Origin of the sequence: Kangiella taiwanensis, assembly GCF_020005165.1 — a bacterium.
GTDB lineage: Bacteria > Pseudomonadota > Gammaproteobacteria > Enterobacterales > Kangiellaceae > Kangiella > Kangiella taiwanensis.
Genome location: NZ_JAHCLT010000003.1, coordinates 173,014 through 403,699, shown reverse-complemented (window position 1 = coordinate 403,699; position 230,686 = coordinate 173,014). Strand labels below are relative to the sequence as shown.

General features: G+C 43.9%; 192 protein-coding genes, 5 tRNA genes and 1 pseudogene (1 of these 198 cut by a window edge). 126 read left to right on the top strand and 72 right to left on the bottom strand.

What is annotated here, in order from left to right; translation table 11 throughout:
* Positions 1–446: 446 nt before the first annotated feature.
* A complete protein-coding gene (locus tag KFK88_RS11015; RefSeq protein WP_223579636.1) occupies positions 447–881 on the top strand; it encodes a hypothetical protein in 435 nt (144 codons plus the stop codon).
* Between the two features lie 105 nt (positions 882–986).
* Here the strand turns inward: KFK88_RS11015 and KFK88_RS11010 are convergent, their stop codons facing one another.
* Positions 987–2,366 carry a sensor histidine kinase gene (locus tag KFK88_RS11010; RefSeq protein ID WP_223579633.1) on the bottom strand — a complete coding sequence of 460 codons (1,380 nt, stop codon included), beginning with the start codon at positions 2,364–2,366 and terminating at the stop codon, positions 987–989.
* A 1-nt stretch (position 2,367) separates the two neighbouring features.
* Positions 2,368–3,072 carry a response regulator transcription factor gene (locus KFK88_RS11005; protein WP_223579631.1) on the bottom strand — a complete coding sequence of 235 codons (705 nt, stop codon included), beginning with the start codon at positions 3,070–3,072 and terminating at the stop codon, positions 2,368–2,370.
* Positions 3,073–3,256: 184 nt separating this feature from the next.
* Between KFK88_RS11005 and KFK88_RS11000 the strand changes: the two genes are divergently transcribed.
* The 5 genes from KFK88_RS11000 (at position 3,257) to KFK88_RS10985 (ending at position 6,098) form a co-directional block, all read left to right on the top strand.
* Complete coding sequence (locus tag KFK88_RS11000; protein ID WP_223579628.1) at positions 3,257–3,757, top strand: Spy/CpxP family protein refolding chaperone; 501 nt, start codon at positions 3,257–3,259, stop codon at positions 3,755–3,757.
* 236 nt (positions 3,758–3,993) lie between these two features.
* Positions 3,994–4,069: transfer RNA gene (locus tag KFK88_RS10995), tRNA-Glu, on the top strand.
* 386 nt (positions 4,070–4,455) lie between these two features.
* Entirely contained in the window at positions 4,456–4,665 is a 210-nt protein-coding gene (locus KFK88_RS10990; protein ID WP_223579625.1) for a hypothetical protein, read from the top strand.
* A gap of 33 nt (positions 4,666–4,698) precedes the next feature.
* Positions 4,699–4,821 (top strand): hypothetical protein, encoded by a 123-nt coding sequence (locus tag KFK88_RS11955; protein WP_263296425.1) that lies wholly within the window; start codon positions 4,699–4,701, stop codon positions 4,819–4,821.
* 725 nt (positions 4,822–5,546) lie between these two features.
* On the top strand, positions 5,547–6,098 hold the full coding sequence (locus tag KFK88_RS10985) for a nitroreductase family protein (RefSeq protein ID WP_223579622.1): 552 nt from the start codon (positions 5,547–5,549) through the stop codon (positions 6,096–6,098).
* A 30-nt stretch (positions 6,099–6,128) separates the two neighbouring features.
* On the opposite strand, the gene KFK88_RS10980 is transcribed toward KFK88_RS10985, so the two are convergent.
* The 5 genes from KFK88_RS10980 to KFK88_RS10960 all read right to left on the bottom strand — a co-directional run bounded on the left by KFK88_RS10980 (position 6,129) and on the right by KFK88_RS10960 (position 9,696).
* The gene (locus KFK88_RS10980) at positions 6,129–6,536 is read right to left on the bottom strand and encodes a hypothetical protein (RefSeq protein WP_223579620.1); all 408 of its coding nucleotides are present in this window, start codon (positions 6,534–6,536) and stop codon (positions 6,129–6,131) included.
* Positions 6,511–7,680, bottom strand: a complete 1,170-nt coding sequence (locus tag KFK88_RS10975; protein WP_223579617.1) for a C15 family peptidase — start codon at positions 7,678–7,680, stop codon at positions 6,511–6,513. The genes KFK88_RS10980 and KFK88_RS10975 overlap by 26 nt, the downstream gene beginning before the upstream one ends.
* A gap of 31 nt (positions 7,681–7,711) precedes the next feature.
* Positions 7,712–7,936 carry a CBU_0585 family protein gene (locus tag KFK88_RS10970; protein ID WP_223579615.1) on the bottom strand — a complete coding sequence of 75 codons (225 nt, stop codon included), beginning with the start codon at positions 7,934–7,936 and terminating at the stop codon, positions 7,712–7,714.
* A gap of 89 nt (positions 7,937–8,025) precedes the next feature.
* Complete coding sequence (gene asnS, locus KFK88_RS10965) at positions 8,026–9,423, bottom strand: asparagine--tRNA ligase (protein ID WP_223579613.1); 1,398 nt, start codon at positions 9,421–9,423, stop codon at positions 8,026–8,028.
* A gap of 75 nt (positions 9,424–9,498) precedes the next feature.
* Positions 9,499–9,696: a DUF1289 domain-containing protein gene (locus KFK88_RS10960; RefSeq protein WP_223579611.1), complete on the bottom strand. Its 198-nt coding sequence runs from the start codon at positions 9,694–9,696 to the stop codon at positions 9,499–9,501.
* Between the two features lie 209 nt (positions 9,697–9,905).
* Between KFK88_RS10960 and KFK88_RS10955 the strand changes: the two genes are divergently transcribed.
* The gene (locus KFK88_RS10955) at positions 9,906–10,418 is read left to right on the top strand and encodes a GAF domain-containing protein (protein ID WP_223579609.1); all 513 of its coding nucleotides are present in this window, start codon (positions 9,906–9,908) and stop codon (positions 10,416–10,418) included.
* A gap of 13 nt (positions 10,419–10,431) precedes the next feature.
* Here the strand turns inward: KFK88_RS10955 and KFK88_RS10950 are convergent, their stop codons facing one another.
* The 4 genes from KFK88_RS10950 to gltA form a co-directional block, all read right to left on the bottom strand.
* Positions 10,432–12,504 (bottom strand): tetratricopeptide repeat protein, encoded by a 2,073-nt coding sequence (locus tag KFK88_RS10950; protein WP_223579608.1) that lies wholly within the window; start codon positions 12,502–12,504, stop codon positions 10,432–10,434.
* Positions 12,491–14,899: a sugar-transfer associated ATP-grasp domain-containing protein gene (locus KFK88_RS10945; protein WP_223579606.1), complete on the bottom strand. Its 2,409-nt coding sequence runs from the start codon at positions 14,897–14,899 to the stop codon at positions 12,491–12,493. Before KFK88_RS10945 ends, KFK88_RS10950 begins: the two co-directional genes overlap by 14 nt.
* Before the next feature lie 302 nt (positions 14,900–15,201).
* Positions 15,202–16,287 (bottom strand): tryptophan 2,3-dioxygenase family protein, encoded by a 1,086-nt coding sequence (locus tag KFK88_RS10940; RefSeq protein WP_223579605.1) that lies wholly within the window; start codon positions 16,285–16,287, stop codon positions 15,202–15,204.
* A 136-nt stretch (positions 16,288–16,423) separates the two neighbouring features.
* Entirely contained in the window at positions 16,424–17,719 is a 1,296-nt protein-coding gene (gltA, locus tag KFK88_RS10935; protein WP_223579603.1) for a citrate synthase, read from the bottom strand.
* Between the two features lie 347 nt (positions 17,720–18,066).
* Between gltA and sdhC the strand changes: the two genes are divergently transcribed.
* The 9 genes from sdhC (at position 18,067) to KFK88_RS10890 (ending at position 30,712) form a co-directional block, all read left to right on the top strand.
* On the top strand, positions 18,067–18,441 hold the full coding sequence (gene sdhC / locus KFK88_RS10930) for a succinate dehydrogenase, cytochrome b556 subunit (protein ID WP_223579601.1): 375 nt from the start codon (positions 18,067–18,069) through the stop codon (positions 18,439–18,441).
* Positions 18,435–18,782, top strand: coding sequence for a succinate dehydrogenase, hydrophobic membrane anchor protein (sdhD, locus tag KFK88_RS10925; protein ID WP_223579599.1), 348 nt, complete (start codon positions 18,435–18,437; stop codon positions 18,780–18,782). The genes sdhC and sdhD overlap by 7 nt, the downstream gene beginning before the upstream one ends.
* A gap of 3 nt (positions 18,783–18,785) precedes the next feature.
* Positions 18,786–20,549, top strand: coding sequence for a succinate dehydrogenase flavoprotein subunit (gene sdhA / locus KFK88_RS10920; RefSeq protein WP_223579597.1), 1,764 nt, complete (start codon positions 18,786–18,788; stop codon positions 20,547–20,549).
* 46 nt (positions 20,550–20,595) lie between these two features.
* A complete protein-coding gene (locus KFK88_RS10915; protein ID WP_223579595.1) occupies positions 20,596–21,294 on the top strand; it encodes a succinate dehydrogenase iron-sulfur subunit in 699 nt (232 codons plus the stop codon).
* A gap of 188 nt (positions 21,295–21,482) precedes the next feature.
* Positions 21,483–24,302, top strand: a complete 2,820-nt coding sequence (locus tag KFK88_RS10910) for a 2-oxoglutarate dehydrogenase E1 component (protein ID WP_223579593.1) — start codon at positions 21,483–21,485, stop codon at positions 24,300–24,302.
* A 62-nt stretch (positions 24,303–24,364) separates the two neighbouring features.
* A complete protein-coding gene (gene odhB, locus KFK88_RS10905; protein ID WP_223579590.1) occupies positions 24,365–25,597 on the top strand; it encodes a 2-oxoglutarate dehydrogenase complex dihydrolipoyllysine-residue succinyltransferase in 1,233 nt (410 codons plus the stop codon).
* A gap of 78 nt (positions 25,598–25,675) precedes the next feature.
* Positions 25,676–26,842 (top strand): ADP-forming succinate--CoA ligase subunit beta, encoded by a 1,167-nt coding sequence (gene sucC / locus KFK88_RS10900; protein ID WP_223579587.1) that lies wholly within the window; start codon positions 25,676–25,678, stop codon positions 26,840–26,842.
* A complete protein-coding gene (sucD, locus tag KFK88_RS10895; RefSeq protein ID WP_223579584.1) occupies positions 26,842–27,714 on the top strand; it encodes a succinate--CoA ligase subunit alpha in 873 nt (290 codons plus the stop codon). The genes sucC and sucD overlap by 1 nt, the downstream gene beginning before the upstream one ends.
* Positions 27,715–27,973: 259 nt before the next feature.
* Positions 27,974–30,712 carry a M16 family metallopeptidase gene (locus KFK88_RS10890; RefSeq protein ID WP_223579582.1) on the top strand — a complete coding sequence of 913 codons (2,739 nt, stop codon included), beginning with the start codon at positions 27,974–27,976 and terminating at the stop codon, positions 30,710–30,712.
* Positions 30,713–30,788: 76 nt separating this feature from the next.
* On the opposite strand, the gene KFK88_RS10885 is transcribed toward KFK88_RS10890, so the two are convergent.
* Positions 30,789–32,318 (bottom strand): DUF4139 domain-containing protein, encoded by a 1,530-nt coding sequence (locus tag KFK88_RS10885; RefSeq protein WP_223579579.1) that lies wholly within the window; start codon positions 32,316–32,318, stop codon positions 30,789–30,791.
* Between the two features lie 97 nt (positions 32,319–32,415).
* Between KFK88_RS10885 and KFK88_RS10880 the strand changes: the two genes are divergently transcribed.
* Positions 32,416–33,000: a YceI family protein gene (locus KFK88_RS10880; RefSeq protein ID WP_223579576.1), complete on the top strand. Its 585-nt coding sequence runs from the start codon at positions 32,416–32,418 to the stop codon at positions 32,998–33,000.
* A 55-nt stretch (positions 33,001–33,055) separates the two neighbouring features.
* Positions 33,056–33,397 (top strand): hypothetical protein, encoded by a 342-nt coding sequence (locus KFK88_RS10875; RefSeq protein ID WP_223579574.1) that lies wholly within the window; start codon positions 33,056–33,058, stop codon positions 33,395–33,397.
* 77 nt (positions 33,398–33,474) lie between these two features.
* Here the strand turns inward: KFK88_RS10875 and hutH are convergent, their stop codons facing one another.
* Genes hutH through hutC form a run of 3 tightly spaced genes read right to left on the bottom strand, consistent with a single transcriptional unit; the run spans position 33,475 to position 37,504 of the window.
* Complete coding sequence (hutH, locus tag KFK88_RS10870) at positions 33,475–35,004, bottom strand: histidine ammonia-lyase (protein ID WP_223579571.1); 1,530 nt, start codon at positions 35,002–35,004, stop codon at positions 33,475–33,477.
* A gap of 43 nt (positions 35,005–35,047) precedes the next feature.
* On the bottom strand, positions 35,048–36,715 hold the full coding sequence (gene hutU, locus KFK88_RS10865; protein WP_223579568.1) for a urocanate hydratase: 1,668 nt from the start codon (positions 36,713–36,715) through the stop codon (positions 35,048–35,050).
* Positions 36,716–36,772: 57 nt separating this feature from the next.
* On the bottom strand, positions 36,773–37,504 hold the full coding sequence (hutC, locus tag KFK88_RS10860) for a histidine utilization repressor (RefSeq protein WP_223579566.1): 732 nt from the start codon (positions 37,502–37,504) through the stop codon (positions 36,773–36,775).
* A 172-nt stretch (positions 37,505–37,676) separates the two neighbouring features.
* On the opposite strand from hutC, the gene KFK88_RS10855 reads away from it, so the two are divergent.
* Positions 37,677–38,891 carry an N-formylglutamate amidohydrolase gene (locus KFK88_RS10855; protein ID WP_223579564.1) on the top strand — a complete coding sequence of 405 codons (1,215 nt, stop codon included), beginning with the start codon at positions 37,677–37,679 and terminating at the stop codon, positions 38,889–38,891.
* 32 nt (positions 38,892–38,923) lie between these two features.
* Here KFK88_RS10855 and KFK88_RS10850 read toward each other — a convergent pair whose 3' ends face one another.
* Positions 38,924–39,622 carry an HNH endonuclease gene (locus KFK88_RS10850; RefSeq protein ID WP_223579561.1) on the bottom strand — a complete coding sequence of 233 codons (699 nt, stop codon included), beginning with the start codon at positions 39,620–39,622 and terminating at the stop codon, positions 38,924–38,926.
* Positions 39,623–39,700: 78 nt separating this feature from the next.
* The gene (hutI, locus tag KFK88_RS10845) at positions 39,701–40,954 is read right to left on the bottom strand and encodes an imidazolonepropionase (RefSeq protein WP_223579558.1); all 1,254 of its coding nucleotides are present in this window, start codon (positions 40,952–40,954) and stop codon (positions 39,701–39,703) included.
* A 41-nt stretch (positions 40,955–40,995) separates the two neighbouring features.
* Here hutI and KFK88_RS10840 point away from each other — a divergent pair, with 41 nt between their 5' ends.
* Complete coding sequence (locus KFK88_RS10840) at positions 40,996–42,399, top strand: formimidoylglutamate deiminase (protein WP_223579555.1); 1,404 nt, start codon at positions 40,996–40,998, stop codon at positions 42,397–42,399.
* On the opposite strand, the gene KFK88_RS10835 is transcribed toward KFK88_RS10840, so the two are convergent.
* Both KFK88_RS10835 and KFK88_RS10830 read right to left on the bottom strand, forming a co-directional pair.
* Complete coding sequence (locus KFK88_RS10835) at positions 42,385–44,130, bottom strand: response regulator (protein ID WP_223579551.1); 1,746 nt, start codon at positions 44,128–44,130, stop codon at positions 42,385–42,387. The genes KFK88_RS10840 and KFK88_RS10835 overlap by 15 nt on opposite strands.
* Positions 44,131–44,285: 155 nt before the next feature.
* Positions 44,286–44,576: a DUF6763 family protein gene (locus KFK88_RS10830; protein ID WP_223579548.1), complete on the bottom strand. Its 291-nt coding sequence runs from the start codon at positions 44,574–44,576 to the stop codon at positions 44,286–44,288.
* A gap of 204 nt (positions 44,577–44,780) precedes the next feature.
* Between KFK88_RS10830 and KFK88_RS10825 the strand changes: the two genes are divergently transcribed.
* A complete protein-coding gene (locus KFK88_RS10825) occupies positions 44,781–45,995 on the top strand; it encodes a hypothetical protein (RefSeq protein WP_223579546.1) in 1,215 nt (404 codons plus the stop codon).
* Between the two features lie 49 nt (positions 45,996–46,044).
* Here the strand turns inward: KFK88_RS10825 and KFK88_RS10820 are convergent, their stop codons facing one another.
* Complete coding sequence (locus KFK88_RS10820) at positions 46,045–48,000, bottom strand: transglycosylase SLT domain-containing protein (RefSeq protein ID WP_223579543.1); 1,956 nt, start codon at positions 47,998–48,000, stop codon at positions 46,045–46,047.
* Positions 48,001–48,363: 363 nt separating this feature from the next.
* Between KFK88_RS10820 and phhA the strand changes: the two genes are divergently transcribed.
* The 6 genes from phhA to KFK88_RS10790 all read left to right on the top strand — a co-directional run bounded on the left by phhA (position 48,364) and on the right by KFK88_RS10790 (position 54,883).
* Positions 48,364–49,167: a phenylalanine 4-monooxygenase gene (gene phhA, locus KFK88_RS10815; protein WP_223579540.1), complete on the top strand. Its 804-nt coding sequence runs from the start codon at positions 48,364–48,366 to the stop codon at positions 49,165–49,167.
* A gap of 329 nt (positions 49,168–49,496) precedes the next feature.
* Positions 49,497–50,555 carry a 4-hydroxyphenylpyruvate dioxygenase gene (hppD, locus tag KFK88_RS10810; RefSeq protein ID WP_223579537.1) on the top strand — a complete coding sequence of 353 codons (1,059 nt, stop codon included), beginning with the start codon at positions 49,497–49,499 and terminating at the stop codon, positions 50,553–50,555.
* Position 50,556: 1 nt separating this feature from the next.
* The gene (locus KFK88_RS10805) at positions 50,557–51,687 is read left to right on the top strand and encodes a homogentisate 1,2-dioxygenase (protein ID WP_223579535.1); all 1,131 of its coding nucleotides are present in this window, start codon (positions 50,557–50,559) and stop codon (positions 51,685–51,687) included.
* A gap of 237 nt (positions 51,688–51,924) precedes the next feature.
* Complete coding sequence (locus tag KFK88_RS10800; RefSeq protein ID WP_223579533.1) at positions 51,925–52,908, top strand: fumarylacetoacetate hydrolase family protein; 984 nt, start codon at positions 51,925–51,927, stop codon at positions 52,906–52,908.
* Between the two features lie 27 nt (positions 52,909–52,935).
* A complete protein-coding gene (gene maiA / locus KFK88_RS10795; RefSeq protein ID WP_223579531.1) occupies positions 52,936–53,589 on the top strand; it encodes a maleylacetoacetate isomerase in 654 nt (217 codons plus the stop codon).
* Positions 53,590–53,623: 34 nt separating this feature from the next.
* Positions 53,624–54,883 carry a DUF3466 family protein gene (locus tag KFK88_RS10790; protein ID WP_223579529.1) on the top strand — a complete coding sequence of 420 codons (1,260 nt, stop codon included), beginning with the start codon at positions 53,624–53,626 and terminating at the stop codon, positions 54,881–54,883.
* A 64-nt stretch (positions 54,884–54,947) separates the two neighbouring features.
* Here the strand turns inward: KFK88_RS10790 and KFK88_RS10785 are convergent, their stop codons facing one another.
* Entirely contained in the window at positions 54,948–56,603 is a 1,656-nt protein-coding gene (locus KFK88_RS10785; RefSeq protein WP_223579527.1) for an electron transfer flavoprotein-ubiquinone oxidoreductase, read from the bottom strand.
* A gap of 167 nt (positions 56,604–56,770) precedes the next feature.
* Between KFK88_RS10785 and KFK88_RS10780 the strand changes: the two genes are divergently transcribed.
* Positions 56,771–57,520 carry an electron transfer flavoprotein subunit beta/FixA family protein gene (locus KFK88_RS10780; protein ID WP_223579525.1) on the top strand — a complete coding sequence of 250 codons (750 nt, stop codon included), beginning with the start codon at positions 56,771–56,773 and terminating at the stop codon, positions 57,518–57,520.
* Complete coding sequence (locus KFK88_RS10775) at positions 57,521–58,450, top strand: electron transfer flavoprotein subunit alpha/FixB family protein (protein WP_223579523.1); 930 nt, start codon at positions 57,521–57,523, stop codon at positions 58,448–58,450. It abuts the gene before it with no gap.
* A 65-nt stretch (positions 58,451–58,515) separates the two neighbouring features.
* Here KFK88_RS10775 and KFK88_RS10770 read toward each other — a convergent pair whose 3' ends face one another.
* Positions 58,516–59,325 carry a DUF1338 domain-containing protein gene (locus KFK88_RS10770; protein ID WP_223579521.1) on the bottom strand — a complete coding sequence of 270 codons (810 nt, stop codon included), beginning with the start codon at positions 59,323–59,325 and terminating at the stop codon, positions 58,516–58,518.
* Between the two features lie 126 nt (positions 59,326–59,451).
* Positions 59,452–60,228 (bottom strand): inositol monophosphatase family protein, encoded by a 777-nt coding sequence (locus tag KFK88_RS10765; RefSeq protein WP_223579518.1) that lies wholly within the window; start codon positions 60,226–60,228, stop codon positions 59,452–59,454.
* 244 nt (positions 60,229–60,472) lie between these two features.
* Here KFK88_RS10765 and KFK88_RS10760 point away from each other — a divergent pair, with 244 nt between their 5' ends.
* The 12 genes from KFK88_RS10760 (at position 60,473) to KFK88_RS10705 (ending at position 68,464) form a co-directional block, all read left to right on the top strand.
* Positions 60,473–61,291, top strand: coding sequence for an RNA methyltransferase (locus KFK88_RS10760; RefSeq protein WP_223579515.1), 819 nt, complete (start codon positions 60,473–60,475; stop codon positions 61,289–61,291).
* A gap of 1 nt (position 61,292) precedes the next feature.
* Complete coding sequence (cysE, locus tag KFK88_RS10755; RefSeq protein WP_223579512.1) at positions 61,293–62,111, top strand: serine O-acetyltransferase; 819 nt, start codon at positions 61,293–61,295, stop codon at positions 62,109–62,111.
* Between the two features lie 269 nt (positions 62,112–62,380).
* Complete coding sequence (locus tag KFK88_RS10750) at positions 62,381–62,848, top strand: Rrf2 family transcriptional regulator (RefSeq protein WP_223579510.1); 468 nt, start codon at positions 62,381–62,383, stop codon at positions 62,846–62,848.
* Positions 62,849–62,883: 35 nt separating this feature from the next.
* A complete protein-coding gene (locus KFK88_RS10745) occupies positions 62,884–64,098 on the top strand; it encodes an IscS subfamily cysteine desulfurase (protein ID WP_223579509.1) in 1,215 nt (404 codons plus the stop codon).
* 20 nt (positions 64,099–64,118) lie between these two features.
* The gene (iscU, locus tag KFK88_RS10740; protein WP_223579507.1) at positions 64,119–64,502 is read left to right on the top strand and encodes a Fe-S cluster assembly scaffold IscU; all 384 of its coding nucleotides are present in this window, start codon (positions 64,119–64,121) and stop codon (positions 64,500–64,502) included.
* Between the two features lie 38 nt (positions 64,503–64,540).
* The gene (gene iscA / locus KFK88_RS10735) at positions 64,541–64,864 is read left to right on the top strand and encodes an iron-sulfur cluster assembly protein IscA (RefSeq protein WP_223579505.1); all 324 of its coding nucleotides are present in this window, start codon (positions 64,541–64,543) and stop codon (positions 64,862–64,864) included.
* A 172-nt stretch (positions 64,865–65,036) separates the two neighbouring features.
* A complete protein-coding gene (hscB, locus tag KFK88_RS10730; protein ID WP_223579504.1) occupies positions 65,037–65,570 on the top strand; it encodes a Fe-S protein assembly co-chaperone HscB in 534 nt (177 codons plus the stop codon).
* A gap of 9 nt (positions 65,571–65,579) precedes the next feature.
* A complete protein-coding gene (hscA, locus tag KFK88_RS10725; protein WP_223579502.1) occupies positions 65,580–67,436 on the top strand; it encodes a Fe-S protein assembly chaperone HscA in 1,857 nt (618 codons plus the stop codon).
* A 9-nt stretch (positions 67,437–67,445) separates the two neighbouring features.
* Positions 67,446–67,784, top strand: a complete 339-nt coding sequence (gene fdx, locus KFK88_RS10720) for an ISC system 2Fe-2S type ferredoxin (RefSeq protein WP_223579501.1) — start codon at positions 67,446–67,448, stop codon at positions 67,782–67,784.
* Positions 67,785–67,806: 22 nt separating this feature from the next.
* Positions 67,807–68,007 (top strand): Fe-S cluster assembly protein IscX, encoded by a 201-nt coding sequence (iscX, locus tag KFK88_RS10715; RefSeq protein WP_223579498.1) that lies wholly within the window; start codon positions 67,807–67,809, stop codon positions 68,005–68,007.
* A 123-nt stretch (positions 68,008–68,130) separates the two neighbouring features.
* Positions 68,131–68,206, top strand: a tRNA-Lys gene (locus KFK88_RS10710).
* A gap of 182 nt (positions 68,207–68,388) precedes the next feature.
* Positions 68,389–68,464, top strand: a tRNA-Lys gene (locus KFK88_RS10705).
* A 75-nt stretch (positions 68,465–68,539) separates the two neighbouring features.
* Here the strand turns inward: KFK88_RS10705 and KFK88_RS10700 are convergent.
* Positions 68,540–69,250 (bottom strand): helix-turn-helix domain-containing protein, encoded by a 711-nt coding sequence (locus KFK88_RS10700; RefSeq protein ID WP_223579495.1) that lies wholly within the window; start codon positions 69,248–69,250, stop codon positions 68,540–68,542.
* 411 nt (positions 69,251–69,661) lie between these two features.
* Between KFK88_RS10700 and KFK88_RS10695 the strand changes: the two genes are divergently transcribed.
* Entirely contained in the window at positions 69,662–70,282 is a 621-nt protein-coding gene (locus KFK88_RS10695) for a hypothetical protein (protein ID WP_223579491.1), read from the top strand.
* A gap of 95 nt (positions 70,283–70,377) precedes the next feature.
* Here the strand turns inward: KFK88_RS10695 and KFK88_RS10690 are convergent, their stop codons facing one another.
* The 5 genes from KFK88_RS10690 to KFK88_RS10670 all read right to left on the bottom strand — a co-directional run bounded on the left by KFK88_RS10690 (position 70,378) and on the right by KFK88_RS10670 (position 76,203).
* Positions 70,378–71,664, bottom strand: coding sequence for a glutamate-5-semialdehyde dehydrogenase (locus tag KFK88_RS10690; RefSeq protein ID WP_223579489.1), 1,287 nt, complete (start codon positions 71,662–71,664; stop codon positions 70,378–70,380).
* A 31-nt stretch (positions 71,665–71,695) separates the two neighbouring features.
* The gene (gene proB, locus KFK88_RS10685; protein WP_223579487.1) at positions 71,696–72,505 is read right to left on the bottom strand and encodes a glutamate 5-kinase; all 810 of its coding nucleotides are present in this window, start codon (positions 72,503–72,505) and stop codon (positions 71,696–71,698) included.
* Between the two features lie 59 nt (positions 72,506–72,564).
* A complete protein-coding gene (locus KFK88_RS10680) occupies positions 72,565–72,702 on the bottom strand; it encodes a hypothetical protein (RefSeq protein WP_223579485.1) in 138 nt (45 codons plus the stop codon).
* 187 nt (positions 72,703–72,889) lie between these two features.
* Positions 72,890–73,717, bottom strand: coding sequence for a glutamate 5-kinase (gene proB / locus KFK88_RS10675; RefSeq protein ID WP_223579482.1), 828 nt, complete (start codon positions 73,715–73,717; stop codon positions 72,890–72,892).
* A 371-nt stretch (positions 73,718–74,088) separates the two neighbouring features.
* Positions 74,089–76,203, bottom strand: coding sequence for a prolyl oligopeptidase family serine peptidase (locus KFK88_RS10670; RefSeq protein ID WP_223579480.1), 2,115 nt, complete (start codon positions 76,201–76,203; stop codon positions 74,089–74,091).
* 245 nt (positions 76,204–76,448) lie between these two features.
* Here KFK88_RS10670 and KFK88_RS10665 point away from each other — a divergent pair, with 245 nt between their 5' ends.
* Together KFK88_RS10665 and KFK88_RS10660 are read left to right on the top strand one after the other, a co-directional pair.
* On the top strand, positions 76,449–77,072 hold the full coding sequence (locus KFK88_RS10665) for a hypothetical protein (RefSeq protein ID WP_223579477.1): 624 nt from the start codon (positions 76,449–76,451) through the stop codon (positions 77,070–77,072).
* Positions 77,073–77,144: 72 nt separating this feature from the next.
* On the top strand, positions 77,145–78,542 hold the full coding sequence (locus KFK88_RS10660) for a tetratricopeptide repeat protein (RefSeq protein ID WP_223579475.1): 1,398 nt from the start codon (positions 77,145–77,147) through the stop codon (positions 78,540–78,542).
* Between the two features lie 67 nt (positions 78,543–78,609).
* On the opposite strand, the gene KFK88_RS10655 is transcribed toward KFK88_RS10660, so the two are convergent.
* Genes KFK88_RS10655 through pdhA form a run of 3 tightly spaced genes read right to left on the bottom strand, consistent with a single transcriptional unit; the run spans position 78,610 to position 82,420 of the window.
* The gene (locus tag KFK88_RS10655) at positions 78,610–80,367 is read right to left on the bottom strand and encodes a 2-oxo acid dehydrogenase subunit E2 (protein ID WP_223579472.1); all 1,758 of its coding nucleotides are present in this window, start codon (positions 80,365–80,367) and stop codon (positions 78,610–78,612) included.
* The gene (locus KFK88_RS10650) at positions 80,364–81,344 is read right to left on the bottom strand and encodes an alpha-ketoacid dehydrogenase subunit beta (protein WP_223579469.1); all 981 of its coding nucleotides are present in this window, start codon (positions 81,342–81,344) and stop codon (positions 80,364–80,366) included. Before KFK88_RS10650 ends, KFK88_RS10655 begins: the two co-directional genes overlap by 4 nt.
* Positions 81,344–82,420: a pyruvate dehydrogenase (acetyl-transferring) E1 component subunit alpha gene (pdhA, locus tag KFK88_RS10645; protein WP_223579466.1), complete on the bottom strand. Its 1,077-nt coding sequence runs from the start codon at positions 82,418–82,420 to the stop codon at positions 81,344–81,346. Before pdhA ends, KFK88_RS10650 begins: the two co-directional genes overlap by 1 nt.
* Before the next feature lie 362 nt (positions 82,421–82,782).
* On the opposite strand from pdhA, the gene KFK88_RS10640 reads away from it, so the two are divergent.
* Together KFK88_RS10640 and KFK88_RS10635 are read left to right on the top strand one after the other, a co-directional pair.
* Positions 82,783–83,385 carry a putative metal-binding motif-containing protein gene (locus KFK88_RS10640; RefSeq protein WP_223579463.1) on the top strand — a complete coding sequence of 201 codons (603 nt, stop codon included), beginning with the start codon at positions 82,783–82,785 and terminating at the stop codon, positions 83,383–83,385.
* A gap of 11 nt (positions 83,386–83,396) precedes the next feature.
* Positions 83,397–84,071, top strand: a complete 675-nt coding sequence (locus KFK88_RS10635) for a MopE-related protein (protein WP_223579460.1) — start codon at positions 83,397–83,399, stop codon at positions 84,069–84,071.
* Positions 84,072–84,467: 396 nt separating this feature from the next.
* Here the strand turns inward: KFK88_RS10635 and KFK88_RS10630 are convergent, their stop codons facing one another.
* The gene (locus KFK88_RS10630; RefSeq protein WP_223579457.1) at positions 84,468–84,833 is read right to left on the bottom strand and encodes a hypothetical protein; all 366 of its coding nucleotides are present in this window, start codon (positions 84,831–84,833) and stop codon (positions 84,468–84,470) included.
* Positions 84,834–85,091: 258 nt separating this feature from the next.
* Here KFK88_RS10630 and KFK88_RS10625 point away from each other — a divergent pair, with 258 nt between their 5' ends.
* The 13 genes and pseudogenes from KFK88_RS10625 to KFK88_RS10565 all read left to right on the top strand — a co-directional run bounded on the left by KFK88_RS10625 (position 85,092) and on the right by KFK88_RS10565 (position 102,479).
* On the top strand, positions 85,092–85,295 hold the full coding sequence (locus KFK88_RS10625) for a hypothetical protein (RefSeq protein ID WP_223579454.1): 204 nt from the start codon (positions 85,092–85,094) through the stop codon (positions 85,293–85,295).
* A 270-nt stretch (positions 85,296–85,565) separates the two neighbouring features.
* Positions 85,566–88,259 carry an aminopeptidase N gene (gene pepN, locus KFK88_RS10620; RefSeq protein WP_223579451.1) on the top strand — a complete coding sequence of 898 codons (2,694 nt, stop codon included), beginning with the start codon at positions 85,566–85,568 and terminating at the stop codon, positions 88,257–88,259.
* Positions 88,260–88,330: 71 nt separating this feature from the next.
* Positions 88,331–88,654 carry a hypothetical protein gene (locus KFK88_RS10615; protein ID WP_223579448.1) on the top strand — a complete coding sequence of 108 codons (324 nt, stop codon included), beginning with the start codon at positions 88,331–88,333 and terminating at the stop codon, positions 88,652–88,654.
* A gap of 53 nt (positions 88,655–88,707) precedes the next feature.
* Complete coding sequence (locus tag KFK88_RS10610; RefSeq protein ID WP_223579445.1) at positions 88,708–89,727, top strand: aspartate-semialdehyde dehydrogenase; 1,020 nt, start codon at positions 88,708–88,710, stop codon at positions 89,725–89,727.
* A gap of 254 nt (positions 89,728–89,981) precedes the next feature.
* Positions 89,982–92,303 (top strand): FimV/HubP family polar landmark protein, encoded by a 2,322-nt coding sequence (locus KFK88_RS10605; protein ID WP_223579443.1) that lies wholly within the window; start codon positions 89,982–89,984, stop codon positions 92,301–92,303.
* 94 nt (positions 92,304–92,397) lie between these two features.
* A complete protein-coding gene (gene truA, locus KFK88_RS10600) occupies positions 92,398–93,216 on the top strand; it encodes a tRNA pseudouridine(38-40) synthase TruA (RefSeq protein WP_223579439.1) in 819 nt (272 codons plus the stop codon).
* Positions 93,217–93,303: 87 nt separating this feature from the next.
* Positions 93,304–94,167 (top strand): acetyl-CoA carboxylase, carboxyltransferase subunit beta, encoded by an 864-nt coding sequence (accD, locus tag KFK88_RS10595; RefSeq protein WP_223579437.1) that lies wholly within the window; start codon positions 93,304–93,306, stop codon positions 94,165–94,167.
* Between the two features lie 13 nt (positions 94,168–94,180).
* Positions 94,181–95,497 carry a bifunctional folylpolyglutamate synthase/dihydrofolate synthase gene (locus KFK88_RS10590; protein ID WP_263296424.1) on the top strand — a complete coding sequence of 439 codons (1,317 nt, stop codon included), beginning with the start codon at positions 94,181–94,183 and terminating at the stop codon, positions 95,495–95,497.
* Positions 95,488–96,267, top strand: a complete 780-nt coding sequence (locus tag KFK88_RS10585) for an SPOR domain-containing protein (protein ID WP_223579433.1) — start codon at positions 95,488–95,490, stop codon at positions 96,265–96,267. Before KFK88_RS10590 ends, KFK88_RS10585 begins: the two co-directional genes overlap by 10 nt.
* A gap of 92 nt (positions 96,268–96,359) precedes the next feature.
* A pseudogene (locus KFK88_RS10580) lies at positions 96,360–96,863 on the top strand (CvpA family protein); the annotation flags it as partial.
* Between the two features lie 160 nt (positions 96,864–97,023).
* Positions 97,024–98,544 (top strand): amidophosphoribosyltransferase, encoded by a 1,521-nt coding sequence (purF, locus tag KFK88_RS10575; RefSeq protein ID WP_223579429.1) that lies wholly within the window; start codon positions 97,024–97,026, stop codon positions 98,542–98,544.
* Between the two features lie 25 nt (positions 98,545–98,569).
* Positions 98,570–99,118 (top strand): lysophospholipid acyltransferase family protein, encoded by a 549-nt coding sequence (locus KFK88_RS10570; RefSeq protein WP_223579427.1) that lies wholly within the window; start codon positions 98,570–98,572, stop codon positions 99,116–99,118.
* A 4-nt stretch (positions 99,119–99,122) separates the two neighbouring features.
* Positions 99,123–102,479 (top strand): ligand-binding sensor domain-containing diguanylate cyclase, encoded by a 3,357-nt coding sequence (locus tag KFK88_RS10565; RefSeq protein ID WP_223579422.1) that lies wholly within the window; start codon positions 99,123–99,125, stop codon positions 102,477–102,479.
* Here KFK88_RS10565 and KFK88_RS10560 read toward each other — a convergent pair.
* From KFK88_RS10560 to KFK88_RS10550, 3 genes are all read right to left on the bottom strand, one after another.
* Positions 102,476–103,210, bottom strand: a complete 735-nt coding sequence (locus KFK88_RS10560) for a hypothetical protein (protein ID WP_223579419.1) — start codon at positions 103,208–103,210, stop codon at positions 102,476–102,478. The genes KFK88_RS10565 and KFK88_RS10560 overlap by 4 nt on opposite strands.
* The gene (locus tag KFK88_RS10555; RefSeq protein WP_223579417.1) at positions 103,210–104,592 is read right to left on the bottom strand and encodes an FAD-binding oxidoreductase; all 1,383 of its coding nucleotides are present in this window, start codon (positions 104,590–104,592) and stop codon (positions 103,210–103,212) included. The genes KFK88_RS10560 and KFK88_RS10555 overlap by 1 nt, the downstream gene beginning before the upstream one ends.
* Before the next feature lie 201 nt (positions 104,593–104,793).
* Positions 104,794–104,869, bottom strand: a tRNA-Val gene (locus tag KFK88_RS10550).
* Between the two features lie 218 nt (positions 104,870–105,087).
* On the opposite strand from KFK88_RS10550, the gene gltX reads away from it, so the two are divergent.
* On the top strand, positions 105,088–106,506 hold the full coding sequence (gene gltX, locus KFK88_RS10545; protein WP_223579414.1) for a glutamate--tRNA ligase: 1,419 nt from the start codon (positions 105,088–105,090) through the stop codon (positions 106,504–106,506).
* A gap of 71 nt (positions 106,507–106,577) precedes the next feature.
* Here gltX and KFK88_RS10540 read toward each other — a convergent pair whose 3' ends face one another.
* A complete protein-coding gene (locus KFK88_RS10540) occupies positions 106,578–107,183 on the bottom strand; it encodes a hypothetical protein (RefSeq protein ID WP_223579411.1) in 606 nt (201 codons plus the stop codon).
* Positions 107,184–107,252: 69 nt separating this feature from the next.
* Entirely contained in the window at positions 107,253–108,071 is an 819-nt protein-coding gene (locus tag KFK88_RS10535; protein ID WP_223579407.1) for a cyanophycinase, read from the bottom strand.
* A gap of 300 nt (positions 108,072–108,371) precedes the next feature.
* Here KFK88_RS10535 and KFK88_RS10530 point away from each other — a divergent pair, with 300 nt between their 5' ends.
* The 3 genes from KFK88_RS10530 to KFK88_RS10520 all read left to right on the top strand — a co-directional run bounded on the left by KFK88_RS10530 (position 108,372) and on the right by KFK88_RS10520 (position 113,963).
* Entirely contained in the window at positions 108,372–110,306 is a 1,935-nt protein-coding gene (locus KFK88_RS10530) for a M1 family metallopeptidase (protein WP_223579404.1), read from the top strand.
* 173 nt (positions 110,307–110,479) lie between these two features.
* Entirely contained in the window at positions 110,480–113,350 is a 2,871-nt protein-coding gene (locus KFK88_RS10525) for a M16 family metallopeptidase (protein ID WP_223579401.1), read from the top strand.
* A 19-nt stretch (positions 113,351–113,369) separates the two neighbouring features.
* Positions 113,370–113,963: a carboxymuconolactone decarboxylase family protein gene (locus KFK88_RS10520; protein WP_223579398.1), complete on the top strand. Its 594-nt coding sequence runs from the start codon at positions 113,370–113,372 to the stop codon at positions 113,961–113,963.
* A gap of 7 nt (positions 113,964–113,970) precedes the next feature.
* On the opposite strand, the gene KFK88_RS10515 is transcribed toward KFK88_RS10520, so the two are convergent.
* Positions 113,971–114,441 carry a DUF3465 domain-containing protein gene (locus tag KFK88_RS10515; RefSeq protein WP_223579395.1) on the bottom strand — a complete coding sequence of 157 codons (471 nt, stop codon included), beginning with the start codon at positions 114,439–114,441 and terminating at the stop codon, positions 113,971–113,973.
* A 189-nt stretch (positions 114,442–114,630) separates the two neighbouring features.
* Here KFK88_RS10515 and KFK88_RS10510 point away from each other — a divergent pair, with 189 nt between their 5' ends.
* The gene (locus tag KFK88_RS10510; protein WP_223579392.1) at positions 114,631–114,963 is read left to right on the top strand and encodes a YegP family protein; all 333 of its coding nucleotides are present in this window, start codon (positions 114,631–114,633) and stop codon (positions 114,961–114,963) included.
* A 62-nt stretch (positions 114,964–115,025) separates the two neighbouring features.
* On the opposite strand, the gene KFK88_RS10505 is transcribed toward KFK88_RS10510, so the two are convergent.
* Positions 115,026–115,547, bottom strand: a complete 522-nt coding sequence (locus tag KFK88_RS10505) for a TIGR00645 family protein (protein ID WP_223579389.1) — start codon at positions 115,545–115,547, stop codon at positions 115,026–115,028.
* Positions 115,548–115,748: 201 nt separating this feature from the next.
* Between KFK88_RS10505 and KFK88_RS10500 the strand changes: the two genes are divergently transcribed.
* From KFK88_RS10500 to clpA, 3 genes are all read left to right on the top strand, one after another.
* Positions 115,749–116,252 carry a SixA phosphatase family protein gene (locus KFK88_RS10500; RefSeq protein WP_223579386.1) on the top strand — a complete coding sequence of 168 codons (504 nt, stop codon included), beginning with the start codon at positions 115,749–115,751 and terminating at the stop codon, positions 116,250–116,252.
* Between the two features lie 133 nt (positions 116,253–116,385).
* On the top strand, positions 116,386–116,718 hold the full coding sequence (clpS, locus tag KFK88_RS10495; protein ID WP_223579383.1) for an ATP-dependent Clp protease adapter ClpS: 333 nt from the start codon (positions 116,386–116,388) through the stop codon (positions 116,716–116,718).
* Between the two features lie 47 nt (positions 116,719–116,765).
* Entirely contained in the window at positions 116,766–119,033 is a 2,268-nt protein-coding gene (clpA, locus tag KFK88_RS10490; protein ID WP_223579380.1) for an ATP-dependent Clp protease ATP-binding subunit ClpA, read from the top strand.
* 96 nt (positions 119,034–119,129) lie between these two features.
* On the opposite strand, the gene infA is transcribed toward clpA, so the two are convergent.
* The 3 genes from infA to aat form a co-directional block, all read right to left on the bottom strand.
* The gene (infA, locus tag KFK88_RS10485; protein WP_046561074.1) at positions 119,130–119,348 is read right to left on the bottom strand and encodes a translation initiation factor IF-1; all 219 of its coding nucleotides are present in this window, start codon (positions 119,346–119,348) and stop codon (positions 119,130–119,132) included.
* 102 nt (positions 119,349–119,450) lie between these two features.
* Entirely contained in the window at positions 119,451–120,170 is a 720-nt protein-coding gene (locus KFK88_RS10480; RefSeq protein WP_223579378.1) for an arginyltransferase, read from the bottom strand.
* Between the two features lie 41 nt (positions 120,171–120,211).
* Positions 120,212–120,922, bottom strand: a complete 711-nt coding sequence (gene aat, locus KFK88_RS10475; RefSeq protein WP_223579376.1) for a leucyl/phenylalanyl-tRNA--protein transferase — start codon at positions 120,920–120,922, stop codon at positions 120,212–120,214.
* A 203-nt stretch (positions 120,923–121,125) separates the two neighbouring features.
* On the opposite strand from aat, the gene KFK88_RS10470 reads away from it, so the two are divergent.
* Genes KFK88_RS10470 through KFK88_RS10440 form a run of 7 tightly spaced genes read left to right on the top strand, consistent with a single transcriptional unit; the run spans position 121,126 to position 126,283 of the window.
* Positions 121,126–121,302 carry a hypothetical protein gene (locus tag KFK88_RS10470; protein WP_223579374.1) on the top strand — a complete coding sequence of 59 codons (177 nt, stop codon included), beginning with the start codon at positions 121,126–121,128 and terminating at the stop codon, positions 121,300–121,302.
* Between the two features lie 38 nt (positions 121,303–121,340).
* Positions 121,341–121,514, top strand: a complete 174-nt coding sequence (locus tag KFK88_RS10465) for a hypothetical protein (protein WP_223579373.1) — start codon at positions 121,341–121,343, stop codon at positions 121,512–121,514.
* A gap of 46 nt (positions 121,515–121,560) precedes the next feature.
* A complete protein-coding gene (locus KFK88_RS10460; protein ID WP_223579372.1) occupies positions 121,561–122,592 on the top strand; it encodes an MvdC/MvdD family ATP grasp protein in 1,032 nt (343 codons plus the stop codon).
* The gene (locus KFK88_RS10455) at positions 122,561–123,433 is read left to right on the top strand and encodes an SDH family Clp fold serine proteinase (protein WP_223579371.1); all 873 of its coding nucleotides are present in this window, start codon (positions 122,561–122,563) and stop codon (positions 123,431–123,433) included. Before KFK88_RS10460 ends, KFK88_RS10455 begins: the two co-directional genes overlap by 32 nt.
* Positions 123,430–123,960 (top strand): MauE/DoxX family redox-associated membrane protein, encoded by a 531-nt coding sequence (locus KFK88_RS10450; protein WP_223579370.1) that lies wholly within the window; start codon positions 123,430–123,432, stop codon positions 123,958–123,960. Before KFK88_RS10455 ends, KFK88_RS10450 begins: the two co-directional genes overlap by 4 nt.
* On the top strand, positions 123,960–124,520 hold the full coding sequence (locus tag KFK88_RS10445; RefSeq protein ID WP_223579369.1) for a TlpA family protein disulfide reductase: 561 nt from the start codon (positions 123,960–123,962) through the stop codon (positions 124,518–124,520). The genes KFK88_RS10450 and KFK88_RS10445 overlap by 1 nt, the downstream gene beginning before the upstream one ends.
* The gene (locus tag KFK88_RS10440) at positions 124,517–126,283 is read left to right on the top strand and encodes an ABC transporter ATP-binding protein (RefSeq protein WP_223579367.1); all 1,767 of its coding nucleotides are present in this window, start codon (positions 124,517–124,519) and stop codon (positions 126,281–126,283) included. Before KFK88_RS10445 ends, KFK88_RS10440 begins: the two co-directional genes overlap by 4 nt.
* 86 nt (positions 126,284–126,369) lie before the next feature.
* On the opposite strand, the gene KFK88_RS10435 is transcribed toward KFK88_RS10440, so the two are convergent.
* Positions 126,370–127,626, bottom strand: a complete 1,257-nt coding sequence (locus KFK88_RS10435; protein WP_223579365.1) for a Y-family DNA polymerase — start codon at positions 127,624–127,626, stop codon at positions 126,370–126,372.
* The gene (locus KFK88_RS10430) at positions 127,626–128,048 is read right to left on the bottom strand and encodes a LexA family protein (protein WP_223579364.1); all 423 of its coding nucleotides are present in this window, start codon (positions 128,046–128,048) and stop codon (positions 127,626–127,628) included. The genes KFK88_RS10435 and KFK88_RS10430 overlap by 1 nt, the downstream gene beginning before the upstream one ends.
* A 189-nt stretch (positions 128,049–128,237) precedes the next feature.
* Here KFK88_RS10430 and KFK88_RS10425 point away from each other — a divergent pair, with 189 nt between their 5' ends.
* Positions 128,238–131,057 (top strand): TonB-dependent receptor plug domain-containing protein, encoded by a 2,820-nt coding sequence (locus tag KFK88_RS10425; RefSeq protein WP_223579362.1) that lies wholly within the window; start codon positions 128,238–128,240, stop codon positions 131,055–131,057.
* 95 nt (positions 131,058–131,152) lie between these two features.
* Positions 131,153–133,099 carry an alpha/beta hydrolase family protein gene (locus tag KFK88_RS10420; protein WP_223579360.1) on the top strand — a complete coding sequence of 649 codons (1,947 nt, stop codon included), beginning with the start codon at positions 131,153–131,155 and terminating at the stop codon, positions 133,097–133,099.
* A gap of 37 nt (positions 133,100–133,136) precedes the next feature.
* On the opposite strand, the gene fghA is transcribed toward KFK88_RS10420, so the two are convergent.
* Together fghA and KFK88_RS10410 are read right to left on the bottom strand one after the other, a co-directional pair.
* Positions 133,137–133,973 (bottom strand): S-formylglutathione hydrolase, encoded by an 837-nt coding sequence (fghA, locus tag KFK88_RS10415; RefSeq protein ID WP_263296422.1) that lies wholly within the window; start codon positions 133,971–133,973, stop codon positions 133,137–133,139.
* A 36-nt stretch (positions 133,974–134,009) separates the two neighbouring features.
* Entirely contained in the window at positions 134,010–135,134 is a 1,125-nt protein-coding gene (locus tag KFK88_RS10410; RefSeq protein WP_263296421.1) for an S-(hydroxymethyl)glutathione dehydrogenase/class III alcohol dehydrogenase, read from the bottom strand.
* Positions 135,135–135,258: 124 nt separating this feature from the next.
* Here KFK88_RS10410 and KFK88_RS10405 point away from each other — a divergent pair, with 124 nt between their 5' ends.
* From KFK88_RS10405 to KFK88_RS10390, 4 genes are all read left to right on the top strand, one after another.
* Complete coding sequence (locus KFK88_RS10405; RefSeq protein WP_345252511.1) at positions 135,259–136,125, top strand: LysR substrate-binding domain-containing protein; 867 nt, start codon at positions 135,259–135,261, stop codon at positions 136,123–136,125.
* A gap of 66 nt (positions 136,126–136,191) precedes the next feature.
* A tRNA-Arg gene (locus tag KFK88_RS10400) sits at positions 136,192–136,267 on the top strand.
* Positions 136,268–136,330: 63 nt separating this feature from the next.
* Positions 136,331–137,014: a rhodanese-like domain-containing protein gene (locus KFK88_RS10395; protein ID WP_223579354.1), complete on the top strand. Its 684-nt coding sequence runs from the start codon at positions 136,331–136,333 to the stop codon at positions 137,012–137,014.
* A gap of 3 nt (positions 137,015–137,017) precedes the next feature.
* Positions 137,018–137,389 carry a VOC family protein gene (locus KFK88_RS10390; RefSeq protein ID WP_223579351.1) on the top strand — a complete coding sequence of 124 codons (372 nt, stop codon included), beginning with the start codon at positions 137,018–137,020 and terminating at the stop codon, positions 137,387–137,389.
* A gap of 37 nt (positions 137,390–137,426) precedes the next feature.
* On the opposite strand, the gene aguB is transcribed toward KFK88_RS10390, so the two are convergent.
* The 5 genes from aguB to speD all read right to left on the bottom strand — a co-directional run bounded on the left by aguB (position 137,427) and on the right by speD (position 142,811).
* Entirely contained in the window at positions 137,427–138,287 is an 861-nt protein-coding gene (aguB, locus tag KFK88_RS10385; RefSeq protein ID WP_317851558.1) for an N-carbamoylputrescine amidase, read from the bottom strand.
* A gap of 20 nt (positions 138,288–138,307) precedes the next feature.
* The gene (locus KFK88_RS10380; protein ID WP_223579347.1) at positions 138,308–139,339 is read right to left on the bottom strand and encodes an agmatine deiminase family protein; all 1,032 of its coding nucleotides are present in this window, start codon (positions 139,337–139,339) and stop codon (positions 138,308–138,310) included.
* Positions 139,340–139,353: 14 nt separating this feature from the next.
* Positions 139,354–141,279 carry a biosynthetic arginine decarboxylase gene (gene speA, locus KFK88_RS10375; protein WP_223579345.1) on the bottom strand — a complete coding sequence of 642 codons (1,926 nt, stop codon included), beginning with the start codon at positions 141,277–141,279 and terminating at the stop codon, positions 139,354–139,356.
* Positions 141,280–141,448: 169 nt separating this feature from the next.
* Complete coding sequence (speE, locus tag KFK88_RS10370) at positions 141,449–142,309, bottom strand: polyamine aminopropyltransferase (protein WP_449768881.1); 861 nt, start codon at positions 142,307–142,309, stop codon at positions 141,449–141,451.
* Positions 142,310–142,337: 28 nt separating this feature from the next.
* The gene (speD, locus tag KFK88_RS10365) at positions 142,338–142,811 is read right to left on the bottom strand and encodes an adenosylmethionine decarboxylase (protein ID WP_223579341.1); all 474 of its coding nucleotides are present in this window, start codon (positions 142,809–142,811) and stop codon (positions 142,338–142,340) included.
* 604 nt (positions 142,812–143,415) lie between these two features.
* Here speD and KFK88_RS10360 point away from each other — a divergent pair.
* Complete coding sequence (locus KFK88_RS10360; protein ID WP_223579338.1) at positions 143,416–144,645, top strand: hypothetical protein; 1,230 nt, start codon at positions 143,416–143,418, stop codon at positions 144,643–144,645.
* 74 nt (positions 144,646–144,719) lie between these two features.
* Here KFK88_RS10360 and KFK88_RS10355 read toward each other — a convergent pair whose 3' ends face one another.
* From KFK88_RS10355 to mfd, 6 genes are all read right to left on the bottom strand, one after another.
* Positions 144,720–145,757 carry a Glu/Leu/Phe/Val family dehydrogenase gene (locus KFK88_RS10355; protein WP_223579337.1) on the bottom strand — a complete coding sequence of 346 codons (1,038 nt, stop codon included), beginning with the start codon at positions 145,755–145,757 and terminating at the stop codon, positions 144,720–144,722.
* Between the two features lie 68 nt (positions 145,758–145,825).
* Positions 145,826–147,346, bottom strand: a complete 1,521-nt coding sequence (amaB, locus tag KFK88_RS10350; protein WP_223579334.1) for an L-piperidine-6-carboxylate dehydrogenase — start codon at positions 147,344–147,346, stop codon at positions 145,826–145,828.
* Between the two features lie 319 nt (positions 147,347–147,665).
* Positions 147,666–147,905, bottom strand: a complete 240-nt coding sequence (locus KFK88_RS10345; RefSeq protein WP_223579331.1) for an EF-hand domain-containing protein — start codon at positions 147,903–147,905, stop codon at positions 147,666–147,668.
* A gap of 26 nt (positions 147,906–147,931) precedes the next feature.
* The gene (locus KFK88_RS10340) at positions 147,932–149,071 is read right to left on the bottom strand and encodes a saccharopine dehydrogenase family protein (RefSeq protein ID WP_223579328.1); all 1,140 of its coding nucleotides are present in this window, start codon (positions 149,069–149,071) and stop codon (positions 147,932–147,934) included.
* 30 nt (positions 149,072–149,101) lie between these two features.
* Positions 149,102–149,923 (bottom strand): CsiV family protein, encoded by an 822-nt coding sequence (locus KFK88_RS10335; RefSeq protein ID WP_223579326.1) that lies wholly within the window; start codon positions 149,921–149,923, stop codon positions 149,102–149,104.
* Between the two features lie 82 nt (positions 149,924–150,005).
* Positions 150,006–153,458, bottom strand: a complete 3,453-nt coding sequence (gene mfd, locus KFK88_RS10330; RefSeq protein WP_223579324.1) for a transcription-repair coupling factor — start codon at positions 153,456–153,458, stop codon at positions 150,006–150,008.
* A gap of 198 nt (positions 153,459–153,656) precedes the next feature.
* Here mfd and KFK88_RS10325 point away from each other — a divergent pair, with 198 nt between their 5' ends.
* Positions 153,657–155,003: a hypothetical protein gene (locus KFK88_RS10325; RefSeq protein WP_223579321.1), complete on the top strand. Its 1,347-nt coding sequence runs from the start codon at positions 153,657–153,659 to the stop codon at positions 155,001–155,003.
* A 37-nt stretch (positions 155,004–155,040) separates the two neighbouring features.
* Here KFK88_RS10325 and KFK88_RS10320 read toward each other — a convergent pair whose 3' ends face one another.
* Both KFK88_RS10320 and KFK88_RS10315 read right to left on the bottom strand, forming a co-directional pair.
* Complete coding sequence (locus KFK88_RS10320; protein ID WP_223579318.1) at positions 155,041–156,921, bottom strand: cation:proton antiporter; 1,881 nt, start codon at positions 156,919–156,921, stop codon at positions 155,041–155,043.
* Between the two features lie 125 nt (positions 156,922–157,046).
* Positions 157,047–158,252 carry an HD-GYP domain-containing protein gene (locus tag KFK88_RS10315; protein ID WP_223579315.1) on the bottom strand — a complete coding sequence of 402 codons (1,206 nt, stop codon included), beginning with the start codon at positions 158,250–158,252 and terminating at the stop codon, positions 157,047–157,049.
* Between the two features lie 234 nt (positions 158,253–158,486).
* Between KFK88_RS10315 and KFK88_RS10310 the strand changes: the two genes are divergently transcribed.
* Together KFK88_RS10310 and KFK88_RS10305 are read left to right on the top strand one after the other, a co-directional pair.
* Positions 158,487–158,807, top strand: coding sequence for a YeaC family protein (locus tag KFK88_RS10310; protein WP_223579312.1), 321 nt, complete (start codon positions 158,487–158,489; stop codon positions 158,805–158,807).
* Positions 158,808–158,814: 7 nt separating this feature from the next.
* On the top strand, positions 158,815–159,279 hold the full coding sequence (locus KFK88_RS10305) for an OsmC family protein (protein ID WP_223579308.1): 465 nt from the start codon (positions 158,815–158,817) through the stop codon (positions 159,277–159,279).
* A 2-nt stretch (positions 159,280–159,281) separates the two neighbouring features.
* On the opposite strand, the gene ansA is transcribed toward KFK88_RS10305, so the two are convergent.
* Both ansA and KFK88_RS10295 read right to left on the bottom strand, forming a co-directional pair.
* Positions 159,282–160,295 (bottom strand): asparaginase, encoded by a 1,014-nt coding sequence (gene ansA / locus KFK88_RS10300; protein ID WP_223579305.1) that lies wholly within the window; start codon positions 160,293–160,295, stop codon positions 159,282–159,284.
* Between the two features lie 109 nt (positions 160,296–160,404).
* The gene (locus KFK88_RS10295; RefSeq protein WP_223579303.1) at positions 160,405–161,757 is read right to left on the bottom strand and encodes an amidohydrolase; all 1,353 of its coding nucleotides are present in this window, start codon (positions 161,755–161,757) and stop codon (positions 160,405–160,407) included.
* Positions 161,758–161,879: 122 nt separating this feature from the next.
* Between KFK88_RS10295 and KFK88_RS10290 the strand changes: the two genes are divergently transcribed.
* Positions 161,880–162,524, top strand: a complete 645-nt coding sequence (locus tag KFK88_RS10290; RefSeq protein WP_223579300.1) for a site-2 protease family protein — start codon at positions 161,880–161,882, stop codon at positions 162,522–162,524.
* Between the two features lie 17 nt (positions 162,525–162,541).
* The gene (locus KFK88_RS10285; RefSeq protein WP_223579298.1) at positions 162,542–162,976 is read left to right on the top strand and encodes a hypothetical protein; all 435 of its coding nucleotides are present in this window, start codon (positions 162,542–162,544) and stop codon (positions 162,974–162,976) included.
* 594 nt (positions 162,977–163,570) lie between these two features.
* Here the strand turns inward: KFK88_RS10285 and KFK88_RS10280 are convergent.
* Complete coding sequence (locus KFK88_RS10280; RefSeq protein WP_223579296.1) at positions 163,571–165,985, bottom strand: acyl-CoA dehydrogenase; 2,415 nt, start codon at positions 165,983–165,985, stop codon at positions 163,571–163,573.
* Between the two features lie 172 nt (positions 165,986–166,157).
* Here KFK88_RS10280 and KFK88_RS10275 point away from each other — a divergent pair, with 172 nt between their 5' ends.
* Both KFK88_RS10275 and hrpA read left to right on the top strand, forming a co-directional pair.
* Positions 166,158–167,030 (top strand): hypothetical protein, encoded by an 873-nt coding sequence (locus tag KFK88_RS10275; protein ID WP_223579294.1) that lies wholly within the window; start codon positions 166,158–166,160, stop codon positions 167,028–167,030.
* 18 nt (positions 167,031–167,048) lie between these two features.
* Positions 167,049–170,936, top strand: a complete 3,888-nt coding sequence (gene hrpA / locus KFK88_RS10270; protein ID WP_223579291.1) for an ATP-dependent RNA helicase HrpA — start codon at positions 167,049–167,051, stop codon at positions 170,934–170,936.
* Positions 170,937–170,960: 24 nt separating this feature from the next.
* Here hrpA and KFK88_RS10265 read toward each other — a convergent pair whose 3' ends face one another.
* Positions 170,961–171,419: a GNAT family N-acetyltransferase gene (locus tag KFK88_RS10265; RefSeq protein WP_223579288.1), complete on the bottom strand. Its 459-nt coding sequence runs from the start codon at positions 171,417–171,419 to the stop codon at positions 170,961–170,963.
* A gap of 7 nt (positions 171,420–171,426) precedes the next feature.
* Complete coding sequence (locus KFK88_RS10260) at positions 171,427–172,701, bottom strand: diguanylate cyclase (protein WP_223579285.1); 1,275 nt, start codon at positions 172,699–172,701, stop codon at positions 171,427–171,429.
* A gap of 605 nt (positions 172,702–173,306) precedes the next feature.
* On the opposite strand from KFK88_RS10260, the gene KFK88_RS10255 reads away from it, so the two are divergent.
* Both KFK88_RS10255 and KFK88_RS10250 read left to right on the top strand, forming a co-directional pair.
* Positions 173,307–175,448, top strand: coding sequence for a DUF7467 domain-containing protein (locus tag KFK88_RS10255; RefSeq protein ID WP_223579283.1), 2,142 nt, complete (start codon positions 173,307–173,309; stop codon positions 175,446–175,448).
* A 99-nt stretch (positions 175,449–175,547) separates the two neighbouring features.
* On the top strand, positions 175,548–177,452 hold the full coding sequence (locus KFK88_RS10250) for an LVIVD repeat-containing protein (protein WP_223579280.1): 1,905 nt from the start codon (positions 175,548–175,550) through the stop codon (positions 177,450–177,452).
* A 79-nt stretch (positions 177,453–177,531) separates the two neighbouring features.
* Here KFK88_RS10250 and cysZ read toward each other — a convergent pair whose 3' ends face one another.
* Positions 177,532–178,326, bottom strand: a complete 795-nt coding sequence (cysZ, locus tag KFK88_RS10245; protein WP_223579278.1) for a sulfate transporter CysZ — start codon at positions 178,324–178,326, stop codon at positions 177,532–177,534.
* 145 nt (positions 178,327–178,471) lie between these two features.
* Here cysZ and smc point away from each other — a divergent pair, with 145 nt between their 5' ends.
* From smc to ligA, 3 genes are read left to right on the top strand one after another with little or no spacing between them, the layout of a single operon-like run.
* Positions 178,472–181,969 carry a chromosome segregation protein SMC gene (gene smc / locus KFK88_RS10240; RefSeq protein WP_223579275.1) on the top strand — a complete coding sequence of 1,166 codons (3,498 nt, stop codon included), beginning with the start codon at positions 178,472–178,474 and terminating at the stop codon, positions 181,967–181,969.
* 27 nt (positions 181,970–181,996) lie between these two features.
* Entirely contained in the window at positions 181,997–182,998 is a 1,002-nt protein-coding gene (gene zipA / locus KFK88_RS10235) for a cell division protein ZipA (RefSeq protein WP_223579272.1), read from the top strand.
* 9 nt (positions 182,999–183,007) lie between these two features.
* Positions 183,008–185,032: an NAD-dependent DNA ligase LigA gene (ligA, locus tag KFK88_RS10230; protein ID WP_223579269.1), complete on the top strand. Its 2,025-nt coding sequence runs from the start codon at positions 183,008–183,010 to the stop codon at positions 185,030–185,032.
* Between the two features lie 25 nt (positions 185,033–185,057).
* Here ligA and KFK88_RS10225 read toward each other — a convergent pair whose 3' ends face one another.
* Together KFK88_RS10225 and KFK88_RS10220 are read right to left on the bottom strand one after the other, a co-directional pair.
* A complete protein-coding gene (locus KFK88_RS10225) occupies positions 185,058–187,217 on the bottom strand; it encodes a diguanylate cyclase (protein ID WP_223579266.1) in 2,160 nt (719 codons plus the stop codon).
* The gene (locus tag KFK88_RS10220) at positions 187,214–188,107 is read right to left on the bottom strand and encodes a hypothetical protein (protein WP_223579262.1); all 894 of its coding nucleotides are present in this window, start codon (positions 188,105–188,107) and stop codon (positions 187,214–187,216) included. The genes KFK88_RS10225 and KFK88_RS10220 overlap by 4 nt, the downstream gene beginning before the upstream one ends.
* Positions 188,108–188,229: 122 nt before the next feature.
* Between KFK88_RS10220 and KFK88_RS10215 the strand changes: the two genes are divergently transcribed.
* Positions 188,230–188,811: a histidine phosphatase family protein gene (locus KFK88_RS10215; protein ID WP_223579259.1), complete on the top strand. Its 582-nt coding sequence runs from the start codon at positions 188,230–188,232 to the stop codon at positions 188,809–188,811.
* 71 nt (positions 188,812–188,882) lie between these two features.
* Here the strand turns inward: KFK88_RS10215 and rne are convergent, their stop codons facing one another.
* Positions 188,883–191,717, bottom strand: coding sequence for a ribonuclease E (gene rne, locus KFK88_RS10210; protein WP_223579257.1), 2,835 nt, complete (start codon positions 191,715–191,717; stop codon positions 188,883–188,885).
* A gap of 667 nt (positions 191,718–192,384) precedes the next feature.
* Between rne and rluC the strand changes: the two genes are divergently transcribed.
* Entirely contained in the window at positions 192,385–193,338 is a 954-nt protein-coding gene (gene rluC, locus KFK88_RS10205) for a 23S rRNA pseudouridine(955/2504/2580) synthase RluC (RefSeq protein WP_223579254.1), read from the top strand.
* Between the two features lie 17 nt (positions 193,339–193,355).
* Positions 193,356–194,000, top strand: a complete 645-nt coding sequence (locus tag KFK88_RS10200) for an HAD-IIIA family hydrolase (RefSeq protein WP_223579251.1) — start codon at positions 193,356–193,358, stop codon at positions 193,998–194,000.
* A 7-nt stretch (positions 194,001–194,007) separates the two neighbouring features.
* Here KFK88_RS10200 and KFK88_RS10195 read toward each other — a convergent pair whose 3' ends face one another.
* Positions 194,008–194,535 (bottom strand): peroxiredoxin, encoded by a 528-nt coding sequence (locus KFK88_RS10195; RefSeq protein WP_223579248.1) that lies wholly within the window; start codon positions 194,533–194,535, stop codon positions 194,008–194,010.
* A 248-nt stretch (positions 194,536–194,783) separates the two neighbouring features.
* Here KFK88_RS10195 and KFK88_RS10190 point away from each other — a divergent pair, with 248 nt between their 5' ends.
* The 4 genes from KFK88_RS10190 (at position 194,784) to KFK88_RS10175 (ending at position 197,440) form a co-directional block, all read left to right on the top strand.
* Entirely contained in the window at positions 194,784–195,350 is a 567-nt protein-coding gene (locus KFK88_RS10190; protein ID WP_223579245.1) for a GNAT family N-acetyltransferase, read from the top strand.
* 11 nt (positions 195,351–195,361) lie between these two features.
* A complete protein-coding gene (locus tag KFK88_RS10185; protein WP_223579244.1) occupies positions 195,362–195,862 on the top strand; it encodes an O-acetyl-ADP-ribose deacetylase in 501 nt (166 codons plus the stop codon).
* 3 nt (positions 195,863–195,865) lie between these two features.
* Positions 195,866–196,615 (top strand): fructosamine kinase family protein, encoded by a 750-nt coding sequence (locus tag KFK88_RS10180; RefSeq protein WP_223579243.1) that lies wholly within the window; start codon positions 195,866–195,868, stop codon positions 196,613–196,615.
* Between the two features lie 174 nt (positions 196,616–196,789).
* Positions 196,790–197,440, top strand: a complete 651-nt coding sequence (locus KFK88_RS10175; protein ID WP_223579242.1) for a hypothetical protein — start codon at positions 196,790–196,792, stop codon at positions 197,438–197,440.
* Between the two features lie 45 nt (positions 197,441–197,485).
* Here KFK88_RS10175 and KFK88_RS10170 read toward each other — a convergent pair whose 3' ends face one another.
* On the bottom strand, positions 197,486–198,073 hold the full coding sequence (locus tag KFK88_RS10170) for a Maf family protein (protein WP_223579241.1): 588 nt from the start codon (positions 198,071–198,073) through the stop codon (positions 197,486–197,488).
* Between the two features lie 401 nt (positions 198,074–198,474).
* Here KFK88_RS10170 and KFK88_RS10165 point away from each other — a divergent pair, with 401 nt between their 5' ends.
* The 8 genes from KFK88_RS10165 (at position 198,475) to fabF (ending at position 205,376) form a co-directional block, all read left to right on the top strand.
* The gene (locus tag KFK88_RS10165; RefSeq protein ID WP_223579240.1) at positions 198,475–198,999 is read left to right on the top strand and encodes a YceD family protein; all 525 of its coding nucleotides are present in this window, start codon (positions 198,475–198,477) and stop codon (positions 198,997–198,999) included.
* Positions 199,000–199,013: 14 nt separating this feature from the next.
* A complete protein-coding gene (rpmF, locus tag KFK88_RS10160) occupies positions 199,014–199,178 on the top strand; it encodes a 50S ribosomal protein L32 (RefSeq protein ID WP_068990866.1) in 165 nt (54 codons plus the stop codon).
* A gap of 46 nt (positions 199,179–199,224) precedes the next feature.
* Complete coding sequence (gene plsX / locus KFK88_RS10155) at positions 199,225–200,253, top strand: phosphate acyltransferase PlsX (protein WP_223579239.1); 1,029 nt, start codon at positions 199,225–199,227, stop codon at positions 200,251–200,253.
* A gap of 49 nt (positions 200,254–200,302) precedes the next feature.
* Positions 200,303–201,265, top strand: coding sequence for a beta-ketoacyl-ACP synthase III (locus KFK88_RS10150; protein WP_223579238.1), 963 nt, complete (start codon positions 200,303–200,305; stop codon positions 201,263–201,265).
* A 303-nt stretch (positions 201,266–201,568) separates the two neighbouring features.
* Complete coding sequence (gene fabD / locus KFK88_RS10145) at positions 201,569–202,495, top strand: ACP S-malonyltransferase (RefSeq protein ID WP_223579236.1); 927 nt, start codon at positions 201,569–201,571, stop codon at positions 202,493–202,495.
* A 20-nt stretch (positions 202,496–202,515) separates the two neighbouring features.
* Entirely contained in the window at positions 202,516–203,262 is a 747-nt protein-coding gene (gene fabG / locus KFK88_RS10140; protein ID WP_223579233.1) for a 3-oxoacyl-ACP reductase FabG, read from the top strand.
* A 422-nt stretch (positions 203,263–203,684) separates the two neighbouring features.
* Positions 203,685–203,924 (top strand): acyl carrier protein, encoded by a 240-nt coding sequence (acpP, locus tag KFK88_RS10135; RefSeq protein WP_046561130.1) that lies wholly within the window; start codon positions 203,685–203,687, stop codon positions 203,922–203,924.
* Between the two features lie 213 nt (positions 203,925–204,137).
* Positions 204,138–205,376 (top strand): beta-ketoacyl-ACP synthase II, encoded by a 1,239-nt coding sequence (fabF, locus tag KFK88_RS10130; protein WP_223579231.1) that lies wholly within the window; start codon positions 204,138–204,140, stop codon positions 205,374–205,376.
* 52 nt (positions 205,377–205,428) lie between these two features.
* On the opposite strand, the gene KFK88_RS10125 is transcribed toward fabF, so the two are convergent.
* The gene (locus KFK88_RS10125) at positions 205,429–206,298 is read right to left on the bottom strand and encodes a DUF642 domain-containing protein (protein WP_223579229.1); all 870 of its coding nucleotides are present in this window, start codon (positions 206,296–206,298) and stop codon (positions 205,429–205,431) included.
* A gap of 198 nt (positions 206,299–206,496) precedes the next feature.
* Between KFK88_RS10125 and pabC the strand changes: the two genes are divergently transcribed.
* The 18 genes from pabC to KFK88_RS10035 all read left to right on the top strand — a co-directional run.
* A complete protein-coding gene (gene pabC / locus KFK88_RS10120) occupies positions 206,497–207,306 on the top strand; it encodes an aminodeoxychorismate lyase (RefSeq protein WP_223579227.1) in 810 nt (269 codons plus the stop codon).
* Between the two features lie 32 nt (positions 207,307–207,338).
* On the top strand, positions 207,339–208,340 hold the full coding sequence (gene mltG, locus KFK88_RS10115; protein WP_223579224.1) for an endolytic transglycosylase MltG: 1,002 nt from the start codon (positions 207,339–207,341) through the stop codon (positions 208,338–208,340).
* 2 nt (positions 208,341–208,342) lie between these two features.
* On the top strand, positions 208,343–208,987 hold the full coding sequence (tmk, locus tag KFK88_RS10110) for a dTMP kinase (protein WP_223579221.1): 645 nt from the start codon (positions 208,343–208,345) through the stop codon (positions 208,985–208,987).
* Positions 208,984–210,006: a DNA polymerase III subunit delta' C-terminal domain-containing protein gene (locus tag KFK88_RS10105; RefSeq protein WP_223579218.1), complete on the top strand. Its 1,023-nt coding sequence runs from the start codon at positions 208,984–208,986 to the stop codon at positions 210,004–210,006. Before tmk ends, KFK88_RS10105 begins: the two co-directional genes overlap by 4 nt.
* A gap of 35 nt (positions 210,007–210,041) precedes the next feature.
* The gene (locus KFK88_RS10100) at positions 210,042–210,392 is read left to right on the top strand and encodes a PilZ domain-containing protein (RefSeq protein WP_223579217.1); all 351 of its coding nucleotides are present in this window, start codon (positions 210,042–210,044) and stop codon (positions 210,390–210,392) included.
* Between the two features lie 93 nt (positions 210,393–210,485).
* Positions 210,486–211,271 (top strand): TatD family hydrolase, encoded by a 786-nt coding sequence (locus KFK88_RS10095; protein ID WP_223579216.1) that lies wholly within the window; start codon positions 210,486–210,488, stop codon positions 211,269–211,271.
* A 126-nt stretch (positions 211,272–211,397) separates the two neighbouring features.
* On the top strand, positions 211,398–213,461 hold the full coding sequence (locus KFK88_RS10090; RefSeq protein ID WP_223579215.1) for a S8 family serine peptidase: 2,064 nt from the start codon (positions 211,398–211,400) through the stop codon (positions 213,459–213,461).
* Positions 213,462–213,670: 209 nt separating this feature from the next.
* Positions 213,671–216,139, top strand: a complete 2,469-nt coding sequence (locus KFK88_RS10085; protein ID WP_223579214.1) for a S8 family peptidase — start codon at positions 213,671–213,673, stop codon at positions 216,137–216,139.
* Positions 216,140–216,314: 175 nt separating this feature from the next.
* The gene (locus KFK88_RS10080; protein WP_223579212.1) at positions 216,315–217,145 is read left to right on the top strand and encodes a DUF6689 family protein; all 831 of its coding nucleotides are present in this window, start codon (positions 216,315–216,317) and stop codon (positions 217,143–217,145) included.
* A 16-nt stretch (positions 217,146–217,161) separates the two neighbouring features.
* On the top strand, positions 217,162–218,061 hold the full coding sequence (locus tag KFK88_RS10075) for an FHA domain-containing protein (RefSeq protein WP_223579211.1): 900 nt from the start codon (positions 217,162–217,164) through the stop codon (positions 218,059–218,061).
* A 62-nt stretch (positions 218,062–218,123) separates the two neighbouring features.
* Entirely contained in the window at positions 218,124–221,540 is a 3,417-nt protein-coding gene (locus KFK88_RS10070; protein ID WP_223579210.1) for a serine/threonine-protein kinase, read from the top strand.
* Positions 221,527–222,255 (top strand): sensor histidine kinase, encoded by a 729-nt coding sequence (locus tag KFK88_RS10065; protein WP_223579209.1) that lies wholly within the window; start codon positions 221,527–221,529, stop codon positions 222,253–222,255. Before KFK88_RS10070 ends, KFK88_RS10065 begins: the two co-directional genes overlap by 14 nt.
* A gap of 2 nt (positions 222,256–222,257) precedes the next feature.
* Entirely contained in the window at positions 222,258–222,893 is a 636-nt protein-coding gene (locus tag KFK88_RS10060; RefSeq protein ID WP_223579207.1) for a response regulator transcription factor, read from the top strand.
* Between the two features lie 137 nt (positions 222,894–223,030).
* Entirely contained in the window at positions 223,031–225,505 is a 2,475-nt protein-coding gene (locus KFK88_RS10055) for a S8 family serine peptidase (RefSeq protein WP_223579205.1), read from the top strand.
* Positions 225,506–225,751: 246 nt separating this feature from the next.
* Entirely contained in the window at positions 225,752–226,930 is a 1,179-nt protein-coding gene (locus KFK88_RS10050; RefSeq protein ID WP_223579203.1) for an acyl-CoA dehydrogenase, read from the top strand.
* A 191-nt stretch (positions 226,931–227,121) separates the two neighbouring features.
* Entirely contained in the window at positions 227,122–229,308 is a 2,187-nt protein-coding gene (locus KFK88_RS10045) for a carboxy terminal-processing peptidase (RefSeq protein ID WP_223579201.1), read from the top strand.
* Positions 229,309–229,439: 131 nt separating this feature from the next.
* The gene (locus KFK88_RS10040) at positions 229,440–230,345 is read left to right on the top strand and encodes a mechanosensitive ion channel family protein (protein WP_223579199.1); all 906 of its coding nucleotides are present in this window, start codon (positions 229,440–229,442) and stop codon (positions 230,343–230,345) included.
* On the top strand, positions 230,345–230,686 hold the 5' end (the start) of the coding sequence (locus tag KFK88_RS10035; protein ID WP_223579196.1) for a zinc transporter ZntB. 594 nt of this gene lie beyond the right edge of the window; the window shows 342 of its 936 coding nt (coding positions 1–342); the start codon lies at positions 230,345–230,347; its stop codon lies beyond the right edge, outside the window. Before KFK88_RS10040 ends, KFK88_RS10035 begins: the two co-directional genes overlap by 1 nt.

Genomic DNA, 230,686 nt, shown 5'->3' with positions numbered 1-230,686 from the left:
AAACCTGGCTATATGCCAGGTTTTTTTATGTCTGTATATTCTGTATGGGGATGGAGAACCCCTGTAAGGGTTCGAAAAATTTGTCTGGAACAAATTTTAACAGCGGAGCAGAGCGACGCTGGCCCGAAGGGCGAAGCACAGGATGTGCTGAGTACTCCCCTACGGGAACAAAACTCTACGCCCCGCAATGCTTCACTCTAACACTTTGACTCAGGCCTGAGCTTCCAGTAACCTCTACAAACTTAAACCAAAAAGAATACTGTAATAGGGCTGTAGGGAAATAGCCATTTAGTACATATTTCATTGTAATTTCGAGAGATAGTGCACTTCAAGACTGTCTTTGTTACGGCGCTAGCTACCTTTTGGCAATGACAAAAATTATTTTTATACATTAGCAGGTTATAACCGAATCTGTGATGTTCTCAAGTTAAGCATCAAGGAGTCACATGGCAAGATTAGATACAAGGCTGGAAGCTGAAGGTGCTGAATTTTTGGTTCTTGGCCAGCTTCTGCTACATAAGATCGCCTCGTATAAAACGTATACTAATATGCCAGGTTACGATTTGGTGGCCACAAATCCCGAATCAAATAAATCTGCTATGGTTCAGGTCAAAAGTAGGTGGCGCACTGGTGCTGGCGGTTTTCCTATCAAAAACTTCTGTTGTGATTTCGTTGTTGTGGTTTTGCTTAATCGAGGTTCAAAAGATGGCAAAAAAGAAGTTTTACCACCAAGGTATTATGTTTTTCCTGTTGATGTAATTGAGTCTGCTCCCCGCAGTAAAAACTGGGGCAAGGTAAATCTCAAAGATATTCCTAACTACGAAGAATATGAGGAGAAATGGCTTTTAATCTCTGAGTTTCTTGGAGAGCCAAATGTTTAATAAGCGGTTGTGTCGGAAAAGTTTCCGCTACTATCTTTCGTGTAAACGCGCATAAAACCATCACCAAAAATTTGCTGATTTAGCCGGGCGTTATACAACTCACCTCTAACTTGTAATTGGCAACTCAATAGTAACCTTTAGTCCATTAGGAGTGGCATTCTCCGCATAGATCGTGCCGCCATGGCGCATTATCGCTTTGCTGGCGATAGCGAGGCCGAGGCCTGCGCCGTTGGATTCTTGTATCGCCTGTTTACCGCGGAAGAAGGGCACGAATAATTGTTCAAGCTCATGTTCGTCAACTCCAGTTCCTTGGTCCTTGATGATGACTTTGATGACTCCAGTTTCCTGCGCCGAGTGCACGCAAACGTGACTACTCTCTGGGCTGTATTTGATAGCGTTTCGAATGACGTTATCAAAGGCAAAACTGAGCAGTATTTCATCGCCAATGAGCGTCAGATCATCCTCAATATCGCTATCAATCACAATATCTTTCTCGCGAGCTTCGAGTTGGCATGAACGTATGATTTGCGACAATAAATCCGTTAAATCAACGTCTTCTTGTTCGATAGAAACTTCGTGGTTTTCCAGTTTTGCCAAGCGTAAAACGTTACCGATGATGTCATCCAGTTTATGCAACTCACGTTCTGCTCGTTCCAATTGCCTTTGATTGTTTTCTGGCTCTTTTAATGCCATCGCCAAAGAAAGCTCTAGGCGGGTAAGAGGGGTGCGAAGTTCGTGTGAGACATCTGCCAACAGACGTTTATATAAACTGATCAGCGACGATAATTTGTCCGCCATATTATTAAAGTCACTGGCAAGATAACCAATTTCATCTTGGCGTTTCTCAAATCCATCAACTCTATGTTGTAAGTCACCGCCTGCCAGAGTTTGGCTGCTGTGACGCAGTTTGGTCACAGGCTTACTGATGTTACGAGCAATTAGCCAGCAGGGGACAAGGGTGACTAAAGCTAAAAGTATTAACTTGAGCCAAATCGGCATTTTCCACAGCTGAATCCAAAAATGGTCGGCATGACGGTTTTTTGATATCAACATCAGCTGATAGCTTTTATCACCACGATCAAAAAGTTTCGGACCAAAAATGGTGATATGTTCATCTCGAACTTGTAAGGGCTCAGCTTTCAAAGCCAAGTTAGAAATGATGCCTTTGTTTAGACGAGGGTGAATTTTTGGAGGATAAACCAGCTTCCCCGTATCGGCATCTTTCAGCACGATCATGGTGTTTTTAAACTTGTTTTCCAGCTTCTTAGCAAGTTTCTTAATATTGTAATGGGGTACTTCGGTCAGCATATCGGAGACTTTATGCAATGACTTCAGCTGATACTTGTCAGCTGGGCGTACTTTATCCCAGTTGGCCAGTTGTTGATTGATCAGCAAGACCGCACCAACGATAATTAAAACCGTTCCCCAAAATCCAAGGAAGATTCTGCCAAAGAGAGAGTTAAAAGGGTTAAGCGCTTTAAGCATATTATTTGAGGGAGTCCGATAATTCTCTATTGACTAAACGATAACCTGAGCCGCGTATGGTTTTAATCTCCAGCTCAGATTCAGGTTTTAGTTTTTTGCGTAAGTTACTGATATGAACATCAATACTGCGATCATACTGCACAATACGACGTCCTAAGATTTCTCTACTCAGCTCATCTTTATTGACTAAGTTACCAAAGTTCTCTAACAAAAAGGCCAAAAACTGATACTCAGTGCCCGTCAGCTCGATTTCTTCGCCATCAATATGAACCATGTGCGTATTATGATTCATGACCAAGGTTCCGGCTTTTTGGATATTACTTTTCTTTTCTTCCTGCGCGTAATCAAAGCGGCGCAAAATCGCTTTAACGCGAGCCAACATTTCACGATGATTAAAAGGCTTAGGTAGGTAATCATCAGCACCTAATTCTAAACCTAAAATCTTATCGTAGTCTTCGCCTCTAGCGGTTAGCATCAAAACAGGTACCTTGCTAAAGCGACGCAACTCTTTTAGCGTCTCAAGGCCATCAATTCCAGGCATCATAATATCCAGCAGTACCAAGTCATACGGCTTTTGCTTGCAGTAATTCAGCCCCGACTCGCCATCAAAGGCTTGATCGCAATGGATTTGTTCGCTCGACAAATATTCGAGCAACAAACCCGAAAGCTCTTTGTCATCATCAATTATTAAGACTTGTTTACTCATGCTAAGGACTAATTGGACGTTACCGGAGTTTTATCAATAATATCACTAGCTTATGTTATATCCTTCTTCACGATTTGAATAAACTACTTTTACTTAAACTTTACACTCGCTTAGCGTTGCTTAGCAAAGCGGGGCGTAGACTGTTAACTGTTCAAAATAAACACATCAACTGAAAGGAAATATTATGAGCAGTTTAAAGAAACCATTAGCTTACTTATCAATGATTGCTTTGTTCGCCGGCGCTTTAGCCATCGCACCAGCACAAGCCGGTCCAAATCATAAACATCATGCCAAAAAGCATCACCATGGCGCGATGCACATTCTGAAAAAGCTTGATCTGAGCGATGAGCAAAAATCCGAAGTCAAAAGTATCATGAAAAACGCTAAAGAGCAGGAGAAGGGGCTTCATGAGTCATTAAAAGCTTATAAACAAGCATTACGAGACCTTGTAAACAGCCCAGACTACAGCGAACAAGCTGTTCGTAGCCTTCATGCTCAATACCAATCGGTATTCGCTGACAAAGCCGTGATCAAAGCAAACGCCAGCCACCAAATCAACGCGCTATTAACCCCAGAACAGCAAGCCAAGAAAGCTGAAATCAAAGCCAAGATGAAAAAGCGCTGGGAAGAAAAGAAGGCTCACATGAAAAAGCGTATGAAAGAACGCCAAGCTGAAAATGCATAATTATTAAAGCACTATAAAAAGAGTAGTGACACGCCGCCGTAGCCCTAGCTCTGGCGGTTTTCTTTTTTAAGCGTTTGAAATTTAAGCAAAGTGATTGATTTTAGAGCAAAAAATAAAAAAATCGCAAAAAACATAAAAAAAGTGCAATTAACCTTTGACAAAGATACCCGATAACATTATTATTTCGCCCGCGTTTGAGGCATACGGTAACAACCGCTTCAAACAACAAGTTTTGTGTCCCGTTCGTCTAGAGGCCTAGGACACCGCCCTTTCACGGCGGTAACAGGGGTTCGACTCCCCTACGGGATGCCACATAAAAAAAACCTGGCTATATGCCAGGTTTTTTTATGTCTGCATATTCTGCATGGGGATGGAGAATCCCTGTAAGGGTTCGAAAAATTTGTCGGGAACAAATTTTAACAGCGGAGCAGGGCGACGCTGGCCCGAAGGGCGAAGCACAGGATGTGCTGAGTACTCCCCGAAGGGATAAAACTCTGCGCCCAAAGGTAGTTTTCGAATTTCCTCGTTCAAAGTCTTTGGATCCTGACTTTCGTCAGGATGACAATTCTTCAAGTCTGAACACCAAGCCTTATACTTCCAACACTCCTTTGATCTTGTTACTATCTTTTGAGTTAATTAATACAACAGATCATAAAATTACAAAGTATCTCAAGTAACGTAAGTCAGGGAGTGGAAGTATGGATGTAAATATAAGAGAACTTGCTAAATCCTATTCTAAGAAAAGCACTGATGAACTAGTTGGCATATACTTAGATGGAGCTCTCACAGAAGAAGCTTTTAATTGTCTTATAGGTGAATTAGGTTCACGAGGAGTTGATCATTATCAACTATACTTAAAGTCGGACCTTTCGCAACTTAAGGCAAAAAAATCTGCTTTACTCGGCTAAGTTGAGAAGCTCCTAAAAGATAAAAAGAAACTGTTGAGCCAACTTGAGAAAGAGAAAACTACAAAAACTAAAGGTATGTTCAGCTTGTTTTTTGAACGTAAACGACTTGAAGAAGAAGCAAAGATCAAAGAGTTAAAGCAAAAAAATAAAGATTAATGGGGTCAGAGTAACTGGGTCAGAGTATATTATTTTGATTAAGCGTAGCCTCGAATGAACGTAAGTGATTTCGAGGTTTTATGTTAACAATTCATTTATCTCCTTGATTACGCTGACTCTAATCGAGACTACGTTCACAATTGTGTTAGCCAATTTTGGGTAACAATTACTCCTTATAAATTAGTAAGTTATAGCCTAATTCGGGTATTCTTATGTTATATGCTACGAAAATTCTAGTAACCTGCGTCTTAATTATTTTGATCTCAGCTTGCGCTGTTAATAATAAATTTTATGGTTGTGAGGATAACTTGTGCCAGAAACTTATATCTCAAGCAGAACACGGGTTTCCAATATATGATGGGCTAAATGATACGGGTGAAGTACTCAAGCTAGAGCAGGATCTCCATTCATTTTTTGTAGTTCAATCAGGAAATGTTTTTCGACTAGGAAAAAGGTATCAAAACTGTAGTGACGAACTAAAGTATATTTGCTCTAAAGAAGAACAGTGTCAATTTGTAGCCACTGGTATGAGATTATGCAATTTAGACTAAAAGCAACCGTAGCCTCGAAGAAGTGAAGCGCCTTCGAGGCTTTCAGTTAGCAGGCTACCACTTCCCTCGATTACGCTTCCGCTAATCCAGGCTACAGTAGTCAACTCTTCATTAGCCAATCCTAACCACATATTGTATCATTCACTCATAAATTCTAATTGAGAATCATTCACAATGATCGAGTCTATTATTAATCGTGTTTCGTGTGGTCGCTTGGAATCGCCTGCGCCTTCTAAAGAGCATTTAGAGTTGATGTTTAAGGCGGCTTTGCGTGCGCCAGATCATAAGGGACAGAAGCCTTGGGAGTACATTGTTTTTGAGGGTGAGAAGGCGTTGAGTCGCTTTGGTGACTACTTGCTTCAAGCTTCTCTGAAAGACAATCCAAACCTTGATGAGGACAAGCAGGAGAAGATTAAAAATAAGCCTCACCGAGCGCCTATGGTGGTTGTGGCGGTTGCTAAGGCGAAGAATAACCCTAAGGTGCCGCATGTTGAGGAAATCTTGTCAGCGGGGGCTGGGGTGCAAAACTTAATTCTTGGGGCTTATGATTTAGGTTACGGCGCCTACTGGCGTACAGGAAGCTTGGCGTTTAATGACCACATGAAGCAACCGTTAGGTTTAGACTTTGAAGATACGATTGTCGGCTTTATCTACCTTGGTACGCCTTCGGTAGAGCTAAAATCTAAACCTGTTCCTGAGGTGGATGATTTTGTGAGGTGGGGGTAGTTTGCTACTGCCGCTCGTTAAGATTGTTTATTAATATTGCTTATTATTTAACTTAGCAAAATAATAAGCGAGGGCCACAAGCATAATAGGTATGAAGCCTAATCCGTAGTACAAAATAAGTGGTCCAGACAAAGAGCAGCCTACGGCAACACCGAAATGTACTTTCTTAGAAATGTGCCAAAAACTCTTTTTTTGAGAAAATATATTCAAATTGAGTAGTAAAAAGCTAATTAGCCCAGTACCTCCTAAAATTAATACTGCCACTAGTAATAAAATTTCCGAACGAAAAGTAAAATGTTCGGAAAATATCATAGAAGTTGTAAATATCAGACCAAGTAGCCAATAAAGAGTTATAAGTAAAAAAGTGGAAAAAACAGCAATAACATAAAAAATCTTAAGAAAGAGTAGTGGTTTACCCGTGAGTATCGGTAATTGCATTAACCAACATCCCTTTAATCTGTTCTACAATCGCTTTAATAACGTCTTTATCGAATTCTTTAATTCGTGGTGTGTGGATATGTCCTGTGGGGACTTTAGTACCAAGTTTATTGCCTAGGTTTATTGTGCGGTAGGAGATTTCATTGGAAAGGTAGCCACCACCGCCACCTTCGACGGCTATGGCGCCTTTTAATTCTTCTAAACTATTGGGCCTAAAGGTTTTGTCGATCGTCGTGACTTCTCGATTATCATTAATTTGATATTTGCCCTTGGCTTTCATCATGGCTTCGTAGGGTAGCGAAAACTCAACAAATTCTGGGCCTTCGAGATGCTCCTCCCCAAGCTTTCCAATAACGGGTTTAGCCGCTGAACCACCTGAATAGATATTGTTGTTATCAGGTGCAGAGGACGAGCGACGGCGCCCTGGGAAGTGTTCTAAATCGAAATGTTCACGGCCCATACTGATGGTCGCTAACATATCGATAGAGTTATCTTTTAGGAATGGTTTAACGACTTTCTCGACAATGCCTTCATCAAAATCTTGGTAGCGCACAGGGAACATGGCCGCTTGGATCTCTATCGTTTTACCGTCCTTTTCGATGATGGTGTTATCTAGGCGAAGCGCTGAGACTCCTGAGGGATTGCTTTGCTTAATATTCCTATCGAGTAGAAAAGGATCAAAGCCGGTGATCAATATCTTAACATCAGACTCTTGGTTGAAGGCTAGGGTGCTGTAGCCTCTGGACACTTGATCAATAATAGTTTCCAGTTCATCAAGTTGTGACTTTTTGAGTGGTTTTACAAGATCTTCCGTGCGCAGGGCTTTGGTCATTTTTAAGCGAGCCCAGTAGAGCGGGCGGTCGTCAAATGTTGAGTCTGTCGCCTGTAAGTCTGTTACTGCTATTTGCCACAGCGCCTCTGCGTATTGGGTGGTCATGGCGAGTGTCTTATCAAAGCCTGGGCTAGCTCGAAGTTCGCGTTTGAAAGCTTCTACCGTCTCGTCATAACGGTCTACAACTTCGGGGAGCTGCTTTTTAGCTTCAGTTAACCGTTGCTCCTCAACCGTGAGCTCAATATCAGCAATACCAGCAAGCGATGTTGACGTTACTAACAGCAGCGTTAGCGTCAGAAATAATGTGCGCATGTCCAAGTCCCATTTAAGGCTTTTAACGAATTTAAAAGCCTTTCCACAATTTGGATTGTTTTTCTTCGTAGTCCGGATTATCGCGCTTGGCGTTAATTTCTTCGTATTTTTGTCGCTCAGCTTGACGAGCAGGGGAGTCCGGCTGGATGGTTTCATCAAGCTCTTCAAGAAATTGAGTAATCTCGCTTTTATAGCCAGACTTAGTGACCTTTTGCTTGTCGATATTGTTGGTCTTATCGCTGTTTTGCTGACTCATGCCTGATCCTTACCGTGTATGACTTCATTGACTATATCAGCATATAAAAAAGGCTGCAAAAATGCAGCCTTTTTCAATTAAGAAGCTGTTTAGAACTTCACGTTATTCGGTACACGTGGGAATGGAATCACGTCACGAATATTGGCGACGCCTGTGACGTACGATACACAGCGGTCAAAGCCTAAGCCGAACCCTGCGTGAGGCACTGTGCCATAACGACGCAGGTCACGGTACCACCAGTAATGCTCAGCTGGTAAGCCCATTTCTGCAATTCGCTTGTCTAACATATCCAAACGTTCTTCACGTTGTGCACCGCCGATGATTTCACCAATGCCTGGCGCTAGAACGTCCATTGCGGCAACGGTTTTCTCGTCGTCATTTAAGCGCATGTAGAAGGCTTTGATGTCTTTTGGATAGTTCATGACTACCGTTGGGCGGCCTACGTGTTCTTCGGCGATGAAGCGTTCATGTTCAGACTGTAAGTCGATTCCCCATTCAACAGGGTATTCGAACTTTTTGTCTGACTTTTTAAGGATATCGATGACGTCTGTGTAGTCCATGCGCTCGAACTTGTTGTCGATAACGTTACGTAGACGGTTGATACACTCGCTATCAACACGTTGCTGGAAGAACTCCATGTCGTCTTCACGTTCGTTCAGTACCGCTTCGAAGACGTAACGCATCATGTCTTCTGCTAAGTCAGCGTTATCATTCAAGTCGGCAAACGCGATCTCAGGCTCAACCATCCAGAACTCTGCTAAGTGGCGACTGGTGTTTGAGTTTTCAGCTCTGAATGTCGGGCCAAAGGTGTAAACCTTAGACATCGCCATACAGTAAGCTTCGACGTTTAATTGGCCCGATACCGTCAGGAACGACTCAGAGCCAAAGAAATCTTTGCTGTAATCAATGTTGCCTTTGTCGTCTTTCGGTAGGTTCATTTGATCCAGCGTGCTAACGCGGAACATTTCGCCTGCGCCTTCGGCGTCAGAAGCGGTGATGATTGGCGTATGAATCCAGTTAAAGCCGTTTTCATGGAAGAAACGGTGAATTGCCTGAGCGATGGTGTTACGTACACGTGCTACCGCGCCTGAAATGTTGGTACGAGGGCGTAGGTGAGCATTGTCACGCAAGAACTCCATGCTGTGACGCTTTGGCTGCATCGGGTACGTGTCTGGATCTTCAACCCAGCCCAGAACCTCTACCTTCGTGGCTTGAATTTCAAAAGACTGCCCTTTGCCTTGTGACTCAACCAATTTACCCGCAATTTTCACGGCACAACCTGCAGTAAGCTTAATCACTTCCGAATTGTAATTTTCGATAGTATTGTCGACCACGGCTTGGATTGGATTAAAACAGCTGCCATCATGCACGTTGATGAATGACAAACCAGCTTTCGAGTCGCGACGAGTGCGAACCCACCCTTGGACGGTGACTTCTTCACCAATGCCTGGTTTCCCCGCAAGGGCATCGACAATAGTTACTAACATAGTGTTAAGCTCCGTTTCGGCTTATTAAGGTTATTGTTTACGTGTTATACGTTCAAAAAAAGAGGAGGTATTGTATTAGAACTTCAATTTGCCTTCCATTTTTAGGCGAAAATTGACCGCTTTTTTTTCATTATCAGTGAAGTTATGCCAGTTTAGGACCTCATCAAAGGTTCGGCCACAGCCGCGACAGACTTCATCGCCAAGCACGGTGCTACAAGTACCAATGCATGGTGAGGCTGTAGGGCTACGTTTGCCTTTGGTGGTGATCGACACGGCTTACTCTCCTAAAAACTTGCTACAAGGACTAAATACTTCGCTTATGTTACCGTGAGATTTAGTGCATGGCTAGTGGCAAAAAGGGCAAATTACCACAATATCTAGTTATTTCTTGTGGTTATAAGGATGCGCATAATTTGCGCTTGTCAAGACAGCTTGTCTGGGCTATTGTGCGCAAACTTACCTATTTAAACGTCTAAACGCTTATGTTTGAACTCGATCCGAGCCAAATTGAAGAATATCGTACCAATAAGCCTGAATATTATCGCCAATTAGCATTGCAACTTGGTGCGCTACTTGGTGAGGATAGCAATTCGGTGACGAATATGGCGCAAACCTCGGCTTTTATCTATCAGATGATTCCTGATTTGAACTGGGCTGGTTTTTACGTCACTAACCCAGTTAAAGCGAAACATTTGATTCTTGGGCCGTACCAAGGAAAAGTCGCGTGTGTGCATATTCCATTCGGACGCGGCGTGTGTGGAGCAGCCGCGGAAAGCCAGAAAACTCAACTCATCAAGAATGTGCACGAGTTTGAGGGGCATATTGCTTGTGATGCAGCGTCTCAGAGTGAGGTGGTGGTGCCGTTAATCATTGATGGAAAGGTGAAGGGCGTTTTGGATATTGATAGCCCGTTAGTTGATCGTTTTGATGACGATGATGCGCAAGGTTTCGAAGCACTAGCTGATGTTTTTCTAAAACATAGCGCTATTTCATGAAAAAAGACGACCTTTAGTCGTCTTTTTTATCACCTTTTTTATCATCAGATTCCCCACCGTCCTTGTCAGTACTGCTTTTGTCATCCTTGTCGTCTTCCTCAGATGGTGTATTCTCCTTGTCATCATTAGAGGTGTTTGCTGCTTGGACCTTATCTTGATACTGTTCGGTTAATTCTTTGGCGACCTTATTGTCCTTATCCAGCCCCAAGATTTTTTCAGCCTCACTCAAGCACTCTTCATAGTCGCTAGCATTGCATAGGATGCTCGCTCTAAGCTCTCGGGCCTCAATGTAAGAACTGTCACGCTCCAAGACATCTTTGAGCACTTCCAAACTTTGTTGTCTATTGCCTAAGTCAGACTCAAGCTTTGCTAGAGCATACGCAGAATGCAGATTTTTTTCGTCTAGCTCAAACGCTTCGTTATAAGCTGCGCGGGCCAAGTCATTTTGCCCGATGGCGTGGTGAGCCTGTGCTTTGAGTTCGATCGCTTCAATGTCTTTAGGGTGGTGCTGCTGTAGCTTATTGATAACCTCAATCGCTTCCTTGTAGCGCTCAAAGTTATAGCTCTCTTTGGCATAAATGAAGGCTACGCGACGGCTTTCTGGGTAGATGTTGTAGGCGTGTTTGAGGCTATTGAAGCCAGCCACTTGTTCACCGTTACGTAATTGAAGCTGACCGTTGATAAGGTGTGCTTCTGCACTGTTTGGTAACTTCTCAGCAATTTTAGACGCTATAGTTTGAGCTTCTTCGTATTGTTCCTGCTGGAGCAAGCCTCTGGCGTACTCCAACTGGCTTGGCCAGCCTACGATAGGATCATTGAATAAGTCCTTATCGAATTTCTTGAGGTATTTTTCGTCATTTTGAATAACGGCTAATCGTAAGCGAAGGTATTGATATAGCTCTTCATTATCGAAGCGCTTTTCTTTTTCAATATCTTCCGCTAGCTCTTCCGCAGTGTCGTACTTTTCATTGCTTAGTGCTTTGATAAAGTCCAGTAACTGCTCTTCATCATTATTGGCTTGCTTTACTGAGTTTGCGATTTTATCAGCGCGCTCTAAATTGCCCGCAGCGATATAATTAATGCTTTGCATTAGCGCAGTATCGACGATATCACTGGAACGCTTACGTGCTTCTTTATAGTCCTCTTCTGCCTGTGCGAACATCAGCTGTGAGAACAAATAATTGGCACGTTTTAATGCAGGCTTATAGCGATTTGGCGCTAATGAAACCGACTTGCGATAAGTTTCTAGCACTTCTTTTTGCGAGAACTTAGGCAACTCGCGCTGTGCTTCGGCTAGACTCAACCAGCTAGTACTGTTATTTGGTTGGTACTCAATCGCTTTTTTGAATCGCTTAGCGGCTTCTTCAAACTGACCTAGCTCGTAATAGGCCTTTCCTAAGTTACGATATGACTTGGCCTTGCGACGACCACTAGTCGTATTTATAGCATATTTAAACGCTTTGACCGCTTTTTCATATTGCTTGGCATCTATTAGCAGCAAACCATAATTAATAGCGCTCGCTTGGTGGTGTGGGAAGCGTTCTAACTGGCCTTGGTAAGCACGAATGGCGCGCTCAGTTTCATTATCTTTAGTTAACGCTAGAGCATAATAAAAACCTGGACGCTCCTTATGGCGCATGCCGCGTGGCAGCTTGCCAATTAAGGTGTGTGTTTTTTTATAGTCCCCGTTGGAGAAGAACTGTAATGCGGCTTTAAACAATACTTTGTTTTTATCGCTTTCACTGAAGCCTTTTAGAGGCTCGATGCGGTGTATCCTCCACAGAACCTTTTTAGAAAAATCGATGTTTGACAGTGCTAGCACAGTATCTTTAATGACTTTCTCAGTGATTTTTCCTTTGTCACCCTCATCTTCAGGTGAAGGCTCAGGAATGTCGAACTCATCATCATCACTACCTGAGTCAACATTCTCGCTCGGGCTGTCATCCACATCAATTTGAATCAGCGTACCATCGTTGATGACTTCTCGCTCATTACGCTCAATAACGGATAATACTAAGGTTAGAAGTAGGGCGATCACACACAATGCTGGTGCTGACAGCCCCTTATTATATCTAGGTGTTGTCACGTGCCGTCTCCATTTCTCCAGAAAAGCCTTTGTGCTGTACGTTTTGAATTTCAAGGCCTGGTCGACCATTCACTTCCAGCACCATAGGACCTAATTTCTCATCAATACAAATATCGACGCCGATATAGCCAAGCGGAATCGCTTGTTGCGAGCTTTCTGCTATCTGCTTAATTTTGTTCCAGAAAGGAACTTGAACGCCGATAATGTCAAAGCCTGTGTCAGGGTGAGCATCAAGCTCTTTGCCTTTAAAGCTACACTTGGTGGTGATACCTGTTTCGATATCCACGCTTAAGCCGATGGCACCTTGATGAAGGTTTGCTTTACCTTCTGATAGTTTTGTTGGAACTCGCAACATGCAGCTTATGATTTTTTGGTTACATAAAATCACACGGATATCACTTAAGCCTAGGTTCGCTATTTTCGAAATGCCGTGATGCTCAATTAATAGTGGCTCAATATAAGCGGTGTCTGGTTGACCATCTTGTGCAAAATTACCAGTGATGATTTCAGACACATGGTATCGAATATCAAGCAAGCTTAAGCGTTTACCTGATGCGGTAACAAAAGTACCGTCGTCGTTTTTGACGATTACTAGGATGCCGTTGCCTTGTGAGCCGCGGTTTGGTTTAACGACAAAGCTGTTAAAGTCTTTCAGGTGCTCAACAAACTCATCAAGGTTTCTAAAGCTATCACACATATCCAACGTTTGTGGCACTGGTACGCCATGTTGCAGCAGTATTTTTTTTGTTTCGATTTTATCAATTGCCAACTGCAGCAGCTTGCGTTCGTTTAGGCGATAAACGTAGTCACGATTCCGCTGGTTAATACCCATAGTATTTTTTTGCTTATTAATATTTTTAAAGCGCAGGTGCTCAGAAATACGCAGTCCTGTCCACTGTCCGATGAAAATCTGCGCTGCCATGACTAGCAGTAACGTTTCAGGGAATAGGGCAAAGAAGCTCTGCAGAGTAATTGAAGAGAACGCCAAGTAACAGATCGCGATCATGATCACGCTACCGATACTGGTAATGATTAATTCGCGCCAGTTATTGTCTTGCGACATATTGCTCAATCGCTCTGCGATGAATGAGATAATGACTACAGGGAACAGTGTCATCATGCCCATCTGTAGCGGCGTCTGCTCACCGAGCACCATGAAAATACCGATGAATAAGATGGTGTTCAGGGTAATGATTGCGGCGAGCCGTGGTATTTTGAGGAGTTTGTGCTTATCAAAATACAGTTGACCAAGCCATGCTGTGAGTAACACACCCACAAAACCACCTAAACCTAGCCAGAAGCCGGTGTAGACACAGGCAGCGGAAACCAGCATTGGCATAAAGATACCGAAGGTCTTAATCCCTAGTACGTTTCGTGCGAACGAAATCAATAACGCGACAAAGGGGAAGAGTAAGAAAATACCGGCGGTTTTATTCTCAATGCCAAGTTTTGCAAGTAAAGACGCAGCATTAAAAAACGCACCTTCGTCATTATCAAAACGCAGTAGTGGCGCTGCGATGTGTTCGCGCTTGATATCGAAAATATAGTCAAAGTTAATATTTCGCGTGTGACTGAACAGCGCTTGGTCGTCAATATAGAGCTCAAGGTAATGATGGGGAATCTGCGCAAAATAACCGTTTAAGGGATCAAATGGCACCCAGTGACCTTGGACATAAGCTTCGACCCATTGGTGTGAGGTTTTCTTCTTGCTGGTTTCGAGGATAACACCGCCAACCAGGCGCGTTGGAATACCGTTCAGGCGCGCTAAAGCGACGAAGAGGCGGCTTTTACCGTTACAACTCGCTCGCTTTAAAATCATTGTGGTAATCGCGTCCGTTGTACCTTTGAAGGGCGCGCCTTCAATTTCATTGTAGGTATAGTCGTGAATGGCCCGTAGAGTTGACAGTAACTTGCGCTCTTTGGGCTGAATATTCATCCAAAGCTCAAGGATTCTAGGATCGTTTACCTGAATAACATCGGTGGGCTCGAGCCAGCGTTTTAAGTGTGGCGGGTAATCTGTCGGGATATCGAGTTCAGGGTCGATTTCGTACTTTTGCTCACGTGACGAAATAATAGCGCTATAGCGAATTGGCGTTGTGGAAAAACCGGTCCAAATACCTTGTCGACCCACTAAAGATTCATCGTTAGTGAACTCTAAGGTTCCTGATTGCAATGATTCGTTGATGACTTCTTGGCGATCATTGGTCAACGGCAGGTAGGTTCGGTTAACAATATCTTCGTTACCGGCATCAAAACTCATGGTTAATGAGTAGCGGTGCAACAGCTCGGCACCTAGCTGTTTAACGTGAGAAGGTTGCCACCATAAATGTAAGCTAAGTAAGGCTAAACCCAGAAGGGTGAACCATACAGAAGGTTTACTCAGTGTTCTTAACATATAAAACCGACGTTAATCCTAAAGGTTATAAGTAAGCAAAAGTCTGTAAAAACAATGTTATAGATGCTTTCACTTATCGACGAAGTGAGGCAATTGTAAAGCATTATCGCATTATGAGTGTGAAAAGGCTCACAAGTTATAAAGCGTAAAAAAGTTAAAACTTCTTCAAGAACCTGCGAAAATAGGGTAAAAGTAGCTGTTTAGGTGTTTATTCTACGCTAAGTTTCGTTTCCAGCCACTAGATTTTATGAGGTTGTACCATTGGCTGAACCCAAACTTAATTGCTCAGCCAATAGAAAAGGTTAAAGATTAAAGTTCACTGCTTTGATCACTTCAGGTGGCAGCTCAGGTAAAGACGAGCGTGGAATTAGGAAAGTTGTTAGGTTAAACAAATCTCTAAAGAAGCGATTGTTTTGAGTCGTTTGCTTCAGGTAATCATGCCCTGATGAGCCGCCTGTGCCAATTTTAGTTCCTAGCATGCGGTGAACCATGGTGGTGTGTCGGTAACGCCAAGTAGTGAAGTTTTCGTCAATTTCAACTAATCCCTGTAATAAGCGGAAAGGTGAGTTCAGCATCGGCTGTTCGCGATATAAATTGATGAAAAGGGCGCTCAGGGTTGCTTCTTGGCTTAAACGGAAACGACCTTGTTGCTTAAGTTCTTCATACTTCTCTTTATCAAATAGGGCGTCAAAGTTAGCACGAGTATTCGCAAGATCATTAAGCTGGAAGGTTTTTTCAGCATCGTTCAAGTAATCCGCGTCTTTAATAACCTGTTCATCATGGCTCAGCATGTTCTCAACAGCATCTTTATACATCTGCCAGAACTTAAAGTCACCAAACTCCAAGAAAGGCATACGTTCTAACCAGTGCTCAACCGCATCGAATAAACTCGGTTGGTCTTCTAAGTTCATCAAATAATTGCGATCTTTCTCATTAAGACGGTTATAGAAAGACTTCTTATCAAAATTAATACGAAACTCGGATTTTAAACCCAGTAGGATTTCGATTTCTTTAAACTGAATGCTCTGAAAACCAGACGCTGGGATTAGATAATCACGGAAATCTAGGAAATCCAACGGTGTCATGGTTTCTAAGATGTCGATTTGATCGACTAAGACTTCTTGAATTCGATGAATTCGCTCGATGCGTAGATTAACCGTGCTTAACTTATCCTCATCCACCGGATCTTTCGATAGCACAGGTAAAATGGCGTGAATTTCGTGCAGAATCTGCTTGAACCACAGTTCGTACGCCTGATGAACAATAATGAATAGCGTTTCATCGTGTGCTTCTGCACCATACTTTTTACTCTCTGGATGCTGTGCATCGAGTAATTTGTCCAGTTGTAAGTAATCTGCGTAATAACAAGGTTTAACGTTCTTCTGCATAGTCCACCAGCATTTTTGAGGTTTTAAAAAAGAAAAAGGAGCTGCGCTCTCAATAACGCAACTCCTTTCCGATTATAGACATTTCAAAAAAATAATGTCAGCGAAGATTTTAACTTTTTAGCTAAAGCTTTGCCTGTTATTTTCTTGAGTTAATGTCAACGTAATCACGAGCTTTTTCACCAGTGTACAACTGACGAGGTCGACCGATCTTACGGCTTGATTCGCCCATCATTTCGTTCCACTGAGACACCCAGCCGACAGTACGTGATAATGCAAAGATTACTGTGAACATGTTGGTTGGGATACCAATCGCGTCTAGGATAACGCCTGAGTAGAAGTCAACGTTAGGATAAAGCTTCTTCTCAACGAAGTACGGATCTTCTAGCGCAATTTTTTCAAGCTCTAGCGCCACTTTGAACGTAGGATCGTCGTGCTTACCGAGTAGCTCAAGAACTTCATGAGCACTTTCTCGCATCACTTTAGCTCGTGGGTCAAAGTTCTTATAAACACGGTGACCGAAGCCCATCAAGCGGAATGGATCGTTTTTGTCTTTAGCGCGCTTCACGTATTCAGGGATGTTCTTAACATCACCAATCTCACGCAACATGTTCAAACATGCTTCGTTAGCACCGCCGTGAGCAGGACCCCATAGACACGCAATACCCGACGCGATAGCAGCGAATGGGTTAGCGCCTGATGAGCCTGCAAGACGTACTGTTGACGTTGAAGCGTTCTGTTCGTGGTCAGCGTGCAATACAAAGATACGATCCATAGCTTTTACTAATACAGGATCTGGCTTCCAGTTATCTTCAGAAGGCATGCTGAACATCATGTTCAAGAAGTTTTCAGCAAGGCTCATATCGTTATTTGGGTAAACAAACGGATGACCAACTGAGTAGCGGTAGCACATTGCAGCGATTGTCGGCACTTTAGAGATTAGACGTAACGCGCTGATGTCACGGTGCTCAGGATTATTAATATCCAAAGAGTCGTGATAGAAGGCTGAAAGAGCACCAACAACTGATACCATGATCGCCATTGGGTGAGCGTCACGGCGGAAGCCGTTAAAGAAGCTCATCATTTGCTCGTGAACCATGGTGTGGTTGTTAATTTTTGCTACGAATTCATCGTATTGCTCTTTGCTTGGGAGTTCGCCATTCAACAATAGATAGGCAACTTCTTCAAAATTTGAGTTATCCGCTAACTGCTCGATCGGATAACCGCGATAAAGTAGCTGTCCTTTGGCGCCATCAATATAAGTGATCTTTGATTCACAAGCACCAGTAGATACATAGCCCGGGTCATAGGTGAAATAACCTGCTTTCCCTAATGCACCAACGGCAACGACATCTTTACCCAGGCTTGGTGTAAGCACTTCTAGGGTGAGTTCTTCGCCATTTGGTAGGCTAAGTTTAGCTGTTTTATCCGACATATAGTCTCCTCGGGACAATAAATTGCTTACTTTTTAATCTAAAAGCTGTGTTTAAGAGTAAGAAGGCCACACATTCTACAAAATTTTGAATGATTTTCATAAATTAATTTTATGACGATTTCTATTAAACCATGAGTTTTACCAATGATAGGAAAATAGACGGGGGAAATAATTGTAATCAGTGGTAAGCACTTATATAATTTCGGACTGAAATATGTATCACTGGGGAGTTCGTCAGGTTAGCAGTTTTTCTGGGTCGAACACACATTAAAGCAGTTGTAGACATCCTGGCGAAAGCATAAACTCATGCCTTCTTCGACCAAGGCAATAATTTTGTAAGATACGTTGTGATTAAAAAGAGACCTAAAAACTTAGACCTTACTACGGTAAGTTTTCCTGTGCCTGCAATATCGTCAATCTTGCATCGTATTACAGGTGTTGTTCTATTCATTGCTGTACCTATCCTTTTATGGATGCTGCAAAAGTCGTTTGATAGCGCTGGTTACGCCGAGCTTCAGGCGATGTTCACTGAATCATTCCTATGGCAATTCATCCTTTGGGCTATTTTAACGTCGGTGGCTTACCACGTTATTGCAGGTGTGCGTCACTTGTTAATGGACCTAGGTATTGGTGAATCGCTTGAAGGTGGCCGCCGTGGCGCTTGGAGTGTTTTGGTTCTTTCAGGTATTGCAGCTGTTTTATTAGGAGTATGGGTATGGTAACTACCGTTACGAGTTTGGGCCGTTCAGGCCTACACGATTGGGTGTTGCAACGCCTTTCAGCGGTAATTATGTTGGCCTATGTGGTTTATTTAGGCTACTTCTTTGCAACAACACCAGAAATTACGTTCACTGCTTGGCAGGGTTTGTTCGCTAGCACCTTTATGAAGGTGTTCTCGCTACTCACCTTATTGTCTGTAGTGATTCACGCTTGGATTGGCTTGTGGATTGTGTCGACTGACTACATGCCAAAAGTGAGTATTCGTGTCGCCTTCCAAGCGATTGTTATTGTGATTTGTCTTTCACTAGTAGTGTGGGGCATCCAGATATTGTGGAGCTTATAAAGCATGTCTATACCTACGTACACTTTTGATGCCGTAATTGTAGGGGGCGGTGGCGCTGGTATGCGTGCCTCGTTGCAACTTGCTAAAAGCGGTCAAAAAGTCGCATTGATTTCTAAAGTATTCCCAACCCGTTCGCACACGGTATCAGCGCAAGGCGGTATTACGGTTGCGTTGGGTAACTCACATCCAGACGACTGGCGCTGGCACATGTTCGATACCGTTAAAGGTTCGGACTATATCGGTGACCAAGATGCGATTGAGTACATGTGTGAAAATGGTCCAGCCGCGGTTTATGAGCTGGAGCACATGGGCTTGCCGTTCTCGCGTTTGGATAACGGTAAAATTTATCAGCGTCCTTTCGGCGGTCAGTCGAAAGAGTTCGGCGGTGAGCAGGCTGCACGTACTGCGGCAGCAGCTGACCGTACCGGTCACGCATTATTACATACGCTTTATCAAGCGAACCTAGCAGCGCAAACGCAATTCTTTAACGAATGGTATGCCATGGATATCGTTCGCAATGAAGAGGGTGACGTTTGTGGTGTGACGGCTATGTCGATTGAGACGGGTGAAGTCGCGCTATTTAAATCACGTGCAACCGTATTTGCGACTGGTGGCTCGGGCCGTATTTATGCCTCTACCACCAATGCATTGATTAACACGGGTGACGGTGTTGGTATGGCGTTACGTGCAGGTCTTCCAGTTCAAGACATCGAAATGTGGCAGTTCCACCCAACGGGTATTGCTGGCGCCGGTGTATTGGTGACAGAGGGCTGTCGTGGTGAAGGTGGTTACCTGATCAATAAAGATGGTGAGCGCTTTATGGAGCGTTACGCGCCGAATGCTAAAGACTTAGCGTCTCGTGACGTTGTTGCTCGCTCAATGATGAAAGAAATTCTTGCTGGCCGTGGTGCTGGCGAAGAGGGCGACCACGTATTCTTAAAACTTGATCACTTAGGTGAAGAAGTTTTGAACAAGCGCCTACCGGGCATTAGTGAGTTGTCTAAAATCTTTGCTCACGTTGACCCAGTTAAAGACCCAATTCCAGTGGTTCCAACCTGTCACTACATGATGGGTGGTATTCCGACTAACAAATATGGTCAGGTCATTGATCGCACTCCAAATGGCGAAGAGAAAGTAGTTAAAGGTTTCTACGCTGTGGGTGAGGTTGCATGTGTATCCGTACACGGTGCAAACCGCTTAGGTGGTAACTCACTACTTGACTTGGTGGTGTTTGGTCGTGCAGCTGGCTTACATCTTGAAGAATCGCTTCGTGAAGGCTTGCCTTTCTCGGACTTTAACGACTCTGATGCTGAGCGCTCTATGGCTCGTTATCAGCGTTGGGAAGAGTCTAACGAGGGCGAAGATGTTGCTCAGTTGCGTAAAGAATTACAGCAAACTATGCAAAATCACTTCGGTGTATTCCGTACTGGCGACTTGATGAAAGAAGGTCTTGAGAAGGTTAAGAAACTTCGCGAGCGCATGAAGAACGCGGTATTGAAAGATAAGTCGCAAGGCTTCAACACTGAGCGCGTAGAGTGTCTTGAGCTTGAGAACTTGATGGAAGTGGCTTACGCGACAGCGATGGCTGCGGAATACCGTACCGAAAGTCGTGGTGCACATAGCCGTGAAGATTTCCCAGACCGTGATGATGAAAACTGGTTAGTACACTCTGTTTTCTATCCTCTGACTGAAGAAATGGGCACGCGTGACGTGAATATGCACCCTGAAAAAGTTGATGCTTTCCCGCCGAAAGCTCGTACTTACTAATTTCTAACGAAGAGTCCGTAACGAAGAGACTACGGAGTTAAAAAATATGAAGTTTAAAATTTATCGCTATAACCCAGAAACCGATAAAAAGCCTTACATGCAGGAGTTCGACTTAGACATTCCTGAAGGTTCGGACAAGATGTTACTCGACGTGTTGGTTGATCTTAAAGAGAAAGATCCAACCTTGTCTTTCAGACGTTCTTGCCGTGAAGGGGTTTGTGGTTCAGATGGCTTGAACATTAATGGTAAGAATGGCTTGGCGTGTATTACGTCACTATCGAGCCTGAAATCGCCAGTGGTGATTCGTCCGTTGCCAGGTTTACCCGTTATCCGTGACTTGGTCGTGGATATGGCTCAGTTCTACAAGCAGTATGAGAAAATTAAACCATACTTAATCGCTGACACTGAAACACCTGCTAAAGAGCGTTTGCAGTCTCCAGAAGATCGCGAAAAGTTGGATGGTTTGTACGAGTGTATCTTGTGTGCCTGTTGTTCAACGGCTTGCCCATCATTCTGGTGGAACCCTGATAAGTTCGTTGGCCCATCGGGCTTGTTACAGGCCTATCGTTTCTTAATCGATAGCCGTGACACGCGTACGGAAGAGCGTTTGGCTGATTTAGATGATGCCTACAGCGTATTCCGTTGCCGCGGTATCATGAACTGTGTAGACGTATGCCCAAAAGGTCTTAATCCGACCAAAGCAATTGGCCATATCCGTTCTATGCTACTGAAAAGTGGTGTATAATCGCTTTTCTTGATGGTGATATATCAGATCGTTGAATAAGGTTGCTTTATTAATAGCAAAATAGACAACGCATAAATCGCAACTCAAAGCAGTAACTCTTTGTAAATTAAAGGGCTGTTACTGTGTTAAGAGTTGCGATTTTTGGTTATCATAGCGAAACAAATACCGAGAAGTGGTGTTAAATTACAATGAAAAACGGCTTAGAGGCGATGTTTGACAGTGCCTACCTTTCGGGAGGTAGCGCCGCCTATTTAGAAGAACTTTACGAACAGTATCTTGAAGATCCTCAGTCAGTCGATGCCGCATGGCGTGAAAAATTCGATGAATATGAAAAGGTTAACGATAAAAAAGAAGTCGCTCATGGCGCTATTCGTGAACATTTTCGTCAAATCGGCCTAAATCGCCAGAAAATAGCTTTTAGCCAAGGCGGTGGCAATGCAACAGCCGACCCTAAGCAGGTTAAAGTTCTCCACTTAATCGAGTCTTATCGTGCTCGTGGTCATCACCACGCTAACATCGATCCATTAGGCCTGTGGAAACATCCGTACCCAACGGATTTAAGCCTTGAAGCTTATGATTTGGGCGACGTAGACCCTAATAAGAAGTTTCATGTTGGTAATCTTGCCGGCCCTGAGCAGCAGTCTCTAAAAGAGATTGAAGCGCGTTTAAAGTCAACGTACTGCAACTCTATAGGTGCAGAGTTCCTGCATATCAACGACTTAGAAGAGCGTCGTTGGATTCAGGAAAAACTCGAAGCTGCATCGTCATCGCACAATTTCAGTGACGAAACAAAGAAGAAAACCTTAGAAGGCCTAACGGCAGCAGAAGGTTTAGAAAAGTATTTAGGCTCAAAATTCCCTGGTGCCAAGCGGTTCTCACTAGAGGGCGGCGATAGTTTAATTCCAATGATGCGTGATTTTATTAATCAAGCAGGTGCAAAGGGTACCAAGGAAATCGTTATTGGCATGGCTCACCGTGGCCGTTTGAATATGCTGGTAAACGTCATGGGCAAAAAGCCGCAGGTTCTTTTTGATGAATTTGCTGGTAAGAATGCTGTAGTGGAAGAAGGTAACTCTGGTGATGTTAAATATCACATGGGTTATTCCAGCGACGTTGAAACCGATGGTGGGCCAGTTCACCTAGCTTTGGCTTTCAACCCGTCGCATCTTGAAATCGTTAGCCCTGTAGTGATTGGCTCTGTTCGTGCGCGCCAAGAGCGTCGTAACGACACAAACTGCGAGCAGGTAGTTCCAGTATTGATTCATGGTGACTCTGCTGTGACGGGCCAAGGCGTTGTGATGGAACTGTTTAATATGTCACAAGCACGCGGTTTCTACATAGGCGGTTCAGTCCATGTTGTCATTAATAACCAGGTCGGTTTTACGACCTCTAAACTGCATGACACTCGCTCAACAGCGTACTGTACTGACGTTGCTAAAATGGTTGAAGCGCCTGTGTTCCACGTTAATGGTGATGACCCTGAAGCCGTTTTATATGTGACACGCCTAGCACTTGAGTTCCGTAACAAGTTTAAGAAAGACGTGGTTATCGATTTAGTCTGTTACCGTCGACATGGACACAATGAAGCGGACGAGCCGAATGCGACTCAGCCGATCATGTATCAAAAGATCAAGAAGCACCCAACAACGCGCAAAATTTATGAAGATCAGCTGACTTCAGCGGGCACTATCTCGAAAGATGACGCGAAGAAGTTTGTCGATGAGTATCGTGACCTGTTGGATAAAGGTGACTCGGTTGTATTAAACCGTATTCCAACGCATAAAAACGAGTATAGCGTTGATTGGAGTCCTTTCGAAGGACAGTCATGGCAGTCACCCGCTGATACTTCAATCAGCAAAAAAGAATTCGACCGTTTAGCGGAACGTATTTGTGACTATCCTGAGGACTTACCTTTACAGCGCCAAGTCAAGAAAATCATGGCGACACGCAAGGAAATGGCGAACGGTGAAGCTAAGATGGACTGGGGCTTCGCAGAAACGCTTGCCTATGCCACTTTGCTAGACGAAGGTCATGAAGTTAGAATTTGTGGTCAAGACAGTGGTCGAGGAACGTTCTTCCATCGTCACGCTGTACTGCATGACCAAGATGATGCTGAGGTTTACATCCCTCTACAACACATTAAAGAAGACCAGCCACGCTTTACCGTGATTGATTCTGTACTATCAGAAGAAGCAGTGATGGCGTTTGAGTATGGTTACTCGACCAATGAGCCTAACTCCATGGTGATTTGGGAAGCGCAGTTTGGTGATTTTGCCAACGGTGCACAAGTAGTGATTGACCAGTTTATTAGCTCTGGTGAGCAGAAGTGGGGCCGTTTGTCTGGTTTAACACTGTTCTTACCACACGGCTATGAAGGCCAAGGCCCTGAGCACAGCTCTGCACGCTTAGAGCGCTTCTTGCAGTTGTCGGCTGAACAAAATATGCAGGTGGTTGTTCCATCTACCCCTGCACAAGCGTTCCACATGATTCGCCGTCAAATGGTTCGTAAATTGCGTAAACCCTTGATCGTAATGACTCCGAAAAGTTTATTACGTCATCGTGATGCTGTATCAACAATTGACGAGTTAACCAAAGGCCAGTTCCAGAACGCGATTGATGAAATCGATAAACTGGATAAAAAGAAAGTGGCACGGGTGGTCATGTGCTCTGGTAAGGTCTATTATGACTTGTTGAAAAAGCGCCGTGACGAGAACTTAGATCACGTAGCGATTGTTCGAATTGAGCAGCTGTATCCATTCCCGCATGAGGAAGTGGAAAAGATTTTAGCATCATATAAGAACGCGAATACGTTCGTATGGTGTCAAGAAGAACCGCAAAATCAGGGTGCTTGGTACTGTAGCCGTCATAATTTAGATGATGCTGTACCGTCTAAAGAGCCTGTTATTTTTGCAGGACGCGCTGCTTCAGCTGCACCAGCAGTTGGTTATGCGAGTATACATAACGAGCAGCAAGCAAAATTAGTTAACGATGCTTTAGGCCTGGATTAGTCCTTGAGCAGAATATCGTAAAGAAGCATTTAAAATTAAATTAAGGTAAAAAAGGTTATAACATGGCTATCGAAATTAAAGTTCCTGTGTTGCCTGAATCAGTAGCGGATGCAACGATTGCTACTTGGCACGTTAAGCCAGGTGAAGCTGTATCTCGTGATCAGAACTTGGTCGATATCGAGACTGATAAAGTGGTTTTAGAAGTTGTAGCGCCAGAAGACGGTGCGATTTCTGAAATCTTGAAAGAAGAAGGTGATACGGTTCTTCAAGAAGAAGCGATTGCTAAGTTTGAAGCTGGTGCTGGCGGCGATGCTGGTTCTGATTCAAAGAGTGATTCGGAAGCGAAGACAGATGACGCTAAGTCTGAAGAAAAAGCTGAAGAAAAAACAGCCGAGCCATCGAAAGACAGCGACGTCCTTTCGCCAGCTGTTCGTCGTTTAGTGGCAGAGCATAACCTTAATCCTGCAGACATTCCTGCATCTGGTAAAGGCGGTCGCCTGACTAAAGAAGATGTTGAGAAGTTTGTTAAAGATGGCGGTAAGAAATCTTCACCTGCTGCGAAGAGTTCTTCTGGTGCACCTGTTTCTGCGGGTCTTCGTGAAGAAAAACGCGTACCAATGACGCGTCTTCGTAAGCGCATCGCAGAGCGTCTTGTTGAAGCCCAACAAAACGCGGCACTATTAACAACATTCAATGACATCAACATGAAAGAAGTTGTTGAATTACGTGCGCGTTACAAAGAACAGTTCGAGAAAGTTCATGAGACTCGTTTAGGTTTCATGTCGTTCTTCGTAAAAGCTACGGTTGAAGCACTAAAACGCTACCCTGCAGTGAACGCTTCAATTGATGGCGATGATATTGTTTATCATGGTTACTACGATATCGGTGTAGCGGTATCTTCACCTCGCGGCTTGGTTGTTCCAGTGTTGCGTGATGCAGATACCATGAGCTTGGCGGATATCGAAGCTAAAATTCGCGAGTTTGGTCAAAAGGCTCGTGATAACAAATTGACTGTCGAAGAGATGACAGGCGGTACCTTTACTATCTCTAACGGTGGTGTATTTGGCTCGTTAATGGCGACACCAATTATCAACCCACCGCAAAGTGGTATTTTAGGTATGAACCGTATGGAAGATCGTCCAGTTGTTGTTGACGGCGAAATTGTGATTCGCCCAATGATGAATGTGGCTTTGTCTTACGACCACCGTATTATTGATGGTCGTGAATCGGTTGGCTTCTTAAAAACGATTAAAGAGTTTATCGAAGACCCAGCTCGCATGCTACTGGATGTCTAATCTATAACTATCAAGTACAGCCGGATAATTTCTATCCGGCTTTTGTCTTTTTAATTAACGTGAAATTAGGAACATCAAATGAACCTACACGAGTATCAAGGTAAACAATTATTCCGTGAATACGGTTTACCAGTATCTGAAGGTTATGCGGTAGATAACCCTCAGTCAGCGTTTGAAGCTGCTGGCCAAATCGGTGGTGATATGTGGGTTGTTAAAGCTCAAGTACATGCCGGTGGTCGTGGTAAAGCAGGCGGTGTAAAGCTTGTTAAAACTAAAGATGAAGTGAAAGAGTTTGCTAAGCAATGGTTGGGCAAGAACTTAGTCACTTACCAAACTGACGAAAACGGTCAACCAGTAAGCAAAATCTTAGTCGAGTCTTGCACAGATATCGCACAAGAATTATATCTAGGTGCTGTTATCGATCGTTCTTCACGTCGTGTTGTCTTCATGGCATCAACTGAAGGCGGTGTTGAAATCGAGAAAGTTGCAGAAGAAACGCCAGAGAAGATTCTTAAAGCGACGATTGACCCATTAGTCGGTCCTCAACCTTACCAAGGCCGTGAGCTAGCGTTCAAACTAGGCTTGGAAGGTAAGCAAGTAAAGCAGTTTACGCATATCTTTCTTCAGTTAGCGAAAATGTTTACTGAAAAAGATCTGGCACTTCTAGAGATTAATCCTCTTGTGATTAAAGAAGACGGAGATTTACACTGCTTAGACGCAAAAATTAATATCGATGGTAATGCTATGTACCGTCATCACAAACTGTCTGAAATGCATGACCCATCTCAGGAAGATGAGCGTGAAGCACACGCTGCTAAGTTTGAGCTTAACTATGTTGCGCTAGATGGCAACATCGGTTGTATGGTAAACGGTGCTGGTCTTGCAATGGGCACTATGGACATCATCAAACTTCACGGTGGTGAGCCTGCGAACTTCCTAGATGTAGGTGGTGGTGCGACTAAAGAGCGAGTTTCTGAAGCGTTCAAAATCATTCTTTCAGACGATAACGTTAAAGCGGTATTGGTTAATATCTTCGGTGGCATCGTACGTTGTGACTTAATTGCAGAAGGTATTATTGGTGCGGTTAAAGAAGTCGGTATCGAAGATCCTGTTGTTGTTCGCCTTGAAGGTAACAATGCAGAATTAGGAACTAAGGTTCTTGCTGAGTCTGGTTTAAATATTATCGCAGCAGAAAGCTTAACTGACGCAGCGAAAAAAGTTGTTGCTGCAGCGGAGGGCAAATAATGAGTATTTTATTAACTAAAGACACCAAAGTTATTTGTCAGGGTATTACAGGTTCACAAGGTACTTTCCATACCGAACAAGCGATCGAATACGGTACCAACATGGTTGGTGGTGTGACGCCGGGTAAAGGTGGTCAAACGCATTTAGGTTTGCCTGTATTTAATACAGTCGCTGAAGCGGTTGAGCAAACTGGCGCAGAGGCATCGGTTATCTATGTACCAGCACCGTTCTGTAAAGACTCAATTCTTGAAGCTGCTAACGCGGGTATCAAGCTAGTGATCTGTATTACAGAAGGTATTCCGACGCTAGATATGTTGGAAGCTAAAATCGTCTGTGATCGTTTGGGTGTTCGTTTAATCGGGCCTAACTGCCCTGGCGTTATCACTCCAGGAGAAAGTAAGATCGGTATTATGCCAGGCCACATTCATAAGCCAGGTAAAGTTGGTATCGTTTCTCGTTCAGGCACTTTGACCTATGAAGCTGTAAAGCAAACTACCGATTTTGGCTTTGGCCAGTCGACTTGTGTTGGTATTGGTGGCGACCCAATCCCAGGCTCAAGCTTCATCGATATTTTGGAACTGTTTGAAAAAGACCCAGCGACTGAGGCGATTGTCATGATCGGTGAAATTGGTGGTTCTGCAGAAGAAGAAGCTGCTGCCTATATCAAAGAAAACGTCACTAAGCCTGTTGTTTCATACATTGCAGGTGTTACGGCGCCTCCAGGAAAGCGTATGGGCCATGCTGGTGCGATTATTGCTGGTGGTAAAGGTACTGCGGCTGAGAAGTTCGCTGCTTTGGAAGATGCAGGCGTTAAAACGGTACGTTCTTTAGCTGACATCGGCTCAGCTATGAAAGAAATTACTGGTTGGTAATACTGACGAGTTAATTTTTAAAAGTATCCGTACTTTAAAACCGAGAGTTGTTACAGCTCTCGGTTTTTTTATGCAGTTATGAAAACTCAAGCTTATTGTTAACCTTGTCATATTTATTAACATTTAGTCTCTATACTGTTACAAAGCTTTATAAGATACTTTGTGAGGTTCTTTGCCTTGGGGGTGTGCTCTAGGCTTTGATCACATAAACATAAATAAACACCTGCCTACCGCAGGAAATACGTATAGAGGGATATCTATGGTTTTAAAATTTAAGAAAACATTCCTAGCCATCGCTTTAGCCACAGGAATGGGCACGGCTTACGCAGAGTTACCTCAGGGTGTGGAGAAGGTAACATCGGTAGAGGGCATCACTGAGTACCGTCTAGATAATGGGTTGCAGGTACTACTATTTCCAGATCCAAGCCAAGAAACAGTAACCGTGAATATTACCTACCATGTTGGCTCAAAGCACGAGAACTATGGTGAGACCGGTATGGCCCACTTACTAGAGCACCTAGTCTTTAAGGGAAGTCCTAAGTACCCGAATGTAGATGATGAGCTATCTGAACATGGTACAGAGGCGAACGGTACGACTTGGTACGATCGTACGAATTACTACGAAACTTTTACAGCAACCCCTGAAAATATTAGCTGGGCGTTAGATTTTGAAGCTGATCGTATGATCAATTCTTACATTGCAAAGAAAGATTTAGACACAGAAATGACTGTGGTTCGCAATGAATTGGAAAATGGTGAAAATAACCCTTTCCGTGTATTAATGCAGCGTTTAATGTCGACAGCGTACGATTGGCATAACTATGGTAAATCTACCATTGGTGCTCGTTCAGACTTAGAAAACGTAGATATCACGAACCTACAAGCGTTCTATCGCAAGTACTATCAGCCAGACAATGCTACTTTAATCGTTTCAGGAAAGATCGATGAAGAAAATATCATTAAACTGATTGAAGAAGAGTTTGGTGATATTCCAAAACCAGAGCGTGTAATCCGTGAGCTTTACACTGAAGAGCCGATCCAAGATGGTGAGCGCCGCGTAGTAGTTAGACGTCCGGGTGACGTTCAGATGGTGGGTGTATTGTATAAAACACCGGCAGGCCCATCTGAAAAGTTTGCAGCTACACAGGTCCTGACTCAAATCTTAGGTGATAGCGAAACGGGTCGCTTACATGACGAGTTGGTCAAGAATAACCTAGCAGCGGCAGCTTTTGGTTTCCCATTCCAACTTGGAGAGCCGGGTGCTTTGCTATTTGGCGCGCAGGTGGCTAAAGATAAAGATATTCAGAAAACCGAAGAAGCATTTCTTAAGACGTTAGAAGATATCAAGAATAACCCTATTACGGCCGAAGAAGTTGAGCGCGCAAAGACTAAGATCTTGAAAGAGATTGAGCTGAGCTTTAATTCATCACAAAGCATTGCCCTCGAGCTCACAGAGTGGGTTGGTATGGGTGACTGGAGATTGTTGTTCTTAAACCGCGATAGGTTAGAAAAGGTAACTGTTGAAGATGTTCAAGCTGCTGCGGACGAGTATCTTGTTAATGACAATCGCACCTTGGGTCTCTTTTTGCCAGAGCAAGCTCCTGATCGAGCAGACTCTATTGCCCGTTTATCATCAGATGATGTAGAAGCTATGCTGAAAGGCTATAAAGGCCGTGAAGCAGTTGCACAAGGTGAAGACTTTGATCCATCTCAAGACAACATTGATTCGCGTACGATTAAAACGACACTAAGCAATGGCGCAAAAGTCGTTTATTTACCGAAGAAAACTCGTGGTGAATCAGTGGTTGTCACCATCAGTTTAGATCTTGGAAACTTAGAAGACTTGCGTAATAGCGGCGTTGTTCCTTCTATTGCTGCGGGTATGTTAGATCGTGGTACAACCGAGCTTTCTCGAGAAGAGTTACAGTCCGAGTTTGATCGTCTAAAAGCGAACGTCAGCGTAAGTGGAAGCTCTACTGGGGTAAACGTGAATGTTCAAACTAAGAAAGAAAATTTGGCTGAGGTGTTAACGCTGGTTGAAAGCGTGCTTAAACAACCAAGCTTTAACGCGGAAGAGCTCGAAGTACTTAAGCGTGAGCGCATTGTTGGATTAGAGCAGCAAAAGCAACAGCCACAAACGCAAGTGTTTATGCAGCTGAGCCGTCACCTCAATCCATATGATGAGTCTCATCCTTATTATAGCATGAGCATCGATGAGCAAATTGAAGCGATCAAGAAAGTCACTCCTGAGCAGTTAAAAGCTTTCCATAGTAACTTTGTTGGTGCTCAAGATGCTGATATAGCTTTAGTTGGTGACTTCGACAAAGACCAGATGCAAAAAGTGCTGGAACGGACTTTAGGTGACTGGAATGCGAAAGTTGATTACGAGCGTATCGCTACGACAGCTTCAGATGTTGAGTCTATTAACAAGTTTGTGGATACCCCAGACAAAGCAGGTGCTGCCTTTGGTGCGATGACCCAAATTCCTGTAAGCGATAGTCATCCAGATTATCCGGCGCTAGTTGTAGCTAATCACATCTTTGGTGGCGGCTTCTTGAACAGCAGGCTGGCAACTCGTTTGCGTCAGGAGGAAGGCTTGAGTTATGGCGCTGGAGCTTTCATTAATGCTAGCTCTCGAGATGATAAAGCTACGTTTATTGCGTATGCTATTTGTGCGCCAGAAAACTTAGCAAAAGTTGAGCAGGGCTTTAAAGAAGAGTTCGAAAAAGTAATCGAAGATGGCTTTACTCAAGACGAGCTCGATGCAGCGGTAAAAGGTATGGTACAAAACCGTCGAATTGACCGTGCAAAAGACAGTCGTCTCGTTAGTACTTTGGCCAGTAACTTAGATTTGGAACGCTCAATGCAGTGGGATAAAGAGTTCGAGCAAGCTGTTAAGTCGCTAACAGTGGAAGATATTAATAAAGCCTTCCGCGAGCATTTAAGCTTAGATAAGATTTCAATTGTCAAAGCTGGTGACAAAACCAAAGCTGAGTAGACGTTGCGTTAATAAAAAAACCGCGGCTTGGTAACAAGAACGCGGTTTTTTTTGCGCTAAACATTTGAGGTAACAACTACCAAGAGTAGTTAACTGTGTATGTAACGGTCACTTCCTCATTGGCAGGCACTTCGACATCAAAATGGATATGACGAGCATCTTGCTTGCTAAACTGGTGAGACTTCCGAGCTATTTCCCATTCAGACCAGCGGTATAAGGTTTCGCGAATCACCACTTTAGCGTCTTCTGGCTTGTGGTTTTTCAAGGTGATTTCAAAGCTTTCGCTCATGGTTCGAGCTTTGGTATCGACACGATAATCCGTCTGCTTTCGCTCACCTTTAATATCGAAGGCATTGCCCATTTTGATCAGAACGTCTTCATCTTTTGGGGTATGGTCAATAATATCTTCGCCAATAAACTCTAAGCTACCATCAGTGTCTTTCTGATTCACGCGAATACGGCCCGCTGGAAGTGGCATGCCCATGTTGTTGTCTTCGCTGTTATTAAAGCGTAAATAGACATTAACATCACTTTGAGTATTACGACCGTAATTCTGATTGGTATTCAATCCACCGTACCCATACTGGCTAGAAGCATCAAATACCAACTCTTTGTTGCAGTTTATAGAACTCACGGAAGGGAATAGCTCAAGCTGTTTTGTGGAGTTATCCGGTAAGGTCGCAGGTCGACCCAGAGTGTATAGGTGATATTCAAAAAAGGCTTTTTCTTCGAACCCCTGATTACCGGCAGATGAGTCCATTTTCTCGTATACCGCTCGTGCTCTTAGCGGATGCTGTTCTGGCTGGGCTCGATTAACATCGCCAGCAATTAATTTCAGCTTTGCATCCTCAAAACTCGCTCCCGACTGGTTAATAATGCTAACCCATGCTGATAGGTCGAGTTTGCAGCTGTTGCCCGTGTCTTCGCTATAAACCACATTATAATCAGACCACCAGGTCATGCCCTCGGTCTGATAACTGAGTTCGATATCATGCTTACCAGGCTTTGTCGCGTTTAAATCCCAAACAAGCGTTGGCTTGGTGCGTAAGCCACCGGGTAATTGAGGAAACTGTATATTGCTGTAATTACTGATGCTGTGGACATTACCACGGTTATCTTTTAACACCAGTCCACCAGTGGCACTGATCAGTTCACCTTCGATTTGGTTAATATCATCACCTTGAACCTGCTCAACAACGATGGTCTTGCCTAAGTATCGCTGCAGCAACTTTTGTTGACTCACTAGGTCAAACTGATAGTTTTGCTCTAACACGTGGGCTTCAGGGTCAGTTAATGAACGGAATGATACCGTAGTTGGATCGAGAAGGGCGGCAACGTCATTAACTTCGAGTTGGTTCAACCCTTTCTTGATGTTGTGGGTTTGAGTGCTTTTCACCACTGCGTAGCCCGGAACATTGTAATTACCGTAATGCTGTCCTGGAACGGGGCGGTAGACATTCGGTGAGATTGAGCCCGGTTGGGCGCTGCTATAAATCGTGATGGCATCGCTTCCATCGTTAGACTTAGCGTGTGTCATGGTGGTTGCTCCTAAGCTGGCGGCGATCATTAATGCCAATACGCTATGTGAATTATGTTTAATACGCATAAAGTTTACCTTGTGTTTCCATAGTTCTACCACTATAAACGTCAGAGTAACTCAAAAGGGTTAAGTTCTACAAAAATTTAAAAATGTAGGTTTTAGTATGTTGAAAGAAAAATATTTACTGGTATTCGCGTCATTGATTATGTTGGCACCTTTAATGGGCCAGTCAAAGGAGTACACACGCGTTGTGGCTGAGGACAGCAAGATTGAATTCAGTGGCGTACAAAATCGCAAAACAGCGTTCACTGGGCACTTTGCTGACTTTAAAGTTGATGCGATATTTAATCGTGATGATTTAGAGAACAGCCGTATTGATGTTGTTATTGAGCTTGCTTCGCTGGAAAGTGGTAGCGAAAAACGTGACACAAAGCTCAAAAAAGGTAACTGGTTTGATATTGATAACACTCCTAGAAGTTACTTTAAGTCAGAGACGATTGAGGCTGTTTCTAACGATATTTACGAGATTAAAGGTCAGCTGGAAATTAAAGGAATATCAAAGCCTTATAGCTTTAAATTAGAAATTCGTGAACTAGTCGACTTGTTGAGACTGTCGGGTGATTTTACAATCAACAGACTCGATTTTGACCTTGGTCTTGGCGCTTGGAAAAATCCAGACTGGGTAAAGCATGAAGTCAACGTTGAGTTTGATATAGCTGTTAAAAGTAACGCTCAAAAGGATACATAATACTTTAAAGGGAATGGTTAACAGCTATTGGTATAAACCCCATATAGCAAGAGTGATGAAAATGTTTAAACCGTTCCTAACAGGAGTATTGTTATTAGCTGCAACCTCAGTAGCGAAAGCAGAGGTTCTTGATATTGACGATCACATGGCAGACAAAATTGTATCGATTTGCAAATTCGTTAAAGGTGAAGGCCATCCTGAGCAGTTAAGACTCAAAGGTATGGCTTGGTGCAAAGTCGGTGTTGATTATCTTCCAGAAGAGTTTAAACGTCAGAAAAAATTGGTAAACCATCTTTACGCATCTGACAACTACAAGCATCTACTGGAAAATGAAGAGTTCACCTCTCAACTAAAAAAAGCTCGCCGCAGAATTGCTGAGATTTCTTTAGGAATGTAGCTCTTAAGTGTTTATCCAGTTTAAGAAAAAAGCGCCGAATCGGCGCTTTTTTTATGCTCATATCATTCAAAAGTCTCTTACAAGCTCGGAAGCTCTAACTCTTTAGCGAACTGATTAAATAAGCCGCTATCGATTAGTTCGCGAATGGCTTCAATATCTGGGCCGAAGTGGCGGTCTTTTTCGTAATATGGAACTTTTTCACGAATCGCGTCATAAGCCTTTTGCAGCGTTGCAGAGGTTTTTAGTGGTGCGCGGAAGTCTAAGCCTTGTGCCGCGCTTAATAACTCAACCGCAATGACGCCAGCTGTGTTGAAGTTCATATCTCGTAGACGTCTTGCCGCGAAAGTCGCCATCGAAACGTGATCTTCCTGGTTAGCTGACGTTGGTAGGCTATCGACCGAAGCAGGGTGGGCCAGTGTTTTATTTTCTGAGGCTAGGGCTGCCGCAGTTACTTGTGCAATCATAAAGCCTGAGTTAACACCACTGTCTTCTACTAAAAATGCAGGAAGGCCACTTAAGTGTTTATCGAGCATCAGTGCGATACGACGCTCTACAATAGCGCCAACTTCTGCAATCACCACAGCGAGTAGATCAGAAGACATAGCAACTGGCTCTGCGTGGAAGTTACCGCCAGAAATGATATCGCCGTCTTCAGGGAACACTAGCGGGTTATCTGACACAGCGTTTGCTTCAGTTAATAATACCGAAGCAGCGAAACGCATATGGTCGAGAGCAGCGCCCATGACTTGTGGCTGGCAACGCAGAGAATAAGGATCTTGTACTTTATCGCAGTCTTCGTGAGACTCGTTTAACTCGCTGCCTTTGATTAGATTGAGTAACGACAGTGCGACTTTCTTTTGACCGTCGTGACCACGAACGTCGTGAATCCGCGCATCAAACGGCGCGACCGAACCTAGTACCGCGTCAACTGTGAGGCCACCAGCAACGATAGCCGCAGCAAAGTTGTTTTCAGCGCCGAGTAAGCCAGCCAGTGCTAACGCTGTAGAACATTGTGTACCGTTAAGTAAGGCCAAACCTTCTTTAGCGGCTAGAGTTAATGGTTCCAACCCCGCAACCTTCAAGCCTTCAACCGCGCTCATGATTTTGCCATTATGGCGAACTTCGCCAACGCCAATAAGCGTACAACTCATGTGTGCAAGTGGTGCTAAGTCGCCAGAAGCGCCGACAGAGCCTTTTTCTGGAATGCAGGGGTAAACTTCATGATTCACTAGTTTGATCAGCGCATCGACTGTTTCGCGACGTACACCTGAATGGCCTTGAGATAGGCTAGACAGTTTAAGTACCATCAATAAGCGAACCACGTTATCAGGAAGTAACTCGCCAATGCCCGCTGCGTGAGAAAGTACTAAGCTTTCTTGAAGTAGTTCTAATTTTTCACGTGGAATACGAGTCGAGGCGAGTAAGCCAAAGCCGGTGTTAATGCCGTAAACCGTTTGGTTATTTTCAACCACATCAGCAACCGTTTGCGCTGAACGATCGATCACAGGATAAAAGTCAGCGTTAAGTTCGATCTGACAAGGTTTCGAGTAAATATCTCGACAGTCGGCCAGTGTTAACTCGCCTGGTGTTAATGTATATGTTGTCATAGTTATACCTTTAAAATTCTGTTGGCAAAACTGCTGTCAGTTCTTACTTAACCATTGGTAGATTTAAGTTATTCTCTTTAGCGCATTCAACGGCTGCGTCGTAGCCAGCATCTGCGTGGCGCATAACGCCAGTCGCAGGGTCGTTAAACAATACGCGATTAATGCGTGCGGCAGCTTCGTCGGTGCCGTCACAGCAAATCACGACGCCAGAATGCTGCGAGAAGCCCATACCAACACCGCCACCGTGATGCAGGGATACCCAAGTTGCGCCACCAGCCACATTCAACATGGCGTTCAGCAGTGGCCAGTCAGATACAGCGTCTGAACCATCTTTCATACCTTCGGTCTCACGGTTAGGGCTAGCAACTGAGCCTGAGTCCAGGTGGTCACGGCCAATGACAACTGGCGCTTTTAGCTCGCCATTCTTAACCATCTCATTGAATGCCAAGCCTAGTTTATGGCGTAAGCCTAAACCGACCCAGCAGATACGCGATGGCAAGCCTTGGAATTGAATGCGCTCTTTCGCCATGTCGAGCCAGTTATGAAGATGCGGGTCGTCAGCGATGATTTCTTTCACTTTTTGGTCAGTTTTATAAATATCTTCTGGATCACCCGATAGCGCTGCCCAGCGGAATGGGCCGATACCACGACAGAAAAGAGGGCGGATATAAGCTGGAACAAAGCCTGGGAAATCAAAAGCGTTTTCCACGCCTTCTTCCAGCGCCATTTGGCGAATGTTGTTCCCGTAATCAACCGTAGGAATGCCTGCGTGAGCAAACTCAACCATGGCTTTAACTTGAACTGCCATGGATTTTTTAGCTGCCTTTGTGACTTCGTCGGGGTTCGACTCTGCTTTTTCGCGCCACTCTTCAACGGTCCAGCCTTGTGGCAAGTAGCCGTTTACTGGATCGTGTGCTGAGGTTTGGTCAGTCACTAAGTCAGGTTTAGCGCCACGCTTTTGTAGCTCTGGGAATACGTCAGCTGCGTTGCCAAGTAAACCAATCGAAATGGCTTCACCTTTGTCCAATGCTTCTTGCAACATTTTCATGGCTTCATCAATGCTCGTAGCCTTTTTATCGACATAGCCTGTACGCAGGCGGAAGTCGATACGCGTTTCGTCACATTCGACAGCGATCATGCAGTAGCCTGCCATGGTTGCAGCTAGTGGCTGCGCGCCACCCATACCACCAAGACCGCCCGTTAAAATCCACTTGCCTGTAGTGTTGCCGTCGAAGTGCTGACGACCCGCTTCAACAAAAGTCTCGTAGGTGCCTTGGACAATGCCTTGGCTACCAATGTATATCCAAGAACCCGCCGTCATCTGGCCGTACATCATAAGCCCTTTGCGGTCTAGCTCATTGAAGTGTTCCCAGTTTGCCCAGTGTGGCACGAGGTTTGAGTTCGCAATTAAAACGCGCGGTGCATCCGCGTGAGTTTTGAACACGCCAACAGGTTTGCCTGACTGAACCAGAAGCGTTTCATCATCATTAAGCTCTTTAAGTGACTCAACGATTTTGTCATAACACTCCCAGTTACGAGCGGCACGACCAATGCCACCATAAACGACTAAGCCCTGTGGGTGCTCAGCAACGTCAGGATCAAGGTTGTTCATTAACATACGAAGCGGTGCCTCGGTTAACCATGATTTGGCGTTTAACTTTGTGCCTTTTGGCGCTCGTATCTCGCGACTTGCATCAAAACGTTCGCTCATTTTGACTCCTCTCTAATATTGTCATTGTCCGAACTGTTCTCTTTACTATGTGGAGAGCTACAGTTCAGTCAGTTGGTGTTCAGTAGTAAATCGTCCTGTTAGCTTAAAGCGGCTAGCAGGGTGGAATAATTGGCAATAGCTGACTAACAAGTCTTTCGACCAAGTGGTTCTATCGATCGATAGCACTGGCTCGTGCTCTTGTAGCTTTAGCGTCACACGCATAAAAGGATCCGCTTCTTTGGCTTCGATTTGATGCTCAGCTTGCGTTAATGGCGCCATTTCGGACAAATAAACGTTTGGCGTCATCTCATTAAAATTCTGTTTCAAGTAATCCGGCGCAGCCTTTGGGTTGACGTAGCGCTGTTCGATCTGAATTGGCTTGTTATTTTCTTTGTGCACCATGATCGAGTGAAAAATGTCTTCGCCTTCCTCTAAGTCAAAGTAGTGTAAAAGGTGGGTAGGGCAATGCTCTTTTTGCAATAAAATCAATTCATTAGAATATTCATTGCCACGCTCTTTAACTTCGTCAGCAATGTTCCGGATTTCGAGCATCGGCGAGTGAAGCTTTTTAGGCGCAACGAAAGTTCCGCGTCCCTGAGCACGATATAAGATGCCTTCTTCGGTCAGTTCGTCTAACGCGCGACGTGCAGTCATGCGACTAACGCCACAGGTTTCGACAAGCTCGTTTTCAGACGGAACACGCTTGTGCTCAGCCCAGCTGCCATCTTCAATGCCTTGTTTTATAAAGTTTTTTACCACCATATAGCGGCGAGTATTCAGATCGGTCATTAGCTATTGCGTAAAGATTATTTTTGTCCGTATCATGTCTTGAACCTAGCAAAAAATCCTGTATGCTAAGTTGTATATACAAGTTGAACTATACTAATAAATACGTATGCTTTTCAAGCGTAAATAGCAAAGAAAAGTGAAAAGAGAAATAAAGAAAAGGCAAGTGAGACCGATGAGTTCTGAATCATTAACTGAGCGATTTAAAAAACAAGACATTGAGCCTAGTGAATTCAATCACTTGGCGCACTTAAAGGTCGCCTGGGACTATATCCATGAATATTCTATGGTCGAGGCTCGCGAAAAGTTCCATCAGGATATTATCAAGCTGACCAAAGTCCTTGGCGCAGAAGAAAAGTACCACCGGACGCTGACCGACTTCTTTCTAGATTACTTGTACCAAGTAAAGTGGTACTTAAACCATTCAGGAGCAAGCTCGGAATCATGGAATACAGTGGAGCAACAGTGCCCATTATTGATTAACGACGCCAAAAGACTGATCAGTTATTACTACAGCGATGAATTAATCAACTCAGACCTAGCGCGAACCCAATACGTTGATGCTGATATTATGCCTCTGGATAGGGCCAGCCTGCGTTTTAGTGAGGCTGAAATACCAGTATTCGATTTAGTAGAGCAGGATTCGCCGATTATTGTCTCAATGCCGCATCACGGGCAGTTTATCCCGCATGACGTCCTAGAGCAGATGACGGACATAGCCTTAAACAGCGCCGACACTGACTGGTACCTGGTTCAGCTTTATAGCTTTTTAGAAGAGTTAAAAGTAACTCGAATCAATGCTAACTACTCGCGCTACTTGATTGACCTTAATCGAGACAGTAGCGGTAAAGTACTGTACAAAGGCGCTGACAATACTGAGCTTTGTCCGACATCGACCTTTGACTTGGAAGCATTATACGATGAAGACGACGAGCCTGATTCGCATGAGGTCGCGCGCAGAACAGAATTGTACTGGAGGCCTTATCATCAAGAGCTACAGCGCCTAATTAAACAAGCCAAACACAAATTCGGCTACTGTTTGCTGTTTGAAGCGCACACTATTCAATCTCACGTACCGCGTTTCTTCGACGGCCAACTGCCAGACTTTAACTTCGGCACTAACGAAGGCCAAACCGTAAACGAGGAACTTAAATCAGTACTTGAAAACTTCGATACCGGTGACTATTCAAAAATTATCAACGGACGCTTTAAGGGCGGCTTTATTACGCGCCAGTATGCTAAGCCCGACGATAATATCTACACCATTCAATTAGAGTTGTCGCAAATAACTTATTTGGACGAAAAGCTAAGGTTATTTGATCAGGAAAAGGCTCAGAAGGTTGCGGGGGTGATTAAGCGTCTACTACAACGATTAAAATCCTGTACTTAAAGAAAAATTCTTCATAATCATTGCAGTTACCGTTATTGTATCTTGGCACTTTTTTCAAGGTTATGCCTTGCACACAACAATTGGATATTTTCAACTTTCAACGAAGTTCCCCCTTTAGAGTACGGAAGAATATGGTCAAAGTGTAACTCATCTTGCGCACCGCACGTTACACATTTCCCCCGGTCTCTTTTCCAAACAGCTAGCTTTACACTTGTAGGTATAATTCTACTTCTAGTAAATTCTTCAGTAATAGACTCTTCGGACTTTTTATTGTCCGAAACATGGTCTACAGCAATTAGTTTAAACTTAAATACGTTTCTCAATCCATCAGACTGAGTCCATGCGTCGACTAAATGGAAAAAGCCATTATCTGACCATATTCCTGTTTTGATCTTTTCATATACTTTAACAATATCAGGGCCTTTTAAACCTTTTTTAAAGTCTATAGCAGCGCGTTTAAACTTTCCATTTTCAGTTAATGAGCCGGTATGCCTAAATTCTGGCTGGTCTACTTCTTTTGGGTTTCCCTTATGTTGATTTTTAGGAGCGTCGTGGCCTTCGTAAATTAGCACAGTACCATTTTCTTGGATTTCATCTTTATACGGAGCGTTTGGGCTGACTGACATTAATATTATAGAGTGCCCACCGCGTAGTCGAAAATTCATACCTTTTTGAAGGCTAGTCCCTTCTTCCTGGCACATTTCAATATAAGAAATAATATTACCGCGCACGTTTGCTCCAAAAAATTTGTTTGTTTTTATCAAGCCTTTTATAAAACTCTATTAGCTATGGGCATTTCATGCAAGGAGTTATGAATAGTCTTGCTTGTCAATTATATTTACAGGAAAGAATGCACGTATTAAATTATTCCCCCCCAGTTGGTAACTCAGCTGATTTGGGTGGTCAATATCCCACAGTGCTAACTCAGCTTTTTTGCCTGTTTCTATACTCCCAATTTTATCTTCTAAGCCTAGAGCTTTGGCTGCGTTGATGGTGACGCCTTGTAAGGCTTCAAGAGGTGTCATGCGGAAGAGGGTGCAGGCCATGTTGAGCATGAGCAATAGTGATTGCGCTGGTGAGGTACCGGGGTTGCTGTCGGAGGCGACGGCGATTGGTACGCCTGCTTGGCGCAGTTCGTCCATTGGCGGTAGTTTTGTTTCACGTAGGAAGTAGAAAGCACCGGGTAGTAGCACCGCAACTGTTCCGCTCTTAGCCATTTTGTCGATAGAGTCTTGTGATAAGTATTCTAAATGATCGGCGGAAAGGGCTTTGTAGTCAGCGGCTAAGCCTGCACCAGACTGATCGGATAGTTGTTCGGCGTGCAGTTTGACTTTGAGTCCATGTTTTTGTGCGGCTTTAAATACGCGTTCGGTTTGTTCGTAGCTGAAGCCAATGTTTTCGCAAAAAGCATCGACGCAATCTGCTAAACCCAGTTCAGCGATTTTAGGGATCATGTCATTGCACACTAAGTCGATATAACCGTCTGAGTTGTCTTTGAATTCAGGCGGCAACGCATGTGCGCCAAGGAAGGTGGTGCTGACGCGAATAGGGAATTCTTGCTCCAGTCGTTTCGCGACTTTGAGCATTTTAATTTCGTTCTCGGTGTCTAAACCATAGCCAGATTTAATTTCAATTGTGGTGACGCCTTCGTCGATAAAGCTTTGTAAACGTTTAGCGGCGCTTTGGAACAGCTCTTCTTCGGTGGCTTCGCGCGTGGCTTTAACGCTAGAAATAATACCGCCACCCGCTTTGGCGATCTCTTCGTAGGCTACGCCATTGAGGCGCATTTCAAATTCGTTGGCGCGATTGCCGCCGTAAACGAGGTGCGTGTGGCAGTCGATGAGGCCGGGCGTGAGCCATTGTCCTTGGGCATCAATGGCTTCTTTTGCATCAAGCTCAGGGTTAGAAGTGCCAATATACGAAATCAGACCATCATTAACGCCAACCGCACCGTTTTCGATGACACCATAGGGATTGTCTTCGCTGGCGTACTGGTCTGATAAAGTCGCGATATTGACGTTGTGAATAATGTAATCAAAAGGTTTCGTTTCACTCTGGCTCATATTATGATCCTGATATTGTTTTAACTATTTTACTCGACACTATGACAAGTATTCACCCGCAACAGATTTTCGCTAAATCTATACTGTTGGCCGACGGCTGGCAGGAGAACGTGTTGTTGGAGCACGATTCTAATGGGGTTATCACTAAAATTAAACCACAAACCGAGAAACCCGCAAACTTTAGTGGAAAAGTGATTGAAGGTGCGGTGATCCCAGGCATGGTCAATAACCACTCCCATGCGTTCCAGTGGGCGATGGCTGGCCTAGGTGAAGCGAGTGGTAGCTCTAAAGATAGCTTCTGGACATGGCGCAAAGCGATGTACGGATTTGTCGAAAATATTGAACCGGAGGACTTGAACCATATCGCCAGCGCGCTTTATATGCAGATGTTAAAAGCGGGTTACACCTCGGTCGGTGAGTTTCATTATTTGCATCATGATAAAAGCGGTGACTTTTACGAGAATCCGGCGGAAATGTCGATGCAGATTTTTGAAGCAGGCAAGAACAGCGGTATTGATGTCACTTTATTGCCGGTATTCTATCGCTACAGTGGCTTTGGGCCACAAGCTCCTAGCGATGGGCAGAAGCGTTTTATTCATTCGCAGGATGATTACGGACGCTTGCTAGAGCAGGTCCATTTGTTATCGTCTGAGTACAATCAAAGTTACGGTATCGCGCCGCACTCATTGCGCGCCGTGGACAAAAGCGACCTTGAATTTGCAGTGAAAACATTACGCTCACAGTCAGAAGACGCACCCATTCATATTCATATCGCTGAACAAACGAAAGAAGTCGATGATTGTGTCAGCCATTATGGTCAGCGTCCTGTTGAATGGCTTTACGATAATTTAAGCCCTGATGACAAGTGGTGTTTAGTTCATGCAACCCACTTAACCGATGGCGAGGTAAGATCGATTGCCGAATCAAAAGCGGTGGTTTCTATCTGTACGACCACAGAAGCGAATCTTGGCGATGGTTTTTTCCCGATGTTGGATTACAAAGCACAAGGTGGACGTTGGTCGGTGGGTAGTGATAGCCACATTTCTGTGAACGCGATTGAGGAGTTACGCTGGCTGGAGTATCAGCAACGTTTGCGTGAGCATTCAAGAACGGTATTGGTTGATGGAGCCAATAGTTCTACGGGCCACTGGCTTTGGACGCAAGCCGCGCAAGGTGGTGCACAAAGTTTACAGCAGCCAGTAGGGCAGATTGGTATTGGTTATAAAGCTAACTTTGTGGAATTGAATTTAGACTCAATGACGTTTGTTGGGAAAAGTCAGCAGCAGTTGTTGGATGCCTTTATCTTCAACCATCAGTTTGCAAACGATGCTATCGCCTCCGTTTGGGTCAGAGGGCAGAAAGTGATCGAGCATGGTCAGCATGTATCGCAAGAGGTTATCGAAGATAACTTTAAAGCGAGCTTGGGACGATTAAAGGCTGGCTAGGACGTCACCGAGCTTTTTTGGATCAACCGGTTTTGATACAAATTCCGCAGTTTCAATATTATTGAAGACTTCGGCCTCAGTGATGTGCTTGTTATGACTGACGATGATAATGTGTGGTTGGTTATCTAGGTGCTGAATTTCTTCAAGAAAATTGTTGAATGAAAACGACGGGTCATCCTCAATGAAGTCGGAGTTGACCAAAATGGCATCGAAGGCATCGTGGCGTAACTTCTGCAAAACGACTTGTTTGGTTGTGGCTTTGTCAACATCAATCCCCAGCTTATTTAAGTAGCCAATCAGCACCATCTTATCGATGGGATCGGAATCATAAACGAGAACATTAAGGTTTATACCCAATGGTGTGATAGGTTCAGGCTGAGATTTTTTGTCCGATTGGCTGAGTGTGTTTAAGGGCATTTCAAGCCGTACTTCATCGCTAAAGTATAAATATTCCCCACCAAATTTTTTAAGGATATGCTTGGCGGAAATAAGTTGGATATTGTTGCTATGAGGTGTGACAGGCAGTTCCTCTTTAAACTGAAACAGGCTCTGTTGCTCCAGTGCGGTTAAAAACATTTTCGAGTCTGATGAAAAGGAAATGCGTAAATTCGCGGTATCCTGATAATCCTGTCTTAAATCAAAATGAATATTAAGTGTTTCACCTTCGCAGATATTAATCAGCTGCTGTAGCAGCAAGCGAAGCATTTGCTTGAACGCTTTTTCATCAACATGAACCTGATAACTCATACGGTTGCCGCTGAAGGATTCTTGAATTAATGTTGATTTCTCTTTGGCTAAATTAGACAGCTCAACAACTGTTTGTGCGAGCAAATCGCGACACCAAACGGCTTTTCGGGTTTGGTCGACCGGCTGCTTAATGACTTCATAAAACATCATTAAATTGTTTATAGAGCTATTAAAGTCTTGCTGGGTCATGAAGCCGATAAACTCGTGCAACTCAGTGTTAGCGTCTAAGCGAGCTTTTTGTACTTCAGTTTTAAGCATGTTGAGTTTGTGTCGCAAATTTTGCGTCTTGATCACCTGTTGCTCAACAGCATTTAATAGCTCAGAACCTTCTGTCGTTCTCAGGCTTTCTTTGAACTCTTTGTAACTTTCCGAGTTGTTTAATTGATCAATCAGCTTTTTCACCACTTTTGCTTGGTGGTTTTGGCGAACTCTAAGATAGAGCCAGAATAGTGACAGCGGAATAATAATGCCTAGGTTGAGCAACAAATGGCTTAACCCGTCATAAGCTCTGCTATAGCGGTAAGGTGTGGCGGCTATTTGTAGCTGGCCTAGGCGACGACTCTCACTTTCGGAGTTTTCAATGAGCTGGCTAGGGAAGTTACTTTGAAAACTAGAGCCTAGGTTTTGCACAATATCTTGATCTATCGTGTTTAGCGCAACATTTTGGGAAATGCCAATAAGCCCTCTATTATCCACCTGTGAAACGATGGTGCCTTGATTATCAATAATTCTGACGAAGGCGATATCAGGGTTGTTGCGTAAAGGAAAAAGCGTTTGTTCAAGGTCTGTGGTATTACCAAAGCTGAGTCCGTACTCAAGTCCTGGCGTATAGCTGGATATAATTAAATCGCACAACTTTCGCTGTTGAGCTAGATGTGTTTGCTCCATCGAGCGATAAAACATAAAGTTCACGACAATCAATACTCCAACAAACGCTAGCGCGTAAGCAATGCTGTATTGATGACTGAGCTTTATTTTTTTCAAGATGGAATCCCTGAGTAGGTTTTATTATTACTATGGGTTTATTTGGGTTGCGTGCAACCAACTGGGTTACCCAACGCTACTGGGATTAAGTATATGATTTAATGTATAAAAGTAAAAGTAATGTATAAAAGTAATATAGTGCAACAACTGAAAGACTAATAACTATTTGCATCCATTATATTCAGTGCAGCCTCTAGGGAGTCAGCTTCTGGTTCAAACTCAACACGGTTATCTGTACCAAAGGCTCCTGACCAGTTATCGGGTGGGGCGATAGGAGCTATTTCTAAAAGTAACCAGCTGGCTTCATCTATTTCTTCTATTTCGCCGTTATAATATTGAATTTCAATGCATTCTTCATCGCGATCGATTGCAACGACTTCAAAACTTTCGTCTAAATCCAGTCGTTTATACCATTGACCTCTTTCTGCTTGAATGGCCTGAGCCACAGTTCCTCCTAGTAGTAAGCTTATTCTTACTACGTTTTATACATTACAGATTATCATATTGGTTAAAAAATGCACGATTGGATGGCGGTGATTTGTCTATCAGTTCAGATTTTTTGAGGACAAATGTTTTATCGTCTGTAGTAATTACGATGGTTATTTTTTACAATAGCGGCACCTAACAGACCAACTGGTATGTGCATAACAATGACCATCAAGATGAAGGATTTAATCTTAACTGCTTTATTTGTAACAACATTTTCTATGAGTAATGTGCTGACTGCTGCAGAATGGAGTGGTGTCGCATCAGCAGAAGGACGATACTTTTTTAAAGAAGGTGACTTTGGTCAGGAACAGTCAGAGTTTTCGCTGGCCATAGAGCCTGAGTTTTATCATCGATGGGAAGACTCAGATTGGAGCATCGTATTTAAGCCGTTTGTTCGATGGGATAGCCTTGATGACGAGCGTTCACATGCTGATATACGCGAATTGATGGTGCGTTATGTTGGTGATGAGTGGGAGCTTAAAGCGGGCATGAGCAAAGTCTTCTGGGGCGTAGCCGAATCCCAACATTTAGTTGATGTGATTAACCAAACTGATTTTGTTGAAAACATCGATGGTGAAGACAAGTTAGGCCAGCAGATGGTCGTGCTGTCGACGGAACAAGACTTTGGCTTGCTTGAGCTTTTTGTGCTTCCTGGGTCACGCGAGAGAACCTTCGCTGGTGAAGATGGACGTTTTCGTTTTCCTTTGCCGGTAGACCAAGATAATCCGATATACGCCGATGAAGACGGTAAGCAAAGAATTGATGGTGCCATTCGTTGGTCAAAATGGATTGGAGACTGGGATATTGGTCTGTCGCACTTTTCTGGCACCAGCCGTGAACCTTTGTTTGTGGTTGATCAAGTAAACCCGCTTCAACCTCAATTGAGGCCTCTGTACGTTACTATCGATCAGACCAGTCTTGATGTACAAGCGACCAAAGGTGCATGGCTATGGAAATTAGAGGCGATGTCACGTTCAGGCTTTAATGAAGACCGCTACTGGGCTGCTGTGGGTGGTTTTGAGTATACCTTCTTCGGTGTTACCCAAAGTGGTGCTGACTTGGGCATGATTATGGAGTATCAACATGATTCCAGAGAGACGTTGCCTGGTGGTTATCAACAGCAGGATGTTGGAGTTTTAGGTTTCCGTTTAGCGATGAATGATATTCCATCAACTGAAGCGTTATTGGCATTTTCGTATGCTGATGGACAAAGTTTTGTAAACCTAGAAGCAAGCCGCCGACTAGGTGATGACTGGAAAATGGTTGTAGAAGGTCGACTATTTACGGTTGATGAGGACAAGGGACCATTTGGTAGTTTGCTGTATCCGTTCAGGAATGATGACTATGTTTCGATAACACTGGAACGATATTTCTAATAACCAGTTTTAGTTCTTCAAAAAAGCCCAGCAAATGCTGGGCTTTTTGTTATTCAGGTATTGTTTCTCCGCCTGTTTCAGTAGTGAGAATATACTCAAATACGTCGTCGTCAACGCCAAGTTTCAAAGCGTAGATAGCTCGATAGGTCATTACCTTTTTGATGTAATCACGGGTTTCCGTGTATGGAATACTTTCTATCCAAATCTCTGTCGGATGGCGCCCGAATGGCTTCCACTGATCAATACGGTGTTTGCCAGCGTTGTAAGCCGCAGAAGCGTAAATTGGATTCTTATCCATTTGATGATATCTGAGTTCTAGGTATCGGCTACCCATCTCAATGTTAATGTGTGGTTTAAGTAGATCGCGCCTATTGCTGTAGGGAATATCAAACTTGCGTGAGTATACCTTGGCTGTCGATGGCATTACCTGCATTAAGCCGTAGGCCCCAGCCGGTGACACAGCTAACGGACCGTAAGCACTTTCTTGACGTGAAACTCCCATTAGCCATTGTGGCGGTAAGTTTACCTTTTTAGCCATCTCGATGTAGCTCTCTTTAAACGCAGTCGGGAAGCGAATTTCGGTATCATCCCAGTAGCCAGATTTCGCGATGGTTAAAATACCTTGGTTATACCAGCCCCAGCTGTGAGCTATTTTAGAAGCTGCTTGAATTTCTTCATCAGAGTTAAGTGACTGTAAATGTTTACGCCACTCACTACTGGCATTGATGTAACGTTCTAGCTCAAATAACTCTTTGGCACGCTTGACGTTATCACTATTTTCGACGCGCTTTAACGTGTCCGATGAAACAGGAGCGGCTACATGATTCAATTTCAGTGGTTGTTTAAGGCGAGTTGCGGCCAAGTAGCCATAGTAATCGCGCTTATCTGCGAGTAGCTTCAGAGTTAGGGCTGCTTCTTTCTTTTGGCCTGTTTGCTGTTGAGCAATGGCGTTCCAGTACTGCCATTGATTACTTTGTTGCTGGTTAAGTGGCAAAAGTGAATATAGCTCTTTAATCGTCTCCCAGCGTTCATTTCTGAGTAAGACGGCTAACTTCCAATGATTGACCAAGTCATCGGTGATGAATTTGTTGAGGTTGTCAGAATCAAGCCACTTCAAAGCTTTCGAGTTGTTCTCAGTCGCTAGCGCTAAAAATAGCGTTCGCTCGATGTCGTCAGTATGCGACTGAGACAAGGGGATTTGGTTTTTTGTATGTAGCCAGACTTTGTAAGCTTTATCTCTGTCTCCCCACGCGAGGCGTTTTAAGGCAAAGACGAGTATCGGTGCTTCAAGGTTGTGATCTTTACTTGGGAAAAAGCTGCGTCGATTAACAACTCCGGGATCTTTTTTTGCTTTAACCCAGAGATCAGTGATGTAGCGTTTATCGCGATCAAGAAACCGCTCTAGATACTTCAAAAGCCCGATTGATCCTTCGTGAGCCGTTCGGTAAAAGCGATGGTAGGCAATGTTGTGATCTACGCCCACTTCATCAATCCACTTTTTGAAAATTAGGTCACAGTCTTTGGGTTGAGACTTAGGTACGCTCCACAAGTCTTCTATGTCACTAGCTAAGTCCTTGATTGAATGGCCATTCTTAAGCTTGTAAGCCAGTATTTGGCAGTCAAGACTAGCGTCATCACCATAAGAATAATACTGTTGAAGAAGATCGTAGCGTTTATCCACCGCCAGTTGTTTAATAAACATGTACTTTAAGCGATCAGCTAAGGGAGAGTCGCTGTATTGGCTGATAAATTGATCAATCTCAGCCTTATTTTTGGCATCTAATTTTTTGAGTAATTCTTTATACTCCAAGTAAGGATAGAGAGGGTAGCTTTTCAGCGATTGTTTAAGCCTGTTATAAGTGCCTAAGTCGCCACTAGCGAAAGCTTTTTCTGCCGCTAGGAAAGCCAATTGTTCACTGCTATTAATAGCGGATGATTGTTGAGAAAGTGCCAATAAAATTAAAGAGATAATGGACGCTATGAAGAAATCAGCTGTGGCCCGCATGTTTGATTTTTGTCCTTAAAAGTGAATCTTGAAAGCTATTATGTCGTAAATGCTCAAAGCTTTGGGTAAAGAAGTGTAAGATATCTAGAAGAAATCACGCCAGCTTCGAAACATTCTACTAATTAGATATCCAAAGGTTAAAGAGTTCAAGAATTTTTGCTTTCATCGGTCATCGATGCTGCAACTTTCAGTTAAATGCACTTGTTTTTGTGATGTGAACTGTAATAATGTGTGCGCCTGTCAGGTCAACCTAAGGGATCAGACCTGATAATATGTTTTGTTGCGTTATAATAGAGTGTTATAGACAGAACATAGACATTTATTAATCTCAATAGATTAGTTACAACAGATTTAGGTAGGTATATGGCTAAAGGTACAAAATATAAAGCACGTCCGATGGACGAAGATGGTTTTATTCACTACACCGACGAAGAGCATCAGATTTGGAGCGAGTTAATGGCTCGTCAAGAGAAGCTTATCGAAGGTCGTGCCTGCCCTGAGTATTTCGAAGGTCTTGAGAAAATCAATCTTCCTCACGATCGTATTCCACAGCTTGAAGAAGTTTCTAGTGTTTTGCTTAAAGAAACAGGCTGGGAAGTGGCGTGGGTTCCTGCGCTGATTAACTTCGACAAGTTCTTTGCCTTGCTTGCGGATAAGAAATTTCCATGTGCGACTTTTATCCGTACTCGTGAAGAGATGGACTATTTGCAAGAGCCGGATGTATTCCATGAAATCTACGGTCACACGGCGATGCTCACCAATCCGTATTTTGCTGAGTTTACAGCGGCTTACGGTAAACTAGGCTACGAAGCGAGCAAAGAAGATCGCGTCTACTTAGCACGCTTATATTGGTTCACCGTTGAATTTGGCTTAATCAATACTGCGGAAGGTCAACGAATTTATGGTGGTGGGATTTTGTCATCTATTGGTGAAACACCGCATAGCTTGGAAGATCCTGAAGTCGTTCGTGCGCCATTTGATCCGATTGAGATGTTACGTACGCCGTACCGCATTGATATCATGCAACCGAAATACTTCGTGATTGACGACTTTAAGCAATTGTTTGACTTAGCGAACGGTGACGTGATGGGAATGGTAAAAGAGGCGAAGCGCCTTGGTTTACGTGAACCGTTATATCCACCAAAGGAAGAACAGAAAGCAAGTTAAGGTTTCGAACTCCATTTCTGCAGCCCGCGAGATTGTGAAATGTCGTGGGCTGTTGCATAATAGAGGGATAGTTAAAGCCTTGAAATTGCTTTAAATTTTGAATTTATGTTATTGAATTTGAATAAACAACTCATCCCAACGTTCATCGTTGCGGCTCAAATACGCGCTCAATGGAGCAAAGCGTAGGAATACCTATTTCAATTAATTTGGTCTTTTGGTCTTTAAAGCTGCGTCTATGGTTCGTTTGTTTTAATGAATAGAGTCCTAAAAGAACTGATTAGCAGGGCCAAAAGGAACGTAATTCCACCTCACAATGAGGAGTTTATAAAATGACTGATACTACTTTTAATCCACTTGGAACAGACGGTTTTGAGTTTGTTGAATATTCGGCACCAGACGCAGAAGGCGTAAAAAAACTAAAAGATTTGTTTGAGCTGCTGGGCTTTACTGAAGTCGCTAAACACAAGTCAAAAGAAGTCTTCTTATACCGTCAAGGTGACATTAACTTTATCGTTAATGGTGAAACTGAAGGTTATTTCCAAGAATTCAGCAAGCTACACGGCCCATGTGCCTGCGCTATGGCTTGGCGTGTTGAAGATGCTCAGAAAGCGTTTGAGTACGCGGTAGAGAAGGGTGCAGAGCCTTTCGATAAAGAAGAGCATAATGCTCACCCAGGCGTATACGGTATCGGTGGTTCGGTGCTGTATTTTGTCGATAAGTGGGGCAAAGAGAACAACATCTATCAAGATGACTTCAACTTCCATGAGGGTGTTGAAGAATTCCCTCGAGGCATGGGCTTGCAAACACTTGATCACTTAACTCACAACGTTAAGCGTGGTGGCATGGATGTTTGGGCGACGTTCTACGAGAACATTGCGAACTTCCGTGAAATTCGTTACTTCGACATTGAAGGTAAGCAAACTGGCTTATTCTCAAAAGCAATGACGGGTCCTTGTAACAAACTTCGTATCCCAATTAACGAATCTGCAGACGACAAGTCGCAAATCGAAGAGTACTTGAAAGAGTATAACGGTGAAGGCATTCAGCATATCGCACTATCGACAGAAGATATTTACGGTACGATCGAGAAACTTCGTGAAGGCGGTATGGAGTTCATGGATACGCCTGAAACTTACTACGACATGATTCCAAAGCGTATTCCAGAGCACCACGAAGACGTGGATAAGCTTCGTAAAAACCGTATCTTAATCGACGGTTCTTTGGATCACGAAGAAGGTATTTTGCTACAAATTTTCACCAACACAGTGATTGGCCCAATTTTCTTTGAGATCATTCAGCGTAAAGGTAACCAAGGCTTCGGCGAAGGTAACTTTAAGGCGTTGTTTGAGTCAATCGAACTTGACCAGCAAAAACGTGGAGTGATTTAAGATGCGTAAATGGATTGCTTTCCCTCATAAGGAAGGAACCATTTCGCGCCAAGCTCACGCAGATTTACCAGAAGAAGCACCATACGAGCGTGAAGCGGGCCGAAGCGGTTTCTTCGGTCCAACGGCTCACTTTCACCACAAGAACCCGCCAACCGCGTGGGAAAAGTGGGAAGGGCCGTTGCGTCCGCGTGCCTTTGACCTAAACAACTTAGACAAAAACTCGAACTCACCTTGGGGTGCTGAGAGTTTATTGTACAACGCACACTGCCGATTCCGTATTTGGAACTGTAACGAAGCAATGATGAACCTAGCTCGTAACGGTGACGGTGACGAGTTGTTGTTCATTCATAAAGGTCAGGGCGATTTATTCTGTGACTATGGTCATATGGAAATTCGTGAGGGTGATTATGTGGTTATCCCTCGCGGCACTATGTGGCGTATTGAGCCGCAAGATCCAATGACCATGCTACTGATTGAAGCCACCAACGATAGCTACCAATTGCCTGACAAAGGCTTAGTTGGGCCGCAGGCGATATTTGATCCTGCGATGTTGGACGTGCCAAGCATCAATGACAAGTTCAAAGCACAGCAAGACGATACGCCATGGGCGGTTGAGATTAAACGTCGTGGTCAGTTGTCACGCGTGCAGTACAACTATTCGCCGCTAGATGCTATTGGTTGGCACGGTGACTTGTCAGTGGTTCGCATTAACTGGCGTGATATTCGTCCATTGATGTCGCACCGTTATCACTTACCGCCATCAGCGCACACAACGTTCGTTGCCAGTCGCTTTGTGGTGTGTACTTTTGTGCCAAGACCGATTGAGTCGGATCCAGGTGCATTAAAAGTGCCGTTTTATCACAACAACGACGACTTCGATGAAGTCTTGTTCTATCACGCTGGTGACTTTTTCAGCCGTGATAACATCGATGCAGGCATGGTGACGTTCCATCCATCAGGCTTTACCCACGGCCCACATCCAAAAGCTTTCGAAGCAGGGCGTAAGCACGCTAAGAAAGAGACGGATGAAGTGGCAGTAATGCTGGATACGCGCGATGCGCTGGAAGTTGGTGATGCAATGGCAGGGGTTGAAAATCCGGACTATTGTAATAGTTGGAAAGCTTCCGAATAAAGCGTAAATAACGGCCTTTTTAAGCTCTGACTTTGTTATTTTTTATGCTCGTCCACTCACGTATTGAATATACTATCGTGAACTGCGCGTAAAAAATGCCGCGTCAGAGCTCAAAAATTCTCGTTATTAGTGCTTAGGTCAAATTATAAGTAATGGCCTAAGCGGTTGAATTTAGTGTTGTTGATGCCATATCAAAGGGTACTAGCAACAGAACACATACAGAATTAGGATGACAAAATGAAATTAGCGACGTTAAGAGATGGTTCTCGTGATGGTCAGTTAGTTGTCGTAAGTAAAGATCTGACAAAGGCAACTAAAGTTGACTATGTAAAAACATTGCAAGCTGCTTTGGATGAGTGGAATACTTTTAAGCCAAAGCTAGAAAAAACGTATCAAGAGCTTAATGACGGTCAAATCGCTGATGCGATGGACTTCGAGCAAGATTCTTGTGAATCGCCACTCCCACGTGCTTATCAGTGGGCTGATGGTAGCGCTTATGTAAACCACGTTGAGTTGGTGCGCAAAGCTCGTAACGCAGAGATGCCAGAAACGTTCTGGACCGATCCATTAATGTATCAGGGCGGTAGCGATACGTTCTTAGGGCCACGTGAGAATATCAAGATGGCTAGCGAAGAGTATGGCATCGATATGGAAGCCGAAGTAGCCGTGATTACAGGCGACGTTCCTATGGGCGCTACGCCTGAGCAAGCTGAAAAAGAAATTCGCTTGTTAATGACCGTTAATGACGTGTCTTTGCGTAACTTAATTCCAGGTGAGCTTGCTAAAGGTTTTGGCTTCTTCCAATCTAAGCCTTCATCAGCGTTTTCACCTGTCGCCGTTACTCCTGACGAGTTAGGTGATAAGTGGGACGGCAAGAAAGTGTTCCTTCCTTTGATCACACACTTGAATGATAAAGAGTTAGGTCACCCTGATTGTGGCGTAGACATGGTGTTTGACTTTCCAACACTAGTTGCACACGCGGCGAAAACTCGTGACTTAGCAGCGGGCTGTATCGTTGGTTCGGGTACGATTTCGAACAAAGACCGTTCTGTTGGCTCTTCGTGCTTAGCAGAAGTTCGTATGTTGGAGATTATCGAAGATGGCAAGCCATCAACACCATTCATGCAGTTCGGTGACCGTGTGACTATCGAAATGTTCGATGACAATGGTGATAGCATTTTCGGACAAATCAACCAAGTTGTTGAGAAATACGACGCTTAATTAGAAGCATAGTTAAGGAGAGGGTTTATGTTGAAGCTTTATAGTTACTGGCGATCGACCGCGGCTTACCGTGTACGTGCTGCCTTAAATATCAAGCGTTTGTCTTATTCCATCATACCCATACATCTTGTTAAGGATGGTGGTGAGCAACATAAACCTGAATATGCTGAAAAAAATCCTCAGGAGCTGGTTCCGTTATTGGATGATAATGGTAAGCTCCTGAGTCAGTCGATGGCCATTTGTGAGTATCTTGATGATGTTTACGATGGCCCTTCGCTGTTACCAAGTGAACCTTTCTTGAAGGCTAAAGTCAGAAGTGTATGCCAAATCATTGCATGTGACATTCATCCCCTAGATAACTTGCGTGTGTTGCAATACTTAAAAGGTGAACTGAATGTTAGTGATGAACAAAAAGATACCTGGTATGCGCATTGGATTATTAAAGGTTTCACGGCTATTGAACGTATGCTTAAAGACTACCAGTCGCAAGGGCCTTTTTGCTTTGGCGAAGAATTAACATTGGCTGACGTATTTTTAGTGTCACAAATATACAATGCAAGACGTTTTAATGTAGACTTGAGCGACTTTCCTCGCTTAGTAGAGATTGAGCAGCATTGTTTGACGCTAGACGCATTTAAAGACGCTAAGCCAGAAGCTCAACCAGACGCTGTAATTCAGTAACAACACACTGACTCAGTTTGTAAAGAGAGATTGAATGAAATTTAAAATGACAAAAACATTACTTGCGCTAAGTATTTCTGCAATGACTTCTGCATCATTAGCCGCCCCATATGAAGTTGTTGACTTGGGTGGTCTTGGTGGAACCATGAGCGTTGCTTTTGATGTCAATCAAGCAGGCCAGGTTGTAGGCTATGCCAGCGTACCAAGCGAAGAGAATGAAGGGCAATTTTTTGCGCATGCAGCACTTTTCGACGAAAGCGGTAATACCGACTTAGGTGTCTACCCTGAAGGAACCATTAGCCAAGCTGTCGGAATTAACGATGCGATGACTGCCGTGGGCTTCAGTAATAAAATCACTGAAAGCACCTCAGACGGAAGTAGTACTATTGTTAGTGATGTTTACGCTACTATCTTTGAAATGGGTAACTTAATTGAGTTGCCAAGCCAAGAAAATGTAGACAACACTCGAGCGTTTGGTATCAATAACAATAATCAGATATTTTTGGTTGGGCGAATTGATCTCAACCCGGACGATGAGCTTTCGGGTACAGACCGAGGCTTTATCTATGATAGGAATACAGACACTTACTCAATGGTGACTCCTTTCACAGACGATATTAGTAAGCGCTCTTATATCACTGGCATCAATGACAATGGCAGAATCACTGGTTTCACAGACTTCGACATTAGTGACTCTGAAACAACCATCAAGTCGTATATTGCATCAGTAGATGATATTGAAACATTAGAAGAAATCCCTTCCATAGATAACCGAGCTATTTTCGCTCAGGGTATTAATATGAACGACGAAGTCGTTGGAAGTATCTACATTTCAGGTACTCGTGATTTAAGGGAAGCCTTCTACATTAACATGTCGGCGGGCGACAGTGAGATTACAACGTTAGGATTTATTGACCCAAGATTTAATGACTCGCGAGCTCGTGACATTAACAATATGGGGCAGGTCGTGGGTAAAGCGTTAGTGTCTGTTCCTACTCTTGATGAGTACGCAGCATTTATTCACGAAGATGGTGAAATGAAGGATCTTAATACCTTGATCTCTTGCGATTCTGGCTGGAAATTAACCGAAGCTACAGCGATTAATGATTCAGGACAAATCGTAGGTTTCGGGTCATTTGAGGGCGAGGTACGAGCATTCCGTTTAGATCCAACTGGTGAGCCTGTTGAAGACTGTGGAACTGAGGAACCAGGTCCAAGTGATGGCGGTGGTAGCTTGCCTGTTGCGCTTGTTGCGATACTCGCAGCTCTCGGGTTGAGAAGACGTTTAAGTTAAACGCTCAGTGTTAAATAAAAAAGCCTCCAAGTGGAGGCTTTTTTGATCCTAAACTGAATAATATTTACATATTAGGATAGTTAGGGCCACCAGCACCTTCTGGGGTTACCCAAGTAATGTTCTGGCTTGGATCTTTAATGTCGCATGTTTTACAGTGAACACAGTTTTGAGCATTAATAACAAACTGTGGGTTATTACCGTCATCATCACGAACGACTTCGTAAACACCTGCAGGACAGTAACGTTGTGCGGGCTCGTCATACTTTTCTAGATTTACGTCAATAGGAATCGACTTATCTTGTAGTTTCAAGTGGACCGGCTGATCTTCTTCGTGGTTGGTATTGGATACAAACACTGAAGATAGTTTGTCAAAGGACAACTTTCCATCAGGCTTTGGATAGTTGATCTTTTTGCACTGATCTGCAGGCTTCATCTGAGCATAATCAGGTTTTGGGTCACTGAGTGTCCAAGGCAATTTACCATTGAAAATATTCAAATCAATGAACGCATAGGCGGAACCTATGAAATTGCCCCATTTATGTTGCGCTGGGCCGAAGTTGCGCTGCTGATGTAGCTCACGATAAGCCCAAGATACTTTGTAGTTGGCATCGTACTCAGTAAGCTCATCATTGGCACGATTACCACCAAAGGCAGCCATAATGGTTTCAGCAGCGACCATGCCAGATTTCATGGCTGTATGAGTACCTTTGATTTTAGCAAAGTTTAAGGTGCCAGCATTATCACCAATTAATAGACCGCCGGGGAAAGCCATCTTAGGTTGCGACTGAAGACCGCCTTTAGTTAAGGCCCTAGCGCCGTAAGAAATGCGTTCACCGCCCTCTAAGTACTGCTTAATCACTTTCTGGTGTTTGTAGCGTTGAAACTCGTGGAATGGACTGACGTGAGGATTCGAGTAGGAGAGGTCAGTAATTAAGCCCACGACGACTTGATTGTCTTCAATGTGGTATAAAAAACCGCCACCAGCAGAACCTGACTCACTTAACGGCCAACCGGCAGTATGAACCACTAAACCTTCTTGGTGTTGTTCTGCAGGAACTTTCCATAGCTCTTTAATACCAATGCCGTAGTGCTGCGGTTCTTTACCTTCATCAAGATTAAATTTACTGATCAACTCTTTACCTAGGTGACCACGGCAACCTTCTGCGAAGAGGGTGTATTTTGCGTGCAGCTCCATACCTGGCATATAACCGTCTTTCTTTTCGCCGTCTCTACCAATACCCATATCGCCTGTAGCAATACCTTTAACTGAGCCGTCGTCGTTATACAGAACTTCGGACGCCGCGAAACCAGGAAAGATTTCAACGCCTAACGCTTCAGCTTGCTCTGCCAACCAGCGGCATAAGTTACCAAGACTGATAATATAGTTGCCATCATTATGCATGGTTTTAGGTACAAAAAAGTTAGGCACTTTTAGAGCCTTTTCTTCATTGCGCATGAGGTAGATGGAGTCGCCTGTAACCTTAGTGTTGAGTGGCGCACCTTTTTCTTCCCAGTCAGGAATTAACTCATTCAGTGCTGTTGGCTCAATCACGGCACCTGATAAGATATGGGCACCAACCTCTGAGCCTTTCTCAACCACACACACCATCAATTCTTTATCGCTCTCGATGGCTAATTGGCGTAGTTTGATAGCAGCTGATAAGCCTGAAGGGCCAGCGCCAACTATCACAACATCAAACTCCATAAATTCGCGTTCCACCTAGATCTCCTCTTAAAATTGATTAAAAATCATTCAAAATATGGCTAAAATCACTATCAACTATTGACCTTAAGCCAGTAAAACGTCACCATTACGCCCTATTTTACAAAAGATAGGCGCTTAAATCGTCTATATTTGGCAGAGATTATACATACGATAGGGTTTTCATGAAAATTCTAGTTGCAATAAAACGAGTAATTGACGCGAACGTAAAGGTTCGTGTGAAGCCAGACAGTAGCGGTGTGGAAACTGCTAACGTAAAAATGTCTATGAATCCATTCTGTGAAATTGCTGTTGAAGAAGCGGTTCGCCTAAAAGAAAAAGGCATTGCTTCTGAAGTCGTCGCAGTTTCTATTGGTAATCAGCAATGCCAAGAGACTTTGCGTACAGCATTAGCACTCGGTGCTGATAAAGCTATCTTGGTTAAAACGGATGACGCTTTAGAGCCTCTAGCTGTAGCTAAAACATTAAAGAAAGTTGTTGAGCAAGAAGGTCCTGAAATGGTGCTTCTTGGTAAGCAATCGATTGATGGCGATAACAACCAAACGGGCCAAATGCTTGGCGCACTTTTAGGTTGGGGCCAAGGTACCTTTGCTTCAGAAGTTGAAGTTGAAGATGGTAAAACAAAAGTGACGCGTGAAATTGATGGCGGTTTACAAACTATTGAGTTGAAACTTCCTGCGGTTGTTACCACTGACCTTCGTCTAAACGAACCTCGTTTTGCATCGCTTCCAAATATCATGAAAGCAAAGCGTAAGCCGCTTGATGAAATTGCGTTGGCAGACCTAGGCGTTGATACTGCGAATCGTACAGAAACGATCAGCGTTGAAAACCCACCTGAGCGTAGCGAAGGCATTAAGGTTGAGTCGGTTGCAGAATTGGTTGAAAAGTTAAAGAACGAAGCGAAGGTGATCTAAATGACGACTTTAGTAATTGCAGAGCACGATAATAGCGAATTACAGGCTTCGACTTACAGTACCATTGCTGCTGCGAAAGAACTTAATGGTGATACCGTTGTTTTAGTCGCTGGTCATAACTGCCAGTCGGTAGCAGAGCAAGCTGCGAAAGCAGAAGGCGTGGATAAAGTGCTTCTAGCACAGGCTGAGTACTTAGAGCATTTACTTGCTGAAGACGTAGAAAAAGCAGTGATGGCTCAAGAAGGCGACTACTCGCATATCTTAGCGCCAGCGTCGACGTTTGGTAAAAACATGATGCCACGTATTTCGGCGTTATTAGACGTTCAGCAAATTTCAGATATTATCGCGATTGAGTCTGATGATACTTTTAAACGTCCTGTTTATGCCGGTAACGCTATTGCGACGGTCAAAAGTAACGATGCCAAAAAAGTAATTACTGTTCGTGCCACAGCATTTGATGCGCTGGCGACGGAAGGTGGTTCAGCTTCAATTGAAAACGTTGATGCAGGAACTCATACCGAGTTGAGCAACTATGTTGGTGAAGAGTTAACTGAATCAGAGCGTCCTGATTTAGGAACAGCGCGTGTTGTTGTTTCTGGTGGTCGTGGCATGGGTAACGGCGAAAACTTTGAGATGCTAGAAACTCTAGCGGACAAGCTAGGTGCAGCTGTTGGTGCATCGCGTGCAGCGGTAGATGCAGGATTTGTTCCGAACGATTACCAGGTTGGTCAAACGGGTAAAATCGTAGCTCCAGAGTTGTATATTGCTGTCGGTATCTCGGGTGCGATTCAGCACTTGGCAGGAATGAAAGACTCGAAAGTCATTGTTGCAATTAACAAAGACGAAGAAGCTCCAATCTTCCAAGTCGCTGATTACGGCCTTGTTGAAGATTTGTTTAAGGCCGTTCCAGAGTTAATTGAATCTCTGTAACTGTTTTAAATATTAGACATAAAAAAACCGCCGTTTGGCGGTTTTTTTATGCTTATAAACCTTGCCTAAGCGGCGTTAGTAGATTCGAAGATTTTGTCGGCGCTGGCCGCAACAAAACCTTGATATAGCTCGCCATTCTCCATCGGGAAGCGCTCGGCAAACTCGTAGAAACATGAGCGGATAGGGTGTTTGCCACCGTTAAACTCCCAGTCGACGATGTTAGCCATGGTTGAGCTTTGTTTTAAGCAAACGTTTTCGTTTCCTTTGATTTCGCCACCGCTCGTATTCAGTTCAAAACCTTTATCTTTTAGGAATTGATTGACAGCTTCGAGACTTTCCATACCACGCAGCTTGTTCACTGACACAGTAAAGTGGTTTGCTCGTAAACCAAATGCGGCTAGCCATGCAGCATACTCACTTTCTTCAAGCAAACGCTCATAAGCTTCACGAGTAATCTTACCCCATGGACGAGAAGGGAGGGTTAGGCCGTCTTTGCGAATGTTCCAGTTGGCTTCAGCAATTAAGCCACGGCAGAACATTTGAAGCTCTGCTGAGAACTCTTCAAGCAACAATTCACTGACAAAGATTTTTGGTGCATCTTCGTCTGACTCATGTTGGAAGTGTTTGGCGTAGAGTTTCTTTTCCTCGAAGTGGTACTCACCCGCAGCTTTATAGCCAAACTGCTCTAAGTGGCTACCAATATTCTCAAGGTTAATTGCACCTTCGTTAAAGGTACGAAGGGCGATATGATCATTGATGATGATGTCATCACCCAATGCTTTGAATTCTTCATGAATGGCGTCTGCATCAGGTGTAATTGCTAAATAATCGTTCCACAATGCTTCAAATAGAGCGTTGTGATTTTGGGTAGACATAATTCTAAAACCTACTTGTTTTGAATGTTACTTACTGTGAAATGGTCAGAGGACAGACCAATTGTACAATCTTTGGTCTGTCTATTTCAAATCTTAGGCTACTTATATGGTGATAAGTTGTCTGATTTAAAGGTCTTTTACATTCTTCATGAAATGCTTGAAGACCCCTGGCGTTGCGGCAAGGATACTTTTGGACTTTTCTTGGTAAGGGTTACCTTTTACATCACCAACAAAACCACCGGCTTCTTTAATAATCAAGATTCCAGCAGCGGTATCCCACTCGCTTAGGCCAAATTCCCAGAAGCCATCTAAACGACCAGCAGCAACATAAGCGAGGTCTAGCGATGCAGCTCCAGCGCGACGCATGTCGACACATAGAGGGAAAATAGTCTCAAAGTAGCGCAGGTAATCTTCGAGGTTTTGATGTCCACGGAAAGGGAAGCCTGTCGCCAATAAAGCGTTATCCAGCTTTTTCTTCTCGCTGACGCGAATACGAGTGTTGTTTAACTGAGCACCGCCACCATTACTGGCAGTAAACATCTCGTCTTTGATCGGATCATAAATAACAGCCGCTAGGGTTTTGCCTTTCTGCTTAACTGCAATTGATATCGCAAAATGAGGGATGCCTTGAAGGAAGTTTGTGGTACCGTCGATAGGGTCGATGACCCAAACCGTGTCGCTGTCGCCTTGGTGACCGCTTTCTTCAGCAAGAATAGCATGGTCAGGGTAGCTGTGTTTGATGGCATCAATAATGATTTCTTCGGCTTGCTTGTCGATATTGCTCACAAAGTCGTTAGGACCTTTGCTTTGTGCAATGATACGGTCACGATTGGCAAACGCTTTCGCCACAAAATTTCCAGCACGTTCTGCCGCACGCACGGCAATGTTTTTGTACGCATTCATATTGATAAACCACCAAAGTCAAAGAACAGTTCTTGTCAGAACAGAGTCCATATTGGACAAATAATGAGCGCAATAGCGCTAAACGGTGCGAATAATAGCAAAAGTTATTGATATTAAGAAGTCCTCAATAGCATTTTCTTGATTTTGGCCTACCATGGCGCTATTAACGGAAGAATTAATTGTGGGGTTATGGCTGAGCCTCTGATACTATACGTTCTTGTAAATTATCGACTTTTTCATGTGAATGGCAGAACTAATTCAACCGCAATCCAATAACGATCTTCTGGCGCAGATTAAGATCGTATTATGCCAAACCAGCCACCCCGGCAATATTGGCGCTGCAGCTCGGGCCATGAAAACCATGGGCCTCAAGCATTTAGTCCTAGTTACACCCAAAGATTTTCCATCTGATGAAGCGACAGCCCGTTCATCTGGCGCTACAGATATTTTAGAAACCGCAGAAGTGGTTGAGTCACTTGAAGAAGGAGTCAAAGATTGCCGTTTGGTGATTGGAACCAGCTCCCGTAATCGCGCTTTGCCTTGGCCGATGGTTGAGCCTCGTGAAATCAAAGCGATTCTACAAAAAGAAGCGACTGCGTTACCTATGGCGATAGTTTTTGGTCGTGAAAGTACCGGCCTGCTGAACGAAGAGCTGCAATTATGCCATTATCATGTCAATATCCCTGCAAACCCAGAATATATGTCGCTCAACCTAGCGGCAGCGGTTCAGGTTATATGTTATGAATGTCGGTTATTAGCTTTAGAGCTGGGTAATTCGTTACAGTCAGCGTCAATCGACGAAGAGGTTGGCAGCGAGCGCAAGGCGACGGTCAAGGAAACAGAGGGATTGTACAAGCATTTCGAAGCTGTGATGACGGAAACGGGCTTTTTCGATCCTGAAGAGCCTAAACTGCTTCCAGCAAGGTTGCACAGACTCTTTGCAAAAGCACAGCTAACTGAGGCTGAAGTAAATATCATGCGCGGCTTTTTGGCATCGATGAATAAACACATCAAATATCAGTCAAAGATTCAGCATAACAATCAACAGAGTGGCGAGGAGTAGAATGTTTTCTCGAATCAAAGAAGACATTAAAAGCGTGTATCACCGCGATCCTGCGGCGCGCAATAACTTTGAAGTGCTGACCAACTATCCAGGTTTGCATGCGATTTGGATGCACCGCGCTGCCCATAAGTTATGGAATGCGAACTGGAAGTGGTTAGCTCGAACTTTATCCACGTTAGCACGCTGGTTCACCGGCATTGAAATTCATCCAGCCGCTAAAATTGGTCGCCGATTTTTTATTGACCATGGCATGGGTGTGGTGATTGGTGAAACTGCGGAAATTGGGGACGACTGTACTTTGTACCATGGTGTTACCCTTGGCGGCACCAGCTGGAAAGAGGGTAAGAGACACCCGACATTAAAAAATGACGTCGTCATTGGAGCGGGAGCGAAAGTGCTTGGCCCTATCACTCTAGAGCGAGGCGCTCGAGTGGGTTCTAATGCTGTGGTGGTTAAGGATGTTCCGGAAGATACCACCATGATCGGTATTCCTGCCCGTCAGGTGTCGCGTCAGAAAGATACAGAGCAAACCGTATTCGAAGCCTACGGTATCAGTACCCAGCAGCAAGATCCTATCTCACAGGCTATTCGAAGCCTTCATGAACATTCGCGAGCTCTTGAAAAGCAAATGGAATTGATTGCTTGTGCATTGAAAAAGCAAGGCATTGATTGTGCTGAGCTCGACCTTCCGGATGTTGACTGTGATGAATTGACACGTTTTGATCTTAAAGATCCTGACGGGGTTTATGATGAAGACAGCACTAGTACAGCCTCAAGTAAGGGGGCTGATTCACCCACAAACCGTTCATCGGACAATTAGGCAAACTTTTCACCCAATATACTAGTTACAACATCTTTAAGTTATTGATTTTACATTAATGAGAATCAGTTGCATTTAGTTGAGCAAAATACTCGGTATTTATACTTATGCAACTGATGGTTATCATTAGCTTATCTTATCATTTTGTCGATATTTCTATATTTTTCAATGCTTTAATTAATGCTTTGTATTGCTTGCTCAGACCTGACTAAAGTTGACTAAAATAGTCGGGTATGAGATCATAAAGCTATCGAAGTAAAGGTACTGATATGAAGTTAAGCACCAAGGGTCGATATGCTGTAACAGCGATGCTGGATTTAGCATTGCACACAGGCAAGGGCCCGATAACACTGGCAGAAGTCTCTGGAAGACAACATATTTCGTTGTCCTATCTTGAGCAACTTTTTGCACGACTGCGGAAGGCCAATTTGGTCGATAGTGTTCGTGGGCCAGGTGGTGGTTACGAACTAAAGCGCCCCGCAACGCAAATTAGTATTGCAGAGGTTGTTTTAGCGGTAAACGAACCCATTACTGCTACGCGCTGTAATGGAAAAGGTGATTGCCAAGGTGGCGATGTCTGTTTATCGCATCAGTTATGGTCTGAATTAAGCGACCAGATTTATCAGTTTTTGAGTGGCATAACGTTAGATCACGTTATCCAACGAGATTTTGTTCAGCAGGTGGCTGAACGCCAAAATGTACGTTTTCGCGAAGAAGACGTCATTGCTTTTGGTTGATTTTGAATTGTGCTTGATATTTAGCGGAGAAGAGAATGAAGTTACCCATCTATCTTGATTATGCAGCAACCACGCCGGTAGACCCGCGTGTTGCCGAGAAGATGGTTCAATACATGAGTGTTGATGGCATCTACGGTAACCCTGCGTCACGTTCCCACAAATTTGGCTGGGAAGCGGAGGAGGCTGTTGATGAAGCGAGACAGCATGTGGCGGATCTAATCAACGCCGATCCACGCGAAATTGTGTGGACTTCTGGTGCAACTGAATCAGATAACTTGGCGATTAAGGGTGCAGCGCACTTTTACGGCAAAAAAGGTAAACACATCATTACTGTTAAAACTGAGCATAAAGCCGTGCTTGACACGACTCGTCAGTTAGAGCGCGAAGGTTACGAAGTGACTTACTTAGATGTTAAAGACGATGGCCTTGTTGACTTAGAAGAATTCAAGAATGCATTGCGTGATGACACCATTGTTGTCAGCATCATGCACGTCAATAACGAAACGGGTGTGGTTCAAGACATCGATGCGATTGGCGAGTTATGCCGTGAACGTAAAATCATTTTCCATGTCGATGCAGCGCAAAGCGCGGGCAAGTTACCTATCGACGTGCAAAACACGAAAGTTGACTTATTGTCTATCTCTGGCCACAAAATGTATGGCCCTAAAGGTGTTGGCGTATTATATGTTCGTCGTAAACCTCGTGTTCGCCTAGAAGCGCAAATGCACGGCGGTGGTCACGAGCGTGGTATGCGTTCAGGTACTTTACCAACGCACCAAATTGTTGGCATGGGCGAAGCAGCGCGTATCGCCAAAGAAGACATGGCTAAAGATAACGAGCGTATTATTGGTTTACGTGAGCGTTTATGGTCTGGCGTTAATGATATGGAAGAAGTGTATCTTAACGGTCATGAAGAACAGCGTGTCGCGGGAATTATCAACATCAGCTTCAACTTTGTTGAAGGTGAATCACTCATCATGGCACTGAAAGACCTAGCAGTGTCCTCAGGCTCAGCATGTACATCAGCGAGTCTTGAGCCTTCGTACGTATTACGTGCTTTAGGTCGTGATGACGAATTAGCGCACAGCTCAATTCGTTTCAGCATTGGTCGCTTCACGACAGAAGAAGAAGTCGACTACACGATCGAAAAAGTTCGTGAAGGTATTGGTCGTTTACGCGAACTATCACCTTTATGGGATATGTACAAAGAAGGTATCGACCTGTCTAAAGTTGAATGGCAGGCGCACTAATTTAAGCGGGAGAGATTATTATGGCATATAGTGAAAAAGTTATTGATCATTATGAGAACCCACGTAACGTTGGTTCGTTCGAAAAAGATGATACAACTGTAGGTACTGGCATGGTAGGCGCTCCAGCTTGTGGTGACGTCATGAAACTACAGATTAAAGTGAATGAGCAAGGCGTTATCGAAGACGCCAAGTTCAAAACCTATGGCTGTGGTTCAGCAATTGCATCGAGCTCGCTAGTAACAGAGTGGGTTAAAGGCAAAACAGTTGATGAAGCGCAAGCGATTAAGAATACTGATATCGCTGAAGAGCTAGCGTTACCGCCAGTGAAAATTCACTGTTCAGTTCTTGCAGAAGATGCAATTAAAGCTGCAGTAAAAGACTTTAAAGATAGAAGTCAAAAGTAACACTATCAAGTAATAGCGAAATAGGTACAGGTTAGTTTATGGCGATCACTTTATCAGACGCAGCAGCAGAGCGAGTAAAGTCATTTCTCGAAAACCGTGGCAAAGGTTTAGGCGTGCGACTAGGCGTCACTACCACAGGTTGTTCTGGGTTGGCTTACGTTCTAGAGTTTGTCGACGAGCTAAACGATGAAGACATTGTGTACGAAGATAAAGGCGTTAAAATCATTATCGATCCAAAAAGCAAGCTGTACCTTGAAGGCACTCACCTTGAGTTTGTGAAAGAAGGGTTGAACGAAGGTTTTGAATTCGTGAATCCTAACGTAAAAGGCGAGTGTGGGTGTGGTGAGTCATTCACCGTCTAAACGAGCTGCCTAAATTCTTTATGACTTTGTTAAATCTAAATTAAAGTTTAGTCATTTACTGGGTGTAAACTCCCTCACTTTAATTTAGATTTGCCTCGTCCTAAAAAATTTATTCTAACTCGTTACCGAGCAAACTGAATCGATAAATAACTTTTCCTAAAGAATTCCTACTATGGCAAATGCGCAGCGAAATTATTTTGAATTATTCGGCCTTGAGCCGAATTTTTTCGTCGATCAAAAAGATTTATCGAGCAAGCTAAAGCGTTTGTTGCAATCGGCTCACCCCGATCGTCATGCCCAAGGTGGTAGTCAGCAGCAAATGTTGGCAATGCAGAAAACCACTCGATTAAATGATGCATTCGCTGTGTTGAAGCACCCAGTAAAGCGCGCACAGTATTTGTTGCAGATCGAAAAAGATATCGATACCACTAAAGACCATACAGTCAACGATCCTGAATTTTTAATGCAGCAGTTAGAACTGCGTGAAGAGTTAGATAATTTAACTCAGCAAAAAGATGCATCAGCTTTGATGGATTTTGCTGATAAAATTGAAATGATGGCAGAAGAACAAGAAACTGCTTTAGGAGAGCTTTTTAAACAAGATGACTGGGATCTTGAAGCATTAAAAGTATCGATTTATAAGTTACAGTTTTTGCATAAAACGTTACACGACATTGAACTCGCAGAAGACAAAATTTTAGATTAAGTACATATTATGGCATTACTGCAAATTTCAGAACCAGGGCAAAGTACAGAGCCGCACAAACACAAGTTAGCGGCAGGAATTGACCTTGGAACCACCAACTCATTAATCGCGACTGTGAGAAGTGGAAAAGCCGAAACACTAGCTGATGCGGATGGCAAGCATACGGTACCTTCCGTGGTTCATTACGTCGATAGTGAAACGATTGAAGTTGGCCACAAAGCGAAACAACAGCAATCTATTGAGCCTGGTAATGTCATCAGCTCGATTAAACGTCTCATGGGGCGTGGCTTAGCTGATATGGACAAGATTAAAGAGTTCAGTGCGAATCAATTAGTCGAATCTGATACCGGTATGCCAGGCGTTGTCCTTGAGAATGGTATCGAGAAAAATCCTGTTGAAGTATCGAGTGATATCTTACGAGTCCTTGCAGATCGCGCTGAAGAAACGTTGGGCGGAGAACTTGGCGGCATAGTGATTACTGTACCTGCTTATTTTGATGAAGCTCAACGCCAGGCCACTAAAGATGCAGCACAGTTAGCCGGATTAAAAGTATTGCGCTTGCTTAACGAGCCAACAGCCGCTGCTGTCGCTTATGGGCTTGATACTGGCAGTGAAGGTATTCATGCTATCTATGATTTAGGTGGCGGTACTTTTGATATTTCTATATTACGCCTACAGAAAGGCGTGTTTGAAGTTTTAGCGACTGGTGGCGACAGTGCCCTTGGCGGTGATGATTTTGACCGCGCCATTGCGCAATACTTGGTTGAACAAGCGAATGTCGATAGTGGTGATCGTAGAGCTCATCAACTAGCAATGATCAAAGCTCGTGATATCAAAGAAGCGTTAACGGACACTGATACTGTCGAAGTGAATTTCCTAGAGTGGAACGGCCAGATGAGCCGTGACCAAGTAGAGGAAATTATTGCACCCATCGTTGATAAAACCTTGCTTTCATGCCGTCGTACATTGAAGGACGCTGGCGTTAAAGTTGATGAGGTCGATAAAGTCGTCATGGTCGGTGGTTCTACCCGTGTACCGCTAGTTCGCGAAAAAGTTGAGAAGCATTTTAAAGTACCACCACTAACCGATATAGATCCTGATAAAGTAGTCGCTATTGGTGCTGCCATTCAAGCAAACGTCCTAATCGGCAATAAGTCTGATGATGACATGTTGTTGTTGGACGTGATTCCATTATCGCTTGGTGTTGAAACCATGGGTGGACTTGCTGAAAAAATCATCCCAAGAAACACGCCAATTCCGATTGCCAAAGCGCAAGAGTTTACCACCTTTAAAGACGGTCAAACCGCAATGGCGATTCATGTGGTTCAAGGTGAGCGTGAGCTAGTCGAAGACTGTCGTTCGTTAGCCCGCTTTGAACTTCGTGGTATTCCGCCGATGGTTGCTGGCGCGGCCAGAATTAAAGTGACCTATCAGGTTGATGCTGATGGTTTACTCCAAGTGTTAGCAGAAGAAACGACTAGCGGTGTCAAAGCAGACATTACCGTAAAGCCTTCTTATGGCTTGAGTGACGATCAAATCACGAACATGCTGCAAAGTTCATTCAGCCACGCAGAAGGCGATATGGAAGCGCGTATGTTGCGTGAGCAGAAGGTTGAAGCGGCGCGCGTGATAGAAGCTGTCACAGCTGCGCTCAATGAAAATGGTAAAGAACTGCTCACCGAGCAAGAATATGCAGCAATTCAGTCGTCATTGGAGCAACTCAACCAAACCTCTCAGGGTGATAGTGTTGAAGCCATAGAAAAGGCGATTGAGATTGTAGAGAAGAATTCTAATGAGTTTGCTAGCCGACGTATGGATGCTAGCATTGCCAAGGCTCTTGTGGGCCATGAAGTAGACGAAATATAGGGTAAATACATGCCAAAAGTGATCTTTTTACCTCACGAAGAGTTATGTCCTGAGGGCGCTGAAGTTGAAGCCGAGAAAGGGCAGTCAGTGCTTGATGTTGCACTCGACAATAAAATTTTTATCGAGCATGCGTGTGAAATGTCTTGTGCTTGCACAACCTGTCACGTAGTGGTTCGAGAAGGGTTTGACTCGCTAGAAGAGAGCGATGAGCTAGAAGATGATATGCTAGATAAAGCATGGGGCTTAGAGCCAGAATCTCGCTTAAGCTGCCAGGCGATAGTCGAAGATGATGACTTAGTGGTAGAAATCCCTAAGTACACGATCAACCAGGTTTCAGAGCGCCACTAGGCGCATTCGCTAGGAGTTCATTATGGGCCTAAAGTGGACAGATAGTTTAGACATAGCCATTGAGCTTTATGAAAAATACCCAGAGCAAGATCCCACGAGAATCAATTTTATGGATTTACGGGATAAAGTGATTGCTTTGGAAGAGTTTGATGATGATCCCAAGCGCAGCGGCGAACGTATCCTAGAAGCCATTCAAGCGGCTTGGATAGAAGAAGCTGAATAGGCATATCGAAAGCAATAAAAAGCTTAAAAAATCGCGTATAAAGGTTGTATTTTTTGTAAAAAACAGTATTATACGCGTCTCACCAGAAACGGTGAGCTTGGCTAGAAAGATAGCCAAATCAATGGGTTGCTAGCTCAGTCGGTAGAGCATCTGACTTTTAATCAGGTGGTCACAGGTTCGATTCCTGTGCAACCCACCATATTCATCTCTTCGGAGAGCACAAAGCCGCATAGCGAAAGCTAAGCGGTTTTTTTGTGTGTGATTGATAATCTCTATAGCGCTATAAAAAATTATTACAGATTTATGGCGTTAAAGGGTTGTCTTTTTGGCTAAAGAAGGTATTATACGCGCCATCAAATGAGGCGTTGCCTTGATTGATTTGGGTTGCTAGCTCAGTCGGTAGAGCATCTGACTTTTAATCAGGTGGTCACAGGTTCGATTCCTGTGCAACCCACCATATTCATCTCTTCGGAGAGCACAAAGCCGCATAGCGAAAGCTGCGCGGCTTTTTTGTATCTGGATGGCCCCAATCTTAAGATTGCTTGTCTATTCGATAGAACCGCGCTTCGACAATTAAGCCAAGAACTCCCAAGGTCGCAAGAAATACGGCGAATATTAAGAAGATATTGTTGGCTGTGCTTCGTTTATCTTCTAAACGTTTTGCGTGATAATTCCTATAACCAACGTCAAGCTTTTCATAGATCTCACTTCCTTGGTAATTGATCGTAATGAACGTCTTTGCAGCTGTGTTCATAGCAGAGCGGGGGTTACCAGTAAATTTGAGCTGGCACTCTTGGACACTTTTATCTTTGCTGCAATGCGCTATTTCTTCCTCAAAATAAACGCCGGGAGAAAAGTACTCCCACTGCTTATTACTTGAAAGTAGCTCTAGATGCGCAATAAAGAAAAAGAGTACTGCGACTAAGATAAACGTCGAGCAGACGATCACAGCGGCTTTACGTTTGCCTTTAGCCACTTCGTGCTTGCTATTGGTCGCATTGGCGATGATCGGGATGTGCATCAGCTTTTGGCGGACATAATCCTTATCCAAGTCTTTAATCATATCGTCTGGCGTAATTTCATAAGCGGTACACAGCTTATCGAAAATCTCGACGGAAGGAATGCTTCTATCGTTCTCTAGCTTTGATAGATAGGATTGTTCAATCCCCAGCTTTTGAGCAAATTCAGGCTGTGTCCAACCGCTAGTTGAACGTAATGAACGTAGCTTTTCACCAAGTGTCATTATTGTGTCTCCATGTGATTAATTGACGCTATTATTGTTTTCAAAAGCCCAAGGAATAACCAGATGAATTGATTGGAATAACTAGGAATATACAGGAATGTTTAGGAATTTGAAGGGGTTATGCCGTTTTGTCATTCTCGCGTAGGCGGGAATCTCTTGTAACACCCTGTTTCGCCACTCGGCGAGATACTTTCTCTTGATGAGCAAGAGAAAGTAACCAAAGATAAGCTCATCCCTGACGTTAGATGTTTCGCATTTCCCTCGTTCTTAAAAGTTACTCACGCGCCGCTAAACGAAACATCCCTGTTCCATCTTAGCTAAATTAGGCTTCCTGCTTCGAACCTACGCTTGCTTGAGAGTGTGCGGGAACATGGGTATATTGTGTGTGATAAAAATAATAGAGGGATGTCCATGTATATAGAAAAAATCAGCTCTGGCGAAAGGTTTACTTTTGATAAAGTGAAGGTGTGGTCTGAAGAGAGTCATATAGATTTTGAAAAAATCAAATCTGTGGAGAAGGTAGAAAGTACTCAAGTAGAGGTTTTTTTCAAGGTCAAATTAGAAGAGGGAGAGCTGTTTTTTAAAGCTGGGAATAAGGAGTTCTCAGCATTTTACGGAAATTACCTCTCATTCAATGAAAAGCCTAGAAATAGAAGTGGCGTTGACGATACTACAAAAAATTCTGGTTGCTTAGTTGCTGTCATTGTAGTCGTATTTGTACTGGCTGGGTTTTATTTAGGCTATATTATTAATAACGGTGACTTCTCAAAAAGTGTGAATTGTACTGAGCAAGATGCTATTACCTTTGCCAGAATGTATGTTGAAGATAATCTAAAAAGTCCTAAAAGTGCAGACTTTCCGTTTATTTCTGAGTTTACTGTTACAAAAGTTAGTAAGTGTGAGTTTATGGTTAACTCTTATGTGGATGCCCAGAATAGTTTTGGGGCTACTGTAAGAAGCCGATTTTCTGCAACTGTAAAACAAGGTAAACATAGAGACGATTGGGTTCTTGTTAGCCTTCAATTTTACTAATAAAAAAGCCGCGGATTTGACTCCGCGGCTTTGAGTATAGGGCTTGGTAGAACCCTATTGCTCGAACGCTTTGTAATAATTAATAGTGCTGTTTATTAATAGTGCTTTGCTTGGCCTTGGCCTGTCACTACATACTTTTCAGTAGTCAGCTGTACAAGACCCATAGGACCATAGGCGTGTAGCTTACTGGTTGAGATACCAATTTCTGCACCTAGACCAAGTTCGCCACCGTCTGAGAAGCGTGATGAAGCGTTAACCATCACAACAGACGAGTTGATGCGTTTAACGAATTCGTTACCGCGGTCAATGTCTTTAGTGACAATGACTTCGGTGTGGCTTGAACTGTGATTTTGGATGTGTTCGATAGCTGCTTCGTAGCTGTCTACCTGCTTCACACTCATGGCTAAGCTCAAGTATTCGTTATGATAATCTTCGTCGCTAGCAACTTCTGAGTTATCCAGTTTGCTGGCAGAGTCTTTGTCTGCTTTAAACTGGATGCCGAATTCGTTGCCTAGAGCGTTGACACGCTTTAGGAATTCGTCAGCGATGTCTTTGTGAATCACTAAGCTTTCTAGCGAGTTACAGACGCCTGGACGCGATACCTTGCCGTCTTTCAGTAGTTTCTCAGCTTTGTCTAGGTCAGCATACTTGTCGACGTATAAGTGGCACACGCCTTTAAAGTGCTGAATCACGGGAATCTTACTGTTATCCGTTACGGCTTGAATCAAGCGCTCGCCACCACGTGGGATCACGAGATCAATCGTGTCACGGAACTGGAGTAGGTGATTCACTGCTGAGTGACTTTGCGAAGGCACGATGCAGACCATTTCTTTGCTGAAGCCACACGATTCAATCGCTTGGTGCCAGCAGTCGATAATGGCGTTGTTTGAGTGCCATGCTTCTTTACCGCCACGCAGGATAACGACGTTACCAGACTTTAGCGTTAGTGCCGCAGCTTCTACTGCTACGTTTGGACGCGCTTCATAAATCATCAGCACGACGCCTAAAGGGATACGCATTTTGGCGACACGGATACCGTTCGGACGTAATGTGCTTTCACCCATCTCACCGACAGGGTCCGCAAGGTTCATCACGTTGTGCAGTGCGCTAACCATGCCGTCGACACGTTCTTCATCAAGTAATAGACGGTCAACCATAGCGTCTGACAAGTCGTTTTCTTTGGCGTACTCAATGTCTTTTTTGTTCGCTTCAAGAATTTGTGCTTGGTTGGTCTTCAGCTGTTTTGCCATCGCAGCAAGCACATCGTTCTTTTGGCTACTTGATAATGTGGCAAGAGTCTTCGCGGCTTCTTTCGCGCGAAGTGTTAAATCATAAAGCTCTTGCTGTTCTTGATTTTCAAAACTGTTCTCTTTCATGTTCATATTATCTCCTATGAAAAATCCTACAAATCTCCTAAGCGACGTCTGCTTTCTTGTCTTCAGCTGTGTTGCGAATCAATGTACCTGGGTTTTGGTTATTGAATAGACGCATGTAACTTTCGTTTGTACCGTTACAGATGATCGTATCAATACCGTTTTCCGAGGCGAATTTCGCAGCTTTTAGCTTGGTGCGCATACCACCAGTACCTTGTGCGCTGGTGCTTTGCTTACCCATAGCCAGAGCTTCGTCGCTGATTCCTTCGAATTGATTGACGAGTTCGGCGTCGGGATTAACTTTTGGGTTGTCGTCGTAGACACCATCAATGTCACTACAGATAATCAGTAGATCGGCATTGGTGAGTGTGGCTACCTGTGCAACGAGGTTGTCGTTGTCACCAACCGTCAGTTCTTCCGTCGCTACCGTATCGTTTTCGTTCACAATCGGTAGGGCGCCAAGTTCTTCAAGTGTCTTGAATGTGTTGCGTGCATTTTGTGCGCGCTCAGGATTTTTAATATCGGCTGAAGTTAGTAATACCTGGGCTACAACATCATCAAAGAAACGCTGCCAGTGAGCGACGACCATTGACTGACCGACCGCTGCTAGCGGTTGCTTTTCTTTACGAGTGAGCTCGTCGTAGTCAGGCTTTAGAAGATTAAAACCTGCTGCTACTGCACCAGAAGACACTAGCGTGACTTGTTTGCCAGCTTTGCGACACTTTCTTACGAAATGCGCAATTGGCAAGCAGTATTCCGCTGAGCAAGAGTGACCATCCGGCGCGATAAGCGCTGAGCCAACTTTTACGACGATGTTGTTGTAATTACCAAATTCAATATGTTCGAGCATGAAAAGACCTTTCTATTTTAAAGGATTAATGTATGACGAGTTAAAAGTGACGTGGCGTGCTAGAACACGTTACCCAAGCGCGGGGCTTGTTTGCTAATCTTAGACATAACACGACTTGGCTGGCTGGAAATGCCTGCCGTGGAAAGTGTCGCTATGTCGATTCGATTAATGTTAAGCACGGTTTGCATTATTAACATAGAGATCCTTATGTCAAATCTGACTCCAAAAAAATCTAAGAGACGCTCTAAGCGCCGCTTAGCGCCGTTTTACCCATATAACTGGGGGGTATGTTGCTTGAGTTGAACCTACCTCAACTCTGAATCTCGTGTTATCTCAGCGATTTAACACAATTTTAAAAATAACGATAAATAACAGTAACTTATACTATGGATAAGTATTTCTAATGCGGGCTGCGTTTTCACGGTCTAGTGGCTTATCAGAAACCACCCAGGTTCCTGCACATTGGTCCTGTAACAAGGGCAAATAAGCTTCTGTTTTACCATTGCATATCACCGTGTCGATGCCATGATTTTGCGCCAGTTGTGCCGCTAATAGCTTGGTAAGCATACCGCCAGTGGCTTGTGGGTTATGACTATTTTGCCCTAGGCTTAAGACGCTTTCGTCGATCGTATCTATCGTGTTGATCAGTTTGGCTTGAGGGTTAAGGTGCGGATTGTCGGTAAAAACACCATCCACATCGCTACAAATAATCAGCAGATCGGCATTGATAAGGCAGGCAACTTGAGCCGCCAAGCGATCATTGTCACCAAACTTCAGCTCTTCTATGGCAACGGTATCGTTTTCATTAACGATCGGCAGCACACGATGTTGATGTAATGTGTTGAGTGTTCGATGAGCATTAGCTGAGCGCGAGTGGTTTTGCATATCCGCGGCTGTGAGTAAGACTTGTGCTACATGGTTATCAAAAAAACGTTGCCAATGATTAATAACCTTAGATTGGCCTACGGCGGCTAGCGCTTGCTTTTCGTCAAGACTTAGAGTGTCATTCTGTGGTCTGAGTGTGTTAAAACCAGCCGCCACAGCGCCTGAACTGACAAGCGTAATTCGTTTTTCTAAACTTTCGCACTTCTTGATAAAGTTTGCCAGCGGTAAGCAGTACTGCGTTGAGCAGGACATCCCATCGGGTGCAATCAGTGCTGAGCCGACTTTTATGACGATGTTTTGGTACTGTTCAAAATTGAATGTTTCCATAAATTATCCTTTGATTTCATGATCTCTATAAACAAAAAAGCCCGCGAAGCGAGGCTTGCGGGCTTTGTAAATTCTTATGTTGTCGTAAGTTAAGTCGTGATTCCGGTGTCTATATACTTACGAAACATGGGCGTGCGCAAACCTTCCTGATTCTGTAGAGAATAGGGGATGGGCTGACCGGGAAGGGCAGTTGTTGCTTTACAGTTTGCGTTAATAAAATGATGCATTGCTTAAATATCCTATAAGCTAAGAAATTTGGCAATGAATATTTGGTTATATGCAGGCTGGTAGGCTCAGTTATTTATTTATCAGTATAAGGCTGTAAATCAAAAAAAGGCGCCATCAGGCGCCTTTTTTGAAGTTGTTAGATATTAATCCATCAACTGATCAGCAAGGTAAGTGTAAATTAAAGCATTTAACTTAGCCGACTGTTCGTTGTTTGCTGCACCGCCATGGCCACCTTCAGTATTTTCATAATAAAGAAGGTCATGACCTTGGTTCATCATTTTCGCAACCATTTTACGAGCGTGACCTGGATGAACTCGGTCATCACGCGTTGAGGTCGTGAAGAAGATTTTTGGGTAATCAACGTCTTTGTGAACGTTGTGATACGGCGAGTAGGTTTTAATGTAGTTCCACTCGTCTTCGTTGTCTGGATTACCGTATTCGCCCATCCAGCTTGCGCCTGCTAGTAGCTGATTAAAACGCTTCATGTCCAATAAAGGAACTTGGCAAACTACAGCTTCATACAAGTCCGGACGCATAGTCGCAACAGTACCGACTAACAAACCACCGTTACTACCGCCTCGAATACCAAGATGCTTGTTGTCAGTGACTTTGGTTTCAATCAAGTGCTCAGCGACGGTAATAAAATCGTTGAATGCAATATGACGATTTTTCTTAAGCGCTGCCTGGTGCCACGCAGGGCCGTACTCACCACCACCACGGATATTGGCTAGCGCATAAACACCGCCTTGCTCTAACCAGTCAATACCGACTGTCGCCGAGTAGCTAGGGCGCAATGACACTTCAAAGCCACCGTAACCATAGAGTAGCGTAGGGTTTTTACCATCAAGCTCGGTGTCTTTCGCCATGATTAGGAAGTAAGGCACTTTAGTACCGTCTTTAGCCTCTGCAAATTTCTGCTCAACTTTATAAGGAGATGCGTCGAAGAAAGCTGGCAAGCTTTTCAAGACACTCGCAGAATCTTTTGCTGCATCAAAGTAATACAGGCTGCTTGGCGTTAGGAAGTTCTGATAATTAATGAAGAAGTTATTGTGTTCATCGCTAGTACCAGTAACTGATAGGGTGCCTAGGTCTGGCATATCGATCTTTTCATGCGACCATTTTCCACCCTTAAATGTATAACGGTACAATTCACTGCTGACGTCTTTTAAAGTGGTAATCAACACATGGTCTTTGGTGCTCGAAACGCTAGCGATAGAAGTACGGGCATCTGGAACAAGCACTTCTGTGAAGTTTTTCTTGCCTGCAACGAAGTCATCCATAGAAATAGAAAGTAGTGATGCTTGCTTGTACGTTTTATCGCCTACGGTCCAATCTGATTTAAGCTCTAGCAATAATTGGCCGTTGATCACGCCGCTGAAGCTACTGTCTTTCGGGCGGTCCAGTTTTTTCAAACCATCATCAGTGACCAAGAAAATTTCTGAAGTGTAAAAATCTAGACCTTGGTAGATAATTTTGTATTTATCGTCACCATCGTGAGAAACCATGGCGCCAATCCAAACGTTTTCTTTTTCACCCTCAAAAACCGTTTTGGCTTTTTCGATAGGCTGGCCACGCTTCCAAGTTTTAACAATACGCGGATAGCCTGAGTCCGTCATGCTGCCTTCACCAAAATCTGTGCCGACATACAGGGTGTCTTTATCAATCCAGCTTAAACTGCTTTTCGCTTCTGGGAGTTGGAAGCCATCTTTTACGAAACTTTTCGACTCAATATCGAACTCACGAACCACTGTCGCATCAGCGCCACCGCGTGATAAGTTAATTAAGCAGCGATCATAAGTCGGGTATAAGCAGTTAGAGCCTTTATAGACCCAGTTTTCATCTTCTTTTTCCGCTAACTCATCAAGGTTTAAGATGATTTCCCACTCAGGGTCTTCTTTTTGGTATTCCTCTAGCGTAGTTCGACGCCATAAACCACGAGGGTTTTCATCATCACGCCAGAAGTTATAGAAGTAATCACCCATTTGACCGACGTAAGGAATACGTTCGTCTGAGTTGTATACTTCCAAGTTCTTTTCATATAGTTCTTTGTACAGAGGCTTTGACATTAAGTAGCCGAGTGACTTTTCATTTTGCTCTTCGACCCAATTCAAAGCTTTTTCGCCTTCAACCTCTTCTAACCAAATGTAAGGATCATCGACTTTAGATGTTTTTTGCGTATCTTTCGCCATGCTTTGTGTCATAACCCCCACCGACGCAACCGAGCCAATAACAAGGCTCGCTATCAGTCTTTTGTTCATACAATGACTCCATTTTGTTAATTAACCGACTGAGAATAGCAAAGGCTACGAGGTAGCGCTAGGATTGAAATGTGTAGAAATATTACAGCTCCTACAGGTGAAATTTGTCAGGTTTAAAGTGGACGAACACCATCATGCAGGTGCGAAATTTGAACTGGTTCTCGTTTTCGGTATTATGTAAAGGGGAAAAAATACATAAAAGGTGGGTTCTTAATTAAAACCACCTAACACCAGAGGGAATAATTATGGATTCGTTACTAAGAACAATACTGGCTTCAATATTAGTGGGTGGCATGATGTTTTCAGTGGTATCTGCTAGTGATAAAGGCGCGATTGACTTACCCAACGCGGATACCGTTCAAAAGCACGTACGAGCATTACTTAAAGCCGCATCGAATAACTTTAAGGGCATCAAAGGAGATTTGGTGAGAAGCCGTGAACGCAAAGAGATAGCGGGAGGCATCTATCCAGCCCTATCAGAGTACCAGTCAACTTACTCTTTAGGAAAGGGACAAGCAAAGATAGAGCATATTAAAGTTAGGGATAATGGGTATTATGATTACCACAGTTATAGTGCCTCCCACATAACCTTCAACGGGGATGATCGCTGTAGCTTGTCTTGTATGTTAGAAGCCCGCAGAAAGAAGCAAGCTGAACAAACTCCGGCCAAAAAGATTTCTGACGCAATAGATGGGACCTATGTCGGTAACTGGAATAAAACAGTAAAGAAAGAACAACTGTCAGTCATTTATGAGTGGAAGGAGTGCTTAGGAAAGCGAGGAAAGAGAGTACTCCTCGTGGATTCTACCAAAGCTGCCGGTGGAAAGATTAGACTGAAAGTGGGAAACTATTCTAAGTCCTGCCCTTAAGTGTGTTTCTTTGGCCAAGCTAACCAGGCAATCACAACGTCAGTTGGATGCTTCATCCAATAAGGAAACTCAATGAAACTACTACAGTCTATCGCTGTAATTATTATGCTATTGGGGCTCTCTAGCGCCGAAGCATCTTCAAAGTCAGAAAAATTCTTAAATCAAGCCAAACAAGCGTGGGAAAATAAAAGTTATCAAAAAGCGATTAACTTGTTTGAGCAGTCCGTCCAGTGGGGATCCAATGAGGGGCGTGATTATTTGATTAATATTTATAGCAGTAAAGAGTTTTATGACCCCAAAAAAGTCGCTCGATTAATCAAGCCACTTGCTATGCTTGGTGAAATGAGTGAGACGCAAAAGAATATAACTAAGTTTGCGCCCTACCAGTACCAACTCGCAGAAATGTATCTAACAGGGCAGGGCGTCAAGAAGGATATACAAAAGTCCATTAAGTGGCATAAATTTGCTGCCAGAGCTTTACCTCAAAGCGCTATGCGTTTAGGCCTGTTTTATTTAGAGCCAAGCCTAGGCATTCAGAATTTTGAAGAGTCATACAAATGGTCAAAACAAGCGTTGAGTCAAAGCGCCAAGAGCGATACGAATAAATTGGTTCTGAGTATTAGTGGCTTTTTGCAGAAGTACAACAAGACACAGCATGCAGCTGAACTTCTAGCCATTTATAACTCACAAGGCATTAACAGCCACGTTAACGATGTTGCGCGCCAGGCTATATCAACGTCCGAAACCCTTGCGATAAAAAAGGAAGACTCAGGTTTCCTGCTTGCTTTAGCCGAACTATACCGTTTGGGCTTATGGGTGGATGGCGGGCATGACCGTATGACTTATTTACTGGAAATGTCAGCTGATTTAGGGAATGTTGATGCCATGTATCAGTACGGAATAGCCTTGATGGGACAAGATGAAGCTCCGCGCGGTCATCGTTATATGAGAATGGCGTCACTTGAAGGGCATTATCAAGCGCCGATTCGTGTTGCCGAAAATTACTACTATGGTCATGGCGTAAAGAAAAGTCTTAAACACGCCATTGATTGGGCTGAGTACGCGATCAATGAAGGCATCGAGCAAGGAAAGCTAAAGTGGTTTGAGTGGATGATCAATAAGTATGACGCGAACTCTCGCTGGCGGTATGTCTCTAAATCTGACAGTAATGCCAAGATTTATTACGCGCCAGAGTGGTTCCGGCCAACAAATAATCAGTCTCTTCGCATGGTGGTTATTAAAGAGGATTTCACGGCTGTATCTGGCCGCAGTCAGAAGTATGACCAAGCGATACTAGGCACACTAATGTATTGCTCAACTAAAAAGTATAAAGTCGCACGATATAAACTTTATAGCGGCTCGTCGGTGTACAACGAAAAGAACGTTGAGAAAGGTGAGGCTAGCGATAAGTGGAGAACGATTAGGTCGAATGATATTTATAACAGTATTTATAAAGATATTTGCAAGTAAAGGGGCCTAATAAGAAAAAAGCGCGGTTTTCATACCGCGCTTTTTTATTTAATAGCTCGAAATAATATTACTGAGCTTTCTGCAGATCTTCCATTACAGCTGCTAGGAAGCGAGCTGCTTCACCACCAGTACAGGCGCGGTGATCGAAGGTTAGCGACAATGGCAGCATTTTTGCGTTAGTGATGCCTTTATCGGTTAACTTCAGTTCATTACGGAAGCGGCCAGTGCCTAGAATCGCTACCTGTGGTGGCGATACGACTGGTGTGCCGTAACGGCCAGCGATTGAACCAAAGTTCGACAGGGTGATCGTTGCGTTTTGCTGATCGTCCTGCTTAAGAGATTTTGTTTCAATCTTTTGGCGAAGATCCTGAACGCGTGCGCGAACATCAGTCATGCTCATGCGATCGGCATTGTGTACTACTGGTACGTATAAGCCGTCGCCAGAATCTACTGCGATACCAACATTAACGTTAGGGTGCAATAGACGCTCAAACTTCTCGCCATCGAACCAAGCGTTGACTGCTGGTACGGCTTTTGCTGCGGTAACCAATGCGCGAACATAACGCGCTAATGAGTCAGTCCCTTTTGGCCATGCTGAAATATCCACATCTTCAACCAATGTCGTTGGAACAACAGTTGAGTGTGAGTGGGCCATGCCCATCGCCATCGCTCGGCGAACGCCACGAACCGTTTCAGGTTTTACTTCAACGTTCAACGTTGGCAAGCCACCAGTGCTTGATGGCGTGCTTGACGTTGTTGAGCTTGTTGATGACTGAGCTGATTGGCTAGAAGCTGGCGCAGAACTGCCTTTAGAGGCATTTTCCACGTCATCACGCGTAATCGAACCTTTGCGGCCAGACGCTTGGCAGTTGCCCAAGTCAACACCAAGCTTACGAGCTAATGCGCGTACTGCTGGTGATGCTTTGTAAGCAAGAGGATTACTAGTGTCGAATCCTGACTCTTGCTGTGCTACTGGAGCAGCTTCAGCTTTAGCAGCGCCAGTACCGTTTTTCGCTGCTTCACGCACATCTTTTTGCGTGATAGCGCCGTCCTTGCCAGTGCCTTTGACTTGCGTCAGATCAACTTTTAACTTACGAGCTAATGCTTTAACTACTGAGTTTGTCGTTTCAGCAACAACGTTGTTACCAACTTCAACGGCGCCTACAACGGTTCCGCTGTCTGCGCGTTTTTCTTCGCCGGACTCTTTATCAGATGATTTCTTAGGCGCTGCTTTTTTCGAGCCAGAGCCAGAACCACCGAATTCAACTAATGGGTCGCCGGTATTAATTACGTCACCAGCCTGGCCGTATAGCTTGGAAATTTTAGCGGCAAAAGGAGATGGAACTTCAACTACGGCTTTAGCAGTTTCCATTTCAACCATAGGCTGATCTACAGTAACAGTGTCGCCTTCTTTAACTAACCAGCGAACGATTTCTGCGTCCGGTAAACCTTCACCAAGATCAGGAAGCATGAACGTATCGCCGACGACATCGTCAGTAGATGCCTCTGCAGATACTTCTGATTCTGAGCTTTCAGCAGGCGCGCTCTCTTCAGAAGCGCTCTCTTCAGACGAATCGTCTTCGGCTACCGCGCCATCACCAAAGCTGACGAGTAAATCGCCAGTGTTGATTACGTCGCCTTCTTGGCCGTGTAACTTTGCGATACGACCAGCAAAAGGAGAGGGCACTTCGACCACAGCTTTTGCCGTTTCCATTTCAACCATCGGTTGGTCAACAGTCACGGTATCGCCTTCTTTAACTAACCAGCGAACGATTTCCGCATCCGGTAAACCTTCGCCTAAATCGGGTAAATTGAACTGTTTCATTTGTACTCCATAATCGTACGCACTTCGTCAAGAATTCGGTCGACGGTTGGCATATATTGTTTTTCTAAACGATAGTATGGCATAACAGTGTCGTAGCCTGAAACTCGACCAATTGGTGCTAATAGATTTAGTACGCCTTTTTCAGCAATTTCAGCTGCAATTTCCGAGCCAACTGAGCCAGATTTCGGTGCTTCTTGGATGATACAAGCGCGACCAGTCTTCTCAACAGATTCTAAAATCGTATCCATATCAATAGGGCTAACGGTGGCTACGTCGATAACTTCTGCTTCGATACCTTCAGCCGCTAGTTTCTCAGCTGCCTGAAGCGTTTCGTGCATCATTGCGCCCCATGAGATAAGCGTAATGTCGCTACCTTCACGGTCAACGAAACAGGCTTCAAGAGGATATTCTTCGCCGTTATCTTCAACTTCGTGTTTCACGATACGGTAAACACGCTTTGGCTCTAAGAAAATCACCGGGTCAGGATCACGAATCGCTGCCAGCATTAAGCCGTAAGCACGTGATGGGTTAGAAGGAATCACAACCTTCAAGCCAGGAATGTGTGAGAACAAGGCTTCTGTAGACTCAGAGTGGTGCTCAGGCGCGTGGATACCGCCACCATAAGGAGCACGGATAACCATTGGCTGAGTGATACGACCACGAGTACGGTGACGTAAGCGTGCCGCGTGACAGAAGATTTGGTCAACAGCAGGGAAGATAAAGCCCATGAACTGCATTTCAGCGATTGGCTTCATGCCTTGTGCGGCCATACCAACAGCCAAACCAGCAATCATCGATTCAGCTAGAGGCGTATCGATTACGCGCTCTTTACCATACTTCTTTTGTAAGCCGTCGGTCGCACGGAATACACCGCCGTTTTTACCCACGTCTTCACCGAATAGTACCACGTCTTGATCATGCTCAAGCTCATACGCCATCGCTGCATTTACAGCTTCAATTAAAGTAATCGCCGCCATTATTTTGCACCTCTTTTGATAGCCGCTTCGCGCTGAGGCTTGGTTAGTTCAGGAAGTTCTGCATAAAGATGATCGAACATCAATTCAGGCGTTGGCTTCGGAGCAGCTTCATAAGCTTTCACCGCAGCATCAACTTCTTTAGCCACTTCTTCTTTCATCGCTTCTTCGTCTTTATCAGACCAAGCTTTGTTTTTCTCAAGATACTTACGAAGACGAACGAGAGGTTCGTTTTTCCAAGCTTCTTCTTTAACTTTCGGATCGTCATAACGCGACGCATCATCCGCCGTTGTGTGGTCACATAGACGGTAGGTAATGGCTTCAATCACCGTAGGGCCGCCGCCGTTACGTGCTTTTTCTAGCGCGTAATTAGCAACTTCACGAACCGCAACGATATCGTTACCATCAACTTGAATACCTTCTACGCCAGCTGCGATAGCTTTCTGCGCGTAAGTCTCACAAGCGGTTTGGATATCCGTTGGCACTGAAATTGCCCATTGGTTGTTGTTGATGAAGAACACCACGCCAAGGTTCCAAATTCCAGCAACGTTAATACCTTCGTAGAAATCACCCTCCGAAGTACCACCTTCGCCGATTTCAGTCACAACTGCGCGCTTTTGTTTACGCATTTGAATCGCTTTCGCAACGCCAGAGGCGTGAATGATTTGGTTAGCGATTGGAACACAAATAGGAAAGTCTTCTTTGGCTACTGAGTAGTTAGAACCCGCTTCGTCACCACCCCAGTACAGCAAAATCTCTTCCATGGTCACGCCATGCTTTAGAAGACCGCCTGTAGAACGGTAGTATGGAATCAACACATCTTCTTTAGTCATGGCGTCGCCATAACCGATACCGATAGCTTCCTGACCCAATGAAGCAGGGTAGGTACCCATTTTACCAGTACGCTGTAATGCATAAGCTTTGGCATCGAATACACGCAATTTGTACATGTCACGATAAAGCTCACGCATGGTGTTCATGTCTTTAGCAAACTCAGGAATGTCTTTCGCAGGCTTGCCGTTAGCATCAAGATATTGATGATACTCAATCTCGAAAGAAGCAACAGTTGTAGTCGTCAAGGCTACATTCTCCTTTATTGAAGGGGGCTAAATTGATTAGATTACAAAGAGTTATCGTTTGAATCTAACCTATCCCCTAAGGTTCAATCTAATATTTAGCGACGCCGATTGTACGTATTTTTAGCGAATTTGTATAGTGAGATTTACGTTAACGTAAACTGACACTAGTTTTATTGCAGAATAAGCTGGTTTTGATAAGCAAAACTAATGCTAAATGCAGCGAAATACATCCTGCTGAGAGACCTAAGTCTAACGTTTGTCGATGAAATTAGTGTGACAGCTGTATAGGAAGAAGTTATTGGTATGTGGTAAAAATAAGGTCATCCAGAGGAAATTGGAACCATTGTGTAGGGGAACTATTTATGAGTAAAGCATCTTTTCTAGCGACTATTATCGCTATTTCAACCTTCCTTTTATGGCCTCACGTCGGTCAGTCTGCCGAAGAAATTAAAAGCCAACGGATCAAGAGTACTAACACTGTTAAAGCTATTAACCCAAAAGTGCTTAAAGACGTTAAAAAAGTAGGACAAGTTAAAATGCTGTCGAATACTGAGTATCAAAAAAAGCTCAAGGCCCATAACCTAAGAGTTAAATCAACTGCTAAGGGTGTCAATGTCAAGGCGCAAGCGAATACTCGGTTGAAAAGCCAAAATACAGCTTTTGATGAGCTTCTGTGGGACTGCAACGATCGTGACCCTGCTATTAATCCACAGGAAAAAGAAGTCTGTGATGGTAAAGATAATGACTGCAATGGTGATATTGATGATGGTGTCTTGAATACATATTACTTAGATGCTGACTCAGACCTTTGGGGTGACCCATCCAAAGAATATTATGCTTGTGCTAAGCCGCCAGGCTATTCAGATAATGTTGGAGACTGCAATGACAAGAGTCCAACAATACACCCAGGAGCCACTGATATACCCAATAATAACGTCGATGAAAACTGTGACGGTCGGGATTAAGGAGAGCGATCATGAAAACATTAATAACATCATTATTGTCTACAGCCGTTGCTGCAGTCTTATGGTTAGTTGCCACCTTGTTATTCGTGTCGGCTCCTGCTCACGCTGATGCGCAAGATAAAGCGAGACAGTTTTGTAGTGCCTATGAAGAAAAATCAGGTTATGGCTGTCAGGTTGAAAAATGCCGATGTGGTAAAACTGAAACCGAATTAAAGCGCTGGAAACGCAAGATGCGATTTGATATCTGTGCCTGTGTGAATACTAAGGCTTACAATATGTATCTTGAGAAAGCCGAAGCTGAGCAAAACCGAAATCGCTGCAACACCAATGCCGATTGCTCAGATGGTGTTTTTTGTAATGGTGAAGAAGTTTGCCGCACAGACGGGCAGTACCGTGTTAACTCTTCCGCGGGTAATGGGACTTGCGTTCCGGGCGAACCACCATGTGACAGTGGCTTATGCTTTGAGCGAGAGAAAAAGTGCAAGGTTGCTTGTGAAGATAAAGATGGTGATGGTTATGCCGCGATGCATTGTGGCGGTGACGACTGTGATGACAATGATCCAAAACGAAGCCCCGGGAATAAAGAAATTTGTGACTCAAACGGTATTGATGAGGATTGTAATGCCAGAACCGTCGGTGACTTAGATGTCGATGGCGATGGATTTATTTCGATGCAGTGTCGATAAAGTCGTAAGATGGGTTACGACTAGCGTCTAACCCACCCCATTGGCCTAGTCCGTCATTACGAGGAGCATTTTAATGCGACGCGGTAATCTCACATCAATAGATTGCCGCGCGCTATTGTGATAGCGCTCGCAATGACGAAGCTATTAGGTAGGGTGCGCCTTGACGCACCAGGGGCTAAGCTAATTTCAATGGTGCGTTATAACGTACCCTACGTTTACTATACTTAAGTATTGTCATTCTGAACTTGATTCAGAATCTATAAACTTGGGTTTAATTGTCTGATTATTTGTTTTGCTATAGACGTGAAGTGATTATTGTTCATTTTCTACCTGAAGGCACTCCCTTTGGTCCCTTACCGCAAGAGTCAGTGACTTTACTTTACTGGTACCGTAAGCTCAACCCAACCTATGGTCGTTATTATCTGTAACCACTTCAATAGTTCCAGACCTGACATTTTCGGGAATACTTTTACCATCTAGGCTGAAACACTCCAAGCAAATGTGGTGCTTTTCTATAAATACGGTGAAGCCGAGCGTTTGCCCTTGGAATTTACCGACAATCGAAGGTGACTCGCATACAGTTCGGTCAAAAGGAATGCCTTTGTGATAGATCTCCAGGTAATACCCTTCTCCAGTGTGTTTGTATGTAACTTTCTCTGGATTGATCATGGCTTGATGCAGGCTTGAAGCAGGCATCACTTCGCAGCAAAGTGCTTTCACAGCAAATATTTCAAACTTCTCAATAGTAACAAGATTACTCACGTAGGCTTTCCCTTTGAGCTAGCTGAGTAAAGCAAAGTTATAGCGTAAATTGGGCATGGATAGCCCAATTTAGTCAAAACGAGACAGGATGTCGAGTTTGACGGCGCGTTTATTAACTTTGTTGAACGAAGGGAGTGCGAAGCACCTAGCGATAGGGTGGACTTCTCTTTGGTTACTTTCTCTTGTCCACGCAAGAGAAAGTGACTCGCCGAGTGGCGAAACCCACTCTCACTGCTTAATATCCATCTCAAAATAAGCATGACTGGGGCAGAAGGCGAGGCCTTTGACGCAGAGTTGGTCGCATTGTTTCCATTGGCAGGTGTCGTTGGTGATACCGCCGTGATTTTGGACCATGAGTTGGATTTTGAGGTTGGTGGTGTCGAGTTGTTGCCAGTCTTGCTCTGTGGTTATTTTGGCGCAGATGCCGATGTCGTTTTGTTTGGCGATGTCGATGTGCCATAGCTGTTGGCAGATCGGGCAGCGGTTTAGGGTGGCCCAGCGCTGCGGTGCCCATTCGAGTTCTTCTAGGGTGTCGTTAAAAGGGTTGTTTTCGTCATTGCCTACAAAAACATTGGGTAATTCGGCGCATCGGCACATGGTATTGTTATTCCATTGTGTTGTTTTTGCTTTCTTGCGCTATGTTATATCGAATTTATAGCAAGATTGCTACAATCGGACTTTACGTTTATTCGAACCATTATTCCAAAATCAAAAGGTAAAAGTAGCGACCCTATGAGCGATAGTAGCAGTCATCAGGATGGAGCGTCTCAAGAGCAGGCGCCACAGCAGGAAGTTCAGGTCCATTATCGTAGCGATTACAGGCCGTATCCATACGATATCGAGAACGTTCACTTGGCGTTTGATTTAGCGCCAAATGCCACGGTTGTGGATACGACGCTAACGATTCAGCGTAAGGCTGATGCTGATGGTGAAGAACCATTACGTTTGGATGGCGTGGATTTGGAGCTGTTGTTGATTGCTGTGGATGGTAAAGAGTTGGATGAGTCCGAGTATCGTTTGATTGACGATGGGCTAGAGGTTTTAAATCCACCTGCGCGCTTTACGTTAACAACAAAAGTTAAAATATCACCTGATACCAATACCAGTCTTGAAGGCTTGTATTTATCAAGCGGCAAGTACTGTACCCAGTGTGAAGCCGAGGGTTTCCGAAAAATTACCTATTATCCTGACCGTCCTGATGTGATGAGTACTTTCACGGTGCGAATTGAAGCCGATGCAAAAGAATTCCCTCATTTATTGTCGAACGGTAACCGTATTGAGCATGGAGACCTTGAAGACGGCAAGCACTTTGCGGTGTGGGAAGACCCCTATAAAAAACCTAGTTATTTGTTTGCGTTGTGCGCAGGCGACTATGATTTATTGACCAGTAGCTTTAATACCATGACCGGACGTGAAGTACGTCTTGAAATCTACGTCGACAAAGGCAAGCTGGACCAATGTCACCATGCCATGGAGTCGCTCAAAAAGGCCATGAAGTGGGACGAAGAGGTCTTTGGTTTAGAGTATGACCTTGATATCTATATGATTGTGGCAGTGGGCGATTTCAATATGGGGGCCATGGAAAACAAGGGCCTCAACATATTCAACACCAAGTATGTGTTAGCAAGCCAAGATACGGCGACGGATACCGATTTTATTGATGTAGAAGGTGTCATTGGACACGAGTATTTTCACAATTGGACGGGTAACCGCGTGACCTGCCGCGACTGGTTCCAGTTAAGCCTAAAAGAAGGGTTAACAGTTTTCCGTGATCAAGAGTTTACCGGCGATCAAACGGATCATGGCGTAAAGCGCATTGAAGATGTCAAAGTCATACGTTCACACCAGTTCGCCGAAGATGCTGGCCCGATGGCGCATCCGATCCGCCCAGACTCCTACATTGAGATGAATAACTTCTACACGGTGACGGTGTATAACAAAGGTGCGGAAGTTATTCGGATGTACCAGACTTTACTTGGGCGTGATGGCTTTAAGCGCGGTCTGGACGTGTATTTTGAACGGCACGATGGGCAAGCGGTAACGTGCGAAGACTTTGTGCGCTCGATGGAAGATGCCAACAGTTATGACTTAAAACAGTTTAGGCGCTGGTATTCGCAAGCTGGTACTCCAGAAGTCGAAGTCACCAGTGAGTATGATGCGGACAAGCGTCAGCTAAGCTTAAACTTTAAACAGTCTTGTCCAGTAACACCTGGGCAGGAAGAGAAAGAGCCGTTTCACATTCCAGTAAAAGTGGGTCTGATTGATGAGCTGGGTAACGATATTGAGTTGAAAGCGTTGCCAGTTAACGATGCGGACGCTCAAGTTGAAGGTGATATCGTTCACCTTAAAGCTGCAGAGCAAAGCGTGACTTTTGATGATGTGCCTGAAAAAGTGATTCCTTCAATATTAAGGGGATTCTCTGCGCCTGTGAAATTGCGCTACGATTACTCGCTTTCCGAGCTGATCTTTTTATTTGCTCACGACTCTGACTCTTTTAACCGCTGGCAGGCGGGGCAGGAATTATTTAGTCGTGTCATTTTCGACCTGTGTGATCAACTAAACTCGGGTATCGATTTATCGTTTGATGAGTCTGTTATTCGTGCCACAAAGAATTTGCTTGATGATAGTGAGTTAGACGGACAGTTTAAGTCATTGGCATTGACGATTCCTGGAGTCAGTACTTTGCTTGAGCAGGTAGACACTATTGAGATTGATCATTTAATCAAAGCCCGTAACTTCTTAAAGCGTCGCTTGGCCGAAGAGCTTGAGCTAGATTGGCTACTCCATTATCAGACGAATCACCATGTTGGTGATTTTGAGCAGGATAAAGAGTCTGTGGCAAAACGTGCGTTGGCTGGTACTTGCTTGAGTTACTTGATGACCCTTGAAAAAGACAGTGTGTATCAATTAGCACTAAAGCAGCTGGATAATGCTAATAATATGACGGATGCCAGCACCGCTTTACAGCTTATCGTGCATTCCAATTATGCTGATAAGATAAAAGTGGCCGAGGATTTCTACCAGAAGTGGCAAAACGAAGAATTGGTGGTGAATAAGTGGTTGGCAATCATGGCTAGCGACCCGTCGGATGAAACCATTGACAGAATTGAGTCATTGCTGGATCATCCGTCGTTCGAACTTAAAAATCCGAATAAGGTGCGTTCGCTGATCGGAGCCTTTACTGGCGCGAACCCGAGCCAATTTCATCGTGCGGATGGCCGAGGTTATGAGTACTTGGCGCGTCAGATTAAAGCTTTGTACGCAGTGAACCCGCAAGTATCAGCCCGATTAACGGGTGCGTTTAACCGTTGGCGTAAGTTTGATGAAGGGCGTCAGTTGAAGATGAAGCAACAACTGCAAGATATATTAAGCATGCCAGAGTTATCGAAAGATGTGTACGAGATTGCTAGTAAGGCGTTACAGTAGGGCGTGACATATAACTTTAGGTTCCTAGATTTATATAGACAATTAAGAGAGAATTCAGCAGAGACAATATTATGGCTATTATTCAGTGTATCGTTTGTAACAAAAGAATTTCGAGCAAAGCAGAAACCTGCAGTCACTGTGGTGCAAAACTTAAGGGCACTACTGAAGAACAGTTACAAAGAGCGTCACACCTACAAAAGTTAAAGAAAAACCGTCGGTTACAATCTTTATCATTTCTAGCCGTTATTGCCTTTGCAGCTGGCTTCTTACTGAAGTTCTTCCCACCTGCTCAAAATAGTGAGGTCTGGGAACAGGTTGCATTATATCTTATGGCAGCGGGCTTTTTTGGCTATATCATTATTCGTGTTTGGATGATGTTCAATAAGCGTAAGTAGCTTAAGCGACCGCAATATTTTTATTATTACCTTGTCTTTTAAGGAGTGTTTCATTGGAAAAGGCAAACATAGCAATCGTCGGCGCGACTGGTGCCGTTGGTGTAACGATTAGAGAGATTTTAGAGGAACGTAAGTTCCCTGTAGATAATATTTACTTACTGGCGAGCGAGCGCTCTGCTGGTGAGCGTTTGATGTTTAATGGCAAGTCGGTGATGGTTCAAAACTTGGCTGAATTCGACTTTTCACAAGTTGATGTGGCTTTGTTCTCCGCTGGCGGTTCGATTTCACGTGAATATGCTCCTAAAGCTGTAGAGGCTGGCTGTGTTGTGGTTGATAACACGTCAGAGTTCCGTTACGACGAAGATATTCCGTTAGTGGTGACAGAAGTTAACCCTGAGCGTATAGCGGATTATAAAAACCGAGGCATTATCGCTAATCCAAACTGTTCTACTATGCAGTTGATGGTGGCGTTAAAACCAATCCAAGATGCTGTTGGCATCGAACATATCAATGTCTGTACGTATCAGGCGGTATCTGGCTCAGGCCAAAAAGCCGTTGAGGAATTAGCTAAGCAAACCGCTGAGTTGTTAAATGCTCGAGAAGCTACGGCTAAGGTTTACGACAAGCAAATCGCATTTAATGTTCTGCCGAATATTGATGTGGTACAAGAGAATGGCTACACCAAAGAAGAAATGAAGATGGTGTGGGAAACCAATAAGATCTTAGAAGACGATAGCATTGCTGTCAGTCCGACGGCTGTCCGTGTGCCAGTGTTCTATGGTCACTCTGAAGCTGTGCACATAAAAACACGCTCTCCATTGGCCGCGGTTCAGGCAAAAGAATTACTGGAAAAAGCTGAGGGTGTAACGGTCGTAGATGATATGTCGCAGCTTGATTACGCCACACCAGTGACTCACGCCAGCGGCAAAGATGATGTTTTTGTGAGCCGAATTCGTCAGGATGTAGGTATCGAAAATGGTCTCGCAATGTGGATTGTGTCGGATAATGTGCGTAAAGGTGCTGCATTAAATACGGTTCAAATTGCAGAGATACTTGTAAAAAATCATTTATAGTAGCAAAATTAGTACCTAACAGGTTAAAACTTAAAGTACATTCTTAAATGTGATGCTAAAATGAGCATCACATGAGTTTGGTATCCAAGGAATTCGAGATCGTTTTGTGAAGTGTTTATCAAAACGAACTACAAGGGACTTCCTATCTTACTGAAATATGGATGTACTGTGATAAGTTCGCTGGTTCGAATTAAGATATAAAATTGGGAATCAAGTCGAAGTTATTCGATGATTTTATCAATGAGGGGAAAGTTATGTTTCGTAAATTAGCTGCAACAGTTGCTGTATCAGCTGCGCTAATCAGTCCATCTTCTTGGTCTCTGGGACTTGGAGACATTGATGCGGATTCTGGATTAAACCAACCGCTAAAGGCTGAGATTACGCTGTTATCATCACGCAATGTTAGCGAAGAGGATTTGCGAGCAAAGCTTGCTTCTTATGAGTCTTATAATAAGTTTGGCGTTCAACGCGAGGCATACCATAATTCACTCAACTTCCGCATCATAACGAAAAATGATGGCAGCAAAGCCATCGTGGTGGAAAGTCGCGAACCTATTAAAGAGCCATTCGTCAATTTTCTTCTAGAGCTTAACTGGGCACAAGGGCGCTTAATGCGTGAATACACCTTATTACTAGACCCTCCAGTATTTGCCAAAACGACCCCAGCTCCTCAACCGACTTCGGCTCCCGTCACACAACGTCGTACGAGCACTCCACAAACACCTCAGGTGTCTCAGCCTGAACCAGTGCGTACGCAACCAGAGCCAGAAGCAAGCACGACAGCGAAAGCTAGTCAGCCAGAAGTTAATGAGCAGACACGAGAATTAGCCTCAACACCGGAATTTAGTGGTGATGATTGGACGGTTGAGCGTGGTCAAACGTTGTGGAGTATCGCTAAATCGGTGCGCCCAGAGGGTGTTTCAGTACAGCAAACATTAATGGCGATTTTCCATAATAATCCAGAAGCATTCATCAATAATGATATCAACCGCATGAAAGCAGGGGCCGTGTTAACGGTTCCAGAAAGAAGTGCGATCAGTGACGTTTCGCAGTCAGCAGCGGTTAACACCATAAGAAGTTCGACGGTTAGTGATGAAGCACCACTGGACGTACGTAAAAGCGTTGACGAAACAGACATTGAAGACTCTGAAAGTTCTGGCGGCCGTTTGAGCATTGGCAGTGTTGACGAAGGATCATCCCAAGATGCTGGTGGCAGCACGCTTGATGACGATATGAGTAGCGACTTGGCTGAAACTGAGTCTCAAGATATCAATGTGGGTTCTGAGACTGGAGATAGTACTTCTGAGTTCGGCACTGAACTTACTGAGTCTGAAACTGCTACTGATGATGGTCTATCGGTAGAAGATGAAACCTTGTCGGTGTTATCCGGTGCTGCTGACGCTGCAGATGAAACCGATGAGGTCACTGCTAATGACCCAGCAGTCGATGTTGCTGAGAATGCTTTAGATTCTACACCGCAAGTGACAGCTGATAGCTCGAACACCAATGATAACTCGGAGCAGGATGTTGCAAAGCAGGAAGAAAAGGCTAAGCCAGCTCCTGTGAATTCACTTGAAAGTAATTCGAGCAAAGCCTTCTATGAAGCTGATAATTTCTGGCTGTATGCTGGCGGTGGTTTAGCATTGTTACTGTTAATCGGTGGTGGATTGATTTACCGACGTAGTAGTAAGGAAGTCGAAGATGACGGCGGTTTACTGGGTATGATGACTGCTGCTAATGAAGCAAAGCCAAAGAAAAAGCGTGAATCGTTTATTGGCGATAACGGTATGGCAGCACCAAAAGAAAAGGTTGATCCTATTAGTTCGGCGGATATTTTGATCGCTCGTGGGAAATTATCAGAAGCTGAAGGTGTATTAGAAGACGCTCTTGCCGCAGACCCTCACAACCAAGAAGTTCGCGTCAAATTGATGGAGGTTGTGGCTAGTCAGCAAGATTTAGAGAAGTTCCAACAGTTAAAAAATGAACTGCCGGATGACTTTGATCATGATTCATCGTTAGGCCTGAAGGTCGCAAGTTTAACAAGTTTGATCACGCCAGATGAGGACACTCTACAGGTAGAAAGTGGTTCCGAAGAATTAAGCTTACCAAGTGAAGACGATATCTTTGGTAATGATGACGATAAGGAACCAGTAGACTTGGATTTAAGCGCAGAGCTTGAGTCAGTGGAAGACTCTGGTATTGAAAAAGTGAATGATGAAGATGACGCCCTAGATTTAGATTTAGGTGATTTCGATAAGCAGGTTGAGAAAAGTTCATCACAAACCAAGTCGGAAGTAGCAGACGATGGTTCTATCGAGTTTACAACGGATCAAGACGATGAGGATTTAGTCACTCATGAAGACGACTCAAGCACCAATGATTCTGCTGACATGAACTATGGTGATGACGCGGGTTCAGGTTTGAGTGCCGATGACGCTGCGACTAAATTTGACTTAGCGAAAGCTTATATGGAGCTGGGTGACGATGATGCTGCTAAAGATATCTTGGAAGAGATTAAATCTGAAGGTAATGCTGAGCAGCGTGCAGAGGCAGACAAACTCCTAGCTAAGCTGTAAAATAAACCTCAATTACCAAAGCACCGGGTTATTTCCCCGGTGTTTTTGTATATAAAGCTTGTGTTTCAGTAATATTTGAATAGGTATTCGGTAAATGAAATTTGCTTTGGGAGTTGAGTATGACGGTAGCCAATTCTATGGTTGGCAGCGTCAATCACACGCCAAATCAGTACAGCAAACGTTAGAAGAGGTTCTTAGCAAAATTGCAGATGAACCTGTTCAGGTCAATTGTGCAGGTCGTACCGATACAGGCGTTCATGCTACAGGGCAGGTGGTGAGTTTTGAAATTAACAATCAAAGACCACTGAAGGCATGGACTATGGGGGCTAATACACAGCTTCCGGACTCTGTTTCAGTGCGCTGGGCGCATCAGGTGTGTGATGACTTTCATGCTCGATTTTCAGCCACCGCCCGTCGTTACCGTTACATCATTGCAAATACACACGCCAGGCCTGCCATACTCAATCATGGGCTGACTTGGTGTCGTCAGACGCTTGATGTTGAGTTGATGAATTCTGCTTGTCAGTATTTTCCCGGTGAGCAAGACTTTGCTTCTTTCCAAGCTGCGAGTTGCCAATCCAACACATCCTTTCGCCATATCGATCATTTACGAGTCGAACGATACGGTAATTATGTGGTCATTGATATTAAGGCCAACGCCTTTTTGCATCATATGGTTAGGAATATAGCTGGTACCTTGATAGAAGTAGGGCGTGGCTTAAAGCCTGTTACTTGGGTTAAAGAACTCATTCAAGCGAAGGACAGAACCAAAGCGCCCGCGACAGCAAGCCCAAAAGGTTTATATTTAGTGGATGTTGATTATCCGGAGAAGTTTGGTTTGCCTAGGTTACCGGTTGGCCCTATATTTTTGCCGGACATATTTTTGCCGGAAGATTTACGGGAAAGATCATAAGTGGTATTACCAGAACTCTGTTCCGTTTAGGGCGAAACCTGTTACAATGCAACGACTTAAATTGGCGATAACGAATTTAGATATTTTATGAGCTGGTTAGAACGATTATTACCAAAACGCAACCCAGAGGGTGAGCGTAAGAAATCCATCCCAGAAGGCGTATGGAGCAAATGTAAAAGCTGTGAATCTGTTTTGTATTACGCTGAGGTCGAGCGTAATCAGGCCGTGTGCCCTAAATGTAACAGTCACATGCGATTGAGCGCGCGTAAGCGTTTAGACTTATTCCTTGATAAAGACGGTCGCCAAGAGATTGCTGCGGATATGAAGCCTGTTGATATGCTGAAATTCCGAGACTCTAAGAAATATAAGGACCGTATTGCCGCTGCGCAGAAGAAAACCCAAGAAAACGATGCCTTAATTGCTTTTGAAGGCACTGTGAAGGGCGTTCCTGTAGTTGCAGCGTCATTCAACTTTGACTACATGGGCGGTTCAATGGGCTCAGTAGTTGGTGAGAAATTCGTACGCGCCGTAAACCGTGCTATTGAAAAACGCACAGCGTTTGTATGCTTTACAGCCAGTGGCGGAGCACGTATGCAAGAGGCTTTAGTGTCTCTTATGCAGATGGCGAAAACCAGCGCGGTTTTAGCGAAGTTGTCAGAAAATAACCTACCTTACATTACTATTTTGACTGACCCTACTATGGGCGGTGTGACGGCGAGTTTAGCGATGTTGGGTGATATCCATATTGCAGAGCCTAAAGCGCTAATTGGCTTTGCCGGTCAACGAGTGATTGAGCAAACTATTCGCGAAAAACTTCCAGAAGGCTTCCGTCTGAGTGAGTTCTGGTTGGAGCACGGCGCGGTGGATATGATTGTTGATCGTCGCGACATGCGTGATAAAGTCGCTTCACTGGCGGCAAAGTTGCTGAAGTCAGATAAACCGGCAGCATAAAGGGCTTACCTCATTGTCAACCTCTGACAATCCCCTAAACTTTACATGTCTTAATGAGTGGCTTGCTTGGCTTGAGCAAGCCCACTCTATACATCATATTGAGCTGGGTCTTGAGCGAGCACAAATGGTTGCTCAAAGACTTGATCTTCTCAAACCACAAGCAAAGGTTATTACGGTTGCTGGAACTAATGGTAAAGGCTCAACCGTGGCCGCAGCTGAAGCTTTGGCTGTCAGCCATAAACTGTCTGTAGGTAGTTACACATCACCACACCTGATCAGCTTTAATGAGCGTATAAAAATTAATGCTGAGAATGCCTCGGATGAGTTAATTATCGAAGGATTTAAAGCAGTTTACCAAGCCAAAGGCGCGACTGAGCTGACATACTTTGAGTTCACCACGCTCGTAGGCTTGTGGGTCTTCCAGCAGCAAGAAGTTGACCTCATTGTTTTGGAGGTTGGCCTTGGTGGACGCTTGGATGCCGTTAATATCATTGATGCCGATATTTGTGTGGTTACGTCCATAGGCTTAGACCACGTCGATTGGCTTGGTAGTGATTTAGGGCAAATAGCAGGGGAAAAGGCTGGTGTTGCTAGAGCAGACAAACCCATGGTCATTGCAGATAAAGATACTCAGTCATTGTTACTCCCTCACTGCAAAACAATTGGATGCTTACCTTGGTTAGCTCAGCATATTTATCAGTTTGAGCTGGATAAAAAATACTGGAGCTATCAGTCAGAGCAACTGTCTCTGGACTTCCATGAGTTACCCCTGAATGACCTGTTTTTGCAAAACTTAGCCGCGGGTTTAACGGCTTTTGCTTATTGCTATCAAAATTTAATGGGCAAAACCGTATCTTATGCTGCTACTTATAAAGCTTTTGAAAGTTTAACCGTAGTGGGGCGCTTTCAAACACTCTCTGCAACACCGCACGTTATTGCTGATGTGGCACACAACCCTGACTCAGCAGAACTTTTAAACAACAAGCTTGTAGAGTTAAAGGCAAGCACACCAAAGCGAGTAGTTGCATTGTGTGGCATGCTGAAAGATAAAGACTGCGCGGCGACCTTGGGAATGATGACGCAGGTCGACCAGTGGCATTTGTTGAGTCTACCTGAACCCCGTGGCAAAAAAAGTAGTGAACTGTTGCAAAACTTACCCAAAGTAACGCAAAATAACGCTAAGTGTTATGAATCTTTGACTGAGTTTAATGAATCTTGTATTGAGCAGTCTTGCTTAAGCTCTGAAGATGTTTTGGTTGTTTTTGGTTCATTTGTTACGGTTGGCTTGTTTGTTGAGCATTGGAATAAAGAAGGGTTTGCGTGGATATAAAGCTTAAACATCGTTTGGTTGGTGCTTGTGTCATTCTGGCACTGGCCGTTTTCTTTCTTCCCATGATTTTGGACAGTGAAAAATACAATCAGAACATTCAAAGTCAAATTCCTGAAGATGCGACCTTAGACATAAAGCCGCAAAGTGATTCAGCCAATGAAGGGAGCTTAACAATAAACTTGGATGAAGATGAGCCTGAAAAAGCTATTCAGCTTCCTTCCGAAAACAATCGAGAGCAACAGAGTAAAGAGTCAATAACGCCACCTGACAACAATAGTAGTCAGCAAGAGTCCGCAGTTGAAGATGCTGATACTCAGGTAGCCCTAGAAGAGCCAGCCCAAAATACCGAAGATAAGTCGTCCAAAAAGACTGCTTCAACAAAGCAACAAAGTCACGTACCAGATGAATCATCAGAAAAACAGTCAGCCCAAAATGATTCCGCTAAAGCGGCAGAGCGAGCGAGTGATAATTCAACAGTTGCTAAGGAGAGTGCCACAAAACAGCCTCAAGCAGTTAAAAAGCCAGACTTCACGGAAACATCTTGGGTTATACAGATTGGTTCATTTTCTAATAAAGACAATGCAAGCGGTTTAGTCTCTAGTCTTCGAAATCAAGGGTTTAGGGCTTATCAGCGGGATGCTAAAGAGTACACTCGAGTTTTTGTCGGGCCGTATCCTGATGAAAAGGCTGCTAAGGAAAGAACCAAGGCGTTAGAAAAGATCGTTGGGGCACCGGTTAAGGTTATACCATTTGATCCTCAAGATCATTAATTTCAGGATGTTGCAGAAACCGCTTAATGCATATTCCGCTTGGCACGCTCCTCTGGTAAAATGCGCACTTAATTCTACGAGGCACCTCTTTAATGATTTGGGTTGATTGGGTCATTTTAGCCATTATTGGCGTTTCCGCACTAATCAGTTTACTCCGTGGTTTTGTCCGTGAAGCCTTATCTTTAGCAGGCTGGGTTGCCGCTTTCTTTATCGCTAAGATGTTCTATGAGCCCTTAGCAGAACTCTTCGTCGACCATATTGAAACCAATAGCATCCGATTGGGTGTCGCTTGGTTATCTATCTTTGTCGCTACTTTAATTATTGCAGGCATCATTAATTACACCGTTGGTAGGATGGTGGATGCTGCTGGGATGAGTGGCACTGATCGATTCTTAGGAATGTTCTTTGGCGCTCTGCGGGGTGTCTTAATTGTGGCTTTACTGGTACTTGGGCTGAAACAATTTACGCCGGTTCCAAAAGATAAATGGTGGGGTGAGTCCAGCTTGATCCCACATATGGAAGTCGTCGCCGCTTGGTTTTATGAAAAATTAGGCCAGGTCGTTCCAGAGTTGAAAGGCGACAGCCCTGATGATGAAAAGACGCCGATGTCAAATACGGATGCTATTGGCGCATTAATGGAAATGAAAGGACTCGATACTTCTGAGATGAAGACCGAAGGACATGGTGCACAATCTTCTGATGATGAGGATTCATCTGAACCAAATTCTTCAACCAAAAAAGACGAGCAAAATTAGTATGTGTGGTATTGTTGGAATCGTTGGCAAAACTCCTGTTAACCAAAGTTTATTTGATGCATTAACGGTGCTTCAGCATCGTGGACAAGACGCGGCAGGGATTGTCACCAGTGACCAAGGTAAGTTGTACTTACGTAAGGATAATGGTCTTGTGCGTGATGTGTTCCATACGCGTCACATGAGACGCCTAACAGGTAATTCAGGTATTGGTCATGTGCGTTACCCTACGGCAGGTAGTTCAACGTCTGCAGAGGCCCAGCCGCTCTATGTGAACTCTCCATACGGAATTACTCTGGCTCATAACGGCAACCTGACTAACTCCGACAACCTCAAGAAAGATCTTTACTCTACTGACCGTCGCCACCTAAATACGAACTCTGACTCTGAAGTTTTGCTTAACGTTCTCGCGCATGAGTTACAAATCCTCGAAAAGAATCAGCTGTCCCCACAAGATATTTTTAAAGCGGTGCGAGAAGTGTTTAAGCGCTGTAAAGGTGCTTACGCTGCCGTTGCATTAATTAGTGGCCATGGTTTACTGTGTTTCCGTGATCCTTACGGTATTCGTCCAGCAGTTTATGGTAAGCGCGAAACAGAAAATGGTACTGAGTTCATGGTTGCTTCTGAATCGGTTGCTTTAGACGCTCTTGGTTATGAGTTGATCGATGACATTGGCCCAGGGCACGCAGTGTTCATCTCTGAAGATGGTCAGTTACATACCGAAAAATGTATCGATGAAGATACTTTTGCACCTTGTATTTTTGAGCATGTTTATTTAGCGCGCCCAGACTCGTTGATTGATAACGTGTCTGTGTACAAAGCACGCTTACGCATGGGTGAAAAACTTGCCGAGAAAATTCTCCGAGATTGGCCTGAACATGATATTGATGTGGTTATTCCTATCCCTGATACTTCTACCACGTCTGCGATGCAGTTAGCGAATGAACTGAATTTAAAGATGCGCCATGGTTTCATCAAGAATCGTTACATTGGACGCACCTTTATTATGCCAGGGCAACAAATGCGTAAGAAAAGTGTTCGCCAAAAACTGAATGCCATCGACCTCGAGTTTCGTGGTAAGAACGTTTTGTTAGTGGATGACTCTATCGTTCGTGGAACGACCTCAGAGCAAATTATAGAAATGGCTCGTGAAGCGGGCGCCAAGAAGGTGTACTTTGCTTCTGCTGCGCCTCCTGTGCGTTATCCTAATGTGTATGGCATTGACATGCCGGCAGCAGAAGAATTGATCGCTCACAACCGCACGGAAGACGAAATTGGTGACATCATTGGCGCTGATAAAATTATTTATCAAGATGTTGATGCCATGGTTGAAGCGGTACAAGAAGGCAACCCAGAGATTAAGCAGTTTGACTTGTCAGTATTCACAGGAGAGTATGTGACAGGCGATATTGATATGAATTACCTGCAAGAGTTAGAGCAGCGCCGTAACGATATGGCGAAATCTAGCCAAGAGTCTTCGGAGATCGAAAACTCTGCGATGGTAATGGATTTGCACAACCAATAACATTGGGGCGAGCATGAGAGTTATTATGAAGCCTTTACTGCGACTGTTTGGATGGAAGGTCGTTGGCGAATTACCTAAGTTTGACAAGTGTGTGATGATTTTTGCACCACATACTTCGAATTGGGATTTCGTACTAATGCTCATGACTCGCTTTTGCTATAAGATGGATGTGGCTTATTTAGGGAAGCACACCTTGTTTAAACCACCCCTTGGCTGGTTTTTCCGATGGGTTGGCGGGATTCCTGTCGAGCGCTCAACAAAAAAGAACGTGGTAAAGCAGATTGTTGAGCAAATACAAGAACGCGATAAGGTACATTTAGCGATTGCTCCAGAGGGCACTCGAAGTAAAAAGCCTTATTGGAAGAGTGGCTTTTACCATATTGCTGTCCAAGCGGGTGTTCCGATAGTGTTCACTTTCCTAGATACAAAAACTAAAACCTTAGGAATAGGGGATTTTATTCAGCCGACAGGAGAAATCCAGTCAGACATGGATAAAATCAGGGACTTTTATAAAGATAAGTCAGGAATTAAGCCAGAGTTAGCAAGTGATATACAAATCGAGGATAAAAAATAGCTTTGTGCAGCACTTGTCATTGAAAGTGTTATCACCAGTCTTTTTTTTCGCACTTCTGTTCGCGAACCTGTTGTTTATTCCTGCTGCTCAATCCGAATCACCAGTTTCTGACCGCATTCGATTCAACTCTCTTACTATAGAAGATGGTTTAAGCCAAAGTACCATTTATGACATCACAGAAGATCGCCTAGGTTTTATGTGGTTTGGTACTCAGGATGGTTTGAACCGTTATGATGGGGTTAAATTTGATCAGCTACGTCATGTCTCGAGCGACTCTAAGAGTCTGGTCTCACCCACGGTAAGCCGCTTGCTTCATGACCAAAATGATACTATTTGGGTTTTGACGCCACAGGGAGTCGATGGGGTAAACATCTATACATTGGAGGTGACTCATTGGACGCAAAATTTAAAAGAGCTTACCACTGACGATGAGTTGTCTGGTGATAGCTTTCAAGTTCATGCAATTTCTCTGACTCAAGATAACAATCTATTAGTACTGACTAAAAACTTTATTGCTCTGATTGAGGAGTCTGACGGTGCAGTTACTCGGTTAACTCAATTTGATGATGTAGTACAAAGCTACGAGGCCTCACAGTTTTTAGCCAATAATAATAGGATTTATTTGCTTGATGACAGTTGTGTAATTTCTGTGGACATGACAGGGCGTGATAAGAGCACAGAATGCTTATCGAGCGATTTGAATCTCCTTGGTCTTTATCCTGACCTTACTAATAACAGTCAATTTTTTATCACAGGAGAGGAGGGCTTTGCGGTCTTTCAGATGGCTGTTGACGGTGAGTCAGCTTCTGTTCATTACCACCCAGTTTATGATGGGCGCAAGCAGAGTCCCTCCAGAGTAAGACAGTTAATTTCTTTCGAAAGTGGTTACTGGTTGGCGACAGAAAGCGGGCTTAAGTACTGGGATGCTGATACTAATAATATCACTAAAGAATTTTACTCAGATTATAGCGACCAACACTCAATAAATAACGATACAAGCATGTCGATTTGGAAGTCTAGCGATGGACTATTTTGGGTCGGAAGCTTATTTGGAGTTAACTATTGGAAGTCAAAACAAGAGTTTATCCACTTGCTGAAAAAGCGAGAAGTGATGAACTTTAAAGGAAATAACTATACCACAAGCCTATTGAAGACTTATAAAGGCGACCTCTTGGTGGGAACCGATTCTGGTATCTACCGCTATAACAACGACTTTTCGATCCTGCAAGACTACACTCCTCTAAAAGTAGGAGAGCACTTTGTCAGTACTGGCTACGTTGGTGGTTTAGTTGAAGATCGGCATCGTAACCTTTGGATTGTTAGTAGCAAGGGTTTATTTCTCAAGCCTTTCGACAGTGAAGGCTTCATACACTTAGATGAAGTCCATGACACTAATGGTAATTTGCTGGATTTGAAAACATTGTCGAGCATCGTTGAAAGTCGTGGCGGCGATATCTGGCTTGGAGGGGAGAATAGATTTTATCAAATCAAAATAGATACCAGCCGTGACTCAGAAATAAAAACATCCAGCCTGAGGTTTATAGATAAGTCCGGCTTTCTGCCTGAACAAGTCATTACCTCAAAGTACGGTGCATATACCATTTATGAAGATCTGCAGGGCTACTTGTGGGTTGGAAGCGCCCAAGGCCTGGTTCGGTTTAACCCGATAAACCAAAGTTATGAGCATTACGTCAGTGTCCAGAGTGATACTCAGACATTGTCTAACTCTGACATTACCGTGATCTATGAAGACTTATTGGGTGTACTTTGGGTCGGAACCGTTTCTGGCTTAAACCGTGTCAGGTATGACTCTACGGGAGATGTTTATTTCCAGAGGGTCACTGAAAGTGATGGCTTTGTGGATGATTTCATTTGCTCAATACTGGCTGATGAGTCTGGATATTTGTGGATTTCAACGGCTAATGGTTTGATTAAATATCATCCGGATAAGGGAATACCTGTAAACTTCACTTATGAAGATGGCATTCAATATAACGAATTTTATACTAACGCAGACTTTGCAGATGAGGATGGAAATCTTTATTTTGGTGGCTTAAACGGAATTACCCGATTAAGCCCTAATGAGATCACGATTGATAAAAAAGAAAAAGAGTTACAAATCATCTCAGTGAAACAAGGTCAAGATGTCATCTCTGCTACCAAAGAGGGGAGCACCTATTTTGCGAATGTGAGTGATTTAGGAACCGTGATTATTAGGCTGTCTACTTTAGACTTCATTAACGGCAATGGTTCGGACTATCGTTATAAAGTAGACGCCCTTGATGACAACTGGATTGATCTTGATGGGCCGACAATTAAACTCCACAACATCAATCAAGAGCAGCTCTTAGTTCGAGCTCAAGTCAGACAAAAGGATGGACGCTGGGGTGATGATGAAATTACTCTGTTATTAACCGTAGATAAAAGCTTCTGGGCCAGTGCTCAAGGCTTTATGCTGTATTTATTAATTTTGTCACTTGTAGTTATTGGGGTTGCAATCTACCTTTCTCGACATTTCTCTAGACGTTTGACTTTACAGGAAAAGAAACTAAAAGAGCGAAAGGCTCAGACGCAATTATTGCTCAGCGAAAAGAAAACGCTACTCTATCAAGTCGAGGACTTACAGTACTCGTTATCTGAGCAGCGCTACTTATCGGAAAGGTTAGAGAGTCAGCTAGAGAGTGTAACAGTGAATGACCAGCTCACAGGCTTTAAAAGTAAGCACTATTTAAAGCAACATATCAATGCTGAGCTCGAGAATATCGCGAATACATGGCTTGAGAATGATGGTATAGCCGGGGTCTATTTAGGGGTTTTCGCAGTCGATATTGATAATTTGGCTATGATTAACAAAGAACATGGTCATTTGTGTGGTAATGAGGTGCTCAAACAAGCTGCCGAGTGTTTGAAAACGATCAGTTATGGTACAGATACTTTGGTACGTTGGCAGGGAGCTACGCTCTTGATATTGAGTCGCGGCATCGAAAAGCGCGAACAAATGATCATGGCTGAAAAAATACGCTCCATTATTGCTTCACGTAAGTTTGACTTGGGTAATGGTGCTAGTATCGATGTCACATGTAGCGTGGGTTTTGGACGCTTCCCGTTTCTTGAGAACCCCAAAGAGATCATTACATGGGAGCAGCTCATTTATGTGATTAATCGCGCGATGACGGTGGCGAAAAACAATAGTCGAAATGCCTGGCTTGGTATTTATACCAATCAGTTTTCGCATCCTCAAGAGATTAGAGCTCAAATCACCACGAACTTGAGCGGGCTTCTAGCAAGCGGCCAGTTGGATTATGTTTCATCTATTCCTAAATCCAATAAAATCAACTGGGATGGTGAGTCTGTATCTTAGTGATGCCAATAATGTAATATTAAAACAAGTAGCACAGCGATAATCAGACCAGCTACAAAGTAAGCCTTATGATGAATAGAGTTGATGAATTGGTGTTTTGCAGCCTCTTCATGTGTATGTGCATGCGGCTCACTACCAGCATGTTCGTGGCTATGTGGTCTGTGAATAATAACGTGTAGCAGAGTCCCGCTAACGACAGCCTGAAAATAGTCAATAAACGTATTATGTAAGCCAAATAACTGCTTCTCGCCTATGTAGTAGCCGATCACAGTGGTTAATACCATCAGAGAAAAGACGATAGCTGATTTGCGATCACCCCATAATGGGTTAACGATCCACCACAAGCTTAAACCTACGACTAGTCTATGCAAAATAACGGCGTAGGGAAGCATTTCATTGCCGGCAACAGTGACTACGGCCGCACCGTCGATTGCCGAGTGAGTCATTAGGCCTAGAATCCCAAGAAGAAGTGCTGCGCTATGAGTCTTGTGAGCAAACCTTCTGAATGTTACCTCAACTAATGCTGGACCAAAGAAACCAAGCAATAGTAAAGGTAGCAGCACGAGGCCAATATTACCCCATAGTACTGGTAGTACATCAAAGACTAAAAGTGAACCAACCGATACCAGTACGAACGGAAATAAAAAGTCATCCATCCGGCGATTATGGCCAATCACTTTTAAGGTGATTGGGCCAATTAATAAAGCAATAACGCTAAGTAGCAGTAGCATCAAAATAATTTTCCAGGATTCATGATGTTGTTCGGATCAAAGGTCGCTTTAATTCCCTTCATATAGCTGATTTCAGCCTCCGAGCGACTATAATTTAAGTAAGGTTTCTTCAACAACCCAACACCGTGCTCGGCAGAAATACTACCACCAAGTTCCTTTAAAACATCGAAAATCAATGGATTTACCTGCTCGCAAGCCTGAGTAAACTCCGCGTAATCCATTTCCTCAGGCGCCAGAATATTTAAATGAAGGTTGCCATCACCAATATGCCCAAACCAAATAACCTCAAACTCGGGGTACTCTTTAGCGACGATGGCATCAACACGACTTAAGAACTCAGAAACTTTATCGGGCGTCACTGAAATATCATTCTTATACGGGCGTCGTGCTGAAATAGTTTCCGAAATATACTCCCTGTACTTCCAAAGTTCATCGGCCTGTTGCTGACTTTGACTCATAACACCGTCAAGAATGTATTCTTCTTCTAGCCCAGACTCAAAACAACTCAATGCTTTTTCTAAGATATCTTCGGAGGTCGCATCAAATTCAAGTAAGCAATAGAAGGGAGCCTGCGTTTCTACAGGTCGTGGTAATTCGTGGTGCGTCATGACTTTGGTCATAGCTTCTTCTGAGAAGAACTCAAAAGCTGTTAAATCGATTTCTTTCTGAAAAGCATTGAGCAGTGACGTTACCTTATCCAACTCAGGAATAGCGAGCAGTAACACTGTAAGGTTAGTTGGCTGACGGGTCAGTTTTATCGTGGCTTCGGTGATAATCCCCAAGGTGCCTTCGCTACCAATAAATAAATGTCTTAAGTCGTAACCGGTGGCATTTTTTATCAGCCCAGCATTTAAATTTAGGACTTCGCCTTTACCTGTTACAACCGTTAGCCCCATGACCCAGTCGCGCGTCAGGCCGTAGCGTATGACTTTAATACCGCCTGCGTTAGTGGCAATATTACCACCAATTTGACTGGAGCCGCTTGAAGCAAAGTCAACGGGGTAATAGAGCTCATTATCTAACGCGTACTGTTGTAATTGCTCTGTGATAACACCAGCCTGACAAGTGACCTGCTGTGTTGACGCCTCAAAACTAAGCACTTGATTCATTTTATCAAGTGCGATTACCAGTTCGCCGCTCGTAGCTACTGCGCCGCCACTGAGGCCTGTTCGTCCACCAGAAGGCACTATGGCTACAGAGTTGTCATTTGCCCATTCAACAATGGAGACAACTTGCTCCGTGCTTTTGGGTAATGCAATGGCGAGTGGGGTTGGAGTGTACTGATTCGTCCAGTCTTTACCGTACTGTTGAAGAGAGTCGGCATCAGTTAAGAGGCATTCTGAATCTAGAACATCGCGTAAGGCGTCTAACGAAGGTTGCACTGAGTGCTCCAGGGTTTATAAATTTGAAACAGCTGCGGCATATTTTGCCATGGGTTATAAGTAATTGAAATGAGTTGTTGTTATCTAGCAGAGATTTCCTAAGTGTATACGGCATCCATTGCTTTGCAGAAGATCAAAAAAAAGCCTCTGACTTGGTCAGAGGCTTAGAATACAATTCAATCTAAAAAAGGGTATGGAAAGTGGTGGGTGGTACTGGGCTCGAACCAGTGACCCTCGCCTTGTAAGGGCGATGCTCTCCCAACTGAGCTAACCACCCACATTCCAGAGTTCTTGGGAGTGTTCCTCAAGAACGGAGCGCATTCTAGGGTCGTAGGCGCTTAAGGTCAACAGTTTTTTTTGAAAAAGATTAAAAAAAACTGTTAAAGCGTTATTTACAGTTTCTTTTGTTTAATTATTAAGCGGTTAGATTAAATAGGTTTTGAAAAATGTGAGGCCTTGGTAGAATAGGCCAACTTTTAAATAATGACATAGATTATGACCGTTAAAACACGTTTTGCACCAAGCCCGACAGGTTATTTGCACGTAGGCGGAGCTAGAACTGCGCTTTATAGCTGGCTTTATGCCAAAAGGCATCAAGGACAGTTTGTGCTAAGAATTGAGGATACAGACCGAGAGCGCTCGACGGATGAGTCGGTTGAGGCGATTTTTCAAGGCATGGAGTGGTTAGGTTTAGGGCATGATGAAGGACCGTTTTATCAAACGCACCGTTTTGATCGTTATAAAGAGCAGATTGAGAACTTGTTGGAGCAGGGGAAAGCTTACCGATGCTACTGCTCTAAAGAGCGCTTAGATGCGTTACGGGAAGAGCAGCAGGCCAATAAACAGAATATTGGTTATGACGGACACTGCCGTAATTTAAGTACTGATGAGCAAGATACCTCTAAGCCGCATGTGATTCGTTTTAAGAATCCAGAAGAAGGTAAGGTGGTATTTAATGATTTAATTAAAGGTGAGATCGCGGTCAGCAATAGTGAGCTGGATGATTTAATCATTGCACGAACGGATGGTACGCCTACCTATAACTTTACCGTCGTGGTTGATGATCTGGACATGGAGATCAGTCATGTCATTCGTGGTGACGACCATGTGAATAATACACCTCGCCAGATCAATATGATCGAGGCGTTAGGTGCTAAAGCTCCTCTGTATGCACATGTTCCGATGATTCTAGGCGATGACGGGAAGCGCTTATCAAAGCGTCACGGTGCAGTCAGCGTAATGCAGTATCGTGACCAAGGTTATTTACCTCAGGCAGTATTAAACTACCTAGTTCGATTGGGCTGGTCTCATGGCGATCAGGAAGTCTTTTCGCTGGACGAAATGATCGAGTTATTTGATCTTAAAGACGTCAATCGTGCGCCTTCGGCTTTCAATACAGACAAGCTGAACTGGCTTAACCAACATTACATGAAAACTCTGCCAGCTGAGGAAGTCTTAAAGCACTTGCAGTGGCATATTGATGTTGCTGGCTTAGATTTGACTTCAGGGCCAGACATCAAGAGCTTGATTCCAGCGATGGCTGAGCGTGTAAAAACTTTGCAAGAGCTTGTTGAGTCGGTTCGTTATTTCTACGAAGATTTTGAAGAGTTTGATGCAAAAGCAGCGAAAAAGCATTTGCGCCCAGTAGCCCGTGAGCCACTTGAAACGATTAAAGCGAAAATACAGGCTCAATATGACTGGTCAGCTGATTCACTTCATGCCTTGGTCAGCGCTACTGCGGATGAGCTGGAGTTGGGTATGGGTAAAGTTGGTATGCCATTACGAGTTGCTGTGACTGGTTCAGGCATGTCACCAGACCTTGGTGTCACTCTGGAGTGGATTGGTAAGGACCGCGTGCTAACACGGATTGATAAGGCGCTGGAATTTATTGCCGAGCGAGAAGCACAAAGCTAAATAGTACGGATATAATGACGATAGACATAAAAAAGCCTGCTTTTGCAGGCTTTTTTAATTTGCTTTCTAATTTATTTTTCGACGCTAGACTTAACTCGAATGCTGTGAAGAGCTTTCAAAATGTCTTTTGCATGAACGCCTTCTAAATCGTCAACTCCTGCAGTTAGCGTATACTTCATACCGCCCACATGGAAGTCAGCAGCCATCATAGAACGCCAGTTAGATAGTGGGAAAACTTGATAGCATTTGTTATTGCTGTGACAAGTATGATGCGTGTAGCCACCCAGTTTGTGTTGATCTGAAATGTCTTTATAGCGCTTTGCTTTAGATTTAGAGCCTGTGCGATATAAGATCGTCACACTCGCCAAGTCTTTTTTACTTTTATCGAGATTGAAGTTTGATTTTTTATCTTTATAGCCGGAAATGACTAAGTGAACATCTCGATTCTTAATAGTATAACTAACGTAGCCTTTAGGCATGATGTTCTGCTTCAGGTTCCAAGTTGATGGCACAGACATGAAGTTGTTTGCACCGATATGGACATCTTTATAGGTTTTAACGGGCTTCTTCGGTGGCGTTGGCTCTGTGGGAACTTCTTTTTGTGGCGCTGCACATGACCATAACAGAAGCGAGCTTGCTAAAAGGATACCGATATTTTTAAAACTAGATTTTGTCATTCATGTCACCTGAAATATTGTTTGTTACTAATTAGTACGATGTTAACTGTTTGCTGGGTACTGAAACGGTCATGCCCAGTGCTCATCAAACGCTTTATGGTCAGATGCTTTAAAGCGACTCCCTGGGGCCAAAATATGCATCTGAAGGCCAAATAGTGAAATGTAGTCTCCACTTCCTGCCGTGCCCATTGACGAGTACTGTAAATTACTCGGGTCGATTAACGTGGCTGAGCCATCACCATAAACCTGTAATTCATCCGCGGGACTGATAAATAGCGCTGAACCTTCATCAATACCCACTCCGATGGTGAACGGGTTATAGGATAGGGCGGTTAAAAGCCTGCCTAATCTGCCCGGTTGTTCAAAATGGTAGTCAAGCATAAATCGATTGGTTAAACCTAAACCAGGAGCCATTGTGACACCATCTTGTTTGGGCGTAATCGAGTCTTCTCCACCAGCTATCATGTGCTCACTCAATAAAGCTGCTGCACCGTAGCTACCAGCAATATGCACACCGTCCGCGTTAAGCTTACGTAAGTGTTTAGCGATTGGTGTACCACCTATAAGGGTCGATATTTGTAGTGGCTTTTCACCTACAATGACCACCAGTTCTTTATCCGTCATTTGCTTAAGAAGTTGCTCATCTGTTGCATCTTGCCGTGAACGAATATCCAACTCTTCGCAAGCATCAAACCCATTGTTTAGCAGTGCTTTATCAAGCTGATGAGTCACTTTTTCTGGACCGACATTTAAAATGGCCACCGTCGCTTTTGCGCTTAGGCAAATACTCCGTATCTGTTCGGCCACGATGTCGTGTAATTGGTGATTGCACCCCCCGATAGGGATAATATAGCCTCTATCAAATTTGCCGCTACCTTGTGATGGCATCTAAGAACTCCGTAGTTATTATCTACCCGCTATAAGTACCAGCACTGGATAGCGGAATACTATCACCAACTGATAGCCAAAAATGTGGCAGAGTTGGTGATATGCGTAAAAAAAACTGACACTCAACTTGCTAACTTTGTGAAAAGTAGTCCATAACCTAATGTTTTATATAGGAAGAACAAGCTTAGCTCAATACTATTGTTATGCAATTTGTTCTATCGGCTAGGTTAAAGCTTATTGCTTTACTTCATTTTTTATAATTGGTTAAATGTCTGTCTTCTACGATAAAAGAGAATAGTAATGAAGACAAGTTATAAGTATTTGATGTTGGCAGCAGCGGTGGGTCTTGCTGGCTGTCAGCAAGAGTCAGACCAACCTCAGTCTGATGAGCAGACGGTTGTCGTTGAGAAAAAAGTTGAAACCAAAAAAGACAACAAAGAAACGGTTAAACAAGTTAAGCGTGTTGACGAGCATTCGTACGGCAATATTGATGAAGTTAATCTCCATCACTTCGATCTGGAGTTAACCGTCAATTTTGAAGCGAAGGCTTTGGAAGGCTTCGTAGACTTAAGCTTCAAACGCTTAACAGATGACGTATCAGAACTAGTGCTGGATACACGTGATATTACTGTTGAGAAAGCTCAACAGTGGGTTGATGGTCAGTGGCAAGATACAAGTTTCGAGTTAGCAGAAAAAGATGCCGATCTTGGCTCTAAGCTTACTGTTGCAGTTAACGACTCTACTAATAAAGTTCGTGTGTATTATAAAACACAGCCACAAGCCAGCGGCCTACAGTGGTTAACGCCAGAGCAAACAGCTGGTAAGAAGCATCCGTTTGTTTACAGCCAGGCACAAGCAATTCATGCTCGAAGCTTCATCCCAATCCAAGACTCACCAGCGGTTCGAGTGACCTATACGGCTAATTTGAAAACACCAAAAGAGCTTTTGGCACTGATGAGTGCATTTAATGAGCCTGATACCGAGCTGGATGGTGACTATCACTTTGAAATGCCACAAGCCATACCGCCTTACCTGATAGCTTTAGGCGTTGGTAACCTTGAGTTTAAAGCAATGAGTGATCGTACCGGTGTTTATGCTGAGCCAAGCTTATTGGAACCTGCTATTGCTGAGTTTGATGACACTGAGCGTATGGTACAAGTGACTGAGGAAATGTACGGCCCATATCGCTGGGGACGTTATGACTTGTTAATCCTACCACCTAGCTTCCCTTATGGCGGTATGGAAAACCCACGCTTATCGTTCATTACTCCGACTGTAATTGCGGGTGATAAAAGTTTGGTCAACCTCATTGCTCATGAATTGGCTCATTCATGGTCAGGAAATTTAGTGACTAACGCGACTTGGGAAGACTTTTGGTTAAACGAAGGGTTTACCAGTTATGTTGAAAACCGCATCATGGAAGAGTTGTTTGGTGAAGAAAGAGCCACTATGGAGCGAGCGCTTTCTGTACAAGGGTTACGTGATGAAGTTAAAGCTTTACCAAAAGAGTTTACCATTCTTAATGTGGATTTAGATGGCCGTGATCCTGATGATGCTTTTTCAGGTGTTCCTTATACCAAAGGTCAAATGTTCCTGACTTACCTTGAGAAAAAGTTCGGACGTGAAGTTTTTGATGCCTTCTTGGTTGAATATTTTAACGCTCACGCTTTTCAAAGTTTAACCACGGAAGAGTTTAAGAAATACTTGAAAAAGAACCTTCTGGATAAGTATCCGGATGTTGTTAGTCCTGATGAAATCGAGATTTGGATCCATGAGGCGATGTTGCCACCAACAATGCCGAACCCAACGTCTGACGCCTTTACAACAATTGATGCTGAAACAAAAGCATGGTTAGCAGCTGAAAAATCATTAGCTGATCTTGACTCGGGCGAGTGGACAGTGCATGAGTGGTTGCATTTTATTAACAATCTGCCTGAAGACCTGTCGCAAAAGCAGATGACGCAACTAGACAAAGCTTTTGAGTTAACAGATTCTTCCAATAATGAAATCGCACATGCGTGGTTGCTGTTGGCATTAAAGACAAATTACGATGCGGTAATGCCTCGTTTAGAGACGTATTTAGTGTCAATTGGTCGTCGTAAGTTGATTGTACCTTTGTATAAGCAGTTAATGGAGACTGAAGATGGAGCGGTTTTTGCAAAACGTGTTTATAAAATGGCGCGTCCCGGCTACCATCCTTTAGCCCAAGGTACGCTCGACGAAATCGTTAAGTAATCACCCAATAGCTCAACATATAAGGCTTTCTTCGGAAGGCCTTTTTTTTTGCCTGTAAGGTGTTAATGCTCGAATACTAGATCAATTTGTAACAACTGATGTAAATCACTTGCCTAATAATATTCAATGATTAGTATTATAGCATTAGCAATAAAGACCGAATGGACCGACCCATGACAAAAATAATTACTCGAAGCCTAGTCGCTCTAGCAGTATCTAGCGCTTTCTTACTGACTGCCTGCCAAAATAGCGACAAAGCAGAAACATCGATTACTGAGCCGCCCGTTGAAGCCATTGACTTCTCTATCCCCTACGAGAGGTACACGCTAGATAATGGTTTAACCGTTATCTTGCACCAAGATAAGTCGGATCCGATTGTGGCCTTAGCGACGGTGTTCCATGTTGGTTCAAGCCGAGAGGAGCCTGGTAAAACGGGCTTTGCTCATTTCTTTGAGCATATGGCGTTTAACAATTCTGAAAATGTCCCCATGGGCGCAAATCGTAAGATGATTGGAGAGCTTGGAGGTACCCGCAACGGCGGCACATGGAATGACGGCACGATTTATTACGAAGTCGTCCCTAAAGATGCCTTTGAGAAATTGTTATGGATTGACTCTGACCGCATGGGCTACATGATTAATACAGTAACCAAGGATGCTCTTGAGCGCGAAAAACAGGTGGTTAAGAACGAAAAACGTCAGCGCGTGGATAATCGTCCATACGGTCATACGGGTAGTGTGATTTCTAGCAATCTTTATCCTGAAGATCACCCGTATAACTGGTCAGTTATTGGTAGTCTTGAAGACTTGCAAAATGCGACGCTTGAAGACGTAAAGAAGTTTTATGCAAAATATTACGGTCCTAACAACGCTACACTCGTAATTGCTGGTGATATTGAGTTTGATGAAACTAAGGAGTTAGTTGAAAAGTGGTTTGGTGAAATAGGTAAAGGGCAACCTGTACTGGATCTTGAACCTAGACCTGTTGAGTTAGAACAAACGATATCGCTGTCTCATGAAGATAATTTTGCCAAGTTGCCCGAAGTTAGGATGGTATTTCCTACCGTAGAGGAGTACCACAAAGATTCTTATGCTTTGAATGCATTAGGTGAAATTTTAGCTCAAGGCAAGCGTGCACCTTTGTATAAAGTCATCGTGGAAGAGAAAAAACTTGCTCCGGGTGCAAGTGCCTACAATAGCTCGCGTGAAATTGCTGGTGAGTTTACCATCAGAGTTCGTGCTAATGCTGGGACTGACTTAGACTTAGTTAAAGCCGCTATTGAAGAAGCTCTGGCCAAGTTTGAGACAGAAGGGTTTTCTGAGAAAGATTTGCTACAAATTAAAGCTCGCCAAGAGACGCAGTTTTACAACGGAATTTCTAGTGTATTGAACAAAGCTTTCAATTTAGCATCGTATAATGAGTTCGCCGGTTCGCCTGACTTTTTGAAACAAGACATTGCGTCGATTAAAGCCGTAACGAAGCAAGACATCATCGATGTTTATAACAAGTACATCAAAGGGCAGCACTATGTTATGACGAGTTTTGTGCCCAAAGGGCAGCTTAAGCTAGCCGTAGACGGATCGAAAGATGCAGGTGTAGTAGAAGAAAAGATCGTCCAAGGTGCCGAAAAGGATATCGTTGTTAAGGACGAGGGGGATTACCCTAAAACCAAAACTAGCTTTCCTCGAAATGAGCCGCCTCTCGGCAAAACGCCACTACTAACGCCTCCTCAAGTATGGGACCATCAACTTGATAATGGTTTGCGTGTACTAGGGATTGAGCAAAACGAATTACCGTTGGTTCAATTTACGCTAAGAATTGAGGGCGGACATTATCTTGAGCGACCTGAAAAATCGGGCGTGGCCTATATTTTGTCGGAGCTCATGATGGAAGGTACTCGAGACAAAACGCCGGAAGAGCTGGAAGATGCAATTGGTTTACTAGGCGCTGGCATCAATGTGGAAGCTGGAGATGAGGATATTACTATTTCAGCCAATACCTTGGCTCGAAATTATGACAAGACTTTGTCTTTAGTTGAAGAAATATTACTAGAGCCACGTTTTGATCCGGCAGAGTTCGAACGAATTAAAAAACGTCTCTTAACACGATTAAAGCAGCAGGAGGGTGATGCTCCTGCTATAGCATCGACAGTCAGTAGAAAAATGCTGTATGGCGATGAGCATATCCTTGGTATTCCAGCAAGTGGTACCATCGAGACTGTCTCAGCCATTACATTAGATGACGTGAAAGCATTTTATAATAAAAACGTCTCTCCGACGGTGTCTGCTTTCCATGTTGCTGGTGATATCAGCCAGAGTGAGGTCATTCGCTCATTACAACGCCTAACAACTTCATGGGATGCTAAACAGGTTGAGTGGCCGGAGTACAAAGCAAAAACGGCAGATGAGCAATCACAGTTGTACTTTATCGATGTTCCTGGCGCGAAGCAGTCGGTCATTATCGGTGGGCAATTAACGTTCCCGGGTGCTAGTGGGGATTATAATAATCTTGTCTATGCAAACGACCGTTTAGGTGCGGGCTCTAGCGCAAGATTATTCCAGTTATTACGAATCGAGAAAGGTTATACTTATGGAGCCTATAGCTACATATTACGTCGAGAGTCGATGAGTGCTCTAATGGCTCAAACTAGCGTTCGTGCAAATGTCACGAAAGAGTCTTTGGATTTACTGACTAATGAAATAGAGCAGTATAAAGATACTTTCACTCAAGATGACTTTGCGACGACCCAGAATATTGTGATTAAACGTCAGACGCGTGAATTTGAAACTTTAGGGAGTTTATTGGGTGTCCTGGAAGACATTAGCCGATTTGATTTGCCGCTGGATTATCTTGAGCATGAGCAGCAGGAGTTATCAAATCTTGAGCTGTCTGATTTCAAGCAAACCATCCAACAGTACATGAACCCTAAGCGTATGGACTACCTTGTCGTTGGCGATGCAAAGACCCAGCTAGAACGTTTGGGAGAGCTCGGTTTAGGTAAGCCAATTCAATTGGATATTAAAGGTAATCAAATTAATAACTAGAATTACTGAAGGAGGATGTATGGCCTTTTTAAAGCCGTTAGATAAGAATTTACACCCAGATTTAGCAGAGGACTTTGCTATTTTTGAAGAAATTTTAGGTTTTGTTCCTAACAGTTTACTTACCATGCAGCGTCGTCCCGATATCGTCAGAGGGTTTGGAGTGCTGACCAAAGCTGTAATGGCGGAAGATGGTGAGGTAGACCTTGGCTTTAAGCGTTTACTCGCCCACTTCGCTAGTCGTGCAGCAGGTTGTCAGTACTGTGAGGCTCACTCTTTGGTAGCGGCTAAAATCCATGGCATCAGCGATGAAAAGCTTGAAGCAATTTGGGACTACCAGACCAGTAACCTTTACACGGAAGCGGAGAGAGTTGCGTTGGATTACGCGCTGGCTGCTGGATCTGTACCTAATGCTGTCGATCAGCCCTTAATGGATCGAATGGCCCAGCATTGGTCTGATGATCAAATCGTTGAAATCTTAGGGGCAATTTGCCTCTACGGCTTTTTGAATCGTTGGAATGACTCTATGGCCACTGAGCTAGAAGACGTTCCGACGGCAATGGGAGAGAAGATTTTAAAGCAGGGCGGCTGGAGCGGTAAACGCCATCAGCCTTAGTTTTTATTTATTGGTAGATCTTTCCATTATGTTCAATTTGGCCTCCATCACGGCGTCCCTTTGGGTCGTGATGGGTCCAATGTAGAACTCCGCCTTGATCATTCCATTCGTATTGCCCATTAACCGTTACCGTGTCGCCAATCTGAAGTCCTGAAACTCTCGGTGCCAAATCTATATTATGCGCGACTAAAACGGTCATGCCGCTATTGAGACTTAGGATAAAGCGTTGGTGTCGCGGTTCATGGGTATCATCACTCAAAATTCGGTGGACAGTTGCTGTCACCACGACCATTTTTCCTGACGTTTTGTTTGTGTAGTATTCATGTATGAGCTGGTGTGCGTTATCTGTTGCCACCGTGACAGTAGAGCGGCTTGTAGACCCAGAGCTTTCATCTGGGGAATGTTCAACATAAAGGTAGAAAGCTGCGAGCAGTAATAGAATCACAGTGGAGAGTCGTTGTTTGTTCTGTTTAGTCATTGCGGACACTGGTCATGATAAGCTTGAGTTATCTGATTATGAGTGATGTCTTCAGTATTTCAAAGCGTGAAATGTTTAGGATGTGTTAAATGTGACGCTATATGCTTGAATTTTGTCGTTAAATAAGTGAGTATTTAAAGTCAGGAGGCTGACCCTACTCAGTCGAATTAACAAAATGAGGTAATAATAATGGCGGGAAAATTCGTAATCTCAAAGGGTAATGACGGAAAAAGTTATTTCGTATTAAAGGCGGGTAATGGCGAAGTTATTTTGCAAAGCCAAGGCTATTCATCTCAATCTGCTTGCGAAAACGGTATTGAGTCAGTGCGCAAGAATTCACAGGATGAAGGACGCTTTGAAAAGAAAACTGCGAAAGACGGTCGCTTCTATTTTGGCTTAAACGCATCAAACGGTCAGCAAATTGGTAAGAGTCAGATGTATAAATCCGAAAGCGGCCGAAACAATGGTATTAGTTCGGTGGCTCGTAATGCCCCGGATGCAAAGGTTGTTGAAGAAGAGTAATTACTCCTCTGACATATCTAAAAAGCCCCTGTCATAGGGGCTTTTTTTGTTTGTTCTCGTGGCTAGTGATTGTTTCCTGTTTTATGAGTTAAGTAATCCATAACAGCAAACAGCAAACCAGAAATTACAAAGACGCCATGAATCAGTAGTTTCCATTTAACTACTTCTATGCTTATGGTGCCATCATTGTCTAATTGCATATAAGTTCTCAAAAGGTCGATACCCGAAATCGCAACAATTGAACTGATTAGCTTCACTTTAAGCGTAGAGAAACCGACCTTGCCCATCCAGCCCGGCTTGTCCTCATGCTCCGCAACATCAAGTTTTGAAACGAAACTTTCGTAGCCGCTAAAAATAATAATAATCAATAGGTTAGCTAGTAGGGTCATATCGACCAAAGCGAGAATACCTAGAATCGTATCGATTTCACTTAAAGAACCGAAGTGAGTTATTAAATGCCACAGTTCTTTTGCGAACCCACCTAAAAGAATCACTATAGAGAAAATTAAGCCAACAAAAAAAGGCGCTAATATCCAGCGACTACTGAAAATACCCGCTTCAAAAGTATGTTCTATTTTTTTCATATCCTGTCCAAATAAGGTTAGCAGTACTGCCACGTATTGTAGTCAAATACGGATGACAGTAAATGTTTTTGCGGATATTGTTGTTACAGAAGGTTACACGTAAGAAAAGTGTCGCAATAGTGTCATGTGGGAGTATTGGCAAGGCACTATTATCAGCCTAAATGTCATGATGCTTGAGTTTTCAAGCTTTATAGGTGATTTATGGGTAGCAAAAAACTGTATATTTTCCGTCACGGCAAATCCGACTGGAAAGCGAAATTCAAAAATGATCATGAGCGACCATTAGCAGAGCGCGGAATAGAAGCTGCAAAGAGCATGGGTGCACACCTCAAAACCGTTGGTCAAGTGCCAGAGGTCGTGGTTAGTTCTACAGCAAAGCGAGCTATCGACACCGCGTCGTTAGCAATGGAGTTTGGTCGTTGGGAAAGCTCGATGACCAGTACCCGTGATTTATATTTGTCGAGCGTTGAGGAAAGTATTGAATTAATTCAAGCGATACAATCAGATGCTAAGCGGGTTATGCTTGTTTCTCATGAGCCTCTATGCTCTTCGCTTGTGTCTGAGTTAAGTATGGGCGGCCATGTTAAATTTCCCACTGCGAGTGTTGCTCGTATTGATTTTAAAGTAAATTCTTGGGCTGAGGTTGATAGTGATAAAGGTCAGCTAGCTTGGCTTCTGACGCCTAAAAGCCTTTTTGGCAAGTGACTGAGGTAGACCGTAAGATAATTCACTAAGCGCTAAAACTTTCTTCTTCTGGCCGGTTGAACTCCTTCCAAATGCCCTCATAAATAGCCATAATAGAGGTAACAAAAACCATGAGCCGGCCATATTGCTAGTTATGAGTAACGACCACAAGTTTAATGAAGAAAAAGACCATGGTTTGGCGGTTGCTGAAGCAAAACCAAAGCTAAAAAAGCCGCCAATGTATAAGGTCATGATTTTAAACGACGATTACACGCCTATGGATTTCGTCGTTGAAGTGCTGCGCACATTTTTCTCTATGGATCAGGAAAAAGCCACTCGAGTCATGCTTCAGGTACACAATGAAGGGCAGGGTGTCTGTGGAATATTCACCCCTGATATTGCTGAGACAAAAGTTGTCCAAGTGAACGAGTTTGCTCGCTCCAACGAACATCCGTTACTTTGTGTTATGGAACCTGAAGACGAATAGGCTTATAGTGGTAGTGAGGCCTTTGTGGTTTCTAAGAAGAGGTTAGTATGCTTGATAAAGAATTAGAGCAGTCGCTCAATAAAGCCTTCCATCGAGCTCGCGAGTATCGTCACGAGTTTATTACTATTGAACATTTAATGTTAGCGCTACTGGACAACAAAGATGCGCTAGAAGTCCTCAAAGCATGCTCCGTTGATTTGTCTAAACTTCGTGACGAGCTGGAAAACTTCATTGGCAAAACGACGCCTCAATTTTCAGAAGATAATGAAGACTATGAAATTCAGCCGACAATAGGCTTCCAACGCGTTTTGCAGCGAGCTGTATTTCATGTTCAGTCATCGGGTAAAGAGTCTGTCAGCGGTGCCAATGTATTGGTGGCAATGTTTAGTGAGCCCGAGTCACAAGCGGTCTATCTCTTATCGCAACAAGATGTGTCGCGACTAGATGTGGTCAACTTCATTTCGCATGGCGTTTCTGAGGATGAGGACTTTGAAACTTCAGAAATTGAAGATGATGTGCAGCCAGAAGAAGCACCTGAAGCCAAGCCACTTGATCAGTATGCGATTAACCTCAACAAAATGGCTGAAGAGGGCAAGATTGATCCTTTGATTGGCCGTACTCACGAAGTTGAGCGTGTGATCCAGATTTTGTGCCGCCGCCGTAAGAATAATCCTTTGTTGGTGGGTGATGCTGGCGTGGGCAAAACCGCTATTGCGGAAGGCCTAGCCAAACGCATTATTGATGGCGAGGTTCCGGATGTCATTGCTGATGCCGTGGTTCATTCTTTAGATTTAGGTGTGTTATTGGCTGGGACCAAGTATCGAGGAGATTTTGAAAAACGCCTAAAAGCTGTATTAGCTCAACTTAAAAAAGAACCCCATGCCATTTTATTCATTGATGAAATTCATACCATCATTGGTGCAGGCGCAGCCTCAGGCGGGACCATGGATGCATCAAACCTGATAAAGCCTGTGCTAGCTAATGGTGAGCTTCGCTGTATCGGTTCGACTACTTTCCAAGAGTATCGCGGCATCTTTGAAAAAGACCACGCTCTTGCTCGTCGCTTTCAAAAAGTGGACATTAATGAACCTAGCGTTTCTGAAACCGTGTCGATTCTTGAAGGGCTTAAAGAGCGTTATGAGAAGCATCACAATGTACGCTATACCTCTTCGGCAATAAGAACTGCTGCCGAGCTTTCTGCAAAGTATATTAATGATCGCCAGTTGCCTGACAAAGCGATTGATGTGATTGATGAGGCTGGAGCTAGGCAGAGAATTCAACCTGATGAATCGCGAAAAGATATTATTGAATCGGTTGATATTGAGCAGGTTATAGCCAAAATTGCTCGCATTCCCGAGAAGACGGTATCTTCTTCTGACAAGAAACTTCTGAAAAACCTCGATCGTAACTTAAAGATGGTGGTTTTTGGACAAGACACTGCAATAGACACTTTGTCTGAAGCGATCAAGCTTTCAAGAGCTGGTCTAGGGCAAGAGAATCGACCTGTAGGGTCATTCCTATTCGCAGGGCCGACAGGTGTGGGTAAAACAGAAGTCACAAAGCAGTTAGCTAAGCTCATGGGCGTCGAGCTTATACGCTTCGATATGTCAGAGTACATGGAGCGACATACGGTTTCGAGGCTCATCGGCGCACCTCCTGGCTACGTGGGTTATGACAAAGGTGGACTGCTAACTGAAGCGGTCAATAAGAACCCTCACGCAGTAGTTCTCTTGGATGAAATTGAGAAGGCTCATCCGGATGTGTTTAATTTGCTACTGCAAGTTATGGACCATGGTACTTTAACTGATAATAACGGTCGTAAAGCAGATTTTCGAAACGTTGTTTTGGTGATGACCAGCAACGCAGGTGCACAAGATCTTGTGAAACAGTCGATTGGTTTTAAAGATCAAGATATGTCACGAAATAGCGAAGAAGCAATTAACAAAACGTTCTCACCAGAGTTTAGAAATCGACTTGATGCTACAGTCTGGTTTAATGCACTGCCTAAAAAGGTTATTTTATCGATTGTGGATAAGTTCTTGACTGAAGTTCAGGGGCAGTTAGACGCTAAGCAAGTGAACCTACACGTTAATGATGATGCTCGTGAATGGTTTGCGGAACATGGCTATGATATCAATATGGGCGCAAGGCCGATGGCGCGCTTAATTAGTGATAAAGTGCGTAAACCGTTGGCTAACGAAATACTGTTTGGTGAACTGATGGACGGCGGTGATGTCTATGTATCACTAAAAGACAAAGCACTGGATATTCGAGTAGAGCCATTAAGGAAGCGAATAACGCAAAGCGAGTCTTAAGTGAGTGTGATATAAATCAAAAAGGCGTTCCTATGAAAATAGAGAACGCCTTTTTTGTAATACGATAATGCGTCACCTAACAGTGACGAATGTTAATTAACGCGCACGGAAGGTAATTCTACCTTTGGATAGATCGTAAGGGCTGATTTCTACCGTCACTTTATCACCAGTTAAAATGCGGATGTAATTTTTACGCATTTTGCCTGAAATATGAGCTGTCACAATGTGACCATTCTCAAGTTCAACTCGGAACATAGTATTTGGTAGGGTTTCTAGAACTTTACCTTCTAGTTCAATTACGTCTTCTTTCGCCATTCGGCCACTCTCTCCTGTGAAATCAATTAACAAGATATCTAAAAAATGGGCGTATCATGCCTCATTTAGCCCATAATCGCAAAGAATTTTACCACTTTCTGCTTAATCTAGGCTTAACCAGCGGTTATTTTTAAATACTTGCGCTGGCCGGTATTTGATTTTGTACTCCATTTTTTGACACCCCTGAACATAATAACCTAAATAGCAAAAAGGGAGGCCCATCTTTTGGCTGTGTTCTATAGCTTTAAGAATCACGAATACACCTAAACTTTTATAGCTGGGTGATGTGTCGAAAAAAGAGTAAACAGCAGAAAGGCCATCGTCCATAACATCTAAACAGATAACAGCAATTAACTTACCTTGGTCACGTACGCGTAGGAGGGCGGTATCACACCACTCTGAGAACAAGAAATCGGCATATTGGCGCTTGGATGGGGGGTACATGTCGCCATCCTTATGGCGATGACTGATGTAATGTTGATACAGTTGGTAGTCTTCTTCGAAACAGTCGGCAGGTTCGAGAGTTACCTCAAAACCGTTATTTTGTTTGAGGACGCGCTTTTGACTTCGTGAGGGTTGAAACTTATCGGTTAGAACTCTATATGCCCAACACGCTGAACACCCAGGGCAATGTGGACGATAGACATGCTCTCCACTTCGCCTGAAGCCTTGTCGGCTGAGTTCTGAGTATAAGTCGTTATTGAGGAGTATGCTTGGATCGGCAAATACTGAAACAGCAATGCGATCATCAAGGTAGCCACACGCGTGCTCTGGGCCGCGAAATAAACGAATGTGTTGAGTAACTTTTTCTTTCTGACTCATACAGTTAGGTTACTACTCATCACCTTGCTTTGTCACTCTTTTTAAGACCAGTCCTCTAAAGTTTTTGGCTGCCATACTTGTTGAGGCTGTTGCCAATCAATGTGTTTTTCGATTAATGCTAAGAACTCTTGCCGTGGCAAATCAATCGCGCCCATGCGATACAGGTGGGGGTTACCGACTTGACTATCGAGCAACAAAAATCCCTGCTGTTTTAAGTAATGAGAAAGGTAGATTAATGCAAATTTTGAAGCATTGGGTTCAGTGCTAAACATGGACTCACCAAAAAAGAACCTACCAAGGCTGACCCCGTAGAGTCCCCCAGCCAACCTGTCGTTGTGCCAAACTTCTACTGAGTGTGCGTAGCCACTCTTGTATAGCTGCAGGTATGCTTCCTTCATTTCAGGGAGTATCCAAGTTTCAGCCTCTTTTGCTCGTGGTGCTGCGCAACCTTCAATGACGTTTTCAAATGATTGGTTTAGCGTGACAGTGTAAGTGGATTTTTTTAGTGCTCTTTTCATTGAGCGGGATATATGGATGTTATCGAGTAAAAAAACACAGCGCGGATCTGGAGACCACCACAAGATGGGTTCTCCCTCACAATACCAAGGGAATATTCCATTTTTATAAGCCTCGATTAACCGAGATTGTGATAAGTCGCCACCGACAGCTAGTAAACCGTTGGGGTTTTCCTGTGCAAGGTATGGAGGAGGAAACTTTTCTGACTGATCTAGTAAAAATATTTCTTGGCTCATTATGTTTTATTTTCCGCTATTTTCTTCATTTTACTATATTTTCTTGTGGGTTTTGCAAGGCGTTTTTGCATTCAGATTAACCCAGATTCGCATTAGATAAATTTTTAATAAAGGTCATATTGACAAGTTTTATTTATGGAGGTTAGGATTATTCGCGGTGATATTTTTATTCACCATTCAATCTAAAAAAATAGGAGAAAGATATGAAAAAGCAAAATGAAGCAAAATTATTCGCTTTTAAAGTGTCAGAAAAAACACAACAAGTACAATCAAGTGAGCAGTGGAAAGCGCGAGATGGCGTTTCAACTGCAGGTTGTTCAGGCATGTTTTCTCGAGCGGATGATTATTACCGTGGTAGAGACCAAGGCATTTACTGCTAATCGAAACCCACAAATTACATAACCTGAAGGAAAATATAATGAACAAAAAGAACGAAACCAAATTATTCGCGTTCAAAATATCTGCGAAGTCCCAGTCAATCAAGACTCAGGAACAGTGGAAAGTACGTGATGGCGTATCTACAGCTGGCTGCACTGGCTGGGAATTACGTGGATACGATCGTTGGGGCCGTGAACAAGGCGTAATTTGTTAAGAAGTAAAAAGCCTTGGCTGAAAAGCCAAGGCACTTAGTGAATATAATGAAAACGATACTAATTATAACTAATAGTTTTGACTTGCATGCTGATTTAATTGAACCAATACTAAAGCAGAAAAATCAATCCTTCTTTAGACTGAATTTGGATAAGTTTCCAAAAGATTATCATCTTAAACAGCTATATGTGTCAGGGAAGGTCGAAGTAACTATTGAGCACCTTTTATCTAAACAAATCATTCATTTTGAAGATATCGGTGCTGTATGGAATAGAAAGCCAGCACCATTTTCTTTTATAAGCAATGACCTAGCTCCCCAAGAGCTCGCTTTTGCCAAAACAGAAACAGAGCATACACTTTTTGGTCTGTTATACACTTTGGACTGTTATTGGATGAGCCACCCCGTAAACCTTAGAGGCGCAATGTGGAAAGGTGAGCAGCTCAATAGAGCTACTCAATTTGGTTTTCGCATTCCTCATTCCTTAGTCACTAACTGCCCCGCAGAGGTACGCCGTTTTAAGAGTCTAATATCTGGGGATATTATTTTTAAGTCCTTATCTACACCCGACTTAGCTAGTGTTGAAGTCGATGATGACGATTGCATTGCTACCGGGCTTGCGACCACGATTGTCACAGATGAGTTAATGAACAATCTTGAGGCTGTTCGTGAAATACCTTGTCACTTCCAAGAGTACATTCCTAAAAAGTATGAGTTGAGGGTGACGGTTGTTGGCAATAGTGTTTTTGCAGCTAAACTTTATTCCCAAGATGATGAGCGGACAAAGGTAGACTCACGCGACATGTCTGCGGAAATACGCTATGAAGCAACGGCTTTACCTGACTCTATACACAAGCGCTGTTTGGAGTTCGTGAAGAGCTATGGCTTAAACTATAGTGCAATGGATATCATCGTCACTCCAGATGAAGACTATGTTTTTTTAGAGAATAACCCAAACGGCCAATTTTTATATATTCAGGAGTTGATCCCAGAGTTCAATATTTTAGAGACCGTTGCAGATACATTAATTAAGAATTTTAGAGAAGATAATGAGCAGTATTTACGTTCTGCAGCATATTAAGAAAATAGAAAGCTTGCGAAACAGCCGCGTATTGATATTGGCGGCTTCTCACTTAGATAATGAGTTATTACCGGCGCTAAAGAACCAGTTAGACGTTATTGGTAAAGTTGACACGCTTGATGTCTTAATACACAGCAGAGGAGGGGTTGTTAATACCGCCCGAAGAATTGCTCTACTCCTCAGAAAATATGCGTCAACTGTAAACTTCATTGTTCCATATTATTGTGAGTCGTCTGGCACTATTTTGGCTTTGTCGGGCGACGAAATAATCGCGGGTGATTTGGCTATATTTACTCCTATTGATCCGCATTTACACGGTGGGGTAGGTGATGGTAATTCAGCACTTTCGTGTCTTGACATTAAACAGTTTGGGCAAATGTGTGAAGAATGGTTTGGAGTGGATCCGGAACAGGCGAATGCTGAGCAAGTGTCATTATTATGCAATAGTATATTTCCACCTACGTTAACAGCGTTTTATCGTACGGCAAGAGAGACACAAGCAATAGCAGAAGAGCTGTTATCTTACCAGTTACCTAGTGATGAACCACTCGTACGCTCGAAGATCGTCGAGCATTTAATGTATGAGTATCACTCACATCATTATGCGATCACTAAAGAAGAGATGTCAGATCTTGGATTAAACTGTCAGAGCAATAACGATGTAGAACAGCTTGCTTGGGAAATTTCAGTCACTATTCAAAGTGTTATTGGGGGCGGTGTTAGACAATCGATTGATGAACCCTACAGTGATGCTTTGATAATAAGCAAGGAGTCTAGCCAAATACGGAGCAATCCTGGTAATGGATTGTTACCTCAATGGGGCACGCTTGAATCGCTATGATGTTAAGTTACTTTTTGTTTACTGTTTCTTGGCTGGTTGCTTTTACTTTACTCATGGCTGCATGGGGAAAGTTAAAAGATTTGCACCGCTTTAAATCTAATTTGAGAGACTCTTTCGGTTTTTCAGCCCCCGGTAGTAAGTTCGTGGCGCCACTTATCATTGTGTTAGAGTTTTTATTAGCTTTAACAACTGTCAGCGGAACCCAGTTCACTTATCTAGCAATGGTCGTAAGCTTTGTGGTATTTATCGTATTCACTGCTTTCTTGGCATATCACTGGCTGCAAAATGCAAGGGTTAAGTGTAGTTGCTTTGGTGAAGATGATAGACCTGTTTCTGTATTTGACCTATTAAGAAATGCCCTGATAATTTTATTTATTGGTTGTTATCTAGTGATGGGTGGCTTTGAATTATCACTGACTATGCACTCCCAATTTTTGCTGGTCATCCTTGCTCTCGCTGGTAGCACAGTGGTTATCCATACTCATGACATTTTTATGGTGCTTCTAACTGCTAGAGGAAAAGTATAATGTCAGAGTCTCTTGTTCTGTTTTCTTTAGTAATCTTGGCAGGGCTAACGCTGCTGAATTTACATTTGACGTTAGGGCTTTACAAAATTATTAATAATCCATCGCTTAATGTTAAAGATGCTCACCCAGTTCCGATTGGGGAAGTCTTGCCTCCGATTTCTGCTAGAAACTTGCTCGGAAATCAAGTGACCAATGTCGCTACTGAAGGTATGCCTGTTGTTTTACTCTTTCTTTCTAGTAAGTGTCCTACTTGCAAGGAAAAAATTCCAGAGATTGAGCATATAGATTCGCATGCTCCAAGGGCAGGAGTGGATATTCGACTAATTTCGACAGAGTCTAAACCTAGGTTAATGCATTTTTTGAAAGATAGTTCTTTATTACACAGGGTTTTTATCACCAGTCGAAAAGATTACAAAAAGCTCAATCCGTCACTAGCATCGCCATTTTACTTGTTTGTTGACCATGATAGGCAGCTACAAAGCTTTGGAACCATAGGGGATAGTGATTGGCAAGTTTTTGTAGAGCAAATTAGCAGTATTGACTCAGAGGCGCAGGCGTGAATAAAAGTGTTCACCTCAAACGGTTAGAATTGATTAAACCTTTTGCCAAAAGACTTATCATTGGCGTGACAGTGATGATTGTCACGGTAGCGATTCAGCTGCTGTACCCAAAAGTTGTCTCACACTTTATTGATACCTTGGATGTGACCAGAACGACTGCTTGGTATGCTGGATTTGCGGGTATTATGTTGCTTGTGCTGACAGTACATTCTTTAGCCACAGCTCTACGTTACTATGTGTTTGAGTCTACGGGACTGATGGTGGTTGCTAGAATTCGACAAAAACTGCATAAAGCTCTTCTTAAACAGAATATCGGATTTTACGATAAACATAATATCGGTGAGTTGACCAACCGACTATCTGCTGACGTAGAAGTTTTACAAGACACTTTGACTATGGGGTTGGCAATTTCATTACGCTCGCTATGTGTCTGTGTTGGTGGAGTTGTTATGTTGCTTTTAACATCTCCGATATTGAGCATCGTTTTATTAATTTTCCTTCCGGTAAGTTTGCTCCTAGGTAAGTGGGTAGGGCGAAACGTCAGAGAGCGCTCAAAGAATATTCAGCAATCTCAAGCTGACGCGAGTAAAGTTGCTCATGAGAACTTTTCTAATATCAAGTTAGTTCATGCCTTTAATCGCCAGTCTACAGCTCAAACGAACTATAAAAGTAGTATTAACGTAGCTTTAGATATTGCAAAAAGCTGCACCAAGTTTTTAGCGACTTTTCAGGGAACTTTTTCGTTCTTAACATACTTTGTTTTGCTTATTACTTTGTGGATAGGTGCGACACAAATCTTACAAGGTGCTTTAACCGTCGGTGAGCTTACCAGTTTTGTAATTTACTCAGCAATGGTTGCAAGCTCTGCGGGAGCGGTTAGTGACTTTTGGAGTGACTGGATGAGAACCATTGGTGCGACTGATAGGATTTTTGAGATTATTGAATCCTCTCCGTCTGCTCAGCCAAGTTTAACGCATAAGCCAACCAAAGATATTCATCTAGAAGGCAATATAAGCTTTCAGGGTGTGACATTCTCTTATCCAGAGAGACCTGAAACAAAAGCCCTAAGTAACTTTTCTATGTCCATCAACTCTGGTGAAAAAGTGGCTCTTATCGGCTCATCCGGGGCCGGGAAGTCGACAATAGCCAGTTTAATTTTGGGCTTTTATCGTGCCGATGAGGGAAGCGTTTTATTTGATGGTCAGTCTTTTGATCGGATTGGTGCTGATCATGTGAGAAGTTTCGTTTCAATCGTCGAGCAAGAACCTTCTTTATTTTCGGGTACAATTTACGACAATATCGCTTACGGAGCGGTGAGTGATGAGGTTACTTATGATGACATAGTGCATGTGTCAAAGTTGGCTTTTGCTCATGACTTTATCGAAAGTTTCCCCAGTGGATACCAGACAGTGGTTGGGGAGAGAGGAGTTCAGCTGTCAGGAGGACAAAAGCAAAGAATTACAATTGCTAGAGCACTATTACGTGATCCAAAAATATTGATTTTAGATGAAGCGACCAGTGCACTTGATTCCGCAAGTGAGCTGAAGGTTCAGCAGGCTTTAGATAATTTAATGAAAAATAGAACGACGATCATGATTGCGCATCGCTACTCGACGATCGAAAAGGCTGATCGGATTGTCGTGTTAGACCGAGGCACTCTTGTGCAGCAGGGAACTCATGCTGAGCTGAGGAGGTATAAAGAAGGTTTGTATTACCAACTTATGGGGCATCAAATTCCTAAACAACGCGCAGAAGCAATCTAGCCTCACTTAATGCATAAAGCTGCTGTTTGGTGCGGATGAAGTACTTTGCAGAATCTTAGTCTATAGTTTTTGTGATAGTTTTTTCACTACTTTAAGCGGATAATATCAGTCCACTGGGTGGTGTAGTGTGGCGAGCGAGCATTGGCGCGCATAGCCCAACGTTTATCAAAACCAAGACTTCCAAACTTAATAGCATCTTTCCCGTACTTAGCATTAATGCTGTCTAGGCTTTGCATTAACTCAGGTCGCTGCTGTGTTTGATTAAAGATATCGCTTTGATACCCTTTGCTCGGCTCTAAACCAAAAAGCATAACACCTGCTTTCTTATACACTTCTGATGAGTCGTATACTCGATTCAGGCCTTGCTCAATAGCACTCAAAAATAGACTGGTATCATCGCTTGGCTCGGTCAATGACAAGGTCGCACTTGGGTGATCGCCATGGCGTGTACGCAAGAAAAACTGGATACTATTTGCCAAAGAAGACTGTTTACGCAATTTCTCACAGCAGCGAGTGGTGTGATAGGCGAGCGCTTCTTTTAAATCTTGCTTACTCGATATTGGGTTACCGAATGAGCGGGAATTAAGGATCGATTGCTTGGGTTCAGGTTGCTCGCTAAATGCGAAGCAAGGTTGTCCGCGCAACTCTAGAATTGTGCGCTCCATGTTGACTGAAAACATACGCTGTAATGTTTTGTAATCACAGTTATGAAGATCCCAAGCGGTGTGGATGCCTTGAAGTTTTAGTTTTTGGGATAAACGTCGTCCAACTCCCCATATGTCCTCGACGGCTAAACGTTCTAGTGCCCATTGGCGGTGAGTTTGGTTTCGTAAATCAACGACGCCATTGGTTGACTGTTTATGCTTTTTAGCATAGTGGTTGGCGACTTTAGCTAATGTTTTTGTAGGGCCAAGACCAATACAGATAGGTAATGACAGCCAGTCCCAAACGGTTTGCTTTAAGCGTTGGCAGTGAGTTTCAAGATTATCGGCTATACCTTGGAAAATAAGAAAAGACTCATCGACTGAGTAGGGGGCGACTTTGTCAGTAAATTGTTGCAATACCCAGTTAAAACGTTGAGAAATGTCGCCATAAAGGCCGTAATTTGAGGAAAACCACTCAATATCATATTGCTTTATTAAGTGTTTAATTTGAAAGTAAGGTGTGCCTATTTTTATACCGAGTGACTTTGAAACGTCACACATAGCGATAGCACAACCATCATTGTTACTTAGAACAACAACGGGTTTGTTTCGAAGGTCTGGTCGAAATAAGCGCTCGCATGCTACATAAAAGCTATTAACATCGCACAGTGCATAAGTGACATCATTAGTTTGAATCACTAGCGCAAGCTCCTTGCTAACCCTGTAACAACACCCCAAATAACCAGTTCATGCTCTCCGGTAACTTCAATATCAGGGTAGTTTGGGTTTTCAGCTTTTAATTTCAGTGTCCCTTGGGACTTTAAGCGTTTAACCGTGAATTCATTGTCGAGTAAGGCAACAACGATATCATTATCCTTGGCTGAAACTGAGCGATCAACGACCAATATATCATTTTGGAATATACCCGCCTCGATCATGGAGTCTCCCTCAACACGGGCGAAAAATGTAGTGGCTGGGTGTTGTATAAGAAGCTGATCTAGGCTGAGCGAGTCTTCCATGTGTTCGTCTACAACACCTGGAAAACCTGCAGATACGCGGCCTGAATATAACGGGATCTCAGAATAACTGCCCCTAGGTTTAAGTATCGATACTTTGCTCATAGAACTCATGCTTTTGATATGGATAACTAGAATATCATATGTCGTTTGGCAAGTCAGAGCTGTATAAATTCCTCTATATTAAAATAATCTAAACTAAAGACTTCCAAACTGGACGAATTTCCATTAGTATTTCTTGGTTGCCAATAGACTGGCGACAAATATAAATAATACACTGGGGAGACATTGACAATGAGTAAGCATAATATTATCGCGAAAGCGGTAAAGTTAGCTCTTTTTGCCTCTGCTTCATTGGCTTTCACTACTACAGCTTATGCTGCAGAAGAGGGAAGTGAAGAGGAACAAGAAGAACAAGTACAAGAAACTGAAACTGTTACAGTTGTTGGTTCGCGTTTAAAAAGAAATCACGCAGAAGGTGCGTCACCGGTACTGATTATTACTGGCGATGACATGAAGAAGCAGGGTCATACAACGGTATATGATGCATTGAATGACCTAACCATTAATACTGGTGTTCAAATTGAAGGTCCTGAGTTTTCAGGTGGCTTCACTCCTGATATCCGCACACTTAACATCCGAGGATTTGGTGTAGGTAACTCTTTGACCTTGATCAATGGTCGTCGAGTAGCGAACTATCCAGCTGCCTATCAGGGCAGTAGTTCTGCTGTAAACTTTGGTGCTATTCCTCAAGCTGCAATCGAGCGAATCGAAGTATTGAGTGGCGGTGGTTCTTCAATTTACGGTTCTGATGCTGTTGCAGGTGTTGTAAATATCGTTTTAAAGCAAAATGTTGACGAAACTACTTTAAATGTCATTTATGGCCGTCCAGTTGAAGCGGAAGGTAATGACTATCGTGTTGATTTGACTACAGGTACAGTAACTGAAAATGGTAACTTTTCTGTAGGCATTTCATACCGTAAAACAGATCCTATTAGTGCTGGCGATTACGATAAGTATGATTCTAATGATGATTACCCGTACTCAGATATTGAAGCGCCAACGCTCAACTTTGATACGTACGTATTAGACCGAAACTCATTCACATTAGTTGATCCAGGTAATCAGTGTGAAAACTTCGGTTCAGAGCGCTTTTTATTCTCAGAATCTTTAGGTTATTTGTGTGGGCGTGACAATATCGCCTTAACTAACTTCCGAAACGAGCGCGAGCAGTTGTCTGTTTTTGCTAACGGAACTTATGACCTAGGAGATGTAGAGCTTTTTGGTGAACTACTATATAACTCGAGTGAATCTTCTGTAGACCGTTACAGCATCTTTATCCAAGAGCGTATCTTTAATGTAAATAACGGTGATTACTATACAGTATTGAGAAGCTTCTATGAGTCTGATTTGCAACGTTCATTAGACTCACAGTTCGAAGACAATTCTTATAATGCTTCTTTCGGTGCTCGTGGCTATTTCGGTGATCATGAGTGGGAAGCATCAGTTTATCGTAGTGAGTATGAGTTAGAAAGTAGCCGTGTTCGTTTTAAAGCTCAAGAAGCTATCGATGTTTTCTTTGGTGATTTCTTAGGCTATGCCGGTGCAACACCAGTTTTCCAAGGCAACGGAACTTTCGGTTTATTCGATAACTTGTTTGCTCAAGTTGATGATTCAAATCGTGACCTAGTAAACAGTGCTCTTGGCACTCAAACTTACGGCAACGAAACATCTTCAACCGGCGCGCAGTTTATGCTACGCGGTGACCTTTGGGAGATGAGTGCAGGCCCAGTTTCTTATGCTGGTATCCTTGAGTTTGAAAAGCAAGAGCTTAAGTTTGTTCCTGATGAATTGATTACTCAACAACCTCCATTCCCGTATACTGCTGGCTCTGGTTGGCTTGGTTTGACGGGTTATGATGGTGAGGGTGATAGAACTCGTACCGCACTTGGTATGGAGATGAATATCCCATTGCATGAGACGCTAGATGTTAATATAGCTGCGCGTGCTGATAAATATGATAGCGACTCATCATCGATTGGCACTCGTGTAACTCCATCTGTGAAGTTCGAGTGGCGTCCGTCAGATAGCTTCTTATTCCGCGGTGGTTACTCTGAGTCATTCCGTGCACCAGATTTAGTTCAAGTGTACAGCCGTACTGGTTTTTATACGACAGTGACTGACTTATATTCTTGCTGGCAAGGGCTAGGTGAGCCTGGTAGTTTTGATGCAGTTGAAGACTGTACTGGAACACAGATATTTGCTCGTCGTTTAGGTCCAGGTGAAGTTGGTAACGAGCCTTTGAAAGATGAAACAGGTGATACGCGTTGGGCAGGTTTTGTTTACGACATTACTGATGATTTGTCATTCCAACTTGATTGGCAGAAAGTTACTTTAGAAGATCGCGTAGCTCAATTATCTTCAAGCTCTTTACTGTTCCGTGAGTTTGACTGTTTGACCAATGGTTCTGTACAGGTAACTGGCTCTAGACCATCTCAAGACTTATCTGACATCAGCTGTGATCAAGTTTCAAACTTAATTACTCGTGTCTATAACCCTGATGATGATGTTGATGAAATCAGCGGTTTCAATGTTACGCCTCGTAATATTTCAGAAGAGTCAGTTGAATCTTTAGATGCTCGTTTGATTTATGGGTTTGACATCGACTATGGTCGCTTAGACTTCGTGGTTAACTATTCACACCTATTAAGTCATGAGTTTGATGGTGTTGAGTTACGTGATGACCCAATCCTAGGTGGTTGGGAGCCTCGCTCTAACGTCAATGCAACAGCTGCTTATAGCTATGATGATTTTAGCGTAGCATTAACAATGCTTCGTCGTGGTTCTACGACAGTTTATGACCCAGGTCATCCTTTAGTTCTTGACGGCACCTTAAATGATCGAGTACCTCCACACTTCCGTTATAACTTAACTACCAGTTATAACTGGAGTTCTGATTTCCGAACTCGTTTAACTATCCGTGACTTGTTCGATAATGGAGCGCCTCGAGATCAGACTATCGGACCTAATGCATTCCCATGGTATAACAACTTTGTATATGGTGGTGCAGGAATTGGCCGAGAGGTTTATTTAGAAGCAACATACGTATTCTAAACTTTACAAGTTTAGGTGCAAAGAAAAGCCCTGCCATAGCAGGGCTTTTTTGACTACAACTATAAAAGCTACAAATTGATACAGTAGGAACTGTTATGAAAATATTAAAAGCCTTCTTTTTGTCGTTAGTACTATTTCCAGTTGCTTCTATTGCGCAAATGACTGTGGAGGACTTCTTCAAATACAGCCAAGCAGATAGTCTTCGCTTGTCTCCCGACGGTAAGTATTTAGCTGTAAGGGGCGAGGCTACAGGTAAGAAAGAGGTCTACATATTAGACAGGAAAACAAAAGAAATTAAGCAAAGGTTTTTCTTCCCTCAAGATTATGAAGCTGGGAATTTTTTCTGGGCCTCAGATAAGAGACTTATCGTTAGCCAGAACAAGAAAGTAGGGCCGCTGGATCTCCCAGCTAGAACAGGTTATTACTTTGCTGGGGATGTCGATGGGACAAAGAAATATCAAATTTGGCCACCTCGAAATAAAGCTGGTGCAAGCACCTCGTTGCCTAGAGGCTTTAGAGTAGTAGACACTTTAGATGATGATGAGGAAAAAATCTTAGCCATAATGTACGAGAGGAATTATCCAGCATTATTTGAGTTTGATATTTATTCAAGCAGATACAAAAAATTGGAGACTGGAGCTGTAAAGAACGGTAATTTGCTTATTGGTTCAGATAAAAAAGCTTATGTTAGTATCGGTCTAGCTGATGAAGATGACGACTTAATCGTATTGTATCTAAAAAACTCCGACGGAGACTGGGAAAAGTTTGAGGAGTTTAAACGCGAAAGTGGCATGATTAGCCCGATACAAGTTTATGACAATGACTCAAAACTTATGGTATTTTCTGACCGAAGCGAACAAGGTTCTGGTATTTATTCTATTGATTTAACTACTAAAGAAATGAGCTTGTTGCACAAGCTAGAAGGCGATGCTGATGTTGAAGGCTATATTTACGATTATCAATATGAAAACCCTCAAGTGGTCGGTGTCGAAAGACTTCCCAATTACCCAGAGACCAGCTTCTTCAATACAGACAATAAAGCATATAAAATTCAATCCAGTTTAGAAACTGCCTTTCCTGATAAAGTTGTCGAAATCGGACAGCCTACTAGAGACAATCGATTTTCAATAGTGAAAGTTTCTAACGATCAAGATGCAGGTACATTCTATTTATACGACGCTAAAAAGAGTAAGCTTTCTTTTGAAATGAAAGCGTTGCCTTGGATAGAGTCTGAGGAGTTAGGTTTAAGGCATCCAATTACATTCAAAGCCCGAGATGGCTTAGAAATCAGAGGCTACTTAACGTTACCAAAAGGAAAAGAAAAGAACCTTCCAATGGTTGTTCTGGTACATGGGGGGCCATACGGTCCATATGATCGTTGGAGCTATGATCCTGAGGCGCATTACTACGCGTATAATGGTTATGCAGTGCTGCAGGTAAATTATCGTGGCTCGGGTGGTCGAGGTAGAAGCTTTGAATATGATCACTACAAGAAAATGGGCAGGGAAATGCAGGATGATTTAACAGATGCTACGCTTTGGGCTGTAGAGAAAGGGATCGCTGATAAAGATCGCATATGTATCGCAGGAGCAAGTTATGGCGCTTATGCAGCATTAATGGGGGTGGTTAAAGAGCCTGACTTATATCAGTGTGCTATTGGTTATGCTGGAGCTTATGATATTAAAGTTTTTAAATACTCTGATATTTATGAGCGTGAAAGTGGGCGTGAGTTCCTTAATGACGCTTGGGGCTATAACAACGAGGAGTTTGCATATGAGCGCTCTCCTGTCAATTTTGTAGATAAAATTAAAGCAGAACTTCTAATTATTCACGGCACCGGTGATAGAAGAACGCCAATCGAACATTATGAAGTGTTAACTGAAAAGCTTGATGAAGCTGGTATCCCTTATGACTCCTTAGTAAAGCCGAATGAAGGTCATGGTTTTGCGGATGAAGAAAATCGGATAGAAGCCTATACTAAAATGCTTAACTTTTTAAATAGGAATTTAAAAAGTAAGGTTACGTCCAGCAGAGTTGATTAAAATGAAGCCGCGTTAAGCGGCTTTTTTATGTCAGAAACTACTTCAAATATTTAGCATGAAACATGAAGTGGTCCTCGATAAAGCTGCTGATGAAGTAGTAGCTATGGTCGTAGCCTTCATGTTCTCGATAGGTTAGCGGGTAATGCTTTTCCTTAGCAACGGCAGTAAAGTTTTGTGGCTTTAATTGCTCAGCTAAGAAATTATCCGCTAGTCCTTGGTCGATAAGCATGGGAACTTTTGCTGAGCTTTCACGGAGTAGCTCAGTTGAGTCGTATTCACGCCAGTCGGCTTTGTCATCACCTAAGTAGGCTGAAAATGCTTTTTCTCCCCATGGACAACTAACTGGGTTGACGATAGGGCTGAACGCCGACACCGAAGTGTATTGCTCCGAGTTACGCAGCGCCATCATGAGTGCGCCGTGACCGCCCATCGAGTGACCAGAAATAGCCCATTGGTCTGTGACAGGAAAGGTGCTTTTGACCAGTTCAGGCAGCTCTTGATTGATATAATCATACATTTGATAGTGCTTGGCCCACGGGGTTTGTGTCGCATTGACGTAGAAGCCAGCACCTTGTCCCAAATCGTAAGCATTGTCATCCGCAATGTCATCACCACGAGGGCTGGTATCTGGCGCAACAATGGCAATACCTAACTCAGCTGCAATTCGCTGCGCACCAGCTTTTTGCATGAAGTTCTCATCGGTGCAGGTTAAACCTGATAGCCAGTATAATACTGGTGCTGGTTTAGAGTCGTTGGCTTGTGGTGGTAAGTAAATCGCAAACCGCATATCACAGTTAAGTGCTGTTGAGGTGTGCTTGTACTGCTTGTGCCAGCCACCAAACGATTTATTTGAGCTTAAGTTTTCAATAGTCATGATAACTCCTGAATCTTTTAACTGATCTTAATGATCTTAATAATGAATCACGCTACGAATACTTTTGCCTTCATGCATTAACTCGAAAGCTTCATTAATCTTTTCTAACTTCATAGTATGAGTGATGAAGTCATTTAATTTAAATTCGCCATTCATATAGCGTTCAACATAGTCAGGAAGTTCTGAGCGACCTTTAACGCCGCCAAACGCTGTGCCTTTCCAGACGCGACCTGTGACTAATTGGAAAGGGCGGGTTGAGATTTCTTGTCCTGCACCAGCGACGCCAATAATAATCGATTCACCCCAGCCTTTGTGGCAACACTCAAGCGCTGAACGCATCACATCAACGTTACCGATACACTCGAATGAGTAATCTACGCCACCATCAGTAAGCTCAACAATGACTTCTTGGATCGGCTTGTCGTAGTTTTTTGGGTTGATGCAGTCGGTTGCGCCAAGCTTTTTAGCCAGATCAAACTTACTCTCGTTAATATCAATGGCAATGATTCGCGATGCCTTGGCCATCGTCGCGCCAATAATGGCTGATAAACCAATGCCACCAAGACCGAATATTGCGACGGTAGCGCCTTCTTCAACTTTCGCTGTGTTCATCACTGCGCCCATACCTGTAGTGACACCACAGCCAAGTAAGCAGACTTCTTCGAGCGGCGCTTCCTTGTTGACCTTGGCAAGCGATATTTCAGGTAATACCGTGTATTCGGAAAACGTTGATGTGCCCATGTAGTGATAAATAGGCTGGCCATCTTTATAGAAACGTGTGGTGCCGTCGGGCATTAAGCCTTTGCCTTGAGTTTCACGAACCGCGGAACATAGGTTTGTTTTGCCCGAGGTGCACATCTTGCATTTGCCACACTCTGCGGTGTATAGAGGAATGACGTGATCACCGACTTCAACACTGGTAACGCCTTCGCCAACTTGCTCAACGATACCGCCACCCTCGTGGCCTAAAATACTCGGAAAAACACCTTCAGGGTCATCGCCAGATAGTGTAAATGCATCTGTGTGGCACACGCCGGTTGCGACGATTCTAACCAGAACTTCACCTTTTTGTGGTGGCATAACATCCACTTCTTCAATGGATAAGGGTTTGCCTGCTTCCCAGGCGATTGCGGCTTTTGATTTAATAAATTCTTGTGACATGAGATTTCCTTCATGGTGGATAATGACTTTATTATATTTGTTTACATAATAATGATAATATCGATTTCATTAAATCACTATTGCATATATGTAATAATATGGAGTGACAATGCAGGGTAATAATATGAAATGGCAAGGTGTCTCAGAGTTTGTGGCTGTCGCTGAAGAAGGAAGCTTTACGGCTGCTGCTGAAAAGCTCGATCTGTCAACAGCACAAGTGAGTCGCCAGATAAGCCAACTAGAGTCGCGGCTCGGTGTTAAACTGCTATACCGAACTACCCGTACTGTAACCATCACTCAGGAAGGCAGTGTTTATTATCAACATTGTCGAGCGGTTTTGGATGGGCTGCAGCATGCTGAAGATGAAGTGTTGAATCTGCAAAGCAAACCGCAAGGTAAAATCAAACTCACTGCCACAGTGACTTACGGAGAACAGGTAATTTTGCCTCTGATTAACCAGTTTGTGCGTGATTATCCTGATGTTGAGGTAGAGGCTTATCTCACTAACAAGCGCGTTGATATTCTTGAAGAAGGTTATGACTTGGCCATTCGAATCGGTGATCTCAAAGACTCAAGCATGATGGCACGGAAACTGAGTCGTCGCTCCAACTATGTTTGTGCTTCTGCTGACTACCTTGATACATTCGGTACGCCTCACACTTTGTCTGAGCTTGCGAACCATAACTGCCTATTAGGCACGCTTGATTATTGGCGTTTTAATGTCGGTGATAAAGAAAAAAATATCAAAGTTTCAGGGACTTTACGTTACAACAGTGGCTTTGGTTTAGCGCAGGCTGCTTTGCAAGGCATCGGCATGGTTCAGTTACCAGATTATTACACGCGTGAGTATTTGGATAATGGTCAACTTGTGCCTGTTTTAGAGTCGTATCGAATCCCAGAAGAAGGGATTTGGGCGGTGTATCCACAAAATCGATTTATGTCGCCTAAGTTGCGTGTTTTGATTGACCATTTTGTTGCCAATATTGACTGATGTCATTTATATTTTTCACTATGTGTCTATAATACCTTTGATTTTATTGTGAAATTTCTTTTTTGCGTCCCCATCGATTAACCGGATAAATCATGGGCCTCCTAAGCCTAAGCTCCAGGTTCGAGTCCTGGTGGGGACGCCATTCCTTGCTTTTTCTCTTCTCAAGGTCAACAATGCAGTAATTCATATTTAAAGGAGTAACCTTATGACTTTAAAGCGTTTATTCATCATTTCAGTTATCACTTTTGTCGCGCTGGGTTGCCGCGCAGATAGCTTACCAAAGCAGCATTCTGAGTTACCTAGAGACTTCACATTAACGGCTGGTGAGAAAGTTTTATTCGATGATGTGGAGTTCGAATTTGAGCGAGTAAAACAAGACTCTCGCTGTCCGAAAGGCGCGCAGTGTATCCAGCAGGGAAACGCCGAAGTGGTGGTAAATTACACCTTGGACAATACGCCTATTCAAAAGGTGATGACGATAGGTTCTAGTGATGCCAGTGATCGTCTCAAAATTAATGGAGCGACTGTCCAGTTGGGTTACTTAAAACCTTACCCAGCGACTAACATAAAAATCGATCCGGCCAGTTATAAAGCACATTTTATTGTGATGGATGGTGCGAGTTTAGATAATGCTGTGGTGATGGATGTGCGTACTCAGCAAGAGTTCGACAACGGACACTACTCAAACGCAACTCATATTCCCTATGACGAAATTGCTGAGCGTGCGTCTGAGCTGTCCTTTGCGAAAGATGATCTTGTGGTGGTTTATTGTCGAAGTGGTAACCGCGCCGGCAAAGCGAAAGCAACGCTCAATCAGTTAGGTTACACCAATGTGATTAATGGTGTGGATCAAGACACCGTAGAAAGCCTGATGGATAGCGAGGAATAAATCATGGGCAAAGTCGTTGGTGTTGGTGGCGTTTTCTTTAAATCAAAGGATAGAGACGCTCTCGGTAAATGGTATCAAGATACTTTGGGTTTTAATATTGACCCGAGTTATGGCGGCTCGCATTTTTTACAAAAAGATGCGCCGGAAAAAGCGTGTACGGTATGGGGACCTTTTAAAGAGGATACGGATTACTTTGAGCCGTCTGACAGGGAGTTTATGATTAACTTCATCGTGGATGATATCTATCAATGTTTAAAGCAAGTGGAGCAGGGAGGCGGTAAAATAGTCGGCGAGCCTTGTGAGGATGACATGGGGATTTTCGCATGGTTTGTGGATCCAGAAGGTAACAAAATAGAGTTGTGGCAGGTTAAATAAAAAAGCCTCTCTAGGAGGCTTTTTTATGCATCACAAATTACAAGGATGTTATTCTTTGATAATGATCAGGGCGTCGATCTCTAAATAACCCCCAACTTGCTCTTTGTTTAGCCAGCAAGTCTAAATCAAACTCTTGTGTAATCACGCCTTGAGTAGTCTTATCCAGTTCTTTGACTTTTTCACCAAAGTTATCGGTAATAAATGATGAGCCGTAAAAATTAATATCACAAGTCTCACCTTGTTCGGAACCAATGCGATTTGAAGCAATGACTGGCACCATGTTAGCGCCGCTGTGGCCTTGCATAACGCGTTGCCAGTGGCGACGTGAGTCCCAATTTGGATCTTGTGGTTCGCTACCGATTGCCGTTGGATAAAATATAGCTTCCGCACCTTTTAATGTTAAAACTCTAGCGGTTTCAGGGAACCATTGATCCCAACAAATGGCTGCACCTAAACGTCCGAATTTAGTATCCCAAACTTTAAAGCCGGTATCGCCTGGGCTAAAGTAAAATTTCTCTTGGTATCCAGGACCGTCAGGGATATGCGCCTTGCGATAGTTGTCCAATACAGTACCGTCAGCATCGATCATCGCCAGCGAGTTAAAATGTGCATTACCTGATTTTTCAAAATAGCTGATCGGTAATACCACACCCAACTCTTTCGCTAGTGCAGAAAAGTGCTTTAACACTTTGCTGGTGTCATAAGGCTCGGCCCAGTCAAAGTATCTTGGGTCTTGATCTTTGCACCAGTAAAAGCCAGCAAACAGTTCTTGAAGCAAGATGGCTTGCGCGCCTTGTGAGGCCGCTTCTCGAACCAGCTGTTCAGCCAAGTTTAAGTTCTGCTCGACATTGTCAGTGACGGCGAACTGTGTTGCTGCAAAGGTAACGTTTCTCATGATGTTATCTCACGTAATAAGCTTTAAATAAGCGGTTGTTGCATGGTGATGCAGTGAATACCGCCACCACCAACCAATATTTCATTAGCATCAATTTGTTTGATATCGCGCTTAGGGTACAAGTCCTTTAAGGTTGATAAAGCAGCTTGATCTTGCTTGCAACCAAAAGAGGGCAGTACCACTAAATCATTGGCAATGTAATAGTTGATGTAGGATAGCGGCGCGCGCTCTCCATCAACATATCTTGACTCTGGCTCAGGAATTTCTATGAGCTCGAAGCCGGCATCTTTTATGATGGCTTTGTTGTCTTGATAAATTGCAAAATTCTCACTCTGACGGTTATCAGTGCTTTGGCTGATGATGGTTTTATCATCTACGAAGCAAGCAATATTGTCGATATGGCCATCAGTATCAACATCACCAAAAATGCCTTTTTTAAGCCAAACGATGTCTTTAGCCCCAAAAGCACTCAGCAGTAAGGTTTGAATGTCATCTTTACTAAGGTCAGGGTTGCGGTTTGGGTTTAGTAAGCACTCCTCAGTCGTTAAAAGTGTGCCTTGTCCATTACCATGAATCGCACCACCTTCTAGTACAAAGTCATAGATCTCAACTTTACTTTTTGTAATCTGAGTAATGTGCTCGGCGACTTTCGCGTCATGAGCATAAGGTTCAAACTTATTACCCCAAGCATTAAATAAAAACTTTAATGCTAGAGGGCTTGAGGCTTCTTTTTCATTTTCTTCAACCACACTTTCTTTAACTAGACCTTCTTCAACCCAGAGTGGCGAAATATCTCGCGCCCAACTGTCGTCAAGTTCAAAAAAGTGGATCTCAATATCTGAGTTAAGTAATTTCTGTGCAGAAGGCGCATCTTCTGCACGAACGATCATATTAATCGGCTCGTACTCAGAAATTGTATTCGCTACTTCAGCGAATGCACGTTGTGCTTTTTCCAAGCCGTGAGTCCAAATTTCTTTGCGACAAGGCCAAGCCATCCAAGTGGCTTTGTGCTGTTCCCACTCGGCAGGCCAGCGTCGAGGTGTTAACTGCTGCATACTCATCCTAAAAACTAGTCTTCTAAGTAACTGTAGCCATAAATTCCTTCGCGTAATTCAGCGAGGTATTGGCGTTGTTGTGTAAGCTCAAGGTTACTGGCTTTTAATTGACGGCGATAAGACTCGAGTAATGATTTCGCATCAAAGTTGACATAATCCAATAACTCATCGACGCCAGAGCCGTAGTCTGTTCCGTAAATATCAAGTTCACCATTATCGGAAACGCGCAAATCAATAGTGTGCGTATCACCAAATAAATTATGCATATCGCCCAAGATTTCTTGGTAAGCGCCAACCAAAAAGAAGCCCAGCAGATACTCTTCACCGTGCTGATACTCTGGCAGCTGGATAGTCGATGTAATGCCATGATTATTGACATATTGCTCCAACAAACCGTCACTGTCACAGGTTATGTCTTGAATGATCGCACTTTCAGAGGGCTCTTCGTGCAAACCTTTCAAAGGCATCACTGGGAATATCTGATCAATAGCCCAAGCATCTGGTAGCGACTGAAAGATTGAGAAGTTAACGAAAAACTTACTCGCTAACTGTTCATTTAAGCTGGCTAAAATATTCTCTTGCTCATGACTTTCAGGCTCTAAGCGTTGTCTAATATTTAGTAAGATCAAACGATGTAAACGCTCCGCAACAGCACGGTCAGCCAAGCTTAAAACTTGGTGACTGAACATGCCTTGAGCTTCATTCAAATAGTAACCTGCATCGTGATGCGCTTGAATTAAGCGATCATTATCACCGTCCAGAGATTCTTGATAAGTCGTCCATAAGTGTTGCAACACGGTTGGCGCTTCATCGTTAGGCTCATCGACTTGATGCTTAATCGGCGACTCTGAATCAATCACGTTAGCAATCAAGACCGCATGGTGAGCGGTTAGTGCGCGACCAGACTCGGTAATAATATTGGGATGGGGCAAATTATGCTCATCAGCCACTTCAAAGAAGCCATTGACTACGTTGTAAGCATACTCTTCAAGCGTATAGTTCATGGAGCAGTGGCTTTGACTGCGAGTACCTTCATAGTCCACACCTAAACCGCCACCAACATCAACGGTAGTGATCGGTGCGCCCATGGTGTGCAGTTCTGCGTAGAAACGCGCACATTCTTTCAAGGCATTACGAATATCGTGAATCGACGTGATTTGCGAGCCTAAGTGAAAATGTAGCAACTGGAAAATATCCAGCTGGTTACGCTCTTGTAGAGTTTCTACCAGACGTAAAATCTGGCTGGCAGATAAACCAAATTTTGAATGGTCTCCACCTGATGTTTGCCACTTGGACTCACCCTTAGACGCTAATCGAGCGCGCACGCCAATGGTGGGCTTGATGCCCATACCTTCAGCTTCTTCGAGTAGTAAGTTTAGTTCAGAGAGCTTTTCAATCACGATATAGACAGTATGACCAAGCTCCGAACCAATTAAGGCTGCACGTAAGTATTCGCGATCTTTATACCCATTACACACAATCGTTGAGTTGGTGTTTTCAGACATGGCTAGAACAGCCATCAGCTCAGGCTTACTGCCTGCTTCTAAGCCGATTTGTTTGTCTGCTTTGCTAATGCGTGACTGGCTGTGGACGATTTCTTCGACCACGCGGCGCTGTTGGTTCACTTTTATCGGATAGCAAACGGTATATTTGCCTTGGTACTCAAGTTCCTCAATCGATTGGTTAAAAGCTTGGCATAAGCTGTTAACGCGATTATGCACGATATCACCAAAACGAAGCAGGGCAGGCATTTGGAAGCCACGGCTCTGTAATTCTTTGCACACAGACGACAAAGGGAAGGTAAGCTCTGGGCGGCTCTTATCAGGAGATACCGTTAAGTCACCGTCATCATTCAGATCGAAATAACCATCGCTCCAATGAGGCAAGTTATAAAAAGAGCGCGCTTGTTCAATTGACCAATCGTTTGTTTTAACAGTCATTCGCTGTCGTTTCTCCATTCGTGCTAGCCATCTGTTGTTTACAGTATAAAGGCTAACGTATTGTTAAAATAGGGTAAACCTAGTGTCTTGTTAAGTGGTACTTTTATCTTACGGGCACAAAAAAGGCGGTGCCTGTAGCCCGCCTTGTTTGACCTTCTGTCTAGATGCTTTAGTTGAGTGCATCGATAACATATTGGGGTAACGCAAAGCTGGCGACATGAAGTTCCGGCGTGTAATACCGTGTCTTCATTTTACTCTGTGTAAATCGCTCTCGAATGTCTTCTACCGACTGTTGGCGCAGGGCTTCATTATCCGTGCCCCAAGCTAGCGTCATAATGCCGCCGATGTACGTCGGCACTGGTGCTGCGTAGAACCAACGATCAGTAAATAGACCCTCAAAACGGTTAAAAGTGGTCTTAACTTCGTCAATTTGCATAAAACTCACGCCGTTTTGAGTCGCTAACACACCGCCTTCGGTTAAGCTGTTTTTGCAACCTTGATAAAAACGTGAGCTAAATAATACTTCGCCTGGACCTTCTGGATCCGTAGAGTCCGATATAATAACGTCGTACTCTTGTGTGTTATTCACAATGAAGTCAACACCATCATCAATCACCAAATCCACACGAGGGTCGTCAAAGGCGCCATCCGAGTGCTTTGGGAAGTATTTTTTGCACATATCAACCACAGCCTGATCGATCTCAACCATAGTCACATGCTCAACTTCTGGGTGGCGTAGGACTTCACGTAAAATACCGCCATCGCCACCGCCAATGATTAACACGCGCTTGGCGTTGCCGTGAGCAAATAGGGGAACGTGAGTTAACATCTCATGGTAGATGAACTCATCTTTTTCTGTGGTTTGAATCACACCGTCCAAAGCCATGACACGACCAAACTGTTCATTATTAAAAATAATCAGGTGCTGGTGGTCAGTTTTACTCTCGAACAGTATTTCATCGACAATAAAGCTTTGCCCGTATGTTTTATAGAGTGTTTCAATAAAACGTTTGCTCATATCGGCACTTATCCGTTACTTAGAATGAGTTCAATATTGATTAGTTATGAACTTCGCCACGCAAGATCTCTTTTACCGACACTTCAGACGGTAAGAAAGCTTTGCGTAGGATTTCCGTCGCTTTATGAGGCTCGGCATCGCCACACATAAAGACATCGAACGCAGCATAGTCACGTTCTGGCCAAGTGTGGACACTGATGTGTGATTCCGCAAGCACAGCAACACCTGAAATACCGCCGTTTGGCGTAAAGTGATGCATGTGTATATGAAGCAGGGTAGCGCCACATTCAATCACAGCCTCACGGAAAGCCTGCTCCATCACTTGTAAGTTATCAAGTTTTGAAGCGCCCCATAAATCAATGATCAGGTGCGTACCAGCAAACTGCTTGCCGTCACGTTGTATGAAATGATCGTTTCGCTCATCGTTCTCATTAACGTTCTTAAAAGAAGGCCACTGAGTGTCTGTTGCGCCAGTAGGATCAATCTCTTGGTTATAGTCGAAGTCTTTATACACTTCTTTAATCTCCTCTCATGGGGAAGCCATAAACAAGCTTTTGTATATGTATTTTCTGGGGGCGTAACGATAGAAACTTCCCAGACCTACTGAGCAGGCTAATTTTCGTTATAGTTCAAAGGGTTATCGACATATTTGCTCAAGTGTCAAAAGTTAGTTTCTGAGCAACATTAACCAGCACAATTTAGACTGTGCTTTATACGCTTTTTTGCTGGAAATGCAATACTTTTTGCATTAATTTTGCTTAAAAAATAGTCACTGTATTATTTTGCTTTAACTACTGTGCCTTTTCGCACAGCTTTTGTAAAAAACGTTTAATTGCACTAGCAAGAATTAAAAGTTTCAGATATATTTGCTCTGAACTTTATGATGTCAGAAATTTTTACACTTTTTGTGGTGTTTTTTGTTCGTTAGCATGAATTTAGATACCTTTTAGCGGAACTTTTTATCTCTTTAGCTACTAAACTTGACTTCAATTTATCGTTTTAGCTCGTATGAGATATTTTTTTACATTTTCGAGATAAAAAAATGTGAGGTAAATCATGGATTGTGTAATAATGACGTCGTATATGCATATTTGCTTTAAGCTTCAGTGGAGAATACCGTGAGTAAGACTTTATCTCGTAAGGAACTATCCCTTATTGGGCGTGAAGGAGAACGAATTAAGAATGGGTTAGCTAACCTTGTAGAAGACTTCCCTAACCATGCCAAAACCATTACAGGTATGTCTAAGTGGTTGACCGCTAATAAATCTACCTGCCAAAGAATGGTTGAGACAATTAATAAAGCGGTAGATGGTTTAGAAGTCATTAACTCATTACCAGGGCCTGCTGGGCTTAAAGGTTTCATCGACTTGGCTGAAGAAAAGAGCCTCAATCCTAAGTTGATTGATGACGCTCGTACAGTGGTACAGCGATTTGAAAACCTTATTTATGAATACTCACGTAGTCATTCAGCGTTAAAAAAGCTGATCCAAGACAGTAACTCAACCAGTACAGAAAAAACGAGTTCAAAAAGAGACTCTCGTGCAGCATTGTATGAAGCTGCAAAAAATGTCACCGGTGAGTCGATGGATACCTCGTTTTTTGCTTGTATTATCAAAGAGAATGACCATGACTCAAAGTATTTACAGCAATTCACGCTTAGCTACTACGAGGGCTGTCGTTCGTCAGAAAACTCTCGCCCAGTGATGGTTCCTGTTGTTCCAGGTGAGAACACTCTGGATTTTGAAAAGCCAGAGGTCATTTCTCAAAATGATCAAAAGGGTGATGACCTTAGTTACGTTTCAATCATACGCGAATTGACGAGCCCAAGTATTATTGACCATATTAAAGACTTTACTCATGGTGAAAACTGGATGATTGTGCCAACTGAGACAGATAATAACTCTGAGCTCAATATTGGTGTCATCAAAAACTATCCCAAAGAACAGCTTGGGCCATTCCATGGCGGCAAGAAAGCCAGCTGTGTAGGAGCGCACACACGTTACCCGACTAAAAATCTTTACGTGATGTGTTTCTTAGACAAGAAGTATGCCATGCGCAGTGTTGCTAATGCCGGGATTTATTCTAGTGGTTCACAACTGATCAATATCATCAATAGCCCAGATGCATTGTGGTTTGACCGATTCCACGATGAAGCCGATCTAGGCCTTGCAGGACCAAACGATGATTTCAGCCATAAATTAGGTTATCCAATGGCTAATGATTTGGTTGATGAATTGTTCGCAATGTCGAAGTGTGATCGTAATGATTATACTTGCTTCTTAATGCAAGTAGAGTATCCAATATGGTCAACGGCTTATCGTATGTACTTTCAGTATGCGATTGATTAAACAACTTTGTAGTGATGAAACAAAAAAAGCGAGCTTGAAGCTCGCTTTTTTTATGAGAAGTGTAAATGTTTATCTTACTTCTTTTTAGCATCCGCTACACGTTGGCGTGCAATTTCGTCAGCAATCACGTTAGTCGGGCGACCTGATGATTTTGATGCATCGAATACTTCAGTCAATGTGCCGTAGATTTCATCGACTTTCTTAAGCGCTGCCGCCTGATCGTAGTTTTCTTCGAATGATACATTGATAATACCGCCAGCATTGATGACGTAGTCCGGTGCATACAAAATGCCTTTCTGCATCAAAATGTCGCCATGACGGTCTTCTGCTAACTGGTTATTAGCCGCACCAGCAATCACTGATGCTTGGATTTTCGGAAGCGTGTTGTCGTTAATGGTTGCGCCAAGTGCACATGGAGCATAAACGTCAACTTCTTGATGATAGATTTCATCAGTGTCCACGGCTTTAGCACCAAACTCATCTACAACGCGATCAACGCTTTCTTTGTTGATGTCAGTGACGACCAGCTGAGCGCCTTGCTCATGCAGGTGACGACATAAGTAGTAACCAACGTGGCCAAGACCTTGAACAGACACTTTCAAGCCCTCTAAATCATCACGATCCAAGCGGTGCTTAACGGCTGCTTTAAGTCCAGTGAATACGCCGTAAGCTGTTACTGGAGAAGGGTCACCAGACTTACCTTCAAGACCAAGTACGTGATTAGTTTCTTTGTTCACGATGGCCATGTCTTGTGGATTGATGCCCACATCTTCAGCAGTAATGTATTTGCCGCTTAATTTATCAACAAAACGACCAAAAGCACGGAATAGCTCTTCCGACTTCATGGTTTTTGAGTTGCCGATGATTACAGATTTGCCGCCGCCCATATTAAGGCCAGCCATAGCATTTTTATAAGTCATGCCTCGAGAAAGACGTAACGCGTCGATCAGAGCGCCTTCGTCAGAGTTGTAATCCCACATACGACAACCGCCGACCGCTGGGCCAAGATTTGTGTTGTGAACACAAATAATTGCTTTAAGCCCTGACTCTACGTCACGGCAAAATACGATTTGTTCGTGATCGTCATAAGCGCGAAGGTTAAAAACCGCCATAAAAAACTCCTATCAAAAGGAAAAAACAACAGCCACACCTGATTGTGTGACATCAATACAAAAAATGATTAGCCCAAGTCGAACTTAATGCCTTGAGCTAGGACAGGGGTGTCACCCCAGAAAATCGTGTTAGTCTGACGACGCATGTAAGCTTTCCAGGCATCGGAGCCTGCTTCACGGCCACCGCCAGTCTCTTTTTCGCCACCGAATGCGCCGCCAATTTCAGCACCAGATGTGCCGATATTAACGTTAGCAATTCCACAGTCAGAACCTACCGCGGACAAGAATCTCTCAGCGTTTTTGATATCACGCGTGAAGATCGCCGAGGAAAGACCTGCTTTTGAGTGGTTTTGCATCGCTATCGCTTCATCAATAGTGTCATAGGTCATGACATAAAGGATGGGAGCGAATGTTTCAGTTTGAACAATGTCCCAGTGGTTTTCAGCACGGATAAAGGTAGGCTCAACAAAGTGCCCGTCACCTTCAACGCGTTTACCGCCCGCTAATACTTCGCCGCCAGCTTCTTTGGCTTTAGCGACGGTATTCTCAAAATTCTGAACTGCTTGTTCATCAATCAACGGCCCCATCAATGTATCTGCATCAAGAGGGTTACCAATCTTAACTTGTTTATAGGCATTTGCGATGGTTGGAATCACGTTGTCCGCAATGCTTTTATGAACAATCAGACGTCGAGTCGAAGTACAACGCTGACCGGCTGTTCCCACAGCGCCAAAAACTACCGCTGGAACCGCTAGGTCCAAATCAGCTGTTTCATCAAGAATTAGGGCGTTATTGCCTGATAACTCAAGAAGCGATTTACCCATACGCTCAGCGACTTTCATCCCTACCATGCGGCCGATTTCGCTCGAGCCGGTAAAGGACATCTTTTTAACGCGCTTATCTTCGATGAATTTTTGAGAAAGCTTATTCTCTTCACTATCAATGAATAAGCAGAAAATTCCTTTATAACCGTTCTTTTCTAGAACTTTGTTACAAATATTTTGTACCGCAACACCGGTTAGTGGCGTTTTTGGAGAGGGTTTCCAAACCACAGTGTTGCCACAGACGGCTGCAACAAATGCATTCCAAGACCAAACCGCGACTGGGAAGTTAAAGGCTGAAATAACGCCAGTCACACCGAGAGGGTGCCACTGCTCATACATTCTATGTTCAGGACGCTCAGAGTGCATGGTTTTGCCGTATAGCATGCGCGACTGGCCGACTGCAAAGTCCGCCATGTCAATCATCTCTTGGACTTCACCATCGCCTTCGGCTTTAATCTTGCCCATTTCAGCGCTTACTAAACTACCGAGGGCATCTTTATGTTTGCGTAAAGCATCGGCCATTTGGCGAACGAGCTCACCGCGAACAGGGGCAGGGACCATGCGCCATTCAGCGAAAGCCTGTTCCGCTTGTTGCATGACTTTATGGTAATCCTCTTCAGACGTTGCGTTGACCTTTGCGATCAATTCGCCAGTGGCAGGATTGATTGACTCAATCACGCCAGCGTCTTGAGTGTCGGTATAGCCTTCGCCCCAACTCGCAGATTGGTTGACGGCTTTAATACCTAACTCGTTTAAGAAATCCATACAAACCCCTAATTTGTCTAATATGTAAGACGATTGAAAATGTTGATTCTCGTATCTCAATTTTGCGCAGCAACCTTACCACCAGAGGCGGCTTTTCGCCAGTATATTTTGGGTGGATTGTTTAAAGATTGAGCAATGACACCTCTGGTCGGACAAGTTTTTCAAAAAAACTCTATGAGGGATGCTGTTGTGATTAGATATTTTTATGTTTGGCTGTTTATTAGACGACAGTATGTTTCTAATAAATAAGAAGCTTAACGGGCTTGCGCCTCTCTGTTATGGGCTAAAAAGGATAGAGAGGCGTTATGAGGAAAAGGGTCTAAAACTCCCACCAGCATGTTTTCCACCAAGTCAGAAACTCTTCAAACTCGATGTAGCCGCTACCGTCAGTATCGACCAGTGAAAAACCTTTATGGATTTGCTCATCACCTGCGTCCGGGGATAATACTTGCAGTAATTCACCAAACTCATCAACATCAATTCGGCCGTTATTATCACGATCGAAAAAGTTGAAGTGTTCTTTGATTTCGCCAATACGTTCTTCGCTCAGTGGTTTCATAAAACTCCTTAATGACTTCAGTTAGTTTATTCCAAACTATTTACTTCAAGTCGATACCGTACTTTACGCTCTTCCATGTAGTCAATCACCGTTTTGCAACAATCTGTGTGTCCGCCGATATGCTCTGGTGCATAGACCCCAACTTTGTCGAACTTTTCTTTAAGAATAAGGTTAGCTACCGCGTTTGCAGCGAAGCCTGTGGTTCTCGCCATAGAGGTTTCATTTTTAATGGCGTCATACTCGTCGTAGAGATCGTAGATGTATTCTTTGCGCTTACCACTTTCGGTGCCACGTATGTTGACACGCATGATAGTAAACTCGGGTTCTTTGCGTTTGAGCTTCCATTCATTAATCAATACTTTTGATGTGAATTCTAAAGGACTGATTTCCATTCCGTTCACTGTGACAGGCTCTTGATCGAAGAAACCGCTATGTTTGAGCGTACGAATGGCTTCAACATGACCGGGATAACGTAGCGTTTTTTCCTTCATGTTAGGAATGTGGTTCATGGTGTAAATCAGGCTACGCAAACCGTCGGTATTGAAGGCTTCAAGTGTTCCTATACGGTCAAAGTCGATCAGCTCTCTGTCAGTTAGGGGCTCTTTGACCAGCTCGCGTCCATTTTCGAAATAATGTACTGGACGCACATACTCGGCGATAACATCCAGTGGTGAGAAGGGGGCTTTATACTCAAATGGCTTGGTTCGAATCTTCGGCAAGCCGCCAACAAAGCATTCAAAGTCTGTAACGTCCATTTTGGTATTTAAAAAACCTAGCAATAAATTGTCCATTCCTGGAGCTACACCGCAATCGATTACTGCAGTGACGTTATGTTTTTTAGCTAAGTAATCCAGTTCAAGGCAGTTCTCTTCAGCAAATGAGATATCGACGACATCTTTTCCTGCTTCTATGACATTCTTTAGAACTTTAAATCCTAAGTTGCCAGGAACTGCGCAAATGACAATATCGAAAGGTTGTAGGAAAGACTTTAGAGTTTCACCGTTGAGGGCATCGACTTCCTCTGTGTTGACGGAGGGTAGTCTTTTTTTCAGTAGCTTTAATGTTTGTGGCTCAATATCAGCAATAGTGACGTCATGTTTTTCGGACATGTCTCTAGCGATAACGCTTCCGACCATACCAGCACCTAACACAATAACGTTACTCATAAAGTATCCTTTTGGGTTTGATGTTTGGGCTTAATTTAAAGCTTCTTGTTCTTCAATTTTTGCTTGGTAAGGGGTTACCTTAACCAGAAGTCCCATGGTTGGGTGATCAATATAATACAAATTGTCGAGTTTGACCTTTATTGTTTCCGACATTTCAAAAAAGCCGCTTAACTCGTCAGGTATTTGCATATTTTCTTCAGCATTAAAGTCTGAAGCTACTTGTTCTGAGCTGTTCACCTCGGCATTTTCTTGTGTAGCCTTATCAGAAGAAGAAAAAGGGAGGTCTAACTCATTACTTTGTTCTGCTTCTGCCTGTTGGTCAACGTCTTCGAAAGTGGCACCACTTTCCTGAAGTTCACTATTAATACCGTCAAACTCAGAGCGTTTTGGTTCTTTATAACCAACTACTTGGCTTTCTAAAACCAATCCTTGATTACGACTCAGGCGGATAATACCTTCGAATCCCTCTAAACCTTGCTGTTCGGGTTCGTCCTTAATCATAAAGCTTAACCAAGGCGTATCCGCTTTATCTTGAAGCTCTTGTCTCCAACCGATGTGCAGAAGAGGTCGCATATCGCTACTGACTCTCAAGCGTCGATAAACACCTTCAAGCTTTTGTTCTGTGCGGTTGAGCAGAGTATAGCCTTCAGGTAAGAAGGCTTCCGAATCTGATAATTGGTATTCAATTTCATCCGCTTCTAGCGGTATCGGCTCTGGTTGGCCTGTAAGGTGTAAGTCTCCAATACGCTTGAAGAACACCAACTCAACGTCAAAAATGGTCTGTGCGCTTAAGCTGAAAGAGGCGAGTAGAAGTGACAAGCCTATGAAATAGTTAGAAAATTTATGGTTCATCTCTATTTATAATATTAATCGTTTGCCCCAGAGTGTGACATGAGTTTAACACGATTTTCGTGCTTGCCCAGCCCAATTTACACTATTGTAGTTTATCGAAGACTAATCGAACGGCCTTGAGTAAAGGCTTGAGCTCTTCTTCTTCGGTTAAGATTTTTAGAATGACATTCTGCTCAAAGCGATACAGCGCAGGGTTCATCTGAATCATCTTAATCAGTTTCGTTGGGTCAATCGGACTATCTTGATTGAATCGAATACGCACACCCGAGTGCACAAGATCAATTTTGCTGATCCCAAGAGGTTGCGCTTCCAAAATAAGCTCGTTAATCGCAAAGAGATTTTTAAGCTCGTCTGGTAAAAGACCAAAGCGGTCAATAAACTCGACCTGCAAGCCGTCCAGTTCATCTTTAGTTTTAGCGCTTGCAATTCGTTTGTACAGTGACAGTCGAGTCGCTACATCGCCAATATAGTCGTCTGGGATGATGGCGGATACCCCAAGCTCTACTTCAGTTTTTTGGTTGAGAGTCTGTTGTAAGCTCGGTTCCTTGCCTTCTTTAATGTCTTTGATGGCTTGTTCCAGCATATCCATGAACAAGGTAAAGCCTACCGCCTGCATTTGTCCTGACTGTTCTTCGCCAAGCAGCTCACCCGCGCCACGAATCTCTAGGTCGTGGGTCGCCAAGGTGAAACCCGCGCCTAAGTCTTCAAGTGAGGCGATGGCGTCCAAACGCTTTTCAGCATCTTTGGTAATTTTTCGTTCGGCTGGTGTGAGTAGGTAAGCATACGCCTGATGATGCGATCGGCCAACACGACCACGCAATTGGTGCAGCTGGGCTAAACCAAATTTGTCGGCTCGATCAATGATCATGGTGTTGGCGTTCGGGTTGTCGATACCGGTTTCAACAATCGTCGTGCACACCAGTACATTGAAGCGCTGGTGATAAAAGTCGCGCATTACCTGCTCAAGTTCACGCTCACGCATTTGACCGTGTGCAAAATTAATGCGAGCTTCAGGTAATAACTCCTTTAGCTCTGTGACGGTTCGTTCAATGCTCTCTACGCTGTTGTGTAAGAAGTAAACCTGACCACCGCGCAAAATTTCCCGTAACACGGCTTCTCGAATCAGTGGCTTATTATGCTCGCGAACGAAGGTTTTGACTGACAGTCGCTTTGCCGGCGGTGTTGCGATAATGGATAAGTCGCGCATGCCGGACATCGACATATTCAGCGTTCTTGGGATTGGTGTCGCGGTCAGAGTCAAGATATCGACTTCGGCGCGGAACTTCTTGAGTTGTTCTTTTTGACGCACACCAAAACGATGCTCCTCATCGATGATGAGAAGCCCCAAACGTTTAAACTTAACGTCTTGTTGGATGATTTTATGAGTCCCGACCACAATATCGACTGTGCCATTTTCTAGCCCTTGCAGCGTTTCCTTCGTCTCTTTGGCTGTAGCGAAGCGTGATAAAGCCGCGACTTTTATTGGCCAGTCGGCAAATCGATCGCTGAACGTCTCAAAATGTTGTTGAGCGAGCAGGGTGGTTGGAACCAGTACGGCGACTTGTTTGCCGCCATGAGCGGCAATGAATGCCGAACGAAGAGCAACTTCAGTTTTACCAAAGCCGACGTCACCGCATACCAGCCGATCCATGGGCTGTGGTGCCGTCATGTCACGAATGACAGAGTTGATTGCTGTCACCTGATCTGGGGTTTCATCAAACCGAAACTCGCTGCTAAAGCGATTGTATTCGGCTTCATCAAGCGTATAGGGATAGCCTTCTTTAGCCTCGCGGCGCGCGTAAACATCCAGTAATTCGGCAGCAACGTCTCGAGCGCGCTCTGCTGCTTTAGTCTTCGCTTTGTCCCAGCTTTCTGTACCCAGCTTGTGCCATGGGGCTAACTCAGGATTGGTACCTGAGTAGCGACTGATCAGGTGCAGTGACTGAACGGGGATATAGAGTTTATCGCCCCCTGAGTATTCGATCATTAAATACTCGGCTTCCAAGTCACCGCTGGTCAACTTCTCAAGTCCACGATAACGCCCAATACCTTGCTCGACGTGTACCACAGGATCGCCTTCTTTAAGCTCGGCGAGGTTACGAATCACATCTTCCGCTTGTACCGAAGGTTTGTGGTCTCGTTCGGCGCTGCGGCGTTGTATTGCTTGTTCACCGAACAACTCCATTTCAGTGATAACCGCCAGTTTATCGACGACAAAGCCTTGCGTTAATGGTGCTACACCGACTTCAATGACTTCCGGGGTGAGTTGCTTCGTCGCTTCCTGCCAACTGGCAGAAACCTTTGTTGCGATATTATGTCGCTCAAGTAAGTCTTTAAGCGCCTCACGGCGGCCAGGAGACTCAGTGGCGATCAGGGTTTGGCCTTGCCAATGCTTTAAGAAGTTCCGCAAATGATGTGCTGGATCGGCAGCTTTATGCTCAATAGGCATCATCGGCACAGGGTTGGTCACCTGAGCTTGGTCAGGTGAAGACGGTTCTAGTCGTACTCGTAGCGTTTCTTTGAGTAAGCTGTTGAGTTCATCTTCGACTAGGTAGAGTTCTTTGGGCTCGAGTATCGGGCGCTCGACGTCATGACGACGTTGCTCATAACGTTCGGTAATTTCAGCCCAGTAATCGACGATAGCTTGGTCATGCTTACCCAGTGAACACAAGATGCTTTCTTCAGGTAAGTAGTTAAATAATGTGTCTACCTTGTTGAAAAATAAAGGAAGATAATACTCGATACCAGCCGGAGCATTGCCATTACTGATTTCTTGGTATAGCCAGACTTTTTGCAGGTCGACATCAAAAGTTTGGCGGAAGTTTTGGCGGAAAGTCTCAATGCCATCTTTATCTAGCGGAAATTCTTTTGCCGGCAATAACTCGAAATTGTTGAGCGTATCTTCGGATAGCTGGCTTTCAGGATCAAAGTAGCGAATGGTATCAATTTCATCATCAAAGAAGTCGATACGCAGCGGCTTATCGCTGCCCATAGGGAATACATCGAGAATGGAGCCTCGAACTGCGAATTCACCGTGAGAATAGACTTGGTTAACTGCATGATAGCCATGTTGTTCAAACAGCGCTCGAACGTCGTGCATATCAAGCTCTTGGCCTGTGTGCATGACGAGACTATTCTGCTCAATGTATTCTCGTGGCGGCAGCTTAAGTAACAAGGTGCTAACACTGATAAGTACAATACCTTGTTTGAGCCTTGGCAGTTGATACAACGTTAATAAACGCTGAGAAACAATATCTTGATGAGGGCTGAAGTTATCGTAAGGTAAGGTTTCCCAGTCAGGAAAGCTGAATACCGGTAATTCAGGGGCTTCATCTGAGTGGTTCTTGCCTAAAAAGTACTCGATTTCTTGCTGGAGATGCCAAACCTGAGGTGCATCGTTACAAATAACCACGATAGGCTTCTTCGATTGCTTGGCTTGTTCTGCAATCGCAAGGGCACGGCTAGAGCCAGCAAAGCCTTGCCAGTGGTTGATAAAATTCGGTTTTTGCTTTAACTCAGGTAATTTCAATAACATGGCTATCTATATTGTTGCGACGTAGCGGTATTACTCAGAGCGTTCTCTACACTTTAAAGGAATGCTTTGGCTGAGTGGCGCTGGCGAATTATAGCGGTCTTGGTTGTTGGTTAATAGTATTAGCACAAGTATTTGCAGAAAATCACTATTATGGATAAGGTATGATAATCGAAAGTAAAACCAATCACTTAGGTCTGTATGAACATCAGTTTTGAGCACGCCGACGGCTTTTCAATTACTCCAACCATGTTTATCGCTGGCTGGAAAGTTTGGTTTAAACGTTTTTCTGAGCACCCACAGCAATGGAAGTTCGGGAAAATGCCCTTGGGAGAAAGCGCCGATTCACTCAGTGAACTTATCCGACAGCGTAAACGCTTTAGTTTAGAAGTTCTGGCGCGCATGATGGTCCCGTGGGCCTACCGAAATTCTTCACAAACCAGCCCAGAATTTATCGAAAAATACTCAAAGTGGGTCGAATTAACGTCTTTGAGTGATGAAGACGGTAATGAGATCAAAGCTGTTAGCTTAACCGAGCATGCGGTTAACTACTGGGACAGTTTGGCTTTCGCCGTTCAAGATGACTTCATGAACTATGCTGAAGCACGCGTGCAAGCAGACATTGAAGCGCCATCGAGTGATCCCGTGGTGCTTGATGATCAAGGCATTGAACTTATTGGCGAAGATACTTATCCGCCGTATGTACCAAACGCGGAAGCGAGTGATGAAGAGTTCATCAAAGCGCTGGTGCAATGGATTGATGACGCGCCACACCAACCTATATATTTAAAACAGCCGGTAGGCGACGCCGTTGCTGGTTGGCAGGATAGGCTGATCAGCTTTTTCTGGCCTAAACCTCGCATTGGCTATGCTTTGTATCATGCAGCCATTGACCCTCTTTATTATCGCGCGACAGAGCTGGCGAAAATTGTGGATGCTGAAGGGCAGAAAGCCTCATTAGGCAATTCAAAAGTTCCTTGGGATCAGGAGTGGCGTGACATGGCGGTCAAAACGGCCGTGGAATTGTTTGACGTCAGTGGTACGCCTCAGAGTGGCGTTACTTTAGATAATGTGTACAAAGTCATGCAAGCTGCTTTGAACGAAGACTTTGACTCAAAGGCTAAAATGAACAGTGGCTGGTCATTTTTGGCTTCGGCTGCCACGTCTTATTTGGATAATGAGGAAGGACGATTGCCGATGGTATGGTGGTGCAGTCGTGTGGCAGGAGCGATTATTTCTCGCTTAGACTTTTTGCTCGCAGAAGCTGGTGTTACTGAGCTTGGTCAGCGTTTTAAAAACATTGGGACAGTGCCAGGTTACGGCGGTACTCGACCAAGACAGTACACATTGGACTGGCCTGAAGGATACCGTTCTTGGGAGTGTCAGATAGCCGCCAGCCAGCTAGTACAACAAATAGTCACCATTTTGAATACAGAAAAAGACAGTCAAGGAGATCGTCGTTATGGTCATATGCCACTAGCAGGTGGTGGTCGAGGCGACTGGACCGTCTTAGGCGTACAAACCGTGCTATTTTCCGACGGTTATTGATACTTTAAAAATAATTCTGGGGCCGAAGCCCCAGAGTTTAATCATCAATTTTCTTTTCTTTATCCGCTAACGTTTTGAGTTTCTTTTGACCCTTGTTTGCAGGGTTGTCGTTAGGAATGTTTTTCTTATTTTCTGGATCATGCACCAAGGCGATGATTTTTGTACCGCTTGGGATGTTTTCACCTGTATCCGATGAGAATACTTTAAGTGAGCCGTTCTTATCGATCATATACAGCGCAATGTAGTTCTTATTGTCATTACGGTATTGTTCGTAGCTGTAGTTATCAGTGATGTTGGTGATTTTGATTTTAGCATTATTCGCAATCATGCTGGCTAGCTTGCCGTAATTAATGCCTTCGCCAAATAGCCAAGCTGACTGCCAGTAATCGGTACGCTCTTGGCGCTCATTTTTTCTGCTGCTGTCATCGTTATAACGCAGACGGTAAATGTTCTTTTTGCCAAAGACGTGGCGATAATTGATTTCACACAGCGTATTCAGCTCTCGGTCCATGCTCATGGCGAATAAATGACCAAAACCAATCAAATCCAAGTTACGGTCAGCATGATCTGAGACAGGGTTACCAAAGTAGGTTTTGACGCCTTCCATGCGAGCTCGAGAAATGTTGGTGTAGTTATTGTGCGCCATGACGACATCGAAGCCAGAGTCACGTAGTGATTGCGCCACTTTTAACGCCACAGGGTTACTACCGATAATCAAGACGCCGTTGTCTGAGGCTTCGCGAACTTTTAGCAAGTTGCCAATTGGTTTGGCACCGATACTTTGAATTAACACGGTACCGATGATGACAACAAAGACCAGCGGCACTAAATATTCCGTTCCTGCTAAGTCGTATTCAGCTAACTTGATAGCGAAGAGTGATGAAATTGCGGCTGCAACGATACCACGCGGACCGATCCAGCTGATCATGAGTTTTTCATTGAGCTTTAGTTTTGAGCCGATACTTGATGCCCAAACGGATGCCGGACGCGCAATAAACATGACTACCGCCAATAGAATCAAGCTTGGAATACCAATGCTCAATAAGCTATCAAGGTTTAAACGTGCCGCTAGAACAATAAAGAGCACGGATATCAGTAGCAGGGATAGAGATTCTTTGAAGTCGAGTAGGTCATCTTTTTCAAATTTTGGCCAGTTTGCTAATGCCACACCAAGAATCGTCACGGTCAATAAGCCCGACTCGTGCTCGATGTGATTTGAAATAGAGAAGAGCAGTAAGACGTAGGCCAATGCAAAGACGTTGCGTAAATACTCTGGAATTAAGTGACGTTTAAACAGTTGAGCCAAAATGTAGGCTCCAATCATACCGATGAGTGTGCTGACTAATAGAATTTTACCAAATACCAGTAGGGCATGATCGCCAGAACCACCCGAGATGATGTACTCGTAAACCAAAACCACGGCAATGGCGCCGATAGGATCGATGATGATGCCTTCCCAGCGCAAAATATTGCTGATATTTTTATTCGGACGAACGCTACGCAAGATAGGCACAATGACCGTTGGACCTGTTACACAGACCAAGGCACCGAATAGGATCGCAATCTTAGGATCCATATCAAATAAGAAGTAGGCAGCGGTCGATACGATGATGATGGTAACCAGAACGCCTACTGAAACCAGCATTTGTACTACCCGGCCATGGCTTTTAACCTCATGAAACTCTAGGGTTAGCGAGCCCTCGAATAGAATGACCGCGACACCCAACGAAATAAATGGGAAGAGCAAGTCGCCAAGTGTTTCATCAGGATTAAAGAAACCCAAGATGGGGCCAATGAGGATCCCAATCAACAATAAGAAGAGGATTGACGGTTGCTTTAAATACCATGCCAGCCATTGGGCACCAATCCCTAGAGCTAGAATTCCAGATAAAATTAGGGCTAAATCAAGTGTAAGCATAATGTTGAGTTGGGTGGTCCGTTATGGAATTGCTATCTAACGAAAGATACGTTTTTTCAATGTGTTATATGATGATGGACATAGGACCATGTGTCCAGCAAAAGCTTAAATTTTACAAACGGAGCTTAGCACTGATGGGTCGAGTGGATGTACTGACGCATATCAAACCCCATTGAGCCGTCTGGGAGAGAAGCCGTGATTTTATATACATTGCCACTGGCGTCTTTGGGAGACTTCTTCAAATCTATGATAATGGAGCGTTTAAGGCGTCCGCGACTATCTTGAACAAGCTCGACCTTGGGTAAAAGTTTGTGTTTCTTATCCGTAGAAATAACGATACCGACCTCACCATTGGACATACGAACTAGGCTACCAGGCGGATAAATACCCATCATTTGAATAAAGTTGCCCACCAGCTTCCCGTCGAACTGCTTATTACGTTGATCAAACAGGATTTTTAACGCTTCACGAGGTGATTTGCTCAACTTATAGGGACTTTCGCTGGTAATAGCGTCATAAGCATCAACAATACTGATCATGCGACAAAACTGACTTGGCTTTATCGGGGCGGGATTTTTGGGATAACCCTTGCCATTGAAGTGGATGTGGTGATTGAGCATCACTTCTTTAACCGCAGCGGCAATGCTACTGTCGTGAATGACTAGTTCGTGGCCTAGCAGGGTATGTTTCTGCATGACACGGTATTCGGCTTCGTTCAATGGCCCTGCTTTATTAACAATGTCATCAGGGAGCTGAGTTTGCCCTAAATCGTGCAGCAATCCGCATAAGCCCAGCAACTCAAGCTCTTCACGCCTCATCCCCAAATACTTACCAAAAGCAATCGATAAGATGGCGACACGGAGGCTGTGCTCGGCTGTGTAATGGTTTCTGTCTTTGATGCGAGTTAGCCAGAAGAGTGCATTAGCGTTGGAGAGTATGCTCGTGATGCAGTTATTGATAATTTGCTTGCTATGCTCAATATCAAGCTCTAACCCAAATTTGGTTGACTCAAACAGCTCTATCGCAAACTCTTTTGCAGATTGGTAAGTCGTGGATGCACGAGGAAGCTCATGATGTATTGGGGTATTTTCGGGTAAAGTACTGCTTGAGGTTTGGCTATTAATTTCTTGTTTTTTCTTTTCCCAAAGAAAGGCGTCAATCTCAATATAGATATACTTGCAATATTCACTCAATACTTTGAGTTCGCGCTCAGTTGTGATCTCGAACTTTTGGAAAGGAAGGGGCACGTCAGTCCATGGCCTGTCGAGTTCTACGACAAACATACCAATATCAAGTGAATCGGTCGGCACCTTGACCTTTATCAATGCCATATTCAGCCTATATAGTGGAAGACCCCAATGTGTTGTAAAGAATACAACTATAATTGTTAACTATATCACATAACCAGTGTGAATCAATACAGGTAACAATTTCGTAACGTTTTGAAGCATAAGGATTTTTAGGGATTTGATAAACAGGGCCTGATCTAGCAACTGATGCACTGGTAAAATCAGTTGGAATTCTGCATAATTACTTCAATTTCGATAGAGAGTTCCCTCCAAATTATGGACTTTTCACAACTGATCAAAACGCTTACCCCTGACATGATCGAACGTTTCACCGAAGCGGTTGAAACTGGCAAGTGGCCAGACGGCACTAAGCTCACTGAACAGCAAAAAGAAACCTGTATTCAAGCAATTATGCTATACAAAGCCCGTTTGAACGAAGGTGACGAAGAGCCTTTTACAGTGACCAAAGATGGCAACATGGTGACTGGTAAAAAGATGCGTGACGCTTATCCTGGTCAGTCAGCTAATCAACGAGATGCTGATGATTCATTTGTTATAGACCCATCTTTAATTATTCCGGGCAAGAAGGCGCACTAAGCTTATTATGGGGCAGTATTTCGCCACGATTACCTGGTCACGCGGTCAGCAGGCTTTTATCGACAATCAATACAGTCGTGGGCATCAGTGGACGTTTGATGGTGGTGCTGTAGTTGAAGGCTCGTCATCGCCCCATATTGTGCCATTACCGTACTCGGTTGAGGCAAACGTCGATCCAGAGGAAGCATTCGTTGCCTCTTTATCCAGTTGTCACATGTTGTTCTTCTTGTCAATTGCGGCTAAGAAACGACTTATAGTTGATCACTATAAAGATGAAGCCATCGGGGTGATGGGAGTAGATGATTCGGGTAGGGCGTTTGTTGAAACCGTGACACTTAGGCCGAAAGTCAGTTTTTCTGGTGAAAAAACACCTAGTCGGGAGATGCTTGAGAAAATCCACCACCAAGCTCACGAGCTCTGTTTTATTGCAAACTCGGTCAAAACAGACATCATCACAGAGATACGAGTTTAGCCTTAATTAGTCAGTTCACCACGCAAGCTAATAACCATGTTTTCTCGTATAGTTTCAGCGTCTAGCCCACGACTGAACAAGTAATATAACTTAGCCAGTGCCGCTTCTGTGGTCATATCAAAGCCAGATGTAACGCCAGCGTCCATCAGAATTTTTCCAGTTTCATAAGTACTCATGTTAACCGAGCCTTTTAAGCACTGCGTACAATTGACGATAACTTTGCCTTGGCTGGTGGCGTTTTCGATCGCTTGCATCAATGGCTTGTTATTTACAGGTGCATTTCCTGCGCCGAAGCTTTGCAACACAATCCCATCCAAGTCTTGAGCTAAAAAGTCACGAACCAGATCGTCAGAAATCCCCGGAAATAACGTTAATATCGCAATCTTTGGTGAACTGAAGCGTCGAACCGTTAATTCGGTATGTTTGCGCTGCCAAATTAAGTGTTCGCGCACTTTAATGGTGCTACCGATACTGGCTAGCGGTGGCATGTTCGGTGAGCTAAAGGCAGCAAATCCGTCGGCATCGGTTTTAATGGTGCGGTTACCACGGTGCAAATGATCGTGGAAAAAAAGGCTGACTTCGGGGATCGGGTAATTCGCAGCAAGATAAACAGCGTTGATCAAGTTATCTCGCGCATCGGTTCGTAGTTGTGTCAGCGGAATTTGTGAGCCCGTAAAAATAACAGGTTTTTGCAAACCTTCTAGCATAAACGACAAGGCTGAAGCTGTGTAGGCCATGGTGTCAGTGCCGTGAAGAACGACAAAACCATCGTAATCATCATAATTACGCTCGATATCCTCAGCGATATGATGCCAATCTTCGGGAGACATATTCGCGGAGTCAATCGGCTCAGCGTAATCGTGGATAGTGATTTCCGGCATGTCAGGGTGCTGAAATTCAGGAAAGCTCTTCAGCGTTGCTCCTAGAAAGCCTTTTTGAGGTACAAAACCTTGATCACTTGGTTTCATACCAATGGTGCCACCTGTGTATGCGATGTAGACTTTCTTCTTTGCCATGACCAATACCAATTAATTCGTTTGAGCTAACTCTTTGGCTGGAAAGTATAACGGGATGCAGCAGAGATAAAAAGCCTTTATCTCTGCTGGTAGAAGGAGTGGTTGTGGGTTATTTTGACTCAGCTGAGTGTGCTTGCAGATAGTCGACCGCTAAGCGTGACAGGGCTTTTACACCAAGTTTGAGTCCAGATTCATCAATATAAAAATCAGGTGTGTGATGCGGGGCAGCTTCTGAAGCAGGAAGCCCTTTAGGCTTGCCTCCTAAGAAGAAAAATACGCCTGGTACTTCTCGTGCGTAGAAAGAGAAATCTTCTGCGCCAGTAATGGGTGGAATGGTGATGACATTCTCTGCACCCGCAACCGCTTCTAGCGTTGGTAACATTTTATCGGTCAGATCAGGATCATTATAGGTAACAGGATAAGCTGAAGAGTAGGGAAGCTCTACCGTAACTTCTGCACCCATGGTTTGACCTATCAAAGTCGCTTTTTTACGTACCATCTCGTGAATGCGAGTACGGTCGATTTCGCTTAAAGTGCGAATTGTCCCAAGCATTTCGACTTTTTCAGGAATGATGTTTGAGCGAACGCCACCATGAATAGAACCTACGGTCACAACTGAAGCTTGCTGAGTCAGAGGCATGTGGCGACTGACAATAGTTTGTAAACTATTCACAATTTGTGACGCCGTAACGATAGGGTCTACAGAGTCCCATGGCGTAGAGCCGTGCGCTTGCTTACCATTAATGGTGATCTTGAAGTCGTCAGAACTGGCCATGATGCCTCGTTTACGGATGTTGATTTTGCCAACATCTGTACCAGCTGAAATGTGTAGCCCGAACACCACATCAACGTCAGGATTTTTTAAAACCCCTTGTTTGACCATTAATTCAGCACCGCCTTCTTCGCCTGGCGGAGGACCTTCTTCAGCAGGCTGGAAGATAAACTTTACGGTACCGGGAAGTTCAGATTGCATGCCCGCCAATAATTCTGCCACACCCATTAAAATTGCGACGTGGGTGTCGTGACCACAGGCATGCATGACCGGAACCTCTTTCCCCATGTATTCGCCAACGGCTTTTGAGGCAAAGGGTAAGTCCACGCGTTCTTTAACGGGTAGGGCGTCCATGTCAGCGCGTAGCGCCACCACAGGACCTGGCTTGTCGCCTTTAAGCACGGCAACAACGCCTGTGTGGGCGACTTCAGTTTTGACTTCTAAGCCTAACGCTCGAAGGTGAGTGGCAATGTATTTGCTCGTTTCAAATTCACGATTACCCAGCTCAGGGTTTTGGTGAATGTGGCGACGCCAGTCAATAACTTTGCGCTCTAGAGAATCGGCGACTTGCTCAATTTGTTGGTGAACATTATTGCTTTCATTATTAGCGTAACTGGTCGGCTGGAATAATGCTAAGCTTAGCAAGCCAAGTAGACCAGCCTTTAACATAGGCTTTGTCATAGGTTTCATAATAATCCCCATCTTTTTTTAATACTTTTACAGCCTTTGTTAGAGAAATGCAAACTAGTTCACGCTTGTAAAACCACTGAAAAGACCATAAATTAGCGCTAACGATTCTAAAGAGATTCACCATGCTTCCACTTTTATACAATGGGCAGTACGCTATTTTTGCTATTGTCATATTCGTTATTATCTTCTCGCTGACTCTGCATGAGTTTGGACATGCATATTCAGCAAAGCTGTTGGGCGACGATACCGCTGAGAAAATGGGGCGCTTAAATCTCAATCCCATGAATCATATTGATCCGATGGGGCTATTATTCGTGGTCATGATCGGATTTGGCTACGCTAAACCGGTTCCAGTAACTCACCGAAAGCTGAAAACCTCTTGGGCTGGGGCTGCTGTCGCCGCCGCAGGGCCCTTGATGAACTTTCTTATCGCTTTAGTCGCGGTAAATCTACAAGCAGCAGCCTATGTATTTGATATAGCTGCGCTGCAATCTAACGTCGCCCAAACGTCGCTCACGTTTCTAGCGCTGATTAACATTCTACTGATGTTGTTTAACCTATTACCCATAGGTCCGCTTGACGGACATTACGTCATGGAGTGGCTATTACCAAAGTCCCTGAAATACAAGTATCACCAATGGAACGGCAAATACGGCACCTTTTTCTTTCTAGCTCTGGTGGTACTGAGTATTTTAGGAGTTCCAGTGTTTAGATTCTTATGGAATGCCGCGCAGACCATGTCGGGGTGGATTAATTTTTTTGTTTGACTACTAGGAGGTTCTATTTGCTTACAGAAATTATTAGTGCAATTTGCGCAGTAATTACAGTTTGTATTGCTGGTTACTCAGTAATAATAACTGTCAATGAAAGACGTGAAAGTAACGAACTTAAAAAAGAATATTCCAGAATTTCTTCATTAAGTCTATTGACCAGCTTTTGCAATAAACTGGATAAGATGATTGCGTTTACAAATAGTCAATACTGTGAAGAGTTAAAGGTATTTATCGACAAGACTCTAACGTTGCTAAGTGCTGAGCCGCAAAATTATTTAAAAGGACAATTCCTTGTTGAGCGTTGCCATGTAGTTAGTCGGTGTCTCACGCTTTGGCAAGAAGAAGAGGAGTATAACTCTACCGACTTTAAAGGAAACCTTCGCAGGGAGTATGAAAAGCTCAAGGACTTGAGGGCCAATTTATTTGATAAGGCAGCAGATAATTAAATTGGTGTTCCTTTTCTTACATGCCCAAGAAAAGGAACCAAAAGAAGGGCACCCCTGTCGTTAGGCCTTTTAGGCTTCCTTCACTCTTAAAAGTTATTTACACGCCGCTAAACGAAACATCCCTGTTTCGTCTTAGCTAAATTAGGCTCCTGCCTAATTTACGCTATAACTTTTTCTCGCTCAGCTAACTCCAAAGGGGGAGATAAAGAGCGTAACCGGATAGCTAGTACCAAATATCCCATAATATTGAGCTAAGCTGATCAAAAATATAGCAAGCCAAATCAAGGATGATTTGGCTAAGAGTTTCCAGCATAGGATGTGCTGTAAACTCTGATGCGTTAAGTATTTTAGAGAAGCGCAGGGAATCATGCGTAGCATGATCTCAATATTGGGGCGTCTTTTCTTTCTCCCCTTTCTTTGGACGAGCAAAGAAAGGGGTAAGTATAAATGTTCGTATAATTAATAGGTTGATAGAGTTTAATTTAATAATTAAAAATAGAGATAAAAAAATGCCGCTTACTTTTCAGCAAACGGCATCAAGGGTAACACTAAGGGTAAATGAGTAGGGTGGCTTAGCCCACCGTTGATATGACTTTAGTTCTCAGATAAGTGATGCTTCATTTCTTCTGGAGAGAAGTCATCAACGTTGATGATTTCCAGCCTTGCTTCTTCAGCATCTAGCACTAGTTGGTATTCGTCTTGGGTAATGTGGCCTGCGTCGAGCGCTTCTTTGGCGAATGGCACGACTTGGTGATTACCGGCACGTTTACCGAGTGCTTGTGAGAACTTTTTGACGATAGGCTCCATTTCAAGCTGTAAACGAAGTGCTTTGTCGACTTTGTACAAGTTGCTGGCTTCGGATTCAGACTTGAAGGCGCCGTGAGTCAGTTCTTCGCGCATGGCTTGTGGCTCTTGTAGTTGACGAGCAAGCTTGCGGCTCAACTTATCGGATGGAGGCGATAGACGTAGACCCAACGGGAAGACGACTAGGCGCAGTGCTTTACCCATCCAGCCAATCGGGAAGTTCTTTAAGACGCCATCAGCAGCCATCTGTGTTTCGTATAAGCAGTGCTCAAGCGACCATTGAACGATTTCTTTATCATGCTCAGGGCGCCCTTTGTCATGGTACATTTTCAGTATGGCTGAAGCGATATAGAGATTGCTTAACATATCGCCAAGGCGGCCAGAAATCATTTCACGGCGCTTCAGCTCGCCACCTAACACGCCCATCACCACATCTGATAAGAAGGCTAGTGCGCTTGAGAAGCGAGTGATTTGTTGGTAGTAACGTCCTGTAAAGTCTGACTGAGGCTTTTTAACCAACAAGCTACCGGTTAAGCCCAACCAGAATGTACGGATTTTGTTACTCATGGCGAAGCCGACGTGGCTAAATAGTGCCTTATCGAAGTCTTTAATGGCTTCTTTACGGTTTTCGTTTTGGGTCGCCTGAATTTCTTTTAGTACGTAAGGATGGCAACGAATTGACCCTTGACCGTATATGATCAAGCTACGCGTTAAGATGTTCGCGCCTTCTACGGTAATAGAAATTGGTGCGCCTTGGTAAGCTCGCGCCATGTAGTTTTTCGGTCCCACCATGACAGCTTTACCACCGTGTACGTCCATACCATCGCAGGCAACTTCACGAGCGAGGGCAGTGGTGTGGCATTTCACGATTGCCGATGCCACTGATGGCTTTTCACCGCTATCGATGCCTGACGCAGTAAAGGTCAACATCGAGTCGATCATGTAGGTTTTACCCGCCATACGAGCCAATGCTTCCATGACGCCTTCCATGTAGCCTACTGGAACATTGAACTGACGACGGATGCGTGCATAAGCACCAGTGGTGTAAGCAGCTGTCTTAGCGCCACCGTTTGCACTTGATGGTAATGAGATCGCGCGACCTGCTGATAAGCAGTCAACCAACATTCTCCAACCTTTACCTGCGTTGTTAGGACCACCGATGATGTAGTCCAGTGGGACAAACACATCCTTACCCGATGTTGGGCCGTTTTGGAATGGTGTGCTTAGTGGGTAGTGACGACGGCCAATTTCTACGCCATCGGTATCGGTTGGGATGAGGGCACAGGTAATGCCTAAGTCCTCTTCGTCACCCAACAAACCTTCTGGGTCGTAAAGTTTAAAGGCCAATCCTAGGATTGAAGCAACAGGCGCCAAGGTAATGTAACGCTTGTTCCAAGTCAGCTTCATACCAACAACTTCTTCACCGTTCCACTGACCTTTACAGATAACACCTTTATCAGGGATACCACCAGCGTCAGAGCCGGCCTCAATTGCGGTTAGGGCGAAACATGGCACTTCTTCGCCTTTGGCTAGTCGAGGTAAGTAATGGTCGCGTTGCTCTTGCGTACCGTAGTGCATCAAAAGCTCAGCTGGGCCAAGAGAGTTCGGGACTGAGACGATGCTGCCTGCGGTCGCGCTTAATGAGTTAATTTTAGTCAAGACGCGCGACTGGGCGTATGAAGAAAAGCCTAAGCCGCCGTATTCTTTAGGGATAATAAAACTAAAGAAACCTTTTTCTTTAATGTAATTCCAAACCTCCGGTGGGAGATCACGATCAATGTGCGTGATTTGCCAGTCGTTGATCATGCTGCACAACTCTTCAAGAGGTCCGTCGATAAACTCTTGCTCTTCCTTAGTTAACGTGGCCTTTTCAAACTTATGAAAACGCTTCCAGTTCGGTTTACCACCGAAGACTTCCGCTTCCCACCAGACAGTACCTGCGTCAAGGGCTTCTTGCTCGGTATCAGAAATGCGCGGCATGATGCCTTTGAATACGTCCAAAAGCTTTGCCGATAGCTTGCGTCGTACAAAGGTCAGATTTAACGGTAAGAAAATGGCAAGGAATATCACCCAATGTACGTATGGGATGCCATCATAAGCACTCCAAGCTACTAAAATAGCGGCAAGGACAACGCTGGTAATTTTAAGACTAACTCGGTGGTAGAGCGCTACCATCAAAGCCAGAAGTAATATTATTGTTAACATAGCAACCTCTTTGAAATTTAACTTTTACCAGTCTAACACAACTGCTCGTACCAGTTGAAGCGAATTGTTATGCCTTATCGTAAATGTCATAAATGTGCTGTAAGGACTTGATGTAACGGGTATTTTATTAGAATATGTCACAGTTTTATGACGGTTTACGGGGTATTGAGAAATGAAACGTTTGGCGATCGCTATCATCCATGGAATTGGCTCCGAGGATAAGCACTATTCGACGGAGTTTAAGCACCGTGTCGTTGAGCGTTACTTGAAAGGGGGTAAATTCAAAGGCAATGCTCAAGAGCGACGAGAAGATGACTTGCTATTTCACGAGATTTATTGGGGGGACTTGCTCCAAAAAATCAACGATGACCTCCTACAGCGCCTTGATTATCGCAATGAACTAACCTATACCTCTGTTCGTCAGTTGTTTATAGACTATATGAACTTAGGGTTAGCTTATGATCGAAGCGTTGATACCGGTCTGTATCAAGCGATTCACAACCGTATCGCTGACAGCATGAAAAAGCTGGCGACTCATCACCATGTCGATCCTGACAATACGCCAGTCGTTTTATTGGCACATTCATTTGGCTCAGTTATCATGTCTCACTACATTCAAGACATGCAACAAGCCAGCGATACCTCGAAGATAGAGCAGCTTAGTCACGTAGAGCGGTTTAACACTTTGGCAGGTATTATTACTTGCGGTAGCCCTTTAGCAATTTATGATAGCTTAACCGAGCGTTTGCCGTGTCCAATTAACAGAGCCGGTGATAAACTGGATGAACATTTGGTGCAACAGGTCAAATGGCTTAATTTTTATGATAAAGACGATATCGTTGCTTACCCGATGAAGAACATTAATCAGGCATACAAAGATGCCGTTACCGAGGATTATGAAATTAATGTCGGTAGTGCGGCGACCTCTTGGAATCCAGCTTGTCACACGGGGTACTGGGAAGATAAAGACTTTTACCGACCTGTGGCAGATTATTTGGGCGAATTACGCGCTGTTGACGAATATTGGAATTCGTCCTCACATTAATTATTAATTTCCTTTTTTATGTCTAAATCGAATTCAGCCATTGATCTGAATCGCTATTTATTGAGCGATCATTCTGAGATTAAGAACTTACAGAATGCGATCAAAAAGCGAACAAAACAAAACCTGCCTGCGTCTAAGTTAGAGTCAAAACTTCAACGTTTATTAGAAAAATCATTATCAATCGTCGAACAACGTGACCAGGTTATCCCAAAAGCTATCCAGTATGATGATGGCTTACCGGTATCGCAATCGCGTCAGAAAGTAGCTGAGCTGATTAATGATAACCAAGTGGTTGTCATTGCTGGTGAGACCGGTTCCGGTAAAACCACACAGCTACCTAAGATCTGTCTAGAGCTTGGGTTAGGTCGCCGAGGGCGTATTGGTCATACACAACCACGTCGAGTCGCCGCCACCAGTGTCTCTCGCCGCATCGCTGAAGAGCTTGAAACTGAAATTGGTCAAGTTATCGGTTATAACATTCGCTTTAACGATCAAACCAATGCCGTTACGCCAGTGAAGGTGATGACTGATGGTGTTTTGTTGAATGAGATCGTGACGGACCCACTGCTAATGCAGTATGACGCGATTATTATCGATGAAGCTCATGAGCGCAGTCTCAACATTGACTTTCTGTTGGGGTATTTAAGGCAGCTCATTACAAAGCGTTCAGACTTAAAGATTATTATTACCTCTGCAACTATCGATGTTGAGCGCTTTGCAGAACATTTCGCACTAAACGGCAAACCCGCTCCAATTCTTGAAATTAGCGGTCGAACTTACCCTGTTGATGTTTGGTACCGCCCAAACGATGAAGAACAGCCGTTACCACAGACGGATCATATTGGTCATGCTGTTGAGGAAATCATGGCGCATGGCCCTGGAGATATTTTGATATTCCTTCCGGGCGAAGCCGATATCCGTGACACGGCCAAGCACTTGCGCAAAGAAGCATTTCAAAACTGCGAAGTTTTGCCGCTTTATGCGCGCTTGTCGATGGCAGAGCAGGAAAAAATCTTCCGGCCGTCAGGAGGAAAACGGCGTATTGTATTAGCAACAAACGTCGCCGAAACGTCGATTACTGTACCGGGCATTCGCTATGTGATCGACCCAGGCCTCGCGCGAATCAGCCGCTATTCGGTGCGCAGTAAAATTCAGCGATTACCGATAGAAAAAATCTCTCAAGCCAGTGCAAATCAACGGAAAGGGCGCTGTGGACGTGTTGCGGAAGGTATCTGTATTCGTTTGTATGGCGAAGATGATTTTAATGAGCGCTCTGAGTTTACCGACGCTGAAATACTGAGAACTAACTTAGCTGCGGTTATATTGCAGATGAAGCAGTTGCGCTTAGGTGATATTGAAGCGTTTCCTTTTATCGACCCTCCGGCAGATCGGCAAGTAAGTGACGGCTTGAACTTACTTAATGAGTTACAAGCAATTGGCCAGGATAAGGAACTCACTCAGATTGGTAAGGCAATGGCTCGTTTACCGATTGAGCCGCGCTTAGCTCGGATTCTATTAGCTGGCGATGAAAAGCAATTCTTAAATTACGCGTTGGTATTGGCGGCATTCTTGTCAGTCAAAGATCCGAGAGAATGGCCTTTTGACAAAAAAGAGCAGGCGCAACAAAAGCATGCAAAGTATAAACATAAAACCTCTGACTTTATTGCCATTATCAACCTGTGGAATCATTTGCATGAACAACAAGCTGAGTTAAGCAATAGCCAGTTTCGTCGCTATTGCGGTGATGAGTTAATCAACTTTAATGCTTATAGGGAGTGGAAAAGCACCTATCGTCAGCTTAAAAGCTTGATGCAACAGCAATCGAAGCAAAAGACAACGGCTTCACCTAAAGATTGGCAAACCGCTAAATTCGATCAAGAGGACCCCGTCTTTTATCAGAACCTTCACCAAGTGTTGTTGACCGGCTTGTTAAGTTTTATTGGTCAAAAAGATATTGAAAAGGGGTATCAAGGAGCGCGTCAAAGTAAGTTTATGGTGCATCCGCAGTCTACCAACTTCAAAAGGCAGCCAGCATGGCTAGTTACGTTTGAAATTGTTGAAACCACTCAGCCCTACGCTCGAATGACCGCGGCGATTGAACCTAATTGGTTAGAGGACCTGGCTAAGCACTTGATCAAAACTCATTACTTCGATGCTCACTGGAGTAAAAATCGTGGTGCTGTGGTCGCTGAAATGCAACAAACATTGTTGGGTCTCAAGATTGTCACTAATCGGACCGTTAATTACAGCGCCGTGGAACCAGAGCTGTGCCGAGAATTATTTATTCTAAATGCATTAGTGCGTCAAGATTTAGAATCTAAACAACCTTTTCATAAGCATAATGTACAGGTTAAAAAAGACGTTGAGCAGGAAGTTGCGAAAGCTCGACAAGCTGACTTGTGGGCGGATGAAAAGAATATCGTTGAGTGGTTTGAGCGCAAGTTACCCAAGCATACCAATAGTGTTAAAAGTCTCAATAATTGGCTGAAAAAAAATCCCAAGCAGCATAATGCACTGTTGAGCATTTCGGCTGAAGTCTTGCTTCCAGAGGAGCAAGAAGACAAAGGGCTTTATCCTGAATCGATTAACGTTAAAGGGGTGGAGCTACCCTTAAAGTATCACTTTGAACCCGGCCATGAAAAAGATGGAGTAACAATACGTTTACCCCAGTCGCTGGTTGGTCAGTTTACTGACGGAGACTTTGAGAGGTTGGTGCCAGGATTGCTGGAAGAGAAGATCGAGTTTTTGATCCGCTCTTTACCTAAGCGGTTTAGAAAGAACTTTGTTCCAGTGCCGACCTTTGCCCAAGCATGCTATGAAAAAGTACTCGAAACAAAAGGGCGCTTGATTGATATAATCACTCAGCACCTTTTCACCATGACGGGTGTGATTTTGCCGATGGAGGCTTGGTCTGAGTTGAACTTACCCGAGCACTTCTTAATGAGGTTTGAGGTCGTTAACGATGATGGTAAGGTTTTGTATAGCACTCGAACTTTAGAAGAAAAACCTAAAAAAGTCGCTAAAATAAAAGCTAAGCCTAATAAAAAAATAAAGAATCTGACCTATACCGAGTGGCCAGAGAGTTTCGAAAAAGAAGGAACTATGCAGGAAGCAGGCACCGATATACCGGTATTTCACGCGATTGAAGACGCGAAAGACAAAGTCCGAATCGTTCCTGTGGTTAACCAACGGCAAGCGGAAAAGACACATATCCGTGGCATCTGCCGATTGATTGCTTTGGCTGAAGCGAAAACGTTTAGCTACCTTCAGAAAAAGTATCACAACCGGCAGCAGTTGATGTTGGCTTGCGCTTCTTTGTACTCAGCGGAGGACCTAATCAATGACGTTATGATGTCGGTGATTAAAGACCAAGTCTCTAGCTCTGTGCCATACGCTAAAAGTGACTACATGCGGGTTTTAGATGCTGTAAAAGAATCTCTAGTTCCTAACTCAAACAAAGTGTTGGATCAGTTAGTTAGCACACTCAAGCTTAGAAATCGTTGCCTAGCTGATGCTAAGGCATTGGGTAGGAACTTCAAAGCCGCATACGAAGATATCAAACAGCAGCTGTCGTATTTGTTTCAAGAAGGCTTTTGTTATCGCTTCGGCGCGGAGCATGTTCGTGACTATGCACGATACCTGAAGGCGATTGAATTAAGGTTAGAGCGAATAAAACACAACCCATTGAAGGATATGCAGTTGATGCAACAATATCAGCCTTGGGAAGACGAAATGGTAACCTTGCAAGACAACCAAAAAATTCCACAATTTGAAGTGGATGAGTACGGTTGGATGCTACAGGAGTATCGAATTTCATTGTTTTCTCAAGGGCAAAAAACTCGCTTTCCTATTTCTCATAAACGATTGCAGAAGTTCATCGATAATTTAAATCGGGAGTATATATGAGTGGGTGTTTTCGGTGGGACAGAACTATAAAAGTTCTTTAGTCATATAAATGCTATTGGGGTCTTCTTGATAATCAGCGAATGGTTTGCATTCAGTAAAGCCGTGTTTAGCATATAAATTTCGGGCAGCTTTAAAATACTCCATGGAACCCGTTTCTAGGCTAAGTCGTTGGTAACCTTGGTTGTGAGCCTCTTGTAACAAGTGATCAAGAAGTCTGCTTGCGACGCCTTGTCGAGCAAAACCATTGGCTGTTCGCATTGACTTAATCTCACCGTGTTGTGATGTCAACCGTTTTAACGCGATACAACCAGCGAGTAATTTTTGATCCCAAATTGTCCAGAATGTAATGCTGTGATCGCGTAGTGCAGCCAAATCGAGGGCATGTTTACTTTCAGGGGGAGAGGTGGCGCGCATGTCTTGCAGGTGTTGTTCTAAGAGTTCAGCTATTTCTGGTCCCGTTAGGTCATCAACAATTATTTTCATTAGCAAGCTAAAGGCCTTCAACCAAGGTTTCGTGGTGGATCACTCGGTTTCTGCCAGTTTCTTTGGCTTGGTATAAACTTTTATCAGCTGACTCAATCATGTGATTAATGTCATGTTCGATTTTCGAGCAGAGCCCGATACTCACCGTGACTTTTAAACTGTGTTCTTCTGCTCGGATAATGGCGTCGCTAATCTTTTGGCGAAGCTTTTCAAAGTAGGGCTCAGCATTTTCAGCGGACATCCCCGTCATATACATACAAAACTCTTCGCCACCAAAGCGCGCGACGATATCTGACTTGCGCACGGATGACTTAATCAACTGCGCAACTTCACGTAATACCGCATCGCCAACCGAGTGGCCATACTTATCATTCACAGACTTAAACTTATCAATATCAATCATGGCGCAGGTAACAGGAGTATTATGGCGTAAAGCCGACTCATGCATTGCCTCAACTACCTCAAAAAAGTGGCGACGGTTAGATACATTGGTCAAATAGTCGTAACTTGCCGCTGTAGCAAGCTCTTGATAAGTATTCAACCTGTCCAGATAAGAGTTAATGCGTAAATAAAATTCTTCTGCTAAAAACGACTGCTTAATAATAAAGTCGTCCGCGCCATGCTTGAGGAAGTTCGCCGCCATAATTGTTTGGCCTGCGCCCGACATACCCAGAATCGCTAACTCTTGTTTGCTATAGATTCGACGTAAACGTCGTGTTAGCTCACAGCCATCCATACCGGGCATATTGTAATCCGTAATCACCATTTTTACGTCCTGATGATATTTAACGTAATCTAAGGCTTCCTTGGGATCGGTAAAGTGAACCACATCGTACTGATGAACTTCGAGTAAAATCTGTAGTAGTTTCGCGGAGGTTTTAGAGTCCTCAACAATCACGATTTTGTTACTAGGGTTACGTTCTAAGCGTAGGAGAGTACTAATAATTTCATTGACTACATATTTGTCATGTTTGATGACATAGTCGATAACTCGTAAATGCCAGAACTTATTACGTAAGGTTGCAGTAACGTCGCTGATCAGAATAATCGTGGGTATTTCATATGAGCGGAATAGTTCGGCTGTTTCACCTTCAGCTGAATCCCGAAGTCTGTAGCTCACCAAGCAAGCATGAATCGACTTGATATCTAATCGACTTAAAACCAACTTCGCCTCTTCTAGAGAGTTACAAGTAATGACACCAAAAGGAGTTTGCTCAATAATCTGCTTTTCAACTAGGGCGCAGAAGAACTTACTGTCATCAACGATTATGATTTTTTTCACCGGACTTTCCTTATCACCTTTCGGTTCGCCTTATTGACCTACGCATTGTTCACACGGGAATGAAATTGGCACAATTGTAGTACGTTTCGGATAAAAATCTCCGAAGTGGATAGCTTTATTCAAAAAAAACTCAATAAATTTGTAAAATTTCAATCGCAAAATAGGGCTGGTTTGACCAATAAAGTGTATATTTTATTGACATAATTGACCCTAGATCAAACGAAAAGTTGTAAAAATATTTTTTTCAAATCAGTAGTTCTCAAAATTCTTGTTATATAGCTCATTGATTTAAGCTGTTGAGTATTGATTCTTTTTTAATCAAATATGCATTAAATAGTTACTCGGTGACAATGTGTGGCGATCCATTTTATTTCTTGTAAAAAAAGCTAGCAAAATACGAAAAATCAGCTTCTTATCGGTAAAACCTCACTAGTTTTGTTTAAAAAATAGACAATAGACAAACGTTGCTTGCTGGGCATATATTGAGCTTTCGTTGTTAAGTGATGCAGTTATGCATTGCTATGAAGGTGGTAAAGGATTACCGATTGGTGATGTTTTATTTGATTTTGGAATAGCCTAAACAGGTTTCAGTGGAGGGAGTTCTTATGAACCGACCAATATTATCTATAACGCAGTCCATTTTAGGTATTGGACTGTTGTTAATAAGTTACACAGGTGCGGCAGCACCAAAAATTCACGAAGTTCAGCCTTACCCGTCAGATGCTCCGACAAATTTAGTTATTTGGGGAGCTGGATTTGACGATCCCAGTATTTTCTTTGGGACACACCCTGATCCTTTAGTGATTAGCGCCGATCAGTCGGCGTGTGTTGATATGGAGTTTAACCCGGCTCCACCGTTAGATCCCACTGATTTCCAATGTGTGGTTGTTGACTTGCCCTATGTCACTAACGGTACGCCAGCCGTACCGTCTGGTGATTACCTTTTAAAAATCGTAGTCGAAGGAATGAATATTTGTGGCTCAAAACCAAGTTCAGTGACCTTTGAGTACAATCCTTCTGACTGCTTAGGCGTTAATGCGCAAGGCGCTAGCTGTTCTGGTGACATGACCGGCGCTATCGGTGCTACGAGCGTTAGTTTAACCAGTCAAGCCAATAAGTGGTCATTCCCCAATCAGATCAACCCTGGTGAGCTTGTAACATTTGATGCTAACCATCCTTCAGCGAATGAATTGGATGTGGCGCTTAGTGAGAATGGACTGTCTCAAAACTTCAGTATCCATACATCTTGTTCACAACCTCTGTTGCTGGGTGATGTGTTCGGTAGCTTTACCTTAGTTGATTATATTGGTGAGGAAGGCTCTCCATTTGATGAAATGGATCTGTATGACCTAACCATTGGCGGCGTCGGTCCTCAAGGCCCAGAAGGTCCTGAAGGCCCGCAAGGTCCACAGGGCAAAAAAGGTGACGCCGGTGATCAGGGTCCAGCTGGCCCACAAGGTGACCAAGGTCCTCAAGGTAAAGTCGGTCCAGCAGGTGCTGACGGTGCTCAAGGCCCACAAGGTAAAGTCGGTCCAGCAGGTGCTGATGGCGCTCAAGGCCCACAAGGTAAAGTCGGTGCCAAAGGTGATACCGGTGACCAAGGTCCACAGGGTAAAGTCGGTGCCAAAGGTGATACCGGTGCTCAAGGCCCACAAGGTAAAGTGGGTGCCAAAGGTGATACCGGAGACCAAGGCCCACAAGGTAAAGTCGGCCCAGCTGGTGCTGATGGTGCTCAAGGCCCACAAGGTAAAGTCGGTGCCAAAGGTGATACCGGTGACCAAGGTCCACAAGGTAAAGTCGGTGCCAAAGGTGATACTGGTGACCAAGGTCCACAAGGTAAAGTCGGTGCCAAAGGTGATACCGGTGACCAAGGTCCTCAAGGTAAAGTCGGTCCTCAAGGTGCACAAGGTGACCAAGGCCCACAAGGTAAAGTCGGTGCCAAAGGTGATACTGGTGATCAAGGCCCACAAGGTAAAGTCGGTGCCAAAGGTGATACCGGCGACCAAGGCCCTCAGGGTAAAGTTGGTCCAGCAGGGGCGGACGGAGCTCAGGGACCTCAGGGTAAAATGGGCTTGAAGGGTGATACTGGTGACCAAGGTCCGCAAGGTAAAGTTGGCCCAGCAGGGGCGGACGGAGCTCAGGGACCTCAAGGTAAAATGGGCTTGAAAGGTGACACAGGTGACCAAGGTCCTCAGGGTAAAACTGGTCCTCAAGGTCTACAAGGCCCTCAAGGTAAAGCGGGCCCTAAAGGCGATGCTGGTGACCAAGGTCCTCAAGGTAAAGTCGGTCCTCAAGGTCAAAAAGGTGATCCAGGAGACGATGGTATCGGCACTAACCTCATGTGCTTCAGTACTGACCAAACCATTGGTACTAGTGGTAAATACATGGGCTTAGGTCAGCAAGCGGGTTCGCATGACAGTGTGGGCGTCATTAGCCCATTCCTAGCAGGCGCTGAAGTGGTGACCCTTGTTGTCAAAGCGGCTCAGGGTAATAGCCCACGCTCAGGATCAGCGGTCTTGTTCCATGACGCTGCGGGCGGAGCGCAAGGTGGGGAACCACTTGGTACAGCGCCTAATAACCAATGTATCCTGAGTAATACCCCGGTTAAAAGTATCTGTAAAATCACATTCGCTACCAATAACGCATTAGAGTTATTCGATAGCTTAAGTGTATTCATTAAAACAGATGCTGGTAGTTTCGAGGGTGGCTCAGCTTGTATCTTAATCGACCCAGATGGTACTGATTAACATACCACGAGCAAGTAGAAAAGCCTGGCCTACGCTGGGCTTTTTCTACGACTGGCCGTAATGTTTAAAAAAGGTGATATGCAAATGAAGGATGTATTTGTGTTTAAAATAATCAAGCTTGCTGTTTTATATTGTAGCTTTGTGATGGTGTGCATCTTTGGTAGCCCGATTGCAGCCTCAGCCAGCGAGGTTACACCACAAAGCAGCCGCGCAAGCTCGACAGTTGAAATAACTGGTCGGTGGAATCAGGGCCCTGTCTTTGCGAGTGCTGTCAGTGGTAACTACTTATATTTCGGTTCCTCAGGAACGGTAAGAGTGGTCGCTGTTGAAAAGGATGGTTCTCGAAATGCTGTTGCCTGGGAAGAGGTTGCTTCGATTCAAACTGATGGTGTGGTCAGGGATATGATTCTTCGTGATGACCATCTCTATATAGCCGATGGATCAGGTTGGTTACGCTTGGTTAACATCAAAAATCCCAGAAAACCTAAACTCAGTGGCAAGCTCGAACTGGATAGTGAAATTAAAGCGATTCATATTGAAAATGATCGAGTTTATATTGCCGCGGGATGGAAAGGCATTCACATGATCGATGTCTCCAAGCCACACAAACCTGAGCTTATCGATAGCTTCCCGTCCAAAGGTTACTCGCTAGATCTTGTGGTCAAAGAGGGTATTGCCTACGTCGCAGCAGGGCACGATGCCGGCCTGCAAATTTCAGATTTGTCCAATCCAAGCGAACCCAAAGCGCTTGGCTCACATCCTATCGCTGGTAGTGCTTCGGGCATTGATACCAATGGGCGTCATGTCTTTGTGGTTAACATGGATGATCATGAGCCTAGTCTGAGTATTTTTGATGTTTCCGATAAAGATAATCCGACGCAGGTTGCTGCGGAGCCGCTGGAGTATGGTGCGGAGCGCGTCAGAATTGATGGCAACTTGGCTTATGTCGCTGGTGTGGCTAATGATGCTGGATTGATTGTGATTGATATTGCCGATCCTGCTAACCCTAAAAAGCTTGGGGCTTGGTGGGATTCAACCTGCTCTGAGTCAGTCACCATAGATAATCAAATCGCTTACTTGGCGCACGGCGATCAAGGTCTTGAAGTTTTAGATGTGCGTAAGCCCGATGAGCCGATAGTGATCAAACATTTCTCGGCTGCGGGTCACGTCCGAGGGATTGATACGCAGGGTGATTATGCCTTTGTTGCCAACGGCTATCGAGGGTTAAAGATTGTTGATGTGACTGATGGCGCTAACCCTAAAGATGTTTCTGAGCTGAAAACTTACCGCGCGCTGGATGTTGATGTGGCGGGACCATTTGTTCATGTCGCTGATGACTGGGCAGGGTATAAGCTGATTGATATTTCTGATCCAACAAACCCTTTAGAAGTTTCATCTTTAGACACCCCGGGTTATGCCGAAGGTATTCAGGTCAATGGCCATTATGCCTATATCGCAGATGGTGAAGGTGGCTTGCGGATATTGAATGTCTCTAATCCTAAGCAGCCTGTTGAGGTCGCCGCTGTGTCGCTCGGTGGTTATGCTTATGAAGTTAGTGTGCAAAACGACATAGCTTACGTGGCCGCTGGGAAAGCCGGGCTCGTCGCGGTGAATGTCAGTATTCCAACCAGCCCCATCATTTTAGACAGTTATAAATTTAGTGATAGAAAATTTGAGGCGCGAGGCGTTGACGTTAGGGGTGCTCACGCGTATCTGGCTGCTGGATATATGGGGTTATTGGTGGTCGATATCACCAGTCCAAATGATTTAAAAAGTGCAGGGATTTTCGAAACCAAGTGGCGCGCTAATAACGTGAGTATTTCAGGTGATAGAGCTTTTTTGATTGATTCCGCATCAATTAAAGTGCTCGATATTCGCAATCCAGAAGCTCCAGTACACATTGGTGATCAAAAGTTGCCAGCCAATGCCGCTCGCATACACGCTAATGATGTTGGGGTCTATGTCGCAGGTATGGAGTCTGGCTTGATCATCTTTGAGCCATAAACTGAGTTCACCATTCAGCAAAAAAGCGTGCAATGTGCACGCTTTTATCATGACATTCTTATTATTGAGAACAAGGTTACTACCGTGATGACTGTTTTGATAAATGCTTCTCACGATAGTTTTCATACCACAGCTGAGTCGCGCCACACACTGCTGCTGGCATCACCAATAAATTGACCACAGGAACCATGGTACACAGCATGACTAAACTGCCAAAGCCAAGTGTTCCACTGCGGCCGGTTTGTAAGGTTTTTAGCATGTTGTCAAACGGAATCTTATGGTTATCCATCGGATAGTCGATGTATTGAACCGACATCATCCAGGCATTAAAAACAAACCATATGATTGGGAAGGCAATAGCGCCGATAATGGGCACGAATAACACTAACAAGCAGAGAATGGCTCTTGGAATGTAATATTTCAGCTTCGTCCATTCGCGCTTAAGTAGGCGGGGAGTATCTTTTACTAGGCCCTTAAAGCCTTCGTCTGCAATCGGTATATCTGTGTTACCATTTTCAGCATGAAGCTTACGTTCAACGGCTTCAGCTAATAAGCCGTTAAAGGGCGCTGCAATCCAGTTTGCAAGCATAGAAAAGAAAAAGAAGATAAATAGTACGGCGCCGACAATCACGATGGGCCACACCAGCCAAGCGAGCGCAGTCCCTAACCATTCCCAAGCTCCCCAGCTGGTTACGGTGGCTTCTACCCATGCCGCCCAAGAAGACAGTTGATTTATCAGGTAAATCAATGCGATAGTTAGCAAAGTTAAATTAATCCCTAAAGGGATGAAAACGTAGCGTTTTATGCCTTTTTGGAGCAACATTCTAAAGCCGTTGGCTAAATAATGAGCACCTTCAAAACTATTTTGAGCCATGCAATGATTTTTTACACTTACTATGTGCTAAATGATGCAAAATAATTTACACTTAAACGCTTTAGATGATAACCCTAAAATTGTTACAGACCCTTACAGAATGCTCTGAGGAAGAGATACTGTAAGAGAATACGTAAGAGAATAAATGCGATTAAAACAAATAAAATTAGCAGGATTTAAATCATTCGTTGACCCAACGACCGTATCGTTCCCAAGTAATATGACTGCTGTAGTCGGCCCGAATGGCTGCGGTAAGTCCAACTTGATTGATGCCGTACGCTGGGTGATGGGGGAGTCATCGGCAAAGAACCTTCGTGGTGATGCCATGACTGATGTGATTTTCAATGGTTCTACTGGCCGTAAGCCAGTCGGACAAGCCAGTATTGAGCTGGTTTTTGACAACTCTGATGGCACCGTTAAAGGCGAGTACGCAAATTTCAACGAAATTTCTGTTCGCCGTATGGTTAACCGTGAAGCCCAGTCGACGTACTTCCTCAACGGCACTCGTTGTCGTCGTAAAGACATTACCGACATTTTCTTAGGCACAGGTCTTGGTCCGCGTAGCTATGCCATTATCGAGCAGGGCATGATTTCAAAGCTGATTGAGTCTAAGCCTCATGAGCTGCGTATCTTCCTAGAAGAAGCCGCCGGAATCTCGAAGTATAAAGAGCGTCGTCGCGAAACGGAAAATCGTATCCGTCATACCCGTGACAACCTTGATCGTTTGAATGATTTACGAGAAGAGCTTGGAAAGCAGCTATCGCATTTAAAACGTCAGGCGACCTCTGCCGAGCGTTATAAAGAATATAAAGCCGAAGAGCGCGAACTCAAAGCCCAGCTGGCTGCCATCCGCTGGCAAGAATACAACATGAAGATTGAGTCGCTGGATGAAGCGATTCATAAAATGGAAACGGAAGTTGAGGCGAAAGTTGCCGATCAGCGTCATTCAGACAGTGAAATTGAAAAGTCACGTGAACTGCACATTGAGTTGACGGATGCACACAACGAAGTTCAAGGTCGCTTTTACGGTATTGCTGCAGATATTGCACGCTTAGAGCAAGCGATTGAGCATGCTCGTCAGCAAAAATCACAACTTCTTGAAGATAAAACACAAGTTGAAGCTTCGCTCGATAAGTTGCGTGACCAGCTAAAGTTTGACGAGTCCAAACTTGAAGAAATGATGACTGAGTTGCTACAGGCCGAGCCAGAATTAGAAATGAACTCTGAGCAGGTTGAAGAGCAACAGCAGCAGTTGAATGATTTAGAAGAAGATATGCGCATTTGGCAACAAGATTGGGATGTTTTCAATCAGCAAGCTAGTGCGAATGCGCAAAAAACTGAAGTTGAAAAAACTCGGATTCAACACCTAGAGTCGCACTTATCGCGTCATCAAAAACGTATTGAAGAAATTAAAGATGAAATTGGCCAGCAGCAGTCAGGGCCAATGGAATCTGAGTTGATGAAAGCGGCACAAGAACTCAATACTGCTGAAGAGCAAGCTGAAAAACTTGAGGAAGAGGTGCAGGATGCGGTTGAGAAAATTAACCAGTCACGTCATGACCAACGCCAGCATAATCAAAAGCTCGAAGAAACACGCAAAGAATTACGCGGTTTAGAATCTCGTAAAATATCGCTAGAAGCATTACAAAGTGCTGCACTCGGCTCAGATAATGAGCAAGCCGTGAAGTGGCTTGAGTCAAACGATCTCAGTAATCAAACGCGTTTAGCGCAGAGTCTTAGTGTCGATAGTGGCTGGGAAATTGCTGCAGAAACTGTGTTAGGGCAATACCTCGAAGCGGTTGTGGTGGACTCTCCCGATAGCTACGCTACCAGCTTGTCAGAATTAGCCTCAGGTTCGATTCTGCTGGTGAACAGTGATTCTGCAAATACCGCTGAGTCAGGCCGTTTATCCGATAAAGTAAAGGGTGCTTCGGCGCTGAACGGTACTTTGAATAATGTCTTAGTCGCTAATGATTTATCAGAAGCGTTAGACAAGCGCTCAAGTCTTGCTCCACAAGAATCCATCATTACCAAAGACGGTGTTTGGCTGGGTAAGGACTGGCTTCGAGTTTCTCGAGCCAGCGATAATGAAGCCGGTATTTTAGAGCGTGAAGCAGAGCTTAATGAGATTTACCAAAAGATCGAACAACAAGAGGCGATTCTAGAACAGCTTGAAGAAACCAAAGAGCAACTATCCGAACAGTTAAGCCAGTACGAAGAAACTTGGCAGACTAAACAGTCACAGTTGGCTCAGGCGAATAAGAAGCACAGCGAGTTGCGTGCTAGTGTTGGTACACAGCAAGCTAAGCTAGAGCAAGCGCAAAACCGTTTAGAGCGCCTCAAGCGTGAACAGCAAAATATCATAGAGCAGGTTCATGATGATGAGGCTGCGTTAGCAAAAAGTCGCCAGCTTATTGAGCAATTGCTTGACTCTATGGAGCAAGACAGCGACAAACGTGAAAAGCTAATGGCAGAGCGCGAAGAACGCCGTGCTCAACTAGAAACTCGTCGAACTCAAGCTCGAGAAGCCAAAGAGGCAGAACAAAAGTTGGCGATTCGAGTGAGCGCGCTAAAAGCTGAAGTTAACTCAACACGTTCAGGCTTTGAGCGAGTCAATTCGCAGATTGGCGAACTGACCTCACGTAAAGTTGAGCTAGAAAACCGTTTAAGCAGCGATCGCGACCCGTCTGAAGAGTATAAAATTGAACTGGAAGAAGCTTTAGAGAAGCGTCTTGTTGTCGAAGAAGAAATGAAGCAGGCGCGTAATAAACTCAGTGAGATTGACGAAAAGATGCGCAAACTTGAGCGTCTACGTCACGAAGCGGAGCAGGGCGCGCAGGGCGTTCGTTCGCGTTTGGAAAAGCTGCGCATGGACTGGCAAGAAGCCAAAACTCGTCAGAATACGCAGTCAGAAATCCTCAAAGACGCAAAGCAAGATGTTGACCAAGTACTTGAAAGCTTACCTGATGATGCTTCAGAGAGTGCTTGGCTTGAGCATATTGAGCAAGTGTCTGGACGCATTCAGCGTTTAGGTGCCATTAACTTAGCTGCAATCGAAGAGTTTAAAGCTGCTGAAGAGCGCAAAGTGTATCTTGATGCGCAAAATGATGATTTAGAGGAAGCATTAGAAACGCTCGAAAGCGCAATCCGCAAAATTGATCACGAGACTCGCACACGCTTTAAAGAAACCTTCGACAAAGTGAATAAAGGTGTTCAGGAATTATTCCCTAAGGTGTTTGGTGGCGGCCATGCGTATCTAGAGCTAACGGGCGAAAACTTACTGGATACAGGTGTTGCGGTGATGGCGCGTCCGCCTGGTAAGCGTAATTCAACGATTCACTTGTTGTCAGGTGGCGAAAAAGCTCTGACAGCGATTTCATTGGTGTTCTCAATTTTCCAACTTAACCCAGCACCTTTCTGTATGCTGGATGAGGTTGATGCACCATTAGATGATGCTAACGTTGGTCGTTATGCCAACCTAGTGAAAGAAATGAGCGAACACTTGCAGTTTATTGCGATTACGCATAACAAGATTGCAATGGAAATGGCGGATACACTATTGGGTGTTACCATGAGTGAACCTGGTGTGTCTCGTGTGGTCTCAGTAGATGTGGACGAAGCGGCTGCATTAGCGGCTTCATAGAACAATAAATTCGGTAAGGGTGATTTAATGGAGTGGCAACTCGCAATATTGCTAGCTTTAGTCAGTCTGGTCATTATTGGCTTTATTTATTTTGATGCAAAGCGTCGCACAAGAGTAAGAAAAGAGCGTGTCGAGCGTGAGCTGTATCAGGAGCGACTTGAGAAAAGTCGAGATAATGCAGGGTTTGATGACGATGGTATCGGACAAGTCCGTGTTGTTGGAGACGAGTTAGAGGAGTCTAGTGAACCACTGAAAAGAGAGGGCATATCAAGTGAGTTGGAGTCTGAGACGGCCACAAGATTTAGCGAAGAACCACAGGTAGAGAAGGCCAAACCTGAAGAACCTCTTGCTGCAAAAAAAAGTACAAAAGAAACCTCTAATCTCGAGCCGACAGAGCCTTCTGGTCCAGTCGAGCCGACGATTTCGGAAAGCGATATTCCTGTACTCGATGATGCCTTATTTGAGTTCACCAAAGAAAGTTTAAAGAAAGATCAAACAAAGCTCGAAGAAGCCAAGAAAGAGCCAACGGTTGAGCAGCCACAACAAACGTCCCTGTTTGATGATCCAGAAGATACAGAAGAACCGTCGATTGAAGCTGAACCTGAGCTTATCTTTTCATTATTTGTTGTTGCGGAACAAGAACGACCATTCAAAGGCCCTGAGTTAATTCAGTCATTGGTCGAGCAGGGCATGCGTCATGGTGATATGGATATTTTCCACCGTCACGCGCAGGCTAACGGCCGTGGTGCTGTACAGTTTAGCTTAGCTAATGCCTTCGAGCCCGGTATTTTTGACCTGAAAAAAGTTGATGACCTAGAAACTCGAGGTCTCGCATTGTTTATGACCTTACCTGGCCCGAAAAAACCGATGAAAGCCTATGATTTGATGGTCAAAACGGCTCAAGGGATTACTAAAGAGTTAGGCGGTTATGTCTTAGACGCGACAAAGAGTAACTTTAGCAAACAAATTGAATCGCATCATCGCGAACAAATTGTTGAGTTCGAACGTAAACAACTTCTCAATAAATAACCACTCGTTATGACGAATAAAGCCGACAACGTATCAAAAGAGTTGGAGCGGTTACGCTCTCTTATTAACGATTATAACTATCAATATTATGTGCTTGATGATCCTTCTGTTCCAGATGCGGAATATGACCGGCTTTATCGAGAATTGACTCAGCTAGAAGCAGAGCACCCGGAACTCATCACTACAGACTCTCCAACACAACGCGTTGGTGCGAAACCTGACTCTGGCTTTGCAGAGGTTGTACATGAGTTGCCGATGTTGTCCTTAGATAATGCTATGGATAACGACGAAATGATTAACTTTAATCGTCGTGTGATTGACCGTTTGGCTTTTAGTGGTGACATTGAATACGTGTGCGAACCTAAACTTGATGGCTTGGCGATCAGTTTGCTCTATGAAGATGGTGTGCTGACCAGAGCTGCAACGCGCGGCGATGGGACGCAAGGTGAAAACATTACGTTAAACGCAAAAACTATCCGCTCTATTCCTTTAAAGTTACGGATAGAGAACCCTCCTAAACGTATTGAGGTTCGCGGTGAAGTCTTCATGCTCAAGTCATCGTTTGAGACGATCAATGAAGAAGCTAGAGAGCAAGGTAGTAAGGTTTTTGCTAATCCAAGAAATGCTGCTGCAGGCAGTTTGAGACAGCTTGATCCACAAATAACGGCCAAGAGAAACTTATCTTTCTATGCCTACTCTATGGGGTTAGTGTCAGACGACTTTGAGTTAGAAGGACAACACTTTGCCCGCCTACAGCAAATTAAGCAGCTTGGCTTACCAGTCTCCTCTGAGGTGAAAGTTGTAAAAGGCATTGATGGCTGTCTGGAGTACTACCAAGATATTTCAGAACGACGAGATTCGTTGCAGTACGAAATTGACGGCGTGGTTAATAAGGTTAATGAGATAGCACTTCAAGAGCGACTGGGATTTGTTGCACGAGCGCCGCGCTGGGCGATAGCTCACAAATTTCCTGCGCAAGAGGAGATTACTCAGTTAACGGGTGTAGACTTTCAGGTGGGCCGAACAGGTGCTTTAACCCCTGTTGCACGATTAGATCCTGTATCTGTTGGTGGCGTCACGGTGAGTAATGCTACTTTGCACAACATGGATGAAATACAGCGCCTTGGCGTGATGATTAATGATTACGTGATTATTCGCAGAGCGGGAGATGTGATACCGCAAGTTGTGAGTGTCATTGAGGACCGACGCCCTGACAATCTTATTGCGATTGAAACACCGCTAGAGTGTCCCGTATGTGAGTCACCTGTTGAGCGGGCAGAAGGAGAGGCTGTTATTCGCTGTACCGGTGGACTTGTTTGCTCGTCACAAAGAAATGAAGCCTTAAAGCACTTTGCATCACGTAAAGCGATGGATATTGATGGCCTTGGGGATAAGTTAGTCGAAATCTTTTCTGAGAAAGGCTACGTAAAAAGTATCAGTGATTTATATCGTGTTACAAAAGAGCAGATCGTTGGGTTGGAGCGAATGGGTGAAAAGTCTGCGGATAATCTTTTAAGCGCATTAGAAAAGAGCAAAAGCACCACACTCCCTAAATTTTTGTATGCGCTTGGTATTCGAGAGGTTGGGGAAGTTACAGCAAAAAATATTGCTAATCATTTCTTAACGATTGAAGCCATAATGCAGGCATCTCAAGACGAGCTGGAATCTGTGTCAGATGTTGGACCTATTGTGGCGCACCATATTACCGCATTTTTTGACAATGAGGATAACCGTCAACAGGTTCAGGAGCTGATGGAGTTAGGCGTTCATTGGCCTCAGATTGAAAAAAAATCTGATGAAGAGCTCCCCCTAAAAGAGAAAACCTACGTCATAACCGGCAGCTTTGAGGGAATAAGCCGTGCGGAGATTAAGGAAAAGCTTGAGTCGCTAGGGGCAAAGGTTGCAGGTTCTGTGTCAAAGAAGACGAGTGGGCTGATTGCTGGTGAAAAAGCTGGTAGTAAACTAACAAAAGCCGAGTCACTTGGGATTGAAGTGTTAGGGCTGGAGTTTGTTCATAGCCTAGAAGATATATAAGCTATAATCATCGACAATCAGCTCGTTATTTTGCTAAGTTGATTTGATTTTTCCCCTGATTCTTAGAGACGTATAGAGCTTTATCAGCTTCTCGGATCAGCTGTAAACTATCTTTTGTATCACTCTTAAGTGATGACACGCCGACGCTAATCGTATAGCGGCAGGTCTGATTTTCTACGATCATGGGAATAATTTTTTCACTGACAATCTTAAGGTAGCGTTTAGCTTCAAATTTGCCAATTTTTGGAAGAATGATAAGGAATTCATCACCCCCATACCGGCCGATTAGGCTATTGTTTGGTAGCTCTTCCAGTAACAGGTTGGCTAAGTTTTTTAAGCAACGATCGCCTGTTTCGTGTCCGAACGTATCGTTGACATTTTTAAAATCATCAACATCTAGAAATGCGATACTCAGATCGTCATTATTACGCTGTGCTCGAACTAAGTTGAGTTCGAGACGTTCAACAATAGCACCTCGGTTGAGTAATCGTGTGAGGTCATCAGTTTCGGCTTTTGTTTTAATTAGCCTCAGGCTCTCAATGTTGAGTAAGCAGCGAGTGAGCTCTGTAGCGTAGTGTTGCAAAAAATCGAGCATAGACTCGGTCGGTTTAAAGTCATCATCTACTTCGAGTATTAAACAGCTCCACTCGTGCCTACGCATGGTCACAGGGATGACGAACATATCCTCGTAGATGATATCGGCCTCAAGCCGCTTAGGAGCTTTTAAATCGCACAGGCGCTTTATCTGTAGTGAGTTGTCTCTAATTACCTGAGAATACTTTTGTCGCTCTTGGCTGGTTGCAGTGTAAATATGAATTTTGTCATCCATTTGATAGATAGCTGCTGCACTAACAAACTTGATCCTTTTTCTTAAATCTTTAAGGAAAGTCGAGACGACGATCGTTTCATATTCCTGTGATTTGCTGGTGTGAAGTTTCTGGGTAATGTTATTCAGTAACGTCGAAAAGTTTTTTTGCAGTTCATAAGCTTGAGAGCGCTCAAGGTATTCTTTTTGTGCAGTATCTCTTTGAGTCTTTAACTGTAAAACTCGATCTGCTAAACCCAGCGTGAATATTGTTGCTTCGAGCAGTGATGCTATGGCAAAGCCCTGACTAAATATGAAGTTCATCGGCAAAATATCAAACGTCGTCAGAATTCGACAAACGCCAGCAAGAATTAGCAGGGCAAAGGCTAAGGAAAAGAAAAAGGCTTGACGGTTTGAGCGACGTAGTAGCTTTACAACTAACCAAACATAGAGCGGAAACGCTAATACTAGCGTCAGATTCGTCATGTTGACGATGATTTGTGGTATCGGAAAGAAGATAAAGCCCGTAATGAAATAAAGTAGCATCGCTCCTCGGAAGACGGTGAGACATTGATGCTCGACAGGAGCCAGTTTTTTTGTCGATAGAAACGCTTGAGTAAAGCTGTATAGGCCATACATGCTTAAACAGAGAAATACGAACTGCGTATTTTTGTTGTTTGCTAAAAATGATAATGCAGGGAATTGGTAAATATAGCCAGTGCTTCCCATCAGGAATACTAAGAAGGTACTGTTGTAGAAAATATAGAGCAAGTATTCCCGTCGCTTAATAATGAGGTAGAAAAATACGTTAACTAAAATGAGCAGCAATATGCCAAAAAATATTGCGGTATAGAGTTGATTATACTGGTTATCTAATCGGTTAAAGGTCTCATATTCCCATATCTCCACTACTGGAGATGTCTCACGATAATGCTCTACATAGAGGTAGAGCTCTTTTGATGTGATGTTTTGTAAGTTATACGAGTGCTGAAAGGCCATAAACTCCGGGGCACTGTTAAAGTCATAACGAGTACTTTTGGATAACAGTTGTAGGTTACCTCGCTCGAGTTGATAAAGGCGAGTTTCTTCAAGTAAACCGGGAGTAATCACCAGAAGCGGGTTAGTTATCTGCTTAATGGTATTAGGAATACGGTACAGTTTATGGGTTTGTTTCAGTTGAGTTTTTTTTGTTAAAAAGATATCAACGTTATGAATACGGTTTAGATTCTTAATTTGCTCGGGATCTTTGAGATCGTAAAAACTTAGGTCTGTCTTGATTGGGACTAAGTTTGCCTGAGTTACAATTTTCGACGCAGCCAGCAAAATAGCTACCAGTAAGATACTGATAGCTATTGTCGCATAGTGCAGTCGTCCTATCATTTAAGCTTAATGTCACCAATGTGTCGTAACTCAGGACAGTGACGCAGTAGATCTCCTGGGGTTACGAACATGGCAGATTGAGCCTGTAGAATAGCAATGCCTTGCTTTGGATCGGCTTTGTCTAAATCCACCTGCTGGCTGACGCCGTGTAATGTTTGTGCGAAGTCGTGAATAGCGTCGAGTAATTCATCGGAAACGGTGCCTGAAGCTAATAGTGTTTCGTCATTCATGGCTTTGTAGAGCTCTTGAGCTAGCTCTTCGTCCGTAGCCTTTTCAGACTGTAATGCTCCAAGTAGCGTTTGCTGACGTTTATGCTTAAACGCTTTGTGAAGCAGGCTTGAGCGCGTATTATCACTTTGTAAGTTACCGCTCTTTATACTCAGCTGATAGGCTTTTCCTGCTTCTTGATAACACTCGAACACAAACTGTGAACACACCATGGGATGTTTATCAGGGTATTTATGCTGATTAATGGCATCCAACAGCTTTTCTGTGAGACGCTTTAAAATGCGGAGAATAATCTTTTGTGTAGTATCGCTTGGAGTGAACTTTTTATAGATTAGAAGCATGCCTACCAGATAGAGATTATTCATGGCATAGGGCGCTTCACCATTCAGGTAACGAGCGGCAACATCCATCACCGGTTTAAAATCGTCAATGGGCTTGTTCAGGCGCATAACATGTACAGTGCGGCCAGGGAAGCGCATGGTGGCCTCTGCAATGCGAACAGCCGGCGGTGTCTCTTCGACCAGTTTTGTTGGAATTTGATAGGTCATGGCAGCATGACTGACGGGGGCGTCAGTAAGCCATGTGATTGCTTTGGATATCCAGCTACCTTCTTCGGGTGAGAAAAGTAGGATATCACCAGCGTTTAAATCTCTTACATGCATCGTAACTCCCTCTTTTTTAAAGTTAAATATAGCGATTTAATGCAAAAATGTATAGTGTTTGTCAAAGCTTAACCATATAGATTAGCATAGGGTGTCAAGCCAAACTGTGCTGAGGAGAACTTATGAAACCTTTTATTATAATGATAATTAGTGTAACCACCGCCATCGATACCATGCAGGCAAATGCTGCAGGAGCAGAAAACAGCTGTAAAGACTATGATGTATTCGTGTTACGTCATTTAGAGAAACAAGAAGATGGTACTAAAGACCCAAGCCTAACAAAGGCTGGAAAAGCACAAGCGCAGCAGCTCGCTGAACTCCCTATGATTAGTGATGTGAGTCATGCCTTTTATACCCCCTATAAAAGAACTTATGAAACCTTGGAGTTTATTGAAACCGATAAGACGAGTTACGATCCCAAGCAAACAGATGAGTTGATCGCTACAATTAAACGAGAACATTGCGGTAAAACCGTATTGGTAGCCGGGCATTCAAATACGGTACCGAACATCATAAAAGCACTGGGCGGGAATTTTACGATTACTTATGCTGGTCAAAAATTGGATGTCGAGCCGACGGTTTTGTTAAGTGAAAAGGATTATGGGAGCGTATTCAGAGTGACGTTCCATAACGGACGGATTCACCAACAGCTCTATAAATTGCATTACGTTGGCAAAGAGGGAAGGGCCTTACAAAACAGATAGTGACAGTGCAACTGGCATAAAAAATCCCGCTAACTCACTGCTGAATTAGCGGGATTTTTATTTATTGGACTTTAAGAACTCGTTTTTGCAGCTTGTGAAGAGCTGTGTTCACGAGACGAGTCGTCCGAAGTTTTGGTTATAGCGCCATCAAAGCTATGAGGTTGGGCCTTGAATGCAATCGGCTCAATGGCATCTTCCGTAATCGCTTTGCTCGCTGGAGCGCTTGCGCTGGTTGATAAGTGGCCATTTGAGACTTGCGCCGGCTTTGAGTCGCTCACTTGTGAAGTTTGTTCCTGAGAAACAACCGCGCCTTCTGACACTTCTGTTATTTCAGGTTGTTGCTTTTCGACAACCGTATTTTCCTCTGCTTCAACAGGCTTGGCCTCGACAGTGGTCGGCTTTTCATCTTGAGTTTGCTCTAAACCGACAACTTCAGCGGGCTCTTTATTAGCATCAGCTTCTTGATGAGCGTCTTCGGCTTTCGCCTCTGGTGCTTCTTGAGGTTCTTGCTTAATCGCTTCTTGCTGAGGTGCTTCCTGCGACGGTTTAGGCTCAGGAGTAGGCTGTGTTTCTACCGTGTTATCAATGACTTCTGGCAACTCTTCTGTTTTCAACACATCATTTACCGTTCGCTCAAGTGACTTGTGCGCCTTGTAAACCATGATATCTTCTGGGTTCGCTTTAGGGCGTTTTTGCTGCTTCTCTTGAGGCTTAGTTTGCTCACGTTGCTGAGCTTTCTCTTGAGATTGTTGCGGCTTAGTCGCTTGTTGTTGATTCTCCGCTTTCGGCTGTTGCTGCTGAACGTTCTGTTGCTCAGATGCAGGCGTTTGAACCGATGCGAGACGCTCAGCACGAGTTTTTCTTGGCGGACGTTGCTCTACCGGCTGCTGATTTTGCTGTTGAGCATTCTGCTGCTGGTTTTGCTTCTGCTGGCCCTGTTTACGATTGTGTGGGTGGCGATTTCCGCTCTTCTGTTGCTGACCTTGCTTTTGCTGACGATTGTCTTGCTTGCGCTGGTCTTGTTGCTTATTGCGGTTATCTTTGCCCTGGTTCTGTCCACGGTTATCTTGTCGACGATCGTTTCTTCCACGATTACCTTTGTAGTTACCGCGACGATTATTGTGGTTGCGGTTATCTTTACGGTTAGAGCCGTGACCACCTTTGCCTTTATAGTTTTTGCCGTGCTTCTTGCCTTTGCCTTTCTTCTTTTTGTCATCGTTACCAAAAAGGGCATCCCACAAACGCTTGAATAAACCAGGCTTTTGCTTTTTAGGCTTTTTCTTCGGCTTCTTACTTGGCGCAGGAGGTGGCGCGCTATGCTTGAGACCTTTCAGAGCTGGCTCATCTAGAGGCTGCACAGGCTGAGTCGTACTCTTAACAAGCTCTGTCTCTGGCGGCTTACCAATCAGGCTGTAACTATTATCTTCTAGAGTTTCACCGCCTTTAACACGGAGCACTTCGTAGTGAGGCGTTTCCATGTGTGGGTTAGGTACTACAACTAAACGAACTTTTTGACGCTTTTCAATTTGTTCAATTTTGCGACGCTTTTCATTTAATAAGAAGGTAGCGACTTCAACTGGTAGTACAGCTTGCACTTCAGCTGTTGATTCCTTCATTGCCTCATCTTCCATCAAACGAAGGATTGATAAAGCTAACGAGTCTGTACCACGAATCACCCCTGAGCCACTACAGCGAGGACACACGTGCTGACTTGACTCTTCAAGAGAAGGGCGCAAACGTTGGCGAGACATCTCTAATAAGCCGAAGCGAGAAATTCGACCAATTTGGATTCGTGCACGATCACGTGCAACAGATTCTTTCAGTACTTTCTCAACTTCACGCTGGTTGCGAGGAGGGCCCATATCGATGAAATCGATAACAATCAGGCCACCAATGTCACGTAGACGCAGTTGACGTGCGATTTCTTCGGCTGCTTCTTTGTTGGTGTGCAGCGCTGTCTCTTCGATATCGCCGCCTTTTGTTGCTTTAGCGGAGTTGATATCGATTGATAGTAAGGCTTCGGTTTGGTCAAATACAACTGAGCCACCCGATGGCAGACGAACTTCACGCTGGAAAGCACTTTCAATCTGACTTTCGACTTGATAGCGGTTGAATAGAGGGATTTCATCTTTGTAGAATTTCACTCTGTTCACAAAGTCTGGGCGCTGGTATCCCAGTTCGGTCTTTATGCGGTCATGGACTTCTTTACGATCCACAATGATTTCGCCAATATCTGGACGCAAATAATCACGAATGGCACGAGTAATGACGTCAGACTCTTGTGTGATCAAGAATGGGGCAGGGCGTGTATTTGATACCTCTTTGATGTTCTTCCAGAACTCAAGTAAGTAACCGAAATCGTAATTAATTTCCTCTAGGCTTTTACCTACACCGGCAGTTCTTACAATACACCCCATTCCTTTAGGTACAGCCAGTTGTCCCATAATTTGTTTAAGTTCGGAGCGCTCTTCGCCTTCGATACGGCGAGAAATACCTCCCGCTCGAGGGTTGTTTGGCATCAACACCAAATAACTACCCGCCAAACTAACAGAGGTGGTTAGGGCTGCACCCTTGTTACCGCGCTCTTCTTTGTCAATTTGGACGATGATTTCTTGGCCTTCTTTCAAGGCATCTTTGATGGTGGGGCGACCTTTCTTAGGTGGGTTGTGCATGTATTCACGAGCAACTTCTTTCAAGGGAAGGAAGCCATGTCGTTCTGCACCATAATCAACAAAAGCGGCTTCAAGGCTTGGCTCAATACGAGTCACTTTGCCTTTGTAGATGTTTCCTTTCTTTTGTTCTCTTCCTGCTAGCTCGATATCCAAATCATATAGGCGTTGGCCATCGACCATCGCAACACGCAACTCTTCGTTATGGTGAGTTGCGTTAATTAACATACGTCTCATTGTATAAAAACTCTCTTTTTTAAACTGCGAACACAGTGAGAGCGAGAACAGAATTTAAGGAATAGAGTGAGGTATACCGTCTAACTTATTGTTTAGACAATACTTCTTGGCTTAATTGTGACAAACTTGATCCGACTGTAGAGTCTTGCATTGAGTTGTCTTTCCACGCTTAAAATTAACCACTTATTTCCTGTTTGGCTATTCCACGTCTTACCGCTTTTGTGCATAGAAGAAGCCAAACTAACCGAGCTGTGTTCTAGTTGTCTCCTGAATGCCACCCTTAAAAGAAGGGAGTGATATTCAGCTACTATACTCTCAGCTCTACGATTCTGTTACGCCACCGTGTCCGGTGTTATTACATAAAATTCTTTCGGGGGTGTTGGTATAACCATGCGTTAAACGCTTTGTGGGTTTACATCCAGCACCAATATCGTGTGAGGCTCTGTTCTTGATTGGTATTGTTCTTATACCAATACGCCTCGCTTCTCATCGGAGCACTAAGATCTCCGTTTCGGTATTATAAACAGATATATGGATTCCAGCAACGACTATTATATTTAAGTTCTTGATTTTCAGCTTTCTGAAGGCAATTGGCTACTTTTATCTTTATCATAATAGCGTAGCCCAAGGTGTTGTTTTTAGGCAATTTCAGGTATAGTTGCGGCCGATGAGTAAAGATACCCGCCCAAAAGTTCGATTCGTCGAAGTCAGTGCCGAAGAAGAAGGGCAGCGCATTGATAATTACCTGATGAAAACGCTTAAAGGCGTTCCCAAGTCACGCATTTACAAAATGTTGCGTAAGGGTGAGGTGCGCGTCAATAAAGGGCGTATCAAAGCAGAGTATAAAATTGAAGCTGGGGATACGGTACGAATCCCGCCAGTCCAAACAGCACAGCGCGAGCAAGAAGTTCCTGTGAAACTAAACGTTGTGCAGTCGTTGGAAGATGCCATTATTCATGAAGATGATCGCATTATCGTCATCAACAAGCCCTCTGGTATGGCGGTTCATGGCGGTAGCGGTATGAGCTTTGGTGTGATTGAAGCGCTGAGAGCTTTGCGGCCGAAAGCGCCATTCTTAGAGCTGGCTCATCGTCTCGACCGTGATACATCGGGTTGTTTGATGATTGCAAAGCGTCGAAGCACCTTGCGTTTTATCCATAAGCAACTGCAAGAAAAGAAAATTCAAAAGCGCTATTGGGCGCTAGTAAAAGGAGCTTGGCCTGCGAAGCAAAAATTTGTCGATGCACCATTACGCAAGTTTCAGGTTAAATCCGGTGAGCGACTGGTTCGAGTCAGTGATGATGGTAAGCCTTGTTTAACCAGCTTTAGAGTGGTCGAACGCTTCCAAGACTTAAGTTTGGTCTCAGCTGAGCCCATAACAGGGCGTACGCATCAGATTCGTGTACATGCGCAGTCAGTGGGGTGTAGTCTTATTGGCGATGATAAATACGGTGATGATACTTTAAATCAGCAGTTTAAACGTGATGGCTTGTGCGAGCGTTTATTCCTTCATGCCTATTCATTAGAGTTTAAGGTACGCCCAGAAGATAAAAAACCGATCAAAGTGGAAGCACCGCTACCGGACGATCTTCAACACACTATCGATCAGTTACGAAAATAGCTTAGAGCAGAAACTATATGTTAACTCTCGAAACGCCATTGATTGTTTTTGATTGGGACGGAACCTTAATGAACTCGACTGGGCGAATTGTTTCAGCGATGCAAACCACCGCAAGAAATTTAAAGCTGCCTGTTCCAAGTGATGAAGAGGTTCGCTCGATCATTGGCCTAAGTTTAGGCAATTGCTATCGTAAACTTTTTCCTGAGGTAGATGATCACGACTGGATCACCGAAGAATATCGCTATCAATACGTCGAGGGGGACAAAACGCCAAGCCCAGTGTTTGCAGGCGTGGAGGATGTATTGAGCCATCTAAAAGAAGAGGGTTACTACCTAACTGTTGCTACAGGGAAAGCGCGTCATGGTCTTGACCGTGTCTTAAATGAGTCAAAACTCAAACATTTTTTTGATACGACTATTGCCAGTGATGAGTCCAACAGTAAGCCCGATCCTGCGATGTTGCACACACTAATGAAACACTTTGATGTGAAACCTGAGCAGACGGTGATGGTTGGTGATACCACGCACGATTTAAAGATGGCTCAAAACGCGGGAACGCATGGTGTTGGAGTGACTTACGGGGCGCATAAGATTGAGTCATTGCAGCAACACGCCCCGATTGCGATCATTGACGATATTCGTCAACTAATCTCTGAACAATAATAAAAAGTTAACCTTCTAGCTCTTTCTGCAGGATTTTCAATTGCTTGTAGACTTCCTCTGCGTGGGTATCTGGATCTACGTCAGGGTAGTGGTACACAATATTGCCCTGTGGATCGATAACAAAGGTTTCACGCTCGGCATATTCCATTGGACCAAATCCACCTAGCACCTTATAGGCCTTACTGGCTTCTTGATTCACATCTGCCAAAATGGTGAAAGGTAGCTTGTAAGCGTTTGAAAAATCTTTGTGCGAGCTAACATCGTCTAATGAAATACCCACGATCTCAGCATTTAAAGCTTGATACTCCAAATATTTATCGCGGAAGTTTTTTGCTTCAGTCGTGCAGCCAGGGGTGTCGTCTTTAGGGTAAAAGTACAACACTAGCCATTGACCTTTGTAGTCTTCAAGACTCTTAGTTTCGCCATTCTGGTCTTCTAACTCAAAGGTTGGCGCTAGAGCTCCGACCCAGTTTGAGGCGACGGCAACGTTTGCAGATAGCAACAAGCCGAAAACTACCAATAAAATTCGTGACATACGTTTTCCTTTTATTAAGATGTATTATTAGAGCGTGTTGACCTTTGCTGTCCTTTGGATTCAATCAAAAGCGCACTGCTCATTGTTGCTCGCCACAAGTTTAGAATAACTAAACCAAGTGACGAGCGTCGCGATCAGAGCGCTTTTGCTTTGAACAAAAATTGAATATCAAAGGTCAACACGCTCTAAGGGTAAGGATATCAAATCCCTGTCACTTTTTCGTGAATAAACGTCAAAAGAGTATACGTATGGATATAGTTGATGTTGTAAGAATTCCCGCACTTCAAACCGAGCGATTAACGCTAAGGGTTTTCAAGCGGTCTGATCTTGAAGATTACTATGAGATGATGGCCGATCCTGATATTACGCGCTATTTAATGTCTGGCGAGCCTATGAGTAGGCATGACGCTTGGCGCAGTATTGCAACAATGGCAGGCCACTGGGTGCTCCATGGGCATGGGCAGTGGGCTATTGAAGAAAAAGAGTCGGGCGATTTTGTCGGGCGGTGTGGCATTATCGAGCCGGAAGGCTGGCCCGATAAAGAGGTTGGCTGGGTATTACACAAGCGTGCATGGGGTAAAGGGTATGCTTCTGAAGCCGCAGAAGCTGCGTTAGGTTACGCTTTTGGTCGCATGAAGTTGACCCGAATGATTAGTTTAATCCAGCCAGGAAATGATAAGTCAGTTGCTGTGGCGGAGCGCGTTGGTGAAACTTTTGACGAGCGAATTTCCTTGTTCGGTAAAGAAGCTGATGTTTATAGCATTACCGCTAAAGATTACTTTGCCAACAAATACAACCAGCAAAAACAAAGATGATAGAGGAGTGTATGCTCAAATTAGATGCTGGCGACATTACTCATCTCGCTGTGGACGCGATTGTTAACGCAGCGAATAAGTCGTTACTCGGAGGCGGCGGAGTCGACGGTGCTATTCATCGTGCAGCTGGACCAGAGTTATTAGAAGCCTGTAAAAAACTGAACGGTTGTGAAACCGGTCAAGCTAAAGTCACTCAAGGTTATAACTTACCAGCTAGGTTCGTCATTCATACCGTCGGTCCCGTTTGGAAAGGTGGCGATCATGGCGAAGCGGAATTATTGAAAAGCTGCTATCAGGAATCCCTAAAGTTGGCTGTGGAGCATGATATACGCAGCATCGCTTTCCCCTGCATTAGCACAGGCGTATACCGTTACCCGAAACAGGAAGCGGCATCAATCGCAGTGTCGAGTTGTAAAAACTTCTTGCAGAGCAGGGGGGTAGAGCTCGACATAACATTTTGCTGCTTTGGCGATGATGATCTCGATATATACAGACAACTCCTTAATTCATAGTTTATGAGCTTTACCAAGCACAACAGTTCTCGCTTTTCCGATCAGCTTATAAAAGAAGCATCAGGCCTAGAGTTGTTAAGAGAAACTATAGCCTCTCACCAGCTTAATCTTCGGGTTCCACAAGTTTTGAGCGTCACCGAGCGGGAGTTAGTGCTTGAGAAGATAAAGTCCACAAGCCCGAGCGCCAAACAAATGCAAACTTTGGGTCATGAGCTGGCCAAGTTGCACTGTATAAAGTTTGAGCAGTTTGGGTTGGATGAAAATAATTACATTGGCCTCAACCCGCAGGAAAATGGTTTGTACCATGACTGGGGGCACTTCTTTTACGAAAAGCGCCTCATGTTCCAAGTTGAATTAATCGACTCACAAAGAGTTCGCGAGAGTTTTCTTGAGATTTTGAGTAACCATCGAGAGCGTTTGATTGATTGGTTAAACGAACACTGTGAGCATGCGAGCCTTGTCCATGGTGATTTATGGTCAGGCAATGTCATGTTCGATGAGACAGACGTTTGGCTGATTGATCCTGCGGTTTATTTCGGCGATAGAGAAGTAGATATCGCCATGACCGAAATGTTCGGTGGCTTTAATCATCATTTCTATGATGCCTATCATGACGTATTACCTAGAAGCCAAGAATATGGTACAAAGAAGGTAATTTATAACCTTTACCACTACTTAAACCACTATAACTTATTTGGTGAAGGGTATTTATCCGCTTGTCAGCGTGGGGTGGCGTTGATTAAAGAGTTATAAGCATTGATAGGTTATTGTTGGTTGGTGCTGTCAAAGTTGAAGGCCAACAATCTTGATAGAGCTTTCTAGGCGAAGAGTGAGCTTGCGAGAGATGGATTAGTTGATAAAGCGAAGTAATTCAACTTACGTTATATTGGTATTAAAATTTTTATATCCTTAATAAGAGAAGATATTATGATTATCGGGAAAGCACTTTTGAGTTTTATCCTTTTAGTTTTTTCAGTTGTATTACATGCCACTGCCCAAACACCAGATACAATTTACATTGACAAGAAAGAGTATTTATTAAACACAAACCCTTTGACACCTTATTTGAAAGACATAGATTGGGAAATTCCCGAACAAGCAGCTATTTGGTCTTCCAATTGGAGGGGGTATCTCGCTCAATGGAGTATTGTTGACAGTAAGTTAATACTTGATGATGTTTCTATCGAGTTACAGTGGGAGCATCCGGAGGACGAAAGAGTGAGGAAAAGTATCCTAAAAGATTTGTTTCCAGGCAAAGGAATGATAAATGCCACTTGGTACACTGGAACACTGATTATTCCTACTGGTGATATTGATACTTATGTTCATATGGGGTACGGCTCAACATACGAAAGTTATAAGGTTTTGTTGATTAAGTCAGGTGTGGTGACAAAAAATCTAAATATGTCTAAAGACGAGTTTAATAAATTTAAGAAAGAAAAGTTCAGTGCCTTTAAAAAAACTCAAATGTTTAAAAAAGAGTTTAGAAACCTAATCGAAGGAGATACTCAATGGACAGAAGAGTTCGCACTTGATTTCATGCGAAGCTTTTATGCTGAGCATTACTTATCACTATAAAGTGAGTCTTTCTATAGTTTATAATTCACATCATTAATGTTTAGGCTATATTACCTGAACTCCCACTTTCCTCAGGCTCTCCGACAGAGTAATCAGTGGTAGCCCAATCAAGGCAGTGGGATCTTTCGAGGATAAGGACTCAAATAGGGCGATACCAAGTCCTTCGCACTTAAAGGAGCCTGCGCAGTCGAGCGGTTGTTCACGTTTTACATAACGTTCGATTTCGCCTTTATCTAATTCCCTGAACTTGACTTCAGTAATGACCACGCTCAAATCCTGACCTTCTTTACCACCTTCTAACACACACAGTGATGTATAAAAATTAACGGTTTTGCCGCTACAAGCTTGAAGCTGTTCGATAGCTTTGTCTGCGGTATGTGGTTTACCGAGAATTTTTCCTTCTAAGACGCAAATTTGGTCGGAGCCAATAATAATACTCTCAGGGTGGTTTATGCCTACGGTCATAGCTTTTTGTTCAGCTAGGCGCGCAACATGTTCGACGGGCTCTTCATCTGGGAAAGGTGTTTCGTCGATATCGGGTGACTCACAGATGAAATCATCAAGGATGCGGTTGAGTAACTCCTTTCGATAAGGTGAAGAAGAGGCGAGGACAATGTTTTTCGTGGTTGTCATAAGTTGAGCTTTTTAAATATAAGGCTTCAAGAAAGAGTAGTTTAACTAAAATATACACCCTCGTCATTCCCGCGAAGGCGGGAATCTATCCTTATGATCGTGAGTTGTGCTTTTAAGTAGTTTCGTGTGTTTTGGATATGAAGCAAACTTAGACCAGAGTGATAAGACTTCCGTAGATTCCCGCCTTCGCGGGAATGACGGAGTAATCAAATAACCTAAACTTTAGGCTTGTTGTCTTATCAGATAACAGATAAAATTCATGGTAGAAACAAGTAGTTAGCCTACATTTTGTGTGAATTTGCTAAGAAATCAACCAAATCTTCGGTTTTGAGGCAAAAAATCACCAAAAATAGTGGGTTTGCTTTGACTAAAACCCAAGATATCTGTATTATTGCGCGCCTATGTCAAGTCGCAGGTTACCGGCGTCTGTTGATCCCTACAAGTTTGCGGATCAAGAGAAAGAAATAAACGCCACACTCGATCTGGAATACTTAGACCGATTTCGTCAGGAGCTGGCCTCCGATAAAGGCGAAATTGTTTGTAGTATTAAAGGGGATAGAGTAGAAGATACTCGCATCACTATGCTTGAGCTGAGCCTCAAGGGTGAAGTCGAATTGATTTGTCAGGGCTGTTTAGAGCCTTTTCCTTATCAAATCGACCACGAAGTGATTATCTATCCGGTGTACTCGGAAGAGCGGATGGAGCATGTGCCTGATGACGGCGACCCAGTTTTAGTTGATGACGACGGTTTGCATTTAAAAACAGTCGTAGAAGACGAATTAATTTTGTCTTTGCCCGCTGTAGCTTTATATGGTGAGTGTGAAGATATGGACGCTTACGAAAGTGGTGAGCTTCCTGAAGAAAGTATTGAACAAGCTGAGAAAGATAACCCTTTCAACGCTTTGAAAGATTTAAAGTTTGATTAAGCAGGAGATTTAAAATGGCTGTACAACAGAATCGCAAAACTCGCTCGAAGCGTGGTATGCGTCGTTCGCACGACTCTTTGACTGCACCAACGTTGTCAGTAGAGAACGAAACTGGTGAAGTTCATCGTCGTCACCACGTGACTAAAGACGGTTTCTACAAAGGTCGCAAAGTAGTTTAATAGTCTTCTATTAAATTCACTTGGTTTTTGATCAAACGGATCTTCCGTGACAAAAACGCTAGCGATTGATTGCATGGGGGGCGATTATGGCCCCTCTGTTATTATTCCCGCAGCAATTTCCGCGCTGCAGCAACATCCTGATCTTCAAATATTCCTTGTTGGCCCTCAGCAAGAACTCGATACCCATCTGAAACACCAGCCCCAGTTCGGCGATAGACTACAAGTTCAACCTGCGTCTGAAGTTATTGGTATGTCGGAAAAGCCATCTGTTGCTTTACGCCGAAAGCCTGATTCTTCAATGCGTAAAAGTCTCGAGCTGGTTAGGGATGGTAAGGCTGATGCTTGTGTTAGTTCAGGTAATACGGGTGCCTTAATGGCATTGGCTACCGTTTTATTGGGCACTTTACCAGGTATTGAACGTCCTGCTGTAACGGCTGAGTTGCCGAACCGTAAAGGTTCCGTCACCAACATGCTCGATTTAGGCGCTAATATTGATGCCAGCGCAGAGCAATTAACCAGCTTCGCCATCATGGGACACGTATTAAGTGAATTAGCTGATGGTATTGAAAACCCTCGTGTGGCGTTATTGAATATTGGTGAAGAAGCAATAAAAGGTCGCGATAGCATCAAACTTGCTGGAGACATGCTTTCTAGTCAGTCTGAAATTGACTATGTTGGCTATATCGAGGCGAATGAAATCTTTGATGGTAATGTCGACGTTGTGGTCTGTGACGGTTTTACAGGTAACAACGTGCTTAAGGCCTGCGAAGGCATCACGCGTTTCCTGTATGATCAACTAAAAACTGAGTTTACGAGTGGTTTATGGAGTAGGGCGGTGTCGGCGTTAGTATGGCCACTGCTAAAGCGTTTCCAGCGCCGCATCAACCCCGACCAGTACAATGGTGCAAGTCTGTTAGGATTACGCGAAATCGTAATCAAAAGTCATGGCTCAGCAGATAGTAAAGCAACATTGTTTGCAATTAATAAAGCTATCACAGAAATAGAAAGACAAGTACCGCAGGCTATTCAAGACAAGGTTGCTCAGTTATTATTAAATACTGATAATGAAGAGTAAGACTCTGATTTGACGATTAACGAGACGATTAAAAGTAAAGGTAGATAGTGTGAAACATTCTCGAATTTTAGGCATGGGCAGTTATTTACCAGAGAAGGTGTTAACTAACGCCGATTTGGAAAAAATAGTAGAGACTTCAGATCAGTGGATTACTGAGCGTACGGGCATCAAAACCCGTCACATTGCGGCGGATGATCAGTCAGCATCGCATCTTGGTGTTGAAGCAGCAAAAAAAGCCATTGCTGACGCAGGAATTGACGCTAAAGACATCGATATGATTGTTGTCGGTACGGCAACGCCAGACAAAATGTTCCCAAGCTCTGCTTGTTATATCGGGCACGAGCTAGGTATTGGCGGCGTTCCAGCCTTTGACATTACTACTGCTTGCCCAGGCTTTGTTTATGGCTTAAGTATTGCCGATCAGTTTATTAAAACAGGTCACCGCAAAAACGTTCTAGTGGTAGGTACAGAAGTACTATCACGCCTTGTTAACTGGGAAGATCGTACGACTTGCGTGATTTTTGGTGATGGTGCTGGCGCAGCGGTTGTTACTGCTAGTGACGAGCCAGGTATTTTATCAACGCATATCCATGCAGATGGCGGTTACGGCGATTTATTGTATTGTAACAATGGCTTGCGTGATCAGTTGGGTGATTTCCCAGAGCCACAAATCGTTATGCGTGGCAACGAAGTATTCAAAGTTGCAGTTAAAACACTGAGCAGCATTGTTGATGAAACGCTTGAAGCGAACAACATGACCAAAGACGACATCGATTGGCTCATTCCACACCAAGCCAACATCCGTATTATTCAAGCGACTGCAAAGAAGCTTGGCGCGGGTATGGATAAAGTTGTGGTCACAGTCGACAAACACGGCAACACATCAAGCGCCTCGATCCCATTAGCCATGTGTGAAGCAATAGCAGATGGTCGTATTAAGCGAGGTGATGTTTGCTTGCTAGAGAGTTTCGGTGGCGGCTTTACCTGGGGTTCGGCGCTCATAAAGTACTAAAATTCCAGTATTTCGGTTATGCATTGTTAAAAATCATTTTTATCTGCTCATTTAGAATTACTAAACTGCGCTATAAAAATGATTTTTGCCTCGCCTAACCTGTATCCTGAAATTTTAAGGTCTGAAGGATACTTCAAGAAGAACAGGTTAAGCGTCATCCCGCGGTTTAACCGCGGGATCCGATGTCTTAAAGATCAAAAGAGCCTCAGCATCGTCTAGCTCTTTTTCGTTTAAAACCTTACTTTAAAAGATAAGATTAACTTATTGATATAAAACAAAATAGATTTTAAGTTGAGCAGTATTATGAGTAAAACAGCATTTGTATTTCCGGGTCAGGGTTCGCAGGCGCTAGGTATGCTAGCGGATATAGCGGAGACAACTCCTTTAGTTGAGTTAACCTTTGCCGAGGCGAGTGAAGGCTTGGGTTATAACCTTTGGGATTTGGTTCAAAATGATGAAGAAAAGTTGAATCAAACTCAATACACCCAGCCAGCACTGTTAACGGCGAGTATCGCTTTATGGCGTTTGTGGCAAGAAAAAGGTGGTGAGAAACCTTCTTTCTTAGCAGGTCACAGCTTGGGCGAGTACAGTGCACTTGTTGCCTCTGGCGTATTATCGCTAAAAGATGCGGCAGCGTTAGTTCAGGCTCGTGGCGAGTTTATGCAAGCTGCGGTTCCTGCTGGAACGGGCAAGATGGCGGCGATTATTGGCTTAGGTGACGATAAAGTACGTCAGGCCTGTTCTGATAGCGCTCAGGGTGATGTTGTTGAGGCTGTAAACTATAACTCACCAGGACAAGTGGTTATTGCAGGCAGTGCAGAAGCCGTAGAGCGTGCGATGGAAGCATGTAAAGAAGCTGGTGCTAAGCGTGCATTACCTTTGCCCGTCAGCGTTCCGTCACATTGCGCACTAATGAAGCCTGCAGCGGAGAAGCTGGCTGAAAAGCTAGAATCCATTAACTTTAACAATCCTGACATACCAGTGATTAATAATGTTGATGTTTCAGCAGAAGCCACAGCGGATGCGATTAAGGATGCATTGATTCGTCAACTGTATAACCCTGTGCGTTGGACTGAAACGGTGCAGCGTTTAAAAGACGAGGGCGCGGAGACTCTGTATGAGTGTGGCACTGGCAACGTTTTATGTGGTTTGGCTAAGCGCATCGATCGCAGCTTAACAGGCAAGCCGCTAGGTACATTAGATAAATTTGAAGCTGCATTAGCAGACTAAATTGGTAGGTAAGTAATAATATGAGTAATGAAGGAAAAATCGCACTAGTCACAGGCGCCAGCCGTGGTATTGGTCAAGCGATTGCGCACAATCTATCGCAATCTGGTGCTGTGGTTTACGGTACAGCAACGTCTGAGTCAGGCGCTGAAAGAATTACTGAAAACTTTAGGGCTGCAGGTCTTAATGGTAAAGGTCTTTGCCTGAACGTAACAGACGTCGAAAGCATTAAAAATGTCCTAGACTTAGTTAAAGACGAGCAGGGCAGAACCCCGGATATCTTGGTCAATAATGCTGGTATCACCCGTGATAACCTCCTAATGCGTATGAAAGATGACGAATGGGATAGTATTTTAGAGACAAACTTAACCTCTATTTTTAGGCTATCGAAAGCATGTTTGCGTGGCATGATGAAGGCCAAGTGGGGCCGCATCGTAACCATTGGTTCCGTTGTCGGCACTATGGGTAATGCAGGCCAAGCTAACTACTCAGCAGCGAAAGCTGGTTTGATTGGTTTTTCTAAATCGTTAGCTCGCGAAGTGGGCTCTCGTGGCATTACAGTCAATGTTGTTGCGCCAGGCTTTATTGATACTGATATGACAAAAGCTCTGAATGATGAGCAACGTCAAGTAATGTTTGATCAAATCCCAATGAACCGCTTAGGTCAGCCAGAAGAAATCGCTAATGCAGTCGGTTTCTTGGCGTCAGATCAAGCGGGTTATATTACTGGCGAGACAATTAACGTTAACGGCGGGATGCACATGATCTAGAGCGATTATTTTGCCTGGTGGCTTCGTTACGCTGATTAAATTTTGTAAGTTATGGGTTTATTACCCATGCCTTAAAAATTTAATCAGCAAGCCTCGCCATCAACCAAAATACTCGGCTCTAGATTTAGAATCTTAGCGTGATGATAACCATGTCATACCATGGCTTGATCTAAGATCCTGAGCGTTACAGAGCTAGTGCTATAAATAATTTGTACCCCATAACCTTAAGTTTTTTAAGAAATAATTTTGTGACGAGCAGGTGATTTTTGTTATTATCTGCTTTTAATTTTTAGCCATAAGTTGTAATTTATGCGTGGTCTGACCTTTTGCGAAAAAGGTAATTTAGACTTGCAACTTTGGTTCAGTTAACTAAACTACCCACGCAGTGTGATACTGTGGAAATAAATGAGGAATTTAAACAGATGAGTACTATTGAAGAACGCGTAAAAGGTATCGTTGTTGAACAACTAGGCGTTAAAGAAGATGAAGTTACAGCTGAAGCGTCTTTTGTTGACGATCTAGGTGCTGATTCATTGGATACAGTTGAGTTGGTTATGGCTCTTGAAGAAGAGTTCGACACTGAAATCCCAGACGAAGAAGCCGAAAAAATCAACACTGTTCAAGCAGCGATTGATTACATTAAGGCTAATGTTGACGCGTAAGCCAACTCGTCTGAAAAACATTCGTGACTCTATTTGTACATTTTATTGTCATAGTTAACGAATATAATGGGTGAAATACGAAAGTATTTTGCCCATTTTTTTAATCAGGTCATGATTCTTGACGTCTTTGGGTTCGGTCGAACTCAGTGATCCAACCGATAAGACTCCCCAAACTCCAAATGGCCATATAAGTTATTGAACGAGAGGTGTTCCTTGAGTAAGCGTAGAGTTGTTGTTACTGGCCTAGGCATGTTGAGCCCGCTAGGTAACAACATTAAAGATTCTTGGGAAGGTATTCTTGCCGGACGTAGTGGCGCTGGCCCGATTGAAGATTTTGATGCAAGCGAGTTTAACACTCGATTTTCTTGCGCAGTTAAAAACTTTGATCCCGAGCCTGCAGTTTCTAAGAAAGATGCTCGCCGCATGGACCCGTTTATTCAGTACGGTATCGTTGCAGGGGCTCAAGCTTGGGAAGACTCGGGGCTAGAAGTCACGCCAGAAAATGCCGGGCGTATTGGCGCTTGCGTTGGTGCTGGTATCGGTGGTTTAGAAACTATCGAGAAAAATACCCTACTATGGGACAAATCTGGACCACGTAAAATTTCACCATTTTTCGTTCCTGGCTCGATTATTAATATGATTTCTGGCCACCTGTCGATCAATTACGGCTTGAAAGGGCCTAATATCGCTATTGTTACGGCGTGTACGACAGGTGTTCATACGATTGGTCATGCAGCGCGTATGATTGCTTACGGCGACGCTGATGCAATGCTTGCTGGCGGTGCTGAAAAAGCAACGACTCCTGTTGCATTAGGTGGATTTAGCTCAGCAAAAGCTTTATCTACTCGTAACGACAATCCACATGCCGCGAGTCGCCCTTGGGATAAAGACCGTGACGGTTTTGTGATGGGTGATGGTGCTGGCGTTATGATGTTAGAAGAATACGAGCATGCCAAGGCTCGTGGCGCGAAAATTTATGCCGAACTTACCGGTTTTGGCATGAGCGCTGACGCACACCACATTACAGCTCCTTCACCTGGCGGTGAGGGTGCTGGTGCAGCTATGGTTAATGCCATTAACGATGCACAACTTAACGTTTCAGACATCCAGTATATCAATGCACATGGTACGTCGACACCAGCCGGTGATATTGCTGAAACTGACGCTGTTAAGTCTGTATTTGGCGATCATGCGAAAAAAGTGATGGTCAGTTCAACGAAGTCGATGACAGGCCACTTGCTAGGTGCTGCGGGTGCAGTTGAGTCTATTTTTAGTGTGCTAGCTTTGGTTAACCAAGTTGCACCACCAACAGTTAATCTAGACAACCCAGGTGAAGGCTGTGATCTCGATTATGTACCACACACCGCGCGTCAGACTGAGTTGAAGCACGTTCTGTGTAACTCGTTTGGTTTCGGTGGTACAAACGGTTCACTGCTATTCAGCAAAATCTAGTTAGCATTCGATGTAGAAATAAAAAGCGGCTTAGGCCGCTTTTTTTTATCTCTTAATAATCGCTTGGATCAGTGGAATAAGTCACTGGTACTGTCACAACGATAGTGTCTCCGTTTGCTATATCCGCGGTTAGGGCTATCGACGTATCACCTGCAGAACCTCCCGAGTTAGAACTGCATGAGGAGCCTGCCGGAGCACTACAGCTCCATAAGCCGCTGAGTTCTACACCGTTAGGTAACGTATCAGTAATTTCAATATCCAGCGCGTCGTCTGGGCCATTATTAGTGACTGTAATGGTGTAAGAAGCGCTATCACCCGGCTGAAAGCCAGTCTTGCTGTCCGTTTTAACGACAGCGATATCGTGTGACGTGTATTCAAGCCTAATCGCATCAAGCCGCATACCGCGTCCTGCGTCGATGGTTAAGCCTGTGCTCTGGAACTCTATGCGTTCTGTAGCGCCTGTTCCCGTGAAGGTTACCGTGGCTGACTGCCAGTTATGATCAGTATTTGAGCTGGCGTCGTCGATAAAGGTGCCAAGATTATTGCCACCAACTGATACTTGAACTCTATTGACCGTTTCGTCGTAAGTTACGCGCCCAGCATAAATAAAGCTCAAACGGTAATTAACGCCATCAATCGTATTAATATCACGGTAAATATCCGTGGCACTCTGGAATAAACTCGAGGCATTTAATTCAATATAAAATTGACCTTCTTGAGCTGAACGCCCCGGGGCATCGTCCCACCACTCAATAGCACCTGCTGAGCTTTGCCAGCCATCAAGGGTTGTGACAAAACCATCTCCGTCACCATTAAAGTCATCAATAGCTTCTTCGAAGTCAGTGAAGAAGACTTCCACAGCCCAGAGTGTTGGTGTCAGTGACATCAACAAAACCATTCCCACTATTTTTAAAGTTTTCATATCATTCCGCTTCTACTGTTCCTAACAATGCACAAATAAAACTTGATCCAAAAGGCGAGACTATAGCCTTATGAATTTTCCGAGTGTAAGCTATGTGGGGTGCGCTTCTTTTAAAGTTGATACTCTTTAAAGGATTTTTTTTCGTTATAATTATTAGTTCGAATAATAGCCAAGTTTTTCTGAAAGGTATATGTGGCAATGTCTCAAACGCTGGTGAATGGACAAGATTTAACAATTGTTGATGTTTCAGACCGTGGTTTATTGTATGGCGATGGCTTTTTCTCAACATTACGAGTCCGCAATAACAAAGTTGAGCATTGGCCATTGCATGCTGAAAGGATCCGTTCTAGTCAATTAAAGCTTAACTTCCCAACGATTGGTACTAAACAGCTTGAGCAGGAAGTGGCTGAGTTGATAGCCGCTCAGCCTGAAGAGGATGGTGTCATACGTTTAACCATTACTCGCGGTTCGGGTAGTCGTGGTTATCGAGCCCCAGACTCGCCACAGATTCAACGAATCCTCAGCTGGGGAGCTTTGCCACAGGATATCGAACATAGCCAGCAGCACGGTGTCGAAATTGGACTGTGTGAAACCAGTGATAGCATCAATACTGCACTTGCTGGTATTAAGCACCTGAACCGTTTGCCCCAAGTTCTCGCGCAAAACGAGATTATAGCGCCATGTTTTGATGGTATTATGTTGGCCAATCAGCGAATTGTAGGTGGAAGTAAAACCAACATTTACTTTTATCAGAACGGCGAATGGTTAACGCCACAAGTTGACGAATCCGGTGTAGATGGTACTGTTAGGCGCTGGCTATTAGGGACGCAAGCTCATGTTAAAGAAGCCGTTTTCGGTCTGGATATATTGAGCGATGCACAATACTGTATGGTTTCTAATGCACTTTACGGTATGATTCCTGTAACAAAAATTTTGCAGCATCACTATGAGATTTCACCTGAGGTGGCTGCTTTACAACAACAGTACCGCGACAGTGCGTTACGTTAATACTGAATATAACGATTACGATACGATTCTTAATGAAAAAATTCTTACTCTTTTTACTGGTGGTTGTGATCGCCTTTGCGGGTGTGACAGCTTATTTATGGCACGGATTTCAAGGTTTTGTCGACAAGCCCTTAGGTTTACAGCAAGAACTTGAGGTAAAAAAAGGACAGAGTGCATTTGGCCTTGGCCAGCAATGGTATGACGAGGGACGTATCGATAATTATTACTACTATCAAATTCTCATGCGCCTTAAACCAGAGCTCCGTGATATTAAGGCGGGTAACTATGCTGTGACCTCTGACATGACTGCGGTAGATATATTACAAAAGCTGGTCGCTGGCGACGTGATTAGTTATCAGGTGACGTTAGTTGAAGGCGCCAACATTTATGAAGTGCTCGCAGCGTTGGCCAAGAATAAAGATCTAGTACAAACAATTGATGGTAAACAAGTTTTTGCACAAGATTGGCATCAACTTTCGTTTACTGGTAATGATTATCCTGAGGGTTTGTTTTTTGCTGATACCTATCAATTCACCAAAGGTGATACGGATATCGATATCTTAAAGCGAGCTCATGAGCGCTTAAACCGAGTGTTGGAAGAGGAGTGGGCTAAGCGCGCTGATGGTTTGCCCTATGAAGAGCCTTATGAGGCTTTAATCATGGCGTCTATTATTGAGAAAGAGACGGCGGTACCAAGCGAGCGCTCTCAGATTTCAGGTGTTTTCGTTCGCCGTTTAGAGCGGGGCATGTTGCTACAAACGGATCCGACAATTATCTATGGCTTACTGCCCGACTTTGATGGCAATATACGCCGCCGGGATATTCGCAATCCACATCAATGGAATACATACGTCCATAAAGGCTTGCCACCGACGCCAATTGCGATTGTTGGTAGAGATGCCATTCATGCTGCGATGAACCCTGCCGATGGTGAGACTTTGTACTTCGTAGCCAAGGGTGATGGTAGCCATTACTTCAGCAAAACATTAGCCGAGCACAATCGCGCGGTTCGTAAATATCAATTAAAGCGTTAATTATGACTGCATCAACAAAAGGCCGCTTCATTACGGTAGAAGGCACAGAGGGCGTCGGTAAGTCGACCAACATGGCTTACGTTAAACAGTGGCTCGAAAGTAAAGGTCATGAGGTGATCCATACACGTGAACCTGGTGGAACTCCATTTGCTGAAGAAATTCGTGAGTTACTATTGAGCAAGCGCGAAGAGAAAGTGAATAGTCAAACCGAATTATTATTGATGTTTGCGGCGCGATGCCAGCATGTCTATCAGAAAATTCAGCCTGCACTTGAAAGAGGTGCATGGGTGTTGTGTGACAGATTCACGGATGCAAGCTTCGCCTATCAAGGTGCGGGCCGTGATTTAGGTTTTGAAAAGTTACGTCAACTTGAAGCATGGTCATTACAAGGTTTTAAGCCAGACTTAACTTTAATGCTCGACTTGCCGATTGAAGTAGGTCTTGAGCGAGCCAGAAAGCGTGGCCCTGTTGATCGTTTTGAAGAAGAAAAAATTGAGTTTTTCAAAAAAGTACGACAAGGCTACCTCGATATTGCCGCTACAGAGCCCGAGCGTATGAAAGTGATTAACGCTGAAGGAACGGTCGAAGAGGTGCAGCTACAGATTGAAAAGGTGCTAGCAGTCTTTTATCGGCAGGTGATGTCATGAGTTTATTTGCTGAAGAACGGTTAACACCATGGCAAAAAGAGCCATTTGAGCAGATTTCTAGACAGTTTCAACAGGGGCAATTACCTCACTCACTTCTAATGCTAGGAGAGGAGGGCGTTGGGCGCGATGATTTTTGCCGTTTCGTGGCTGAGTGGATGCTATGTGGCTCTGAGCAGAAAGAGCTGGGAGCCTGTGGGCAATGCAAAAGCTGCCAATTGTTTCATGCAGGTAGCCACCCCGATTATCATCACCTTGATGTGGAGGAAGGCAAAACACAAATTTCGATTGCTCAGGTACGTGATCTGATCGAACACATGCAGGAGTCTTCGCACCAAGCGGGCTGGAAAGTGGCGAATATTGCCAATGTCCACGCGCTTAATGCCAGTTCGTTCAACGCGTTACTCAAAACCTTAGAAGAGCCACAACCAAATACGTTGCTCATTCTTCAAGCCGAGCAATTACAAGGCGTGCCCGCGACAATTAAAAGCCGAGCCCAGCTGCGAAAAGTGGGTGTAACGGACAGCGCTGTGACACGTGAATGGCTCAATGCTCGCCATGATTTCATCTCCGCTGACATGGAAACCGGAATTCAGTTATTCCCGACGGCACCCTATAAAGTAGAAGCCTTTGTTGAAGATGGCGAAGCTTTTAAAAGCGGTGAGTTTATTTATGATTACGCCGATATTGTCGCAGGCAAACAAACGCCGATGGAGATTGCTGAGCGCTGGCAGAGTGAATTAGAGAACTGTGTTTATTGGTGCCAATTGATGTTCCATGATGTATTGTTTCTACAGCAGGGCGCATCCGAAGAGCAGGTGCAATTAAAGAAGCAGTTCGGTGCGATAGCACCAATCGCAGAGACGATATCGGCTAAAGGTGTGATGTTGCTATTGACCAAAATAATTGAATTGCAGCGGTTGATTAAGCTGAAAAGTCCAGCTAATCTAATGGCATCGTGGCAAAGTTTCTTAATTTATAGCTCGCAAATTGCCATAAAATACAAAAATATAGCGAGCTAACTTAAAGCTTTTATTACTTTATAGGAATTCTTATCATGCGAATTGAAAGAACCGGCCCGGGGATTTTGACCATTCATGTAGAAGACAAAGAAGATCTCTACGCAGCTTATATGCCGTTTGTGGTTAATGGCGGTCTTTTCATTCAAACCAACAAGCAATACGACCTCGGTGATGAGGTGTTTATGCTACTGGCCTTGGTTGATGAACCTGAAAAGTTACCAATCGCAGGTAAAGTCGTTTGGGTAACGCCAATCGGTGCGCAGGGCAATCGCCGAGCAGGTATAGGAATTCAATTCAGCGATCAGGACAAAGGTAAAGCTAAGAATACTATCGAGACAATACTTGCGGGTAAATTAGAATCCGATAAACCAACCCATACGATGTAATCCTCATATTGACAATATTGGGCCCATGTCAATTTATGGGCTCTCATGTTACTCTACGCCACTGAATAAAATCTACTTTTCAACCTCTGTGCTATGTTAATCGATTCTCACTGCCACTTAGATCGTCTTGATTTAGAACCCTTTGGCGGAAAGCTTGAGGGCGCGCTTGATCACGCGCGAGAGCAGGGCGTGAAGCATATGTTATGCGTCTGTATTACTTTGGATAAATTTAGCGATGTGCGAGACATTGCGGAAAAACATGATGATATTTCATGCTCCGTGGGTGTTCATCCTTTATACGACGGTGTTAAAGATACGGATGTTGATGCTCTAGTCGAGCATTCAAAGCATGAGAAAGTCGTCGCTATCGGTGAAACGGGCTTGGACTACTTTTACAACAAAGAGCCTGAGAATCATAAATTACAGCAAGAGAGCTTTAGAAAGCACATCCAAGCAGCAAATCAGGTCGATTTACCGATTATCGTTCATACCCGTGATGCTCGCGAAGACACCATTCAAATACTGAAAGAAGAAAATGCACAGAAGTGTGGTGGCGTATTACATTGTTTCACTGAAAGTTTAGAAATGGCGGAAGCGGCTATGGAGCTAGGCTTCTACATTTCTTTTTCAGGTATCGTGACTTTCAGAAATGCAGAAGAGTTACGTGAAGTCTGCCGCCGAGTACCGCTTGACCGAATTTTGATTGAGACAGACTCACCGTACTTAGCACCAGTCCCGCATCGCGGAAAATCGAACCAGCCAGCATACGTTAAAGAAGTAGGGCAGTTTGTCGCCGATTTACACGGCTTAACTTACCAGGAGCTTTGTGAAGTTACGGCGCAAAACTACCAACGATTGTTCTCAAAATCTAACATCTAAATTTTTGACGGGCATAGGCAGCTAGGTACTATGCTCGTTCTTTTCTAGGGGTTTTCCCCAATACACATTTCATTTCGTATTATTCATAGTGATTCTCGTTAAATTAAATAACGATAGGACCAAACTATGAAAACTAAATTTAAAATGCTTTCTGCCTGTGTATTAACAGCGATAGCTGGGGGTGCTCAAGCGGACGCAATCATTGGCCCAGATCTACAAGAGATGTTGCCAAACCTGCTTGATAACAAAAAAGTGATTATTACGACACATGACAGAAGTGATTTAGATTCTGTGATGTTACAAGTCAACGCTCCATACTTAAGTATGCAAGCTTTGCCTATGGCTGGCGCTTCGTTGAACAAGTTGCAAATTATGAACTTAGCGGGTGATGACCGTGTAAAAAGTATTTATTACGACAAGCCATTGAAGTATTACAACTATACTTCAGGTGAGATCACTGGTGGCCATTATGTGCATGATGTCGAAGGTGTTACAGGGCAAGGTGTTACTGTAGCGGTACTTGATTCGGGTGTTGATGCGACTCACCAAGATTTACCAATGGGTTCTAAGGTTGTTGAGAACGTTAAGATTCTTGGTGATTTAGACTTATTAGGCGGCAGTAACTATTTCCTAGAAGGCATTCCTAATACGGATACGAGCTCAGGTCACGGTACTCACGTTGCTGGTACAGTTGCTGGCTCAGGTGCGGCTTCTGCAATGGATGCGCGTCGTGCTAACTACCATGACGGTATTGCACCAAATGCAAATATCGTTGGCTTAGGTGCTGGTGAAGCAATTTCAATTTTATTTGCAATTGGTGGTTTCGATTATTCGATTGCTAATCGCGAGCGTTTAGATATTGATATCATCACAAACAGCTGGGGTGCAAGCGGTGGCGGTGCATTCGATCCGAATAACCCAATTAACCAAGCATCATATGAAGCTTATAAGAAAGGTATGGTTGTTGCATTTGCTGCAGGTAACGATGGCCCAGGTGACGACACAATCAACCCATATGCAATCGCTCCTTGGGTGATTAATGTTGGTGCAGGTAATCCTGACAAAGATCTGACTGATTTCTCAAGCCGCGGTGTCGAGGGTGATACCTTCAAGCACATTGATGTTGTTGCTCCAGGTTCAAACATTATTTCTACACGTGCAATCAACACGCCACTACCGGTGCTTGGCCCAGTAATTGAGCCCGACTATCCTGATTATCATATTTACTATGCAGGTATGAGCGGTACTTCAATGGCGACGCCATTTATCGCTGGTGTAGCTGCACTGCTATTAGAAGTAAACCCAGATCTATCTCCAGACCAAGTAGAAGATATCATTCGCGAATCTGCCGATGATATGCCTGGTTACAGCTTCCACCAAGTAGGCGATGGTTACGTCAACGTACAGGCTGCAGTTGAACTTGCACGTAATACACAAGGCGTTCGTTCAGACTTCATGAACGGCTCTACTGAGTGGTCAAGCCAAGGTATTTGGAGTGATGTCGATCAATCAGATTCTAATATCGACTATACATCACGCTGGAAGCTTGTGAATTCTTCTGAGAGCTTCGAAGGCTCGTATTTGCAAACTAAGAAGCGTGGCTCAAAAGCTATGTTTGATTTCATGGGCGAGAGCATGCAACTCGTTTACCAGGCAAGTGATCAAGGCGGTCGTGGCGAGCTTTTCGTTGATGGACGCAGCTACGGAATCGTAGATTTCTACAGTCAAACTCCTGAAACTCGCACCTTTGCTGTACGCGATCTTTCTGCACAAGACATTCACTCTGTCGAGTTACGTCACGTTGAAGGCAAAATCAACTTAGATGCACTGAAGGTCGACGGTCAACTGGTTGATAATGGTATGACGGTTGTGAATGAAGAGTTCTATGTTGAAGGCACTATTGGACCATCAGCTGAGAACGTTCAAAGCCAAGACTTCCGCTTTTATGCTGATGACTCAGTAGCGTTTATTGAGTCAAGCCTAAGCTGGGAAGGTGTTGCTGACCTAGACTACGAATTGATTGACCCTAATGGTGAGTCTGTCGCAACCAGTGCTAGCCTTGGTAACCCTGAAGTTATTGGCTACGCGCCAACCGAAGGTGGTTACTACACACTACGTGTCAATGGTTACGCTAGCGTGTTGACTAACTACTATATCAACACAACCTTGTCTAAGTTGGTTCAAAACTAAGTAAACTGCTCAAGAAAAGAAAATGGGGCCTCGCGCCCCATTTTTTTGTGATTACGGTCACGTTTTAAGCGGTTTTAGGGCAAATGAGGAGTGCTCTATAGGGGATAACCCTCATTCCAAATATATCTACATTCAGGTCAAATAAGTTCTGTTAATAACAAACATAAATAACGGTAATTAAACCGACAACTGAACTGGAGCTAGGTGCTATGAATAAATCTCTATCAAAATTGGCTTTATCTGCTGCGTTAGCAGGTTTTAGTCTTAATGCTGCGGCTGATGCTGTTATCGGCAGCCAGTTAAAGCAAGACCTTTTAAGTTTAAACCCTACCGATTCTGTTATGGCGGTTGTCACCTTTGACCAAATGGACAAGGTGGATAGCAATCAGATGCAACAACTATTAAACCTCGGCCTTAGTGAAGGTGTGCAGTTTCAGTCATTACCAGTGGTTGGTGTTAAAGCCACACCTGCACAAATTCAAACTATTAGCGAGCTGGACGGCGTACGCTCGGTATTCGCGAATAGAAGTCTGAGATACTACAATGCAGATTCTCGAATCATTACAGGTGTTGAGCGAGTCCAAAGTGATGAGTTTCGTGCTTTAAACGGTACAACCTTTACTGGTAAAGGCGTTACCGTGATGGTGAACGACTCTGGTATTGACGCAACGCTTGATGATTTAGAGTTCGGCACAAAAGTCGTTCAAAACGTACAGGCAATTACACATGCCCAAGCACTGACTCTTACCCCTGTTCGTGGAACATGGATAGAAGATCAGCTTAATACAGATTTGAATGTTGGCCACGGTACACACTGTGCAGGAACAGTAGCTGGTACAGGGGCTCATTCTGATGGTAAACATAAAGGCGCAGCACCTGATGCAGACTTAGTAGGTTACGGTTCTGGCGCAGGTTTATCGATCTTAGACGCACTAGGCGGCTATGACTATGCCTTGACGCATCTTTATGACTTTAATAGCCCGATCCGAATCATGAGTAATTCATGGGGTTCGAGCGGCAAGTACGAGCCAGACGGCCCGATTTCTGTGTCTTCTTACGTTGCTTACAAGCAAGGCTTATTATCTGTATTTGCTGCGGGTAATGACGGCCCTGGCGAAGATACTCACAACCCATACGCACAAATCCCATGGGGCATGTCTGTTGGCGCTGGTACTAAAAGTGGCACGTTAATTGATTTTTCATCACGCGGTAAAAAAGACGAGCAGGGTACTTTTACCATGCCAGACGGCACTGAGTGGACTTACCACAACAAAGTGTCAGTCGTTGCACCGGGTGTCGATATTATTTCATCTCGTGCTAAAACGAATGTTGTTTCTAATGGTGGCGCAGATGATGTTGACGCTATCGAGCCAGAATACCTACCGTACTACACCATGATTTCAGGCACTTCGATGGCGACACCTCACGTCGCTGGTATCGCTGCAGTGATGCTTGAAGCCAACCCAAACCTAACACCACTAGAAATTAAGCAACTGATCATGGAAACAGCGACCAATATGCCTGGTTTTGAAAAATGGGAAGTTGGTGGCGGTTATGTCAATGCTCACGCAGCTGTAGCAGCGGCACTGGATTATGATAGTGGCTACGATGTTACGGTAAACAACCTAAATGAGTTTAATGCTAACGCTATTCTAATCCCTGCCGACGAGCCGATTCCATTCAGTGTTAACTATATCCCTGTTGGAAACCCTGATGAATATGAATTCTACGTGGGCAAAGACGTAGCTTTTGTTTCAGCAGCAGCACAAAACCTAGCCAATACGACTAAACTAAAGTTAACGGCACCAGATGGTACTGAATATTTCGGTAACTTAACTACACCTGTGTTGAGTACGAATATGCGTGTTTCGGCGCCAGGTCAACAAGGTATCTGGAGTATTGAAGGCTATGGCTTGACGTCTTTGTCAGGTGTTGAAGCAGATCCTTTAGGTATCACTAATGGCCCAGGCGTTCCTGAAACGATTACCGGCAATATCACGCTCATTAAATCTGGCGGATACGATGGTCTCAATGATATCAATGGTCATCCTGCTCAAGGAGCTATCGAGTTCGCGGTTAGCGAGCGTTTAGTTGACGGTGATATCAATGGTAATTACCAGCCGGACGCTGATCTGACTAAAGCTGATTTAGCCCAGTACCTAGTGATGGGTGCAGCTGTGCGCCAATATAGAGACTTATTGAACGAACCTAGCGTCAACTTTGCAGATGTGTCTGGTGATGCGGCGGCGTTTGCTGAAGCGGTCAGTGCTCCAGCGGCAGCCTTGAAAGACGCACTACGTTCGCAAGATGCCGTCGTTCGTAGCTCAGGTAGTGATTTTGAGCCAAATGCGAGTGTGAACCGAGCTGAACTTGCTTACTCTTTAGTGCAGTCACTAGGACTACAGTCTGAAGCAGAGCAGTATGCAGACAGTGATATTACGGTTCAATACAATGGCCAAGCAGTTCCGGTGGTTGATCAAGCAAGCATCCCTGTTGAGCTCCGTGGACATGTTCAAGCTGCGCTTAATTTATCACTGCTGAGCGTGGAGTTTGATGTAGAGCAGGGGCCGTTTGACCTACAGCCAACACTTGTTGCACGCTTTAAGCCAAGTGATACAGTTTCACGCGGTGCTTATGCTGTAATTATTGCTAGAACTTACGATAGCTATTATCAATAAGTGTTTGATTCGAAAGGTAATTGCAGGGTGATTTCCCTGCTTTTGCCGTTAGTCCCATGTTAAGAATTTGTTGCAAAAAGAGTTAAATATAAGTATTTTGATGGCAAGCCCTTTATTACTTAAAGTAATGTTAGTTCAGTAAGAAAGGGCGTTTTTAGCTCACTGGAGGTATATAATGTCAAATTTCCTTAGCCGCTTGTCGGTTACCATTGCTGCGTGCTTTTTATGTGCAACTGTGCAGGGTTCGCCAGTTGAATTAACAGTCAATGGAGGGAATAAAATTGAAGCGGTAATCGAGCTTGCTGGTGGCATTGAAGCTGATTTCACCATCACATTCGAAGATGCTATTGGCTTAAATGAAAACAGCATCGGGTTAACCGCGGAAGTCATTGATATTACCGATTTGAGCATTTTGAACCGATTGCCATCAACTATTGACACTAACTTGCTTAGTGCTTTTCCGATGCTTATTACCGTTGAACCACCGTCGACACAAGGCTTGGCCTTTGAAGGTCTAGTAACGGTCGATATTCATACTCATAATTTAGAGTATACTGCAGGAACACCGTTAAGGTTGTTTAAAGCGCCTTTAGGCGGGCAGTTCCGAGATATCACTATGACCATGGGGTCGGGAAGTTACCGAGCAAGAGGTACAACGGGTAAGTTTTCTCAATTCCTCATCTTGGCAGACCTTCGATTACCAACGACTGTGGTTAACACCAAAATGAGTAATTTAAGCTCTACGCTTAGCAACTTTTCTTCTCAAATGTCTTCAGCAACTTACACTTCGCTTAATGCGAAGCTGACTGAAGTCCAACAATTAATTACTCAGCAGAACTATGTTCATGCCAGTAATAAGTTAAATGAATTTAAACAATTGGTAGAAGCAGCTAGAGGCATTGATATTCCTGATGTCTGGCGCTCAAGCCGCGATATTGACAATGTCGCAGGTGAGCTCATGGCACTAGCGAATACCCTTCGTTTTAGTTTGCGTTTAATCAATTAATTGAGGTTTTAAGGTTATGCCAGCCAGAATAACAGCGTGTTATCCTGATAAGCCGGCTAGGGAAAGCGTACTGTTCGAAGATTCTCACTATCAAGTCGGGAGAGACTTGGATTGTGAGGTTAGGCTTAATCACCCGAGCGTGTCACGCAAGCACGCCTTCGTTACCGCAAAAGGTGAACAGTGGTTTTTAAAAGATAGTCTAAGCGCAAATGGTGTCAAAATTAATGGGCAAAAAGTTGACGATCAGCAGCTCTCATCCAATGACATCATTTCATTGGGCGATATTGATTGCCTATTTGAGCTCAAATCTAAGCAACAATTAGAGGCTATTGATGCTCATAATCATTGGCGGATCCAGCAGTCTAGAAAATCTTACAACGAGTTGGCTCATCAGTCTTTATTAGAAGCACTCGATGAACAGTTATACTCATTACTTAACCTTACTGGTACTCAGCGCGGTTTAGTGATGCTTGGTAACTCGCCGGAGAATTTAACTGTTTGTGCTTCTAAAGGCATGACGCAGAAAGATTTCCATACGCGTTCGTTTGAAGGTAGTGTTGGTGCGATGCAAAAAGCACTTCAGCAGCGCAGCCCGGTACTTGCTATGGATGTCAAGTTAGAGCATGCACTAGCTTCTCGTGAAAGTATTCAACGCAAACAAATCGCTGCATTGGCATGTATTCCTTTGCTTTCAGGCAATAACCTGGTTGGTGTTGTTTATACTGACAGTAAAGAAGCCAATAAGGTTCTCACGGAACTTGATCTAGAGATTCTCAACTTAGTTTCTGAGCAAATTAAAATTAATTCTGAAGCTATTGTTTTACAAAACGAAATATCTGCTATATTAAGTGATATTCCAGAGCATATATTTGCAGAAAAACAACCAATTAAAGAGCAAATATTAGCAGTACACTAATAAGTTAGTGTTACTTTCTGAGCAAAACTTATTTTGGCTATTAGCCACAGGAGTGCAGATTAATGGGGCATGATGACTTAGATCCCGATACTAAGTCCGGTTCGTTAAAAGAAACCCAAGTTCTTTCCAAATTAGCGACCCTAGAGACCGGCTCGGTCTTAGTGGGTCGATTCAAAATACAATCAATTCAAGGTTGCGGACGTTTTGGTTGTGTCTATAAAGCGACTGATTTACAACTTGATACCACGGTTGCGATAAAAGTGTTGCACCAACACTTGCTTGACTCCACATCTTTGCGTGATTTTAAGAATGAAATTCTAACGTTAAGGCAACTGTCGCATCCTAATATTGTTCGTGTTCATGAGTATTATGAAGATAGCGACACTCATTTCATCACCATGGACTGGATCGAAGGACAAACGTTAAATGATTGGCTCAAAGAAAACTCTGTTGTAGCACTTCAAGATATTCAAAACTTTACCACGCAGCTCCTTTCTGCCCTCGAGGTTACTGAGTCAAAAGGTATCCGTCACAAAGACTTAAAGCCTGACAATATTCTGATTGATCACAATAACCAGTTATATATTGCTGATTTTGGGATTGCCAGCGCAATAGGTGACGAAGTGTCCAGCATCATTAGCGGAACACCATTGTACTCGCCACCTGAATATATTGAATCAGGTAAAGAGTCGGACAGCATTGATCTGTACGCTTTTGGGCTTATTCTTTATGAGCTAATTATTGGCAAGCCCCCTTATGAGGCACAAACGCAGGAAGAGCTATTAAAAGAAAAACAGCAACAACAAAAGGTGAAACTTCCCAAGACCTTTGCAACATATCAAAAGGTTATACAGCAATGTACAGCACCATTACCTTCCTCTCGACCTACTGATGTAAGGGGTATAAAGAACCTAATAGGCGAAAGCAGCAACCCTAGCAATAAACCACCATTTGTGTCTGTAGTTTCTGCTTTTGCGCTTGTACTGGCTGTTGTCATTGGTATCTATTGGTATACAGGCTCTGATCAAGCTGAAAATGGATCTCAAGAGAATAACGACTCGATGATTGCTGATGTAGCCAATGAAAACTCACTAGCGGTATTGCCCTTCGAGACTAAGGCTACTGCCTCTTGGTTAGTTGACGGCTTGCCGTCTTTACTCTCTGATGAGCTGTCGCAAATCCCTGAACTTAGGGTGGTTGGTCATGAGCGTTCGAGAAATACACTTGACCTGCTCGGTTATAAACAACCTCTGGACGATGCGAAATTGAAGGTTATTAGTGATTTAACACAGAGCTCCTATCTTTTAAATACGCAGGTAACCCCGATTGGTCCAAGCAAGTTCAAAGTCAATGTTAAGTTTTTGCAAGTGACTGGTAACAATGTCGTCAGTACCAGCATTCTAGAGTTTCAATCGAGCAAGGATGATCTAGCGCAAGAGTTAAGCGGTTTGGCTGCTGCCGTTAACAAGCAATTCGGCTTGAAGCCTATTGAGACATCTACCAGCCTCCCGGACAGCATCGACTTACAGCGTTTATCGGAGCTGGAGGTCTTGTTACAGAAAGGTGAGAAGCGACGTGCTAAAGCTGAGCTTGAATCACTGTTAGCCAACGCTCCGAGCTACAGCAAAGGCTGGTTGCAGTTGGGCCAAATTGAAGCTGAAAGTGGTGATATTTTAGCGGCTGAATCGGCTTTGCAAAAGGCTCTGGAAACCTCTGGCGAAAATTCATTGGTACATAAAAAAACCCAAGCAGAGCTGGAGTTGATAGCTGGCGATAATGAGGCTGCAATTGCGACTTACCAAGGAATACTAAAGCAGCTGCCTAATAACAATGAAATTCGATTCGATCTAGCACAGCTGTACACAGAACAACAGTTACTTGAAGACGCTAAGCAGGCTTTAACAGCCATCGTCGACAAAGATGAGAACCACCCCCTAGCTTGGTATGAGCTATCAAAAGTAGCTATTTGGCAAGGCAATACCCAAGAGGCAGTAGATAATTACTTAGTTAAAGCGCTTGTGACAGCGAAGAAACTTAAAAATGTACAGCTAGAAGGCGATGTGCTGAATGCCTTTGGCGTTGCGTATCATCGATTGGGTCAGCTCGAGATGGCATTGGATTATTACCAGCAGGGTCTTGTTAAGCGAGAAAAGGTGAATGATGCCCGTGGGGTAGTCACTAGTTTATCCAATCTGGCCTCAGTGTATGCAGTAAAAGGTCAGTATCAGCAAGCAGAAGACAGTCTGCTTAGAGCATTGGACGTTAATGAGTCGCGTAATGATGCTATCAAGCAGGCGGATCTATTTAACGAGCTTGGTGTTATTGCGGAAGAGCAGGGTGCTTACACAAAAGCCTTGGAACACTTCAGAGCGTCGTTAAGTATTCGCATGAAACTTGATGATGATTGGTTAAAAGCTGAAAGCTTAAACAATGTCGCCTATATATTCTTTCTCCTTTCAGATGAAGAGCAGGCGACGATCTACTGGGAACAAGCAAAAGCTTATTACGAAAAAGTCGATGACCCCGTGGGAGTGATTCGGGTCAATGAAAATATGGCTCAGCTTGAGCTCCAAAAAGGTAATTGGCAAGAAGCATATCAGATGTATCAGTCGGCCCTTGAGAAATCCGAAGAGTTGAACCTGACAGAAGAAACCATCGTTGCCAAAGCTTACTTAGCAAAAATTGCTTTTCTGCAAGGTAATTTTGAGCAGCCAATCTTAGAGTTAGAAACGATAAAGAGCGAGCTTAAAGAGCGACAAGACATACGTGGGCAAGTTGAGTTTGGGTTATGGATTGCTGACTGGTCGCTTTCCACAGGGGATTATGAGAACGTAAGAACCGTACTGTCAGAACTTGAGCCATTGGTTGGGCAGGAGAACAATCGATCCCAACAGTTTAGACTCGACACCTTAACCTCCCGCTTGGATCTCTATAGCATGAGTTCTGAGGAGAATGATATAAAGGTATTAGACTCGGAAGCACAGTTAAAGCAAGTGACTACGAAAGCGGCCTTGGAGCATCTAATCCACCAGTTAGAGACCCTCCTGTTGTCATCAAGTGAAAACGTTGATAAGGGTTCATTCAATCAAGCCATTCAACAGTTTGAGCAGTTTGATCTTGAGTTGCACCGTTACTACCTCATAAGAAAACTCATACTGTCCGGTTACTTTCATGCCCAAGCAAATGATGCAGATGCTTTAAAAACCACATTAGATCAGCTTGTCATGCTTAAAAGAGGTGTTGGAACCTATTGGCGTAATTATCAGATAGAGCGTTTGCAAAGTATTTATTACGGCATGATCAAAAATCCAGAAAAAGCAGAACAGCACGCCTTAGCAGCTGTGAAAAGCTTTACCGAATTAAAACAACAATTATCAGAACAACAACAGCAACATTTTATTTCATTGCAAGGACGTTTCTTTTCAAATGACGAGTCAAAACTCGATCGGTTTACGGAGTTAATCAATGACAAAGAGTGATGAAATAAGCAAAATGCTTGACGCGCTAAGTTTGAAGCAAAATCAAATAGCTGAAAACTTGGCTAGTGGAAATACTCAGATGCGCAGTTTAGCTAAGCGTGTTTGGCGCGTGCAGGAAGATGAGCGAAAGCATATCGCGCGTGAGCTACATGATGGAGTGGGGCAGTTGCTAACGGCCTTGATTAATCAGCTGGAATTGACTTGCAAGGGGAACGTTTCAGGAGAGGTTCAATCCACGTTACAAGACAGCCTGGAGTTAGCAAGACAGGCACTTAGCGATACTCGGAAAATCTCTCGATTGATGCGTCCCAGAATTTTGGATGACTTAGGTCTGGAACCTGCTTTGAACTGGTTAACACGCGTAATGCGAGAAGAAGAGAAGGCAGATATCACTTTAGAGACTCAACTGATGCGAGAGTTGGACGGTGAAACACAGACACTCGTGTTTCGGGTGGTACAAGAATCTATCACCAATGCGATTAAACACGCTGATGCTGATCATATAAAAGTCCAAGTTGTCGCTCAGCCGAGTTTGCTCATGGTCAAAGTCATTGATGATGGTGTAGGTATGGATACCGACAAGGCGCTTGGTCCTGATGGCTTTGGATTATCAGCAATGCAAGACAGAGTCGCTGCCTTTGGTGGGCAGTTGATGATTCAGTCGGCGCCAGGTGAGGGAAGTGAAATAAAGATGTTATTGATGGGGACAAATTGACGATGATTCGAGTATTGCTGGCTGACGATCATACGATATTACGACAAGGTTTAGTGAGTATCCTTGCAAAAGATGATGACTGCGTGGTCGTTGGGGAGGCTTCCAATGGAATTGAAGCAGTGGAAAAAGCATTTGAGTTGGAGCCACAAATTGCGGTTATTGATATTAGTATGCCAGAACTTAACGGCATGGAAGTGGTTAAACGCATTCACCAAAAATTGCCAGACTGCCGTATTTTAGTGCTTACCATGCATGAAGAAGAAGAATACGTTATCCACATGGTCAGAGCTGGGGCGTCCGGTTATTTGCTAAAAGACAGCGCCAGTGAGGAATTGATACAGGCAGTGAAAACCTTGGCCAGCGGTAAGAGTTACTTTAGTCAATATGCGGCTCAAGTCCTAGCAAACCAATATACACAACCTGAAAAGTGGAGCGACCCCTATAAAAACCTTACCAAGCGAGAAAGAGAGGTTTTCCATTTAGTTGTGGACGGTAAAACGACTAAAGAAATCGCCAAGATTTTAGACATTAGTGTGAAAACTGCTGAAAATCATCGTGGGAAGGTACTTGATAAGCTCAATGTTGCAAATTCTGCAGAATTAGTTAAGTACGCCGCACAGCATAAGCTATTGATTTAGAAAACAAAACTTCGCCCATCTGGACCTACCAGTCACTATAGGTAGTAACACATAATTTTCTAGGGGTTTTCCCCGATACCCACCATATCTTGTTTCAGGCATGCTCAATTAGGAATCACTAAATGGGTACATGAAACATGAAAAAAACATCAATTTTTAAATCTAAGCCATTGCACGCAGCAGTACTTGCAGCGGGGCTTGGTGTTAGTTCTTTAGGCTTGTCAGCAAAATCTTTAGGTCCTGAGTTAACTGAAATGCTTCCAACGGCGTCAGAAACTCAAGTATTCGAAGTCATCGTGACTTTCGAAGGTAACGGTCCAGCTTCGCCATTACAGTTAAACGCACTAGAACAGTTAGGCGTGACTTCAGGCGTCAGTCTACAAAACGTGCCAATCGTTGGTTTATTGGCGACTAAGTCTCAAATTGAAGCTATTTACGAGCGCGATGATGTTCGCTCGGTTTGGCACAACTCAGAACTGACTTATGACAACCAAGGTGCAACTCAGCTAACAGGCGTTGATCGCTTGCGTGCAGACAGAAGTTTGCGTAGCCAAGGCATGCCGTTCTCTGGTCGAGGCATTGGTGTTGTCGTCAATGACTCAGGTGTTGATGGTACTCACCCTGATCTAAAATACCCAAATCACGTTGTGCAAAACGTTCTCGCACAAACGAACTTACGCTCATTCAGCGATTTAGCACCTATTACTTACCAAGAAAACATTGCTAACACTGATATTGGTGGCGGTCATGGTACACACGTTGCTGGTACTATCGGTGGTAATGGCAGCATGTCGAGTGGCGAGCAAGAAGGTGTTGCTCCTGGCGCTAAAATCATCGGTTATGGTTCAGGTGCAGGTTTATTTATTTTAGATACGCTAGGCGGTTTTGACTACGCTCTAAGCCACCAGTTTGAATATAACATTCGTGTTATCTCTAACTCTTTTGGTAGCACTGGCGATGTAGGCTCTGACTTTAATCCAGACCATCCGACAAACGTCATCACTAAGAGATTAAGTGACAACGGCGTTATCGTGGTGTTCTCAGCAGGTAACTCAGGTAACGGCGAAGGTACTATTACGGGTAACTTCAAAAAAGCTCCATGGGTAGTAACTGTTGCGGCTGGCGATAAAGACGGCAACCTAGCAGACTTTAGTTCTCGTGGTGTGAAAGGTAAAGGTGGCACTGTAGAAATAGACGGTGAAACTTTTGAGTGGGTAGATCGCCCAACAATTACTGCTCCAGGCGTTGATATTGCTTCTGCACGAGCTTCTTTAGGTAGTACCTCGTGGTTAAGCATCGATAGCGATGTTGATTTGTTGCCACCTGCACAAGTTCCTTACTACACGCACTCAAGCGGTACTTCAATGTCAGCACCACATATTTCTGGCATCGTTGCTCTAATGCTTGAAGCTGACCCATCATTAAACTGGCGTGACGTGAAGCGTATCTTGCAAGATACAGCGACTAATATGCCAGGTCTTGAGCCATGGGAAGCTGGTGCGGGTTATGTAAACGCGTACGCAGCAGTGAAAGCGGTTCTTGATGAAAGCCAAGACTTTGGTCAAACACCAAAAGTTAATCGTGATTTTAATGCAGCGTCATTGACCTCACTAGCCCGTGATTTTCCTACCAGTGTTCCTTACGCTCCAGTAGGAGATAACCCAGGCACTCCATTCAATGTAGATGGTGATATCTCATTGGTTATGGCAAGTGCTCAAGTATCGGATAACACGGTTGCATTGACCTTAACAAGCCCTTCAGGCAAGCGTTACGGCTCAAGTATTGCATTGCCAGTACTGGGTGAAAACATCGCTGTAGTCGCTCCAGGCGAGCCAGGTGAGTGGGTTATTAGAGCCGGCGGTATCGGTTCTGTTTCAGGTGTTGCTCTAGACCCAGCTGGTGTTACGAATGGTTATGCAGCTCCAGATACTATCCAAGCTAATATCAAAATGATTCGTACTGATGGTTTCGTAGGTCTAGATGATGTCGTGGGGCATCCAGCCCAAGGTTTCATTGAGCACGCGGTAAGCGAGCAGCTTGTTGACGCTACAGCTAATGGCTTCAAACCCGACCGTTTGCTGACTCGTGCAGAGATGGCTGATTACCTAACGCTTGGCGCAGGTATTCGTCAATCAAATGACGCAGCTGACCAAACTTTCATTGACGTTAATGCAACTAGCTCAGCTAGCGTTAATGCGGTAACTCAGACTGGTAGCGCGTTAAAAGACCGCGAGCAAGTACAAGCTCCAGTGATGGCAGGTAGCGGTTCAACGTTTGACCCGACAGGTAAAGTAAGCAAGTTAGACGTTGCATACTCTTTGATGCAATCACTTGGCCTTGAAGGTGTTGACTCAAGCTACGACGGTAGCAACTTGACTGCTGCATTTGGTGACGAGCGTGTTTTTATCGCAGACCAAGACATGGTTCCAGAAGGCTTAAAGCATTACGTACAACACGCTATTGACCGTGGTGTGCTAGGTGTGAGCTTCAGTGTTGAGCAAGGACCGTTCGACTTAGAGCCAACGATTGTTGCGCACTTTGAGCCACAATCATTGATGTCACGTGCTGATTTCGCAGTAGCAATGAGTCGCTACTACTTATCACAAAACTAATGGCCTAGAGCTTAATCAGGTCGATAAAGCTCAGACGGTCATTACAAAGGATTAACGGTTTTAAATCTCCAGTGGGAGGCTTTATCCAGGGACGGACTTTTTATACCCCAGAGGCCAGCTTTCGAGCTGGCTTTTTCTTTCGTAACGCAAAATACATAAGTTCTCATCAGACCAGTGGTTATGGACTGGTGATATTTGCTAAGATTGCGTATATTCCAATCAACATTTATTAGAACTAAAACGAATATGTCAAAAGCCACACTAGAACATTGGGATGATATCCTGCTTCTTGATGATCAGTTAACTGAAGAAGAGCGACTGATCCGTGATACAGCCCGTGATTACTGCCAAAACAAACTTATGCCGCGTGTCTTAGAAGCGAATCGCCACGAGCATTTTCACCGTGAAATCATGAATGAACTTGGTGAGTTGGGTTTGCTGGGTTCTACTATTGACGGTTACGGCTGTGCTGGTGCTTCTTACGTTGCTTATGGGCTGGTTGCACGAGAAGTTGAGCGTGTTGATTCAGGCTATCGCTCAGCTCTGTCTGTGCAGTCGAGTTTGGTGATGCACCCAATCAATGAATACGGTACAGAAGCGCAAAAAGAAAAGTACCTACCTAAACTAGCAACTGGCGAGTGGGTCGGCTGCTTTGGTTTAACGGAACCAGATTCAGGCTCTGATCCAGCGAGTATGAAAACTCGCGCTAAAAAAGTTGAGGGTGGCTACTCTTTAACCGGCACAAAAATGTGGATCACGAACTCACCAATCGCTGATGTGTTTGTGGTGTGGGGCAAAGATGAAGCAGGCGACATCCGTGGATTTGTTCTTGAGAAGGGCATGGAAGGGCTGTCAGCACCTAAAATTGATGGCAAGTTCTCTTTGCGTGCTTCGACCACTGGCGAAATCGTGATGGACGATGTCTTCGTACCCGAAGAAAACATGTTCCCAGACGTTAAAGGTTTAAGAGGACCGTTTGGTTGCTTAAATCGTGCTCGCTACGGTATTGCTTGGGGTGCTATGGGTGCAGCAGAGTTTTGCTGGCACGCGGCACGCCAATATGGCTTAGAGCGTAAGCAGTTTAATAAGCCATTGGCAGCTATGCAGCTTTATCAAAAGAAACTGGCAGACATGCAAACGGAAATCACCATTGGCTTACAAGCTGCATTACGCGTCGGTCGCCTGATCGATGAGAAACGTTTTGCACCGGAAATGATCTCGCTCGTGAAGCGTAACTCATGTGGTAAGGCACTAGATATCGCGCGTATGTCACGTGACATGCACGGTGGTAATGGTATCTGCGACGAGTTCCATGTCATTCGACATGCTATGAATCTTGAGGCTGTAAACACCTATGAGGGTACGCATGATATTCATGCACTTATCCTTGGACGCTCTCAAACGGGGCTTCAAGCGTTCATGTAATCCAGTCAAAGAACGCTGAGAAGTGTTTGCTTTTTGAACAAAAAAGGGCTTTAGGGCCCTTTTTTTACATCAATACTCTGAGAATCACACTTTTTAACACTCTAATACTTGTATTTTACGTAAATTTACGCAACCTTAGAAAGGTACGACAGTCTATTCTTAAGACGCTTAAAACAAATAAAGGTTATTGAATGATAGATAAGAAATGGCTATTAGCGGTATTTACTCTGAGTATCTCCTTCACAGCTATAGCAGACTCTAGCGCTAGCAAGTCCCCTAAAAAGTTTGATAAGGAACTACACGAAGAGGTGTATTCCTTGCCAGCTCCTGCCAGCTTGAATATGGAGCCAGAGATAAAGTTTCGTGAAACCGGACGTTTAGTGGCTTTCTTGCTCATGCAGAGTCATTATTCTCATCCGAAATTTAATGATGAATTATCGCAAGAAACATTTAAGCAGCTTATCAAGACATTTGATCCCAACCGTTCTTACTTCTACCAGTCAGATATTGAGCAACTGGAGATTTACAAAGACAAATTTGATGATGCTTTAAGAACCGGCAAAATCGAAATTGCATATTCTTTTTTTGAAATATTCGAGCAACGATTTCGCGAACGCTATCAGTATGCACTAAAACTACTCGACAAGCCGTTAAATTTCGATAAAGACGAAGAGTTCGTTTATGACCGCACAGAAGCCGAGTGGGCGAAGAGTGAGGACGAGCTCAATGAAATTTGGCGCAAGCGTGTAAAAAATGACGCACTGAACCTGAAGCTGGCTGATCAAACTAACGAAGAGATTAAAGAAAAGTTAACCAGTCGCTACCGCTCAGCCATTAGACGTTTATCGCAATCTAAAAGCGAAGATGTTTTTGGCTACTTCATGAACGCCGTCAGCTCTGCGATTGATCCGCATACGACATACTACACTCCCCGTCGCTTTGAGAACTTTGCGATTAATATGAGCTTAAAGCTGCAGGGGATAGGCGCTGTCCTAACCCAAGAAGATCAGTTCACTAAAATTGTCTCTGTGGTCAATAAAGGACCTGCCCAAAAGTCCGGTCAAATCCACAAGAACGACAAGATTATCGGTGTCGGGCAGGGCGACAAAGGTGAGATGGTTGACGTTATAGGTTGGAGAAATGACGACGTCGTTGATTTGATTCGAGGCGAAGCAGGTACCGTTGTCCGTTTACAAATTATTCCTTACACAGAAGCTGGCGATGGTATGCCCAAAGTTGTCCGGATCGTTCGTGAAGAAATTAAGCTTGAAGATCAGGCTGCAAAATCCAATACCTTGGAAGTTGAACAAAACGGTGAAAAGTTTAATCTGGGCGTTATTGAGTTACCGTCATTTTACTCTGAAGCAGCGGCTCGTGATGGTGAGAAAAGTGAAGAAACCACGAGCACGACTCAGGATGTTGCACGATTAATTGGTGAGTTACAGAAAAAAGAATCGATTGATGGCTTGATTATTGACTTGAGAAACAACGGTGGCGGTTCTCTAACAGAAGTCGTTAACTTGGTAGGCTTGTTTATTGATAAAGGCCCTGTGGTGCAAGGACAAAGTAGCGGTGGTCAGCTTCGTGTGTTAGAAGATGAAGATGGCGTAACACTTTATGACGGCCCTTTAGCCGTAATGGTGAACGGGTCTAGTGCTTCAGCATCTGAAATTTTTGCAGGTGCAATTCAAGACTATGGGCGAGGCTTAGTCATAGGTGAAAATACGTTTGGTAAAGGTACGGTTCAGAGTATCGCCGATTTAAACCGTTATTTACGTAACCCAGAGTTGAATGTCGGCGCTCTAAAGTTAACCATCGAGAAGTACTACCGAGTTACTGGAGAAAGCACCCAAAACAAAGGTGTTGAACCTGATATTAAATTCCCAACGATTTTCGAAGCAGAAAAATATGGTGAAAGTTCTTACGACAATGCTCTAGCTTGGGATACGATTGATTCAGCCAGTTTTAAGCGTACAGGAGACTTAGCTGACTTCATGCCTTACTTACAGTATCGCCATGAAAAGCGCAAAGAGTCGAATGAAGAGTTTGCTTTCTTTGTCGATGATGTTGAGCGTGCTAAAGTTGAGCGTGATAACAAAGTCGTCTCGTTGAATTACGAAAAGCGTCTTGCTAAACAACAAAAGAATGACGAGTTACGCTTGCAGCGTGAAAACATCAAGCGCAAAATGCAAGGACTAGAGCCCTTGGCAGAGCTAGAAGAGGAAGAGGAGACTGCTGATACGGATGAAGAAAATGAAGACTCAAACGAGCCTGATGTGTTACTCAAAGAAGCAGCAAATATCTTAGCTGACTTGATAACAATCAAAACTAAACCTGAGTTGATTGCAGGTTTTGAGAAAAACGATAAAGACATATAGCATTTAGTAACGTCACAATATCAAAAGCCTTAACTTACAATAAGTTAAGGCTTTTTTTATATGTTTTTTTATTGTACAAGGATTTATTTATATCTTATGATTGTTGATAACGACCATCAGGCATATTGACTATGCAGGAATTACTCTCTAAACCACTGTTTTCCATTGGCGACAAGTTTGATGTCACCCTGTCACAGCTCTTGCTGGCAATTCTTTTTGTCATTATCGCGGCTTTGTTTAGTCATTACTTCTCAAGATTTATAACTAGAAAGATATTAGCCAAGTTTAAGTTAGCGGAAGATAACTTGGTCATACTAAAGCGACTGATATTCTTTATTTTGCTCGCAATTATTACCGTGACAGTGCTATCTTTTTTTAATGTTCCGTTGACTGCCTTTGCGTTCATGTCAGGCGCCGTAGCGATTGGCGTAGGTTTCGGGGCAAAAACAGTCATGGATAACTTTATCAGTGGCTGGATTTTGATGTCGGAACGTCCTGTTCGTATCAACGACATTGTTGAGTACGATGGTCACTTAGGTCGGGTGATAGAGGTGGGTAATCGTTCAACCATGATTCGACGAATTGATGGTGCTCATATGGTGGTTCCAAACAGTAGTTTACTTCAAGCTAACCTTATCAACTGGACATTAGTCGATCCCAATATCAGAACCTCAGTAAGAGTTGGTGTTGCTTATGGTAGTGACGTCGAAAAGGTCAAAGAAATTCTTGAGACAGTACTAAAGGAGCATGAATCTGTAATTGATGACCCTGCACCATCAGTTATCTTCGAAGACTTCGGTGACAGTGCTTTAATTTTTGATTTGTGGTTCTGGGCGAGTGTTGGAGCAGTTAGAGAGCTTAGGGTGATTCGGAGCGATATCCGCTTCAATATTAATAAGGCGTTCCAAGAAGCTGGAATTGTCATTGCATTTCCTCAGAGAGATTTGCACTTTAAATTCGATGAGAAGAGCAGTTTTCCAATAACAATTAGTGACCAGAGAAATTCAAGTAAACCACAAGATAAGGGTGAAGAATAATGGAGTATTTCGATATTTCTAACAAAGGCGGCTTTATCACTGAAACAGACGATGCGCCAAGAGCTTATCGTTGGTATAGAATGAATTACTCCGTTGAAGAAGACTGTAAGTGGCTTGATGAAAACCCCTTGTTGAATAATCTTTATAAAGAACAACTGCTCAAAATTGAAACAAGACCTATCGTTTACCAAGATGAAGAGTCTATTTTAATTTGTCTTCGTGGCGTTAATCTAAACCCTGATGCTGATCCGGAAGATATGATTTCGATACGGCTCTGGATTAACAACAATACAGTGATCACCAGTTGCAACCGTTCAAGTTTATCTTTGCAGGATATTATA

Coding starts and splice junctions, on each gene's coding strand:
- KFK88_RS10445 (WP_223579369.1), top strand. CDS start 123,960: ATGTCAGAGTCTCTTGTTCTGTTTTCTTTAGTAATCTTGGCAGGGCTA.
- KFK88_RS10050 (WP_223579203.1), top strand. CDS start 225,752: ATGTCAAAAGCCACACTAGAACATTGGGATGATATCCTGCTTCTTGAT.
- odhB (WP_223579590.1), top strand. CDS start 24,365: ATGGCTATCGAAATTAAAGTTCCTGTGTTGCCTGAATCAGTAGCGGAT.
- KFK88_RS10915 (WP_223579595.1), top strand. CDS start 20,596: ATGAAGTTTAAAATTTATCGCTATAACCCAGAAACCGATAAAAAGCCT.
- KFK88_RS10195 (WP_223579248.1), bottom strand. CDS start 194,535: ATGTCACGAATTTTATTGGTAGTTTTCGGCTTGTTGCTATCTGCAAAC.
- KFK88_RS10505 (WP_223579389.1), bottom strand. CDS start 115,547: ATGAAAAAAATAGAACATACTTTTGAAGCGGGTATTTTCAGTAGTCGC.
- sdhD (WP_223579599.1), top strand. CDS start 18,435: ATGGTAACTACCGTTACGAGTTTGGGCCGTTCAGGCCTACACGATTGG.
- tmk (WP_223579221.1), top strand. CDS start 208,343: ATGACTGCATCAACAAAAGGCCGCTTCATTACGGTAGAAGGCACAGAG.
- KFK88_RS10255 (WP_223579283.1), top strand. CDS start 173,307: ATGAACCGACCAATATTATCTATAACGCAGTCCATTTTAGGTATTGGA.
- KFK88_RS10520 (WP_223579398.1), top strand. CDS start 113,370: ATGGCCTTTTTAAAGCCGTTAGATAAGAATTTACACCCAGATTTAGCA.
- aat (WP_223579376.1), bottom strand. CDS start 120,922: ATGAGCCAAGAAATATTTTTACTAGATCAGTCAGAAAAGTTTCCTCCT.
- KFK88_RS10690 (WP_223579489.1), bottom strand. CDS start 71,664: ATGAACATGAAAGAGAACAGTTTTGAAAATCAAGAACAGCAAGAGCTT.
- sucD (WP_223579584.1), top strand. CDS start 26,842: ATGAGTATTTTATTAACTAAAGACACCAAAGTTATTTGTCAGGGTATT.
- hppD (WP_223579537.1), top strand. CDS start 49,497: ATGACTGATACTACTTTTAATCCACTTGGAACAGACGGTTTTGAGTTT.
- KFK88_RS10635 (WP_223579460.1), top strand. CDS start 83,397: ATGAAAACATTAATAACATCATTATTGTCTACAGCCGTTGCTGCAGTC.
- KFK88_RS10280 (WP_223579296.1), bottom strand. CDS start 165,985: ATGTTAACAATAATATTACTTCTGGCTTTGATGGTAGCGCTCTACCAC.
- KFK88_RS10640 (WP_223579463.1), top strand. CDS start 82,783: ATGAGTAAAGCATCTTTTCTAGCGACTATTATCGCTATTTCAACCTTC.
- fghA (WP_263296422.1), bottom strand. CDS start 133,973: ATGACTATTGAAAACTTAAGCTCAAATAAATCGTTTGGTGGCTGGCAC.
- smc (WP_223579275.1), top strand. CDS start 178,472: ATGCGATTAAAACAAATAAAATTAGCAGGATTTAAATCATTCGTTGAC.
- KFK88_RS10615 (WP_223579448.1), top strand. CDS start 88,331: ATGGCTATTATTCAGTGTATCGTTTGTAACAAAAGAATTTCGAGCAAA.
- KFK88_RS10840 (WP_223579555.1), top strand. CDS start 40,996: ATGACAAGTATTCACCCGCAACAGATTTTCGCTAAATCTATACTGTTG.
- hutI (WP_223579558.1), bottom strand. CDS start 40,954: ATGAGCCAGAGTGAAACGAAACCTTTTGATTACATTATTCACAACGTC.
- KFK88_RS11010 (WP_223579633.1), bottom strand. CDS start 2,366: ATGCTTAAAGCGCTTAACCCTTTTAACTCTCTCTTTGGCAGAATCTTC.
- KFK88_RS10660 (WP_223579475.1), top strand. CDS start 77,145: ATGAAACTACTACAGTCTATCGCTGTAATTATTATGCTATTGGGGCTC.
- KFK88_RS10460 (WP_223579372.1), top strand. CDS start 121,561: ATGAAAACGATACTAATTATAACTAATAGTTTTGACTTGCATGCTGAT.
- KFK88_RS10055 (WP_223579205.1), top strand. CDS start 223,031: ATGAAAAAAACATCAATTTTTAAATCTAAGCCATTGCACGCAGCAGTA.
- infA (WP_046561074.1), bottom strand. CDS start 119,348: ATGGCGAAAGAAGACGTAATTGAACTAGAAGGTAAAGTTCTAGAAACC.
- KFK88_RS10940 (WP_223579605.1), bottom strand. CDS start 16,287: ATGCAGAAGAACGTTAAACCTTGTTATTACGCAGATTACTTACAACTG.
- sdhA (WP_223579597.1), top strand. CDS start 18,786: ATGTCTATACCTACGTACACTTTTGATGCCGTAATTGTAGGGGGCGGT.
- acpP (WP_046561130.1), top strand. CDS start 203,685: ATGAGTACTATTGAAGAACGCGTAAAAGGTATCGTTGTTGAACAACTA.
- KFK88_RS10670 (WP_223579480.1), bottom strand. CDS start 76,203: ATGAACAAAAGACTGATAGCGAGCCTTGTTATTGGCTCGGTTGCGTCG.
- KFK88_RS10105 (WP_223579218.1), top strand. CDS start 208,984: ATGAGTTTATTTGCTGAAGAACGGTTAACACCATGGCAAAAAGAGCCA.
- hutC (WP_223579566.1), bottom strand. CDS start 37,504: ATGACCGATCTGAATACTCGCCGCTATATGGTGGTAAAAAACTTTATA.
- asnS (WP_223579613.1), bottom strand. CDS start 9,423: ATGTTAGTAACTATTGTCGATGCCCTTGCGGGGAAACCAGGCATTGGT.
- KFK88_RS10125 (WP_223579229.1), bottom strand. CDS start 206,298: ATGAAAACTTTAAAAATAGTGGGAATGGTTTTGTTGATGTCACTGACA.
- KFK88_RS10335 (WP_223579326.1), bottom strand. CDS start 149,923: ATGAACCATAAATTTTCTAACTATTTCATAGGCTTGTCACTTCTACTC.
- KFK88_RS10075 (WP_223579211.1), top strand. CDS start 217,162: ATGCCAGCCAGAATAACAGCGTGTTATCCTGATAAGCCGGCTAGGGAA.
- clpS (WP_223579383.1), top strand. CDS start 116,386: ATGAGTAACGACCACAAGTTTAATGAAGAAAAAGACCATGGTTTGGCG.
- KFK88_RS10220 (WP_223579262.1), bottom strand. CDS start 188,107: ATGCATGTAAGAGATTTAAACGCTGGTGATATCCTACTTTTCTCACCC.
- KFK88_RS10170 (WP_223579241.1), bottom strand. CDS start 198,073: ATGACAACCACGAAAAACATTGTCCTCGCCTCTTCTTCACCTTATCGA.
- zipA (WP_223579272.1), top strand. CDS start 181,997: ATGGAGTGGCAACTCGCAATATTGCTAGCTTTAGTCAGTCTGGTCATT.
- KFK88_RS10780 (WP_223579525.1), top strand. CDS start 56,771: ATGAAAATTCTAGTTGCAATAAAACGAGTAATTGACGCGAACGTAAAG.
- KFK88_RS10345 (WP_223579331.1), bottom strand. CDS start 147,905: ATGAAACCACTGAGCGAAGAACGTATTGGCGAAATCAAAGAACACTTC.
- KFK88_RS10065 (WP_223579209.1), top strand. CDS start 221,527: ATGACAAAGAGTGATGAAATAAGCAAAATGCTTGACGCGCTAAGTTTG.
- ansA (WP_223579305.1), bottom strand. CDS start 160,295: ATGGCAAAGAAGAAAGTCTACATCGCATACACAGGTGGCACCATTGGT.
- mltG (WP_223579224.1), top strand. CDS start 207,339: ATGAAAAAATTCTTACTCTTTTTACTGGTGGTTGTGATCGCCTTTGCG.
- KFK88_RS10750 (WP_223579510.1), top strand. CDS start 62,381: ATGAAGTTAAGCACCAAGGGTCGATATGCTGTAACAGCGATGCTGGAT.
- KFK88_RS10680 (WP_223579485.1), bottom strand. CDS start 72,702: ATGTTAATAATGCAAACCGTGCTTAACATTAATCGAATCGACATAGCG.
- pepN (WP_223579451.1), top strand. CDS start 85,566: ATGAGCGATAGTAGCAGTCATCAGGATGGAGCGTCTCAAGAGCAGGCG.
- KFK88_RS10800 (WP_223579533.1), top strand. CDS start 51,925: ATGAAATTAGCGACGTTAAGAGATGGTTCTCGTGATGGTCAGTTAGTT.
- maiA (WP_223579531.1), top strand. CDS start 52,936: ATGTTGAAGCTTTATAGTTACTGGCGATCGACCGCGGCTTACCGTGTA.
- proB (WP_223579482.1), bottom strand. CDS start 73,717: ATGGAAACATTCAATTTTGAACAGTACCAAAACATCGTCATAAAAGTC.
- ligA (WP_223579269.1), top strand. CDS start 183,008: ATGACGAATAAAGCCGACAACGTATCAAAAGAGTTGGAGCGGTTACGC.
- KFK88_RS10990 (WP_223579625.1), top strand. CDS start 4,456: ATGGATGTAAATATAAGAGAACTTGCTAAATCCTATTCTAAGAAAAGC.
- rne (WP_223579257.1), bottom strand. CDS start 191,717: ATGAGACGTATGTTAATTAACGCAACTCACCATAACGAAGAGTTGCGT.
- KFK88_RS10380 (WP_223579347.1), bottom strand. CDS start 139,339: ATGCAGCAGTTAACACCTCGACGCTGGCCTGCCGAGTGGGAACAGCAC.
- hrpA (WP_223579291.1), top strand. CDS start 167,049: ATGTCTAAATCGAATTCAGCCATTGATCTGAATCGCTATTTATTGAGC.
- gltA (WP_223579603.1), bottom strand. CDS start 17,719: ATGTCGGATAAAACAGCTAAACTTAGCCTACCAAATGGCGAAGAACTC.
- KFK88_RS10225 (WP_223579266.1), bottom strand. CDS start 187,217: ATGATAGGACGACTGCACTATGCGACAATAGCTATCAGTATCTTACTG.
- KFK88_RS10805 (WP_223579535.1), top strand. CDS start 50,557: ATGCGTAAATGGATTGCTTTCCCTCATAAGGAAGGAACCATTTCGCGC.
- KFK88_RS10290 (WP_223579300.1), top strand. CDS start 161,880: ATGCTTCCACTTTTATACAATGGGCAGTACGCTATTTTTGCTATTGTC.
- sucC (WP_223579587.1), top strand. CDS start 25,676: ATGAACCTACACGAGTATCAAGGTAAACAATTATTCCGTGAATACGGT.
- KFK88_RS10390 (WP_223579351.1), top strand. CDS start 137,018: ATGGGCAAAGTCGTTGGTGTTGGTGGCGTTTTCTTTAAATCAAAGGAT.
- hscA (WP_223579502.1), top strand. CDS start 65,580: ATGGCATTACTGCAAATTTCAGAACCAGGGCAAAGTACAGAGCCGCAC.
- KFK88_RS10040 (WP_223579199.1), top strand. CDS start 229,440: ATGCAGGAATTACTCTCTAAACCACTGTTTTCCATTGGCGACAAGTTT.
- hscB (WP_223579504.1), top strand. CDS start 65,037: ATGGCAAATGCGCAGCGAAATTATTTTGAATTATTCGGCCTTGAGCCG.
- KFK88_RS10500 (WP_223579386.1), top strand. CDS start 115,749: ATGGGTAGCAAAAAACTGTATATTTTCCGTCACGGCAAATCCGACTGG.
- KFK88_RS10700 (WP_223579495.1), bottom strand. CDS start 69,250: ATGACACTTGGTGAAAAGCTACGTTCATTACGTTCAACTAGCGGTTGG.
- KFK88_RS10525 (WP_223579401.1), top strand. CDS start 110,480: ATGACAAAAATAATTACTCGAAGCCTAGTCGCTCTAGCAGTATCTAGC.
- KFK88_RS10825 (WP_223579546.1), top strand. CDS start 44,781: ATGACCATCAAGATGAAGGATTTAATCTTAACTGCTTTATTTGTAACA.
- KFK88_RS10510 (WP_223579392.1), top strand. CDS start 114,631: ATGGCGGGAAAATTCGTAATCTCAAAGGGTAATGACGGAAAAAGTTAT.
- KFK88_RS10560 (WP_223579419.1), bottom strand. CDS start 103,210: ATGCTACTGCTACTTAGCGTTATTGCTTTATTAATTGGCCCAATCACC.
- KFK88_RS10045 (WP_223579201.1), top strand. CDS start 227,122: ATGATAGATAAGAAATGGCTATTAGCGGTATTTACTCTGAGTATCTCC.
- cysE (WP_223579512.1), top strand. CDS start 61,293: ATGTTTTCTCGAATCAAAGAAGACATTAAAAGCGTGTATCACCGCGAT.
- KFK88_RS10975 (WP_223579617.1), bottom strand. CDS start 7,680: ATGCGCACATTATTTCTGACGCTAACGCTGCTGTTAGTAACGTCAACA.
- KFK88_RS11015 (WP_223579636.1), top strand. CDS start 447: ATGGCAAGATTAGATACAAGGCTGGAAGCTGAAGGTGCTGAATTTTTG.
- KFK88_RS10405 (WP_345252511.1), top strand. CDS start 135,259: ATGAAATGGCAAGGTGTCTCAGAGTTTGTGGCTGTCGCTGAAGAAGGA.
- KFK88_RS10765 (WP_223579518.1), bottom strand. CDS start 60,228: ATGAATGCGTACAAAAACATTGCCGTGCGTGCGGCAGAACGTGCTGGA.
- rpmF (WP_068990866.1), top strand. CDS start 199,014: ATGGCTGTACAACAGAATCGCAAAACTCGCTCGAAGCGTGGTATGCGT.
- KFK88_RS10425 (WP_223579362.1), top strand. CDS start 128,238: ATGAGTAAGCATAATATTATCGCGAAAGCGGTAAAGTTAGCTCTTTTT.
- KFK88_RS10395 (WP_223579354.1), top strand. CDS start 136,331: ATGACTTTAAAGCGTTTATTCATCATTTCAGTTATCACTTTTGTCGCG.
- KFK88_RS10190 (WP_223579245.1), top strand. CDS start 194,784: ATGGATATAGTTGATGTTGTAAGAATTCCCGCACTTCAAACCGAGCGA.
- KFK88_RS10295 (WP_223579303.1), bottom strand. CDS start 161,757: ATGAAACCTATGACAAAGCCTATGTTAAAGGCTGGTCTACTTGGCTTG.
- KFK88_RS10430 (WP_223579364.1), bottom strand. CDS start 128,048: ATGAGCAAAGTATCGATACTTAAACCTAGGGGCAGTTATTCTGAGATC.
- KFK88_RS10855 (WP_223579564.1), top strand. CDS start 37,677: ATGAGTTCTGAATCATTAACTGAGCGATTTAAAAAACAAGACATTGAG.
- KFK88_RS10180 (WP_223579243.1), top strand. CDS start 195,866: ATGAGCTTTACCAAGCACAACAGTTCTCGCTTTTCCGATCAGCTTATA.
- KFK88_RS10875 (WP_223579574.1), top strand. CDS start 33,056: ATGAAAATGTTTAAACCGTTCCTAACAGGAGTATTGTTATTAGCTGCA.
- truA (WP_223579439.1), top strand. CDS start 92,398: ATGAAATTTGCTTTGGGAGTTGAGTATGACGGTAGCCAATTCTATGGT.
- KFK88_RS10570 (WP_223579427.1), top strand. CDS start 98,570: ATGAAGCCTTTACTGCGACTGTTTGGATGGAAGGTCGTTGGCGAATTA.
- KFK88_RS10945 (WP_223579606.1), bottom strand. CDS start 14,899: ATGTTAAGAACACTGAGTAAACCTTCTGTATGGTTCACCCTTCTGGGT.
- KFK88_RS10470 (WP_223579374.1), top strand. CDS start 121,126: ATGAAAAAGCAAAATGAAGCAAAATTATTCGCTTTTAAAGTGTCAGAA.
- clpA (WP_223579380.1), top strand. CDS start 116,766: ATGCTTGATAAAGAATTAGAGCAGTCGCTCAATAAAGCCTTCCATCGA.
- iscX (WP_223579498.1), top strand. CDS start 67,807: ATGGGCCTAAAGTGGACAGATAGTTTAGACATAGCCATTGAGCTTTAT.
- KFK88_RS10100 (WP_223579217.1), top strand. CDS start 210,042: ATGCGAATTGAAAGAACCGGCCCGGGGATTTTGACCATTCATGTAGAA.
- KFK88_RS10530 (WP_223579404.1), top strand. CDS start 108,372: ATGAAGACAAGTTATAAGTATTTGATGTTGGCAGCAGCGGTGGGTCTT.
- KFK88_RS10450 (WP_223579370.1), top strand. CDS start 123,430: ATGATGTTAAGTTACTTTTTGTTTACTGTTTCTTGGCTGGTTGCTTTT.
- iscU (WP_223579507.1), top strand. CDS start 64,119: ATGGCATATAGTGAAAAAGTTATTGATCATTATGAGAACCCACGTAAC.
- cysZ (WP_223579278.1), bottom strand. CDS start 178,326: ATGGCTCAAAATAGTTTTGAAGGTGCTCATTATTTAGCCAACGGCTTT.
- KFK88_RS10070 (WP_223579210.1), top strand. CDS start 218,124: ATGGGGCATGATGACTTAGATCCCGATACTAAGTCCGGTTCGTTAAAA.
- KFK88_RS10275 (WP_223579294.1), top strand. CDS start 166,158: ATGAAACGTTTGGCGATCGCTATCATCCATGGAATTGGCTCCGAGGAT.
- KFK88_RS10515 (WP_223579395.1), bottom strand. CDS start 114,441: ATGACTAAACAGAACAAACAACGACTCTCCACTGTGATTCTATTACTG.
- KFK88_RS10820 (WP_223579543.1), bottom strand. CDS start 48,000: ATGCGGGCCACAGCTGATTTCTTCATAGCGTCCATTATCTCTTTAATT.
- KFK88_RS10655 (WP_223579472.1), bottom strand. CDS start 80,367: ATGAAACAGTTCAATTTACCCGATTTAGGCGAAGGTTTACCGGATGCG.
- KFK88_RS10535 (WP_223579407.1), bottom strand. CDS start 108,071: ATGCCATCACAAGGTAGCGGCAAATTTGATAGAGGCTATATTATCCCT.
- iscA (WP_223579505.1), top strand. CDS start 64,541: ATGGCGATCACTTTATCAGACGCAGCAGCAGAGCGAGTAAAGTCATTT.
- KFK88_RS10790 (WP_223579529.1), top strand. CDS start 53,624: ATGAAATTTAAAATGACAAAAACATTACTTGCGCTAAGTATTTCTGCA.
- KFK88_RS10215 (WP_223579259.1), top strand. CDS start 188,230: ATGAAACCTTTTATTATAATGATAATTAGTGTAACCACCGCCATCGAT.
- KFK88_RS10890 (WP_223579582.1), top strand. CDS start 27,974: ATGGTTTTAAAATTTAAGAAAACATTCCTAGCCATCGCTTTAGCCACA.
- KFK88_RS10770 (WP_223579521.1), bottom strand. CDS start 59,325: ATGTCTACCCAAAATCACAACGCTCTATTTGAAGCATTGTGGAACGAT.
- KFK88_RS10480 (WP_223579378.1), bottom strand. CDS start 120,170: ATGAGTCAGAAAGAAAAAGTTACTCAACACATTCGTTTATTTCGCGGC.
- purF (WP_223579429.1), top strand. CDS start 97,024: ATGTGTGGTATTGTTGGAATCGTTGGCAAAACTCCTGTTAACCAAAGT.
- KFK88_RS10455 (WP_223579371.1), top strand. CDS start 122,561: ATGAGCAGTATTTACGTTCTGCAGCATATTAAGAAAATAGAAAGCTTG.
- phhA (WP_223579540.1), top strand. CDS start 48,364: ATGGCTAAAGGTACAAAATATAAAGCACGTCCGATGGACGAAGATGGT.
- proB (WP_223579487.1), bottom strand. CDS start 72,505: ATGCTCGAACATATTGAATTTGGTAATTACAACAACATCGTCGTAAAA.
- KFK88_RS10540 (WP_223579411.1), bottom strand. CDS start 107,183: ATGACAAAATCTAGTTTTAAAAATATCGGTATCCTTTTAGCAAGCTCG.
- hutH (WP_223579571.1), bottom strand. CDS start 35,004: ATGACAACATATACATTAACACCAGGCGAGTTAACACTGGCCGACTGT.
- KFK88_RS10910 (WP_223579593.1), top strand. CDS start 21,483: ATGAAAAACGGCTTAGAGGCGATGTTTGACAGTGCCTACCTTTCGGGA.
- KFK88_RS10310 (WP_223579312.1), top strand. CDS start 158,487: ATGGACTTTTCACAACTGATCAAAACGCTTACCCCTGACATGATCGAA.
- accD (WP_223579437.1), top strand. CDS start 93,304: ATGAGCTGGTTAGAACGATTATTACCAAAACGCAACCCAGAGGGTGAG.
- KFK88_RS10695 (WP_223579491.1), top strand. CDS start 69,662: ATGTATATAGAAAAAATCAGCTCTGGCGAAAGGTTTACTTTTGATAAA.
- fdx (WP_223579501.1), top strand. CDS start 67,446: ATGCCAAAAGTGATCTTTTTACCTCACGAAGAGTTATGTCCTGAGGGC.
- KFK88_RS10605 (WP_223579443.1), top strand. CDS start 89,982: ATGTTTCGTAAATTAGCTGCAACAGTTGCTGTATCAGCTGCGCTAATC.
- KFK88_RS11005 (WP_223579631.1), bottom strand. CDS start 3,072: ATGAGTAAACAAGTCTTAATAATTGATGATGACAAAGAGCTTTCGGGT.
- amaB (WP_223579334.1), bottom strand. CDS start 147,346: ATGGATTTCTTAAACGAGTTAGGTATTAAAGCCGTCAACCAATCTGCG.
- KFK88_RS10185 (WP_223579244.1), top strand. CDS start 195,362: ATGCTCAAATTAGATGCTGGCGACATTACTCATCTCGCTGTGGACGCG.
- fabD (WP_223579236.1), top strand. CDS start 201,569: ATGAGTAAAACAGCATTTGTATTTCCGGGTCAGGGTTCGCAGGCGCTA.
- KFK88_RS10760 (WP_223579515.1), top strand. CDS start 60,473: ATGGCAGAACTAATTCAACCGCAATCCAATAACGATCTTCTGGCGCAG.
- KFK88_RS10320 (WP_223579318.1), bottom strand. CDS start 156,921: ATGCTTACACTTGATTTAGCCCTAATTTTATCTGGAATTCTAGCTCTA.
- fabG (WP_223579233.1), top strand. CDS start 202,516: ATGAGTAATGAAGGAAAAATCGCACTAGTCACAGGCGCCAGCCGTGGT.
- hutU (WP_223579568.1), bottom strand. CDS start 36,715: ATGAGCGAACGTTTTGATGCAAGTCGCGAGATACGAGCGCCAAAAGGC.
- KFK88_RS10090 (WP_223579215.1), top strand. CDS start 211,398: ATGAAAACTAAATTTAAAATGCTTTCTGCCTGTGTATTAACAGCGATA.
- KFK88_RS10410 (WP_263296421.1), bottom strand. CDS start 135,134: ATGTCACAAGAATTTATTAAATCAAAAGCCGCAATCGCCTGGGAAGCA.
- KFK88_RS10340 (WP_223579328.1), bottom strand. CDS start 149,071: ATGAGTAACGTTATTGTGTTAGGTGCTGGTATGGTCGGAAGCGTTATC.
- KFK88_RS10085 (WP_223579214.1), top strand. CDS start 213,671: ATGAATAAATCTCTATCAAAATTGGCTTTATCTGCTGCGTTAGCAGGT.
- KFK88_RS10095 (WP_223579216.1), top strand. CDS start 210,486: ATGTTAATCGATTCTCACTGCCACTTAGATCGTCTTGATTTAGAACCC.
- KFK88_RS10315 (WP_223579315.1), bottom strand. CDS start 158,252: ATGGCATTGATAAAGGTCAAGGTGCCGACCGATTCACTTGATATTGGT.
- KFK88_RS10420 (WP_223579360.1), top strand. CDS start 131,153: ATGAAAATATTAAAAGCCTTCTTTTTGTCGTTAGTACTATTTCCAGTT.
- KFK88_RS10325 (WP_223579321.1), top strand. CDS start 153,657: ATGAACATCAGTTTTGAGCACGCCGACGGCTTTTCAATTACTCCAACC.
- pabC (WP_223579227.1), top strand. CDS start 206,497: ATGTCTCAAACGCTGGTGAATGGACAAGATTTAACAATTGTTGATGTT.
- KFK88_RS10775 (WP_223579523.1), top strand. CDS start 57,521: ATGACGACTTTAGTAATTGCAGAGCACGATAATAGCGAATTACAGGCT.
- KFK88_RS10745 (WP_223579509.1), top strand. CDS start 62,884: ATGAAGTTACCCATCTATCTTGATTATGCAGCAACCACGCCGGTAGAC.
- speA (WP_223579345.1), bottom strand. CDS start 141,279: ATGACTGTTAAAACAAACGATTGGTCAATTGAACAAGCGCGCTCTTTT.
- rluC (WP_223579254.1), top strand. CDS start 192,385: ATGAGTAAAGATACCCGCCCAAAAGTTCGATTCGTCGAAGTCAGTGCC.
- KFK88_RS10980 (WP_223579620.1), bottom strand. CDS start 6,536: ATGCAATTACCGATACTCACGGGTAAACCACTACTCTTTCTTAAGATT.
- KFK88_RS10985 (WP_223579622.1), top strand. CDS start 5,547: ATGATCGAGTCTATTATTAATCGTGTTTCGTGTGGTCGCTTGGAATCG.
- KFK88_RS10885 (WP_223579579.1), bottom strand. CDS start 32,318: ATGCGTATTAAACATAATTCACATAGCGTATTGGCATTAATGATCGCC.
- KFK88_RS10305 (WP_223579308.1), top strand. CDS start 158,815: ATGGGGCAGTATTTCGCCACGATTACCTGGTCACGCGGTCAGCAGGCT.
- KFK88_RS10165 (WP_223579240.1), top strand. CDS start 198,475: ATGTCAAGTCGCAGGTTACCGGCGTCTGTTGATCCCTACAAGTTTGCG.
- KFK88_RS10880 (WP_223579576.1), top strand. CDS start 32,416: ATGTTGAAAGAAAAATATTTACTGGTATTCGCGTCATTGATTATGTTG.
- KFK88_RS10265 (WP_223579288.1), bottom strand. CDS start 171,419: ATGAAAATAATTGTTGATGACCTAACGGGACCAGAAATAGCTGAACTC.
- KFK88_RS10650 (WP_223579469.1), bottom strand. CDS start 81,344: ATGGCGGCGATTACTTTAATTGAAGCTGTAAATGCAGCGATGGCGTAT.
- gltX (WP_223579414.1), top strand. CDS start 105,088: ATGACCGTTAAAACACGTTTTGCACCAAGCCCGACAGGTTATTTGCAC.
- KFK88_RS10970 (WP_223579615.1), bottom strand. CDS start 7,936: ATGAGTCAGCAAAACAGCGATAAGACCAACAATATCGACAAGCAAAAG.
- KFK88_RS10665 (WP_223579477.1), top strand. CDS start 76,449: ATGGATTCGTTACTAAGAACAATACTGGCTTCAATATTAGTGGGTGGC.
- mfd (WP_223579324.1), bottom strand. CDS start 153,458: ATGTTATTGAAATTACCTGAGTTAAAGCAAAAACCGAATTTTATCAAC.
- KFK88_RS10625 (WP_223579454.1), top strand. CDS start 85,092: ATGACTGGGGCAGAAGGCGAGGCCTTTGACGCAGAGTTGGTCGCATTG.
- KFK88_RS10955 (WP_223579609.1), top strand. CDS start 9,906: ATGTTTGAACTCGATCCGAGCCAAATTGAAGAATATCGTACCAATAAG.
- KFK88_RS10060 (WP_223579207.1), top strand. CDS start 222,258: ATGATTCGAGTATTGCTGGCTGACGATCATACGATATTACGACAAGGT.
- KFK88_RS10200 (WP_223579251.1), top strand. CDS start 193,356: ATGTTAACTCTCGAAACGCCATTGATTGTTTTTGATTGGGACGGAACC.
- KFK88_RS10080 (WP_223579212.1), top strand. CDS start 216,315: ATGTCAAATTTCCTTAGCCGCTTGTCGGTTACCATTGCTGCGTGCTTT.
- KFK88_RS10175 (WP_223579242.1), top strand. CDS start 196,790: ATGATTATCGGGAAAGCACTTTTGAGTTTTATCCTTTTAGTTTTTTCA.
- KFK88_RS10465 (WP_223579373.1), top strand. CDS start 121,341: ATGAACAAAAAGAACGAAACCAAATTATTCGCGTTCAAAATATCTGCG.
- KFK88_RS10355 (WP_223579337.1), bottom strand. CDS start 145,757: ATGGCGGTTTTTAACCTTCGCGCTTATGACGATCACGAACAAATCGTA.
- KFK88_RS11000 (WP_223579628.1), top strand. CDS start 3,257: ATGAGCAGTTTAAAGAAACCATTAGCTTACTTATCAATGATTGCTTTG.